Genomic DNA, 230686 nt, shown 5'->3' on the forward strand with positions numbered 1-230686 from the left:
ATCGGGTTTTAATTGATGCTCCTTGTTCTGGGTTGGGAGTTTTAAGACGTAATCCAGACGCCAAATGGAAATTGGAAGAATCCTATCTTGAAAAAATAAAAGAAAACCAACAGGATATTTTACAACAATACTCCAAAATTGTAAAAAACGGCGGACAGTTGGTTTATGCAACCTGTTCCATCTTACCATCTGAAAATCAAGAACAAGTTGATAAATTTTTAACATCGGAACACGGAAAAGATTTTACCTTTGTCAAAGACATTAAAATATTGGCTCATAAATCTGGATACGATGGATTTTATATGGCCTTAATGGAAAGAAAATCATAATGAAACAATTTTACACAGTACTTTTTACACTATTCACTCTCAGCAAGCTTTGCTCAAATTCCTTCTGGCTATTATGACTATGCCACAGGAACTGGTTACGAATTAAAAACACAACTCAAAAAAATAATTGATAATGTAGATGATCCGGAAATCAACAACACGGTTGAAGTGGAACATATGGATCAAGGATATGATGCCATTGATGCATTCTTTGCTACATACGATCTGGATGACTATTATGAAACAGCCAGCAACACCATCCTAGATATTTATTCAGAAAACCCTGATGGAAACGATCCTTACAATTTTAGTCCAGTGACTGATGAATGTGGGGAATACAGTGCTGAAGGTGATTGCTACAACAAGGAGCACATTATTCCGCAGTCTGTTTTTAGTTCCAATTCGCCCATGCGTGGTGATGCTCATCAATTGTTACCTTCAGATGGTCGTGTCAATGGTTTCAGAAGTAATTTTCCATATGGCCGTGTGGACGATAGTCAATTAAGTAGTCAAAGTGGTATTACCAATCCAACTCAAAATGGTTCCAAATTGGGCAATAACTTAAACAGTGGCTATTCAGCTGGTTATACTAATGAGGTTTTTGAACCCATAGATGAATTTAAAGGAGATGTGGCACGTATCTATTTTTACTTTGTGACGCGTTATGAAGATCAAATAAGCGCATGGTCCGCTTATGACATGTTTGATGGAAGTAGCGATAAAGCCATCGCCGATCCATTTTTAACCATTTTGAGAACCTGGCATGAAATGGATCCCGTTTCACAAAAGGAAATTGATAGAAACAATAATATTTTTTACAATCACCAATCAAATAGAAATCCATTTGTTGATCATCCAGAATGGGTGGCATTAGTCTGGGACACCGATCCTGACACCGAAAATCCAACTGCTCCAACTAATTTAGTAGCCTCAAATCCTACTGGTAATTCTATTGATTTGGATTGGAATACATCTACTGATAATATTGGTGTGGTAGGTTATAACTATTACATTGATGATGTTTATTCGGCAACTGTTCTGAACACAACTACCTCTAATACGGTTTTAGGTTTATCACCTAATACCACTTATTGTTTCAAAATAACAGCTATCGATGCTGCTGGAAATGAATCAGGATTTAGTAATGAAGCTTGCGAAACGACTTTAGAAAACACCAACCTTCTTTGTATTGATGAAAGTTTTGAAAACATGCCAGCTAATTCAAGTTCATATTCATTTAGAACATGGACTGGTGATCAGGGTATTACATGGGATGCTACTGACGCCAGAACAGATCAAACACTAAACGGAAGCCGAGCCATAACGATTAGAAATGGAGAATTAATCCTAAATGACTCAAATTTTCCAATAGAAGAATTAACAGTCACAACACAACGTGTTTTCTCTGGAGATTCTGGCACCTTTGATCTAGTGATTAATGGAAGTGTCATTGGGACTATTCCTTACGGTGATTCTCCTGTAACCACAACAATACCATGTAATATTAATAATGTTGTTGATTTATCAATAAACAATAATAGCAACCCGTCAAACCGTGTTATGTTTGATGATTTAAATTGGTCTTGCTTTTTATTGAGTAATGAAGAATTTAATCAAAAAACATTTACCATATACCCCAACCCTGTTTCTGGAAATCATATTACAGTCAATGCAACGGAATCATTGGATTATGAAATTTATAATTTGTTAGGGAAGTTAACTTTGAAAGGGACGTCTCAAAATGGTGAAATTCATGTTGGAAAGCTCACAAAAGGTATTTACTTGATAAAGCTTCAAATAGGCAAAAGAACGATTACCAAAAAACTAATCAAACAATAATTAAAAAAGCGACTGAAATCAGTCGCTTTTTTGTTGGTTAATAAGAACGTGAATAACTAAATTTTTTCATCCAGATTAATAGATACTATTACGACGAAAAAAAGTAAATTTGCACTTTCAAAACACAACTATAACTTTTACATAATGATTCATTTCTTTGGAAACCAAAACAGCAAGGTATTTGCTGTTCAAGCAACAAAAGAATTATCAACCGATACCATTTCGAAACTAGCGTGGGTCTTTGGCAACCAGCCTAAAATAGAACAAGCATCATTGGATGCTTTTTTTGTTGGCCCTCGAGCTGCCATGATTACGCCTTGGAGTACCAATGCTGTAGAAATTACGCAAAACATGGGTATAGATGGTATTATTCGTATTGAGGAGTTTCAAGCAACAACTGAAAATTTCAAGGGTTATGACCCCATGATTTCCCAAAAATATAAAGGTCTGAATCAAGATAGTTTCACCATAAACATTCAGCCTGAAGCAATCAGAAATATTGAAGACATTGCCTCTTACAATGCTCAAGAAGGATTGGCCTTAAATGATGAAGAAGTTGACTATCTAAACAGCCTTTCCAAAAAATTGGGCAGACCACTTACAGACTCCGAAGTCTATGGGTTCGCACAAATAAACTCTGAACATTGTCGTCATAAAATTTTTAATGGCACATTTGTTATAGATGGTGAAGAAAAACCGATGTCACTCTTTAAAATGATTAGAGAGACATCTAACAAAAATCCAAACGATATTGTTTCGGCTTATAAAGATAATGTGGCATTTATTAAAGGTCCCAAAGTGGAGCAATTCGCTCCAAAACGTTCAGATGTTCCTGACTATTACCAAACCAAAGATTTCGATTCGGTTATTTCCTTAAAAGCTGAAACGCACAACTTTCCAACCACTGTAGAACCATTTAATGGCGCAGCAACAGGTTCAGGCGGAGAAATCCGTGACCGTTTGGCTGGTGGAAAAGGTTCTATTCCTTTAGCAGGAACTGCTGTTTATATGACCTCTTATTCGCGATTAGAAGAAAACCGTCCTTGGGAACAAGCGTTTAAAGAGCGTGATTGGTTATACCAAACCCCTATGGATATTTTAATAAAAGCATCTAATGGCGCATCGGATTTTGGAAACAAGTTTGGCCAACCTTTAATTGCCGGATCTGTACTCACTTTTGAACATGAAGAAGAAGCTCGAAAATTAGGCTTCGATAAGGTGATTATGCTTGCAGGAGGTATTGGTTATGGTAAGGCAAACCAAGCTTTAAAAGATACACCTCAAACAGGTGATAAAGTAGTCATTCTAGGTGGGGAAAACTACCGTATTGGAATGGGTGGTGCAGCTGTTTCCAGTGCCGATACTGGAGAATTCTCAACAGGTATTGAATTGAATGCCGTTCAACGTTCCAATCCAGAAATGCAGAAACGGGCCGCCAATGCTGTTCGCGGTATGGTAGAAAGCGATGAAAACTTTATTGTTTCCATTCACGATCATGGAGCTGGTGGTCACTTAAATTGTCTAAGTGAATTAGTAGAAGAAACTGGCGGAAAGATTGACTTAGATAAACTACCTGTTGGAGACCCAACACTTTCTGACAAAGAAATTATTGGTAATGAATCTCAAGAACGGATGGGATTAGTAATTGCTGAAAAGCATTTAGAAACCCTACAAAAAATTGCTGATAGAGAACGTTCACCAATGTATACGGTTGGCAATGTAACAGGCGACCATAGATTTACATTTGAGTCAAAAACGAAAGGTAACAAGCCTATGGATTTGGCATTGGAAGACATGTTTGGTAGTTCTCCAAAAACCATCATGACTGATAATTCCATCATTCGTAATTATGCTGATGTCTCCTATAATAAAGATAAATTTTTCGATTATTTAGATCAGCTACTACAATTGGAAGCTGTTGCTTGCAAAGACTGGCTGACGAATAAAGTAGACCGTTGTGTTGGTGGAAAAGTAGCCAAACAACAATGTGTGGGACCATTGCAAATACCATTAAATAATGTAGGTGTTATGGCATTGGATTTTAAAGGTAAAGAAGGCATTGCAACGGCAATTGGTCATTCACCTATATCTGGATTAATTGATCCGGTTGCAGGTAGTCGTAATTCTATAACAGAAGCGTTGACCAACATCATTTGGGCACCACTAAAAGATGGCTTAAAAAATGTGTCACTTTCCGCCAATTGGATGTGGCCCTGTAAAAATGAAGGTGAAGATGCGCGACTATATGATGCTGTTCAATCGGTTTCAGAGTTTGCTGTTGACCTTGGAATCAATGTACCAACTGGTAAAGATTCGCTTTCCATGAAGCAGAAATATCCTAATGAGGAAGTCATTTCACCTGGAACTGTCATTATTTCGGCTGCAGCCAACTGTATAGACATTAATAAAGTAATTGAACCTGTTTTACAAAAGAATGCAGGCGATATCTATTACATCAACCTCTCACAAGATGGTTTTAAATTAGGCGGTAGCTCCTTTGCTCAAGTAGTAAATAAAATTGGTAACGAAGCACCAACGGTGAAGAGTGCCGATTACGTAAAAACCGTGTTCAATACCATTCAGCAATTAATTTTAGACGAAAAAATTGTAGCTGGTCATGATGTGGCTTCTGGTGGATTAATCACCACACTTTTGGAGTTATGCTTTGCGGATAATAATTTAGGTGCCGAATTGGACATCACCGCTTTAGCTGAAAATGATTCCTTTAAAGTATTATTTGCTGAAAATGCCGGATTGGTTATTCAAGGGAAAGATGCTTCAATTGAAGCTGATTTAAATGAAGCCAATATTGAGTTTTTCAACATTGGAAAAGTCACAGATGCTGATGTATTGAGCATCATTAACGGTAATGATGTCTTTACAATGACCATTTCACGTTTACGTGATATGTGGTATAAAACATCCTTCCTATTAGACCAAAAGCAAACAGCCAATGGTTTAGCCAAAGAACGTTATGACAATTTTAAAAATCAACCGTTACAGCATTCATTTCCTGAACACTTTACAGGAAAACTTCCTGAAATAGACAGTAGTAAACCGCGACCAAAAGCGGCTGTTCTTCGTGAAAAAGGAAGCAACTCCGAACGTGAAATGGCAAACGCTATGTATTTAGCTGGTTTTGATGTGAAAGACGTCCACATGACCGATTTAATTTCGGGTCGTGAAACGCTAGAAGACATTCAGTTTTTGGGAGCAGTAGGTGGTTTCTCAAATTCTGATGTGTTAGGCTCTGCGAAAGGTTGGGCAGGCGCTATCAAATACAACGAAAAGGCTAACGAAGTTATCAAAAACTTCTTTGCCAGAGAAGATACGCTGTCTGTGGGTATTTGTAACGGTTGCCAATTATGGATGGAACTTGACCTGATCAATCCAGAACATGAAGTTCATGGTAAAATGACTTATAACGACTCGCATAAACACGAAAGTGCCTTTACAACTGTAAAAATTCAAGAGAACAATTCGGTGATGTTAGCATCATTGGCAGGTAGTACGTTAGGAGTTTGGATTTCGCATGGCGAAGGCAAATTCAGTTTACCTTACAATGAAGACAACTATCATATTGTCGCTAAATATGGTTACGAAGGATATCCACACAACCCAAATGGTTCCGATTTTAACACCGCCATGATGTGTGATAAAACTGGCCGTCATTTAGTTACTATGCCACATATTGAGCGCTCTACCTTCCAGTGGAACTGGGCAAACTACCCTAAAGGCAGAAAAGACCAAGTCTCGCCTTGGTTGGAAGCCTTTGTAAATGCCAGAAAGTGGATTGAGAAAAAATAAAATAAAAAAGGAGCTTAAAATTAAGCTCCTTTTTTTGTCGGGATGACAGGATTTAGAGAATCCTTTTACATCGCTATTGTTGCAAAATAAAGCAGTGCTTTGTTTTTAATCTAAAGCATAAAGTTATTTTAAGAAAGCAAGCTTTCTACAAGAACTCTCTACTTTATCTTGTCGGGATGACAGGATTTGAACCTGCGACCACACGGCCCCCAGCCGTGTACGCTAACCGGACTGCGCCACATCCCGTTTTTAAGACCACAAAAATACAAATGCTTTTTTTTATAACAATATGCTTCTTAAAAAATCAAGTATATTTATTATTTTGCAACGATACTAATTTTTTATCAATAATTCATGGCCAATATTAAAAGACTATTTGATTTTCCTTACCATCAATTGGAAACTTATAATCTAGAAAAAGCATTCACAACTAAATATAACGGAGAGTGGAAATCTATATCCACTCAAGAGTATATTGACCAAGCTAATATGATTAGTCGTGGATTATTGCGTTTGGGTGTCAAACCCAATGACAAGATTGCTGTAATTTCTTCCAATAATAGAACCGAATGGAATATTGTTGATATGGGTATTTTACAAATTGGAGCCCAAAATGTGCCAATCTATCCCACCATTTCCAAAGAGGATTATGAATATATTTTAAAGCATTCAGAAGCCACCTATTGTTTTGTATCGGATAGCGATATTTTAGAAAAATTAAATGCTGTTAAAAACAATACACAACTAAAAACCATTTATACGTTTAATGAAATAGATGGTGAATCCCATTGGACTGAAGTATTGAAACTAGGCGAAGACAAGTCCAATCAGGATGAAGTTGAAAAGCTTAAAAATGCCGTCGAGCCAGATCATTTGGCAACTTTAATATATACATCGGGCACCACAGGTACACCAAAGGGCGTGATGCTCTCTCATAAAAACATTGTATCCAATGTTTTGGACAGCGAAAAACGCGTTCCTTTTGATTACGGAAAATCAAAAGCTTTGAGTTTTTTACCAGTCTGTCATGTCTTTGAACGTATGATTCTGTATCTATACCAATTTTGTGGTGTTGAAATTCACTTTGCAGAATCCATAGAAGCAATGAGTGATAATTTAAAGGAAGTTAAGCCTAATGTTATGACGGCAGTTCCAAGACTTTATGAAAAAGTTTATGACAAAATAGTTGCTAAAGGCACAGAACTAACAGGACTTAAAAAAGCATTGTTTTTTTGGGCTATAGATCTTGGTTTAAAATATGAGCCTTACGGTGTCAATGGTTGGTGGTATGAACAACAATTAAAATTGGCTAGAAAACTCATTTTTAGTAAATGGCAAGAGGGACTTGGCGGAAATTTGGAGTTAATGGTTTCAGGAAGTGCTGCTTTACAACCCAGATTAACCAGGGTTTTTGCCGCTGCAGGCATGCCAATAATGGAAGGATACGGGCTTACGGAAACCTCACCAGTCATATCGGTAAACGATCAAAGGAATCACGGATTTAAAATTGGTACCGTAGGCCGTTTGATTGACAATGTTGAAGTGAAAATTGCTGATGACGGCGAAATATTGGTTAAAGGCCCTAATGTGATGCAAGGCTATTACAAAGACCCTGATAGAACAGCAGAAGTCATGACAGGTGATTATTTTCATACGGGAGATATCGGTGAAATTGACAAAGACGGATTCCTAAAAATTACGGATAGAAAAAAAGAAATTTTTAAAACTTCTGGTGGCAAATATGTTGCTCCTGCCCTATTGGAAAACGAATTTAAACAGTCACGGTTTATTGAACAGATTATGGTTATTGGTGAAGGTGAAAAAATGCCGGCAGCCCTCATTCAAATAAATTATGAATTTGTTCAAGAATGGGCTAAACGTCACAAAATAAATTACTCCCAAGAATCCATTATAGACAACCAGCAGTTAAAAGACAGAATTCAGGAAGAAATTGATACCGCCAATAAAAAATTTGGACATTGGGAACAAATCAAGAGATTTGAAATCACCCCTGATATTTGGTCCATTGAAGGTGGCCACCTAACCCCTACTATGAAAATGAAACGAAAAGTGATAAAAGAAAAATATCACGATTTGATCGAAAAAATTTATCGTCTTTAATTTAAAGCCTGATTAATTTGTCAGGCTTTTTAATCTTCCATTGTTAAATTTAATAATTTATTATGCGTGCATAATAAATTTTCCTATATTTGAAATTCAAAATGTCACTTTCATGAAAGATAAAACTATAGATTATGTCTTTAGGACTACTTGGCTAGCTATTAACAAAATGTATAATGAAGAAGCTGCGCAGTTTGGAACAACTATGGCTACAGGGTTTGCCCTATTGAGCATTGATCCGGAAAAAGGCACACCATCAACGTCATTAGGACCTAAAATGGGGATGGAAGCTACCAGTACTTTCAAGAACATTGAAAACCATGGAAGAAAAAGGCTTAATAGAACGAAAACCCAATCCGGAAGACGGACGCGGTGTCATTATTCATTTAACAGAATTTGGACGTGAAAAACGAGCCTATTCAAGGGAAAAAGTATTGACATTCAACGATGCCATTCGTAAGAATATATCTCAAGAGAAACTGGATAATTTTTATGAAGTAGTTGAGCTTATAAATAACATGATTTCAAACAAAAAAATATATAACCAAAAAGAACATATACTTAAGTAATATGAGTAAACGTAGAATAAATAAAGTAGCTGTTATTGGTTCAGGAATAATGGGAAGTGGAATTGCTTGTCATTTTGCCAATATTGGTGTGGATGTGCTCCTTCTCGATATTGTTCCAAGAGAACTTAACGAGATTGAGAAAGCTAAAGGCTTGACATTGGAAGACAAAGTAGTGCGTAATCGAATTGTAAATAGCTCCCTTCAGTCTGCCTTAAAATCGAAGCCATCGCCAATCTATCATCAAAATTTTGCCAATAGAATTACAACAGGAAACCTAGATGACGATTTATCCAAAATTAAAGAGGTCGATTGGGTTATTGAGGTAGTAGTTGAACGTTTGGACATCAAAAAACAGGTTTTTGAAAACATTGAAAAGTTTAGGACTCCTGGGACACTAATTACATCAAATACTTCAGGTATTCCAATACATTTTATGAGTGAAGGTCGCAGTGAAGATTTTCAAAAGCATTTCTGTGGAACACACTTTTTCAACCCAGCGCGTTACTTAAAGTTATTTGAAATTATTCCAGGTCCCAAAACCTCTCAAGATGTTTTGGATTTCCTAAACAATTACGGTGAACAATTTCTGGGAAAAACATCGGTAATTGCCAAGGACACCCCAGCTTTTATTGGTAATAGAATTGGAATCTTTGGAATTCAGTCCTTGTTCCATCAAGTAAAGGAATTAGGGTTAACTATTGAGGAAGTTGATAAATTAACTGGTCCCGTAATTGGACGACCAAAATCGGCAACCTTCAGAACAGTTGACGTTGTTGGATTGGATACATTGGTTCATGTTGCCAATGGTATATATGACAATTGCCCAAACGATGAAGCCCACGAACTATTTAAACTTCCGGACTTTATCAATACGATGATGGAAAACAAATGGCTGGGAAGTAAAACGGGTCAAGGTTTCTATAAAAAAGTAAAAGACGACAAAGGTAATAGTGAGATTTTGTCACTGGATTTAGACACATTAGAATATCGATCTAAAAAAAGAGCGCAGTTTGCAACTCTTGAAATGACAAAAACTGTCGATAAAGTTATTGAACGCTTCCCTATTCTGGTGTCTGGAAAAGACAAAGCTGGCGAATTCTACCGTAAGAACTTTGCAGCCATGTTTGCTTACGTTTCAAACAGGATTCCAGAAATCTCTGATGATTTATACAAAATAGACGATGCCATGAAAGCAGGTTTCGGTTGGGAACATGGACCATTTCAAATATGGGATGCTGTTGGTGTTGAAAAAGGACTGGAGCTCATTAAATCTGAAGGTCATCAAGTAGCCGATTGGGTAAATGAGATGATAGCATCAGGTAGTAAATCATTTTATTCAGTAAAAGATGGAGCAACGTACTTCTATGATATTCCATCTAAAACTCAAACTAAAATCCCCGGTCAAGATGCCTTTATTATATTAGATAATATTAGAAAATCGAACGAAGTGTTCAAAAATTCAGGTGTTGTTATTGAAGATTTAGGAGATGGTATTTTGAATTGTGAATTCCAGTCCAAGATGAATACCATTGGTGGCGATGTATTAGCTGGATTAAATAAAGCGGTTGATCTTGCCGAAAAAGATTTTGAAGGTTTGGTTATTGGAAATCAGGCTGCAAACTTCTCTGTTGGTGCCAATATAGGCATGATTTTTATGATGGCTGCCGAACAAGAATATGATGAACTCAACATGGCCATCAAATATTTCCAAGACACCATGATGCGTATGCGCTACTCTTCCATCCCTACAGTATCTGCACCACATGGCATGGCTCTTGGTGGTGGTTGTGAACTCTCAATGCATGCTGATAAAGTTGTTGCAGCAGCTGAAACTTATATAGGATTGGTGGAATTTGGAGTAGGTGTCATTCCTGGTGGCGGTGGTTCCAAAGAAATGGCTTTAAGAGCTCAAGACACATTCCGTAAAGGGGATGTTGAATTAAATGTTTTGCAAGAATATTTCCTGACCATTGGAATGGCTAAAGTGTCGACTTCTGCCTATGAAGCTTTTGATTTAGGAATTCTTCAAAAAGGCAAAGATGTTATTGTTGTCAATAAAGACAGACAAATTGCAACAGCCAAAGCACATGCAAGGTTAATGGCTGATGCTGGTTATACAAAACCTGTAAAGAGAAACGATATTAAAGTTTTAGGTAAACAAGCTTTAGGAATGTTTTTAGTTGGAACGGATTCTATGGAAGCTGCAAACTATATCAGTGAACACGATCATAAAATTGCGAATAAACTAGCTTATGTCATGGCTGGTGGTGATTTATCAGAACCTACCTTGGTATCAGAGCAATATTTACTGGATTTAGAACGTGAAGCATTTCTTTCATTATGTACAGAAAGAAAAACATTAGAGCGCATACAACATATGTTAAAAACAGGTAAACCTTTAAGAAACTAAAAAAATGAAACAAGCATATATAGTAAAAGCATATAGAACAGCTGTTGGTAAAGCTCCAAAAGGTGTGTTCCGTTTTAAAAGAACTGATGAGTTAGCTGCGGAAACCATTCAATATATGATGAAAGAACTTCCCAATTTAGACAAAAAACGTATTGATGATGTTATTGTGGGCAATGCTATGCCTGAAGGATCACAAGGTCTTAATATGGCAAGATTCATCTCCTTAATTGGTTTGGACAGTATTGACGTTCCTGGTGTGACGGTTAATCGTTTTTGCGCCTCTGGAATAGAGACCATTGGTGTTGCAACGGCAAAAATTCAAGCTGGTATGGCAGACTGTATTATTGCAGGCGGTGCCGAAAGCATGAGTGCCGTTCCTATGACAGGCTTTAAACCTGAATTAAATTATGATACTGTAAAAGCTGGCCATCCTGATTATTATTGGGGTATGGGAAATACTGCTGAAGCCGTTGCTAATCAGTTTAAAATATCTCGTGAAGATCAAGATGAATTTGCCTACAACTCTCATATGAAAGCTCTGAAAGCTCAAGCGGAAGACCGTTTTCAAGATCAAATAGTTCCTATTGAAGTAGAACAAACCTATATTGATGAAAATGGTAAAAAAGTTACCAAATCTTATACAGTTATTAAAGATGAAGGCCCACGAAAAGGGACAAATTTGGAAGCTTTAGCCAAGCTTCGCCCAGTTTTTGCCCAAGGTGGAAGTGTCACAGCAGGTAATTCATCACAAATGAGCGATGGTGCAGCATTTGTTATGATAATGAGTGAAGATATGGTAAAAGAACTCAATATTGAACCCATTGCACGTTTAGTAAACTATGCCGCCGCTGGTGTGGAACCACGAATTATGGGAATTGGTCCTGTAAAAGCCATTCCAAAAGCCTTAAAACAAGCAGGTTTAAAACAAGCTGACTTAGAGTTAATAGAACTGAATGAAGCGTTCGCATCACAATCAATAGCTGTTATCAGGGAACTTGGTTTAAATAATGACATTATTAATGTTAATGGTGGCGCCATTGCTCTCGGACACCCACTAGGTTGTACTGGAGCCAAGCTATCAGTTCAACTCTTTGATGAAATGCGTAAGCGCAATATGCGAGGGAAATATGGTGCAGTGACCATGTGTGTTGGAACGGGTCAAGGAGCTTGTGGAATTTTCGAATTTTTAAATTAAAACAATATAACTTATACCAATGGAAGCAACTGAAAAAGACATATTAAGAGGTGGACAGTTTCTAGTAAAGGAAACTAACTGCGAAGATGTGTTTACTCCTGAAGATTTTTCGGAAGAACAAAACATGATGAAGGAAGCGGTTATGGAATTTAATGACCGTGAAATAATTCCTAATAAAAATAGATTTGAAGCTAAAGATTACGCCCTTACCGAAGAATGCATGAGAAAAGCTGGTGAGCTCGGATTTTTGGGTGTAGCGGTTCCTGAAGCCTATGGTGGATTGGGAATGGGATTTGTATCAACGGTATTGACCTGTGACTATATTTCCAGCGGAACTGGTTCTTTTAGTACAGCCTTTGGGGCGCATACGGGAATTGGAACCATGCCAATCACACTGTATGGTACCGAAGAGCAAAAGCAAAAATACGTGCCAAAATTGGCTACTGGAGAATGGTTTGGTTCCTATTGTTTAACAGAGCCAGGTGCTGGTAGTGATGCCAATTCTGGTAAAACAACTGCTGAACTATCTGCCGATGGAAAAACATATAAAATTAACGGGCAAAAAATGTGGATTTCCAATGCTGGATTTTGTCGTTTAATGATTGTTTTTGCACGTATTGAAGATGACAAGAATATTACTGGTTTCATAGTGGAATATGATCCAGTAAAGCCAAACGGAATTACTTTGGGTGAGGAAGAGCATAAACTAGGTATTCATGCCTCATCTACCAGACAAGTATTCTTTAACGACACTGTTGTACCGGTAGAGAATATGTTGGCTGGTCGTGGCGAAGGTTTCAAGATCGCTATGAACGCACTTAACGTTGGGCGAATTAAATTGGCCGCTGCTTGCTTGGATTCGCAAAGACGCATTACAACCACTGCCATTCAATATGCTAACGAACGTAAACAATTTAAAACTAGAATATCTGATTTCGGTGCCATTAAGAAAAAATTAGCTGAAATGTCAGCCAGTGCTTATGCCAGCGAATCAGCAACTTATCGAGCTTCAAAAAACATTGAAGACAGAATAGCATTACGTGAAGCGGCCGGAAATTCTCATCAAGAAGCAGAATTAAAAGGTGTTGAAGAATATGCTATTGAATGCTCTATTCTTAAAGTAGCGGTCTCTGAAGATGTCCAAAACTGTGCTGATGAAGGTATTCAGATTTTTGGAGGTATGGGATTCTCTAAAGAAACGCCTATGGAAGCGGCTTGGAGAGATGCCAGAATTGCACGAATATATGAAGGAACCAATGAGATTAATCGCATGCTTTCTGTTGGTATGCTGGTTAAAAAAGCTATGAAAGGACATGTGGATTTATTGGGTCCTGCTCAAGCTGTACAAGAAGAGCTGATGGGTATTCCTTCCTTTGAAACTCCTGATTATTCTGAATTATTTTCGGAAGAAAAGGAAATGATTAAGAAGTTAAAGAAAACCTTTTTAATGGTTGCAGGTGGTGCTGTTCAAAAATTTGGTCCAGATTTAGAAGGACACCAACAACTTTTGGTCGCTGCTGCAGACATTCTTATCGAAATCTATATGGCAGAATCCGCTATTCTTAGAACTGAAAAGAATGTCAAACGCTTTGGTGAAAAAGAACAATCGGCTCAAATAGCCATGGCAAAATTATATTTATACAATGCCGTAAATATAGTGGAAGATAAAGGAAAAGAAAGTATAATCTCTTTTGCCGAAGGCGATGAACAACGTATGATGCTTATGGGACTTAAACGTTTTACAAAATATCAAAACTACCCTGATATTGTTGATTTACGTAATGAAATTGCCGAAAAAGTAAAAGCTGAAAATAAGTACTGCTTTTAATTGTAGTTAAGTTTAGTTAGAAGAGAAAAGCCGTTTCCATATGGAAGCGGCTTTTTTTATTATGATAAACCCAACTTATTGTTCGATGGATTCTTTTATTTTTTCTTCATTGGTTATTTTCGATAAATTAATTGCCGTTTCAATTAATGCTAAATGCGAATAAGCTTGTGGGAAGTTGCCCAGCAAACGTTTTGTTTTGAAGTCAATATCTTCGCTAAATAGCCCTAAATGATTACTATAAGACAATAATTGATCAAACATTCGTTTTGCCTTTTGAACCTCTCCTATTTTGTATAAGCTATTTATAAACCAAAATGTACAAATAGTAAACGAAGATGATGGCAATCCAAAATCATCTTGGTTTTTATAACGATATAACAGTCCATCATTACTTAATTCGCGCTCAATGGCATTTACGGTACTAACGTACTTCGGGTCTTTAGCATCAATAAATCCATAGGGTTCCATTAATAATACAGAAGCATCCAAATCGGCAGAACCATAAGATTGTGTGAAAGCCTTGACATCATTATTCCAGGCATTTTCCATGATATCCTCACGTATATCACTCTCTATGAGTTTCCATTTGGTGATTTTTGATGTTTTTCCTAATAATTTGGCAACTTTGATAGCCTTATCTACAGCTACCCAGCACAACACCTTCGAGAAAGTAAAGTGCCTATCTTCAGTTCTAAATTCCCAAATGCCTTTATCAGGTTCTTGCCAATGTTTATTGACAACCCAAACAATTCCTTTGGTAATGGTCCAAAGTTCTTCAGTATTTTCAATATCCACATGAAAATTGATAAATTGCTGGTGAATAACATCCATCAAAATGCCATAAATATCATTTTGTTTTTGTTTATAGGCAGCGTTACCCACTCGCACAGGACTTGAGTTTTGATAACCGCTTAAGTGATCTAAAGTGACTTCGGTTAATTTTTTTTCTTTATTTATTCCATACATTATTTGAAGCTTTTCATCTTTATCAGGTATTAAATCCATGATAAAATTCAAATAACGTTTGGCAATATTTTTATGTCCTAGTTGCGATACCACTTTGATTACCATGGAAGCATCACGAATCCAACAAAACCGATAATCCCAATTTCTTACTTCTCCTATGGTTTCTGGTAAAGACGTTGTAGCCGCTGCTAAAACAGCACCTGTTTTGTCATAAGTTAAAAGCTTCAGCGTCATAGCACTTCTAGCTATTTCCTTATTATACAGACTGTAAGAAGGTGTTCTATCCATCCAATTTAACCAATATACCTTGGTTCGTTCATGTTCTAAAAACATGCTTTCTACAGATGTTTCGAAAACTTTTTCATTATATCCGATTAAAAAATAACCATCCGAGGTTAGTTCAATATCTGCACCTTTAACCACTTTTTGCTTATTAAAACTAGTATAAAGAAAAAGCGTATCAAATTTTTCCCCATGGGTTAAACTGGCAATAAAATGCTCCTTAACGTACATTTTAGTTTCTCCTCTGGCATACTCTAATTTAGGATTATAGAGTACTTTAAATGTAGGTTTACCAGAGATATATTTAAAGTATCTTATGATTTCCGGTGGTGCCTGATAACCACCATTTGCCTTGTAGTAACGTGGCATAAAATCATGTACTTCAAAGGTATCAATGCCGTTACTGAACCTTGTAACCAATATGGTCGTGTTATCAATATACTTTTGGCTAATTTCAAAACTTTCATCAGTTAATATTTCAAAGCTCCCGCCAATGTTCTCATCTAATAATTTTGCAAAAATTGAGGAGGAATCAAATTGAGGTAAACAGCACCAATCGATAGATCCTGTTTTTGATATTAAAGCGGCACTTCGGCAGTTTCCTATTATTCCGTAATCTAAATTATTTCCCAAATTGAGCTGTTATTATGGTTACAAGTTAATTTTTCATTAAATTAACGAAAATCCTATCTTTAAACCAAAGTATTTCCATGAGTAAGACCATCATAGTATCTAACAGACTACCATTACAAATTAAGCTTGATAATAAAAGAATAGAAGTTGTTCCAAGTGTCGGTGGTTTAGCGACAGGTATGAAATCGGTACATGAGGATGGAAATGGCTTATGGATAGGCTGGTCTGGATTAACAGAAGAAGAACTAGATGACGACTTGAATACTAAAGTTGAAAAGGCCGTATCAAAACAAAACTGTGCTACTGTACCATTAACCCAAGATGATATTGACAATTACTATTTAGGGTTTAGTAATAAAACGTTATGGCCACTATTTCATTATTTTATGGAATATACCGAGTTTGAGAATTCTCAATGGGAATCCTATAAACTTGTCAATGAAAAATTTGCCCGTATTGTTATACAGAATATAGAGGATGGTGATACGGTTTGGGTACATGATTATCAATTACTTCTGTTACCAAAACTCATTAAGGACCAAAAACCCAATGTTACTATTGGATTCTTTTTGCACATTCCCTATCCTTCCTATGAAATTTTCAGGACGTTTCCATGGCGTGAAGAATTATTACATGGCATGTTAGGATCAGACTTACTAGGCTTTCATACCTATGATTACGAACGTCACTTTTTAAGTTCGGTAAAACGTATATTGAGATTGGAAGTAAAGTTCAATGAAATTGCCTATCACGACCGTGTTATTAAGGTAGATTCATTCCCTATGGGAATTGATTACAATAAATTTCACGATGCAGCCATGAAGCACAAAGGACTCAAGGCTGATGAAAAATCCGAATTACAACGACGATTAGACGACCATATTCAATCTGGGTCCGAAGCCAAACTAATTCTATCCATTGATCGCATGGATTATACCAAAGGCATCCCAAACCGCATAAGAGCATTTGAACATTTTCTGAAAAAATACCCGCAATTCAAAGAAAAGGTCCGATTGGTTATGTTAGCAGTACCCTCGCGCTCTGATGTGCCACAATACAAAAAACTAAAACGTGAAACCGATGAGCTTGTAGGTAGAATTAATGGTCAATTTGCTACCGTAAGCTGGACACCTATTTGGTATTTCTATAGATCCATGCCTTTCGATAATCTCATTGATCTGTATACCTCATCAGATATCGCTTTAATAACACCTATACGTGATGGCATGAATCTCGTAGCCAAAGAATATGTTGCCACAAGAACCGATATGAACGGAGTTCTGATATTAAGTGAAATGGCTGGTGCTTCAAAAGAAATGAATGAAGCTATTCTTATCAACCCAAATAATTTTGAAGAAATTGCAGATGCACTCAAACAAGCTATAGAAATGAGTGCTGAAGAGCAAAAAAAGCGACTTAAAATTCTTCAAAAAAGACTCAAGCGCTATTCGGTAGAAAAATGGGCCAACGAATTTATGAAGTCCTTGAATGCTACAAAAAGTTCAAAGACATCCATAATTGCAAAAAAACTTGATGGTGAAAGAACAAGTAAGATGATGGATTCCTTCCTGTCTTCAAAAAAAAGATTATTGTTACTTGACTACGATGGCACATTGGTTGGATTTCAAAACAATCCTCAAGACGCGAAACCAGACAACCAATTAATCTCTTTATTGGATTCCTTAAACCAACAAAAAAATACGGATGTGGTTATTATTAGTGGAAGGGACAAAGAAACCTTTGAAAATTGGTTTGGCAATAAAGATTACAACCTTATAACCGACCATGGTGTGTGGCTAAAAACAAAATCCACCAACTGGAAAATGTTGGAGCGATTAAAGACCGACTGGATGGAGAACATCAAACCCATTTTGGAAACTTTTGTTGATAGAACCCCTGGTACGTTTATCGAGCAAAAAAAATACTCTTTAGCCTGGCATTACAGACAAGCTGATCCGGAACTTGCTAAAATAAGAACTATAGAGCTTAATACGGTTTTAACAAGTTTGATTTCAAACAATGATCTCACCGTCTTACAAGGCAATAAAGTCATTGAAATCAAGAGTAGTAATGTGAATAAAGGTAGAGCTGCCTCTGCATGGTTAGTAGACAACGACTATGATTTTATTATGGCTATTGGAGATGACTGGACAGATGAATATATGTTTGAAGAACTTCCTGAAAATGCTTTTACAATTAAGGTTGGTTTAAAAAAAACACAGGCAAAATATTACATTAACAACACAGAAGATGTCAGGGAATTATTGACTAAATTTATCTGATTTAAACTTTCAAAAATGAACATCCATAAAATATCATTATTCATTGCATTTTTTACTGCATATTTTTCCCAAGCACAAGGTTTACTGGAGGAGAAAAACAATTTCACTGAACAAGACACCTTGAGGGGATCTATTACGCCAGAACGCGAATGGTGGGATTTAACCTATTATCATTTGGATATTTCGGTTAATCCTGACGAAAAATATATTTCAGGCAAAAACAATATAAATTATAAAGTTTTAAAGCCCTACTCTACCATTCAAATTGATTTGCAGGAACCATTAATTATTACTAAAGCAATACAAAATGGTAAAGAGTTGCATGTGAAACGTAATGGCAATGCCCATTTCATTTCGCTTATTGACAAACAAATTCCAAATACCATCAATTCTTTGGAAATACACTATCAAGGTAACCCCAAAGAAGCTGTGAGAGCACCTTGGGATGGTGGTTTATCATGGAAAAAAGACAGTAATGGCAATCACTTTGTGGCCACTTCCTGTCAAGGATTAGGCGCCAGTGTTTGGTGGCCCAGCAAAGACCACATGTATGATGAAGTAGACAGTATGCTCATAAGCGTAACAAACCCAAAGGGATTGAGTAATATTTCAAATGGCCGTTTGAGGTCTGTTAAAGAAAATAATGATGGAACGGTTACCTCCAATTGGTTTGTGGATAATCCTATTAATAATTATGGGGTTAATGTGAACATTGGTGATTATGTCCATTTTTCAGAAGTCTATCAAGGAGAAAAAGGTCCATTGGATTTAGATTATTACGTATTGAGTTATAACCTTGATAAGGCAAAAGAACACTTTAAGGACACGCCAAAAATGATGAAAGCATTTGAACATTGGTTTGGACCATATCCTTTTTATGAAGATGGGTTCAAGTTAGTTGAAGTACCCTATTTGGGTATGGAGCATCAAAGTTCGGTTACCTATGGTAATCAATATAAAAAAGGCTATTTAGGAAGAGATATTTCAGGCTCTGGTTGGGGCTTGAAATTTGACTACATCATTATCCACGAAGCCGGACACGAATGGTTTGCCAACAATATTACGTATAAAGATATCGCCGATATGTGGATTCATGAGAGCTTCACCACCTATTCTGAAAATTTGTTTGTTGAATATTATTACGGCAAAGAAGCCGGTTCAGAATATGTTATTGGCCAACGTAGAGGAATTGGAAACAAAAGTCCCATTATTGGCTATTATAACGTAAACAAGGAAGGCTCTGGTGATATGTATGCTAAAGGTGCCAACATATTGCATACGTTACGTCAATTAATTGAAGATGACGAAAAATGGCGACGAATTTTAAGAGGTTTGAACAGTACCTTCTACCACCAAACAGTGACGACGGAGCAAGTTGAAAATTATATCAGTCAACAATCAGGTATTGATCTCAAGGAGTTTTTTAACCAATACTTAAGAACTACCATGATTCCAAATTTAGAGTATGAAATTAAAGATGGAAATTTAAAATATCGCTGGACTAATATTGTTGATAATTTTGACATGCCTATTGAAGTGAACATTGATAACAAAAAACAATGGCTCTTTCCTAATGCGGAATGGAAAACCATGTCAATTCAGTCAGATAGCATGACAATTGATGAAAACTTCTATGTTTACAGCAAAAAACTATAAGTTTGGATTACCCTGAATTGTATTTTAAAAATGATTCCGAATGGCGCGATTGGCTTCATGAAAATCATCTTGACCACAATGGAGTTTACCTCATTTTTTACAAAGTTGATCATGAAAAAGATAGCATGCGCTGGGAAGAGGCCGTGAAAGTTGCTCTCTGTTATGGCTGGATTGACTCCACTGTCAAAAGTTTAGGAAATGGTAAACGCAGACAATATTTTACACCCAGAAATGACAAAAGTGTCTGGAGTGCACTTAACAAAAAACACATTACAGAGTTAACTGCTAAAAAGTTAATGCATGAAAGTGGCTTTAAAAAAATTGAAATAGCAAAACAAAATGGTAGCTGGACAGCATTAGACGATGTTGAAAATGAAATCATTCCTCAAGATCTTCAGGAGGCATTTGATAAAAACTCCATAGCATTTAAGAATTATCAAAACTTCGCGCCTTCATATAGAAAAAGTTATTTGTATTGGATTAATCAAGCCAAACGATCTGAAACACGTCAAAAACGCATTTCAGAAATTATTTCCTACTGTGTTAAAAATATGAAAACAAGAAATTAACCATTTCTTTTTCATTATTTTTAAAGTTTAACAAACCAAAACGAATGAAAAAAATAGTATCCCTCGTCATGTTTTTCAGCATGACACTCCTATTTGCACAACAAGAATTCTCATTAGATTTAGTCAAAAACATGAAACCCCGAAACATCGGCCCAGGCGGTATGTCTGGTCGAGTGACCGCGATAGATGTGGTTCACAATGACCCAGATATTATGTACGTGGGGACAGCATCTGGGGGCTTGTGGAAATCGACTTCAGGAGGCATTAAATGGGAACCTATTTTTGATAAGGAAGTAACCGCTTCCATTGGAGCTGTAGCCATTCAGCAAACCAACCCAAGTGTGATCTGGGTTGGGACTGGTGAAGGGAATCCCAGAAACAGCTTAAATGGCGGTTATGGTATTTACAAATCCTTGGATGGTGGTAAAAACTGGCAACTCATGGGTCTTGAGCAAACTAGACATATTCATCGGGTTGTTATCGATCCAACCAATCCAAACACAGTTTATGCAGGCGCCATTGGGTCACCTTGGGGCGAACATCCCGAACGTGGTGTTTTTAAAACCACCGATGGTGGTAAAACCTGGAAGAAAATTCTCTTTACCAATAACAAAACAGGCGCTGCTGATTTGATAATGGATCCAACGAATCCTAACAAACTAATCGCCGCCATGTGGGAACACAAGCGAGATCCTTGGTTCTTTAATTCAGGAGGTGAAGGTTCTGGATTACATATTACTTATGATGGTGGTGACACATGGAAAAAAGTAACCTCTGAAGATGGCTTCCCGGAAGGCAATTTAGGTCGCATTGGTGTCGCAATAGCGGCCAACAAACCTAACATTATCTATGCTTTGGTGGAAGCCAAAAAAAATGCGCTTTACAAAAGTGAGGATGGTGGTTTTAAATGGCGGAAGATTAATGACAAAAATGATATTGGTAACAGACCCTTTTATTATTCTGAAATATATGTAGACCCACAAAACGAAAACCGTGTGTATTCGGTATTTACGTATGTTAATGTCAGTGAAGATGGTGGTAAAAATTTCTACCAACTCATGCCAGCTTATGGTGTAGATAATGGCATTCATCCAGACCACCATGCTTGGTGGATTCATCCAAAGGATGGTAGCTTTATGCTAGACGGTAATGATGGTGGAATGAACATTACTCACGATGGAGGTAAAACCTGGCGCTTTATTGGTAATTTGCCCATCGCACAATTTTATCACATTAATGTTGATAATGAATTTCCTTATAATGTTTACGGTGGCATGCAAGATAATGGGTCCTGGCGAGGACCAGCTTATGTGTGGCGTGCTCAAGGAATTCGTAATTCTTACTGGCAGGAAATCAGTTTTGGAGATGGTTTTGACGTAGTTCCAGACAGAGACGATTCCAGGTTTGGATGGACTATGAGTCAGCAAGGTTATGTCTCCCGTTACGATTGGGAAACAGGCAATAATTTTTTAGTGAGACCTGTAGCTCTGGATGCTGATACCGAATTACGATTCAATTGGAATGCAGCCATCAATATTGATCCTTTTGACAACAATACGATTTATTTTGGAAGTCAATATGTCCATAAATCAACCGATAAAGGAGAAACCTGGACCTTAATTTCAGATGATTTAACTACTAATGATCCTGAAAAATTAAAACAATCTGAAAGTGGCGGCCTGACTATGGATGCTACTGGTGCCGAAAATCATTGTACCATTCTGGTTATTGAACCTTCTCCTGTGGAAAAGAATATGCTTTGGGTTGGCACCGATGATGGTCGTGTACACATAACTCAAAATGGTGGTGAAACTTGGATTGATGTATCTAAAAACATCAAAGGATTACCAATAGGAAGTTGGATTCCTCAAATTAAAGCATCAAATAAAAACAAAGGCGAGGCCTTACTAATTGTTAATGATTACAGACGTTTTAACTACACACCTTACGCCTATAGAACCAAAGATTATGGTAAGACTTGGACACGAATTGTAGATGAAAACGACGTAGAGAGTTATACTCTAGCCATAGTTGAAGATATTGAGGAACCCAACCTCCTATTTTTAGGTACTGATGATGGTCTTTATATATCCTTGGATGCCGGAAACCAATGGGCCAAATGGACAGAAGGTTTCCCAACTGTTTCGGTTAAAGATCTGGTTATTCACCCAAGAGAACACGATTTGGTAATTGGTACCTTTGGTCGTGCCGCATGGGTTTTAGATGATATCAGACCATTGCGGGTAATGGCAAAAGACAATGCTGTATTGAATTCCAAACTAATGTTATTCGAGCCTCCAACAGCCTACCAATCGGCCTATCAGCAACCGACTGGGAGCCGCTTTGGTGGTGATGCGCTGTACAATGGTGAAAATCGAGCCTATGGTGCTCAATTATCCTATTATTTCAAGATAGATGATAAAAAATTAGATTCTAAAGAAGACGAAAAAGAAGACAACGATGATGATGATTTAGAAGAGACTAATGAAGAAAATGAGGAATCTAAAGAATCTGAAAGCAATGAAGTCAAATGGGATTCCTTAACCATGAAAATTTATGATGGTGACCGATTGATACGAACCCTTAAACAAAAAGCACCTAAAGAAACTGGTGTTCACAAATGGACGTGGTATATGGACGAATCTGGAGTATCGAGACCTTCACGAAGTATCAGAGAATCTAAAAACGAGCCGGGAGGTGTTAGTGTTAAACCTGGAAATTACAAAGTCGTTATGAGCTTTGGAGATCAGCGGTCAGAACAAACTATAACCATAAAATCTGACCCAAGACTTAATATATCTTCCAAAAACATTAATGAAGTTTATACAACACTCAAAGAGTTGGAAATTTATCAGGAGACTTTAGCTAATGCTATTGAGCAACTAGTAGAAAGTAAACATGTTGCAAAAAAATATCAGTCTGATTTAAAAAAACTGGATAAGGAAAAATATAAAGAAGAGATAAAATTATCCAGTGAGGTAACCAAAAAAATAGATTCGCTTATTGATGGCTATCTTGGAAAAGTAGATGACAGACAAGGAATCACGCGTGATGTTGAAGTTACTGTTAATCAACGCTTGGGATTGGCAAGAAGTTATGTCAGTTCCAGTCAAACTGGAATAACCAGTACAGAAACCAAATTGATAGAATTGGCCAAAGACGCCATTACGAAAGCGCTTGAAGAAACAAATAACTTTTTCAAAAACGACTGGATGGAGTATCAATCTCAAATGGAACAATTAGAAATAAACCCTTTCAAAGAAACAAAGACCTTTAAAATCGATTAAAATAAACCTGCAAAACTTAATTTTTAACCAATGAAAAAACTTTTAGCACTTTGCACAATTCTTGCTTTTGTTTCCTGCAAGAAGGACACTAAAGAACCTGTTGCTGAAAAAACACCAGACATTAAACAGTATACCATTGAACAATTTATGGACAATGAGGCTGTTGGTAACGGTAGTTTTTCACCAGACAATTCTAAATTATTGGTTCACAGCAATCGCTCTGGAATCTATAATTTATATGAAGTTCCTGTTAAGGGAGGTGAATTAAAACCCTTGACTCAATCAGACAGCTCTTCTATTTTTGCTATTTCATACTTTCCAAAAGATGAACGCATTCTGTTTTCAGCTGACGGAAATGGCGATGAAATTAATCATGTGTATTTGAGAGATACCACCGGAACCATCACAGACCTAACACCAGAAAAAGGTGCTAAAGCATCATTTTATGGTTGGAATACGGACAAAACAGGATTCTACTACGGTTCCAACAAAAGAGATCCGAAGTATTTTGATGTTTACGAAATGACCCTTGAAGACTTCTCATCCGAATTAATTTATCAGAACAATGACGGATTAAACTTTAGTGATATTTCCGATAACAGGCAATATATTGCCCTTTCACAGTCATTGAATACTAATGACTCTGACTTGTATATTTTTAATACAAAAACCAATGAGAAGACCAAGGTAAATGATAATTTAAGTGGAAATTCCGCCCAAGATTTTTCATTGGATAGTAGTACATTCTATTATACAACCGATGATGGTGCCGAGTTCGCATACCTGATGGCCTATAATCTAGAGTCAGGAGAAAAAACAAAAGTTTTAGAAAGAAATTGGGATATATTGGGAGCAAGCTTTACTGATAAAGGAAACTATATGACCGTCTTTGTGAACGATGATGGTAAAAATGCCATAGAAGTTTTTGATGCCAAAACCATGAAACCAATTTCAATGCCTGATTTTGGCTCTAAAAGTATTACAAGTGTATCTTTTTCTGATGATGAAAGTTGGATGCGCATGTATGTGGGCGGTTCAAATTCCCCTTCAGATTTATACACTTATAATTTTGGAACCAAAGAACAACATAAGCTAACTAATGTTCTCAATAAAGAGATTAATCCAGATGATTTAGTCACGGCCAAGGTTATTCGCTATAAATCATTTGATGGTGTAGAAATCCCAGCTATTTATTACTTACCGCATCAAGCCACTGAAACCAACAAAGTTCCTGCAATGGTTTGGGTACACGGTGGCCCAGGTGGGCAATCACGTCAAAACTTTAGTTCATTGATACAGTATATGGTTAATCATGGGTATGCGGTATTGGCTGTTAATAACCGAGGAAGTAGTGGCTATGGCAAAACCTTCTATAAAATGGATGACTTAAATCATGGTGAAAAAGATCTTCAAGACTGTGTTGAGGGTAAAAACTGGTTAGCCACACAACCTGAAATTGATGGTAGTAAAATTGGAATTATTGGTGGATCTTATGGTGGTTATATGACTATGGCCGCCCTAACCTACGCACCCGAAGAATTTGATGTTGGTGTCAATATTTTTGGTGTAACCAACTGGTTGCGAACCTTAAAAAGTATTCCGCCTTATTGGGAGTCGTTTAGAAAATCTTTATACCTGGAATTAGGTGACCCTTATTCACAAGATTCCGTGAGACTCAAACAAATTTCCCCATTGTTTCATACAGATAAAGTCACTAAACCTTTAATTGTTTTACAAGGGTCTCAAGACCCAAGGGTATTACAGGTAGAATCTGATGAAATTGTGGAAGGTGTTAGAGCCAATGGCGTTCCTGTAGAGTATGTTCTTTTTGAAGATGAAGGTCATGGTTTTGTCAAAAAGGAAAACCAGATTGAAGCATACAGTCGTGTTCTTAAATTTTTAGATCACTACTTAAAAGAAGTAGAACAAACCTGTTGATGGTGAAATACCAGAACACTGAAATTGAAGCCGAAAAATAATGATTACAAACGCTCTGTTAATTCAGAGCGTTTTTTTATTCAATACGTTCTAATGCTTTAGCATCTTCGATTCTGATTTGTTTACCAGATGTAGAAATGAAACCCTCTTTCTTTAATTGGGATAAAATTCTAATGGCTGACTCGGTGGCTGTTCCTACTATATTCGCGTAATCTTCACGTGATAAAACAACATTTAAATAACCATCTTCGTTATTTCCAAAATGTTCATGAATGTACAACAAGGTTTCTGCCAATCGCTGCTTCACTGATTTTTGGGCCATATTAACAATGACGTTGTCACTCTCTCGTAAATCATGAGCCATTTGTTGCAACACTTCCATTGAAAAATTGACATTTTTTTGAAGATCATCAATAATTTCACTTTTAGGAATGAAACAAACTTCCATATCATTCAACGCTACAGCACTCAAATTTGTAGATTCATTGCCAATCAACGAACGCTGACCTAATAAATCACCTTTAACAACGAGCTTTACAATTTGGTCTTTTCCATTAGCACTTAATTTTGACAACTTACAAATACCATCTTTAACACAAAAGATACCATTAAGCATATCGCCTTCTTCAAAAATAACTTCACCTTTTTTTATGATTTTAGATGTTTTACACCCAGAAATCCGTACTAATTCTTCTTTAGTCAATGCCTTCATGGAATTGAACTGCCTAATAATGCACTGTTCACATTTACTCATACCTATTAAATGTTCTGTAAAATTACACAAAACATGACAAATATCATATTTTTAAAGGACAAGTTTAGTGACTTTTGTTACAGGTATAAATGAGCAAATATTATGGACAAGGCTTCTTGTTTTCACTGTGGTGACATTTGTGAATCAGAGCATATTATTCACGATGACAAATCGTTTTGCTGTAATGGCTGTAAAACCGTTTATGAAATTTTTTCAGAAAACGATTTGACCTGCTATTATGATTTGCAAGCCTCACCTGGAAGTACACCCAAAGAAATTCAGGGAAAATATGATTTCTTATCTCAAGAAAATATCATAGAAAAGCTCACCGAATTTAATGATGGTCACATTCAGATTGTCACCCTCTACATTCCACATATTCATTGTAGTTCCTGCATTTGGATATTGGAAAACTTAAACAAGCTGGATGAACACATCACGGCTTCTCAAGTCAACTTTGGTAAAAAAACGGTTCGGGTAACTTACAATTGCCAGGAATATTCTTTGAAGGAAGTTGTCTTGTTATTGAGTGCCATTGGTTATGAACCTTATATCTCGTTAGATGACTTCCAAACAGGCAAACAATCTATCAATAGGCAATTGATATATAAACTTGGTGTGGCCGGTTTTGCTTTTGGCAATGTCATGTTTCTATCTTTTCCGGAATATTTTGAAGTTGGTGAATTTTGGTTAGAACAATACAAGCACCTGTTTCGGTGGCTGATGTTTATCTTTTCTCTGCCAGTTGTTTTCTATGCTGGACAAGATTATTTTATATCGGCCTACAAAGGTTTACGCTCAAGAATCTTAAATATTGATGTGCCCATTGCATTAGGTATTGCGGTATTATTCATTAGAAGCACAGCGGAAATTATTTTTGATTTAGGATCGGGTTTCTTTGATAGCCTAACGGGATTGGTCTTTTTCTTATTACTTGGCAAGTTCTTCCAGCAAAAAACCTACGCATTTTTATCCTTTGAGCGTGACTATAAATCCTATTTCCCGATCGCAGTTACGAAATTGGAGCATGATGCGGAAATTCCAACCCAAGTTTATGATATCCAAAAAGGTGACCGACTACTCATTAGAAATGAAGAATTGATTCCCGTTGACGGTATTCTAATCAATGGCAATGCACGAATAGACTATAGTTTTGTTACTGGTGAATCAGAAACAATCAGTAAGCAATCAGGCGATAAGTTATATGCTGGTGGTAAACAAACAGATGGTGTCATTGAAATGGAAGCTGTTAATTCCGTGGAGCAAAGTTATTTAACCCAATTGTGGAGTAATGACGTTTTCAATAAAAATAAAGAAAGTGGCTCTACAACTCTTACAAACGCTATCAGTAAACGATTCACAATCACCGTTTTATCAATCGCCATCTTAGCTACAACCTTTTGGTTACTTGTTGACGCATCCAAAGCCATGAATGTCTTCACGGCAGTTTTAATTATTGCATGCCCATGTGCCATTGCTTTATCAGCACCATTTACCTATGGCAACCTGTTACGTATTTTTGGAAAATTAAAGTTCTATGTCAAGAATGCTTCGGTTATTGAACAATTGGCCCATATCAATACCATTATTTTTGATAAGACGGGAACAATCACCTCCAACAAAAAAAGCACCGCTACTTATGAAGGCAATCCCCTATCCCCTTCCGAAGAAATTCTTTTAAAGAATACCTTGCGCAGTTCCAATCATCCATTAAGTAGGACTCTTTACGATATTTTAGATGAACATAATATAATTTCCTTAAATCATTTTCAGGAATATGTTGGTAAAGGCATTGAAGCATCATATAATAACGATTCTATTAAAATAGGTTCGGCTGCGTTTGTTGGGCAAATAGATACTTCCGTTTTAAACACGACTGTTCATATCAGCTCAAATAATCAATATAAAGGCAAGTACACCTTTTACAATAGCTATAGAAAAGGAATTTCCAAACTTTTTAATAAACTGAAGAAACATTTTGATTTGGTGATTTTATCAGGAGACAATGAAGGCGAATTGGAAAATCTAAAAAAACTATTACCCTCAAAGACCAAACTAATTTTCAACCAAAAACCAGATGATAAATTAGAATACATCAAATACCATCAAACCGAAGGTGCCAAAGTCCTCATGGTTGGAGATGGCTTGAATGATGCTGGGGCTCTGGCCCAAAGTGATGTTGGTATTGCCATTTCTGAAAATGTTAATGTTTTTTCACCAGCTTGTGACGCCATTTTGGATGCTACGAAATTCAATCAGTTGTATCAATTTATTAAAGCGTCCAAACAAGCTATCAAAATTATTAAATGGAGTTTTGTGCTATCATTTCTCTATAACATCATAGGACTATACTTTGCGGTAACTGGTCAACTAGCACCTATTATTGCAGCCATTTTGATGCCGTTAAGCTCCATAAGTATTGTCGTATTTACAACAATAGCAACCAATGTCTTGGGGAAAAAATTAAGAAAATCCAAACATGATAAAAATCATGTTTTAAGTAATCAATCACAAGTAAATTTGAACCATAACTTCAAACAGGTATGAGTGTTATATATATTTTATTAAGTATCAGTGTCATAGTTGCCATCGGCTTTTTTGCTGCCTTTATTTTCGCTGTTAAAAACGGCCAATATGATGATAGCTATACACCTTCAGTAAGAATGCTCTTTGAAGACGAACTTATCAAAGAACAAAAAAAACCATCTATTAAAACCAAAAAGACTAATTAATTATTATGGAAGTACAACAGTTTCATTACGATAACAAAATCGTTAAAAATTTCCTTTATGCAACGATGCTTTGGGGAGTTGTAGGGATGTTGGTAGGGTTACTACTGGCATTCATGTTTTTATTTCCAAACCTCACCGATGGTATTTCCTGGTTGAGTTTTGGACGCTTGAGACCGTTACACACCAATGCGGTTATTTTTGCATTTGTGGGTAATGCCATTTTCGCAGGTGTTTATTATTCATCCCAAAGGCTACTGAAAGCTCGTATGGCCAGTGACCTGTTGAGTAAAATTAATTTTTGGGGATGGCAATTGATTATTGTTGGTGCAGCTATAACTTTACCTTTAGGTTATACCACTTCCAAGGAATATGCTGAACTGGAATGGCCTTTTGATATTGCCATTGCCTTAATTTGGGTCGTATTCGGATGGAACTTAATCGCAACGATTTTAAAACGAAGACAACGCCATTTGTATGTAGCGCTTTGGTTCTACATTGCTACGTTTGTAACAGTTGCTGTACTTCACATATTCAACAGTTTAGAATTACCTGTAAATGCCTTAAAAAGTTATTCAGTATATGCAGGCGTTCAAGATGCTTTAGTGCAATGGTGGTACGGCCATAATGCCGTAGCGTTCTTTTTGACCACACCATTTTTAGGATTGATGTATTATTTTGTGCCAAAAGCAGCCAATAGACCTGTCTACTCCTATCGACTATCTATTGTTCACTTCTGGTCATTGATATTCATTTATATCTGGGCAGGACCTCACCATTTATTATACACTGCTTTACCAGAGTGGGCTCAAAAGCTTAGGAACCACATTTTCAATCATGCTCTTAATGCCATCCTGGGGTGGTATGATTAATGGTTTATTAACACTGCGTGGTGCCTGGGATAAAGTCCGTACAGACCCTGTTTTAAAATTCATGGTAGTAGCCATTACGGGTTATGGTATGGCAACCTTTGAAGGACCAACATTATCACTTAAAAACGTGAATGCCATAGCGCATTTTACTGATTGGATTATTGCACACGTACACGTTGGCGCATTAGCCTGGAACGGTTTCCTGACCTTTGGTATGATATACTATTTAATTCCACGATTATTTAAAACCAAATTGTTTTCAACAGGACTTGCCAATCTCCATTTCTGGATAGGTACTTTAGGTATCATTATGTATGCCTTACCAATGTACGTGGCAGGATTCACTCAAGCCAGTATGTGGAAACAATTCAATCCAGATGGCACTTTAGTTTATGGAAACTTTTTAGAAACTGTTTCCGAAATTATCCCCATGTACTGGATGCGTGCCATTGGTGGTACCCTATTCATCACAGGTATGCTAATTATGGTTTACAATGTTATTGTAACCATTCGCTCTGGTAGCAAAGTAACCGATGAATTAGCAGAAGCACCTGCTTTACAACGTGTATCAAAACGTCGTGTTGCTGGCGAAGGATGGCACACCTGGTTAGAACGTAAACCAATTCAATTGACTATTTGGGCAACTATTGCTATCTTAATTGGAGGTATCGTACAAATAGTACCAACCATTATGGTAAAATCCAACATTCCAACCATAACCAGTGTGAAACCTTACACGGCTTTGGAAATGGAAGGACGAGATATCTATATCCGAGAAGGTTGTGTGGGTTGTCACTCCCAAATGGTTCGTCCATTTAGAAGTGAGGTGGAACGCTATGGTGAATATTCCAAAGCGGGTGAATATGTTTATGATCACCCATTCCTTTGGGGAAGTAAACGTACTGGACCCGACTTACACCGTGTGGGTGGCAAGTATTCCGATAACTGGCACTTAAACCACATGTATGATCCACAAAGTACCTCATCTGGTTCTATTATGCCAGCGTATCAGTGGCTTGTGAGAAATGAATTGGATAAATCACAAACAGAAGCTAAAATGCGAACCATGGTTAAATTAGGGGTTCCATATACTGATGAAGACATTGCCAATGCACAAACCAGTATGTTGGAACAAGGAACTCAAATAGAAAAGAATCTCTATGCAGACCCTGATTTTGCTGAAACCTATGAAGCCGATAAACAAGCTGGAGGACCAGATTTTATCGAAATGCGTAATCGAGAGATCGTGGCACTTATAGCCTATTTACAACGATTAGGTACTGACATTAAAGTAACCGATTTAGAAGAAGTAACCACTCAAAACTAGAACGATGTTAAAATTTGTAAAAAACCACATGGATAGTATAAACGGTGTTGAAATTTACCCGATTATATCATTATTGATCTTTTTCCTCTTTTTTGTAGTTCTTTTTTACTGGGTCTTCACCGCTAAAAAGGACTATATAAAAGCCGTAAGTAACATTCCATTAGATAACCAAAACCAGACAGAATTATGAAATCATTTTTTCCATCATGGATCAGAGTACCTGTAATATTTTTTATAATCTACGGTCTCGTCGAATATTTTATTGAATCGGGTGAAAAACCTGCATTCATGGAACAACCGGTAATCATGCTCTTTTTGGTTTTGGTGTTACTTATTTTAATTGCCATTGAAGCCATTGTGGGTTCTATGGACAATATATTATATCAAAGTTTAGATGCTGAAGCCAAAGCGCGCTATAATGCCGAAAAAGCTAAAATGCCCAAGTTCATCGTATGGATGGCCAACATCTATAAAAAACTACTTGGCAGCAAACCTATTGAAGAAGAACATGAAATCATTTTGGACCATAACTATGATGGTATTCGCGAATTGGACAATAGTTTACCTCCATGGTGGTTGTGGAGCTTTTATATATCCATAATCTTTGCAGCCGTTTATTTGTTAAGATTCCACGTATTTAATGGCGATGGACAATATGACGAGCTGGAAACAGAATATGCTGAAGCTAAAATTGCCATTGAAAAATATAAACTAACTGCCAAGGATTTGGTCGATATTAATACCGTGACGGTATTAACCGATGCGGCCGATTTAAAAGCTGGGCAAGCCATTTTCGAAACCAATTGTGTGGCCTGTCACATGGCTGATGGTGGTGGTGGTATTGGACCAAACCTAACCGATGAGTATTGGATTCTAGGTGGTGGCATTAAAAACGTTTTTAATACCGTTTCTGAAGGTGGTCGAAATGGTAAAGGAATGATTGCCTGGAAACAAAGTTTGAAACCTTCTGAAATTGCGCAGGTAGCCAGTTATGTACTACAATTTCAAGGCACTACGCCTGCCAAACCAAAAGATGCTGAAGGAGAGATTTGGGTAGATGAAAATGCTCCAGCTGAAGATGTTCCAACGGAAGCTATGGAAGTTAAAACCGATTCCATAATTGTAATAGAAGAAGAACCTATTAATTAATATCACGTGGAAATCCCAGAAAACGAATCATTTAGAGATTCCATTGGTACCATTAACGAGGAAGGAAAACGCAATTGGGTTTATCCTAAAAAACCGAGTGGTCCCTTTTATGAAAAACGTAAAATAGTTAGTTACTTTCTATTAGCATTTCTATTTGCAGCGCCATTCATAAAAATTAATGGTAATCAATTTTTAATGTTCAATGTTCTGGAACGCCGATTCAATATTTTTGGGTTTCCATTTTGGCCACAAGACTTTCACCTATTTGTCATTTCCATGATTATAGGGGTGATTTTCATTACCTTATTTACAGTAGGTTTTGGCCGTATATTTTGTGGTTGGATCTGTCCACAGACTATTTTCCTGGAAATGGTCTTCCGTCGTATTGAGTATTGGATTGATGGTGATAGAAACAAACAGCGTAAACTGGATAGACAAAAATGGGATGCCGAAAAAATTAGAAAACGCCTTTTAAAGTGGTTTATCTTTTTGGTTATTTCGTTCTTAATTGCTAATATCTTTTTGGCTTATTTAATTGGAAGTGACAAGCTTTTAAAATACATAACCGATGGACCTGCCGAACATTTAGGCACCTTATTTCCGCTAATTATTTTTACGGCCGTGTTCTACTTTGTATTCGCGTGGTTCAGAGAACAAGTCTGCATTATTGCTTGTCCTTATGGACGCCTGCAAGGCGTGTTATTGGATAACAAGTCAATAGTTGTGGCGTACGACCACAAGCGTGGTGAAGGCGAAAATGGTCGTAAAAAGTTCAGAAAAAATGAAGACCGAGAAGCACTGGGTCATGGCGATTGTATCGATTGTTTACAGTGTGTACATGTGTGCCCTACAGGTATTGACATAAGAAATGGTACGCAACTAGAATGTGTGAACTGTACGGCCTGTATAGACGAATGCGACAATATTATGGAGAGCATTAATCTGCCTAAAGGATTGATTCGTTATGCTAGTGAAGATGAAATTGAAAAGAAAGAAAAGTTTAAGCTTACAGCTAGAATGAAAGGCTATATCGCTGTGCTGGTCATTCTTATTGGCGTCTTGATTGGTATGCTTTTAATTAGAAATGATGTGGAAGCTCGTGTACTCCGATTACCAGGACAGCTTTACGAACACAAGGAAAATGACATGATCAGTAATGTATTTACCTATAAACTGGTCAACAAAACAGTTCATGAAATTGATAGCGTACATTTCAAATTACGTAAATATGAAGGAACTATCAAAGTGGTTTCTAATACCGACAATATTGTGATACCAGAAGAAGGTCTCGCTGAAGGGACATTATTTATTGAAATAAACAAAAACCAACTGACTGGTGATAAAAATAAACTACTGATTGAGGTTTATAGCGGTGATACGCTTATAGAAACAACAACAGTTAACTTTTTAGGACCACGAAGTTATAATTAACAAGCTATGAAAATTAATTGGGGAACAGGCATTGTGATTGCTTTTATAGGATTTATTGGATTCATCTTGTATTTCGTCATCAACATGAACGTCAATAAAAAATATGATCACGATTTAGTAACTGAAGATTACTATAAACAAGAACTAGAATTTCAAAAAGACATCAATAAAGAGGCCAATGCCAAAAAATTGACACAAGATGTCACTTGGGAAAAAACAGCAGAAGGCTTGCTCATTGCATTCCCTGAAAACTTAAATTCCGATAATATCACTGGAACAGTGTTCCTATACAGACCATCTAATAAACAATTTGACTTCGAAACGGACATTTCTTTGTCAAACCACAATTTGCTCATACCTGACAAACGTTTATTGGATGGTCGTTGGAACATTAAAGTAGATTGGCAATATAACGGAAAATCATATCTATTCAAAAAAGAAATTGTGTACTAAATGCTTTGGTCGGCAATCATATTAGGTTTATTGGGCAGCTTCCACTGTGTAGGCATGTGTGGTCCTATTGCCTTTATGTTGCCCGTAGATCGTAGCAATTCCATAAAAAAAGTATCTCAAATTACGACCTATCACATCGGTCGTATTTTAGCTTATAGCCTGATTGGTTTGTTTTTTGGTTTGGTAGGCAAAAGCCTCTATATTTTTGGAATACAGCAACAATTATCCATAGCCATAGGTGTTTTAATGATATTCGTGGTGCTGATTCCTGTAAACACTTTTAACAAATACAATCTTTCAAAACCCATTTACAAAGTCATTTCCAAGGTAAAATCGTCTTTGGGTCAGGCCCTAAAAAAGAAAACAGCCGATACCTTTTTAACGATTGGTTTTTTAAATGGCTTTCTGCCTTGCGGTCTGGTTTATATGGCTGTTTTTGCTGCCATAGCCATACAAAACATATGGCAAAGCAGTTTGTATATGGCGTTTTTTGGATTGGGAACCATTCCGTTGATGACTACGGCCATTTACTTTGGTAAGTTTTTAAATGCCCAGGCTAAACAACGTATTCAAAAGGCTATTCCTGTATTCATAATTATCATTGGTCTATTATTCATTATTAGAGGGCTTGGTTTGGGCATTCCCTACCTCTCGCCTGCTCCAATTACCGATATAGCTAGTAGTGCTATAGAATGTCATTAATTTTAAGGTTTTCATTTATAAAAAACTTTAATTAGGTGTAACTTTGCAACAATGAAATTGACCTCAATAATTCTCTCCTACCTATTAAGCACTCTTATACTATTTAATAGTCTAAATGTATCGCTTACTTATGCTTATTATGAGCTTGATCCTGTGGGATTTATTGAAAAATTATGTGAGAATAAAGATAAACCAGAGTTGCAATGTAATGGTCAATGTCATTTGAAAAAGGTTTCGGAATCGAACAATAAAAGTAGTAACGAACCTTCACGCCTAGTTGACTTTAAGGAAATACTACTATACTTTCAAAAAGTTGACAATTACAACTTCAAATCTAAAACTAACAATACAAAAGTTTCAACTGAATATCATAATCTGTATTCCTTTGTAGGTTATAACAATTGTTTCCATCCGCCTCAAGTGTAATTCACTCCTTACTTTTTTGTAAAAGCAAATAGGTTTTTACATCACTAATTTAATTACACTTAAAATCATTAAAAATGAAAATATTTTATAGTGTGCTTTTCAGCATGCTACTATTTAGCGTGTCTTATTCTCAAGAAAAAAATGAAATAACACAAGACACTACAAAGCAAAAACAAGTACAACTAGATGAAGTTATTATTACTGGAAATGTAAAAACAGATCCCATTTTAACTTCAGTTTCAAACGATTATGAAGAAAATGTTGTACAACCTAAAAACGTAGCTGATTTATTTAACAACATAAACGGGTTCTCGGTTATAAAAAGAGGTAATTATGCTATTGATCCATCATTTAGGGCGGCTCAATATGAGCAGCTCAATGTACAATACGACGGTGGGACAAAAGCCATGCATGCGTGCCCAAACCGCATGGATCCTATAACCACACATATTATCCCTGAAGAAATTGCAAGAATTGAAATCGTTAAAGGGCCCTACACGGTACGTTATGGGACTACCTTTGGTGGTGTTATCAATATGGTTACACAAAAACCAGACTATCTAGATAGAGGCTTTCATGGCAAGGCATCAGCTGGTTATGAAACCAATGGAAATTCTTTGGTCAGTATGGTTCAGATACAATACATACAAGACAAGTATGACATAGTTGGAAATGCTGGATATCGTGATTTTGGAAATTATGAAGATGGTAATGACACTGAAATCCCTTCATCTTTTAGAAGTACAGATTATGGCATAAAAGCTGGCTATAATTTTACCGAAAATCAGCGTTTGCAGGCACATTGGAGACAATCATTTGGTAAAGACGTCCTACATGCTGGATTACCAATGGATACTGATTTTGATAACAGTAGTATCATGGCTTTAGAATACAAAGCGGATAATCTTGGAAATGTAGCAAAAGCTTTAACCGTTAAAGGATATTACAGTTATGTAGACCATTTAATGCACAATAGAAACAGACCTACTTTCAGGATGATGGAAGCCGAATCCAATGTTAATGCTACTACCATTGGTGGAAAATTAGAATTGCATTGGCAACCTAACAAAAAGTTAAACATATACAGTGGATTGGATGCCATGCATATAGGCAGAGATGGCAATAGAACACGACTTGTAAAAATCATGAATGGTAATATACTAGATAAGCCAATGCTTTTTACTGACAAAGTTTGGCAAGATTCCTATGTAAATGACTTTGGCGTTTTTACTGAAGCTAAATGGTCTTTGACCAATTCTACGATATTTACAGCTGGCGTACGCTACGATATGGTGGTTTCCGATATCAATGATCCTGAAGCTGATTTTGCAGAAATGTACGATTTAGAAAAACGTACAGAGAACAACATAAGTGGAACAGTTTCAGTAAAGAAATTAGTGTCTAATAAGTTTACTTTAGAAGCTGCCTATGGCCGCGGAGTTCGTTCAGCAAATATGATAGAACGCTACATCAATCACTTTACTGTTGGGCAAGACCCTTATGAATATATTGGAAATCCTAATCTAGATGCCGAAATAAACAACCAGTTTGAAATTGGTTTTAAAGGTCATGAAAAATTAAGCAATGGTTTTAATAAATTTAGCTATTCCGCTTCTTTCTATTATTCACTTTTTGAAAATTACATAGTCGCTGTTGTGGATTCAACCTTAAACAGAAAGTTTATGCCAATGGCTGAACCTAGACACCCAAAGGTATTTAGGAATTTAGATGAGGCTTATAAAACAGGCTTTGAGGCTATGATAAAAGTAGACTTTTTAAACAGCTTCTATTTTCAAACAGACTTTGCTTATGTCTATACAAAGAACAAAGATTTAAGTGAGTCATTACCACTTACTCCACCTTTTACAACTAAATTGACACTTGGTTTACAAAAGGAAAAATATTGGGCGAACGTTCAGTATCATTTAGTTAGTAAGCAAGACCATATTGCAGAGAGCTTTGGTGAAACCTCAACAGATGGTTGGCAAACTTTTGATATTCGATTAGGTATTAATCCGTTGAAAAATGTTACGCTGGGTCTAGCAGCTTTAAATGTTTTTGACGAAGCCTACAACAACCATTTAAACTTTTCCTTTAACAATCAAGCCGATTTTGGAAGGATCCCAATCACAGAACCTGGGAGAAATTTTTCTGCTTTTCTTCAGTACAAGTTTTAATTAAATAAAAAAGAAAAGGCGTTGAACTTCAGATTCAACGCCTTTTGCATATTAAACTCAAACTAAACTTATGGATGTTTAAATTTTAAATGTCATAACGGGTAAGGTAGCATGATTAGCCAAATCTTCAGAGATACTGCCTTCAAAGAAATGTGCTAATCCTTTTCTACCGTGAGTAGCAATAGCGATTAAATCGGCACCTACTTGATTTGAAAAATTGGTAATACCTTTTTCTACCGTGTAATCATTCACATAGGCCACGTTGCTCAAACCCTCTAAATCGCCATCGGCTTTCTTTAAGAATCCACCAACTTTAGCTTCAATTTCTGCTGTACTCTTGAAACTTTCGCTTGGTAAGTTCACATAGATTAAATGCATTTTGGCTTTTAAACTATCGCACATACGCTTGGCGTTTAAATAAGCCGCAACAGAATCTTCTGAAAAGTCACAGGCAAATACCACTGTGTCAAACTCGGTAAGGATTGGATTATGCTTGATCACCAATACAGGTATTTCGGCATAACGCACCACCTTTTCAGTATTAGAACCTACAAAAAATTCTTTAAGACCACTAGATCCGTGAGAACCCATGACAATTAAATCGGCCTGTTGTTCTTTGGCTACCTCATTCACCTCACTAAACACTTTAAAGTGCTTCACAATAGGTGTTACAGTCAGGCCATCTAAATAATCTTTATCCAAAAACTCATTAAAGCGTTTTTCGGCTAGTTTTAAATAAAAAATAGTTTCTTGCTGCATTTCACTATCGCCTTTGGTCAATATGGCTTCGGACATTTCCAACATGTGAAGGGCCAATATTTCAGCGTTGTTCTTTTTAGCTAACATAGCAGCTGTTTCCAACGCGTAATCTGAATATTCAGAAAAATCTATAGGGACTATAATTTTTTTCATGATTGTTATTTTTGGTTAAACAAATTCTATTTTAATGATACTTTAAGTTACGATTTATTTTAGTCAAAACCCACCTTTTCAAGGAGTTTAATCTTTTATTAACACAGCCTAAACAGTCATTGAAAACAACTGTGTTTCCGGTTGTCTTCGCTGTAAACGCCTATCAAAAGCCATACACACATTGCGTACAAACGGTTGTCCTTTTTGGGTTACCCGAATTGCCTTTGAATGTATGGCAATCAAGCCGTCTGTTTCCATTTCCTGGAGTTTGATCAAGGCATCTGGCAATTCATCAAAGCGCAAGGTATCATCTTGCCACGAGGTTTCAAAATGACACATCAAATTTAAAATGTGTGTTCTTACAACAATATCTTCCTGGGTCAATATATGACCTCTGTACACTGGAATCTGATTATCATCCAACAACTTGTAATATAACGGTAGGTCTTTCACATTTTGGGCAAAACCATACCAACTGTCACTAATGGCCGATACACCCAACCCGATCATCATTTGGGTTTTAGAGGCTGTATAGCCCATAAAATTACGATGTAATGTCTGGTGCTCCATAGCTTGATACAGAGAATCCGTTGGTAATGCAAAATGATCCATACCAATTTCATGATAACCTATATCAGACAACAACTGCTTACCCAATTCATACTGCTGGCGTTTCACTTTGGCGGCTGGCAAATCGGAATCATGAAAACCGCGTTGCCCATTCCCTTTAATCCATGGCACATGGGCATAGCTATAAAAGGCTATACGGTCTGGCTGTAACAACTTGGTTCTTGCAATGGTTTCCTGCACATGCGCTACGGTTTGAAAAGGTAGCCCAAAAATAATATCATGACCAACGGATGTATAGCCAATCTCTCGCGCCATGTTGGTAACCGTCTGGACATTTTCAAAAGGCTGAATCCGATGAATAGCCATTTGTACACAGAGGTTATAATCCTGAACCCCAAAACTCACACGTCTAAATCCTAAATCATACAAGGTCTGTAAATGTTCCCGAGTCGTGTTATTAGGATGCCCTTCAAAACTAAATTCATACTGGGAAGCCAAGGTGCTTTTTTTCAGAATACCGTTAATTAATGTTTTTAAATTTTCAGGTGAAAAAAACGTGGGTGTACCGCCACCCAAATGCAATTCCTTGATATAGGGCTTACCCTCAAACAAATCACAGTATAAATCCCATTCCTTTAAAACATAATTAATGTAGGGTTCTTCAACCTCATGGCGTTTGGTTATGCGTTTGTTGCAACCACAAAAGGTACACAGACTCTCACAAAACGGTAAATGAATGTAGATACTCAAACCTTCTTGAGCATTGCTTTCCGTAAATGATGTCTGTACACTATCCTGCCACGCATGGGCCGAAAACGTATCGGCATCCCAATAAGGCACAGTTGGGTAACTGGTATAGCGTGGTCCCGCTATGTTATATTTATGTATCAATTTGCTAGTCATACCTATTAACTATATTCAAAAGTATGGCTAAGGGATTAAACAGAATATGATAATTGTCATATTTATGCTTCAGGTTTTAGTATGTCTTAAATTATGTGTAATTTTATGGGAACTAAAATTGAAATTAAACACATGAAAAAAATAAGTTTATTGTTAATCATGGCGCTTTTTGTAAGCGTGATGGCTTGTAAAAAAGACAAAAAAGAAACCACAGAAACCGAAACGGAAACTACGGAAACCACTACCGAACAAATACCTGAAGTGGTTGAAACCAAAACCGAAGAAGTTAAAAAAATAAAGGTAGCCTTAAACCCAAAAAGCGGTAGCACCGTAAGTGGTAACGCTGTATTTAGAGAAGAAAACGGCACCGTGCAATTTACGGCTGTTATGTCTGGATTAGAACCAGGTGACCATGCCATCCATTTACATGAAACAGCCGATTGCTCGGCAGATGATGGTACCTCAACTGGTGGCCACTGGAACCCTACAGCACAGCCACATGGTAAATGGGGTGACGAAGCCGGCTACCACAAAGGTGATATCGGTAACTTTCATGCCGATGAGAATGGCAACGGAACCGCTACTTTTACTACCGATGAGTGGTGTATTGGCTGTGGCGACCCTGCCAAGGATATCATAGGCAAGGCCATTATTGTACACCAAGGTGTGGACGACTTTACTACACAACCTACTGGTGCGGCAGGAGGTCGTGTGAGTTGTGCCGGTATCATTGAATAAGAGCGTCATTCAAAATATAAAAGGAAAGCTACCCATGGGTAGCTTTTTTTATTGACTTTAAATGCCTATTTTGTATCCATAAACCACACCCTATGCAATTAGACCTTTTGGTTTCAAAGTTTCAGGAACGCGACGAAAAAGCCTTTGAAACCCTTTACGATATGTACAGTAACAGTATGCATGGGGTTATCTACAATATTGTCAGGGACCGCGATATTGCCGAAGAAGTCATGCAGGATGTGTTTATCAAAGCCTGGCATAATGCTGATAGTTATTCCGCTAAAAAGGGTCGTTTTTTTACCTGGCTTATTAATATTGCTCGTAATGCAGCCATAGATAAAACCCGATCAAAAGCCTTTAAGAATTCCAAAAAAAACCTCCAAGCGGAATTTTTCGTAGATATTCTTGAAAATCAAGACAACCTAAACAGCCAAACCGATGCCATTGGTATCCAAAAATTTGTAAAGAAACTCGCCAAAAAATGCATTGAAGTGATTGAGCTGTTATACTTTAAAGGTTATACCCAAAAAGAAGCTTCTGAAACGTTAGATATGCCTGTGGGCACTATAAAAACACGCAATAGAAATTGCATCAATGAATTGCGAAACATGTTGGATGTAAATAAATGACAAATCAAGAATACATAGAATCTGGAATATTGGAACTATATGTTGCAGGCTCCCTTTCTGACAAAGAAAACGAAGCCGTCTACAACAAACTCTTGGAAAACCCCGATTTGTTGAGCGAGGTACTAAACATTGAGGCTTCTGTCATAAAGCTTACGGCCGCCGTAAGCCCAAGGGATTCCAAATACCTGTTCCCGGCGGTTAAACAAGCCTTGGGATTAACTGGTACAGACCCTAAAGTCATACCGTTGGATCGCAAACCACGAAACCGTTGGTATGCTTACACCGGTTGGGCAGCTTCGGTATTATTGGCTGGTGGTTTGATTTGGCTATTCAACCAAAAAAGTGCTTTAGAGTCTGAAATACAAACCGTTGAGACCGAACTCAACCAACAGTTTATTGAAAACCAGTTGCTGGAAGAACAAATTAGCAAAGCCCAGGTGAGTTTGGAAGAAGCCCAAAAACTATTGTCTGTATTACGTGATAAGGATATGGTTACCGTACCTTTAGCCGGACAAGCCGTATATCCGGAAGCCTATGCCATGGTATATTGGGATAAGGAAACTAACAACATTTACCTAGATGCCCAAGGCTTACCAGAGCCACCACGTGGCAAGGTGTACCAGGTGTGGTCCTTAACCCTAAACCCATTGATGCCAACCAATTTAGGTACCATAGACAGTTTTACTACCGATGAAAACAAAATCTTTACCATTAGCAATGCGAATGCCTCCGAAGCCTTTGGTATTACCCTGGAGCCTGCTGGTGGTAGTGAAAGTCCTACCCTAGAACAGTTGTATGCGTTGGGTGCGGTGCAGTCTACGCCATAGCATATAAATGACACGGCGTTTTAGCATATTCATTTTCTTTTAGTAATTTAGAAAGGTGAAAATCATAACAATATATGATTGAAGGTATATTAAATATTATTTATGGGCTTGTAGCATCTGTTATTTTTGTTGGCGTTGGTTTTTTATATGGTCGATACCGTGAGCGAAAGAAGAATCAAGGAAATCCTCTTGAAAACTATAAGTGCTATCCCTTTGTTGTAGACAACAAAAAGATGCTTCAGTTTGATTTTGATTTATTTAATGAAGCCGTTGCTACACTATTAAAAAAAAGGGACTATCAAGCAGGACGACAATTGGTATTGATTGGAGAGCAAAACAATGTACGTCAGGTTCTAAGCGCAAGTGCCCTGAATGATTATAATAGACTCTACAAGGTTTATAATGGGGACAAAGTGCTGGACGACTCTACAGAGTTCCTGGAAAACTACAAGCGTATTGTCAGGCTTATTGGAGATAGTTTCCCGGATTGCGGAATTGAAATTTTACTTCATAATTTAAGCAATCCCTCAAAGGCTCTTTACCACATTAAAAACAATGTTACTGGCAGAAATGTTGAAGCTCCGGCAACCAATCTGGTTATGGATTTAAAAAGGCGGGATTCCAATAAAGAAGATAAATTAAACTACGAACTCAATATTGGCTCCAGGAAATTTAAATGTACCACCATACCCATCTATAAAGATAAAATGGGACTTGTAGGCGCCATTTGCATCAATGTTGATTATCATTATTTTGATGAACAAGTCCGTCATAACCAAAAACTGGTGCATGATTTAATTGATTCCATTTGCAAGGTAAACATGGTGCTGGATGAAAACATTTTAAGCAAAAACGAATACGAAAAAGCATTAAAAGGCAAACGTCATTTTAGAGATTTTAACATCAATTAAAAAAATATCTTTAGTACAATACATGACTATTTATCGCGATTTTTTTTACTTATAATCAAGCATTTAAAGCTCTCAATTCTTATGCAAATAGTTAGTTTCAAGAACCTCAAAACCACTAATCAAAACTCAAATAAAATGGTACTCCAAAAACTACAATTTATTTTTTTTACCATGATGCTGCTAAATAGTGCATGGGGTTATTCTCAAGAAACATATGAAGCTGTTTTAAACAGGACTTATGTGCCAGCCAATCAAGAACTCTATGACACGATTGTAGCCCTGGATAAAAAACTATTTGACGCCTACAATAATTGTGATATGGCCACGCAAAAAGCCCTCTATTCAGAAGATTTGGAGTTCTATCATGATCAAGGCGGTTTAGTGACTTCAAAAGAGCAAATTTTAACCGCACTGGAAAACAATATTTGCGGTAAAGTAACCAGAACATTAATTGAAGGCAGTATTGAGGTTTATCCTATAAAAGACTATGGAGCTATTGAAATGGGATATCATACGTTCAATAATAAAAACACACCCGAAAATAAATCAAAAGCAAGTAGATTTATTGCGGTTTGGAAAAAAACCAATGACCATTGGACGGTTACAAGAGTTATCAGTCTTCATTAAAACAAGAAATTTAAGCCACTAACATCATTTGTAATAATGACTAGCACTAATAAATTGATAATCATATTTATTTTAATTATTTCTATATGTTCATTCATTTATTTTAACTATATCAGATTATCATATGAACCAACGACCTACGAACAAGAATTGATAGAATATTTTAAAGAGGTTGCTTTAAAATCTGAATTTAATGAAAACGTAAATAAAGTCATAAAATGGAGAAAACCAATGACTATTTATATAATCAAGGATAATAATAACGATTATAAAGAACAGAGTGTTTTTATTAATAATACAATTAAAAAGATTAATGCATTAGCTGGTGAAGAATTTCAAATAAAACTAACAAGTGTTTTTAAAGAGAGTAACACATATTTATTCTTGGGTAATAAAGAACAAATCAAAAAAACATACTCGAAATTTTATGATGAACTAATAAGAACAGAAAATGAAATTGGAGAAGTTTCAGGGTTTTGTTTTTCCGAATTTTATATGCCAAGTTATAATATTTTCAGGTCTTCAATTTACATAAATACTGAAGAAAATATCTCAACTCAAGAATCAACAATTTTGGAAGAAATAACTCAAAGCATAGGGCTACCTTTTGACCCTGAATCTTACGAAGATAGTATTTTCTTTGAGCATAAATCTGAAGAAATAAATCCTGTTGAGTATTCATATTTAGATAAAGACGTAATTAAGTTATTATATCATCCCAAAATGAAGGCTGGCTTTAATCGATCACAAGTTGAAAGAGCCATTAAAAAGATTTTAAAAAACAAAGAAATAAATTTAGAAGGAGGGAAATATTAGAAATTTAATTAAAAACGAAATGCCAACAAAAAACTGTGTTAAAAAACCAATCTTTTTAAGCTAATCTAGAAATCTGTTTCGCTGGTAGGCAGTCCTGATGGCATAGACATGTAACAACATAACATGAAACTTATTTATAACATATTCCTGTATTCACTAGTTACAATAGGCTTCCATAGTCAGGCGTATGGTCAAATAAAAAAAATCATGACCTATAATATCCGTTATGATAACCCAGGAGACGGTATTAACCAATGGGATAACCGAAAACAGGAATTATCACATTTAATTACCTATTACAGGCCCGATGTGCTGGGTATACAGGAAGGTTTACTACATCAATTAGAGTATTTGGATACCCAGCTAACTGACTATTCCAGAATTGGTGTTGGCCGAGATGATGGTATGAACAAAGGTGAGTTTAGTGCCATATATTATAACCATCATAAATTATCATTGATACAGGGTTCTACCTTTTGGCTATCTGAAACACCAGATACCGTTTCCGTTGGCTGGGATGCCTCTATGGAGCGTATTTGCACCTATGGCTTGTTTCTAGACAAACAGTCGAAGCAAAAATTCTGGGTATTCAATACCCATTATGACCATCTTGGGGTACTGGCTAGAGAAAAATCATCGGAACTCATCCTTAAAAAAATAAGCAACTTAAATACTGCCAATTATCCCGTGATACTCATGGGTGATTTTAATTCGGAACCCCAAAGTCAAGCCATTAAAACCTTAACAAGCATCTTTGGAGATGCTTCAAAAATAGGTATTTATGGCCCTGTAGGTACCTTTACGGGTTTTACGGAAAACACCATTCCTGAACGACGGATTGATTACATTTTTGTAAAAAACATAGAAGTTGCTACCTATAGGCACATAGACGACAAGATGCCTAATAGCCATTACATATCGGATCATTTACCCGTATTAGTGGAATTACAAGAAGACTAGCGCCAACAAATCCATGGTTATGTTCTGATAGGTTTTGTTTTTTTGTATTCAAATGATTAAAAACCATATCTTTAGAAAAACCAATCACTCATGATTAAATTCTTTAGGAAGATTCGTCAAAACCTAATTACAGGGGGTAAAACTGGAAAGCCTGCCTTGCCGGCAGGCAGGTACCTAAAATATGCCATTGGTGAAATCATTTTGGTGGTCATTGGTATTTTGATTGCCTTGCAGGTTAATAATTGGAATGAAAACCGAAAACTACAGCAGGAAGAATATCAAGCCTTAAAGAGTCTGCATGGGGAATTTATTGAAAGCCGTGAGCTTTTTAATGAAGGCCAGCGTCATAGTAAATCAGTATATAATAGCATGAAATATTTGCTAAACATGTTAGATACCAACCAAGTTAGTGAGCATTTAACTGATAGTATTTATATTCATTTGGACAGAAGTGCATGGAGTTCAAAAACGTTTGAACCTTCACGGGGCATCATTAACTCGCTTATCAATTCTGGCAATCTCAATATAATCCATAATGACACCCTAAAGTCACTGTTGATACAGTGGAACGATCAAGTCATCAACTTTCAAAATACCCAACGCTTGGCACAAGATTATAAATTCACCTACCTATTCCCTTTTATATCAAAGCTCACTAAATTACCTTCCAAGCTCAAACGATTAGATACTGAATATCATATAAATAGTGAGGACTATCCAGAGATTGACCTCAACCTTCTGAAGTCTGATGTGTTTTATAATTATTTAAACCAATGCTGGGTGTATAGTCAAGTTATTTTGGTTGAAGAGACACGATCAAGCAAAGGAAAAAATATGCAGGAAACCATAGACCATATTATATTTCTTATCGAAAAGGAGCTTGACAAATAACAAAGTTTTGCAAACTATGATAAAATTCTTCAGACACATCCGTCAAAACCTAATTTCAGGGGGTAAAACCGGAAAGTATCTCAAATATGCCGTTGGTGAAATCATCTTGGTGGTCATTGGGATTTTGATTGCCCTACAGATTAATAATTGGAACGAAGAGCGCAAAGCCAATTTACAGGAGAAACAACTCCTTTTAAATCTTAAAGGGGAATTTGAGGACAATTTGAAAGATTTAGATTCTATTTCTCTTGAAGTCGATGACGTTATTGGTTCTCTTGAAAAACTATTTGGTAAGTTTTCTGCTCAAACAACCAACCATTCTCTGGATTCACTGAACATCTGGCTCTCCGACGCACTGGAATCTCCAAACTGGAAACCCAGTGAATATCTTTTAAACAATTTGAATAATTCAGGAGGCATTGCAGAGCTTAACAACCCACAATTAAAACTTTTACTTTACAAATGGTCTAGACAAACAAAAGAAATGCAAGAGGTTCAACAAAGAACGGAACAAACAGGTGAGGAAATTATAGCTTATTTAAAACAATATGGTTCTTTAAGGAATGTTGATGTTTCTGATGACGAATTTAATTATAGACCATCAACCATTTTGAAAAGCAATGCGGCTTTACTCTCTGACTCCTGTTTTGAAAATCACATAGACGACAAATTATATATGTATGTGATGACTAGAAAATGGCTTAAGAGAGCTAGAAAAACATTGGTTGAATTAATTGAAGAAACAAAAACGTAAATGATAACAATCTCTCGTAAAATTCGCCAAAAATTACTTTCAGAAGGCAAAACCGGAAAGTATCTCAAATATGCTGTTGGTGAAATCATTTTGGTGGTTATTGGAATCTTGATTGCCTTACAGATTAATAATTGGAATGAAAGCAGAAAACAGGAACAGGCAGAAATGGCGTTTTTAAAAGGCATTAAAAATGACTTGGAACAAGATAAGTTATTCATCATAGAGGTTTTGAATACCATGAAGCCTAAACTGGAAGCCTACAATCAACTGAACACAGAATCTATTGATATTGAAAAGGATAAAATTGTAATAGATTCCTTATTTAAAATATACATTGATACTGGTCAACGTACTTTTTACCCCATTTCGGGTTCGTATCAAGCCGCCATTTCCGGCAACCAGATAAACACTTACAAAAACAAAAAAACAATACAATCTATCATCAAACTTTACAATTCAACCTATGAAAGACTTATAGACAATGGTAAAATAGTGGATGATAGATGGAGTGATATCAGTAAAAAATATATTCACGAAAGACGTTCCAAAAAGTTTAATATTTCCGATGATTTACAACTATCAAAGACATTGGACGATCTTTACTTTCATTTTATACAAATGACCTGGTATGAAACCGTTCTAGTCAATGCGAGTAAGGAAATAGATAATCTATTACACGAAATCCAAAATAAATATTAAAGATAAAAGATGATTCATTTATTTAGAAAAATTCGTCGAAACTTACTTTCTGAAGGCAAAACTGCCAAGTATTTAAAATATGCCATTGGCGAGATTATATTGGTCGTTATTGGTATTCTCATAGCCTTACAGGTTAACAATTGGAACATTAAACGGCAAACAAAACACAAGGAACAGACCTATTTGCAGGAAATACGAAATAATCTTCATCAAGATTCCATGAGGCTCCAAACCGTATTAGATTTTAACGTAAAAAAAACACGTATGGTTGATGAGATGCTTCAGATTTTTGTGGATACAATCTCCAATGTCGAACGTTTTCATATTTTCAATAAAAACGCCAATGAATTTACCTTCTATGAAGTGTTTGACCCTGTGCGAATTGCATTCAATAATATGCTTTCGGCAGAAAATATTGATCTTATTGCTGATAGTGACCTTCGAAAAGCCTTGTCTGAATATTATGACTATGACTACTTAATGGGTGTTCAAAATCGTATTATGGTTTTGAACAGACGGATTGTCGACGAATATTACCCGAAGTTTTTTACCAAAGAATTTGTGGCCAATTGGATGGGGATTCCTTCAAAAATGCCTTCTGTTAATGACTTGGATATTGCCACAGATAAGCAGTTGTTATCCGATCTTTTTGGAATTAAAATGATTATTCTCAATCAAAATGAATTGATCATGAATACCCAAATACAAAATCAAGCTCTAATGACCTTGTTAAATACTGAATTAGAAAACCCTTAAGATTATATTCTTGCTAAAATGAGGCCCCAACTGATATTCTAAAAATGAAATAGGGCCGCACCGAAAATATGTCATCCTTGAAATCACCCATTCAGGAATACTACAGATATAAAAATCATTACCTTTAAGGCTGCCGAATATTACATGAATTAAAAAAATTGTCTACCGATTTTACAAATATCAGCTATCTTAAAAAAGGGAATAAACGCCAACAAGAAGCCTATTTAAAATTGACCGAACTGTCAGTTTTTGAAAGTTTAAAGGCTTATAACCTCATATTAACAGGAACGATTCCAATAGGTATTGACCTTGCAGATAGTGACCTGGACATTATTTGTGAATGTGCCAATCATAAGGCCTTTACTGAAACCCTGATGGCTTGTTATTCCGATAAGGATTATTTTCAAATAAAAACCAGTTATTGGAATCATTTAAAAACGACCATAGCAACATTTCGGTATGGCGACTTCGACATTGAAATTTTTGGACAGGATTGCCCGACACAACGGCAACATGCTTATAGGCATATGTTGATTGAATATCAAATCCTAAAATCGAAGAATGCCGATTTTAGAGCAGAAATCATACGATTGAAGCAAGCAGGCCTGAAAACAGAACCCGCTTTTGCAAAATTGTTAGGGCTACAGGGAAATCCGTATGAAGCCTTGTTACAGTTTGAACTATGAAAATGTATACAGCAAATCTCATATCATGAATAAATTGTTTCACATATTCAAAGTAGATACCAATGAAGTCAAAAGAATTGCAGAATCACCCAATGAACCGCATAACCACAATTTTGAAGAATTGCTTATTGGTATAGAAGGTGAATTGGAACATTTCATTGATTTTAAAACCTCTAAAATACAAGCGCCTTTTGTTAGCTTCATAACCAAAGGAAAAACACACCGGGTTATTCCAAAACCATTACATGGCAAAAGTGAAATTTGGGGCATTCGATTTAAAAGTGAATTTATACCAGAAACTACTTTTCAATTGTATGCCTTATATCACAACCAAGCCAATATTGAATTGAAACGAGATAATTGCTTTCTACGACTGGTTAAGATTTGTGAAATGATGTACGACGAGACCCAGCAGGAAGATTCAGATTATGCTATTATCAGACAGTTATTAAGTGTACTCTTAACAATGATTGAAGCGGAACGAAAAAAATTATTGCCTGCTGATCATACATCCCAAAAAACACAGCATATCTCTTTTGGCAATTTTTTGAGCATATTGGAAGAAAACTATCACCGGCCTGTTGGTGTAGAATTTTATGCTGAAAAATTGTTTATGTCCTCGCGAAACCTGAATATCATCTGCCAAAATATCTTGGAACAAAGTGTTTCAGAAATCATAGAAACCCGAAAATTGATTGAGGCCAAAAACCTGCTCATTTCTACCGATAAAACAGTTGCCGAAATAGCTTACGAATTAGGATACAATGAAAACTCATACTTCTCCAAAGTCTTTAAAAAGAAGACGGGACAATCACCTAGTGAATTTAGAGAGGATATGAAAAACACCCTAATTTCCTAAAATTACCATAGGTCTTCCTAAAAGTGTAAACAAGCAACTTACTTTTATAATCATCTTTGCATAATCAAATTTAGAAACTATAAAAATGAATAAGATGAAAACAAATTTTAAAATATCAGGTTTTGCAGTAGCCGTGCTAATAGGATTTATAACCCTTTTTACAAGTTGTTCAAACACTAACGAGAAGAACTTACAGGCCAAGGTTGCAAAATTGGAAGCTGAACTAAAAATCTACAAAGATGCTGAAGCCAAAACACAGCAACGCCTGGTGGCTTTTGATTCTTTGGATTACGAATTTTATACCAATCAAAAATGGGATAAATTCAGTCATAGCCATAAAGATGATATCGTGGTTTACAATGCCGATGGCAGTGTTACCCAAGGGCTTTATCCAGCGCATATTGACGATTTAAAACCCATGTTTGTATTTGCACCAGAACACACGTATTGAAAATCATCCGGTAAAGTTTGGAAGTGGAGAGTGGACGGCCGTTATTGGTGAATTACAAGGAACTTTTACCGAACCCATGCCTATTGGCGAAGGCAAAACAATTCCACCAACTGGTAAATCATTTAAATTACGCATGGCAACCATTGCACATTGGCAGGATGGAAAAATGACTGAAGAATATTTATTTTACGATAATCAAGATTTCATGAAACAAATTGGGTTAGCACAATAAATCCATAAACTCTATTCCTTATAAATGAATCGAAAAGATTTTATAAAATCAATGGCACTTTTGCCACTATTAACTTCAAATATGAATTTAAAAGATTTAAACAAAATGACCGCATCTATGAGCAATACAGGTAAAATGCCTGTGTTGTTCTTGGGACACGGAAGCCCGATGAATGCCATTGAAGAAAATGAATTTGTTGCTGGATTTAGAAAAATAGGCACCGAAATATCCAAACCGAATGCCATTCTCTGCATTTCAGCACACTGGGAAACCAGGGGTACTTTTGTAACAGCTATGCAAAACCCACCAACCATTCACGACTTTGGTGGTTTCCCACAAGCCTTGTTTGATGTACAGTATCCCGCACCAGGGAGCCCTGAACTCGCAAAAGAAACCAAGCATCTCATAACCAAAACCGAGGTCGGACTGGATGATAAATGGGGATTGGATCATGGGGCTTGGAGCGTGATTAAGCACTTATACCCAAATGCCGATATCCCAGTAATCCAAATGAGTATTGATTATACAAAACCTGCAAGTTATCATTTTGAACTGGCAAAGCAAATCAGCAGCTTACGCCAAAAAGGGGTATTGATTATTGGAAGTGGTAATATGGTACACAATCTGCGCATGGTGGCCTGGAACAAACTGAATGATATATTCGCCTTTGATTGGGCAACCGAAGCCAACGAAAAAATGAAAAGCTATATTTTAAGTGGTGACTTTCAACCATTAATCGATTTTAAATCACAAGGAAAAGCTTTTGATTTGGCCATTCCTACACCAGAACATTATTTGCCACTACTCTACACCTTGGCGCTGAAAGAAACCAACGACGACATCAGTTTATTCAATGACAAACCTGTGGCAGGATCATTAACAATGACCTCATTAAAAATAGCATCCAGTTAATAATAAGACCTTGTAATATAATCTTGTCTTTAAAATCGATAACTTATAATGCCCTTAATAAAAAAGGGAGTCCCTGGCGTAAAGTGAATTTCTTCAACAGGGTTTATTTCGTTTTGCAATCTAGATTCCGTGGCGAACTGGGTTTCGTTCCATTCGGTATCAAATAGATTTTCAATAACGACACCTAGATTGATGTTTTTAGTCAAGGCATAGTTCATATTCACATCGGTTACAAAATAGCCTTCGGCTATAATGGAGTTATCTTCATTAGCTGGTCTGTCATCAATAAAGCGATAGCGTATTCCCGCTGAAAAACCTTTAATATCATTAATGGCCAATCCGCCTGTTAACGTGAAATCTGGTGCCAATGGAATATAATCTTCACCATCAAGTTCGTCCACACTGCGCGCATGTGTCAAGGTCGCATCGGTATCAAAATATAACCAGTCGGTAAATTGGTAACGCATACCCAAATCCAATCCATAGCGCTCGGATTTGCCGCTTGGTTCCACAATACCGGCATCACCCACATACACAAACTCCTGTTCCAAAAATAAATACCAGGCTGTGGCATTAAAAACCATCTTATTGAATGGTTTCCATATAGCACCTAAATCAGTACCATAAGCCCTAGGCAAAATATCGGTACCTCCTTGTTGGACTACTACTCTAGCATCATTGGAATGAAATCCAATACCTGACTTTATAAACCACTGCAAGTTTTGGTTCTGATTGAAAAACAGGTTCAGTTTCGGACTAACGATTGTTTTGGTTTCCGACTGTGTTTCGTAATCGGTTATCAAAGCATCATTGTACATAAATTTGAAATGGTCTAAACGCAAAGCCGGTGCTACTACAAACTTTCCGAATTCAAAATCTACATTTACAAAACCATAGAGATTGGTTTCATTGACATCACCCAATACCAGATATTCCAGAGTTTCATTACGATTTCGAGTATGTGATAATTCCACATCATTTACCAAATCGTAACGCAAACCGAAACCCGAAGAAATCTGCGTATCAATGGCTCCCAACTGGGTATCCTTTATAAACTGGGTATTGAATCCAAAGATATCACGGTCTTCATGCTGCTTAATCTGATCGCCATTAATAGGGTCTTCTAAAAAGAAGGTGAAATTGGAATACAATTCAAAGTCATATTTGGAATAGAATATATTGGATTTGAATTGTAAATCGTCTTTCAATAAAGCGTTATAACTCACGTTCACATTGCTTCTGGAAGTATTGCCACCTTCGGTATCATCAATGGCACCAAAACGTGAAATCAAGCCGCTATCTACAGCCCGTTGTGGTATTTGACCCGAGGCGTCCCAACGACTGGTAAAGTGCGATACATTAATCGATAGCTTGTCATTTCCTTTTAAGTAGGTGGTATACTTACCAAACAGATTCAAGCGGTTAAAATTTTGTGGTGAGTCAAACGGGCCATCAAACTCAATATATTCTAAAGCCACATAGGCATTGGAACGCTTGTTGTTTTTCATTAAATCGAACAGACCCAAGGTTCTCAAGGAATTAAATTGACCATAACCCAAACTGATTTCACTGGTCTCCAATTTATCCTTGGTCCTGAAATCCACAAAACCTGCCGTGGTAAAATCACCTTTATTGGCATAATAAGGTCCCTTTCCAAAGTTAATGGTATTGATGGTTTCAGGTATTAAAAAATGCAAGTCACTATAACCCTGACCATGTGCATGGGAAACCATATTAACAGGCATGCCATCCACACTTAAACTGACATCAGTTCCATGGTCTATATCAAACCCACGCAAGAAAATCTGTTCGGCCTTTCCGCCTCCAGCATGCTGACCAATAATAAGTCCAGGTACTTTTCGTAAAATCTCCTGTGAAGAGTTTACAGGATTGGTTTCCAAGTCAACCTTGGCAATACTATTTAGAGCGTTAACCTGCTCGGTAAGGATCAATTCATTCAATAAAATAGTTTTAGGCTGTAATCCAACTTCCAAACCACTATCAAAATACTTTTGGTTGACAATAAGCATTTGCTTTTCATAGCCTAACAATCCTAAATTGAGAGTGTCACCTACCTGGTTGTTTTCCAAAATAAACGATCCATTGGCCAAGGAATGCGCATGACTGGTTGACGTGGCATTATAGATATAAACATGTTCCAATGGCTGACCGGATTCGTCATACACAAGACCTTTGATGGTTTGTTGTGACCAAACGGTTTGACACAGGAAGAACAATAGTAAATATTGGAATAGATTTTTATTAGAAATCATGGATAGGTTTTAGGTTGATTATATGTTTTTGATATCTCGCTCCAGCAAAGGACCCAACTCATAGATACTGGATTCTAAATCTGGTTTCAATGCCTTGGCTTTGTCCTCCATACCATTGGCTTTATAAATTACTGCCAAGTGGTACATAGCAAGTGGTTCAAAAGTATAACCAACCACAAAATCCTCCATAATGGTTAACGCCTTTTTAACGTTTCCTTGTTTGTAAAAAGCCCAGGCCAATAGATGGTAAGATTGTGGTGTGGGTCGATTTGAAATCTCCTGTTTGGCTAACTCTAAAGCTGCATTTACAGATGCGTCTTCTTCTGCATACAGTTCAACATTATAGGCATTGTACATAGTGCCATATTGTTCATCGGATACCATTGCCAAGTAATTGTTTATATTGGCTTGCTGTTCCCTGTTTTGGTTCAAGTATTCCAATATATCGGCCTTCAGTAAATATAAATCTGGTGTTTGATAACTTTGCGTAACCGAATTTAAAATCCGCAAAGCCTCTTCTGCGTCTCGTTCATAGGAAAAGACAATCCAAGCTATGCCTTTTTTGGCATAAGCATCATGAGGATTCAGTTCCAAAGCCTTTAGATAATAATCATAGGATTTTTGAATGTTCCCGGCATGACCGTAAAAGTCGGCCAGATTGGTATAAGCCCATTGTTTGGTATCGCTGATATTAGAGGATTCTGCAATGGCTGTGGCTTTTTCCATATACTTAATGGCGGCGTCTAAATTGCCTTCGTGGTCGCTCCATTTTGACAACCTGATTAGATAATCGAAATCACTCAAGTCCTTGATCCTGTCTAAATAAGTTTTGGCGGCTACTATATTACCCAATTCCAATTGCACATCAAACAAAATCTTATAAGTCGCTTGTATGTTTTCCCCGTTGGCAACTGCTTTTTCCAACAAATCTAACGCTTCATTAAACCGATGTTGCGAAATGTAATTTCGTGCCAAGGCTCTTAAGTACCCTGCGTGATTGTAATTGGTGCGTTCGTTTACTTTCTTTAAATAAGATTCAGCCTCGATTAAATGGGCAATCTCACCTGTCTGATTGAATAATTGAGAATGACACGCTGCCAATTTAGCAAGATATGGAAACTGATTCGGTTCTTTTTCTAGCTTTTCTTCCCAAAATAGCAAATCGTTTTTAGCCATTAGCAACGCATCATTCTCAACTAATTCAAGGTATGTATTGTAAGTATTAGCATCCGTAACTTGTTCTTGTTGCTTGTTACAGCTAATGAAACAAAGCAAACAGACAAGCACACCTAGTTTATATAAGTTTGTAGTTTTCATAATTTAGTGGGTTTTGTTAAAAAAATCAGAGCATACAGAACGTATGCCCTGACTGTAACTCCTTACCAAGGGGCTGCCAGGTAAGGAAACGAGGTTAAGAACGGTTTATCGTTGGCATCCACATTATCATTTGATAAGGTTGGATTTTCGCTGAAGTCCTCACCTCCAAAAATCAGTAGGAGTTCTACTGTAATGACATCATCTGCTAATGCTCTACCTGTTAACACATTGGTACCATCGTAAAAAGTAGTGGTTCCATCTAGTGATAAATTCAGTACATCAGTAGCTAAAAGCGTTGTGAAAGCTGCGGAATCCTGTCCCAGAGCATTCATATCACCAGGATTAGCAAATGCAGGACTCAAAGCTTCCAAATTGGTTTGAAACATGGTTTGAAATCCGGCATTTTGCTCTGATGGTATGGTAGTGTTAAACATATTTTTACTACCACTGGAAACGAATACCGTGTTTACGGCAGGTCGCCCCATTTGATCTCGTTGTACATAAACTCCTGAAAAATCAAGCTCATTGCCACCACCATTGTTGGGTGGTGTATAATCATCGTCATTATTGGAGCAACTGAAACCTAATGTCGCCATGACACATATCATTAATAAATATTTTATATTGATTGTTTTCATAATATTTTGTCTTATTGGTTATTATTGTTTTCTCTTTGATTCTACCCAGGTATTCACGGTTCCCGAACCTCCTACCATAGCTTTAGGCACCTCAACAACTATAGACAGTACGTTGGTGCCAGCAAAGGTGTCACTCCCAGGATTATTGAACCCTGTGGCGTTGCCTGCTATAATATCACTGTATTGTGCGAAGTCCATAAAAAACGGATCATCACGTGGGCCTGCAAAAAACTTCATGCCAGCATTTTCACTCATAGAGGGTGTTGTTCTGGTAGAAATATCCACGCTGGACTGTGTAGCCGATGTTAAAACAGTACTGTTCAATCCTGTGTTACTTGGCGCGGCTGGTCCAAAAAAATACATTTTACCATCACGAGGTATCGCTTGAATAACCATATCTTCTATATTATCCTGATCGGTGTCGATGTTAAATTCAATGAGTACGTTCTCATCAAACGCTGCGGCATCTGTAGATCCAGGTGCCAGTAATCCTTGTAAATTGGCAACAAACACCACATTATCAGTATCTTCAGCTTGGAAAGCATAAAAGTCGGTGATATCGCTAGTACCTCCAGATACAGCTGGTGCATCAATATGGTCTGCAGCAACTAATAGGAAACCGATTATGGCTATCATTCCGATTCCCAAATACATTTTTGTGTTTTTCATAATTTTGAGTTTTAGTTATTTATTATTGACTCTTTACCCTACCTACGGAAAAACACGAAAAGTGGTTTTATAAATTTTTTGATAACACTAAAAATCTGTTCATTTTTCAATTAAAAAAGTATCTTTACCCCATAAAATTAATGGCATGAATCCATCTGCTAACGGCTGGATAAAAAAACTACTTAAAAGCGAATCCCTTTCCCAGTTACTAAAAGGCTATGACAACTTAACCTTTTATAAAATCCTGCGTTCTTCAGGATTTATTTATGGTAGCAATGTGTTGGTTATTGATGACTTGGTTGAAAACCATGATTTTACCAACGAAGAAATTTGCAAAGTCAATTTTCTAATAGCTTTTTATTACACACACCTGACTTCAGACAATGAGGGCCACTTTGCTGATAGTGTTATTGATTTTTACACCCGAATTAACGCGCATAAAACCTCTTTTTTTTCCGAATTGCTGGGTGAGAAAAAATCGCATGGTCTTCTGGAAAAAATCATCCACAAGCGCATTCAAATTGATGACAACATCATTGATAAAAGTTTCAATTACTTTATAACCAACGCCCTTTTATACAGTGATATTCTGGCTTATCAGGTATTCCTTAAGACCAATAGTATTTCGGAGACCTATATCCAAAATCTGGAAGCTTCCATTGAAGCTTTTGTTATTAAGGCCCTAAACGCTAAAATCACCAAAAGTGATTATGACCATAGTCTCATTGACCTATTTGAACAATCATTACGCTACCAGAAGACTCACAAATTGACTTACGATGAAGCTCTTGGAAACATTAAGACACCTGAAGAAGCCTATTATATGGTTGATATTTCCTGTATGGCTACTTGGGGCGACTCGGTAATTGACCATAAAGAAAAGAAGTTTTTAAATGAACTGGGTGCTGATTTGAATCTGGACAGTCCAGTTATAGAATCGGCTATGGAAGCCATTAATGTATTTTATAAAACGCATAAGAACAAAATTGCCTTATTGAGTTCCAAAAATATCGTAAAAACATTTTACGATAATTCCAGTAAAATGGTGCATAAACTCATCTCCCGAAACAGCAAACGCCTCCTGAATGAACTTCGAGAAAGCAAGGAGCTGATGAAATTACTGACCCAGTCGACAGTGCGTGATTTAAGTGAGGAGGAACAAAAACGCGTCAATGATCAGTTATTGGATATTTTTAAATCTATTCCAAGTTTAGCCATTTTCATGTTACCTGGTGGTGCTTTGCTATTGCCGTTGGTTATAAAGTTTATTCCGAAATTATTGCCTTCGGCTTTTGATGATAATCGGATTGAAGAATAGACTTACTCCAACCAATTCTTAAAATCCTTAACCCGTTCTCTGGCTACGATAACCTCCTGTTCATTGAAATGGTTCAACTTGATCTGTAAACGGGAATTGGTATAGCTTACCATATCCTTAATTGCGTGGATATTCACAAAAAACTTACGACTGATTCTAAAAAAGGTCTGCGGTTCAAGTTCGTCTTCCAAGTGTTCTAAAGTTGTGTCCAGTAAATAGTTTCTACCATCTGTGGTATAGAGATAAGTTCCTTTGTTCTCACTGTAGAAACATTCAATTTCATCAATGTTTATCAGCTTCAAATGCTGCCCAACTTTAACGGAAAAGCGCTTTTTATACTCACGTTCCAATGGGTTTACCAATAGTTTTTTAATATCATCAAAATCCAAAGTCACGCGTTGCTTTTGAGGTTGGTTTTCCTGATATTTATGAATAGCTTCCCCCAGTTCATCTTCATCAATGGGTTTCAAAAGGTAGTCTATGCTGTTGAGCTTAAACGCTTGTAAGGCATACTCATCATAGGCTGTCGTAAAAATAATGGCCGATTTTACATCGACTGCTTCAAAAATCTCAAACGATAAACCATCACTCAATTGGATATCTAAAAATATCAAATCGGGATGTCCATGATTCTGGAACCATGCAATCGATTCTTCAACCGAGTGCAGCATAGTCTCTGCCTGAACACCTAATTTATCCAGCATACGTTGTAAGCGCCTTGCTGATGGTTTTTCGTCTTCAATGATAATTACGTTCATGTGTGTTGTTAATTTTCAATTTTAATTCAATTAGTTGGCTATTCCCACAATTGCCTGTCCTTGTCCATGATTTCCTGAACCTTACGTTGTTCCCATTTTTTCGAAAATGGCCAGTTTCCACCAAATACTAAAACACCATGAAGTAAGAGACCAAGTCCCCAAAAAATAGCCATCGAAACGTGACCATATCCCATACCCCAAAAACCGTATAGTGAGTATGCATGTAAAAGGTCAAATAAGGCCATTACTATAAACCAGGTTATGTTTACCAGCAAAAACAAAAATAAATGCACGTAAAACCCTTTAATTTGTTTGGCCTTTTTTACGGCTCTATGATATGATATACTTCTATCTTTAGATAATGATTTCATTATTTAATTTTTTATTCAATGCTTCTTATTTTTCAAAATATGGTTTGATTAATTCCAGCCCTTTTTTTCTCGTTCCATAATCTCCTTGATCTTGCGTTCTTCCCAGTTTCTGCCCAAAATCATGTTGGGAAGAAAAACCGAGAGACCATGTACTGCTAAACCCAGACCCCAGAAAAACAGAGTAAAGAAGTTTTTATACTGAAAGTACGATTCGCCTGGCTCTAAATTATTGATATTGATAATTACAATCATAATGTTTATAACCACATACACCAGTAAGTGCGAATAGAATCCCTTTATTTTTTTGACTCGGCTTTTAGCACGTTCCAATCGTTTTTGTTCTTCGAAATTCAGTTCCATTAGTTCCAGTTTTTATTTTGATTCTCCTTCTCCATAATTTCCTTAATCTTACGCTCTTCCCAGTCTTTGCCGTATCCAAAGACACCAAAGGCATGAAACACAATACCCATGCCCCAGCCTAATGCTGGAAACCAAAACCATTGAAATTCCCATGACGTTCTATAGTTTATGAATATTAAAAACGGGATGACAACCATGTAAGAAATAATGTTTCCATAGAAACCTTTGATTTCCTCTACACGTTTCTTGGCCTTATAATAGGCTTCCTCTTGACTGTTTGAATAATTTGATTCCATAATTGTGATTTGTTTTGTAAGCATGGGTATTGCTACTGCAAAACTTTTTGCTTGTTGATTGATGTTTACTTTTCTATTAGTCAATAGTTGGTAGCGTTGCATAATATTACTCAAACCAACACCACTGCTCTTTTTGACAATTTGTTTCGGTTGAAAATTGTTTTCTACAATAAGATCACCAGCTTCCTCATAAATTTTTATATGTAAAGGTTTACTGGTGGTGACCATATTGTGCTTGACCGCGTTTTCCAATAATAACTGTAACGATAAAGGCACCACCTTACTTTCAGGGTTTGAAGCCCGTTCTGGGATATCAAACACAATGCTGTCTTCAAATCGCATTTTTAACAGCATCATATAAGTTCGGGCAAAATCCAGTTCCTCATCTACGGTTACCAAATCCTTGTTTTTTTGCTCCAGCACATAACGGTATACTTTTGACAAGGCCGTTGTAAACCGTTGGGCATTTTCCGGGTTTTCATCAATAAGGCTTGTTAAAACATTCAAACTATTGAACAAAAAATGCGGATCCAATTGATTTTTTAGGGCATCAAACTTAGCACTGGCCGTACCCGCAATAACCTGTTGCTCCTTGATTCGGTTTTGTTGGTATTTGTTATAAAAGTAAATGATGTGAAACACCACGACGATACTCAAGGTAATCCAAAGACCAAAATAGTAAGCTCTCGGTTCTTCATGCGTGATAAACTGCTCATATGTATTTCCAAAGTAATACATTGATGTGAGCATTCGGATTATAAACAACCCTAATAAGGTTATAATGACCGAACCAACAATTCCTATAATTACCCGTTTAATTCCCTCCGACTTTTTCCAGTTTCGAGAACTCAAAAAGTTAAAATAATACATATTGGAATAGCCTAACACAAAGGCATAAATCTGATAAAAAGTGAATTCTATCGCAAAATCTTTGGCGTTCTCAAACTGAAAACCATCTTCAATAAAGCTTCCAATAATAAACACACCTATTCCAATAAAAAAAGTGATAAATATATTTTTGACGTGCTTATTCATAGTTGATTATAATGGTTATGCTTATTGACACTCTGCCGCTACCTGATTTGCGCGCTCTTTTCCCCAGTTTGGCGAAAATGGTGTTTCGGGCTCAAAGGCATCAAATAGTTCCACCGATTTTTTTATGGCTTCACAATAGGGTGCGATGTCCGTTCCGAAATAACGTGCACTACCCATACCCCATTCGGCTCTACTGGACACCACACGTGGATTTTGAGGTGCTAGTTCATAAGCCTTTTCATAAATACCCGAAACTAAAGCACCGTACTTCATGCCGTAGGTTGCGCCATCATAGGCTACCCAGTTGGTGTAAACATGTGCCTGCATGACCATAATCTCTGGATTGTCCGGACTGATGCTTTTGGCCACATCAATGTATTCCTGGGCTTTGTTTAGTTGAGCCGTTAACACATTGATGTCCTTTTCTTCCCAACTTTTTAAACTGTTGATTTGTGCCACGTAATAATTGGGCAGCCACTCGTTTGGTTCTGCTTTAGCGATTCGCTCAAACAGTTGTTCGGCACCAGACATATCACCCGATTCCCAAAGCGAAAATGCTCGGGTCATACCCTTTTCAAAAGGGGTTTGTGCCTGCATACCGACCAGCACAAAGGTGAACGCAATACATAGTAGTTTTTTCATAATGATGGTTTTAGTGTTTTACCGTTCGTAATTGATTAACGGTACAAATATCAATATAAACCAAAGCCAACGAAAATGGAAATAACTGAACTGTTATTTTTTTATGATGAATTGTAAAGCCACATCCAATTACTTGGACATGGCTTTAGTTTATAGAACGATTAATAGCACAGTGTTACTGCTTAATTATAAAATTTATTGGGATACTGTAAGGCACTTTTACTGGCTTGCCTCGTTGCTTGCCAGGCTCCATAACAGGTAATAAGTTTATGATACGCTCGGCTTCTTTTTCCAAAATAGTATCGGGTCCACGAGACTTTATATTGGAAACATGTCCATTGGCATCAATGGAGAACAGCACAAATACTTTTCCGTAAACACCCATTTCCAAAGCGTTTTCAGGATAACGGAAGTTTTTACTAATATGTTCCTGCATCTTTTTATTAAAACAGGCGCTCAATTGGGCATTGTTTCCAGTACAGCCTGGGAATATGGGTACTTTTTCTACAACGGCAAAGGGTACGACAACCTCCTCTTCCACTTCAACCACTTCCACTTCTTCGACCTCAACGGGATCGGCTATTTCATCCTCCTGATTGGTTTCGGAACTTTCGATTACCGTTTCCTCAATCTCCTCGGTGTCTTCAACAATAGTAATAACATCAGGTGTGGCTGCAGCAGGTGGTGGCGGTGGTGGTGGCGGTGCATCAATATTTGTAATGGGAATATCTTCATCGACTTCATCGGCCATAGCTAAAATATCCTGGGAGGTAATCTCCGTATCGAAGGTTCGGTATTCCAAGCCTTGCCAGGTAAAAAACAACATGATATTGAGACCGATAGCAAAGTAAATACCGCTATTGCGGCCTATTTCTAAACTGGGATTTTTTTTGACTTCCATAATACTCCGTTTTATACCTATGAAGTTAGGCAGTATGAAAGCCAAAAACTATGACAAATATCAGTTTTAAAACTGGGAAATAAGGCTTGCGTGTTTATCCCAGACCTGTGAAGTGGGACTACCATACCTTTGACACGACTAATATAGGGCTTATCTCAAAAAAGACATGACCTAAAATTTGTAAAAAAGACTATACTTGGGTAGCATGATTAAAAGTATTTTAAAATGATTAGATTTGGACTAGTGGATGATTATCACACAAATGTTTTACATATTAACAACAAATTAAAAATGAAAAATCTAATTTTATTTCTCACTTTATCTATTTCACTAAATGTTTTGGGACAAAACAAAATCGAAAATTTAAAGTTCAACTGGCCAGAAAAATATGAGTGGAAAATTGGCTCAAACCAAGAAACCGATCAAATGCATTTTATGGAATTAGTACCAGGCAATGAAAGTTTAGACAATTGGACGATAATTGGGACCATGATGTCCATCAAAGGCGCAAAAAACGTTCCTATGGACGTTGCCATAAATTTAATGTTTGACCAAACCAAATCTACTGCACCAAAAGCAAAATTAACAGTTATTGAGAAAAACGAAACGGATCAAAATCACTGGGCTATCTTTAAAATTGAATCACCAAGATTTACAAATGACAAAACCCTGAATCTCAATTATATTATATCATACAAGGGGAATCTTCGCTTTATTCAAATTTTGTAGCCGTAAAAGAAAAGCAATTGAGTGACGATTTTGTAAATGAATGGGTCGAAATATTTAAGTCAAGTGAATTAGTTTATCAATAAAAACTGCTGTAAAAAACAGCCATATCATGAATATAAATCATAAAATTATCAGAACTTGGAAAGGTTGGACAACTTTAGAAAATGCAACGATTTATGAAGATATGCTCATTAATGAGGTATTTCCAACAGTAAAAAGAAAGGGTGTTGAAGGATTGGAAAAAGTTAGTATTTCCACGATGGTAAAAAATGATGAGATGGAATTTTTTCTTGTACTTCAATTTGATTCACTGGATTCTGTTAAAGAGTTTGCAGGAGAAGACTATGAGCAAGCTTATATACCAGACAATGCTAAACGTATCTTATCGAGATATGATAAAAGGGCTGAACATTTTACGTTGAAAGAAGAACTGATATTGAAATAAAAACAATTGCCAAAACGACGATAATCCATTTCACTCATAATTCAATTAAATCCATCCATGAAACCCTATTATATCTATTTTCTATTATTTCTAACGACTTGGGTTGTAAAAGCCCAAGATTTAGCCACTTACGAAAAACCCATAGAAATTAGTTTGTATTCGGAAGCTTTAAAAGACTCTGTAAGTCTGGAGATAACCATCCCAAAGGAACGGATCCTCGAAACCCATACGGCCTATCCCGTCATTTACTTACTGGACAGACAGCTACAGAGCAATTACCGATACAACCTGAACACTATTGACTATTTAAGTTCATTAAACTGGATGCCCAAAGCCGTCGTAGTCGGTATCACGTTTCCTTTTAAAAGCAGAACGTCTTGGACCAATCCCAATGCCACACGTGGCCAAGCAGATGATTTGCTGTTGTTTATAGAAAACGACTTGCATGATGAATTAAAGAAACAATACCCAATTGCAAACTTTAATTTATTGATTGGACATTCGCGCACAGCCATTTTTTCGTCGTATGCCCTATCAAAACGCCCCGAATTTTTCAATGGTGCCGTAGCCAGTAGTGTTTCTAATTTTGACTTTGGTGATGATTTGCAGCAGGAACAATTTGAGATTTTTTTGAATAAGATTGCTTCTAGCTCACAGCAGTACTATTACTATTTTTCTGTAGGCAAAACAGCTTATGGCGACTTACATGAGTCGGCCGTAGATACTTTAAATGCGTATTTAATTTCGAAAAAATTGCCAAAGAATTTCCAATGGCAATACTTCAAAAATCCAGTAGCACATGATCTCACACCAGGTGTAACAGTAGGGCGCGCATTAAGTGACATTTTTAAAGAATATGGTAGACGGATAGACTTATGCTTTGAGATTGCCAGGAAATTCCCGAATAACGTGCCATGGCAAGATTTTATGGAATTGTATGCATCATTATCGTCTGATTTTGGATTTAAAATCGAACCTGAAGAATTATTCTTCAACAGTATTGCTTCGATGTATTACAATGACTATGACGGTTTATACGGAGACAAACATCTCCATTTTTGTCTTGAAATTCTGTTAAAAGCTCTAGAAAAGTATCCCAATAGTTTTGATTACCATGGTTGGGTAGGAGAAATATATATGACTCTCAAAAAGTTTGAAACAGGAGAACAATATCTTAACAAGGCTATTGAACTTATAAATCAGGACCCTTCCGTCTCGGAAACTGACAGACTAAATTACCTGAAAGAGATAGAAGCTCTAAAAAAACCTAAATAATAACAAGTCTATATTATTTTGAAAAAAACTATATTCTCAATAATAGCCGCACTTGGATTTATTACTGATGAATTTTTGACTTTTGAATACATCTGCGATTATCCTGAACATGGACCTCAATTTTATGGTTTTCCTTTTGTGCAACAAACCAATTCATCATGGATTTTCAGTATGTCAGGTGACATTTATTTGATAGGCTTTTTAGGTAATCTCATATTTTGGGCGATTATAATAAGTAGTGTTGTTTTCATTTTAAACAAGTTTAAAAATAATATCACAAGAATTTTTATTAGGCTATTTGGCTGGCTCATTATAATTTGGTCTTTATTTTCCATTTTGTTTTATACCGCTATTGATTGGCGATTGGAATTTACCCATGACGATTTTAAAATAAATTACTACCAAAATGACATTGATTGCAAACGTCACTTTTTACTTAAAAGAAAATTCAGATAATTAAAAATACATCACCCAATAACATCTTCTGTTATTTTTACTGCAGTCTAACCCTATTATTTGTATCTTTAAAATCCACTAAAAACCAGCACACTATGAAATCATTATTACTTTCCGGAATCTTTTTATGTTTAAGTATGCATATAACAGCACAGGAGGACCCTTATTTATGGCTTGAAGAGGTTGATGGCAACAAAGCTCTTGCCTTTGTGGCTGAAGAAAACCAAAAAACAGTTGACAAGCTGACCAGTACACCGTATTACCAAGATATTTATGATCAGGCCCTGGCCATTTACAACTCGACGGACCGCATTGCCTACCCAACCACCTACGGTAATTATGTATACAATTTTTGGAAAGACAAAGACCATGTGCGTGGTATTTGGCGTCGTACGACCCAAGCCAACTATAAAACCGGTAACCCACAATGGGAAACGGTTCTGGATATTGATGCGCTATCGGCTGCTGATGGAAAAAAATGGGTATTTAAAGGCGCTTCGGGTCTATACCCTGACTATAACCGATTTTTAATACAATTGAGTAATGGTGGTGGCGATGCTATTGAAACCAAAGAGTTTGATGCCACAACCAAGCAGTTTATAACTAATGGATTTTACATTCCGGAATCTAAAGGTGGTGCCTCTTATGTGGATGAAAACACCTTGATTGTTGCTTCGGATTTTGGCGAGAATACTATGACCACTTCGGGTTACCCTAATCAGGTAAAATTATGGACCCGTGGCACAGATTTAAAGGACGCCAAATTGATTCATGAAGGTAACACAAGTAATGTAGGCTCATGGCCAGCTGTTATTCGGGATGGTGATAAAAAATATATAGCGGTTTATCAAGCGGTGACCTTTTATACTCGAAGCATGAAAGTGTGGCACAATAACCAATTGGTTACCTTGGATATTCCTGAAGATGCCGCACCCAGTGGTATTTTAAAGAATCAAATGCTTATGAGTCTAAAATCTGACTGGACAGTGAATGATACCACTTATAAGCAAGGCGCTATTATCAGCTTGAATATGACTGATTTATTGAAGGGCAAACATACTATTAACCGGGTGTACCAACCAGATGCATTTTCGAGTGTGTCTGGTATGTCAACCACCAAAAACACATTAATACTCAATGTGCTCAACCATGTTATCAGTAAGTTATACATCTATACTTTTGATGGTAAACACTGGCACAACAAACCAGTAAATGCGCCTGATTTCGGGTCCCTTTCGGTAGTAAACACTAATGAGCTTACAGATGATTATTACTTTCAGTTTGAAAACTTTTTAACTCCAGAAACACTTTACAGTGCGAATGCCCAAGATAATACGTATAAGGCTTTCAAATCGTTACCCGCATTTTTTGACGGTAGTCAATATGAGGTGAACCAACATAAAGCCAAATCTACAGACGGCACGTTAATACCCTACTTTATTGTGTCACCTAAAAACATGGCAACCAATAGCAGCAACCCAACACTACTGTATGCCTATGGTGGGTTTGAATCATCTTCAACCCCATTTTATTCTGGTGGTTTTGGAACAGGCTGGCTGGAAAATGGTGGTGTATTTGTGCTGGCCAATATCCGTGGTGGTGGCGAATACGGCCCTAAATGGCATCAGGCTGGTTTAAAGGAAAAAAGACAAAATGTGTATGATGATTTTCATAGTGTTGCCGAAGATTTGATTGCCCGAAAGGTGACCTCTCCAGAGCATTTGGGTATTATGGGTGGCAGTAATGGTGGCCTATTGGTAGGTGTTGGTTTTACACAACGTCCTGACCTATATAATGCTGTAGTCTGTCAAGTACCATTGCTAGACATGAAACGCTACAATAAACTATTGGCAGGTGCCAGCTGGATGGGTGAATATGGCAATCCGGATATTCCCGAAGAATGGGCATACATTAAAAAATACTCGCCGTATCACAATTTAAAGCCAAATACGGCATACCCGGAAGTGTTTTTCTATACCTCCACGCGTGATGACCGTGTGCATCCAGGGCATGCCCGAAAAATGGCCGCCAAAATGCAGGCTATGGGTTACCCTATTTACTATTATGAAAATACCGAAGGTGGACATGCTGGATCTTCAACCAATGAGCAACGGGCTAAATCGACTGCTTTATCCTTCTCCTATTTGCTGATGAAACTGAAATAATTTTATAGAAAACATTTATTTCTTATTCTTACTATTCATTTGAATTGTTGAATAAATTGGTATCATTCAAATTATTAAGCCATAAAATGCAATTTTAACTGGTCAATCCTTTGAGTATGATTATTTGAGAGAGTTCTGAAATAGACAATACCTGTTAATAATAACATAGTTTCATGCGGATACATATGAAACATCACGTACAGTAATTTGTCTAAGGTTAAGCATGATAAATATCATGGAATAATTTGTAGATGACTAGTAAATTTATGGTTTAAACACCATAATTATGACTGATTTACAAATTGCCAAAACCGTTACCCTTGAGCCTATATCTGAAATAGCCAGTAAATTAGGAATCGATTCTAACCGAATTGAGACCTATGGCCAATATAAAGCCAAAATTCCATTAACCTATATTGACAGAAACAAAGCTAGTAATAGTCATTTAATACTGGTTTCAGCAATTTCACCGACACCCGCAGGAGAAGGCAAAACTACGATCTCTATTGGGTTGTCAGAAGGATTAAATCAGCTTCATAAAAAGACCACGGTTGTTTTAAGAGAACCCTCTTTGGGTCCCGTTTTTGGTATAAAAGGCGGTGCAACAGGTGGTGGTTATGCACAAGTATTGCCCATGGAGGATATTAATTTGCATTTTACAGGTGACTTTTCGGCCATTGAAAAAGCACACAACCTATTAGCTGCCATTATTGATAACAACATTCAAAGTAAAACAGCTTCCTTACAACTAGACCCCAGAACGATTAGCTGGAAACGGGTGGTTGATCTTAACGATCGTGCCCTACGACGCATTATTGTGGGCCTTGGTGGCACCACTTCTGGTGTACCAAGAGAAACCGGTTTTGATATTACGGCAGCTTCAGAAATTATGGCTATACTTTGTTTAGCCGAGAATCTGACTGATCTCAAAAAACGATTAGGGAACATCTTTGTGGGTTACACCTATGACAAACAGCCCATTTATGCACGCGACTTGCATGCTGAAGGTGCCATGACAGTTTTGCTTAAGGATGCCATCAAACCAAATTTAGTACAAACTATAGAAGGAAATCCAGCCCTTATTCATGGTGGTCCATTTGCCAATATTGCCCAGGGAACCAATAGTGTGATAGCTACAATAATGGGTATGTCGCATTCAGACTATACTGTCACTGAAGCTGGTTTTGGATTTGATCTGGGTGCTGAAAAATTCTTTGATATTAAATGTCAAAGTGCCAACTTAAAACCAAAAGTGGTTGTATTGACAGCTACAATAAGAGCTTTAAAATATCATGGTGGTGCCGACTTAAATGATTTAACCACACCTAATTTAGATGCTCTAAAAAATGGGTTGCCCAATTTAGAAAAGCATTTGGAAAACATTTCAAAATTCAAAGTACCTGCCGTTATCGCTATTAATAAATTTGCTACCGATAGCGAAGAGGAAATAGCGCTTATTAAAGCATTTGCAAAACAAAAAAATGTTGCTGTGGCTTTAGCCGACGTTTGGGCTAAAGGTGGCGCTGGTGCATTGGATTTAGCAAAAGAAGTCATAAAAATAATTGACACCTCGACATCACAGTTTGAACCTCTTTATCAATGGAATTCTCCAGTTATAGATAAAATAGAAACCATTGCCACCGAGATTTACGGCGCTGAGCACGTGGATTACAGTTTAAAAGCCAAAGCAAACTTAAGAAAGATATCAAGTTTAGGTTTAGACAACCTACCCATTTGTATAGCTAAAACTCAAAAATCTTTATCAGACAACCCAAAACTTCTAGGAAGACCTAAAGATTTTATCATTACCATACGAGAAATTGAAATAGCTGCAGGTGCCGGGTTTTTAATTCCTATTACAGGTGATATTATGCGCATGCCAGGATTGCCCGCTCATCCAGCTGCTGAACATATTGATATAAATGAAAATGGGGACATAAGTGGCCTGTTTTAAAAGATTTTAGAGCAGAATATTTAACGAAAATAAAAAATTAACAACGGTCTATTGTTGCTAAAATAATTATATTGAAAGCTCTAAAGTTTTACCGTGCGAGACATTAGTTACATCTTTTTACTATTAGCATTAGTTGCCGAAATAGTCGGTACCATTGGTGGGTTTGGCTCCTCGGTATTTTTCGTGCCCGTTGCCAATTTCTACTTCGATTTTTATTCGGTTTTGGGACTGACTGCACTGTTTCACCTGTCCAGTAATTTGAGTAAGATTTTTCTATTCCGTAAAGGTCTGGACAAAAAACTGCTGATTAATATTGGAATCCCATCTGTCGTTTTTGTAATTATTGGTGGTTTTTTATCCAAGTATTTAGACAGCACCTATCTGGAAGTGATTTTGGGAGTCTTTTTGGTTGCTTTCAGTTTGTTCTTTTTAATCAAAAGCAACATCATTGTGTTACCCAACAAGAAAAACGCTGTTGTTGGCGGATCGCTTTCCGGGTTTTCAGCCGGCTTATTGGGAACTGGTGGCGCCATTAGGGGTCTGACCATGGCTGCCTTTAATCTAGAAAAGAGTGTATTTATTGCCACATCGGCCTTTATTGATTTCATGATTGACTTTTCACGAACTTTTGTTTATTACCAAAACGGATACATTCATGGCCATGATATGAAATATGTGCCATTTTTATTTGTTATTGGACTCGTAGGGTCTTACATAGGTAAAAAGATCTTGGCTCACATTCCTCAAACAAAATTCCGAGTGATATCCTTGGTGTTAATACTACTGATTGGCTTGGTAACCATTGGCCAGCTGGTGGTTAAACACGAAGTACTATAGGTTATCCAACTGGTTATCGGTTTTATTTTCGCTAATAGTCCAGAAAAAGCCAATAAAAAAGAAGCTGTCGGCTGCAGGCTTTAAAGCTCTGCTTTCATAAAACCCATTGCTATCGGGTGTATTTGCAAATTGGTAACCATTGATATTCTGTGTGCCAAGCACGTTATTAACGGATACGTAGAGTATTTTTTGCTGTGTGATTAAATAAGCCCAATTCATACTGATACTGTTATAGTTCTTGGTCTTTTGGTTGAGAAAGCCACCTAAATTCGGATCGGTATAGCTACGACCAGATGCAAAGGTATAGCTGATACCCAATTGACTTTTCCAGTCGTTTATCCAATATTTTCCAACAACAGACAGGTTATGGGTATTGGCAAAAGAGGGTCTAGCCGCCTGTGGGTAATTTTGGTAATCACGTTCCGTATCCAACAGGCTATAGCTAATCCAATAGTCAACATTTTTGATGCTTTTATTATCGCGCCAGAACAAGTCTAATCCTGTGGCATAAGCCGAACCTCTGTTATTATATTGACTGTTGAAACTGGCAAAATCGGTGTCGTACTTAACCAAATTATTGTAATCTTTATAGTAAGCCTCTGCCCTGAAGATTTTACCATCTCCGTTTAATTGATAATTCAGAATGTAGTGCGTGGTACTTTCAGCTTCCAAATCCTGCTCAAATTTTAAAACGGCACTGTTGGGGTTTTGGTAGAAATTACCAAACGCCAATGATACTTGACTGTTTTGACCAGTTTTATAAGCAAACGATACACGTGGTGCCAAGGTGAGTTGTTTGAAAATCTCACTGTATTCTGAACGCACACCCGCTTTTAGAGCTAGTTTCTTAGAGAAAATAAAATCGGCTTCGGCAAAAGCTGCGGCAATGTTATTATTGTAACCATAGCTTACCGTGTTTATGCTTTGACCTTTGTATTTCTCATTGAAATCGGTTGCAAAGTATTCGGCTCCGAAATTCAGTTTAAATCGGCTACTAAAGCGACGTTTTAATTTCAGCTTGGCATGAACCGAGTTTTCGGTATCCTTGATATCATCTGAAATAAATTGAAAATCATTTTTAGCATAAGTATAACTCATCCCACCAAAAATAGACCAGGTATCAGTTAACATCCCACGATAAGAGCCATTGAAATAGAGGTTATTATTGTTTAATTTATAGTACACTCCCTCTGGATAGTTAATATCCTCTTGAGTCAATGCAAAACCGCCAGCATCAAATGCTGTATACAACTTCAGCATTCCGGAACTGAATTTACGTCTGAACACTGCCTCACCGGAACCACCATAAAAAGGCTTATCCCAATCGTTTCTATCCGGAAACAAGGCTATGTAAGGTGCTAAATTGATGTAGGATCCGTTGACACTCAAGGAACTTTTCTCCCATTTTTCGGTATACCCCAAAGCGGCACCTACACTCATAATACCGATATCGGTTTTTTCCTGGTCCGGTTCTTCAATGGTGTTTAATAACAAAACACTAGACAACGCCTGACCAAACTCGGCAGAATAACCACCCGTTGAAAAGGTAATACCATCAAATAAAAACGGGGAATAGCGACCTCGAGTCGGCACATTGTTGGTTGATGGTGTATAGGGTGTGAATACCCTAATACCATCAATAAAAATCTGGGTTTCATTGGCGTCACCACCTCGTACAAACAAACGCCCATCTTCGGCTACCGTTGATGTTCCGGGCAATGTTTGCAGTGCGCCCACGAAATCGCCCATAGCACTGGCTGTGGTGACCACATCCAGTGGCTTTAATACCGAGACCTTACTGTTATCACCAGCTTCAAAAGTTCCCGCTGAAATAACAACCGTATCCAACGAATTGACATCATCACGGAGTTTTACGGTGATATTTGTAAATGTCTTCACATCACCTGCCTGTTGATAGGTTTCATAGGCTAAAAAGGAAACCGTTAAGATTTGCTGCCCAGTTTCTTCGGTTTGAAAGCTAAAGGACCCATCCACTTGTGATGTGGCGCCATCATAGGTTCCATCGAGATATACATTGGCGCCTTCCAAGGGATTACCTTTATAATCGGTGACTTTCCCAGAAACAGTCGTTTGGGAATAGCCTATCAAAACAAAGCATAAAAAGAAAAGGTTGGTTAGTGATTTCATGTGGTTAGATTTTACTGTTCGATTTTTTAATTGACACAGCAAAAGTGCGAACAAAACAAATTTAGCGAAACTAATTAGAACCGAACCGTCAAATTTCTATGACGAATTGCATATTTTTGAGAAGAAACCATTTTTTATGCTTACAAAATCCGAAAGACTCTTTGCCATATTGTTTTGCCTAGTGCTCATTTTTGAAATGTACACGGCAATGGAGGTACCTATACTCCATTATTTTGCGAAACCTGCTTTATTAATCTCATTAATTTCGTTTTATGTGTTTCAAAGCCAACATATAGATGCCCATATTCGTAAATTAACCTTGGGTGCTTTGGTGTTTTCTCTGTTAGGTGATATCCTTTTGATGTTTGTTGATCAATCTCCCCATTTTTTTACTGCTGGATTGGTATCGTTTTTAACGGCACATGTATTGTATATTTTAGTGTTTTTAAAAGCTCGAAATCGGGCCAAAAAACCCTGGCTATTTTTAACTATTCTGATAGCCTATGGCAGCTCCCTATTTTATGTGTTAAAGGATCATTTGGGAGTGATGCTTTTACCGGTATTTTTTTACATGCTGGTTATTTTAACTATGGCAACTTCAGCATTTTTACGAAAGGGTAGTGTGCGGGTTTTAAACTATAATTTGGTGCTAACGGGTGCTATTTTATTTTTAATTTCGGACAGTTTATTGGCTGTAAACAAATTTTATGAGCCTTTGGCTTATTCGAATATAAGTATTATGTTTACATACGCTTCCGCACAGCTTTTTATCGTTTTTGGGCTCCTAAAACAGCCATAGATTTTATTTATAGTTAATACTTTTAAAATTAATAATCAATTACTTAAATATAATATATTAAACTATTAGTTTACTTTATTAAAAGGACGGATAATTAAGCGTGCCGCCTTATCAAAATTGATGTAATTATACACCCAATTAAAGAAAACCACTACCCGATTTCGAAATCCAACGAGTGCCATCAGGTGAATGAACATCCAAACGAACCACGCAAAAAATCCGGCGAACTTAACCCGGTTTAAATCGACAACGGCCTTATTTCTTCCGATGGTAGCCATGGAACCTTTATCGTTATATTTGAATTTTTGCATGGGCTTTTTAGCAATCAATTTTAAGATGTTTTTACCCAATAATTGACCCTGTTGAATGGCTGGTTGCGCGACCTGTGGATGACCCTTTGGATAAGCCTCGGTTTCCATGTAAGCAATGTCTCCCAAAGCAAAAATATTTTGGTAACCATCCACTTGGCTATAGGCGTTAACCTTGTACCGATTAGAACGCTCCATTAACACATCGGCTGATAAGCCGATAACGGGACTTCCGGTAACACCAGCTGCCCAAATAAGGGTTTCGGACTCTAATTCCAAATCGGAATTGGTTTCCACGGTTTTGCCATCATAATCCTTGACTAACGTATTACAATGAACGTGAACACCCAATTTATTCAGAAACATTTCAGCTTTTTTGGAGGCATGCGCACTCATAGGCGGCAACAATCGATCAGCACCTTCCAATAAGTGAATTTGCATATCGCTGGCGTTCAAATCCCTGTAATCACGCGGGACGATATGATTTTTGAGCTCCGCAATGGCACCTGCCAGTTCTACTCCTGTTGGTCCACCTCCTACTATGACAAAGTTTAAAAAAGCCTTACGGTCTTCATCACTTTTAGCAATCGTAGCCTTTTCAAGGTTTTGCAAAATCAAACTGCGAATATTCAAAGCCTGTGGCACGGTTTTCATAGACATACTATTAGCCTCCACATCCTTATTACCAAAAAAATTGGTTTTGGTACCTGTAGCCACCACCAAATAGTCATAGGCCAGATTACCGATGGAGGTTTGAATTTCGCTTTTATCTGGTTTGATCTCCTGAACTTCCGCTAACCTAAAAAAAATATTTCTCGATTTTTTTATAATTTTCCGAAGCGGATAGGCAATGGAATCGGGCTCTAAACCCGAACTGGACACCTGATATAACAGGGGTTGAAAGGTGTGATAATTATGTTTGTCAATGAGAACAACCTGAATTGGTTTGTTTTTAAGTGCTTTAGCCAAATTAATGCCGGCGAAACCGCCACCAACTATGACCATTCTTGGTAATTCAGACTCGGGAATATTCATCGTGTTTGTAAGAAAAATGTATCACAAAGATACGACATCCCAATCTGAAAGACTATTTTTGAACAAAAATTCAAAAGCTTGTAACATTTTCATATTAATGCTACAAATAGAGTAACTAAACAACCGATTTGAGCGAAGAATTAGAACATAGTTTTATCGAGCAATTAGAACAGCATCAAAATATTGTACATAAGGTTTGCAGACTTTATACCAATAATCAAGATGCTCACAACGATTTATTTCAGGAAATAACCATACAGCTTTGGAAAGCATATCCCAAGTTTCGTGGTGAAGCTAAATTTAGCACCTGGATGTATCGTGTAGGATTGAATACCGCTATTACGCTTTACAGAAAAAAGAAACGTCGTATTAATACCGAAGCTTTTGATGCCTTTGAATTTAAAATTAAAAGTGAGGAATATGATGACACCGAAGAACAGCAGTTAAAATTGCTGTATCAAGCGGTACATCAGTTAAACGACATTGAAAAAGCCCTTGTATTCCTATATTTAGAAGATAAGAGCTATCGAGAAATAAGTGAAACTATGGGTATCAGTGAGGTGAATGCCAGAGTGAAGATGAACCGGGTGAAAACCAAACTAAAAACCATACTAAATCCGTAAGATTATGGATGAATTAGATTTATTAAAGAAAGACTGGCAAAAATCGGATGACCGCTATCCGAAGCTGTCTTATAATGACCTTTACAAAATGATTTTAAGAAAATCGTCATCTATTGTAAAGTGGATTTTTATTATCAGCATCCTGGAGTTTGTTTTTTGGGTGGGTATATCCTTTATTCTTAAGGACACCAAGAGCATGGAACGTTTTAACGAGTACAATGCTGATGCTATATTGATTCCATTAGCGATTCTGGGCTATATTGTTTTGGCGTATTTTTTCTACCTATTCTTTAAAAATTACCGTACCATTTCAGTAACCGATAACGCCAAACGTTTGATGGAGAATATTCTAAAAACACGACGCACCGTAAAACATTATGTGGCCTTTAATCTAGGCTATTTGATCGTATCGGTTATTGTGGTGTTATTTATTGAATTCAAACAGGACCCACAAATAATTTCTCAAGTACAACAAGCAGCAGCCGATGGCGAAATGTTTAAGTTTTATGCTGTGTTTATCCTAACAACAATGCTATTCCTGGCTATAGCTATTGGCGTATTGCTCCTATTCTACTGGCTGGTTTATGGTATTTTACTGGGAAGACTTAATAAAAATTACAAGGAACTTCAAAAAATGGAAGTGTAATTTATGAGGTCTTTTCTGGTCGCCATTCCCTTTGTTTGTTGAGTGCTTCTTGAGCTTCAATTTCTTCTTGTGGAATAACTTTCAGGAATGATGGATGCTGCTCAATGGCATACTCTATTTTTTCTACAATTTCAGCAACCGACTCGTTTTTGTAATCAATCTGCAACGGTTCTTTTATTTCCATAGATTGCAGAATATTTTTCTTTTTAATACGCAGCCCTTTTTTATCAAAGGACCTTCTGAAACCATCAATAACAATAGGCACTACAATAGGATTGTATTTTTTGATAATATGAGCTGTCCCTTTTCTAATAGGTTTAAAAGGCGTGGTTGTACCTTGCGGAAAAGTCACTACCCAACCATCGTTAAGTGCCTTACCAATATTGGAGATATCACTCATTTTTACCTGACGGTTCACATCTTTCCCTTCTGCCCTCCAAGTACGCTCAATACTAACAGACCCTACATATGCCAAAATCTTGGGCAACAACCCAGCTTTCATGGTTTCCTTGGCGGCTACATAATAAATATTCAACTTTGGATTCCATAAATAACCAATACCTTTGATGGAATCCTCACGATTGCTCAAACTGGCATTGAACACATGGAACATAGCCACGACATCGGCAAAATAAGTTTGGTGATTGGAAATAAACAGGACATTTCTATCTGGCAGACTTCTAATAATTTCAGAGCCGTCAATCTGCAACTCATTAAATCCTCTAAACCGCCTGTGGGTAGCCGCTCCCAGAATTCTGATGAGCCACTTTTTTATGAATAATATATGTCCAAAAGGATTTTTTTTAAACAATCCCATGCATTAATGTCCTTGATAGTTGAGAATACAAATGTAATAAAACTGTTAGTTTACAACAGTTCTTTTAACAAGTCTTTTATTTCACTTAACATCATAGCCGTGGCTCCCCAAACAATATGATCGTTTAATTTAAAGGCCGGAACCTCAACGTTGAGCTTATAAGATGTTGATACGCTTTTCGTTACCACACTTCTATCATCAATAAAATCCATTAAAGAAACCTCTAGAATGTCTTCAACCTCCTCATCCTGTTTTTTAAACAGCGGTGTTTGCCTGGCAAACCCCATAAAAGGCTGTACGTAAAAATTACTGGGTGGAATATATACTCGGGTTAATTCCTTCAAAACTGTGATTTCTTTGGGGTGTACCCCAATTTCTTCATGGGTTTCCCTAATAGCTGCTTCCATGAGGTCTTTGTCGGTAGGCTCCAACTTGCCACCAGGAAATCCCACTTGGGCAGAATGGACACCTTTGTAGGTTTTACGGAGAATTAAGGCCAATTTAGTCAACTGCTCACTATCTGGGTAAAACAAAGCCATCACACCAGCCTGCTTCGCACGTTTCATGTTTTGCTTTTGCAAAGCCTGCAGTTTCTCACGAAATGGCGGCGACATTTTAAACTGTGATGCTTCTGCTGGTAGCGGGATATTTTCTATTTTTGAGACTGAACTTAAAAACTCCTTGAAATCCATCTATGAATCGAATTCTATTAATTTGTTTTTGCTTAATAATTACTGGCTGTGAAGATAAACAATCCAAACAAGAAAAAGTAACCAAACAACCTATTCAAAAAACCAAAAAAGCGCCTGTAAAAAAAGATTCTGTTATTAAGAAAGAACCTGAATTTCCCTTTTTGACGGATGATAATGCCATGGAGTTCTTTTTGGAATATGAGAAGGATAACAAAGAAAACAAGGTGCGTATCACCACCCGTTTTGGTGAAATCGAAGTCCTACTTTACGATACAACCAAGTTCCATCGCGCTAATTTTATCTATCTCATCAAACGCGGTTACTTTGACAAAACCCAATTTTATAGAGTCGTTAATAACTTTATTATTCAAGCTGGCAACACGGATGATCCTAAAGTGAAACGCAAACGCAATAAAATAGGACACTATTTATTACCACCTGACACCAAGCGTGGTTATACCCATCGCCGAGGTGTTTTGAGTATGCCCAGTAGTGAAATTGAAAATGCCTATAAATTAGCTTCTCCATATGAGTTCTTTATTGTTCAGGCTGAAAACGGCGCGCATCATTTGGATGGCGAATACACGATTTTTGGTGAAGTTACCAAAGGCATGGACGTGGTTGATGAGATAGCCGCCCAAAAAACTGACAAGGGCGAATGGCCTTTGAATAATATATATATTAAAAAGGTTGAGATAATCAAGTAGTACGCTAATCCGCTTTATACAAACTTGGCAAGCTGATTTTAAATCGTACAGCAATCAATCGCGTTGCTATAACCACCAACCCTGAAATAATAAAAACCACATTGTTATCTATGGGTAATTTTTTAATTAAAAAATAAGAGAGTCCGCCTAAAATACAGGCCGTAGCATAAATTTCCTTACGGAAAATGACCGGAATTTCATTACACAAAATATCACGGATAACACCTCCAAAACAAGCTGACATGGTACCCAATGCTATGCAAATAATAGGATGCAACCCAGCCGAAATACCTTTTTCAACACCTACTACGGTGTAAAGCCCAATCCCGATGGTATCGAACAAAAATAAAGAGGTGCGGAGATAATCAATTTTACTTTTAAAAAGAATGGCGAAAATAGATGACCCGATGATGACATAGGTAAATGTTAAATTTTTCATCCAGCTAACAGGTGTATCCCCAATGAGGATATCACGAAGCGTTCCGCCACCAACGGCTGTCACAAAAGCAATAATCAAGATTCCAAAAGGATCCATTTTTTTGCTTAATGCTACTAAAACACCAGATATGGCAAAAGCAATAGTTCCTAAAATATCAATGGTGTAAAACATTACATATTCTGCGTATAGTAGTTATAGTCCTTTAGAATAGTATCAATGAATTCCTTATCAAACAATTCGGATTCTATCTGGAGGACGCTACAAATTTTATTTCGTAAGAGGGTGAGTGTTTTAAAATCATTGTTCTTTTTAGAAATCTGAAAGGTCTCCTTAATGATCCTAACATCCTTATCACTCAATTGAGTTACTGTGCTGAAAACCGGTTGATAATCATCAGTAATATCCTCTAAAATGGTACTGGTTATTTTATGTTTTTGCTTGACGCTAATAACCACGGTTCCAGCAGCCGCATCTCCTACCCGTTGTTTTTTATCAGATAACAAAATACTCATAACACCTATGGAAGAAAAGAACATCCAGATATCTACAATGCGTAACATCCACCTTACCAATAAATTATACCATTGTGTTGGGGAACCATCGTATCGGACTACCTTAATTTTCAGAAGCATCTTCCCGATAGTTTGTCCACTAAACAAAATATGACATAACAAGGAATAGAAAAACGCCGGCAATAAAAACAACCCCAACATACCGCGACGTGTCCAACTATCCGTATCAAAAATAGCTGAAACCTCTACGAGGTTTTCCACAACAAACATATAAGCCGTTAATATGAGTCCGTCAATCAAGAATGCCACAAATCGTTCCCCAACACCAATCAGTTTATAATCTAAATTAACATTTTGGGCAGTGTTAATTGCTAATTTGCTCATGGAAATGTATATTCGTTCAAATTAAATTTTTTCTATGCGCGAAGCATCTTTCGTGAAGCAAAATAAGGAAAAATGGATGGTATTTGAAAAAGCATTACACAATAATGTAAAAATTAATCCTGATGACCTCGCTTCCTACTATATTCAACTAACCAATGACCTGTCCTATGCACAGACTTACTATCCCGACAGTAAGACTTTATTGTATTTAAACTCGTTGGCATCTGAAGCGCATCAAAAAATCTATATCACCAAACGGGAATCCAAAAACAAGATTGTATCCTTTTGGAAATATGAGTTTCCACTATTCTTCAAACACTATCACAAAACGCTGCTTTATGCTTTTCTAATATTCATGTCTGCAGTGCTTATTGGTGTTATATCAACCTTACATGACGATAGTTTTGTCAGGCTCATTCTTGGAGATGCCTATGTGAATATGACTATTGAAAATATTGAAAACGGCGAACCTATGGCCGTTTATAAAAGCGGTAGTCAGGTTGGCACGTTTTTAGGGATTACCATCAATAATATTCGGGTGGCTATCATTGCTTTTGCATTTGGCGTGTTGTTTAGTGCTGGAACCATATATGTATTGTTTAGCAATGGTATTATGCTAGGCGCTTTTATTACCTTTTTTTACAACTATGGTATTTTAGAAAAAACATCAACCATCTGGTTACATGGCACCATTGAAATATCGGTCATCGTTATTGCTGGCTGCGCAGGCATGGTAATGGGTAATAGTTTTTTATTCCCAAAAACCTACTCCAGGCGGGTTGCTTTTATGAAAGGTGCTAAAGACGGTCTTAAAATTGTAGTCAGTACCATTCCATTTTTTATCATTGCAGGATTTATTGAAGGATTTTTTACCCGTTTTGGTGAACAGATGCCCTGGATATTACGCTATGGTATTATTTTGGCATCATTGACTTTGATAATCTATTATTACGTTATATATCCGATTAAACTAAACAGAAATCTCAAGTTAACTAATGAATCCTAAACCCTACATAGAACTGCGCACACGAAATACATTCGGTGATATTATTAACACCTACTTTTTGTTTTTAAAGTATAACTTCAAGCATTACACCAACCTCTATTTACGGTACAATGCTATTAGTATGATCCTAACTATTATGGGATCTTACTTACTGGTTACTGGCTTCATGGGACTGGCCAGTCGTGATTTTCGCTTTGGGATGGGTAGTAATGTTGACAATAACCTATACATTGGTTTGGGAGCTGTTGTTTTAGTGTTCATTTTCGCGCTCACAGCGTTAATTAATTATGGTATTTCCAGCGCCTATATCAATGAGTATGTTAAACATGAAGGAACCGTACATTCCAAAAATGTTTGGAATTCACTTAAAAGCAAAGTAGGTTACATGATTTTGTTTATTCTCATTGGTGTTGGAATTTATCTGGGATATCTTATAATTTCATTCATTTTGGCTTTTATACCTTTATTAGGCATGTTGGCCCAATATGCCTTAAGTTTTACCATAGGAGCCTTTTTCGGTCTTGCGTTTATTTCACTTTTTGTTGGCAATAAATCTGTTGGTGAAGCTTTCTCTGAAGGTTGGAATTTCACAATCAACAATTTTATACGTGTCGTATTCTATGGCCTGATTATAGGTATTTTAAACCTGATGATTACCATGTTAATTTTATCTATTCCAGGATTTATTTTGGGAATTTATGTTTATTTCTCTGTTGAAAGTGATGTAGAAATCTTTACGAGCACACTTGCTACCGTGATATTCACTCTGGGTTTTGCCATATTCCTATTATCTTTTATTTTCACACAAGCCTTATCACAACTGGCTTATGGCATTTTGTATTTTAATTTACATGAAGAGACTTACAATATATTTTTGAGGGAACGTATTGAGGAGATTGGCGTTAATGACTAAAACCATCAAACATATCATAATACTCGTTATTGGGTTTGTTATTTACCCCAACCAATATGCGTTCAGTCAAGATCCTGTAAAAACTGATTCATCCGATGTGTCCGTTACATATTTTAAAGAAAATATCAAGGAACGTTATGATGACTCCGATTTTAAATACGATATCAACGATACGGGTGGTGTCAATTTAATTCAAGGTATTTTCAGAAAGTTCTTTAGGTGGCTTGGTGAAGTTTTTGGCATTGATTTAGACTTTATAGACTATCAAACCTTGGAATATATAGTTTATGGACTATTGGCGTTAGGATCCATATACCTGTTATTGAAATTCTTATTGCAATCACCGATTCAGTCCGTTTTTAAAACAGATGAACAAACCATTGAAAAATTTCAATATGTGGAAGAAGACATCACGGAAGTTAATTTTGATGCCTTAATAAAAAAAGCACTGAAGGACACTAATTACCGTTTAGCAACGCGCTACCTGTATTTAGCATCCCTGAAAAAACTGACCCGTAAAAATATTATTGATTGGCATTATGATAAGACCAATAACGATTACCTAAACGAAATTGAGGACGAAACCATAAAAGCTTATTTTAAGCGCGTGTCTTACATATATGACTATGTTTGGTATGGTGAATTTAGTATTGATGAATCCAGCTTCCTTAAAAATCAACAGGATTTTAATAACCTAAACCAAGCTATTCATGGATAAACGCTCGAAATTTGCGCTTTACAGCATTGGTTTTATTATTCTGCTGTTAATGTTTGCTGAAGTTTCCAAACCCAAGGCCATTAATTGGCGTGATTCCTATTCAGCGGCTGATAAAATTCCTTTAGGTTGTTACATACTGTTTCAGGAATTACAGGATCTTACCGATAACAACTTGGAAACCTCATCAAAATCATTGTATGAGACCTTAAAGCAAGTTCCCGATTCAACCAATTCAACCATCCTATTGATAAATAATTACATTTCCCTTGAGTCAGAGGGAACAGATGCCCTTGTAGAATTTGTTGAAAAAGGAAATTCTGTTTTTATCAGTGCCAGCTATTTTTATGGAGAACTCGCTGATACACTGAATATTGAATTTGAACGAAATTATGAAGGCTTTCTAAAAAGCCCTTCTCACAATACCTTTTCGAATCCCAAACTCTCTAAAAACAATACCTTTTTTACTGATGTCATAGAAAACAATTTCATCACCTCTATAGACACACTAAATAGTGTTGTATTGGGATATTACTGGAATGAAGACAAAGAATATTCAGAAATAAACTTCGTTAAAACAACCGTTGGCGACAATGGCGGTGCTTTTTATATTCACAGTAATCCATTTGCATTTACGAACTATCACATGCTTGATGGTAAAAGTGATTATGTTGCGACTGTGCTTTCCTATCTTCCAAAGGACAATCTCATTTGGGATAATTATTATAAAAGTGGTCGGAAAATTGTCACCAGTCCATTACGTTTCATTCTTTCAAATGATGCTTTACGTTGGGCTTTTTACATTAGTTTGTTGTCATTAATCTTGTTTGTGATTTTTAAGGGCAAACGCACCCAGCGAATTATACCAGTTGCGGAACCCCTTAAGAATGCGACTGTAGATTTTACCAGAACCATTGGAGACTTGTACTTTCAACATGGTGACTATAGCAATATTATAAATAAAAAAATCACCTATTTTTTAGAACATATACGCAGCCATTATTATCTGGAAACTCATGAATTTAGCGAACGCTTCATTCAGAATTTATCAGTAAAATCTGGAAATGCGCTACCAGAAACCAAATCTTTAATAGATTATATAACCTATTTAAAATCCAAATCGCGTCATACCGAAAAAGAACTCATTGAATTAAACGAAAAGATTGAAAAATTCTTAATAAAATAATGTCACATGGAAGAACATCAAGAAGCATTTGAAAATACCCAACCGGAAGCTGAAAACTCCCATTTTACCAGTCGAATTAATTTGCAACCGCTCCAAGAGCATGTTGAAAAAATAAAAGCTGAAATAGGAAAGATTATTGTCGGACAAGATGATATGATCGAATTGCTTATAATTTCAATCCTATCTAACGGTCACACACTAATTGAAGGTGTGCCTGGGGTAGCCAAAACGGTTACTGCCAAGCTTTTGGCCAAAACTTTAAATGTGGATTTCAGCAGAATTCAGTTTACACCAGATTTGATGCCCAGTGACATATTAGGGACATCCATTTTTAATGTGAAGACCAATGATTTTGAATATAAAAAAGGACCGATTTTTTCCAATATTGTGCTTATTGATGAGATAAACCGAGCTCCTGCAAAAACCCAGGCAGCGTTGTTTGAAGTCATGGCGGAACGCCAAATAACCATTGACAACAATCAATTTGTTATGGAAGCCCCCTTTTTAGTTTTTGCAACTCAAAACCCTATTGAGCAAGAAGGCACCTATCGTTTGCCTGAAGCACAGTTAGACCGCTTTTTATTTAAAATTAATGTTGATTATCCCAGTCTGGATGAAGAAGTGAAAATTTTGATGGATAACCATAAACGTGAGGACAAATTAGATTATGATACGATCAATGCCGTTTTAACTGCCAGCGACATAACCGAATATCAAAATTTAATTAAGCAGGTATTGGTTGAAGATCATTTGCTGCACTACATCGCTTCGATAATCAATAATACGCGTGCCAATGCCAATTTGTATTTAGGAGCATCACCCAGAGCTTCTATCGCCATTTTAAATGCGGCTAAAGCCAATGCGGCCATTCATGGACGAGATTTTGTAACTCCCGATGATATCAAGCGCTGTACGAAAGCTGTTTTAAAACACCGTTTGGTGTTAACTCCAGAGCGTGAAATGGAAGCCTTTACGGTAGATAAAGTGGTTGACCAAATTCTTGAGACAATAGAAATACCGAGATAATTGAAGCGCCTGTTTAAAAATATTTATTTAGAATTTCGGTTTTTTATCGGACTGATTGTATTGGCTTTTTTATTCATAATGGCCTTTCAATTTCCTGGTTTATTAATAATCTGTAAAACCTTATTTGTTGTATTTGTAGCCATTACATTGGTTGATGGCGTATTACTATTTAAGCAAAAAGGCATTGAAGCCACTAGGGTTTTACCTGAAAAATTGAGTAATGGTGACGAGAATCCCATTGACATCAAAATCCTGAATAAACATCCATTTAATGTCGCGCTGAATCTCATAGACGAATTGCCTTTTCAGTATCAAAAACGGGATTTTCAAATCAATACGCATATTAAGAAAGGTGCCGAAAAAAAAATCACCTATACATTGAGGCCTCTGGAACGCGGTGAGTATCATTTTGGTCATTTAAATATTTACACGACTTCCCCAATTGGTTTGATATCGCGACGTTATCAATTTGGACAGAATGCTATGGTACCCAACTATCCGTCTTTTCTTCAGCTAAAAAAGTATATGCTAATAGCATTTTCAAACAAGATATTTGAATTTGGCCTGAAAAAAATCAGACGTATTGGCCACACCATGGAATTTGAGCAAATTAAGGATTATGTACCGGGTGATGACATACGGAATATCAATTGGAAAGCCACGGCCAAACGCAATCAGTTGATGGTGAACCAATTTCAAGACGAGCGCTCCCAACCTATTTATTCAGTAATTGATAAAGGTCGTTCGATGAAAATGCCATTTGATGGATTAAGTCTATTGGATTATGCTATTAATGCCACCTTGGTAATCAGTAATGTGGCACTTAAAAAGCAAGATAAAGCCGGTATGTTCTCGTTTTCCAGAAAGGTCGAAAACAAAGTTGTGGCCGAAAGACGACCATCACAAATGAATCAAATTCTGGAGACCTTATACAACTTAAATACCGATTTTTCAGAATCTGATTTTTCGAGATTATATATTGATATTAAACGAAATCTCACGCAAAGAAGTCTGCTTTTGCTTTACACCAATTTTGAAACATTAGATGCCCTGCACAGACAACTCCCCTATTTACAGGCTATTGCCAAAAATCATGTGCTTGTGGTTATTTTCTTTGAAAATACCGAATTGGAAAAATTGACTTTAAAAGAATCCGATAGCACATACGAAATTTTTGAAAAAACCATTGCTGAAAAATTTGTTTATGAAAAGAAACTTATTGTCAATGAACTTCAAAAACATGGCATTCAGAGTATCTTGACTCCTCCAGAAGACCTGACTATAAATACCATCAACAAATATCTTGAAATTAAAGCACGAGGGTTGATTTAGTAATTCACAGGCTTTGAATCATCCTGAATGATTGCCTTTCTACAATTCGTATGGATAATTCTACAATTCGGTCAGAGAATTTATTTTTTATCCCTATATCATAAGACTTTTACACCATATTAACTAAAACATTTTATGATATGAAAACCATCGCACTAATTATTGCCCTTGTAGTAACCTCCATATTTGGTTATTCTCAAGAACAAACCAAAACCTATTCTGTAACTGTTAAGGTTGCTAACCCATTAAATGACAACGGTCATGTTCTGATCGGTCTGCATACTGCAGACACCTTTATGAAAGGAAAAGGAATTTTAAACGCTAAATCCAAAGTTACAGATGGCCAAGTATTAATAACGTTTGAAGATGTAGCTCCTGGTAATTATGCTATTATGGTCTTGCATGATGAAAATGACAATGAACGTATGGATTTTGAGGCCAATGGCATGCCCAAAGAATCCTATGGTATGTCCAACAACCCGAAGCTTTATGGACCACCAACCTTTACAGACGCCCAATTTGAATTAACTGAAAGCAAAGAAATCGTTATTCGTTTTTAAAGAATCTTAAGTATAAAAAAGGGCATAATCCAAATTATGCCCACTAATTTCTAACATATATTTTATACTGTTTCGCCCAACCACGCTTTCATCATCCAGACCGTTTTTTCTTGTTCTGTAATAAAATCACTCATCATGGAGTTGGTGCCTTCATCATTGGCTTCATCAGACTTATCCAAAATAGCGCGTTCTATTTTTAATAATTCAGTGATTGAATCTACAATAAGTCTCACTGCTTTTTCATCTTCTGAAATATTTTTACCTACAGGTACTTTAGCTGCCTCAATGTAATCATCAAAGGTATGAAGTGGTGTTGTACCCAAAGTTAATACGCGTTCCGCAATGGCATCTACCTTCATATTAGCATCATTGTAGAGTTCTTCAAACTTAACATGCAAATCAAAAAAACGTTTGCCTTTAATGTTCCAGTGAATACCTCGCAAATTCTGATAATAAATTTGAAAATTAGCCAATAATTGATTGAGGTCTTGAGCAATATGTTTTGTTTTTTGGTCATCCAGACCAATACTATTGAGTTTCATTGTTGTTGTTTTAAATTAATACCACAAATTTAATTTATAATTAACTAGTGTTTCCATAAATTTTATTGATAGTTTTTATATTTTTATAGCCTAAATTGATATCGATGACCATTACACAATTATATTATGTTCTGGCAGTTGCAGAGCACCAAAATTTCACAAAAGCAGCCGAAAAATGCTTTGTTACGCAGCCAACCTTGAGTATGCAAATTCAAAAGCTAGAAGATGAATTGGATGTTCAAATTTTTGATAGAAGTAAGAAACCGATTGAATTAACGGATGTAGGCAGAAAAATAGTAACTCAAGCCAAAAATATCGTGAATGAATCGTACAGAATTCAGGATATAGTTGATCAACAAAAAGGATTTATTGGAGGTGAGTTTAAAATTGGTATAATACCAACGGTGATGCCCACATTACTTCCCATGTTTTTAAAATCCTTTATTAAGAAGTATCCTAAAATTAAACTCAAAATTGAGGAGTTAACTACTGAAGAAATCATTTCTCGAATAAACGATGGTCATTTAGATGCAGCTATTGTATCAACGCCTCTTGGAAATGACAACATCAAAGAACGTGTTTTGTATTATGAGCCGTTTGTTGGTTATATACCCAATCATCACAGATTACATCAATCAGGAAAAATTCAAATATCCGATTTAGAGATTGATGATATGCTCCTTCTTGAGGATGGCCATTGTTTTAGAGATGGTGTAATCAATCTCTGCAAAGCATTTAAGGACCACACCGATGATCAATTCCAGCTGGAAAGCGGCAGTATAGAAACACTCATAAAATTATCGGATGAGGGATTAGGCATGACACTATTGCCCTACTTGCATACCTTAAATTTGAACGATAAAGAAAAACAAAACCTACACTACTTTGTTGAGCCGGCTCCTGCCAGGGAAGTGAGCATAATCTATCACAAAAGTGAATTGAAAATGCAAATCATAGAAGCCCTTCAAAGCGTTATTTCAGGAATCATACGAGGTGCCATAGCCTTTGAAAATGTCCAAATTATTAGTCCAATACCCAAATAAAAAAAAGCGACCAATTGGTCGCTTTTTCTATTCTATGGTTTTAAATAAATTAGACATTGATTTAATTCGGGGTTTTGCCGTACTAAAGACTCGATAAAGATTTTAAGCTCCTCAATTTCATAAGGAAGTAATCTTTGAAGTGCCTTTTGTACTTCTTTGCAAAACAACGTAGCATCAAAACTGACTTTTTTAAGTACCGTTTTGGTGTACTCAAACATTGCTCTTGCCATTAATCTTAAGGTTTTTTGGTTAAATAGGTATAGTTGTTTTATAGGCGAACGGTTTATTAATCCGATTAAATGTACAAAAAAAATGTTTTGAAAATTCATTGTATAGAAAATTTTAACAGATTCCAGATACTAATATTAATTGCTAAAATTAAAAACCATCCATATTCACTAGTGCTTCAAAGGCAAAAGGACTGTTAATAACATTGTTCATTTTTTAAAACCGGTTATCGCCATCCAATAAATCGCCTAAACCACCTAGTATACTACCTTCTCCTTTATCTTTGCCGCCGCCTCTGGGAGCAGACGCCAATACCCGACCTGCTAAACGACTGAATGGTAGTGACTGAATATAAACCGTTCCAGGTCCTTGTAATTTTGCAAAGAATAAACCTTCGCCTCCAAAAATGGTATTTTTAATACCGCCAACAAATTCAATATCATAATCCACATCTTGCGTAAAGCCAACTATACAACCAGTATCCACGCGTAGCGTTTCACCTGCTTGTAATTCGCGTCTTGCCAAAGTACCGCCTGCATGCACAAAAGCCATACCATCACCTTCCAGTTTCTGCATGATAAATCCTTCACCGCCAAATAATCCTCTACCCAAACGCTTACTAAACTCAATACCCACACTCACGCCTTTCGCCGCACATAGAAACGCATCTTTTTGGCAGATATACTTCCCTCGGTAAGCGGTGAGATCAATGGGCACAATTTTCCCAGGATAAGGAGACGCAAAGCTTACTTTGCGCTTACCGGACAAATCATTATAAAAAGCGGTCATAAACAAACTTTCGCCTGTCAGGATGCGCTTTCCGGCTCCCAATATAGAACCTAAAAACCCTTTATTTTTGGTAGAACCATCCCCAAATATGGTTTCCATTTTAATACCATCGTCCATCATCATAAAGCTTCCAGCTTCTGCCACAACACCTTCTTGAGGATCCAGCTCAATTTCTACATATTGCATTTCTTCACCATAAATATGGTAATCTATTTCGTGTGCATTCATGTTATAGTTTTTTTATTGATTGATTTATTGATTAGTTTCCAATTCTATTTATTCGTTACAAAATAGCATTAGCTTTTTAACTTTAAAGTCCATTCAAAATTAAAGGTGGACACCTCAACCCCATCTTTATTGACTCCAACAGATTGCATCCAAATGGTTTGGCCCTCACCGGTTTCGATGGTATGCTTAATGGCTTGATCAATTTTGGCACCGTCTCGACATATAAAGTGAATTCTTCCAGTAGCCTTCTTGGTAAATGTGGCATTATTATTTAATACGAGCATGGAAATGTTTTTACCGCTACCTTTTATTTTCCCCAAAACCAAGGCTCCTGTTGTCAACTCCGCCGCAATGCCCTGAACTGCCCAAAACATGGAATTGAAGGGATTTTGATTGATCCATCGGTGCTTTACCGATACTGTACACGAGTTATCATCAATGTCAGTAACCCGAACACCTGTAAAATAGGCTGCAGGCAGTTTAAACAAGTTGAATAGGTTAATTTTTCTAGGTGTTAGCTTCATTTAGTCTCTATTATTTTCTAAAAATATTGAAAATATTCGACAATTCAATTTGTTAATATTATGTTAAATTTAAGTACTTTGTATTGCATAATACCTTCTTTTAGATATATATTTGCATAAGAAACTATTATATGATTTTAAAAATGATCGATAATCACCAAAAAAATATTGCCACATTCATACACCTTTCTAGCTTTTCCAGATTTGTATTTCCGTTTGGAAACTTTCTGGGTCCACTAATCTTGTGGATTGCGAACAAGGATAAGTCTGAATTTATTGACGCGCATGGAAAGCAAATCATCAATTTTCAAATAAGCATTCTATTGTATGCCTTGATTTTTGGAATGCTAACAGTTCCGTTTTTTGTATTCAATATTTTCAACGGTTTGGATTTTATCGACATTGATGCTTTTGAAAGCATCCATATAAATATAGATAAACCATCACCTCTACTCTATATAGGTGGCGGACTAGGATTTCTGGCGCTTATAGCCTTTTTGTTAGAAATGGTCTTTATAGTCAGAGCCAGTTTGGCAGCCAAAGAAGGTGAATTGTTTAAGTATCCTTTGACCATAAACTTTTTAAAATAAAAATGCTGATTCGTAATCAGCTTCATCAAATCAATCAAAAAATGAACAGTTTAAAACATTAAAACGCTTTAGAACATGAAGATAGAAAACACAAAAGCACAAATGCGTAAAGGCGTTCTAGAATACTGCATCCTTTCTGTACTGAAAGATGATGATGCTTATGTTGCAGAAATTCTGGACACCTTAAAAGACGCCAAGTTGCTGGTAGTTGAGGGCACCATTTACCCATTACTTACTAGGCTAAAAAATGCTGGGCTTCTTAATTATCGCTGGGAAGAATCCACATCTGGACCACCTAGAAAATACTATGGTCTAACCGAAACTGGTAAGTTGTTTTTAAAGGAATTAAACACAACTTGGAATGAATTACAAAATGCAGTGAATATAGTAACAAGTCAAAAACAAAAATCAAAATGAATAAAACAGTCAACATAAATTTAGCAGGTATATTTTTTCACATAGATGAAGATGCATACGCCAAATTACAACGCTATCTTGAGGCTATAAGACGTTCATTTACAGACTCTCAAGGTCAATCTGAAATCATTTCAGACATAGAAGCCCGTATTGCCGAATTATTTGGTGAACGTGTAAAACATGAAAAACAAGTCATTGGTATCAAAGAAGTCGATGAGGTTATTGCCATCATGGGGCAACCTGAAGACTATATTGTTGATGACGAAATTTTTGAGGACGAACCTAAGCAAAGCTATCACAGAACTTCTGGTCCTTCAAAAAAATTATTCAGAGATACAGAAAACTCCTATATCGGTGGTGTTTCAGCAGGGTTGGGTCACTACTTTGGAATTGACGCTCTTTGGATTCGTTTGGCTTGGATCTTATTAATTTTTGGTGCAGGAACAGGTGTTTTACTCTACATATTGTTGTGGATATTACTACCTGAAGCGGTAACCACATCAGACAAACTCATGATGCGTGGTGAACCCGTGAACATTTCCAACATTGAAAAAAAAATTAAAGACGGATTTGACAGCGTATCAGATGTCGCAAAAAACGTCACTGAATCTGTTACGGGAGCAGCTAAAAATGTTTCAGATTCGGTATCGGAAGCTGCCAAAAATGTAAATTTCGATAAACAAGGTAATCGGCTAAAGTCTTCATCAAAGTCATTCTTTGACGCCATTGGCGATATCATTTTATTTTTCTTTAAAGTGTTTGCAAAATTTATTGGCGTGATCTTGGTAATTACTGGTGCGGCCACGTTAATAGGTTTAATCGTCGGGTTATTTACCGTAGGTGCAACAGATTTTATTCATGTACCTGGTTTTGACTTTGTAGATGCGGCTAATGCGGCCAATACACCTGTATGGTTGGTTTCCCTGTTAATTCTGTTTGCTGCTGGTATCCCATTCTTTTTTGTGTTCTATTTGGGACTCAAAGTTTTAGTCAATAACCTAAAATCCATTGGTAACATTGCAAAATTCTCCTTGTTAGGATTATGGCTACTTTCCATTATTGGGTTAGTTATTATTGGTGTAAAACAAGCTAGCGAACATGCTTATGAGGAAAGTGCTGCTATTGAAAAATCGCAACTTAACATTTCAGCAAATGATACATTATATGTAAAAATGGTAGGTAATGACATTTATAAAAACCATCTGTATAGACAAGGACACTCATTTCGATTGACCTATGATGAAAACGAACAAAAAGTCATATACACGTCGGATGTTAGATTAATTGTTAAATCAACCAAGGATAGTTTAGCTTCCATTCATGTTGAGAAAAATGCTGAAGGCAGTTCTATATTGGCAGCAAGAGAACGCGCCAGAAATATTAATTACAATTATGCGCTTGTTGGTAACGAATTGAATTTAGATGCCTTCTTGACTACCGATTTCGAGAACAAGTTTAGAGATCAGGAAGTATATGTCACGCTTTATTTACCTGAAGGCTCTGTGTTATATGCTGATGACAACACCTACAGTTTTCACAGGAATTCCAGTTATTATAATGATATTTTGGATAATGGTATGGAAGAACATTATTTGCGCATTGTAGATGATGGTGTCATTTGTTTAGATTGCCCAGAAGATTATAAAGTGAAAGTAGATGTCAGTAATGACAGAACACACTTAAAATTTGACGAAAACGGGCTAGAAATTAAAACCAATGACTCGAGTCTTGAAATTAATGAAGATGGCGTTAAAGCAGATGGCGAAGACGTTAAGGTCAATATTGACGAAAACGGTATTGAAATAACCTCTGAAAACGACTAAACAATATAATCATCAATCAAAAATCAATCACAATCATGACAACATTAACAAAAATTATTGTATCCATTATTTTATCCTTACTCCTGTTCTCTTGCGAGTTCAATACTGGCTGGGGACCTGGAGTCACTGGTGATCGCCATGTAATCACTAAAGAGCAAATGCTTCATGAGGATTTTAATGAAATTCATGTCAGTCGCGGCCTTGATGTGTATTTAACACAAGGCGATTCAGACCACGTCGTTATTGAAGCTGACGGAAACCTTCACGACATCATTCTGGTGGAAGTAAACAATCAGGTTCTGGAGATTACGGCTGAAGAAAACATTCGATCAGCTAAATCAAAAAAGGTTCTGGTAACCTTTAAAAATGCGAATAAGATTGTTGCCACTAGTGGTAGTGATGTATATTCAACGAACACCATTAAAGCCGACGATTTGGAATTAAAAACCAATAGTGGCAGTGATATGGAATTGAGCATAGACACCCAAAAATTATACTGCCATTCTACCAGCGGTAGTGATTTAGAGTTAACAGGCAGAACATTTACTCTCAACGCCGAAGCAACCAGCGGAAGCGATATTGATGCTGGAGATTTAATGGCTGAAAAATCAACCGTAAAAGCAACGAGTGGCGCGAGTATTTCTGTTAATACTTCAAAGGAATTAATAGCTAAAGCCAATAGTGGCGGTGATGTTACCTATTACGGAAATCCAGAACGATTAGAGAAATCTGAAGGTGTTTCTGGAGGCATTAGCAAGCGATAAACTTAAAACACCAACCAAAAAAACCATCACAAACTCTTTAGAGAGTGCGTGATGGTTTTCATATTATCAATCAAAAATTTTTTAAATTTGTTTGAGGTGTAGATTAAAATTTACATTGACATTAGGATTCACAGTAATTAATCCCATCATTTTTTTAGGAGCTTCCAGTTTATAATCTCTCAAATCTAATGAGATATCGCCAATAATACGCATGTCTTCATCTTTAGACACCTGTACTGGAAAGGTATAACAATTGACAATATCTGCTATATAAATTTCAACTTTCGCATTAAAGGTTTTATTAGTTTCGGAATCCTTTTCAATCGCTAATAGCTTTAATTTTATTTTAGGATATACTTGCGTTTTTAGGAGTTTATTAAAGTCTTTATTTATAGCATTATGACCACAATCAAAACAATTACTTTCCAACTCTAATACTGTTGATTGAAAATGCATGTTTTTTTCTCTAAACTCAAAATAAACAGGAACAGGAGATTCTAATTTAGAAATGTTATAACAGCAATTAAAAGAATTTATATTGCTAGTTCCAGAAATTGATACTTCACTGTCATCTTTTACTACAATTTCCAAAGACTCTTTAAAATCAAAATAAGTTGTAGTAAACGCAGTAAAAGCTATAAACGATAGAAATAATAATATCTTTTTCATTATTAAAAGTCTAATTACCGTTTTAAATTAAAAAAACATGTCTTATGAAACAAATTTTAAATTCGAAACCTGCTCATAAGACATGTTTGAATATGACATTATAATAGTTTAGAAGCTAATTGCCGCTTCAATCATTAAGCCATTGAATTTACCTTCGTATAGGACGTTATCTGATGGATAGCCGTCATATTGTTGAGTAACATACTCGAGTTTTGCTAATACATTTTTTGTCAGGAAATAACCTGCTGATAATTGGAATCTGTTAACATCTACATCTCCAAAGGTTTGTTCTGATTTTACTGTATTGTAACGAGCACCCAGATAGAAGTCTTCAGATGCTCCAAAACGGTATACAACTTCTCCTGCCAATTGTGTAGTGCTACGGTTATCATCTTTATTATTGAGACCATCATTATTATTGTCTTCAGAACCTGATCTACCTTTTGAAATTTCTAAAGTTCCAAAGAATTCCAAACCACCATACTTCAAAAATGGATTGAACATAACAGCAGTAATTCTGTTACTGTATCCAGGGTCAAAACGTCCTGTTCTAAATGTATTAGTAGCTGAAGTATTTTGTAAAGACTGTGTTCTCCAATCATAATATTTTTCTGGAGACAAAACAGAATAATATCTAGATCCTGCTCTATCCGCTGTATAAAGGTAATTACCTGCAACATATCCTGTAGTGTATACAGAACCTGTTAATCTAAATCTGAAATCTTCATTGAATTGCTTATCATATCCCAATTTTGCAAGGAATGCAGCACCACCAGTTTTGCCATTAGCATCTTTGAGAACATCTTGATTTAACTTACCATTAGAGAATCCAATCATTCCAATAAATCCATTTCTTTGGTAATAAACTTCAGCTCCAACTTCAGTGGTAAAGGCATCCATAATCAAGTTACCAACAAATGGGTTATAGATTGCTTGGGCATTGTCCGTTCTTCTAAAGTGGGCATCACCATAGTTATTTTCCATATGTCCAACTTTTACAGTGGTATATTTCATAAGGTTATTCAATAAACCATCACTTATAAAATCTAGATTATCTATTTGAAAATAACCCCCTTTTACATAAGGTTCTGGGTGGTGACGAGAAGATAGATAGGTTCTTAAGTGCATTCTTAAACCTTTAGCTAAAGCGACATCTAAATCTAAATTTGCAGTAGCCAAATTAAAGTTATAACCTATTTGTTGTAATGTGTTGGTTTCTGTTTGATCAGCTGGTGCTACCCCATTTTCATGATCTATGGCTTGAAATTGCAATGTGGACTGACCACCTACTCTTACTCTCACTTTTTCAAAGGTAGAGACCGTATCTTTTGGTGCTTCAAACACATGAACACCCCTTTGGTCTGTAGGTCTCCAATTATCCAGATCCCTATTTTGGGCAAATAAACTCACCCCCATTAGCATCAGCGATAAAATTATTGATTTTTTAAAGATCGTTTTCATAATATTTAGTTTTAAAGATTGATTATTGATTAGTTAATATTGATTTAAATTTTATAGTTACTTTTTCACCCGTAGTAATTGTCCCAAACAATGCTTTTGGTGGCTCTATTCCATAATCTTTCATATTTAAAGATTTCTCACCTTGTAAAGTAACAGTATTAGTTGTTGACTTCATTTTGAAAGTCAGATCGACCATTTTAGTAACACCCGAAATACTCAAGTTACCAGAAACTGTTACTTGATATTCAGAATTACCTAAATCAGTAATATTTTTAGACTCGGTCATTTTAAATGTAATGTTCTTGTAAGTGTCAGTTTTTAAGGCCTTATAAGTGTTTTTGTCCATAGCTGATTTCTCACTTTTAATGCTTTCAGCAACAATACTTACATTTAAATTAATAATAGCCAATTCTCCTTCAGTAGATAATTGAATACTTCCGGATTGTTCCTCAATAACTTCTTCCCAATCATGTAAACTAGATGTCCCAAAAATTGACATGGTTGATTTAGAATTATTAAGATTAAATTGTTGTGCTAATAGATTTTGACTAGTGAAGATTACCATGAGGATGCTGATAATTTTCAACATCCAATTAAGTTTAATTGTTCTCATACCCTTTATAATTAATTTTATGATACAAATTTCGGGGATATGAAAAACCTAAAACATGATTAATGTCATGTAAAGTAAAAAACTCAAATAAATATAAAATAGTAGTTAAATTTATCGGGTATGCATTAGCATTACCCTTAAAATACTAGTCAACTAAAATAATGAGTGCGACATGATAATGCCAGACATTCATGAAGAATTAGATAAGTCTCGAGAAATTACTAATTAAATATAAAGAAAAGGATATATGTTAATAAACCTAATGAAGTATTATCAAGTTCATTACTCTGGTTATTGTTGTTTACTAAAATAAAAAGTCAACCATTCTTTCTTGAACTGGTTTTGAAATCGTTCTATCGGATTCCAACCAAGTATGCACATGTCCTTTATAATGCATACCCAAATAACGAGCACTTTCTCGAAATGGCATTTCAAAACCTTCGAAAATTTCAGCATCAGAACCACAACTTATGACAGCCATAGACTTACCTCTTAACTGCCTTCCTAATATTTTATTATCACCCTTTAACATATCAGATATCCGATCGAAAAACGTTTTCATTTGAGCACTCATTGTGTACCAATAAATGGGTGTTGCCATGATAAACGTATCAAATTCCAATAGTTTTTTAAATAGATTCATAAAATCATCATCAGCGTTTTTGAGATCGTAATCATAATACCCTATTTGGTATTGGCTTAAATCAAACACCGTGGCGTTTACACCTAATTTCAAATAGTAATCGACTATTTTCCTGGTATTACCATCTGATCTGGAGCTACCCATTATGACAGCGATATTTTCTTTCATTAGAGTTTCATAAATTAAAAAACCGAAGTATAAACTCCGGTTTTGATATATTGTATGTTTTTGAATTTAATTATAGGTAGAGGTACTTACTTCAAAAGTAGCATCTTTAGCTGCTAGATAACGCTCGGCATCCAAAGCCGCCATACATCCAGTTCCAGCAGCTGTAACAGCCTGTCTGTAAACATGGTCTGCAGCATCACCAGAAACAAATACACCTTCAACATTGGTTTTAGATGTTCCAGGAACATTAATGATATACCCTGTTTCGTCCAAACTCAAAAAGTCTTTGAATATATTGGTATTCGGTTTATGACCTATGGCTACAAAAAAACCTGTAGCCGGAATTTCTTGTTTTTCGCCAGTTTGGTTGTTAAAAACCCTAACACCTGTGACTACTTGACCATCACCCAAAACCTCATCAGTTTCTGTATTGAATAAAATCTCAATATTTTCTGTATTCTTCACTCTGGCCGCCATGATTTTAGAAGCTCTAAACTCATCACGTCTTACCAACATAGTAACCTTTTTACATAATTTAGATAGATAATGAGCCTCTTCACAAGCAGAGTCTCCAGCACCTACAATCACGACCTCTTGATTTCTATAGAAGAAACCATCACATACAGCACAAGCCGAAACACCGCCACCTAGTTTCAAGTATTTCTGTTCAGAATCAAGTCCTAGATATTTCGCCGAAGCACCTGTTGAGATAATAACCGTATCGCAATGAATTTCTTTGGTATCGTTGACCCAAACCTTGTGAACATTACCTGAAAAATCAACTTTGGTAATCCAGCCATCACGTACATCCGTTTCAAATCGTTCAGCTTGTTTTTGCAATTCAATCATCATTTCCGGTCCAGTAATACCGTTTGGATAGCCTGGGAAATTTTCAACTTCATTAGTGGTCGTTAATTGCCCTCCAGGTTGAGAACCTTGGTATAAAACAGGTTTCATATTAGCTCTGGCTGCGTAAATAGCTGCGGTATATCCAGCTGGGCCAGAACCTATTATAAGGCATTTTACTTTTTCTATTGTATCTGACATAATTTAGATTAAAATTTATAAGACAAAAGTAGAGTTTTTGTCAAAAACCTTTCGCGAAACTTATTAAAAGTTATTATGCAACCATTGGAAAATATAATGGTTGTTTAATTTGATTAGAATAAAACTAAAACGGGTTATCTAAAAATACGCTTAACTACGGCATAAATCCCATATTTACCAAGAATACTAAAAATGGAACTGACCCAATTAATAGGTTTTAAATCATCTTTAAACTCACTTTTAAGAAGTTTCATTTCTTCCAAAGCTATATTCCGTTCAAGACTTAAACGCTTTAAATCTTTTTCAATGTCATCAAACGACTCGTACTGTTTCATACTAAGAACTGAAGAATTTAGAAGATAGACTCTTTATTAACTTTCGGTCAATTATATGTCTTTGGTAATAGGCCACTATGCAAGCTAAAAAAAACACTATTGCTAATATGAGGTAACCCAATGCTAAATTGTCAAGCCACTCTCCTATTGCAAGAGCCAAAGCGAATGCAGCAAAAAACAAGCCTATAAGCATCAAACTCCCAAGAATGAGAGCCTTGGTTACAAAAGTAATTGAAACACTAATCTGCTGAAATACTTTTAATTTAAAGTATTCTTGTGATTTTTTTACATAAGTTTCTCCTGCATCTGTCATTTTGCCAGATGTTTCATTTAAAGACTCAAAAAGATTCATTAGAAATTAATTTTTTTGGTATTGCTTATTTTTAGCTTTCAACTCTGCCAATTTCTTTTCTAGCGATGTGATGACGTCTTCAGCTTTATGGCTTACATCAGAAACAATAGATTCAATTTGCTCATCCAAAGTTCCTTTTTTAGCAGCAACCGTATTAGCCACTTTATCACGCATGTGATGTGCGCTTTCTGAAACTTTGTCACGTGCTGCAGATGCTTCGTCAACTATTTTTTGCCTGGTGTTGGAACCCTTATCTGGAGCAAATAGAATTCCCAATGTGGCACCTATGGCGGTTCCAGCTAATATTCCCAACAATGTACTACTTTCTTTTCCCATGTTATATTGTTTTAATGTTAATAAATAATTTTGAAGTAATATGAATGCTTGATTAGAAGTCGCGCATTTAAAATCTAATTAAAAGATAGTCATTAGATTTGAAAATAATAGATATAAATCATTGTTTTTTCATTAATATAGTATAGTATTAATTTATTAAAAAGCCTAATATTTAAAAATACTTTAACAAAAAAGCTTGAGCGAACCCAAGCTTTATAGTGCTTATTTCAAGGGTAATTATTTGATTTCCAATAATTCCAATTCAAAAGTCAGGTTTTGACCCGCTAAAGGGTGGTTGCCGTCAACAATGATATGGTCATCATTGACCGCCGCAATGCGGAATTTATGTTCCGTTCCATCTGGATTTCTAGATGATAGTCCCATACCAACCTCTGGTTTAATATCTTGTGGTAATTGCTCGTTCTTAACTTCATGGAACAATTCTTTCTGAACTTCGCCATAAGCGTCCTCCTTGGAAATCACCACTGTCTTTTTGTCGTTTACCTTCATATCTAATACCGCTTTCTCAAAACCAGGAATCAGCATACCCTTTCCTAGAGTAAATTCCAGTGGTTCTCTTTCAACCGAACTGTCAAAAACTTGACCACTACTTAATTTTCCCGTGTAATGAACTTTTACAGTATCATTTTCTTTTACATGACTCATATTTATAATATTAAAATTTGAAGCAAAGCTAGTGTTTATAAAATGGCTCAATGAATATAATTGGAAGAATCCCATAAGATTAAGGAAACCTTAACACTTTAGATAATTTTACAAAATAAAAAATCCAATCAATTTCTTGATTGGATTTTGTCGGGGTGGCAGGATTCGAACCTGCGACCTCCGCGTCCCAAACGCGGCGCGATAACCGGGCTACGCTACACCCCGAGAATTTTGGTTATCAATTTAGGACTGCAAATATATAGCTTTTCCTTAAAACAAAAGTAAAAAACCAATAAATTTAAAAGCTTCATAAGAAAGCCTTTCTTTTAAAAGGTAAATAACTAAATTTGTGTTTGTAAATTTTTACCGCATGTTAATAATTGGTATTGCAGGAGGAACTGGTTGTGGAAAGACTACTGTCGTCAATCAAATTCTAAATCAACTCCCAGAGGGTGAAGTTGGTGTTATATCACAAGATTCGTATTACAAGGACACCTCACATTTGAGCTATGAGGAGCGGGTTAAAATCAATTTTGATCATCCAAGATCCATTGACTTTGAATTGCTGGAAATGCATTTAAAAGAATTAAAAAAAGGAAAGACCATTGAGCAACCCATTTATTCATTTGTAAAACACAACCGAACTGGCGACACAGTCCTAACACATCCTAGAAAAGTTATGATTGTTGAAGGTATTCTCATACTAACCAATCCTGAATTGCGTGATATGTTCGATATCAAAATTTTTGTGCATGCTGACAGTGACGAGCGGCTGATAAGGCGTTTAAAGCGGGATATTTCAGAACGCGGGAGAGATTTGGACGAAGTGCTTAACCGCTACCAAAACACCCTAAAACCCATGCATCAACAATTTATTGAACCCATGAAGGAGTATGCCGATATTATTATTCCTAACAATAAATACAATACAGTTGCTGTTGATATTGTAAAAACTATCATAAACGAACGTCTGGTGTAATGGCAAAACTGAATAGTAAATATTTAAAACCCTTTAAAAATGTTTTTCTATTGATATTCATTGTATTTGCTGTTTGGATGCTATTTTTTGATGCTAATTCCTGGTTTATACATCATGAACTGAATACGGAAATTGATGAATTGGAAGCCGAAAAAGAATACTACAGAAAAGAAATTGACAAGGACCAAAAAGCTATCAAAGAATTGAGCAATGAAGAAGGTGTTGAACGATTGGCCAGAGAAAAATACTATATGAAGAAAGAGAATGAGGATATCTTCATTATAGAATATGAAGATAGCATTCCAAAAGAAGACAAAAATGACTAAATTACTATTTGATCAATTCCCGGAAGTTTCCTCAAAACAGTGGAAACAAAAAATACAAGCTGATTTAAAAGGAGCTGATTATAATGAAACACTCATTTGGAAAACAAGCGAGGGTATTGATGTCAAGCCTTTTTACCACCTTGATTTTGCTGAAGAGCCGTTATTTGGGGGTTCCAAAACCAATTCAAATTGGAAAATTTGTCAAACTATTTATGTACAGCACACAGATGTTTCTAACACCAAAGCTTTAGAAGCACTTAACCGTGGCGCTGAAAGTGTACGATTCATAGTTCCATCTAAAGACATTTCATTATCAGATTTATTACAAAATATTGATTTGGAATCTACAACTATCTATATTCAACTCTTGTTTTTGGATAGCGAATACGTCAGGACATTTGAAAAAATACTTGGCAAAGAAACGGTAAAATTAGAAACAGATATTATTGGCAATTTATGTGAAACAGGTAATTGGTTTCAAGATTCAACTACTGACCATGAACAATTGGCATCTATACTAAAAAGTGCTCCTAGCATAAGTATCAATACCACATTATATCAAAATGCGGGTGCTACTATGGTACAACAACTGGCTTATGGAATGGCTCACCTGAACGAGTATTTTAATTTCTTGGACGCTAAAATTGACAAAAAACAAAAGTCTACAATCCAAGTGGTTTTTCAGGTAGCTGTTGGATCAAATTACTTTTTTGAAATTGCCAAATTACGCGCCTTTAGGGTGCTATACAAAACTGTAGCGCAGGAGTTCGATTTTAATACAGACTGTTTGATTTTTGCACAGCCTACTAAACGCAACAAAACTATTTATGATTACAATACAAATATGTTGCGAACCACAACCGAATGTATGAGCGCCATATTGGGTGAGGCCGACATTATCAATAATTTACCCTACGATGCCATCTATCATAAAAACAATGAATTTGGCGACCGTATTGCCCGCAATCAATTATTGGTGCTAAAACACGAAAGTTACTTTGATAAAGTCAACAATCCGGCAGATGGTGCTTATTACATAGAAGAACTGACCAATTCGTTGGCCGAAAAAGCACTAAATCTGTTTAAGGATATTGAATCCAACGGAGGCTTTTTAAAGATGCTAAAAGAAGGAACCATCCAGAGAAAAATAAAAGAGCAAGCCTCAAAAGAACAAGAAAGTTTTAACAATGGTGAAATCACCTTGCTGGGTACCAATAAGCATCCGAATCCAAGTGATAAAATGAATAGAGAATTGGAATTATATCCCTTCGTTAAAACAGATATCAGAAAAACCTTAATAGAGCCTATAATTGGTTTTAGGTTAGCTGAAAAATTAGAACAAGAACGTTTAAAAACAGAATAAATATCAAAAAAACAAACACAATGAAAACCCTATTAAAATTAACTGCTATTGTAATATGTCTATCATTTTACGGTTGTAAAAACGAAAATTCAACCGCCACATTTAGTGATTATCAGTATACTGAAACCGAAAATGTTTTAAAATGTGAGGGTATTGACACCAAATTATATCATGAAGCCCTACTATCGTTTGAAGATGATATAGCCAAATATTACAACAAGCAAAACACGGATATTCGTGTGGCTTACACATCATACTACAGAGCACTCATATCAAAACAAAATATGGATTTTAATGCCATAGCTTCCCCTCATACTATGGAGGTTTTTAATGCTTTAAAAAACCAGACACAACTAATCAATGCTGATAACAGCATGAATTATCATACGGATATCTTCAAGTGTTTGACAGCTAATTTTAATGATAAAGGATTTGGCACAACCATAAATTCGCTTATTTCAACCAATAGCATGCGCTTGGAACTGGTAAGTGCCCCATTACAAAACCAAATTAAGCTAGCGCATAACGATAGATATTTAGCTATGTATATAGCTTTGGACTTGTATTATCGTTATTTAGGAAATGTAGACCCTACCAAAGTGACAGAAAAACCTGAAATGAAAGAGGAACTAAAAGAGCTTCAAGCTGCGCCAAACCAACAGCAATTAAATAATAAACCTGATGCCGATCCACACGCAGGACATAACCACGATTAATAAATAGTATTCATGACCCGTAAAAACCTTCAGCATATCACATTAGAATCCAATAAATCCCAATCGGAATCAGACAGATCACTATTTATGACTGCAGAGGATATTCCGGTACATTCCACCTATTCTAAAGCGGATTTAAAAGACGTTGAGCATCTTAATTTTGTAGCTGGTATTACGCCCAATTTGCGTGGTCCCTACTCTACTATGTATGTTCGTAGACCTTGGACCATCAGACAATATGCGGGTTTTTCAACTGCTGAAGAAAGTAACGCCTTTTACAGACGCAATCTAGCGGCAGGTCAAAAAGGTTTATCAGTGGCTTTCGATTTGGCAACCCACAGAGGTTATGATTCGGATCATGAACGGGTGGTTGGTGATGTTGGTAAAGCAGGTGTAGCCATCGATTCAGTTGAGGATATGAAAATTCTCTTCGATCAGATTCCTTTAGATAAAATGTCCGTTTCCATGACCATGAATGGTGCTGTGTTACCCATTATGGCCTTCTACATTGTAGCTGCCGAAGAACAGGGTGTAAAACCAGAACAATTGGCTGGAACCATCCAAAATGATATTTTGAAGGAATTTATGGTTCGAAACACCTATATCTATCCGCCAACACCTTCGATGAAAATCATTTCGGATATTTTTGAATACACCAGTCAGAATATGCCCAAATTCAACAGTATCAGTATTTCGGGATACCACATGCAGGAAGCTGGTGCCACCTGCGATATTGAATTGGCCTATACCCTAGCCGATGGTTTGGAATACATCAGAAAAGGGCTGGATGCAGGTATGGACATTGATACCTTTGCACCACGCTTGTCATTTTTCTGGGCAATAGGCATGAACCACTTTATGGAAATTGCCAAAATGCGTGCTGCCAGAATGCTTTGGGCCAAGCTGGTGAAGCAATTCAATCCTAAAAATGACAAATCACTGGCATTGCGAACCCATTGCCAAACCTCTGGTTGGAGTTTAACCGAACAAGATCCTTTTAATAATGTCGCCAGAACGACTATTGAAGCTGCAGCTGCTGCCTTTGGAGGCACTCAAAGTTTACATACCAACGCCTTGGATGAGGCTATTGCCCTACCAACCGACTTTTCGGCGCGTATAGCCAGAAATACACAAATTTATTTACAGGAAGAAACCCATATTACCAAAACAGTCGATCCTTGGGCAGGCAGTTATTATGTTGAAAAATTAACGCACGATATAACTCATAAAGCATGGGAACTCATACAGGAGATTGAAGATTTGGGCGGTATGACCAAAGCCATTGAGGCTGGTATTCCTAAAATCAGAATCGAGGAGGCCGCTGCACGTAAACAGGCGCGTATTGATTCTGGTCAGGATATCATTGTGGGCGTTAATAAATACCGATTGGATGAAGAAGATCCCATTGCTACTTTAGAAGTTGATAACCAGACAGTTCGCAACCAACAAATAGAGCGACTAAACAACATAAAAGCAACGCGCAATGCTGATAAAGTGGGCAATGCCTTATCGAAATTAACCGAAGCCGCACAAACAGGACAAGAAAATTTATTAGCTTTAGCTGTTGAAGCAGCCAGAGAGCGTGCCACATTAGGTGAAATAAGTGACGCTCTGGAGGTGGCTTTTGGGCGTTACAAAGCACAAATTAAATCATTTTCAGGCGTGTATAGTAAAGAAATCAAAGACGACGAATCCTTCAAAAAAGCCAAAGAACTGGCCGATAAATTTGCCGAGCAAGATGGCAGACGACCACGTATTATGATTGCCAAAATGGGTCAGGATGGCCATGATCGAGGCGCCAAAGTCGTGGCTACAGGTTATGCCGATGTTGGATTTGATGTAGATATTGGCCCTCTATTTCAGACACCACAGGAAGCCGCCAAACAAGCGGTAGAAAACGATGTCCATATATTAGGGGTTTCTTCATTAGCCGCAGGACACAAAACGCTAGTACCCCAAGTTATTGAAGCACTTAAAGCTTACGGACGTGATGATATTATGGTGATTGTTGGTGGTGTGATACCCAAACAGGATTACCAATATTTATTCGATGCAGGAGCTGTGGCTGTATTTGGGCCAGGGACCAAAATTAGTGATGCGGCGATTAAGATTTTAGAGATTTTGATAGATTAATTAAAAAAAACAATTAGCTAATCTCAAAGAAATATTAAATGAACTCACAAAACCCTATCAAACTCATTATGATTTTTTTGATTACTACTTCTCTAGTAAGTGCTCAAAACAAATCTAAAATAGGAGTTAATGAGATTGAAAGTTATTATTCAGAAAACTACAAAACCCCATCAAGCATTAATTTTGTTTTATCTGGAAACCCGAAATATATACAATATTTTTATTCAGATCTTGAAAAAGAAATTAAAAAGAAGTTTAAGAAGAAAATCGAAATTTCGTTAGAATACAAGGGAGAAAAAAAGCATTATCAATCAAAAGACAAAAACAATAATAATGAGTACTCATTCTATTTAAACATCACCAATTCTGAATTAATTGATGAAAAAAATGGCTATGACAGAATTATGAGATTTAATTTTGACGGACAGCTAAAACACAAAGACTCAATAACTTTCAGTTTTAAAACTATAATTTATGTTATTCATGATATAAATAATAATAACGAGAATGTAGCAAAGTATCTGATTGATAAGTTGATAAAAGATTAAAGTATTTTATTTCCACACTCAAACCAAAAACGCAAACTAGTAACCATGAACCACACTCAAAAAATGCTTCGAGATGACGCCTTAAAAGGTAAAACCATTATTGTAACGGGTGGTGGTTCTGGCTTGGGCAAAGCCATGACCAAATACTTTTTGGAATTAGGCGCTCATGTAGCCATCACGTCCAGAAATTTGGAAAAACTGGAAAACACGGCCAAAGAACTGGAAGCCGAAACCCGCCTTACGGTCGGGCAGGCTGGTGGCACTTGTTTACCCTTGCAATGTGATGTCCGTCATTATGACCAGGTGGAAGCTATGCGTGATGCCGTGATTGCGAAATTTGGTAAAATTGATGTTTTATTGAACAATGCGGCTGGAAATTTCATATCACCAACCGAGCGTTTATCAGCCAATGCCTTTGATACCATTATTGATATCGTTTTAAAAGGCACCAAGAATTGTACGTTGGCTGTTGGAAAACATTGGATAGACACCAAACAAAACAATACCGTAGTTCTGAACATTGTGACAACCTATTCTTGGACAGGTTCTGCCTATGTGGTACCCAGTGCGGCTGCCAAAGCAGGTGTGCTGGCTATGACCCGTAGTTTGGCGGTTGAATGGGCCAAGTATGGCATGCGTTTTAATGCCATTGCTCCAGGACCATTCCCAACCAAAGGTGCTTGGGACAGATTACTACCTGGTAACCTGAAGGATAAATTTGATATGGCTAAAAAAGTGCCTCTAAACCGTGTCGGTGAGCATCAGGAATTAGCCAATTTGGCAGCTTATTTGGTTTCCGATTTTTCAGCCTATGTCAATGGTGAAGTCATTACTATTGATGGTGGCGAGTGGCTAAAAGGTGCTGGAGAGTTCAATCTACTGGAAGATATACCACAAGATATGTGGGATCAATTGGAGGCGATGATTCGCAGTAAAAAAAGCAAATCTTAAATCAAATTTCAGGCTATTTTTTAACCGAAAATGTTTAACGTTTGTTAACAACTTCCGTTTTCTAAACCCACAAATAATTGTATTTTTACGCGTATTAAAACCAAATCAATTTAATGGGTAAAATCATAGCAATTGCTAACCAAAAAGGCGGTGTTGGAAAAACAACCACTTCGGTAAATTTAGCCGCTTCATTGGGTGTTCTTGAAAAAAAAGTCCTGCTAATAGATGCAGACCCACAAGCCAATGCCACATCAGGTTTGGGCATAGATGTCGAAACTGTGGAAATAGGAACCTACCAGCTATTGGAACACACCAATAGCGCGACAGATGCTATTGTACCAAGTGACACACCAAACCTGGATATAATTCCCGCACACATCGACCTGGTTGCTATTGAAATAGAATTAGTCGATAAAGATGAGCGCGAATACATGCTAAAAAAAGCCATTGAATCTGTAAAAGACGACTACGACTTCATACTAATAGACTGTGCACCTTCATTGGGATTACTGACCCTAAATGCGCTAACAGCCGCTGATGCGGTGATAATCCCCATTCAGTGTGAATATTTTGCATTGGAAGGATTGGGTAAATTATTGAATACCATCAAAAGTGTTCAAAAAGTCCACAATTCGCAATTGGATATTGAAGGCTTGCTATTGACCATGTACGATTCGCGTTTACGACTATCCAATCAAGTGGTTGAAGAAGTCCAAAAACATTTTAATGACATGGTGTTTCAAACAATCATTCAAAGAAATGTGCGTTTAAGTGAAGCACCTAGTTATGGTGAAAGTATCATAAATTATGATGCCAGTAGTAAAGGTGCCAGTAATTACTTAAGTTTGGCAAAAGAAATCATTAATAAAAACTCCTAATTATGGCGAAGGCAACCAAGAAACAAGCATTAGGTAGAGGTTTATCAGCATTACTAAAAGATCCTGCGAACGATATTACTTCGGTTCAGGATAAGCATGCTGATCAGGTTATTGGAAATATTGTCGAGTTGGACATTGACGCCATAGAAATAAATCCGTTTCAGCCGCGAACCAATTTTAATGAAGAATCGCTTCGAGAATTAGCATCGTCTATCAAGGAATTGGGAGTTATTCAGCCGATTACAGTCAGAAAATTAAATTTCAATAAATTCCAACTGGTTTCCGGTGAGCGCCGTTTTAGAGCCTCCAAATTAATCGGATTGGAAACTATTCCAGCTTACATTCGTATTGCCAACGATCAGGAATCTTTGGAAATGGCCTTGGTTGAAAACATTCAACGTCAGGATTTAGATCCTATTGAAATAGCCTTATCCTATCAACGCTTAATTGATGAAATTAACCTGACCCAGGAGCAAATGAGTGATCGAGTAGGTAAAAAACGCTCGACCATCGCCAATTATTTGCGATTGCTAAAACTAGACCCTATCATTCAAACAGGTATGCGCGATGGTTTTATTAGCATGGGACATGGTAGAGCTATCATAAATATTGAAGACCAAAGCCAGCAATTGGATATTTACGAAAAAATCATCACGAATAAATTATCTGTTCGTGAAACAGAAGCTCTGGTACGTAATTTTCAAACGGACAAACCAGCTAAAACTAAAGAAGCCGTTGAAATCCCTAAATACATCAAAAAGGGTGTTAAGGATTTTTCGGATTACTTTGGTCATAAAATCGATGTGAAGGTCTCAAAAAATGGCAAGGGCAATATTACCATTCCGTTTCATTCCGAAGAAGATTTCAATCGAATAATTAAACTGATTAAGCGTGCTAAATAGGTTTCTGATAGCGCTTTCCCTCTTCACCTTTTGTTCTTTCACTGCTTTTGCGCAAGAGGACGAGAAACAGGAAGACAAAAAGGAATCAACTGAAACGCTTCAAGTAGAAGCAGCGACAGTTATCAGAGACCCTATTGATCCATTGGCACCTGCTCGTGCTGCCTTTTATTCTGCTGTACTGCCAGGACTTGGTCAGGCTTATAACGGAAAATATTGGAAAATTCCTATTGTATATGCTGGTTTAGGAATTGGTATGTATTTCTATTTAGACAACGATAAAGAATACAATCGGTATAGAGATGCCTATAAACGGCGTTTAGCTGGATTTGAAGACGATGAGTTTTTTGGAACCGTAACGGATGATGGATTGCGCGAGGCTCAAAAAACCTTACGCCGAAATAAAGAAATATCCTTATTGGTAACTATAGGCATTTATGCCCTAAATATTATCGATGCCAATGTAGATGCACATCTGATGCAATATAACGTTGATGAAAATCTGTCGTTGAGACCCCATTATAAAATCAATGAATTTGACAATACTGGTGATTTGGGATTAACTGTTAATTTTAAATTTTAGGTTATGAAAATCGCATTACTGGGATATGGGAAAATGGGAAAAATTATTGAGCGTGTTGCTTTAGAGCGTGGTCATGAAATCGTCATCAAAACATCGGAAGAAGGTGGTTATGACATTCAAGATGCTGATATAGCGATAGACTTTAGTGTGCCAACAGCAGCCTTTTTCAATATTGTTAATTGTTTCAAGCACCAAGTACCTGTCGTTTCAGGCACAACAGGCTGGTTACACAATTACGAAAAAGCCCTTAAAATCTGCGAAGATGAAAAAGGGGCTTTTATCTATGCATCCAATTTTAGTTTGGGAGTCAATATATTTTTTGAATTGAACGCCCATTTAGCCAAACTGATGAATGGTCAAAAACAGTATACAGTTGCAATGGAAGAAATTCATCACACGCAAAAACTGGACGCTCCAAGCGGAACAGCCATTACATTAGCTGAATCCATTATTGAAAAAAATGACGCTTACGGCAATTGGAAATTAAATGAAGCATCTATAGGCAATATCCCCATTCACGCTAAACGTATTCCAAATGTGCCTGGCACGCATGCCATTACCTACAACAGCCCAACAGACAGTATAAAAATAGAACACATAGCACACAATCGTGAAGGATTTGCTCTAGGAGCCGTAATAGCTGCTGAATGGCTATTGGGCAAAACAGGCGTCTACACTATGAAAGATGTGTTAAATATTGGTTAAGATGACTTATTTCGGTAACATTAGGAGCAAACTTGACCACTAATACAGACAATAAAATTTAGGATATGACATTGACACAATTATTTATCGTTTTCCTGATCATTCAGGTTATCCATGGATTAGGAACTTGGAAATTATATGTGAAAGCAGGCAGACAAGCATGGGAAGCCTTTGCTCCTGTTTACAATGCCGTGGTTTTAATGAAAATAATCAACCGACCTTGGTACTGGGTTATTTTATTATTCTTACCCATAGTGAACCTCATTATGTTCCCTGTGGTTTGGGTTGAAACCGCCAGAAGCTATGGAAAACATTCAGCTGTTGACACCTTGTTGGCTATTGTAACCCTTGGTTTTTACAACTACTACCTAAACTATGCTTTAGATTTAGAACACATTAAAGATCGGGATTTACATCCCAGAACCTCATTGGGTGATTGGGTGAGTTCCATTCTCTTTGCTATTGTGGCAGCCACCATTGTACACACGTATTTTATTCAGCCATATACTATTCCAACCTCATCGCTGGAGAAATCCCTGTTGGTTGGTGACTTTTTATTTGTCAGTAAGTTCCATTATGGTGCGCGTGTTCCCATGACCAGTGTGGCGGCACCCATGGTTCATGATACCATTCCTGTTTTAAAGAAAAAATCATACTTATATAACGACCATGATAAAAATGCCTTTGTCAATAAATTATCGCTTCCGTATTTGAGGATTCCTGGCTTTCAGAAAATAAAACATAATGACATTGTGGTTTTTAACTGGCCGGCCGATTCCTCATACAGTATGGCTGTAAACCATCCTGATAGAAAATATGATAAGCCTATTGATAAGAAAACCAACTATGTAAAGCGTTGTGTTGGCTTGCCTGGTGACTCATTACAAATAAAGGATGGCTTCGTTTATATCAATGGCAAACAAAATGTGTTGCCAGATAGAGCCAAATTGCAATTCTTCCATACGGTTGAGACCAAGTCTGATATTAGCCAAAACTTTTTAGACAAATATGGTATTACCGAGTTTACCCGAGTGTTTTCACTGCCAACCAATGTTTGGGATGATGAGCGCGTGCAGGATTTTTTAAGTACAAACAACACACATTTAGATGTTGTTTACAAGGATAGCACGAATGTTCATGTGGTTGGACAAATGAGTCAAACGGCCTTTGATAGACTCAAATTCAGTTTTGTTAATAATAAAATCAGTGCCAATGCCACTTTAGAGTTAGCTGAACAAATGAAAGCAGACCCCAATGTGGTTTCAATAGTCAAAAACAATTCCAAAACACGAGACAGCGGTATATTCCCTCATGACCCTAATTATAATTGGAATAATGACAACTTTGGCCCCATGTACATACCGCAACAAGGTGCCACAGTTGACTTAAATTTAGAGGTATTGCCACTCTATAAGCGAATCATTACGGAGTATGAAAATAACACCATTCAGGTTAAGGGTAATCAAATTTTTATCAATGGTGAATTGGCACCTAACTACACCTTTAAAAAAGATTATTACTGGATGATGGGTGACAACAGACACAATTCTTTGGATGCGCGTTCATGGGGGTTTGTTCCATTTGACCATGTAGTTGGTAAACCGGTATTTATCTGGATGAGCTGGAACACCAATGGTAAAGGCATCAAAGAAAAAATCCGTTGGGAGCGTTTGTTTACCACTGTAAATGGAAGCGGCGAACCTGTCTCCTATTTGATTCCGTTTTTAGTCTTATTAGCCGCATGGTTTGGATTCAGTAAATTTAGAAAGCGTAAAAAAGCGCAAGCTTAAATACCAAGCCTAAATAGAATACCTGTTTTTTATGAGTGATATTTTAATTCACCCAACTTATTTTCCAAACATCGCACATTTTTCGGCTATGGTTCAAGCTGATACTGTTACTTTTGAATGGGATGATAATTTTCAGAAGCAGACCTATAGAAATCGTTGTTATGTTTACGGTGCCAATGGAAAACTGTCCTTGAATATTCCGGTTATCCACACACAAAAAGAGCGTCAAAAATATCGAACGGTTAAAATTCAAAACACCGAAAAATGGCAACGCAATCATTGGAAATCTTTGGAATCGGCTTACAGAACCTCGCCCTATTTTGAGTTCTACGAAGATGAATTAAAGTTCTTATTTGAAATACCTGTTGATAATCTGTATGATTTCAACCTCACCTGTATTGAAACCATTTGCGACTGTCTTCAAATTGAATTAAAAACTGATAAATCGGTTACCTATGAAAAAACACCAACTACCAAAACCGATTATCGTTTTCTGGTAAATGCTAAGCAAGAAACCACTATGCCTTTTGATGATTATATACAAGTTTTTTCAGATAAGCACGGATTCATTGGGAACTTGAGTATTTTAGACTTGCTGTTCAATGAAGGTCCAAACAGTATCAACTATTTGGAATCGCAAAAAATCCCTATCTAATGTGGCAGGTTGTTATTCACTATGGCATTCATTTTATAGTGCCTCTTTTGGTTGCTTTGTTATTTTTTAAATCTATTTGGGTTAATGCCTATTTGATAATGATAGCCTGTATGCTTATTGATTTAGACCATTTACTAGCCAGTCCTGTTTTTGATGCCAACAGATGCAGTATTAACTTCCATCCGCTGCATAGTTACTATGCTATTGGAGTATACTTATTATTAGTGCTTTTTAAAAAAACCCGAATATTGGGACTTGGTTTGACTATTCATATTATAGCAGATTGGGCAGATTGCTTACTCATGTAATTTGAATCGCGCCATAATAGGATAGTGATCCGAAAGTTTATTGTCAAATGTTTTAAAGGAAGTCAACTCCAGTTCCGGATTATAAAAAATATAGTCTATTCGTACAGGGAAGAACTTGAATTCATAGGTACGACCAAAACCATTTCCTTCTTCCTTAAAGGCATCCTCTAATTCACCTTTAATTTCCTTATACACATAGGAAAAAGCGGTATTATTAAAATCCCCACAAATAATCATTTTATAAGGGCATTGTGCTTTATGGGCTAAGAACAATTCTGTTTGTTCCTGCTGCATTTCAAACGTTTTTTCAACACGCTTTAATAACCGTTCGGAGTCCTCCTGGTTCAATTCCACTTTGGTATCAATTTTCAATGATTGCAAGTGGATATTATAGATTCGGATCGTATCTGATGCCTTAACAATATCTACAAAAATGGCATTATTAGATGTTTCAGGAAATTCAACAGAGCCCGAATTAACAATAGGATATTGCGAAAAAATAGCCTGCCCGTATTTAGTTTTTCGTCCCGATAATTTTTCGTACTTATATTTAAAAAAGGATAGATCGATATTTTCATGTGGATGATATTCCTGAATGCTCAATACATCGGGCGATTTATCTTTCAAGAAATCTACAATATTTGTTTCGATACCTTTTTCCGGTATCCAATTGTACAGATTAAACAGGCGCACGTTAAAATTCATGACATCCAATTGACTGTCATGCACGTCATTATTTGATGATGAAAACTTGTAGAGCGACCCAAAACTTAAATAACCAATAACCAAAACCAGTAAAGATATCAGCATTTGTTTTTTTAACTTAATCAACCAATACAATAGAAATAACATGTTGATTACGATAAGAAAAGGTACTCCTAAACTCAAAACTGACAGTAGTGCAAAAGATTTTGGCGGCACAAACGGTAACACATAAGATAGCAGTAAAACAAAAGCTAATAGACCATTTACTAGGTAGATAATCTTGTCTATTAACTTGAGATTTTTCATAACTATTTACCCGCTTTAAATAGAAACTCTTTTTCTTCCTTGGTTAAACTATCATAACCACTTTTACTGATTTTATCTAAAATGAGGTCTATTTTTTTCTGCTTATTAAACTCATTAAATTCAGCTTTAGTATAACCTGCTACTTTACTGGATTTGTTTTTGTGAACCGTTTTCAATGGCGATTTTTGTCTGCGCTTAAAGATACTGGCGAAGCTATCCATCATTTTTTCAAACCCTTTTCCAATGTCGGTCCCTTTCAATAATTGTTTACCATAAAAATATCCTAAAACAGCACCACCTAAATGCGCTAAATTCCCACCAGCATTACCCTGAACAGGATCACTGATTCCAGCCACAACACCTAAAATATCAAAAACGACTACGGCTACCCCAATATACCATAGTTTGATTTTAAATGTAAATAAACGCACTTCCATACTGGGCATATAGGCACATAAAAATATCAACAAGGCTCTAATGGCCGCAGAGGCACCAATTAATTTGGTTCCATATTTGAATACATCAGGAAAAAGGTTGTAACCAAGCAGAAAAATGAGTCCGCCAAAAATGGCTCCCAAAAAATAAACATTCAGACCCAACTTGGTGTTAAATAAATTCGAGAACATCCCGCCAATAAAATACAACCAAATCATGTTGAACAAAAAGTGCCAAAAGCCATAATGTACAAAGGAATAGGTAAGCAAACTCCAGGGCTGTACTATAAAGTCTGAAATATCACTGGGTAATTCAAACCAATTCAGCCCAAACTGAAAAAGGTTTTTGAGTAACAGGCCAACAATGAATAAAATAAAATTAATGACTATGAGTTTCTCAAACACATTCAGTCGTTGTAATTTGTCTTTTATGTCATGATTTAAACTGGTCATTACCTATCCCATCGATTTTTGTTGAACTGTGTTTTTTTCCAGTACCACATCATTAAAAAACCAGTCAATGCACCTCCAATATGTGCCATATAAGCTGTGTTACTTGGACTAAAGAATGATTGACCTGTAATAGCTGAAATTAAATCCAAAATAATAATACCAGGAATAAAATACTTAGCTTTAATTGGGATGGGTAAAAAGATGAGCATCAATTTAGATTCAGGATACAACATACCAAAAGCAACTAAAACACCCATAATAGCTCCCGAAGCACCTACCATTGTACTATTGAATACAGTAATAAAACTCGACAATTTATCAGTAGAAAGATGATTTACCCAACGCGTATCATACATAGCATATCCGGACTTCAGAGTCTCTAAAGTTTGCGCCTGATCAAAGCCAGCTTCATTTAGGATATTCAATCCCGAATAAAATTGATAATAATAATACCCTATCATGATAAGTGCTGCTCCCAATCCCGAGGATATGTAAAAGAACAGGAATTTTTTACTACCAAAACGCTGCTCCACTGCCGTTCCGAACATCCAAAGTGCAAACATATTAAAGAAAATATGCATAAATCCTCCATGCATAAACATGTGCGTTATAATTTGCCATGGTTGAAATGCGGCATTCTTTGGGAAATGCAAGGCAAACCAATCATAAAAAACGGTATTCTCACCAAAAGCAGCACCGCCTATGGCAAGCGTACCTATAAACATAATCACGTTAATGATTATTAAATGCTTAACGGTATCGGTAATATTATTCAGCATAAACTTTTATAAAAACTTTTTATCCAACTCGTCAACCGTTAACGTAATAAACGTGGGTTTATTGGTTGGTGATACATTAGGTTCTTTGCAGCCAAACAAACTATTGACTAAATGTTCCTGCTCAACTGCTGTTAATGACTGACCGGTTTTAATGGCCAAACTTTTAGCCATAGATTTAGCCAACATATCGGATGAACTAAAATGACTATCTGGAATCTCATTTTGAATATCAGCAATCAATTGCTCCAAAACAACCGACACTTCACTGGCTGGCACATTAATGGGCACACCCGTAATTTCAATGCTATCCTTTCCAAAATTCGAGAACACAAATCCTGTGTGTTCTAAATCTTCCTGAACGTTTTGTAAAATGCTAATTTCATCACTTGAGAAAAATAATTCGACTGGAAACAACAATTGCTGACTCACACTTTCTTTTATAGTAATATGTTTTAACAAATCTTCATACAACACACGTTGGTGTGCACGATATTGATCTATTAACAACATACCAGATTTTATATTACTCACAATATATTTATTGTGAACTTGATATGTGGATTGCGATGTTTCCGTTTGCTTGGAATCTTCAAACATACTTTCGGTTTGATGGTCACTTTCAAACTGCATCTCGCTAAAATCCTGCTGTGAATGTGTTCCTTTAGATTCCAGTCCTACATACAGGCTTTCCCATGAAGCAGCAGGTTCCTTTCTAAAGGCTGTTCGCGTTCCTTTACCGGAAACTTTCTCCTCCTGAAACGGATTGAATGTTGTATCGACCTCAACTTTTGGAAATTGAGCATCCTTATCTTTATAGTTATAAGGTGTATCTAAATTAGAATCACGCTCAAAATCTAAAACCGGAGCTATACTAAATTGCCCCAGACTATGCTTTACCGATGCCCTTAAAATAGCATATAAGGTCTGTTCATCATCAAATTTAATTTCAGTTTTTGTAGGGTGGATATTGATATCAATGCTTTGCGGGTCCACGTCCAGATTCAGGAAATAACTGGCATGAGTGCCATCTTTCAACAAACCTTCAAAAGCTGAATTTATGGCGTGATTTAAATAAGCACTTTTGATAAACCGGTTATTCACGAAAAAAAACTGCTCGCCTCTGGTTTTTTTAGCAAACTCGGGCTTTCCAACAAATCCTGAAACTTTTAGAACTTCCGTTTCTTCAGTTACAGGCACCAATTTCTCATTGGTTTTGTTTCCAAATATATTGACTATACGCTGTCTGTAATTACTTTCCGGTAAATTAAAAACCTCACTGCCATTGTGATACATGACAAATGCGATATTAGGATGCGCCAAAGCCACACGGTGAAATTCATCTATAACGTGACGTAGTTCCACTGGATTGGACTTCAAAAAATTACGACGCGCAGGAATATTAAAGAAAAGATTTTTTACGGCTATAGAAGTTCCTTTAGGTGTCACCACCACCTCTTGTGATTTTACTTCACTGCCTTCAATGACAATTTCAGTCCCTACATCATCAGCTTCTTGTTTTGACTTTAACTCGACATGGGCAATCGCGGCTATACTGGCTAAAGCTTCCCCACGAAAGCCTTTAGTATGCAACTGAAATAAATCTTCAGCACTGCGTATTTTGGAGGTTGCATGACGTTCAAAACTCAATCGAGCATCGGTAATACTCATACCTACACCATTATCAATAACCTGAACGAGTGTTTTTCCAGCGTCTTTAATCAATAATTTAATGGTAGTCGCTTGAGCATCAATAGCATTTTCCAACAACTCCTTAACAACGGAAGCTGGTCTTTGAACCACTTCTCCTGCTGCTATTTGGTTGGCCACATGATCAGGAAGTAATTGTATGATATCTGCCATTAGCTTTTTGGAAAGAAAATTGACAAATCAAAACCTATGATAAACAGAAAGATTAAGACCAAAATACTCACAATAATCAACACGCGACGGTTGGCATTTTCATCAGCATTGTTTCGATAGTCATCCCAAGCTGAAACAAATTTATTCTTTAAGCCGCCATTATTTCCAACAGTGGTTCTGAAATCATCAAACTTATGTTTGATTTCATAAGGGTTTCCTTCACCTTTATAATGTCTTGGAGTATAACTGAATTTTTTATTTTTTTTAGCCTTAAAAACACCCATAATCTTAATTATTCATATTGACTTAAAACATATATCACTACTAGTACAGTAATCAAAAACAAGACCAAAAATATTGGGGAACTAAAAAAGTTCTTTTTACGTGTTCTTGATTGTTTTAAGTTTTCCCATTCAGCTTTAATATTGGCATTGCTGGTTTCAGTCTCGTTATCTTGAAATCTTGGTTTATAATTAAAACGTCTCGCTGACTTTGCCAAAGTAATACCAATTATGAAATACCCTCAAAAATACTGAATTTACAAGGAAATACTAAAGTAAAAATCCCAAAAATTGTTAACAGGGAAATTATTAATAGTGATTAGGCTGACAGGTTTAAATGCGCCATTTTAATGGCAGCCACAGCCGCTTCTGTACCTTTATTACCATGCTTACCGCCTGATCGGTCAATGGCTTGCTGTAAGGTGTTATCTGTTAGAACACAGAAAATCACGGGTACATTATGTATGATATTAAGGTCTTTGATTCCTTGAGAAACCGCATCACAAACAAAATCGAAATGCTTGGTTTCACCTTGAATAACACTTCCTATAGCAATCACAGCATCCACATCCTGTTCCTGCATTTTTTTACAGCCAAAAATTAATTCGTAACTACCAGGAACATTCCATCGCGTAATTTGATCTTCAGGTACTTGATTTTCAATAAGCGTTTTGTAGGCACCTTCAAACAACCCTTCGGTTATGGAATCATTCCATTCTGAAACAACAATCCCAAACCGAAAGTTCTTCGCGTTTGGGATTGTGTTCTTATCGTAATCTGATAAATTTTTATTTATTGTTGCCATCTTATTTATTTGCCATGGCACGTGTTTTTCCAATAAAGACATCAATATCGGTTGCCTCTGTTGACTCTGGATATTTTTCTTTAATGGTTTCAAAATGCTTTAATGCTACAGCTGTTTTCCCTAAATCCATAGCCACTATTCCAGCCTTATACAAGTACATAGGTGTGGTGAAATCATTGGAACGCATATTAGCTGCTTCTTCATAATAACCTAAAGCATCTTCCTCCTGGTTTAATTGCACAAAAGCATCACCAATACCACCTTTGGCCATAGGCGCTAATATTTCATCTTCCCCTGAAAATTCACTTAAATAAGTGACTGCGTTTTTATAGTCCTTTAAATTTAAGTAAGCCATTCCTGCATAATAATTTGCCATATCAGCTGCTTTGGAACCACTGTATTCTGAAGCAATATCCAACATACCAAATTTACCTTCACCGCCATTTAAGGCTAGGTTAAACAAGGAATCCTTTGCAGTAGTAGACGTCACTGCCTGATCGTAATATTTTTGAGCCTGGAACATATCGTTCATGGCTTCATTTTGTTTTGGCTTGGCTATAAACTCATTGTATCCCAAATATCCCAATACCACAGCAGCTACTATTCCAATGATAACAAAAATATATTTCTGATTGGCTATAACCCAATCTTCCGTTTTGGAAGCTGTTTCGTCAAGCGTATTAAAAACTTCAGCCGTTGTTGAGTGCTCCTCAACTTCGTGTTGTTTTTCTTCTTTAGTCTTTGGTTTATATCCTCTCTTCTTGTACGTTGCCATATATTCTAAATTTGTGCGCCGCAAAAATATAATTTTTCTTTAGATTTAAAAGGGTATTTTTTTGTTATTTTTCAATAATTTGCACATCTTTTAGCACAACAAACTCAAAAACTTTAACAAGCTGCTTTTTTATGATTTTAAAGTCATTAGCCTTACTTAATTATAAGAACTTTGAAAATCAAGCCTTCGTTTTTAACAACAAAATCAATTGTTTTGTAGGGAAAAATGGTGTCGGAAAAACCAATGTACTGGATGCTATCTATCATCTGTCCTTTGGAAAAAGCTATTTTAACCCTATTGCGCTTCAAAATATTAAACATGACGAATCCTTCTTTGTTGTCAACGGTGAATATGAATTACACGATAAGGTTGAAAAAATTGTAGTCAGCTTAAAAAAGGGACAAAAAAAGATCATAAAGCGCAATGGTAAAGCCTATGATCGCTTTAGCGATCACATTGGATTTTTGCCTTTGGTTATTATTTCGCCAGCAGACCGGGATTTAATCATTGAAGGCAGTGCCACCCGGAGGAAATTTGTTGACAGTGTTATTTCACAAAGTGATAAGACCTATTTAGAAACACTCATAAAATATAACAAGGTCCTAGCGCAGAGAAATTCGCTTTTAAAATACTTTGCCCTTAACAATACCTTTAATAATGATACCTTAAGCATTTATAACGAGCAACTTGATCAATATGGTCATGACATTCATAAAAAACGGATGCAATTTTTGGAAACTTTCATCCCCATTTTCAGATCGCGTTACAAGGCCATCAGTAGTGGCAATGAAGATGTGGATTTGATTTACGAAAGTGATTTGACCAATAATAATCTTATTGATCTACTTCAAAAGGGAATCAACAAGGACAAAGCCTTACAGTATACCAATACTGGAATTCATAAAGACGATTTGGTTTTTAATATTGAAGGACACCCTATCAAAAAATTTGGAAGTCAAGGTCAGCAAAAATCATTTTTAATTGCTTTGAAACTGGCGCAATTTGATTTTATTAAAGCTCAAAGTGGTGTCAATCCTATTTTGCTATTGGATGATATTTTTGATAAATTGGATGAGCAGCGTGTGGGCCAAATCATTAAGTTGGTTGATGACGAAAATTTTGGTCAATTATTCATTAGCGATACCCATACTGACCGAACGGAAGCTGCCATAAAACAAGTACATCAATCTTATGAAATATTCAAACTATAACATTATATTAACTACTTTAATAGTTTTATTATTAATTAGTTGTAAAAATAATACTGAAGATTATGCAAATCATTTAAATGGCTATTGGGAAATTGAATCCGTGATTCTTCCTGATGGCCAGCAAAAAGATTACACCTTTAGCAATACTGTTGATTATATTGCCGTGAATGACAGTCTTACTGGCTTTAGAAAAAAATTAAAGCCAACCTTTAATGGCAATTTTGAAACATCCAATCTTGTTGAAAATTTTACTATTAAATTTGAAAATGACAGTTTAAACCTATATTATCAAACACCATATGATCATTGGAAAGAGACTGTTTTAAATGCTAACGACAATAATTTACAGGTAATCAACGCCAGTAAAATCATATATAATTACAGAAAGTATCAACCTATTAATCTTGATTAATGGCCAAACGACACACCGAATATCGTAACATTGCCGATGCATTAAAAGAATTTGTTGAAACCAATAAATTGGATAAAGGTTTAGATGCTGTAAATGTCCAAGATGCCTGGGCTCAAATGATGGGAAATGGCGTCAATAATTACACAACTGACATCCAATTAAAAGGCGATGTATTGTATGTACAATTAAGTTCCAGCGTCTTACGAGAGGAATTAAGTTATGGCTCCCAAAAAATCATTGTCATGTTGAATGAACGTTTAGGCAAAGAATTGATAAAAAAACTTGTTTTACGATAATAAAAAAGCCAGAACAGGTGTTCTGGCTTTTTTTATATTATATAGGTAGCCTAAAACATCTCACGTCCTGAAAAATGAAACGCGCCTTCAATAGCGGCATTTTCATCACTATCACTACCATGTACAGCATTTTCACCTATTGATGCAGCATACAATTTACGGATAGTTCCTTCGGCAGCTTCAGCTGGGTTAGTAGCACCAATTAAGGTTCTAAAGTCTTCAACAGCATTATCTTTTTCAAGTATAGCTGCAACAATTGGTCCTCGAGTCATGTACTCAACCAATTCACCAAAAAACGGACGCTCTTTGTGAATCGCGTAAAACGCTTCAGCATCTGCTTGGGTCATTTGAGTTAATTTCATTGCTACGATTCTAAATCCTGAAGCATTAATTTTTTCTAAAATTGCGCCAATGTGTCCTTTTTCAACAGCATCTGGCTTAAGCATAGTAAATGTTCTATTTGTTGCCATTTCTTTGTTTTAATTTGGCTGCAAAAGTAATGTTTTTCTACATAAAAACCATGTAAACCCATATTAAAAAATTGTATATTCGTTGCCTATGACACAGGAAGATATTAGAGACATAAAAACGCTGCTAAACGCACCAAAAAAAATAGTCATTGTACCTCACAAAAATCCGGATGGTGACGCATTGGGAGCCACTTTAGCATTGGAGCATTACTTAAAAAAGCAACATCATGATGCCGTAGTTATTTCACCTAATGATTATCCTGATTTTTTAAAATGGCTTCCTAATGAATCAGACATTTTAAAATACGATACTCAATTAGATACTTGTAATACCTTAATTAATGAGGCACAAATTATTTTTACATTAGATTTTAATGCCTTAAACCGAGCCGGTGATATGGCATCAGCTCTTGAGAGCAGTTCGGCAGTAAAAATAATGATTGACCATCACCAACAACCCGATGATTACGCCCAATATGTATATTCTGATGTGGCTATGAGCTCCACCTGCGAAATGGTTTATCATTTTATTACCTATTTGGATGACAAAGATCTGATTGACGAAAATATAGCTACCTGTTTATATACCGGTATTATGACTGATACCGGATCGTTTAGATTTCCGTCAACAACCAGTGACACGCTTCGGGTTGCCGCATTTTTAATGGATTGTGGTGCCAACCATGCCGAGATACATAATCAGATTTTTGACACCAACAGTTATGACCGCATGCAATTATTAGGTCAAGCACTATCGAATTTAAAGGTGATTCCCGAATCGCGAACCGCTTATATTTCGCTCTCTCAAGAAGAGCTGCAACAACACAATTTTAAAAAAGGAGACACTGAAGGTTTTGTAAACTACGCCTTGTCTTTAAACGATGTTGTGTTTGCTGCCATTTTTATTGAAGACAGGCAACAGGAAATCATAAAAATATCGCTTCGCTCCAAAGGCAAATTTTCTGTAAATGAGTTTGCCAGAGCCCATTTTGATGGTGGTGGACATATCAACGCAGCTGGTGGCAAAAGTGAAACCAACCTAAAATCGACAATTGATAAATTTATTAGTATCTTACCATCCTATAATAAAGCCCTAAATGATGACTAGATTCTTTTTAATTTTAACGTTAGCAGTCTTTTGTGCTTCCTGCAAATCACCTGAAGCCAGAAGACCCATATCGGCAAAAACCGGTTCATTTATTGATCAATCGGTTCAGCGCAACATTAAACTTAATGAACGTGAAACAGCTGATATTGAAAAAATAATGTCTGAAAATCCAGAAATTGATTACATCGCATCGGAAAGCGGATTCTGGTATTACTACAATCACAAAGTTGCTGATTCATTGGAAACACCTGGTTTTGGCGACTTGGTAAACTTTGATTACAATGTGAAATCATTAGATGGATCGCTTATTTATTCTAAAGGTAGTTTACAAAACCAAAACTATCTTATGGATAAGCAAGAGCTTTTTACTGGTTTACGAGAAGGCTTAAAGCTCATGCGATCGGGAGAGACAGCAACGTTCTTATTCCCATCTCAAAAAGCATACGGATACTATGGTGATGAAAATAAAATAGGCACCAATGTTCCTTTAATTTGTGAAGTAACCATAAATTCGATTAAAGATCTTTAATATTAAAACAACCGAAAAAATAATAAACAACAATATGAACATTTATAAACAGACTATGAAATTTTTAGTACTTGCATTATTAATGACTGCTACCTCATGTGAACAGGAAAAATATCCTGATTTAGAAGATGGACTCTATGCCGAATTTGTTACCAATAAAGGCACCATGGTAGCCAAATTATATTATGATAAGGTTCCTGTGACCGTTGCTAATTTTGTGGCATTGGCAGAAGGAACACACCCAAACGTTACTGATTCTCTTAAAGGGAAGCCTTTTTATGATGGAATAACCTTCCATAGAGTTATTGATAAATTTATGATACAAGGTGGTGACCCCACAGGAACTGGATCTGGTTCTCCAGGTTACCGTTTTTTAGATGAATTTCACCCTGATTTAAAGCATGATAAACCTGGTATATTATCAATGGCCAATTCTGGTCCCGCTACAAACGGTAGTCAGTTTTTTATTACCGAAGTACCCACACAACATTTGGATAACAAACATTCTGTTTTTGGTGAGTTAGTCATTGGCATGAATGTTCTGGATACTATTTCCAACGTTAAGGTTACTCCAGGCAGCAACAAACCAGTGGAACCTGTAGTTATTGAAAAACTAAATATTATTCGAAAAGGTGAAGCTGCGGCAAGTTTTGATGCTGCTAAAGTCTATACCGAAGAATTACCAAAAATTGAAGAGAAACAAAAAGCTCTAAAAGAAGAAGCACAAAAGAAACTTAAAGAATCTGCCAGCATTGCTGCTGAAAAATTTGTGACTGATAACAGTAATCTTCCAGGTCCCGTTGTAAAATCGGACACTGGCATTGTGATGATATATATCAATGAAAGTAAAGGTGATAAGCCAAGTAGCGCTGATCGTGTATTAATAAACTATGCTGGTTATTTTGAAGATGGACGCCTATTTGACACCAGCTGGGCTGATGTTGCCAAAGAAAACAATGTATATAACGAACAACGTGATAATCAAGGTGGCTATAAACCATTTGAAGATGCCTATAATGCCACAGCTAGAACGGTTCCTGGTTTTAAAGAAGCTATGCTAAATATGAATGTTGGTGATAAGGTTCGTGTATTTATTCCGTCTTATCTAGGTTGGGGCGAACAAGGCTCTGGTCCTATTCCTCCTAATGCGAATGTTATTTTTGATATTGAGCTAGTCGGTATCAAATAGAAATAATACTATCTATAAAAAAGCAGCTCAATGAGCTGCTTTTTTATTTTATAATTTTAAAAACTATGCCTTCGCTGGAATTTGCTTTAAAATCTCCAAAACAAATTTCCAATATTTTTGAACTGATGAAATTTGAGCACGTTCATCTGGAGAATGAGCACCTTTGATATTAGGTCCAAAGCTAATCATATCCATGTCTGGATAGTTTTGCCCTAAAATACCGCATTCCAATCCTGCGTGACACGCAGCAACATGAGGTTTTTCATTGTTCATGTCAATATAAATACGCTCCAGAACTTTTAATATTTTGGAATCCATATTGGGTTGCCAACCCGGATAATCTCCTGAAAATTCCACTTCACAACCAGTTAATTCAAAGGTAGCCCGAAGCATATTTGCTAAATCCCATTTCGAGCTTTCAACAGATGATCGGGTTAAACATTCAATCTTAATCTCACCATCTTTAATGGAAACCTTTGCTATATTATTTGAGGTTTCAACCAGGTCAGGAATATCAGCACTCATTCGGTAAACACCATTACAGGCAGCATATAAAGCTCGCGTCACACCTTCCTGAACCCCTAAATCCATAATCATTTTTGGGGTCTCACATTTGGTCACGATAATTTCCAAATCGGGTTCCATAGTCCTCAATTCCGACTGAATAGTTTGAGCCAATTGGGCCATCTCCATAATAAAAGCGTCTTCGTGAATGGCATCAATAGCCACTATGGCTTGACTTTCCCTGGGTATGGCATTCCGGAGACTTCCACCATTTATTTCGGAAATTCGCAAACCAAAATTTTCAAAACCATCAAAAAGTAAACGGTTCATAATCTTATTGGCATTACCCAATCCTTCATGTATTTGCATACCCGAATGACCGCCTTGTAATCCTTTAACAGTAATAGAGAATCCTATTTTAAATTCAGGAGTCTCTTCTAAATGATAGGCTCTCGTTGCTGTGACATCAACACCACCTGCACAGCCCACACCTATTTCATCATCCTCTTCTGTGTCCAGATTTAAAAGAATACCACCTTCTAACAACCCTCCTTTTAATCCCATAGCTCCTGTCATGCCTGTTTCTTCATCAATTGTAAACAAGGCTTCAATGGCTGGATGTGGTATATCTTTGCTTTCTAAAATGGCCATAATGGTCGCGACACCTAAACCGTTATCAGCTCCTAATGTTGTTCCATTAGCTCGAACCCAATCACCATCTATATACATGTCAATACCTTGCGTGTCAAAATCAAATTGAGTATCGTTATTTTTTTGATGCACCATATCCAAATGGGATTGCAAGACGACAGTCATACGGTCTTCCATTCCTGGCGTAGCTGGCTTTTTAATAATGACATTTCCCACGGCATCCTCAATGGTTTCCAAACCTAATTTCTCACCAAAATCTTTCATAAATGCTATAACGCGCGCTTCTTTTTTAGAAGGTCTGGGCACAGCATTTAAATCGGCAAACTTATTCCATAGTACTTTTGGTTCAAGTTCTCTTATCGCTTCATTCATAAGTATCGTTTTAAAAGTCGGACAAAGGTAATTATATTGCATTGAGTATTAAAACTATTCCCTATTTTTGAGTTATGCACAAAAACCCAAAGCTATATATTGCTCTGGCTTTAATTCCCCAAATACTGGTTGTTAAAGCCTTATCCTACATTCCTGAAATTGTTGAAACTTATTACAGTAATGGTCTGTATCAGTGGGTTTCCAAACTGTTTAGATGGGTTTTTGGATGGCTACCCTTTTCGTTTGGTGATATTTTTTATACGCTTTCCATAATCTATGTCATTCGCTGGTTTTTTAAAAATCGTTGGCGAATAGTTAAGGACACCAAAAACTGGCTAATCGATATTTTTGCCACCATTTCCATTGTTTTTTTTGCTTTTCATTTTCTATGGGCCTTAAACTATCATAGGCAGCCTTTACACCAGAATTTAAATTTAGAAGCAGATTATACAACGGAACAACTGGTTTCTGTAACCAAAATGCTAATTGATAGATCAAATGACGCTCATGAGGCTATTTCAAAAGATGATAGTGCTAAAATAGAGATACCGTACTCAAAAACTGACATACTAAAATTAGCGCCTGAAGGGTATAAAAATTTACAGCAAGAATATCCGCACTTGGCTTATTCGCCGTCCAGCCTAAAAAAATCTCTTTATAGCTTACCTCTCACCTATATGGGGTTTAGTGGCTATCTGAATCCTTTGACCAATGAAGCACAAGTTGATAGACTTATACCATCATTCAAATTCCCAACAACAGCTTCTCACGAAATTGCCCATCAGTTAGGATATGCTGCCGAAAATGAAGCTAATTTTATCGGAGCCTTGGCTTCCATGCATCACGATGACATCTACTTTAATTATAGTGGTTACACCTTTGCACTTCGCCATTGTTTATATGAAGTTTATAAACGAGACCCAGAAATTTATGCTGAATTGCTAAATTCCATTCACTATGGTATACTAAAAAATTATCAAGAAGTCCAACTATTTTGGGATTCCTATAAAAATCCTACCGAACCATTTTTTAGAAAAACCTACAATAATTTTTTAATTGCCAACAATCAAACAAAGGGCATGCAATCATACAGTTATGTTGTAGCACTATATGTGAATTATTTTCTTTCCCCATAATTCCTGAAATGTTAAAATAAAACAATTGGGTTTCTGTCCACATCTGATTGACTATCTTTAATCCTTAAAATTTCTAACCAACAATTCTATGATTAAAAAACTCATTATTCCTGTTTTTTTATTGTGTTGTTATTATTCGTCGGCACAAAAATATTTTCCAAAAAACGATGGTGTCAAAGCTGAAAATTCCAATTACACAGCCTTTACCAATGCCACCATATACGTTTCACCAACTGAAACCATACAAAATGGAACCCTTTTAATAAAAGATGGTAAAGTTGTTGCCAGTGGACAATCGGTTAACATTCCTGATAATTCAGTGGTTTATGATTTAAGCGGTAAACATATCTATCCATCTTTTATTGATGTTTTTACAGATTTTGGCATTAAAAAACCGCAACGAGCCGAACGTTCTAATTCCCCTCAATATGATGCGTCGCGAGAAGGTTATTATTGGAATGATCACATAAAGCCAGAACAACATGCCATTGAACATTATAATTTTGATGCTAAATCGGCTAAAGAATTACGCGAGGCTGGTTTTGGTGTTGTCAATACCCATGTATCTGATGGTATTGTTCAAGGTACTGGCAGTATTATAGCATTAGCTCCTAATACAAATGATGCCGAACGCATTTTAGACGATCATAGTGGCCAGTTCTATTCAACTCGAAAAAGTGTAACGTCCAATCAGGCTTACCCTACCTCATTAATGGGAACTATTGCGTTGTTGAAGCAAGTAAATTACGATGCTGACTGGTATGCCAAAGGTTTGTCTGAAGTGACTGATCGATCATTGGAAGCTTTTAATCAAAATAAATCATTGGTTCAGTTCATGGATGCAGGAAGCAAAATGAATGCTTTGCGATTTGATAAGGTTGGTGATGAATTCAGCACACAATATGTTATTGTAGGTGGTGGTGATGAATATGAGATTGTTCAGGCCATCAAAGCAACCAACGCGACATTTGTGATACCAATTAACTTTCCCGATGCCTATGATATGGAGGATCCATTCTTGTCACAAGCTGTTGGCCTTTCGGAATTACGTGAATGGAATCAGCGCCCTTCAAATCCAAAAGTTTTGAATGAAAACGGCATCAAATTTTCCTTGACAACCCACGATTTAAAATCGCCTAAAGAATTCAAAGACAACCTTTTAAAAGCTATAGAATATGGTTTTGATAAAACAGCAGCTCTGGAAGCTTTAACAACTATTCCTGCTAAAACTTTGGGCAAAGAATCCGTTCTGGGGAAACTAAAACCAGGTTTTTATGCAAACTTCCTAATCACTTCTGGTGATATTTTTGATAAGGAAACCACTTTATATGAAAATTGGTCAATAGGTGACAGACATGAAATTACACCATTGGATGCTATAGATATTCGTGGTGATTATACATTTACTGTGGCAGGACAAAAATATGAGGTCTCCATTTCTGGAGAAATTACTAAACCGAAATCCAAAGTTAAAACAGCCAGTCATGAACTGGGTTCTAAGGTTATGCTCAATGATGATTGGATAACGTTAATTTTTTCTGGGATTGATTCAACCAAACAAGATTATACGCGACTAACGTCAAAAATCATTACAACCAATAACTTTAATGGCGTTGCCATATTACCGAACGGCAATGAGACTTCCTTTTATGCCACCAAGAATGTAAAAGAAGATGCTTCAGAAGATAAAAAGGACGATAAAGCAAAGGAAGAAAGCACACCAAAAGTATTTCCTGTAACCTATCCTAATGAAGCCTATGGTTTCACCGAATTACCAAAACCAGAAACTATTCTATTTAAAAATGCTACCGTTTGGACCAATGAGACTGATGGTATTTTAGAACAAACGGACGTCTTAATAAAAGATGGCAAGATTTCTAAAATTGGTCAAAATTTAAGTGCTGGAAACGCTCAAATAATAGACGCTTCAGGAAAACATCTGACTGCTGGAATTATTGATGAACACTCGCACATTGCTACAGCCGATGTTAATGAAGCTGGGCATAATTCCACTGCCGAAGTCAGCATTGAAGATGTTGTAGATTCTGAAGATGTTGATATTTATAGAAATTTGGCAGGTGGTGTCACTTCTATTCAAATATTACATGGTTCGGCCAACCCAATTGGCGGTCGTTCAGCCATTATAAAATTAAAATGGGGTGAGTCTCCCGACAAACTCATCTATAACAATTCGCCTAAATTCATCAAGTTTGCTTTAGGTGAAAATGTAAAGCAGTCCAACTGGGGTGATAATGTGCGTTCACGCTTTCCTCAAACCAGAATGGGCGTTGAACAAGTTTATATCGATTATTTTACACGTGCTAAAGCCTATGATGCAGTCAAAAAAAGCGGCAAACCCTATCGTAAAGATTTAGAAATGGAAGTTCTTGCTGAAATACTGAACAAAGAACGTTTTATTACCTGTCACTCCTATGTGCAAAGTGAGATCAATATGCTGATGAAAGTCGCCGAGCAGTTCAATTTTAACATCAATACGTTTACGCATATTTTGGAAGGTTATAAAGTTGCTGACAAAATGGAAGCTCATGGTGTTGGCGGTTCAACATTCAGCGATTGGTGGGCCTATAAGTTTGAAGTTAACGATGCTATTCCTCAAAATGCCGCGATTATGCATAACCAAGGGGTTGTTGTTGCTATTAACAGTGATGATGCCGAAATGTCCAGGCGTTTAAATCAAGAGGCAGCCAAATCTGTAAAATATGGGGGTATCAGTGAAGAAGAAGCCTGGAAATTTGTAACCTTAAACCCAGCAAAATTATTACATATTGACAATCGTGTTGGTAGTATTAAAGAAGGTAAAGATGCTGATGTGGTACTGTGGAGTGACAACCCATTATCGATTTATGCCAAAGCCGAAAAAACTATTATTGATGGTACTGTATATTTTGATATTGACCGTGATAAACGCATGCGTGACACTATGAAACGCGAAAAAAATGAACTTACGACCATGATGCTTCAGGCCAAAAACAAAGGCTTAAAAACCAAACCTATTGAAAAGAAAGAAGATGAATTGTTTCACTGTGATACCGTAAACTAAAAAACCAGAAAAATGAACGTAACAAAATTATATACCATTATTGCATGTTTTTTAGTAACAAGCATCATTCAGGCACAACAAGCACCTGCTCTTAAACAAAAAAAGGCTGTTGCCATAGTAGGCGCAACGGCTCATATTGGTAATGGACAGGTTATTGAAAACAGTATCATCATTTTTAACAATGGGAAACTTGAAACAGTTGCCGATATGACTACCATTCGCATTAACACAACCGAAATGGAAACCATAAATGCTCAAGGCAAGCACGTTTATCCTGGATTTATAGCTCCCAATTCCACTTTGGGTCTGGTCGAGATAGATGCTGTAAGAGCAACTCAAGACAATGACGAAATTGGGCAAATGAATCCAAATATCCGCAGTATTATTGCCTACAATGCGGAATCTAAAATTGTAGAATCTGTGAGACCCAACGGTGTCCTGATGGGACAAATCACGCCACAAGGCGGCCGTATTTCAGGAACGTCTTCTATCGTACAATTTGATGCTTGGAATTGGGAAGATGCAACTGTAAAGGTTGATGACGGAGTCCATATCAACTGGCCAAGTCCCTATTCCAGAGGCCGTTGGTGGTTAGGCGAACCTAATGTTTTAAAACCTAATGACAATTATCATGATCAAGTAACCGAATTGAGCGATTTTTTTGCAGCTTCAAAAGCCTATTTAGCAGGTGGCAAGAAAGACAAAAACTTACTCTATGAAGGTTTATCCGGTGTCTACAACGGAAAGCAAAAAGTGTTTGTACATGTTAATGATGAGAAAGGTATTACAGACGCTGTGGAATTTGGTAAAAAAATGAAGCTTGACATGGTCATAGTTGGTGGTTACGATGCCTATAAAGTTGGTGCTCTTTTAAAACAGAACAATATTCCTGTTATTTTGAATGGTGTTCATAGTAGACCCAATAGTGATGATGACGATTATGATTTACCTTATAAAGCAGCCAAATTATTGGTTGACCAAGGTGTACTCGTTGGTTTACAATCCGAAAGCAGGAATGAACGTATTAATACACGAAACATCCCATTTTATGCTGGGACTTGTGTTGCCTATGGATTGGATAAAGAAGAAGCCTTAAAACTTCTAACATCAAACACTGCTAAAATTTTAGGTATTGATGATTTTTGCGGAACACTGGAAGTTGGCAAAGATGCCACCCTATTTATTAGTGAAGGTGATGCCTTGGATATGCGAACCAATATTTTGACTCATGCTTTTATACAAGGTCGAGAAATTAGTTTGGAATCGCATCAAACAGAGCTGGCAAAACGGTATTCTGATAAATATAAAAACCAATAGCATAAAAAAAGCCTCAAGTAATTTGAGGCTTTTTTTTGACACTAATTTATAATGAGCTTTTTTATCTCCTGAATGTCATCGTTGTAAAACTTGATAACATACAATCCAGTGGATAAATTAGAAACATCTACTCGGAAATTGGTTGTTTCCAAATTGTACGAGGTATCTGAAATTAACTTGCCTTGAATATTATAAATTGCTATAGATAATTGATTTCCTAATTGACTACTTGTGCTGATATTTAATATATCATTTACAGGGTTAGGATAAATAGTGAAATATGTTGCATTGTAATTCTCAACACTTAATGTAACACCGTTTTCTAAATAATCTGGGATACCATTGGTATTAGTGTCATCATCTGTTGGATCTCCGTTGTTATTATAATCTTCTTCAATGGTCAACAAACCATCGCCATCATCATCATTGTCTAAATAATTCTCAATTAAATCACCATCTGTATCTACAAAGTTATGCAATATCCTGCCTTCATCAATATTTATTTCAACCGAAGTGGGCACACTATCTCCATCATCATCCGTATCTAGGTAATTAGGAATGGTATCTTCATCTGTATCATCATCATCCAAATTGTCGTTTTCATTCAAATCTTCATCAACATCAGCTACTCCATCACCATCTGTATCTTCTTCAACATTAATGGTTACACAACGAGTAACCACAGCATTGACTTCTTCACATGATGAATTTAAGGCTGTATAAGTTAACTCCAAAGTATAGGTAGTGGTAGTTGTAGGGCAAACATTTAACGTGTTATCCGTTCCTATTTCTGTATTACTTTCATCGAACCATTTGATACTGTAAGTTCCTGAACCAGTTGGGTAAAACTGCCACGCTTCGCCATTGGTTAAAGATGGATCACCAACTACCCAGTCAGATGTATTACGTTCTGGTGCTGCCAAACCTTGAGTACCTGCAACATTTTGAATTCCCAAAGCTGCTCTTCCACCTGCCCAACCAGTGCAAACTGGCTTATGGTAAATGTAAACCTCAACAACATTGGTTGTTTCATAAAAATATATTTGTTGGAAAGTTCTTAAACTAGTACAGTTATAATGGGGAACATTAAAAAAATTATAAGTAAATACCCTAAAAGGTGCTTGGCCTTTTACTCCATAGGTAATGTAATATGTAGTGGGATCTTCACCTTCATTGGCATCCATATCATGAATTGCCCCAAAAATATTACCATCTTTTAAAGCTGCATCCGTATTGCTTGGTATAAAAGCACCTTCTTCTGGTGCAAAATGATGGAATTGATTAGTGGTTAAATTTGGATCAAAACTAACCGCTCCATTTGTTGATAGTCTCGACTCAGAAAAGCACTCTTCATACATTGTAAAATTGAATCCTATAGGAATTGATTGACTCCATCTATCATCACCAAATAAACCCGTATCAGAACCAACATCACCAAAACCCCATGAAGGATTAAAGTTGATGGAACGAACTGCATAATCACTAGTCTCTCCTATTTCAGTATAGCTTGCCACTAAATCAACGCAATCCCCAATTACAATATTAAAATCTTCATCACTGGATGTAATTGTTAAATTATGACTTCCTTGACCACTGGAAAAAACACTTGGTGGACATACTTGAGCTGTAATATAAATTATGGGATACAATAAAGTTAAAATGCAAAGAGTCGTTTTTTTCATTTTTATACCGATTAATTATAAGTAGTAAAAATGCAAAAAAAAATTAGAACGCCCTTTAATTCTTTATTATTTCTTGATTAATTTAAACGTTTTTTTCATTGAATCACAACAACTTATCTTCAAAAGATAAGCTCCGGCATTTAATTGCGAAAGATTTAGACTATTGCCATTTATTCTTTTTTTCATTACCAATTTTCCAACAACATCAAATATCTCTACCGTAAAATCATTGGTTTCACTCTTTGAAACTATATTAATGATGTCGTTTGTTGGATTAGGGTAAATTGAAAAAGTTGTATTATCATACTCTGAAATCGAGAGATTATTAACAAATGTTGTTTCGAATGTATTGGTTGTGACTGCTGGATTGAAATCAAAATAGATATCTGCATAATTTGGAATGACATCGCCTAAAGCATAACCTGACATAGGTTTGATTTTAAAATAGACATAGCCATGACTGTTAGGTTCGTCCATACTTTCGCTTGGCAATTCAATGTCGTCAAATTGCCATGTCAGGTTATTATCTGTACGCGTTAATACATAATCGTGACTGGCATGCAGCATTTTAAATGTCGAGGCATCCAACTGGGAATCCAAGACATCTTCAATACGGATATCTATAGCTTCGGCAGTTCCCAAGTTTTGAAATCGGATGGTGTAGTATAGGTAATCATTACTGGTAAAATCATCCCATACAATTTTAGGCCCATGGGATTCCATTTTGTCATTAGGGTCGTAAGAATTAACCACTATTTGCGTTAATATAGACTCATTATTATCCAGATTAAGATCATCAACATTATATGTTACTGAATTCGTTACAATATCGCCAGAATTTGCAGTTGTAGGAACATCAAGTCTTATTGTTATATATTCCAAATAGCCTGGCAGCAAATCATTAAATTCTAAAATAAAACCACTAGTTGTATTAGTAATTGAATTTCCGGATTCCACACCAAAAACTTCAATTAGAGATAATATATCATCATGGGTAAATTCAACAGTACCGGAAATTGGGATAGTTCCATAATTTTTCACAACTAATACATTATTATTAGGCACTCCAGGTCTAGGAGACACATTAGAAATTAAATATACCCCAATGTCGTTACATTCACCAATAGGAACTAAAGGGAAATCTATTCGAACCGTTTCACTATTCGTAGCTGTGGCATCCTCAACCAAAGTTATGGTCTGATTCAAACAGCTATTGTATTCATCAAATATAGTAAAACCAACATCATAAGTATCCCCTTCTTCCGCCACCGATAAAAGAAATCTACCAGAATTTGAAACCACGGAGTGAACAATACCATCATTATTTAATTCGTAAGTAAATTCACCTCTTCCATAATTCACCTCGGAATCGTCAAAAATCATATTAGAATTTTCATCTAGAAATGCATTGATATCTAATATCCCTACATAATCATCACAACCAGCAACAAAAGCTACTATAAACGAACTCGAACAGGCACCATTTGTAGTGTATTCAACAGAATAAATGGCTCCAATTGTAGCCCCAGTTACAGAACCCGTTGCAGGATCAATTACAGCACCATCACCTGGATCCGGATTAAAAATAAAAGCACCTCCTGGAGTACCTGTTATTGTTGCGGTTCCACCGTCGCACGTTGGTGTCATAAAAAAACTCGAATCATCACTAAGTAATAGCGTAACACATTCTGTACTAGAGACCGTTGTGGTTCCTGAAAATGCGTAGGTAACACAGTATGTTTCCCCAGGTATTCCTTCTGTAATTATTCCTGTTATAGGATCAATCGAAGCACCATCAGTTGGTACTGGATCAAAACTAAAAGTGCCTCCAAAATCACCTAGTATGGTTACTAGAGCACCATTACAACTTGGCATGAGGAAGAAAGAAGGGTCTGGACAATGGACAACCAATTCATAAGTTTCAAAAACCAATACATCATGCGTTGAAGAATTTAATGGCTCCGCGCGCATAAATATGGCCTGACCATTTGTACTCTCATATACTTCTGGATTGGCTATTGGGTTGGCACCCGTATCAGCATCGGCCTGTGTTAAATGATGGGTTGGTTGGTTGTAATCACTGGCACTTGCATCAACCATGCAAAATGGATAGATATCGTCCAAAACAGTCAAATCAAATATGGCCAAACCGTCATCGTTATCATCACAAGCTGTTAACTCGGTTATACCACAAGGTGTTTGTGCATTAATTGTATTTAGAAAAGATACCAGAATAAATATCAGAAAAAGTAATTTTTGTTTCATATTGCCATAACTTTGCATTAAAGATAACAAAAAGATTTGGAGCAACTTAAACGAATATCCAGTACCCAAAACCCATTTATCAAAGAGCTTTACCAGCTTAAGGAGAAATCACGTTCCAGAAAACAATCTGGTCAATTTTTAATTGAAGGTGTTCGCGAAATAACACTTGCCACAAAAGGCGGCTATGATTTATCAGACATTTTATTTCTGCCTGAATTAATATCGGAACAAGCTGTAACCAAACTAACGAGCAAGTCCACAGAACTTATTGAAATTTCTAAAGATGTGTATCAAAAATTGGCACACCGCGATACAACCGAAGGTGTTTTGGCGGTTTCTAAATCCAATGACCATAACATCAATAATCTGATATTTAACAGACAAAATCCATTAATATTAGTAGCAGAAGCTCCTGAAAAACCAGGTAATATAGGTGCACTATTGCGCACGGCAGATGCCGCCAATTTAGATGCTGTAATTATTGCCAATCCTAAAACCGATTTATACAACCCGAATATTATTCGTTCCAGCGTTGGTTGCTTATTTACAAATCAAATTGCGACAGGAACCACCTCTGAAATTATTCAGTTTTTGAAAAAAAACAATATCCTTATTTATTGTGCGGCTTTGCAGGCCTCACAAGATTATCATATACAAGATTACACAAAACCAACGGCTATTGTCGTAGGAACAGAAGCCACTGGATTAAGCAATGAATGGCTTCAGGAATCTACCCAAAATATTATCATTCCCATGCAAGGAGAAATAGACTCCATGAATGTGTCAGTTGCCGCTGGAATTCTTATTTTTGAAGCCAAAAGACAACGCGATTTCAAATAATTATCATGACTGCTACTACGCTTTTTTGGATTATCATAGCCATTATTATTCTCAATTTTATCATTGACAAAATATTGGATGCACTTAATGCCAAGCACTTTAATGACAATCTTCCCGAATCCATTGAGGATGTTTATGATGATGCTGAATATAAAAAATCCCAAGCTTATAAACTGACCAATTATAAATTTGGTATTATGACCTCAACATTTTCATTGCTATTAACACTGGCCTTTTTGTTTTTAGATGGGTTTGAGTATGTTGATAATATCGCCAGGAACTATTCTGAAAATCCTATTTTGATTGCTTTAATATTTTTTGGAATCATCATGATTGGCAGCGATATACTCACAACCCCGTTTTCATACTACAAAACCTTTGTAATTGAAGAACGTTTTGGATTCAATAAAACCACAAAAAAGACTTTTATTCTTGACAAAATTAAAGGTTGGATTATGTTGAGCATTTTAGGTGGTGGAATATTAGCGGCCATTATCTGGTTCTATAATGCTACTGGCAGTTATTTTTGGCTATATGCCTGGGGATTGGTAACTGTATTTACTGTTTTTATGAATATGTTTTACTCCCGTCTAATAGTTCCCTTATTCAATAAACAAGCACCCTTGGAAGCTGGCGATTTGCGAGATAAAATTTCAGCATATGCTGAAACAGTCGGTTTTAAGCTGAACAAGATTTTTGTCATTGATGGCTCCAAACGCAGTACTAAAGCCAATGCCTATTTTTCAGGTTTCGGCAGTGAAAAACGGGTTACGTTATACGACACCTTAATTAATGATTTAGATGAGGAAGAAATAGTTGCAGTGTTAGCTCATGAAGTGGGACACTATAAAAGAAAACACATCATTTTCAACTTAATCACCTCTATTGCATTGACAGGATTGACTTTATATATTCTATCCATTTTTATATCCAATCCGCTATTATCGAACGCATTAGGAGTTGAAATACCTAGTTTCCATATTGGATTGATTGCTTTTGGACTATTGTATTCGCCTATATCAGAAATCACAGGATTAATAATGAATTGGTTTTCCAGAAAATTTGAATATCAGGCCGATAATTATGCCAAGGAAACCTATAAAGCTGAACCGCTAATTACCTCATTAAAAAAGTTATCTAAAAATAGTTTAAGTAACTTAACACCGCATCCAGCTTATGTGTTTATGCATTACTCGCATCCTACGCTACTGGATAGAATACAAAATTTAAAGACTTAACAATAATCTCGTTAGTTTTACAGTTTTATAGGTATAACCAATCCATAAATGAGAAAGGTCATTTTCCTATTTGTTTTATGTACACTAATGTATTTCAGTGCGTTATCACAAACCCCAGAACCCAATGACAGCAAACATGAGAAATGGGAATACGTCCTTGAAGATACCGGTGACATTCTACAATTAGCACTGCCAATTGCTGCTGGATTGACAACCATCATTAAAAAAGACTGGCAAGGCAGCAAACAATTTGCTTTTTCCTATACAACTGGCATTGTAATAACACATTCCTTAAAACGCATTATACATAAACCTCGTCCTGAAGGTCGCGAATTATATGATGCATTTCCGTCAGGTCATACCACATCCGCCTTCAGCGGTGCATCATTTATTCAACGTCGCTATGGATGGAAATATGGGAAATGGGCATACTTAATGGCCGCTGTAGTGGGAGTCAGTCGTATGGAAGGTCCTGATGGGTGGCATGATATATGGGATGTGCTTGGTGGTGCAACAGTCGGAATTGGAAGTACTTATATTTTTACAAAACCATATGAAAAGAAACCAAATTTAGAGGTAGGTTTTTATTCAGGAAAACAGGGACATGTTGTAACTTTGAATATCAATTTTAAATTAAAGAAAGCTATCTATGCATCAAATAAAACTTATTTGGGACTTTAGAGGTCCGAACTCTATTCAAACTGCCAGTCATCATGCCATTCATTTAAAGGAATATGTAGCTATTGAAAAATTAGAGTTAGGTATCACAGGCTATGAGGTTATTTCAGAAATGCACAGTGTTGCTTATTTGGTGGTGAATGAGACCGACATGAAAACGGTTAGGGATGCACTTAAGCCCCACAGAGGGCAGATTTACAACAAGTAATTTATCGCTTTGTTGGTTTTGGAGGCATCGTTCCAAAAACCTTATCCCAAAAGGTATTGGATACACCAAAAGCTTTTTCCGGGTATTGATAATGATGTAAATTATGATGTAGCCATAAATTTTTAAATCGTTTAGGAGGTCGCTTAACATGAATGGCGCGATGCACAAACGAATACATCAAATATCCAATAAAAAAGCCGGGGAAAAACCCAAAAACCAAATTGGAAAAACCTACCAACCAAAATACCAGATAAAACATACCAAACAGCATGGAGGCCAAAATAATTCCTGGGAAAGGTGGCATTAACAGTCGTTCTTCATCTTTAGGAAATTGATGATGAGAGCCATGCATGATAAAATGAAAGCGTTGCACCCATTTGGATTCTGTTATCCAATGAAATAAATATCTATGAAGCACATATTCTGCAAAAGTCCAAAATAATAAACCTGATAAAAAAAGTATGACAAATTGTAAAACGGATAGCTTAATAATACCTATCGCCAGATACGCCATACCAATACTTACCATCCCGTAAACAATGACATTTGATATCGGGTCTGTTTTGGTTAGGCGCTCTAAAACGGGATTCTTGAATATTTGCGCCTGACCAGTTTCAAATTTTGTTGTAACCTTCGGGCTCATATTTTTTTATTTACTTAAAAATAAAAAAATAATTCCAAGTAATTAATGGTTTACCGCGAATAATTTGGAGACTCCTTGGTAATGGTCACATCATGAGGGTGACTCTCATTAATACCAGATGCTGTTATTTTCACGAACTGTCCTTTATCTTGCAGTGACGGAATATCCTTGGCCCCGCAATAACCCATACCAGCTCTCAAACCACCAACAAACTGGTGGATGCTTTCATTTAACTCACCTTTATAAGGCACTCGCCCGACGATACCTTCAGGAACCAGTTTTTTAATATCGTCTTCCACATCCTGAAAATAACGGTCTTTACTCCCTTGCTTCATAGCCTCCACAGAACCCATACCGCGATAAGATTTAAATTTTCTACCCTCATAGATAATGGTTTCACCTGGAGATTCTTTCGTTCCAGCTAAAAGAGAACCCAACATCACACAATCAGCACCTGCCGCTATAGCTTTAGGAATATCACCGGTATAACGAATGCCACCATCTGCAATTACTGGGATTCCAGAACCTTTTATAGCTGCAGCTACTTCTAAAACGGCTGAAAACTGCGGAAATCCAACTCCGGCTACAACCCTTGTAGTACATATAGAACCTGGTCCAATACCTACTTTCACAGCATCAGCTCCAGCTTCAACCAGATATTTTGCAGCTTCACCAGTGGCAATATTTCCAACAACGACATCCAGTTTTGGAAATTTTGATTTAACTTCTTTTAAAACATTTACAACACCTTTCGTATGCCCATGAGCCGTATCAATAATAATAGCATCAACACCAGCACTCACCAAGGCCTCTGCTCTATCAACAGCATCTCCTGTTACACCAATGGCAGCTGCCACACGTAGACGTCCATAAGAATCTTTGTTAGCTATTGGTTTTTGGGTGAGTTTCGTAATATCCCTAAAGGTGATTAAACCAATCAATTTATAATCATCATCAACTACGGGTAATTTCTCAATCTTGTTTTCCTGAAGAATATCTTCTGCATCAACTAAAGAGGTTCCTTGTCCTGCCGTAACCAAATTCTCTGAAGTCATCACTTCAATGATAGGACGATTATTATCTTTCTCAAATCGCAAATCCCTGTTGGTAACAATACCCTTCAGTACACCATGATCATCTACAATTGGAATACCACCAATGCTATGCTCTGCCATATTTTCTTTGGCATCTCTAACAATAGCTGTCAATGGTAAGGTTACCGGATCGATTATCATACCGCTTTCAGCTCGTTTCACCTTACGCACCTTGGAAGCTTGCTCCTCAATGGTCATATTCTTGTGCAATACACCAATACCGCCTTCTTGTGCAATAGCAATGGCCATTTTACTTTCGGTAACGGTATCCATTGCTGCGGATACAATAGGAACATTTAAAGCAATATTCTTTGAGAATTTTGAAGTAATACTAACTTCTCTAGGTAAGACTTCTGAAAAAGCTGGAACTAATAGGACGTCGTCATAGGTTAGACCTTCTCCTAATATTTTATTTTGATGTGCGATCATGATGCAATTACGATTATAATTGCATGCAAATATACAACTTAAAACAGTAACTATCTTTTAAGTAAGGGTTAATTTATTTATAATGTGCTTTGCAATAGTCTCGCAATGTTCCTAAAGCATACTCGTAACGCGTTTTAGCATCTGTAATGTTGCCTTTAAAGCGTATTTCTGAAGGAACCAAAAGCGCATAAAACCCTTTACCTTGGGACATGCGCTTGATGGTCTTAAGAGTTTCTGCATCAATATCTGCATAAATTTCCTGAAGCCAATGATACTGTTCCGAGTACAATATTTCCTTGTCCCATTCAATAGCCGTTGAATCCTGTAACTTTTTAGAAGAATTGTAAATAGCCTTTAACTTCAAAAAAACCGAATTAAAAACCATCTCGCTACCTTGGTAGGCATATTCCTTAACTGATTTTTTAGTAAACAAACTAAAAGGAAAGGCCTTGGTCAATCGTAATTTTTTAGATATATAATGTGCCATTTTAGGCCAAATGACTTCATGACCCTTTGCTTCCAAACTTTTATAGTACCATTCATAAAAGTCACGCCGTTGCATAATGGTCTGATATTCCTGGGGCAGTTGATTTTCTAAATTGTAGTTATTGGCTTGTTGCCAAACTTGGCTATTTTTTTTCCTATCTGATTTCAACCAATCTGAAGGCATCAGTTCTAATAGTCCTGTTTGCCTTTGATATTCTTTTAAAGATTGCCATTCCGAGGCAGAGACCTTAAAAAAAGAAAACCATAAAATAAAAACCCAAGCATATTTCATGTTATAATATTACGAGGGTCTATGCTATTAAACAAATTTTATTATCAAGAGCTATTTAATCCAATAAAAACTTAAAGCCTGCAGAAAAAATATTGGCTGTCAAACCATCACTTCGATCATAATAACCATATCGAAAGTCAATACTCTTTAAGCCAAATTTCCAAATATGCATGGCTGTAAAAATATCCGTATAATTAAATCCAAATCCATATTGATGACTATGAAATTTAGATAGATCATAATCTGAAGTGTAAAATTCTTGTGTTGAAAGATGCATTTCATAAGGTGCAAAATAGTCTGCCGCAGTTTGTGTATAAAAGCGATAAACAGGATACACTGTAAACTTATCCGATATTTTAAAAGGTACTTCAATACTGGCTGTATGCGAATTCACACCCCAATCATCATTGTAAAAACGATAATAGGTTCTAAATGTCAATCGTTCATTTAAAAAATAGTTTAACCGCATACCAATTGGAATTTTAAATCTGGAATCTGGCAAGCGCTCCACATCGTCAGCCAACTGAAAATCATCAATATAAAAATCTGGTTGATCCTTAAAATATACACGCTGATGTGGTGTGGACAAAAGCCCTTGCTGTTGCACAAAATCCACAAAAACTGAAGCCTGCAAATTTTTGGTCAATATTTGTGAAAAGCTTAGTGATACACTATAGGAATTTCGGCTTTCATCGTTAAAGGCTTGATATTTAAATGGATTGTAGGTTCCTGTGCCTACAATATCACTGCTAGAAAAGCCAGGACGTAATTCAATAGGATACTGTGGATTCCAACTATCCAAAAATACATTGGCCTTAATACTGATTTCGGTGTTTTTTTCATTAAACAAGTGCGTATAGCTTCCTCCAAAACCAATGGAAAAATAATCATACTCCGAAGCCACACTTAAATGGCCTTCAACAATATGATTTCTACTATCAGAACTATGCGCATAACTGATGGTTCCACCTGTCCAAACATCGGAAGCTGAAGCACCTGATGAATCCGAATAAGGACTTGCAGGCTGCGGTGAATCAAACGGATTAATATTACTCGAAGATGCCGATGAATAGGCAGAAATACCTGCATCAACGGTTAAAACATCATCACTGTTTAAGGGTATAGCCACAACAATAGTTGGTGTGATATCGGTTAATTTTTCGGTTCCTATCCCTCCTGAAACGGCCGCATGCGTACCATCTTGCGTATAGTAGCTCATCAAGAAATCAACTTCGTTAGTTTCCAAGACCTTCTTTTTGTAGGATGTTGTCTTTTCTGTTTCAATGTCTTGAGCAAAGGTCATCCCTCCTATCAAGGAAAACAATGCTATGATTATTATCTTTCTCATGTTAGTTACAACCACAGCCTCCACCTGTTTTTCCTCCATTAGCTCCTGAAGAGCCTTCGCGGTATAACTGGAAATTGGTTTCAAATCGTTCTATCTTTTTTGCAGAAAGAACCATTTCAGGGTCGTTAATGTTTACCTTATCATATTCCTTAACTGTTACACAGGAAGATAATGTTAACGCCAATACAGAAAGCACTAAAAACTTATTCATTCTTTTGGTTTTATATGATCGGAGTAAAATATAGCTCCGGCTTCGTCAATAATGATACAATCTATTTGATTGAGCTGATTTACAAAATCCAACCCAATATCCTTACCCATAACAAAAATAGATGTCGCCAAAGCATCCGCCAGTTCAGCTTTGGGAGCCAATACACTAACACTTATAACACCTGTACTTGGATAACCCGTTCTGGGGTCTATGATATGGGAATAACGTACATTATTAAACTTCACGAATTTCTCATAATTTCCAGAAGTCACAATAGCGCGATTATCTACTGGTAACATGGCAAAAACATGATCTTTATTCAACGGATTTGTAATAGCAATTCGCCAGGGCTCACCATTGGTTTGGTAACCCCAGGTGTTCATATCGCCTGAAGCATTAATAATCCCTCCAGAAACACCTTTCTTCTTCAATAGTTCTTTAGCCATGTCTGCCGCATAACCCTTGCCGATGGCACCAAAACCAATTTTCATTCCCTTTAATTTCAAGAATACACTATGATTATCGTCATCCAAAATGATATTGTGATAGCCTACTTCAGAAACCGATTCTTCAATTTCAGAGGGTTCAGGCATTTTAGTCATACTACCATCAAACTTCCAAATTCTATCCATGGAGGCATACGAAATATCAAAAGCACCTTGCGTGAGTTTTGAAATACCAATGGCACGTTTAATCAGATTAAACAATTCCGGATCCACAACAACGGGTTTAACACCAGCATTCTTATTGACTAGAGAGGTTTGAGAATTTGGATCCCATGATGAAATTAAACGTTCAATACGTTGAATTTCATTGACGGCATCATCGATATACTCATCTGCTTGTTCTTGAGATTGTGCGACAACAGTTATATCAAACCGGCTGCCCATAAGCTTTAATGTCCGTTTATAGGTTCCTTGTGAGAAAGTCAGTTGAGACACTATAAAAAAACAATATAGAGGCAGAAAATATTTCATTTACTTGACAAATGATTTCAGTTTATCAATATAGGCTTGGGGTTCTAATTTTTCATAACCCATTTCTCCTAAAACCTGTCCGCTTTCATTCAAAACCAGCACCAATGGAAAAAAACCATTTTTATTATACTTTTCAGCCAAACCCCTGTTTTGGGTTTGTAATTCTTCAGACAAGGCGTTTTGTTTTTTTCGTGGAAAATCAGCCTTAACCAATACGACATTGGCATCCGAATAGTTTATAAAGGCATCACTTTGAAAAATTTGTTGGTCCAACTTGATGCATGGTGCACACCAATCTGAACCAGAAAAAACCAAGATCATTGGTTTGTGCATTTTTTGGGCCTCTAATTGAGCCTCTTTAAAATTGTGGTTCCAATTTTGAGAGAAGGTATTAAAACTAACAACGGTCAGTAATAATATTGTAAAATATGTTTTCATTTAAAATCTTTGAAGAAGATACTTTCAAAACGTAAATGAACAACATTTATTTTAATTATTATGCAACTAATGTTACATATGATTTTCTATATCCTTATCTGTAACGTAGCAAACCAATTTCTTGGTGCTGAAGGAATGATACCTGGACCTGGATAACCTGTAGCCCTTCTCGTAAAATATGCACTATCTAATACATTGTTTACACCCGCCTCCAATTTAAAGCGCCTATAAGTGTAAGAAAATGATATATCTAAAATATCATATTCAGGAATTTCCCCAATGACACCGCTGATATTGGCATCTACTGAATTTGTTGCATCAGTATATTGTTGGGATAGATAGGTATATTGAATATTTGTTGCAAAATTTTTATACCCAAATTTAAGTCCTGTTTTAATATTTATCTCTGGAACAAATTCCACACTATTACCTGTAATACCCAATTGCTTCGATTCTGTATATTCTGAATTGATAAAGGAGGTATTTAGAAAGTAATTCCAGCTAAACTCATTATTAAACCCTACAATTTTTTTTAAATTAATATCAAATAATGACTCAACACCATACATGACTGCGTCACCAACATTCGTTCTTAAACTTATTATACGACCATCTGTTTGAACATCCTGTACGAATCCTATTCGACCGTTATAAAAAAGACCGAAAACACCCAAATCATATGACAAAACATCCTTGAACCGTCCCCTGAATCCTAAATCGGCTGTGAAGCCTTTTTCATCCGTAATATTAGGGTCAATAGCAAAAGCAGGGTTGACAATATTAATGTCCGAAAATGTTACCGAACGATAGTTTTGTGATACATTTCCATATATTTCCATGCTCGATGTTGGCTTATAACTCATTCCGATTCCCAATAAGATAAATGATCTATCAAAATTTTGATTTTCCTCAATGGTTTCTTCAAAAATGACATTACCAGCGGCATCGGTATTAATGTTCTTGTAAAACCCGTCGCTTTGCGTTTTTATATATTCAAAACGCATGCCTGGTGTGAATGACAATTTATCGTTTAAATAGAATATATTTTCTCCAAAAACTGCTACATTCAAATTTGGCAAATCAAATTGCGATTGGTTGGCATAGTTAGGAAACCGATCGTTATAAAAATTAAAATCGGGTCCGGTACCTTCGCTGCCAGGTCCTTGCCGTTGAAAATTATCAGCCTTGTAAAACTTTCCTCCTATTAAAAATGTTGCATTTTTTTGTAAAACTTGATACTTACTCAATAACCGGGTTTCAAAACCGAAATTTTTAAAATCCCCCTTTATTAAATCACGTTCTGTGTTCGGATCAATTTGGTCCACTCTATTCGTTCTAAATCCTAGAGCATCACGTGACGCATTAAGCCCAAAGAAATTAAATGTAAAGTTTGTATTTTTCGAAATTTTGTGATTCAACTTTAAATTATATAAAAACCAATCTACCTGAAACCAGTTTCTCCTTCGGTTGCTTTGGTAAGGATCTGTATAAAACATTTGATCCGTGAGCCCTCCTGCTTGCTGTGCCAAATAATGCAGATATGTTATCTCTCCGGTTAATGATGTCCTTTTTGAAAATTCATAACCTACATGTGCAAATACATTTTTTGATTCAAATTCAGAATTTGGTCTAAATCCATCCCCTTTTTTGTAATTAAAATACCCATAATAACTCCATTTGTTTTGGGTACCACTTACACTGGTAAAATTGGTGTATAAACCATAACTTCCTAAAGTATTTCTTGTTATTAGCTCAAAGGGCTTGTTTGGATTTGGACGTTTCATTTTAAAGTTTATCAGTCCTCCAAACTGTGTTCCATATTGTAGTGAAGCTGCTCCTCGGATTACTTGAATTTCTTCCAATCCTTCTGAAGCTGGCGTATAATAACTTTCAGGATAGCCTAAAACATCCGCACTGATATCATAACCATTTTGCCTTGTGTTAAAATTAGCTGTCCTATTGGGGTCTAAACCACGACCACCAATATTTAATTGCAAACCCGCATCATCATTTTGATAAATATTCAATCCAGCCACCTGACTGTAAATTTGACGAGCGTTGTTTGAAGCCAAATTGGCCATAGATTGTTCTACCAAAACCACTTCGGTCTTTTTACCGGCGTAAATGGCGGTTTCTTCCACATCTTTTAATCTGGATAGTTCAAATATTTGAGTTTTTCTAGCTGTTATTTCTACTTCAGAAAGTGTTACGGACAATTCATTTAATTGAACATTTACTTCACTATTTTCTGAAACTGCTAGCGATAATTCGTAAACTTCAAATTCATATGAGAAAAACACCATAGTGATATTGTCTTTGTTTGTTTCAAACTCATAATATCCTGAAGTATTCGTTGTGGCTACCAATCCGGAATCTTTATCATAAACAGAAACCTGACTGATAGCTCTGTTCGTTTTGGCATGTGTAACAATACCCGATATTTTATGCTGCGAATAGGCTGAAATACTCAAAATGAGTATCCAAAATATATTACAATCCCGTAATTTCATCATTAAATGGTAAAATCCACCTTTTATGGCAGAATGATTCTTTTTCTTTATATAAATCGACTGTTTTATCAATAAAAGGCTGACTTAACCGTCCGTTAAGGGCCACATAACTTTCAGCAAAAACCTGAACATTTTTATGCCCTTGAGATGTAAAATGGTCTCCTAAAAAATGGGCATACTCCAAAATAAAATCGGGTTGAAAACTCATTTGTTTTTCCTGAAAAGCCGTTAAAAAATCGGTATTATCAACTGTAAACTGCTTCCCTGTTTTGGCATCTTTAATGGTAAATGTTGTATAGCCCATTTTTTCCATAAGCATAACACGCCATGAAAATCGATAACCCTCCTCGGTCCAGAACAATTCCCCAGGATACAACAAATATCTAAATGGAAACAACAACTGAATAACAAAAAACACACTTAAAACCATGAGCACTGCCCTTTGTTTTTTTGATGAGTATTCTTTTTTAGCTATGTTGAATTTCTCGCTACTTAATTGATTTTGGGGTGACAACAACTTCATGACTTTTCTTAAAGCTGAAATAACTTTTTGATGTAAATCAGCATCAAAAAAAATAAGGGTAGAGACAATCATGATAAAAGGAAACATTCCTATAGGAAACAATACTCTTGTAAAGACATGAAAGAAAATAACCAATGCAAACGCAAACCATCGGGTTTTTCTGTAAAGCAATAAAAATGGGATAAGTAAATCATAAAGCATACCTCCCCAGCTCATCGCGAAATGAAACCATTCCTGCTGCATAAACCCTTGTCCCAACCAAGGCAGATCATACTTTGAGGGCAACCATATTTTTAACGGCATGGCTTTAAACAACCAATCTGAATTGAGCTTTGCCAATCCTGCATAAAAATAGACAATTCCCAAAAGTAATTTAATGCTATCAATAGTCCATTTAGGAATCGTTTTAAAGCTTGTTTTTTTTAAAAGATTATCTAAAGAGAAATAGGCATTAGCCGGCAGAAAAATCATTAAAAAACTCAACAAGCTTATAAAGTAATAATGATTTAAATAGGTTGTTTTATCCATAAGCTCGATGTAAGTGAAGCTTAAGAAAAAACTAATAATGGCTATTCAATACTTAAGTCCCAAAGCAACGAGCAAAGCTGAAAGCCCACAAAATCCAAACAACCAGTAAGTATAATGTCCAAGAGGTTGTATCCATTCGAAACCATAATACGAAAAATGAAATTTAGATTCAATATACAGTGTTTCAATCCAACCATTTGCCCAAAAACGGATGATACTATACAACATCATGACACCAAACAATATGCGAAATACTGCCAGAGGTGCTGCATCCGTTTTAGCAATCAGATATGTTTTTAATTTAAACTGCATCCAAAAAGAAAGATTCACTAAATGTCTAGGAAACCTTAATAGCCTTGTTTTGTTTGGTTGTTAATCGCCATCTGCATCAACATAATCAACGCTTATATTGAAAGCCTGAACCATATCTACCTTGAACAATACCACAACCTTTTGTAACTCATCATAGGCTTCAGTCATTTTTGAATTATCCACAGTAATCTGATTTGTAAAGTTGGCATCCAAATCCTGCAATTTAGTACGAGCCAAATTCAATTGATTATTTATGAGTGTGCTTAAATCCTCTCCGTTTTTTACAATATTGAGGTAATCCAAATAAGCTTTAAAACTGTTTTCTATAGTAACACCATTATAAGATCTACCATTAAAGAAATCCTGAACCGCATCTAAAGCTTCCAGCGCCAGTGTTTTTGAAACCGTACTATGATAAAACCCTTCAACTTTTTCGGGCAATGGATCGGTTGAAAAAATTCCAGCAGGAATACCAATTTTATTGGCTCTTAATCCTTTTTCATAGTAATAAATAAAATCATTTGTCAGCTTGTTCGTAGAACTGGTTGCTGTATTGGAAGTACTGTTTACAAACTGATCTCGGTAAACTGAAGTCCAATTATTCAAGACCGTTTCAGTTAGCAACTTCATTTGATCTACAAGGTCGCTTAAATAAGTTCTATAACCGATGGCATTGTCATTAGTTATATAGGTGTCTAAAATTGCTGTATCGGTTTCTGCTAAACCATACAACATATAATCCATTGCTGGAAATCCTACGGCATCGTTATTGTTTGGATGTGTTAAATCATACGTTCCGTTAGCAATATTGTTTTCAATATCCGTAATGGATGTTGGATAAATATTCATTTGAAAACCATAATTTATGGCTTCTGCCTGCCCAATATCAAACATTTCTAAATATTGCCAAACTTTATAAGCATTTAACCAATCAGTACGAAGTGCTTCCAGGTTGGCTTGATTAGGTGTTGCTACAAATGCATCTTTGGTATTGACTAATTCGGTTAGTTTTGCATTTAAATCCTGAAAGGCTGGAATAATAATATTGTCTGCCCAATTAACAAGCAAGGTTTGTCTATTAAAATTGTCAGAAGAAGTACCTGGATTACTATCATCGGAACTACTACATGCTATAACAGCAAGAGCCACAATAATTATTGAAACAATTCTTTTACACATAATTTATAACTGTTTAGAGATTATCATTTGGCAAATAAACAGGCACTTACATCGTGTGTAAAGCACCTGCCTTATTACCGCACTTAAAAACTAATCCATTTTTTATTAATAGGCAGCTTGTTCAACCGTAAAGCCAAATCGTGCTGCTATTTCTTCAGAAATCGTATCCAATGTCTCGTCTGAAACATCCCAAAAACCGTTGCCTGCCATTAATTCAAATACATAATCATTAATCTCGGCATGCGAAAAATACGGTTGGTTAGAATTTGGTTGTCTCGTAAATTGTAAACTATACAGGAAACCAAATCCTTCTGATAATTGATGAAAAGCTGCAGCCATATCACCTTCTGCAATTTTAGTTTTTCCAACTTGTAAATAATGAACAGCACGCACAGCACTTACTTTTGAAATATGTGATCTGATGATTTCAACCTGTTCATCACGAACATCATAATTCTTGGCAACGATAGCTGCTCTTCCCAATTTGAAAGCCTCAAAAACCTCTTCAGCTATACCAGTAAAATCATCATCATTATTAACTTGGTTTAAGTAGGTATTTAAAAAACTATCAGCCCCTAAAACTGGAAGCGTCGGATCCGCTTCAGCGCCATACAGATAACCATAGGCTTCATCCCATTTATGCTCCATAGTGGTGTAAGACTTTCCTTCTTCTACGACATCATTATCATTGTTCATTACATTATCGCCAGCATCCAATACTGACGTACTTAAGTAGTTGTTGAGTATTTGGTCAGTCATCAAGCCACCTATCAGTCCTTTGGCAACAACTTGATTCAATTCTACCCCTTTACCATTTATATAACGAACAGAACCTCCACCTGCTTGTTGTAATTGCCCTGAACTTCCTGCAGTGGCAACAACGTCCCAATTAGGAAATACATTATTAGCCTGATCAGCAATCCACGCATCAAAATCTGCCTTAATAGCATTAGACACCGTTGTATTAGCTGAAAAATAATCGCTAGAAGCAGCTGTCTTACTACGGATATTTTTATTTGAAGCGTTTAAGTTTGCGTCAGTGAAGTCGTTATCATCTTCTGCATGGGCAAACATAGCATCTAATTGTATTTCTGTTTTTGAATTGTCTTTTAATGCCGTCGTTAGTTCACTTGCCATAGCAATTCTCGTGGTTTGCCCATCAAAACTTACTGTTGAAGAACCATCCCGATTAAACACGTAAGTTGCTGGTGCTTGAACTTGATTTTCATTATTGTTTATTATAGCATCATCATCGCTGGAACAAGCGGATAAAAACATGGTAGCTATTGCTACGCCTAGGATTTTTTTATTCATTTTTATTTAGACTTATTATAAATAGTTATACAATTCAGATGCAAAAATAGAATTGATTTTTACTTTCGCAAAGTTTATTTAGATTAATTTTAAATTAAATTTTAACAGGAAAATTTAACTATCTGATAACAAGAAAAATAGTTGACCAAAAATTAGTGGTATACAGAGAAGATTTTAGTTGCTTCATTATAAGCGCTCTCAAAACTTATGGCATTGAGATCCGATTTCTTTTTGGAAGTGAAGTAAGAAAGTAATTTTTCAGTAGGCATATTTCCAGTGAGCTCATCTTTAGCCATCGGACAGCCGCCAAAGCCCTGGATGGCACCATCAAATCGTTTACAGCCAGCTCTATAGGCCGCATCCACCTTTTCAAACCAAGTGGAAGGTGTTGTATGTAAATGCGCACCAAACTCTATTTGGGGATATTTGGGAATTAAATTAGAAAACAAATAGTCAATGTTTTCAGGATCAGAACTTCCTATGGTATCGCTCAAGGATAATATCTTAACACCCATATTACTCAACCGCTCGGTCCACTCCCCTACAATATCCACATTCCAAGGATCTCCATAAGGATTACCAAATCCCATTGAAATATATACCACAACTTCTTTATTTAATTTATTGGCAATTTCCAAAATCTCCTTTAGAGTAACCACCGATTGTGCAATGGTTTTATGGGTGTTACGCATCTGGAAATTTTCAGAAATGGAAAATGGATAGCCCAAATAATCAATCTCTGAATGTTGAGAGGCATCTTGAGCACCTCGAGTATTGGCAATAATGGCCAATAATTTTGACGTTGTTTTTGATAAATCCAACAGCGAAAGCACTTCAGCAGTATCAACCATTTGCGGTATTGCTTTGGGAGACACAAAACTTCCAAAATCAATAGTATCAAATCCCACGCGTAACAACGACTGGATGTATTGCACCTTTTTTTCGGTTGGAATAAAATCCTTGATACCTTGCATGGCATCACGGGGACATTCAATGATTTTGATTTCAGACATAATCTCAAAAATAGGATTTTTACCCATTAGTAAAAAACAATTTAGCTGTGATTCTATTTTTATTAGATTTACAAAACCGTAATAGCTTGGCAACCTGATAAATTATAAAAATTGATTAAAACTGTCACATCAAAATCAGCAATAAAAATAACTGCCCAATTAGCGCACAGCATTTGGAATCAACATTATGTGCCCATCATTGGTCAAGACCAAGTGGATTATATGATTGAAAAATTCCAAAGTGAAACAGCCATAACTCAACAAATACAGGAAGGTTATCAGTATTTCATGATTGAACACCAATCGCGTCCTTGTGGTTATTTAGCTTTAGTGCCTAATCAAGTTGAAGGTAAAATTATGATCAGCAAGATATATGTCGATCATAATTACCGAGGCTTGGGTCTGGGTCATGCGCTTTTGGATTTCACAGTTAAAAAATCTCAAAACGAAGGTTTCAAAACTATCTGGTTAACGGTAAATAAATACAATACCCATTCCATACAATGGTATGAAAAACAAGGGTTTCAAATCAAGAAAAAAGTAGAATTTGATATTGGCAATGGTTTTATCATGGATGATTACCTTCTTGAAAAACCAGTTTAGATGTTAGGCTCTTTCAAGCAATGCTTTATTGATAGCTTTAACAAGTTTAGGTCCTTCATAAATAAAACCAGTATATAGTTGAATTAAATCGGCACCTGCATCCAGTTTTTCCAAAGCATCGGCAACCGAATGAATACCACCCACACCAATAATCGGAAAAGCCTTATGACTTTTTTCTGAAAGAAAACGAATTACTTCTGTGGAACGCTTCTTCAATGGTTTACCACTCAAACCTCCGACCTCATCTTTATTTTCAGATTTAAGTCCGGTTCTTGAAATGGTGGTATTGGTTGCGATTACGCCATCAATTTTAGTATCCTTAACAATATCAATAATATCCAGTAATTGCGAATCGGTTAAATCGGGTGCTATTTTTAATAGGATCGGTTTGGGATTTTCTTTTTTTGAATTTAAGTCCTTTAAAGTTTGTAGCAATTTAGTCAAAGGCTCTTTATCCTGTAACTCCCTTAAATTAGGCGTGTTTGGTGAACTGACATTGACCACAAAATAATCCACATAATCAAACAAGGCATTAAAACATAGTATATAATCATTTACCGCTTCTTCGTTGGGTGTTATCTTATTCTTTCCAATATTACCGCCAATTAAAACGCCTTTGTTCTTCTTTAAACGCTCTACAGCTTCTGCCACTCCTCCATTATTAAAACCCATACGGTTGATGATTGCTGAATCTGACTGTAGTCGAAATAAGCGTTTTTTGGGGTTTCCAGGCTGTGCTTTAGGTGTCAGCGTCCCAATTTCAATGAAGCCAAAACCTAAATTGGATAGTTCATTATATAATTTCGCATCCTTATCAAAACCAGCTGCTAATCCCACGGGATTCTTGAATTTTAATCCAAACAATTCACGTTCCAATCTACTATCTTCAAGGAAATATAGACTTCTAAACAGGGTTGTTACCAATGGAATCTTATTCAGAAACCGTATCATTGAAAAGGTGAAATGATGAATTTTTTCAGGATCAAATAGAAAAAAAATAGGCCGAACGAAAGCTTTGTACATAATACCAGTTTTGTGCTGCAAAAATAGTATTTTTGAGCTATGTTTTAATGTATAAACACTTCAAAAAACGTTATGATTAACAAACAACATATTATTGACCGTTTTATTGGTTATGTAACTGTCGATACCGAATCTGATCCAAAATCCGAAACCACACCCAGTACAGCCAAGCAATGGGATTTAGCAAATGCTTTAGCCAAAGAACTTAAAGCCATTGGTATGAGCGATGTCACGATTGATGACAATGCCTACATTATGGCCACCCTGCCGAGCAATGTAGACCACGAGGTTCCTACCATTGGTTTTATTTCACATTTTGATACCAGTCCCGATTTTACAGGTGCCAATGTGAAACCGCAAGTTGTTGAGAATTATAACGGCAAAGACATTGTCTTAAATGCTGAACAGGATATTATACTGTCTCCCGATTACTTTGAAGATTTGCTGTTATACAAAGGACAAACCTTGATTACTACTGATGGTACTACCCTATTGGGAGCCGATGATAAGGCTGGAATTTGTGAGATTGTCTCGGCTATGGAATATTTAATCCAGCATCCCGAGATTAAACACGGTCCTATTCGTGTAGGATTTACACCTGACGAAGAAATTGGTCGTGGTGCCCATAAATTTGATGTTGAAAAATTTGGAGCCGATTGGGCCTACACAATGGATGGTAGTCAAATTGGCGAATTGGAATACGAGAATTTCAACGCTGCAGGTGCTATAGTGACTGTTAAGGGAAAAATAGTACATCCAGGTTATGCTAAAGGTAAAATGGTGAACTCCATGTATATTGCCACCGAGTTTATTAACTCATTACCTCGATTGGAAACACCAGAACATACCGAAGGCTATGAAGGCTTTTTTCATTTACACAATATGAATGGTGCTGTGGAAGAAACGGTTTTGGAATACATTATCCGTGACCATGATAAGGGCCATTTTGAAGCACGCAAGGAGATGATGCAAAAATTGACCGACGAACTCAATGAGCAATATGGCAGAGAGGTTATTTCTGTTGAAATCAAAGACCAGTACTTTAATATGAAAGAAAAGGTTGAACCGGTTATGCATATTGTGGATATTGCCGAAGAAGCCATGAAACAATTAAACATTAAACCCCTTATCAAACCCATACGAGGTGGTACCGATGGTTCGCAATTGAGTTATATGGGTTTACCTTGCCCCAATATTTTTGCAGGTGGTCATAATTTTCATGGACGTTACGAATATGTACCTGTAGAGAGTATACTAAAAGCCACGGAAGTCATTTGCAAGATTGCAGAATTGACAGCTAAAAAGTCCGTAGGATAAACCATTTAGTTTTTTCAAAACATCTAGTCTATTATTAAATTAATTTTCTTAATTTAATGGTTCCTTTTTTGATTCGAAAAACATAATAACCTTTTAAATATCATTACCATGAAGAAAATTATTTTATTGCTTTTATTAATTGTTGGTATTGAAACAATCGCACAAAACAAACCAAACATCTTGATAATCTTTCCTGATGATGTGGGTTGGAGCAACGTGAGTGCCTATGGTAATGGCGTTATGGGATATACTAGCCCTAACATAGACCGCATTGCTAAAGAAGGCGTAATGTTTACTGAACACTATGCTCAACCCAGCTGTACTGCAGGACGTGCCGCTTTAATTACCGGTCAATACCCAATAAGAAGTGGTATGACTACTGTAGGTAGACCAGGCGGACCATTAGGTTTAAAGAAAGAGTCTCCAACCCTTGCTGAAGTACTTAAAGAACAAGGATATGCCACAGGACAGTTTGGTAAAAACCATTTAGGTGATCTTAATTCGCATTTACCAACTGTTCACGGTTTTGATGAGTTCTTCGGAAATTTGTATCACCTGAATACACAAGAAGAATACCAGCAAAAAGATTACCCTCAAGATCCTGAATTCTTCAAAAAATATGGAACCCGAGGCGTATTACATACTTGGGCTACAGATTTTGACGACACTACTGAAGATCCTCGATTTGGTAAAGTTGGAAAACAACGTATTGAAGATACTGGGCAACTTTCAAAAGAACGTATGGAAACCGTAGACGAGGAGTTTATGGCTGCCTCCATTGATTTTATTAAAAGGGCACAAGAAGATGACAAACCTTACTTTGTATGGTTTAATCCTAGTAGAATGCATATGTATACTCATTTAAAGCCTGAACACCGGTATTTAGCATTACCTCATACAACAGAGCATGATATGTATGGTAGTGGCTTGATGGAACACGATATGATGATTGGTGAAATGTTAGATCAACTGGAAAAAATGGGCGCTTTAGAAAATACCATCGTTATTTATTCTACAGACAATGGTCCAGAACACAGTGCACGTCTTCATGGAGGAACAACGCCTTTTAGAGGAGAAAAAATGACCACTTACGAAGGAGGTGTTCGGGTGCCTATGATGGTGATGTGGAAAGACCACATTCCCAAAGGACAGGTGCTACAAGGAATACAATCTCATATGGACATTTTTACCACACTAGCTGCAGCCGCTGGTGTTCCAGATGTAGCAGAGAAAATTATGAAAGAGCAAAAACAATATATAGATGGCGTTAATAACCTAGATTATTGGTTAGGTAAAAGCAACAAAAGTGAACGTAATAATTTTATATACTATCACGAATCTACAATAAGAGCTATTCGAGTTAATCAATGGAAATTACACTTTGAAACAAGTGAAAACTATTACGCACCATACGTTAAGCAGAAGTTTCCTATAATGTACAATATACATTTTGATCCTTATGAAAGTTTTGATAACCTGACAGATCGCTCTGATATTGTACAAAAAAAGCAATTCTTAAATGAGCCTGTTCAGGAAATATTAGGAGAACATATTAAATCATTAACGGAATACCCTCCTGTACAAAAAGCCGCTACTCTTGATTTTTCTGAATTAGTAAAACAACTACAGGCAGGCAAACAATAATTTTTTTTCAAATTTTTGAGAATAGTTTTTTATAAAATAAATTCTAAATGAAAAAAGTATCCTCTGTAGAAGAATATATAGAAAACAACGGTCACTTTGGTGAAGCCTTAACGCTATTACGAAATATTATTACCAAAACCGAATTGGAAGAAACCTTAAAATGGAGCGCGCCTGTTTACGCCCTTGATGGTAAAAATGTGGTTGGTTTGGGTGCTTTTAAAAACCATTTTGGTATTTGGTTCTTTAATGGCGTATTTCTAAAGGATGAAAAGAACTTATTACTAAACGCCCAAGAGGGCAAAACCAAAGCCTTGCGCCAAATGCGTTTTGAAAATATCGATGATATAGACCAAGCAGCTGTTCTTGCCTATGTAAAAGAAGCTATAGAAAACCAAAAACTGGGTAAAGAAATCAAACCCGAACGCAAAGGCAAAAGCGTGACGGTTCCCAATGAACTAAAAACTCTTTTTAAAAGCCAGCCTGATGTCCACAGTAGCTTTAAAGCTTTATCACCTGGAAAACAGCGTGAATACTGTGAACATATAGAATCTGCCAAACGGGAAGCTACCAAGCAATCGCGTTTGGAAAAAATTACACCTATGATATTACAAGGTGTTGGTTTGCATGATAAGTATAAAAACTGCTAAATAACAAGAGCCCAATACAGTTGTATGTATTGGGCTCTTTTCTTTTTCATAAAATTTATTAACTATTATCGTTCCATAAAGACAATTCCAAATGGATTGGCTCCAGAAACATCAGAACTTAAATAAGTGATTTTCTTTTGAGAGACTCTAAAAAAATCAACGGTATTACTTCCCGAAAGGGTTAGTGCTAAAATATTTTGTCTGGGATTAAAGGCTACATTATGCGCAACACCTGCCATGGAACCGCTATTAGTTATTCTATCTACCTCCTCTGAATCGCTATTATAAACAGCTATCTGTCGTTCTGGAATATTAGTTACCAATATATCATCCTGATCACCAGGTGTTACTCCATGTGCATTGGGAATAGAACCACCTTTTCCCGTTGGAGATAAGTCGTCAAAATTAAACTCTAGAATATTGGAATCGTTTTGAGACAAAATATATAAATGGTCTTGGGTAACAGTTAAATGTGGGTCACCTCCAACCATAACGTAATTCATCATTTCAAAATTAGTGGCATTGTATTGTACCACATAATTTGTTCCTGTTAATGACAGAATACTCACATAAGCATAATTACCATTAGGTGAGATAATAACATCATGTTGTACAGCATCTTGTGGCATTCCCATAATATTTGGCAATCCGATGGTTTGAAGGGCCATACCCGAGTTTAAATCAACCACCGAAGTTGTTTTATCAACCAAACTGTTAACCCAAAGTTGGTTACTATAATCATTGGTCCACATGTGGAAAGCACCAGCTCCAACTGGAAACTCATCAGCCATTGAAAAGTCGGATACATGATAAGCTACAACGCGTGGGTTATTAAAATCGGCCACATACAATAAATCGCGACTTTGACTATAGGTCACATAGGTAGGTGCCGATCCTTCCATATCCATAACAATATCATCAAGTCTTTCGCGAGATCTCGCGTTGTAAATAGAAACAGTGCCTTCACCGCGATTGGCAACTGCAAAATAATCATCAAGACTGGTGTTACTGGTTTTAAAGGTATCTACTTGATTTTCCTGTTGAAAGTTGGTGTCTTCTTTTGAGCATGCAGCCAATACCAAAAGCCCAAACACGACTAAATAAATTCTAATTGCATTCATAATAGTAATCTTAAAGTTTAGACTACGATATTAGCCATATTAGTTGGGTTAAAATGTTAGCTGGCTAACATTTAGGCAATAAAAAACTCCGAAGGCGACTTCGGAGTTTTTTATATTGATTTGATTTGAATCTTATTTAGCAGGAGCATTTAATTTCTTGCTCATTTCCATAGAAATTGCTGACTTATCAAATTTGATTTTTCCTGCCAAAGTTTCAATCACGCAGCTACCATCTTTATCATTCAGTTCGACTACTTTACCGTGCATACCGCTTTTGGTAATGACTTTGTCGCCCTTTTTTAATTCGGCTGCGAATTTTTTTTCTTGTTTTTGACGTTTCATCTGTGGTGCGATCATGAAAAAATACACAACCACGAACATTAAGATAAACGGTAAAAACGTACTAATACCTTCTCCCATAAATTATTTTACTTGCGGTACAGCAGGTTTAGCTGGTTCAACTGCATTAGGATCTGGTTTTACAAAAGCTGTAATTTTTACAGTTTCTTTACCTGATTCTGTATTAGCAGTAATGGTAACTGTTTTAGAAACTTTATTCTTACCTGAACCGTTGAATTTTACAGTAAACTGACCTTTATCACCAGGAGCTAAAGGCTCTTTACTCCAATCTTGTGGTACAGTACATCCGCAAGAACTCTTAATATCAGTAATAACTAAAGGAGCCTCACCTGTGTTAGTATATGAGAAAACTGTTTCAACAGCTGTTTTAGCTTCAATCTCACCAAAATCGTGCTCTGTCTTATCAAACGTTAACACTGGGAATTTTGATGAAGCAGCATCTCTTTCAGCAGCTTCAGCTACATTGTTATCATCAATTTTTTTAGTGGCATCTTCTTTACAAGATGTGAATGCGATTAAGCACATGGCACTTAAGCCTAATATTACTTTTTTCATAATAAATTATTTTTGTTCGGGCAGTAAAAGTAATAATATTTTCTTATTACATCAACCCTCTGCCTGTTTTATTTAGCTTATCGGCTTCTTCGTACTCTTTTACTAACTTGTCCAGTATACCATTTATAAAGATGCTACTCTTTGGCGTTGAATACTCCTTGGCTATCTCCAGATACTCATTAATGGTGACTTTTACAGGTATTGAGGGAAAGTTTGTAAGTTCACAAATGGCCATTTGAAGTAATACGGTATCCAGATTGGCAATACGGTCGGCATCCCAATTTTTAGTTTTTTCTGAAATAGCTCCGTTTAGCTTATTTTGATTTAAAATGGTTTTTTTGAATAAATCCAGTGCGAAAGCTCTGTCGTCTTCATCCTTATATAATTCAGGCAATAACTGTTTTTCAGGCGATTTCAATTTAAGTTTTCTGATAATCTTGAGAATTGCTGTATTGACAACAGGCAAATCATCGGTCCAAGTTAAGTTTTGATCTTGCAGATAATCATACAATTTGTCGTTGGGTGCAATAATCTCTTTATAAATGTCTATAAGAAAATTTTTGTCCTCCTTATAATCTGATGTTCGCGTCTGCATGTACTCTTTATACAAATCACTTGACAATAATCCCTTAAAAATGACATCCACATATTCATTATCCAATTCCCAATTGGTTATTTTGTAGTCTTCCAAAGCTTGGTTCAGTAGGGTATTATCCTTTATCTGATTAAGGACTTCATTGTTGACAAATTTACTATTGGGATTTTTATCTTCTGACGTAGCCAGATGCTTCTTTTGAGTTTTTTGAAGGTGGTCAGCTGAACGCTTTTGCAGCTCAATGAGTAGCGACAGCATAAGCAAATAGAGATTGTACATATTTTCTAAACTTCGCAACAAAAATGTTTGATCTGCTTTAAAGTTATCACCTTCACCACCTGTATAGGCGTATATAGTTTGCATAACCTTGATACGAATATGTCTTCTATTTAGCATACTTACAAAGAACTTTTAATTTAAAGAGGCGAAAGTTATGCAACTTTCGCCTCGCAAAAATAATACTATTTTAAAAACTTACTTTGAATTTTCCTTTTTTCTGGCATCAATTCTGCTTTGTGCAATATTCAAAGCAGCATGGTTTGTTGTAATATTATGTGTTTGTGCGTTTGATAATATCTCTAACGTCGTGTTGTAGATATTTTCAGTTTTACGCATAATTTCTTTTCTATCATAACCTTCCAACTCCGCATACACATTAATAATACCACCAGCATTGATTAAGAAATCTGGCGCATAGACAATACCACGCTCCTGAAGAATTTTACCATGCTTTTCTTCTTGAGCCAATTGGTTGTTAGCCGCACCCGCAATAATGGACGCTTTCAAATTGTAAATAGTGTCATCATTAATGGTAGCTCCTAATGCACATGGTGCATAAATGTCCATTTCTTCTGCATAAAGATTCTTACCTCCATAAATAGTCACACCATATTTAGCACGCACTTCTTCTAAACGCTCTTGACTGATATCAGCAATTGTTACATTGGCACCTTCGTCAACCAAATGCTCTACTAACGCTTCACCTACATGACCAATACCTTGAACAAAGACCGAACGACCTTCTAATACGTCACTACCAAATTTAAATTTCGCAGCCGCCTTCATACCCATAAAAACGCCATAAGCAGTTATAGGAGAAGGGTTTCCGGCACCACCTTTAGATTCCGAAATACCTGTTACATAAGGTGTTACCTCACGAACAGTGTCCATATCGGCAGTAGTCATACCAACATCTTCTGCAGTGATATATTTTCCATTTAAAGAATGCACAAACTCACCGAATTTTTTCATTAATTCCGGTGTTTTTTGAGTTTTGGCATCTCCAATAATAACAGCTTTACCACCACCCAGGTTTAATCCTGTGATTGCTGACTTAAATGTCATTCCTCGTGATAACCTTAAAACGTCATTCAGTGCTTCCCATTCGTTCTGATAAGCCCACATTCTGGTACCTCCCAAGGCAGGTCCTAAGACTGTGTTATGAATACCGATTATTGCTTTTAAACCTGTATCTTTGTCGTTGCAAAAAACAACTTGTTCGTGATTGTCAAAAGATTGCTGTCCAAAAACCGGATCAGCTTTTTGTAAATCTTTAGTATTAATGACGTCTGTAACCATTTTATAATAATTAATATTTAGGGTCGTCTTTGTCTATTTTATAAAAACGACGTGCAAAATTACGTGAATATTCATGTTTAAACAACATAATTGATCTTAAAATACGAATTTGTTAAAAACTTTATTTTTTAACCCAAACTATTAATGAAGGAATTAAGGCATTTAAATAAGTACTTTTTAAAATATAAATACAAGTTAATAGTCGGGATCATCATAACGATTATAGCCAGAATCTTTCTGCTTTTCACCCCGCGATATGTCCGAAAAATATTTACGGCCATTGAACAAGCATTGGATGGCACCTTAACCAAAGAAGCCTTTAGAAGCGAATTGTTTATTGCCATTCTCTATATTATTGGTGCAGCTGTGGTGGCAGGGATTTTCACCTTCTTAATGAGACAAACCATTATTAATGTCTCAAGATATATTGAATATGATTTAAAAAATGAAATCTACCAGCAATACCAAAGACTTTCATTAAACTTCTATAAAAAAAACAGAACGGGAGATTTAATGAACCGGATTAGTGAAGATGTTGGTCGCGTGCGTATGTATGCTGGTCCAGCCATTATGTATAGCATCAATACGATTACACTATTCGTTATTGCTTTGATATTCATGTTCAACGAAGCACCCATGCTGACACTATACACAGTTATACCGCTTCCAATTTTATCGGTTGCCATATACAAATTGAGTCGCGAAATTCATAAACGCAGTACCATTGTACAAGAGTATTTATCTAAATTATCCACATTTACCCAAGAATCTTTTAGTGGTATAGCCATCATTAAATCCTATGGTTTAGAATTACAAACCGCAACTAACTTTACGGAATTGTCTAATGACAGTCGGTATAAGCAATTAAGTCTGGTAAAAGTGAGTGCCTTGTTTTTTCCTATGATGATATTATTAATAGGTGTTAGTAATTTAATGGTTATTTATATTGGTGGTTTGCAATATATTAATGGTGAAATTGAAAGTCTGGGTACTATTGCCGAATTTATCATTTATGTGAACATGCTCACTTGGCCAGTAGCCACAGTGGGATGGGTAACCTCTATCGTACAGCAGGCTGAAGCTTCTCAAAAACGAATTAATGAATTTTTAAAGATTGAATCTGAAATTCAAAATCCCACCCAAGAACCATTTCATATTGTGGGTGATATTGCATTTAATAATGTGTCGTTCACTTATGACGATACAAACATTCAGGCTTTAAAAGACGTATCATTTAAGGTCAATCATGGTGAAACTCTGGCCATCATTGGTAAAACAGGCTCCGGAAAATCGACCATCTTGGACTTGATTGGTAGATTGTATGATATTGATAGTGGAACCCTTTTAATTGATGAGAACCCCGTAAACTCAATTAATCTAAACGATTTAAGAACCAATTTGGGATATGTTCCGCAGGATGCCTTCTTATTTTCAGACACCATTAAAAATAATATCAAATTTGGCAAGGAAGATGCCACTGACGAAGAAGTTATTCAAGCTGCTAAATATGCCCAAGTGCATAAAAACATAATGGGTTTTAAAAATGGCTATGACACCGTTTTGGGCGAACGCGGCATCACCCTTTCTGGTGGACAAAAGCAACGGATCTCTATAGCTAGAGCTATCATCAAAGACCCTAAAATACTGTTGTTTGATGATTGCCTTTCTGCTGTTGATACTGAAACGGAAGAAAAAATCCTTAAAAATTTAAATAAACTAACGTCAGGTAAAACGACTATAATTGTGAGTCACCGTATATCGGCGGCAAAAAATGCCGATAAAATTATTGTATTGGACAATGGTAAAATCATAGAATCAGGGACACACGAAACCTTGATAAATACAGATGGCTACTATAAGGATCTATATTTAAAACAATTAAGCGAAGCTGACTCCGAGTAATTTCCTCATTCACCCAACCTATCTAACAAACTGTTTTACAGTTAGTTAAATGCAAAACACGCTTCAAAACAAAAGAAAATTCATAAATTGTTGGTTGGTTTCCATTTTTTTTAGATTTTTGGTGAAACAACAATGCAATTTTAATTGAATTATGAATAATAGTGACATGATGGAGAAAGAAGAGATTTTTTCAAAAGTATTACGAGCTGGTAGACGAACGTACTTTTTTGATGTACGTGCCACAAAGGCGGGAGATTATTATCTAACTATTACAGAAAGTAAAAAGTTTACCAATGATGATGGATCTTATCATTACAAAAAGCACAAGATCTATTTATACAAGGAAGATTTTTCTGAATTCAATAACATTCTTCAAGAAATGACTGATTATATTATTGATGAGAAAGGTGATGAAGTCATCAGTGAACGTCATCAAAAGGATTTCAAGAAAGAATACGACGGCGATGAAACTGCTGATGTTAATGAATCAAATACCGATTCACAATCATCAGGAAGTTTTACAGATATCGATTTCGACGATATTTAATACCAAAAAAACAAATCAAAAAAGTCATTGGTCACTGAGGTTCTCGAAGTGCCATGGCTTTTTTTTATAGTTTAACCGCTAAAAGTGCTATCAACATTGTTGCTATAATCCAAACGAGTCCATAACCGATTCCAAAAGTTGACATCAAAGTTAAACCAACAGCCAATAGCCATAATGGCACTAAAGTAATTACCAGGGCATATCGAAAGGTTGCCACAAACTCCACTTCCTCTATTTTAGGTTTAATCCATAACAGCCAAATAGCCCAAACTGGGAATAGCATAACAATCAACAGAAATCTAAAAATCGATTTCAAAACTTTTAAATTAGTTTCATTCATACGAGCGTCACAATCTTGAAAATTTGATTGAATACATGCATTAACTGCCATTGGGTTTAAAAAGTCCGCATGTAATTGATCCAGTTTGAATAAAGTTTCCTCATAGTTGTCAGCAGGAATATGAGTTGTTAATTGTTTAATCGCTTGTGATACTTCATTTTTTAATTTCACGACACTTTCGTTTGTATCGTTGGAATAATAATCTTGTTTTTCAATCGTCTCACCAAAGTAAATCGATACACTATCAGCAAATGCGTCAGCTTGCTGAAAATTCAAGCCTATAGGTACAATTTTTAAAGAGGTTTTCGGGTATTTTTCAAAAGTCTCAAATACAATCCTTGTAAATCCTTTACTCAAATTTCTAACCGACCGTTTTATATTATGGTTTCCTTCAGGAAATAGAGCTACTGTTTGTCCTTTCGAAAGTAATTCAGAACAGCTATTGAAAATCGAATTATTATTGGAAATTGTGCTCCAGCCATCCCGTACCCGATAAACTGGTAACATATTCAAGCTCCTCAAAAAGGCATTTATCAATGGCTTTTTAAAGACACTTGCTCGTGTTAAAAAATATGAGAATCTTCCTGAATTTGTAGCAATTAACAGCGCATCAATAAGGGCATTGTTGTGATTGGACACCAATAGCAAGGCACCTGATTTTGGAACTTGATCTTGATTATAAACATATATTCTTCGATAATAAAAAAACAATCCCAATCTCAAATAAAACCTGACAATATGTAACCAGATAAATTTCAAACCAGTGCTTCTTGTTTTTTTGTTTTAACCGACCAATAATAAGCTAAAATCAATCCAGATATAATGTGCCAAATTCCCCAAAAAGCAGCCATGATGGCCATGCCTCCTAACCCGTTAAAAAATGTAAATATCAACAATAGACCCAAACCTGAATTTTGAATACCCGTTTCAATGGCTAGTGTTTTTTGATTTATGAATGATAGTTTGAATCCTTTGGCTACAAAAAAACCTAATAAAATTGCTATCACATTATGGCTTACACCTAAAACCAACACATGATGAATATAATTATTGAATACATCCAAATTATTCATAAAAGCTATCACAACGATAGCTATAAAAACCATAATGGAAAGTGGTTTCAGTGCTTTTGATATGTTTTTTGCCACTGCCTCAAACCGATACCTAATAATCATACCAATAACTAATGGAATTCCTAAAATGAGTATCACTAGTTTTACCAATTCATAGGGATTCAATGACACAGATGCTAATAATTGAGATGTTGGTTCATAAAGATTCCCATAAAATTGAAAATTAAATGGTGTCATAAATAGGGCTATTAGGGTTGAAAAAGCTGTTAGGCTTACCGACAATGCCGTGTTACCATTAGCCAAATGCGTCATAAAATTTGAAATATTCCCTCCTGGACAAGCCGCAACCATCATCATTCCTAAAGCTATACTGGCTTGAGGTTTGACAAAGTAAATAAACAAAAAGGTTACCAATGGCAATAAAATGAATTGAGAAAGCACCCCAACTAAAACTAATTTGGGCTGTCTCAAAAGATTCTTAAAATCCTCCAAGGTAATACCTAGCGCTACACCAAACATAACCACAGCTAATGCTATATTTAATACCCAAAGATTATTGGAATCAAAATTGATTTGAACTTGATCCAGTTCCTGCATGAAGAATTAGTTAGTTAATTCTGAAAGATAAAAAATAATATGAAAAGAAACTTTTTTGTCATGAAACTATCGAGCCGTTTCTGACTTTAGTTTCAGGATTTAATAATATTACCTTTTGACCCTTTACAGCACCTAAAACCAAACAGTCGCTCATAAATTTGGCAATTTGTTTTTTTGGAAAGTTGACTACAGCTACAATTTGCCTATTTAACAACTCTGTCTTGCTGTATAAGGTGGTTATTTGCGCTGAAGACTTTTTAGTTCCTAAATCTCCAAAGTCAATGGTTAGTTGATAAGCTGGATTACGGGCTTCAGGGAAATCCTGTACATCAATAATAGTCCCTACCCGTAAATCGACTTTAGAAAAGTCATCAAAATTTATTGTGTCATCCATTTTTTAAAAGTACAAATTTTAACGAACTTTGAGGAAAACAACTCATTATGGCATTAACCCCATCAAATATGTTACCACTTGGGACAAAAGCTCCTGATTTCGAACTTTTGAATGTTATTACAAGCACCAATCAGTCATTAGAATCAATAAAAGGTGTTCAAGCCACGGTTATTATGTTTATCTGTAATCACTGTCCTTTTGTTAAACATGTTAATGCTCAAATTTCAAAATTAGCAAAAGATTATATCAGTAAAGGTGTTGGTTTTATTGCGATTTCAAGTAATGATGCAGACAATTATCCTGAAGATCACCCTCAAAAATTAAAGGAACAGGCTATAAACAACGATTTTAAATTCCCTTATCTATATGACCAGACCCAACAGGTCGCTAAAGATTATTTGGCCGCTTGTACTCCTGATTTCTTTGTTTTTGATACAGATTTAAAATTGGTCTACAGAGGTCAATTGGATGATTCCCGCCCTGGAAATGATAAACCCCTGAATGGAGAAGACTTACGACACGCTCTTGATTGTATTTTAGACAGCAAAGAAAATCTTCGTGCTCAAAAACCAAGTATTGGCTGTAATATTAAATGGAAATAATCCTTAAATGGTCCTAAACGAAAATTTCTATAATGAACAATCAGAAATAAATAGAGCTTGCTTTTTAGCGTTACGAGATCTTATTCTGAATGCAGGTGACAACATAACTGAAACCAAAAAATATGGCATGCCTTGTTTTTGTTTCAAAAATAAAATGTTTGCCTACTTATGGCTCGATAAAAAAATTCAAGAGCCCTACATATTGTTTGTTGAAGGCAACTATCTGGATTTTCCAGAATTGAAAACCGGTAGTCGGGCAAGAATGAAAATTTTAAGAATTGACCCTACTAAAAACTTGCCATTAGAAACTATTAATCAGATACTTTACAATGCCCTCGATTTGTATAGGAATGGCGTAATTAAAATAAAATAAGATGTTAGGGCGAATCCATCTTTTTCTGGGAATACTTATTATTATCGTGTTTCTTTTAACAGGACAATACATGCATCATCAATATGATCATTTAAAAGATATGGAGTTAATGAATCGTGCTTTGTTTCGAGCAGGTCACTTATATATATTATTGTTTGGGTTAATAAATTTAGGACTTGGAAGTTACTATAAAATGTCGACCAACAACGTAATGAAAATCTTTCAAATGATTGCTTCAACAGCAATAATTACAGCAAGTTCTTTAGTAATTTATGCTTTTTTCGCTGAATTGCCCTCTGAAGGTATCGAACGCCCTTTAACAAGATTAAGCCTCTATATTATTTTATTTGGAGTTTCGATACATGGTTTAGTATCCCTTCTTTTTAAAAAATTCAAATAGTTATATCACAAATATTACCAGCCTTTTTGCGTCATCAAATTATCAATATGCGCAAAATGGTGATTGCAATGCCAAGCATAAATACCAATATTCTTTTTTAAAACCACTTCTTCATTATGTTCCGGGTGAATGAAAGTCCGGTTTAATTCTGCTTCACTCAAGCCTTTCAATAAAAAGACCAGTTTTGTGTGAACAGCTTTCAAATGGAGTAAGGACATATCAATAGGTCCAGTTTTTGAATCAAATAACTCAGCCCATAACGCCTCATAATAATATTTAATAACAGGATTATCCTCTGTTAGCGCCCATTTAAAACGAATATAACTATGGTGATGACTGTCCGCTACATGGTGAATTACTTGCCGAATGGTCCATCCTTCAGGTCTATACGGCGTATCCAATTGACTCTCTGAAAGCCCACTGACCAATTGTTTTAATCGATCTGGAAAAAGATCCAGAACTTCTATCCATTCTGAAATATGCTTGCAAGTAATATTTTTTGGACATTCAAACAAACCAATAGGGTACCTTAATTTGTTCCATTCCTCATTGGTCATAATTCAAGATATTAATTCTGTTGTTTCTCATAATTTGACACATATTTTCTAGCTCTAGGGTTTCCAGAATCCAATTCTAAAGCTTTTTTGTAATTGTTGTAGGCATTTAAACTATCACCTGTTCTCAAATACGCATCAGCCAAGCTGTCATAAACGTTATCTCTTTCAGGATATAAGGCAACATTCATTTTGAACACTTCTAAAGCATCATCATATTGTTTCTTCCTCAACAATTCATAGCCATAACTATTAAATTCGCGTTCCTCAATAAAAATACTGGTGGAATCCTGTTCTTTTATTTCTAAAAAGCCCTCCAGAGCTTTCTCAAAATTATGTTCCTTTAAATACATACTTGGGGTTTTAAAAGAATCGGCCACCTTTAAATAATCAAAGGTAAATTGGGTTTCATCCTCTTCAGACACCACTCCTAAGTACCGTTTTTTGGTTTCTGGATGTTGTACGAAACGAAGTTTTTTGTACATATCTATCATAAAAAAAGTATTCTCATCCAAAATTACTGGTTCAATTTTTTCAGCACCGCGCCATTTTACAAAAAGTTTATTGTCTTGATAATAAACATCTATAACCTCATCGGCACTATACAAATATCTACCAGAAGTTTTCTTTATATGCTCTGGTGAATAGTCTATGTTTTTTGAACAACTTACCGCTAATATCGTGGAAACTAGAATAAGTACTAACAGTTTTGATTTCATAATAATTTTGATTGATTGGTTTGTAAAATATAGGCAAAAAAAAAGTCCCATTAAAAATGAGACGATTTTTTTATTCAAACGTTACTATTTTACATCCATTAGTTCCACATCAAAAACCAAAGTTGCATTTGGAGGAATGACTCCGCCTGCACCACGGCTACCATAACCTAAATCACTTGGTATCACCAATCGTGCTTTATCACCAACTTTTAGTAAACAGATTCCCTCATCCCAACCTGGAATGACTTGACCGACACCTACTGGAAATTCAAGTGGTTGATTTCTTTTATAGGAAGAATCGAATACGGTTCCATCAGCTAATTGACCTTTGTAATGAACAGAAACCGTTTGCCCTTTTTCTGCTTTTTTACCTGAACCTTTCTGAAGAATTTGATAACGCAAACCACTGTTTGTTTTTTCAAAACCAGCTGCAATTTTATCTAATTCGGCTTCACGAGCTTGATTTTCGGCAGCCATACGTTTTTCACGAGCACCTTCAAATGTTCTGAATGCTTCTACAGCATTGAAATTTTCAGCTTCATCGCCTACTCTAATAATTTCTAAAGACTCTATTTTGTCTCCTTGAGCTATGGCATCCACTACGTCCTGGCCTTCAACTACATTTCCAAAAACAGTATGATTACCATCTAACCAAGGGGTTTCAACATGCGTAATAAAAAATTGACTTCCATTGGTTCCAGGTCCTGCATTGGCCATGGACAAAATACCAGGGCCATCATGCTTCAAATCAGGATGAAATTCATCGTCAAATTGGTAACCAGGATTTCCTGTTCCCGTACCTTGAGGACAACCGCCTTGAATCATGAAATCCGGAATTACTCGGTGAAACTGAAGCCCATCATAATATGGGTTACCTTGTTTTTTGGCTGAATTCTCTAAATTACCTTCTGCCAAAGCCACGAAGTTACCTACCGTACCTGGTGTTTTTTGGAATTCTAAATTAACTAGAATGTCACCTTTTGAAGTATGAAATTTTGCGTATAATCCGTCTTGCATCTTATATATTTTTAATGAGGTGCAAAGATACGCAATGATTTTAGAATTACGATTTTAGATTAAAAATTAAAATATATAACTATCCACTACCAACTAATTCGCCACTTCGCTTATAAATTTAATGCGATACAAACGCAGCTCTTCATCGTCATAATCACCATCAAACTCTTCAATGGCATCGTCTATTTTATCGGTTTTAGATTCCATGAAATAATCATGGATTTCTTCCTGTTGGTCTTCATCCAAAATATCCTGGATCCAATAATCAATATCCAATTTGGTTCCCGAATAGACAATAGCTTCCATTTCCTTAATGAAATCTGCCATTTCCATACCTTTTGCCGAAGCAATGTCGTCCAAAGGTAATTTTCTATCTATATTTTGAATAATGTATAATTTTAAACCCGAGTTGGAACCTGTCGATTTCACAATCATATCATCTGGTCGCTCAATATCATTATCATCTACATAACGCGCTATAAGCTCAATAAAATCCTTTCCATATTTTTTGGCTTTACCATCTCCAACGCCATGCACATTACTTAATTCATCTAACGTAATAGGATATTTTAAAGCCATGTCTTCCAAAGAAGGATCTTGAAAGATAACGAATGGCGGCACTCCCAATTTTTTGGCATTGCGTTTTCGTAAATCCTTGAGCATGTTCATCAGCGTCTCATCTGCCACGCCGCCACCTTTTGATGCTGTAACAATGGACTCATCTGCCTCGCTATCAAAAACGTGGTCTTCAGTCATCATAAAGCTATCTGGGGCCTTTAAAAAGTTCTCGCCTTCTGTCGTGAGTTTAATAACACCGTAGGATTCAATATCCTTTTTAAGATAACCCGCAACTAAAACCTGCCTAATCAACGCCATCCAATATTTATCTGACTGGCTCTTTCCCTTTCCAAAAAAAGATTGCTCATTGGTTTTATGGGATTTTATTAAGGCATTTTCCTTACCAATCAGCACATTTACCAAATCTTTGGATTTATATTTTTCATTCGTATCCTGAACAGTCTGTAATAAAATTAGAACATCATCTTTAGCTTCATGCTGTTTTTTCGGGTTCCGCATATTATCATCCATATCGCCACCTTCACCTGTGTCGTTATCAAACTCTTCCCCAAAATAATGGAGAATGAATTTTCGTCTTGAAACCGATGTTTCGGCATATGCCACAACTTCTTGAAGCAATGCATGACCAATCTCCTGTTCAGCAACTGGTTTACCAGACATAAACTTCTCTAATTTTTCAATATCCTTATAGCTGTAAAACGCCAAACAATGACCTTCTCCACCATCACGACCCGCTCTACCTGTTTCTTGATAATAACTTTCAATACTTTTAGGAATATCATGATGAATAACAAATCGCACATCCGGTTTGTCAATTCCCATACCAAATGCAATGGTAGCCACAACAACATCTACATCTTCCATTAAAAACATATCCTGATGACTGGCTCGCGACTTGGCATCCAATCCAGCATGGTAAGGAACGGCCTTGATACCATTGACCTGAAGGGTTTGCGCTAACTCCTCAACACGCTTTCTGCTCAAACAGTAAACAATTCCGGACTTACCTTCATTTTGTTTGATAAAGCGAATAATATCGGCATCAACATTTTTTGTTTTAGGGCGCACTTCATAAAACAAATTGGGTCTATTAAAAGAGGCCTTAAACGTTACAGCATCAGTCATTCCCAAATTCTTAAGAATATCCTCCTGAACTTTAGGGGTAGCTGTTGCGGTTAATCCTATGATTGGAATGTCGTCACCAATACGGGCAATAATATGCCTTAAATTTCTATATTCAGGTCTAAAATCATGTCCCCATTCACTAATACAATGGGCTTCATCAACTGCCATAAATGAAATCTTGACAGAACGAAGAAATTCAACATTTTCATCCTTGGTCAAGGATTCAGGAGCAACATATAGCAACTTGGTGATACCATCAACGATATCCTTCTTTACCTTTTTTATTTCAGTTTTGTTTAAAGAAGAGTTTAAAACATGAGCCACACCTTCATTATCCGAAACACCTCGAATAGCGTCAACTTGGTTCTTCATGAGTGCAATGAGAGGTGATACAATTATGGCTGTGCCATCCTGCATGAGCGCAGGTAATTGATAACAAAGCGACTTACCACCACCTGTAGGCATTATAACAAAGGTGTTTTTACCTGACAATAGTGTTTTAACGACTTCTTCTTGTAATCCCTTAAACTTACTGAATCCGAAATATTTTTTTAGTGCAACCTGCAGGTCTTTTTCAATAACAGACATCTACTTTTTAATATTAATTTTCAAAATCAAATACACCAAAACCAAAAATGCTATTAATTAATTATGCAGTGTATTAGAGAACTCACATTTATTTTTTTGTTAGCTTTGTAGCTTTAAAAACCAACCCAAATCGGGTGGTTTGAATTACATTAAAGATAACAAATTCTTTAAAAGCATCAACCCAAAAAAATAATAAATTTTGAACAGTCAAAATTCCATTATTGAAATAGCCAAGCAAACAATAGAATTGGAAAGCCAGTCGATTTCTAATCTTTCTAATTTTATCAATCAGGATTTTGAAGATTCTGTTTCTTGCATTTATAATTCAAAAGGACGCGTCATAATTACGGGTATCGGTAAGAGTGCCATTATAGCGACCAAAATAGTTGCCACCCTGAACTCAACTGGAACACCTGCCGTATTTATGCATGCTGCTGATGCCATTCATGGTGATTTAGGATTGATTCTAGATGATGATGTGGTTATATGTATCTCAAAAAGTGGCAATACGCCAGAAATTAAAGTGCTTGTACCGCTTATTAAGCGTGCCAAAAACAAAATGATAGCCATAACCGGTAATCCAGAATCATTTTTGGGGAAAAATGCCGATTATGTTTTAAATACATTTGTAGAAAAAGAAGCCTGCCCCAATAATTTGGCACCTACAACCAGTACGACGGCCCAATTGGTTATGGGTGACGCACTGGCGGTTTGTCTTTTGGAATTAAGAGGATTCTCAAGTAAAGACTTTGCTAAATACCACCCAGGTGGTGCTTTGGGAAAAAAACTGTATTTACGGGTAAGTGATATGTCAGACAACAATCAAAAACCCACAGTATATCCTGAAACGACCATCAAAGATGTGATTGTTGAGATTTCAGAAAAAATGCTGGGTGTTACTGCTGTTGTGGAAAACAATCAAATTGTGGGTATCATAACCGACGGTGATTTAAGAAGGATGTTGAATAAATCGACGGATATCTCAAAATTAACCGCTAAAGATATTATGGGATCAAATCCTAAACGGATTGATTACAACGCCATGGCTGTTGACGCCAAAGAGGTCATGGAATCTCACGGCATTTCACAACTATTGGTTGAAAAAGATGGCCATTACGCTGGTGTTGTTCACTTACACGATTTAATAAAAGAAGGTATTCTATAATGGCTAAAAAGAATATCAATGAGATGTCTTTCCTGGATCACCTTGAGGACCTACGTTGGCATTTAATAAGAGCCTCTCTTGGTATTTTAATTGCTGCCATAGTGGCTTTTTTATTCAAAAGTTTCATTTTTGATACCATCATACTAGGGCCCAAACACATGACATTTCCTACCTACAAGTGGCTATGCAGTGTTTCGCAGTTCTTCGGAATAGAAGACACGACCTTCTGTATGGATGCTTTCCCTTTTATTATTCAAAACCGAACTATGGGCGGACAGTTTTCAGCTCATATCTGGACATCCATTTATGCAGGATTGGTTATTGCTTTTCCATATGTTATTTATCAATTTTGGCGCTTTATTAGTCCTGGCTTGCATGAGAATGAACGAAAGCATTCAAGAGGTTTTATTATCGTAACCTCCTTTTTATTCTTTTTAGGTGTATTGTTTGGTTATTACGTAGTGACACCGTTATCCATTAATTTCTTGGGAACCTATACCGTGAGTGCAGAAATATCCAATGAAATAGATATCAGTTCGTTCATATCGCTTGTACGATCATCATCATTGGCTTCAGGTTTCATTTTTGAATTACCAATTGTCATATACTTTTTGACAAAAATTGGATTGGTAACCCCTCAAATTTTGAAAAAATATCGAAAGTTTGCCTTGGTCATTGTATTGATATTGTCTGCCATTATCACACCACCAGACATTACCAGTCAAATTATCGTGGCTATTCCAATTTTAATACTATATCAAGTGAGTATTTACATCTCTAAACTGGTTGTCAAAAAACAAAAAACAAAGGAAAAACATGTCTGATATCGTCAAAGAATTTAATGATTATCGTTCTAAAATGAATGATAAAATCCTGGGAGATAACAACAAAATTATCAAGCGAATTTTCAATTTAGATACGAATGCCTATCAAGCTGGCGCATTGGATGTCAAAACCAAAGAGCTTTTAGGATTGGTAGCTTCAGCTGTGTTACGTTGTGACGATTGTATCAGGTATCACCTTGAGAATTGCTATAAGGAAGGTTTGAGCAAAGAGGAAGTGGTAGAGTCTTTAAGTATCGCTACACTTGTTGGCGGTACCATCGTTATTCCGCATTTGCGTAGAGCCTACGAATTTTGGGATGCACTGGAACAACAGCGTTAAACTTTATTTAAATTAAAACGGATTTTCGAATAGTCTATCCTATTTTACTATTTTAGCCAAGAGTACTATAAAATGAAATTAAAAGCAGAACATTTGATGAAATCTTATAACGGCCGAAAGGTTGTTAAAGATGTTTCTTTGGAAGTAAACCAAGGGGAAATTGTTGGGCTTTTAGGACCAAATGGTGCCGGTAAAACCACGTCGTTTTATATGATTGTTGGGTTGATTAAACCCAATGGAGGCACTATTTATTTAGAGAATACGGATATCACGAAATTCCCCATGTACAAACGCGCACAAAGTGGCATAGGATATTTAGCTCAGGAAGCATCTGTTTTTAGAAAGTTAAGTATTGAGGATAACATCTTAAGCGTACTGCAGCTGACTAAATTAAGCAAGAAAGAGCAGCACCTTAAAATGGAATCACTTATTGAAGAGTTTAGTTTAGGACATATTCGCAAGAATCGTGGTGATTTGTTGTCTGGTGGTGAGCGAAGACGAACAGAAATTGCACGAGCTTTAGCTACAGATCCCAATTTTATTTTACTCGATGAACCATTCGCAGGTGTGGACCCTGTAGCTGTTGAAGATATTCAACGTATTGTGGCCCAACTAACCAAAAAAAATATTGGTATTCTTATAACCGATCATAATGTACAAGAAACTCTGGCAATTACCGATAGAACCTACTTAATGTTTGAAGGTAGTATTCTTAAAGCTGGAGAACCTGAAGAGTTAGCCAATGATGAAATGGTACGTAAGGTTTATCTTGGTCAAAATTTTGAGCTTCGCAAAAAGAAGATACGGGATTAATTAATCTTTTAAGGCCTCTATTTCTTAATTGCTTTTATCAGAAGTTTAATTCCTTTAAACAGTATAAGAGCAATTAAACCAACTCCTAGGCCTATTACAAAATCCCTTAAAATACCGGGCCAGGATTCCAACACATGATGTAAAAATTCTATGTTATGAACAAAAATACCGCCAGCTACCAATAATAGCGCAATGGTTCCAATAACAGATAGGCTTTTAATAACCCAAGGCAGAGCTCTTACCAATAAATTACCTGTCCTATAAAGAAACCCCTTACTTTCTTCATTTTTGCTTACTAACCACAACCCAAAATCATCCATACGCACCAATAATGCCACAATACCATATACCCCAACTGTAGCAATAATGGCAACAATGGAAACAACCAGTATTTGAAAAAGCAACTCCTGCTCCACAACTGTTCCCAAAGCAATAATTACAATTTCAACTGACAAGATAAAATCAGTGAGAATAGCCGATTTCACTTTTTTCTTTTCAATTTCAAGAACAGCTTCTTTGGACATTTGAGCAGAAACCTGATTATCTTCAACAGGCTTATGCGGCACTAGAAACTCATAGATTTTTTCAGCTCCTTCAAACGCTAAATAAATGCCTCCGATAACTAAAATGACTGTAACTGCGGGCGGTAGAAAAGCGCTCAATAAAAAAGCAATAGGTAAAATAATGAGCTTATTTAAAAAAGATCCTTTGGTTATAGCCCATAAAACAGGTAATTCTCTGGACGACATAAATCCAGAAGCTTTTTCAGCATTAACCGCAAGGTCGTCACCTAAAATACCAGCCGTTTTTTTGGTTGTTACCTTACTCATAACCACAACATCGTCCATTAAGGCACCAATATCATCCAACAATGCAAAAAAACCAGAAGCCATAAATTAAATTTAGATTAAACAATTGTCTTTTGTGAAAGTAAGGACAATAAAATATAGGTCATTATGATTAAAGGGATTGCTGCAAATTGCAATACAATTAGCAGTATCACACACAAAATAATAAATAGATATCGCATAGTATTGGAATTGAAATCCCAAGTCTTAAACTTTAGAGAAAATAATTTGATTGGCGCATTTAACAAAAAGCAACTCAAAATGGTCAAACTAACCAAAAACCAGCCATTGGTGATAGTGGCATTGATTAAATCGTTATTCTGAAACTCCATAATCAAAGGAAAAGACAATATCAATATGGCATTTGCTGGAGTTGGTAAGCCTTTAAAATAGGTTTGCTGGTCTTCATCAATATTAAATTTGGCCAACCTATAAGCTGAAGCTAAAGGAATTGACAAGCCTATTAATGGTAAAAGCAGGTGAAATTCAGGGTTTGAAAATTCAAATCCAACTGTTTGATTGTAACCAAAGTCATGCCATTGTGGTCCGGCTAATTCCAATAATTTATACATCACTAGACCTGGTACCAAGCCACTGGTGACCATATCAGCCAATGAATCCAATTGAATACCCAGTGCACTTTGCGCATTCAATTTTCTAGCAATTAAGCCATCAAAAAAATCAAAGAATATCCCTAAAAAAACAAAACAAGCTGCTAACACAAAATCATTTGACAAAACCAATATAACCGCAATACAACCTGAAAATAAATTCAATAAGGTTATGACATTAGGAATATGTTTCTTCATACTTTTCTTTTAGGTTTTGTAAAAATAGTAAACTATTTGCGTCTAAAACAATCAACACGCAATAAGTCATTAATTTTCAAGTTTATTATATTGAAAAATAATAGCATCTTTGCAAAAAAGAATTGTATTTGAAAGCATTACTAACTTCAACACTATTGCTGATATCGGTAACGATATTCAGTCGAACAGTCAGGAAGTACTCCAATGAATTCATGAATATTGGTGTTGATGCGGCAGCGTTAGGAATGAGTAATGCCGTTGTAGCCCATTCAGCTGATGTGAATTCAGGGTATTGGAACCCTGCCGGTTTAGTGCACATTGAAGATAAGCAAATTGCACTTATGCATTCCAGTTATTTTGCCAATATTGCCAACTACGACTACATAGGGTTTGCCATGCCCATTGACAAGCGAAGTTCAGTTGGGATTTCCATCATTCGCTTTGCCGTTGATGACATTTTGAATACAACCCAATTAATAGATGATCAGGGAAATATTAATTACGATCGCATTAGCCTGTTCTCAACTGCTGATTATGGCGTCACGTTTTCTTATGCCAGAACCTTACCGCTGGATGGTCTGAACTATGGTATCAATGCCAAGGTCATTAGACGTGTTATTGGTGACTTTGCTTCCTCGTGGGGATTTGGGTTGGATGCAGCCATTCAGTTTGAAACGCGTAACGAGTGGAAATTTGGTATCATGGCCAGAGATATCACCACAACTTTCAATGCTTGGGCTATTGATGAAGATGAATTTGTAACGATTCAAAATGCTGTTGAAGGTCAAAATCAAGAATTGCCAGAAACTACCGAAATTACTATCCCAAAACTTCAAATTGGCGTTGCGAAAAAGTTTATTATCCGCTATGATTATTCCCTTTTAGCCGAACTGGATCTGAATGTCCGTTTTGAGGAGAACAATGATATTATTTCCACATCCTTTGCCAGCATAACACCTGCTTTGGGCTTGGAATTTGGTTATCTGGATATGGTGTTCTTAAGAACAGGTGTTGGTAATTTTCAAAATGAGTTACAAATTGACAATAATGAATCCCTGTCTTTTCAACCTACCATGGGTGTGGGCTTCAAATATAAGGGCATTCAAGTTGATTATGCCTTTACAGATATTGGAGACCAAAGTGTTGCTATCTATTCCAATGTATTTTCACTCAAACTCGATTTCAGTATTTTTAGATAAATTAATCTCATGCAAATACAGTTACGATTCTTAATAGCTTTTATATTCACACAGTTAACTTTTGCACAAAATTTATCGGAACAGGCACAAATTAGTGTCTTAACCATTGGACCAGGCACATCATTGAACGATGCTTTTGGTCATAGTTTATTCAGGATTCAAGATCCTACCACCCGCCTGGACATTACTTACGATTATGGTCGATTTCCATTTGACGAACCTGGTTTCTATTTAAATTTTGCTAGAGGCAAGCTTAATTATTCTATTGGAAAAAGTAATTATCGTGACATAAAGGACTTTTATATGTGGCAAAATAGGTCCATTTACGAACAAGTGCTTAATCTCACACTGAATGAAAAACAAACCTTGTATCATTATTTAATAAATAATTACAAACCCGAAAACCGAAATTATTTGTATGATTTCTTCTATGATAATTGTGCTACTAAAATAAAAGATGTCTTACAAGTATCTGTTGTTGATAATATTACCTTTCATGAGCCCGATAATTTTGAACCCAAATCATTTAGAACACTTATTCAAGAAAATCTCAATTATAATTCCTGGGGCAGTGTAGGCATTGATATTGCATTAGGATCTGTAATAGATCAAACTGCCAAAGCTGAAGATTATATGTTTTTACCGAAATACATACACACATTTTTTGGGCTAGCCACAATTAACTCTTCAGAGAAATTGGTACAAAAAGAATCCCCTATCTACAAACATCGAACGACACCAGAAAAAAATATTTTTTTTGGCAGTCCCTTATTTGTATTTAGTATTCTAGCAATTATAATAATATTCATGACATATCGTGATTACGTTAAGCAAAAACGCAGTCATTATTTGGATGTTATGATATTTCTACTTTCTGGGTTCATTGGGATCTTTCTGCTATTGCTATGGTTTGCAACTGACCATACTGCCACAGCTCAAAATTACAACCTCCTGTGGGCATTCCCATTGAATCTTGTCCTTATTTGGAAATTAAAGCAACCTAAACCTTGGATAATTAAATTTTTGAAGTTTTTAGTTATTATGATGTGTTTATTAGTATTTCATTGGTTAGTTGGAATTCAGGTTTTTGCTTATGCGCTCATCCCGCTTTTAATAGCAATTACTGTTCGTTATGTTTTTCTAATTGTATATATCAAGAAAAGTACCCACTAATTACTACCCTCTACAACTAAAGCCTACTCGATCCTTAACGTCCTCAAATCGATACCTTCGAGAGCATCAGGCTCCAGCCACAACTGTTAACTGTCACTGCTTACTGAATACTGCCTACTACTTCTTACCAACTACCAACTACAACTTATCACTGCCCCCTAAAAAACACCATCGTGCTCAAGGTCTTTATAATGACGTTCGCATCCAAAAAGAAACTTCTGTGTTTGATATAGTATAAATCATACTGTAGTTTTAGCAAACTATCCTCCACTGTTGATCCATATCTTACTTTAACCTGCGCCCAACCCGTTAGTCCGGGTTTGATGATATGTCGGGTTTCATAAAATGGTATGACTTGCGAGAGTTCTTTTACAAAATAGGGCCGCTCTGGTCGTGGACCAATTAAACTCATATCACCTTTGAGAATATTCAAGAATTGTGGTATTTCATCAAATCTAGACCGTCTTAAAAACTTACCAAAAGGCGTTACCCGATGATCATTTTTTGTTGCCCAAACAGCCCCTTCTTTTTCAGCGTTTACAACCATGGTTCTGAATTTAATAATATTAAAAACTTCACCGTTCTTACCAACTCGTTCTTGAAAATAGAATAATGGCCCTTTGTTGGCCATGAAGTTTCCTATAAATATGAATGGAATAAGTAACATTCCTATCATGACACCAACTAAAGAAAACAATAGATCAAATAACCTATGAAAGAATAAATAAAGTTTGTTTTGGTTGCTCCTACTAAAAGGAAAATACTTGTAAAAATCCTTACCCACAAACTGTACAGGGACTCTATAAGTTATGTCTTCATAAACTTGGGTGTATTCTTTAATAGGAAATCCACGCTCTAAAAGCACAATTAAATCATGATAAATTTCTGAAGTAATCGTTTCTGCGTTGTAACTGGCCACGATAATTTCAGAGATACTTTCTTCTTTTATAACACTATGGATTTCTTCAGGACTGTACTCTTTAATCCCTTTATATTTAACACCGTTTGGTAGTGTTTCCTCACAATTGATAAACCCAACAATTTTATAGTTTGGGTCAGAGTTCTTAAATGCCTCAACAATCGTTTCAATATTAGAAATTTCTCCAACAATCAAGACTTTTTTATAAAATCTTGGTGAGGTTATAAGTGTCATATAAACAAACCGCCAAATACTTATTGAAATCAATATGGCTAAATAGAAATAGAGAATTTGCAAACGATTGTCTGGCAATAACGGTGTAAACCATGGCGTCAATAAATAAAACAGAACCGTGATGGATACTGTAAGAATAATATTGGGCAGTACCGATTCCAACCTACCTGCTTTCTGTAAATCATAGAGTTCAAAAACAGTTCCAAATACTGAAATATAGAGTATGAGCACCAATACCCATGTCCAGTTCTCCTTTGTTACAGCAAAATAATCAAAGTCAAATCCATAACCAACCCAATAAAGCCCAGAGAGTGTACATAATACATCCATGATACGCAATAGTATCTTACGTTCAGAAATATTAAAGTGTATGTCTTGGCCAGCCATTTTATTAATAAAATGTTAAATGTAAAGATAATTACTTAGATAGACATCACGTGTATCGATATATGTAAACAAAAGTAACATCCGTCTCATGATAATTACAGTATTTCAAACCATTTTTGTTTTATAAAACTCCAATCATACTGTTCAATTTTATTTCGTGCATTGTGGCTAATATTTTTAGTCAAGTCAGGTTGAGATTGAAGTCTCAAAATAGCATCTACAAAAACATTTTCATTATTCGGATGAACCAATAAACCATCAAGCCCATCATTGATTAAATATGGGATTCCTCCAACATTTGTTGAAACAACTGGTAAACCCAAAGCCATTGCTTCAATAACACTGACAGGCATATTATCAAAGTTTGTTGTATTGATGAATACATTATAGTTTCTTGCCAAATGGATCCATTCAGCTTTAGTTAACTTACCCGTAAAGGTTATATCTACAGTCAGTTTTTTTGCCAATTCTTGAGTTTTTTTATAGCTACCATCTCCTGTATCAGGACCAATCATGCATAAGTCAGTTTCATAACCTTTGTCAATTAAAAGCTTGAGAATTTTGACAGCTAGTAAAGGATTGTAAATACTAGAAAAAGATCGTACCCAAAGTATTTTTATCTTTTCTATTGGCCTATGATTGAATGGATAGTTTTTTAAATTTAATGTATTGGGTATTAAAGTTAGGTTTAAATAACCATATCTCTCAAAAACCGATTTTATAAACGGTGACGGAGCCACATTGATTTTAGAATATTTAAAAATTAAGGAAGATAATCTTGGCGACTGTTGTAATCTTTGCTCAAGGTTACCACCGTGAAGAATAGGAATATAATCTAGGCTCAATAATCTACACAATTGACTAATTACAAAGGCAAAGTAAAAATTTTGAGTACTGTAAGTATCAATTAAAACACAATCGCTTTTCCTAAAAGATAATAAAGAAGCCCAAATCATATCTAAAAGTCTTAAAGCCTTATTAGACTTTGAAGAAGCATACCTTAATTCATAACCAGCTTCTTCCAATAAAGGCCCCAAAACAGCAATAGCTGAAACATTAGATTGCTTGTGGTTTAAGTTGTTTCCTATGTACAGGATATTTTTCATTTGTGACATTCAATAAAGCAAGCGCATACATAAAAGCAGGCATAGCTATTCGCATGCCTGAATGGTTAATAGTAGCAAACCAAAGGCATATAAACGCATAAAAATAGACATTCTTCTTGTTTTGGGAGCGGTAATATAACGGCTTAAAAATCAAAATGATTAAGATTACAACACCAAAAAAACCATGCTCGGCCAATGTTCTACTTATTTCATTGTGGGATATTACCCCCTGACCTATTTCCTCTATCCGTTGATCTTTGGCACGGCTAGATCCAATTCCAAAAAATGGATTGGACATAAAGCCTTCAATTTCATCTATAAATAGTTCGGCTCGACCAGTAGATATATCTGCTTTTTTTCTACCTAACGAATCTTCATTGGCATATCGTTTTTCCAACATACCATTGGTTTGCAAGGAAGAATATATCCAAATAGCAAAAATACTGAAACAGAACAATCCGAAAAGCTGAATGAGACTGTTCCTTTTTCTTTCATTAACATAACCATAAAACACAACCAAAAATGCAATGACTCCTATAATAGCCGCAAAAATACCTCCTCTACTTAATGTTACTAAAGCCCTAAAGCTCAAAAATGAAAAAAGACTAATATTTAAAATTTTCAACCCAATGGTGGGCGACAATATAAAAAATCGAACAGCCAACACAAACATACCCAAACCAAAAACTGTAGCTACCTGATTGGCCCCAAAACCTCCAGAAGCAGCTTTGTTTGATGCCGTACTAGTTATAATCTCTTTAAGGTCAGGTGTATAAAATGAATTATAACTCATATGAGCTATAACCGGCAGCAGTACAAATAACAAAATCATATTGATTTGTTTAAAACTCACTTTTTTATCGTAACAATAGAGTGCAGCAATCCCCAAACAAACAGGACCACTCAATACAAAAGCAATATTGGTTCTGAAGTTGGCATCAAAACTTAACGTGGTCGAGGCTACGAAAATCGACGGAATTAAAAACATTAAGTAAATAAAATAAGGATAAGCTTTACCTGAAATACCTTTATAGAACATGCCCAACATCATAAAAAGCATGACCAAATATTTGGATGCTTCATAGGAAACAGATCCACTGGTAGTGCGCATCAAAACCTCCAAACCAACAAAATAGGCCGAAGCTTTTAAAACCTCAAATGTTTTTTGAGAATTTGTAACCATAATTACCCTATATAGCCAATAAAAAAGGGCCGCAAAAAAGTAGACTTTAGCAAGAATTTCATTGAAATAAATCAACATTCCTATAACCGCATGAAATACAATGGCACTGATGTAGGTAATATTGGTTTTCAAAGTTTTATATTTTATTAGCTCAAAGCCGTTTACAAATTACTTCAACATTTGACTATTCAGCTTAAATGGCACATAAAAGACCTTTAAGCAAATATGCGCTTATAATCATCCAATGGGAATTTATAGAAGTAGCTTCTACCAGAGAGGTACAGAAAAAAATGAATGATAAAAACAGGAATATAAGGTCTAGCTAGTTTCAAATAACGATCATAGACTTTGTTTCTGTAGGCACATATTAAAAAAGGGGTAACATCAGGGTTTAAATAATTCTTATTTACTTGGTTAACATCTATCTCTTTTCCAGATATAAAAGATTTATACTGAACAACATCTCCAGATCTCACCAATTTATATACCTCAACGACTGACAATGGCTGATTGGACACATCATAAAACAACATACACCAAGATGGATCAATAAATACCCATTTATTTAAGCTATCAATGTATACTTCATTAAACGAATGTCCACCATTTTCTCTATTGAAAGGCGCACTCGTAGTTCCCCATTCGCGAACCTTAATGTCATTAATGACACAAAAATTATTAAAAATTTGTACCATATCACTGCAAACACCGCCTTTGCCATATATCATGGTCTCCAAAGTTTTATCAGAAGGCTTACTTAAACCTGATCCCGTATTGGTGTTATTGTACAACCAAGATGATAATTTCAACACAAGTTCAAAATCCGATTCGGGTTTACCATCTTCAAAAACTTTATCGTTGATCTTATAAAAAAAATCAGGAATGTCCTCTTTCTTATTCCAATCGTTATAAGAAATCGTGGCAATGTCATCCTCATTAGAATTTTCAGATAATAATCTAAATCGGGACAAATATAAAAAAGGGTGACGCTTTAATGTCCAACGAAGTTTTTTAAGTAACATTAATAAGTTAACAATTTTTTAATTTGGTTAAAAATATCATTTTATTTTTTAATAGCTGAATTATTTTAAAATAATCACTTTTAACAAAAAGATTATCCCCTTATGCTTTACTAAATAGTAAATTATTTAAAATAAAGAAGATATCAATTTTTATAACTGGATTACTTTATTTTTAGTTAATAATTTCAGTTTTAATTCGGTTGTTGTAATGATGAAAACTAAACTTCTTAACAATCGAACGTTGGTTCTGTAAAATAGAACGAAACTGCTGACTATCAATATGCAATAGTTGTTCTCTTACAACGGTTTTTAAGCCTAAAGCTGTTACATCAGTTAAACAGTAACCTGTTTCCCTGTCTTTGATGTACTGTCCAATTGAGGAAATATTTGACACCACAGGCAAGCATCCAAAATTCATAGCTTCAGCTATCGCTTTGGGAAAGCCTTCAGAAGCCGTTGTGGGCATTAAAAAAAAGTGACTGCTCTTATAAATTTCAAAAACTTGTCGCCGCGGCAAAAATCCATGGAAAACAAAATTGATACCAGATTTTTGAGCTATGTCCTTAAAATAATTTAGATCAGAACCATCCCCAACCAAATGTACCTTGTCAATCAATTGTTTTTCAGCACCTGTTAAATCTGTCAATGCCTGAATAATACGCCCTACACCTTTTGGTTTTTCCAACCTCCCAACATAACAAAATGTCAACGAGCCACCTAAAGTTTTATTTCCTGCCAAAGCATTACCTTCAACTAATTCACCCTCCGTTAAACATGGGTTTTCAAAAGTAATACAGTGTCTCGGTTGCTTATTCCAATGTCCATTCATGGTAACTTTTCTGGATTGGTGTTTTAAAAACCATCTTTGAAGAGCATAACCCAAAGGTGGATTTTTCTGATTCCAGTTACCGGCATATTTAAACCATCCTGGCGTCTTGACACACATGCTCAAAAATGGAATGACGTAAACACCAATTCCTGTAGGTCCCCGAAATTGAAAAAAATCAACTTGTTGTATGGTCTTGTCTATAATTTTTAAAACTATAGGCGCCTTCCAAATCAACCGTAACTTATCCGTTAGGCTCTTACCCCCTAAAGCTGGTAAGGGGACAAAAACAACCTTATCAGAAACATACGGCAGGGCACTTGGGGGTGGTTCCATATCGTGAAACATGGCCACATGATATATGGTATCAAAAACGTCCAGCAAATGATTTATTTCACTGATGGTCGGACCCCAGCCAACAATAGTTCCTTTAGAGTCCTTATAATGTTCCGTATGTGATATTATAGCTAATTTCATAGCGCTTCAATGACTTCTTTATACCTGTCGATAACATGTCTCCATTCGTGCTTTTTTGCCCACTGCTTGGATGCCTTACTAAATTCAGCATAACGCTTCAATATCTCCTGAATGGCATACAAAAAATCATCTGGGTCATCTGGATCAACAATAACACCGGTTACATGATTGTTAATGGCATCTTGCAAACCACTTTTTTGAGAACCAATTGCTGGAAGACCTAATGCGTTTGCTTCAATAACGGCAATTCCAAAACCCTCAACATCACCAGTTTGGGTTTCCTTACTCAACATCACAAAAATATCCGAAGACAACAAAATACTTTGTAGTTTATTATCGTCAATTCTGCCATGGAAACTCACATGAGCATCTACACCTAAACGCAAAGCTTCTGAAACAAATTGACTTGCTTGTGTTTTTAAACCTACGCAATGATAATGAATATTGGGGAATACTTTTTTCAGTACTGGAAGATGTTTGATAACATGTAATTGACCTTTCCTAGATGTCACATTGCCTACAGTAACGAGTTTTGGATCCCCCATTACTTCTTGGGCCTCTTTGACATCCAATCGCCATTTTTTGGAATCAAAACCATTTGGAATAACAGATATTTCTACATTCAAATAATTCACTAGGGATTTAGTGTAATTTGAAACTGCAATAATGTGATGAAACCTTTTTAACGCATAATCGATACTTTTTTTAAGGTATTCATTTTTAAAGTTTACTTCACTACCATGAATTACAGCCAGATACTTTTTGGAATAGAAAAAGCTACAAGTCGCCACCATCCACAATGAAAATTTACCTGAAGCAATAACAACTTCGGCATTTTTAATATACTTTATTAACTTCACAAATCGATTAATATACATCATTGGTCGAAATTGCTTTATGGCAATCCTATGGACCAAGTAGTTTAAATACCTATCAAATTCATATTCCTCTTGGCCATTTTTAGATCGTTGATCCGCTATAACGGACACTTGATAACCATTTAAGGTAAACTGTTCAGCCAGATTATAGGCATGATTACCTATCCCGCCCGGTTGTGGAGGAAACTCAGAAGTCACAAGAATGATATGTTTACCGTTTGCTTTCAATCTAACTGGGGTATGAGCGGTCCTATTTGCATTTTGGAACTAGAGTGTTGCCATGATTTACATACTTGAAAAAAAACAAATGGCACAAAAACAATGGAAACTAATGTACCTATTAAAAGCATGAACTTATTATTTTTAAACTTATAGGGCATAATCGATAAGGGCACCATTTTTAGCAGGGCCAATTGACTTCTTTTTTTACCAAAATAAGTTCTATAAAAATAAAGAACGCTAGGTATAGGTCTCGGAGCAAAAAGGTTCGTCGGCCTGAAAGCATCCCAGCTTCCCATAAAACGTAAACCACCTGTTCCCGCTTTAACATCTACACAGGCAGCATAAGGATTGGAAACACTCTTTATTCCATGTAGACAAGCACGTAATCCAAACTCACCATCACCCATACGCTGTCCCTCAAATTGACGGTCAAACAAGCCAATTTCCTTAAAAACATGCTTGAAAAGCATGGCATTGCCTGTAGCAAATTGTGAGGCTATCGTAAAAAAAGAACGTGATTTAGGTAAAGATTGATTTAATGGGTAAAATACCCCGGCGGAAATAGAACTCTTAAAAAAATCAAGACATTTTAAATGGTTTTCAATCCAATCAGGCTTTATTTTGACATCATCTTCCGAGAGTGCAATAAACTGACCTTTAGATGACTGGATTGCTGTATTTCTGGCTAGCCACAAAGCCTTCTCCTCTTGTCTTATAAGATTGATATCTAATTCAAAATCATTATAAAAATCAGGATTATAGGGTTCCGATTGATCAACAATTACAACTTCAAAATTAGTATAGCTCTGCTTTTCTAAATCTTTTAAAACGTCATTTAAATACTCATATCTGTTAAGCGTTGGGATGACAACACTAACTTTTGGAGCATTTAATATTAATTCTGATTTGAATTCACGCCACCGATCGTAATTAATATGTTGAGTTTCCAAAGAAACGCGCTTCGTTTTTCGCGTTCGAAACCAACTCATGAATTCCTTAAACGGATTATGGAATCCTAATACACGAATCAGAAAAACATAAAAAACCCAGAATGGACTAAAATATTTTCTAATAAAATAGTACTCATCATCAAGTGGTAACTTTTCAAATGATTTATACGTTTCCACATCACCAATGTAACCAGAAAAAATGGCCTGCCAAGAGAGGTCATAATCTTGGGCTAATTTTGAATGATAGTTAGTATCAATATGAAGTTGGTTTTTCAAATCGTTTCGTAAAAATGAAGCCATTGGAAAAATAGATTTACCATCATTTTGAAACAATTGAAAATACTGTGTGGGTTGTAAATATTTTAAAAAATTAAAAAGCATTAATTTCCGCTTATGGAATTTGGTAAAGGTGCACTTTGAGGAATGGTTTTAAGGTATTCAGGATACTCCATATTTTCTGGTTGCAAAAGCAAGTGACATTTTCCACGATCTTGAATCATTTCGGCATTTAAAAATTCAACGGCATCTTTCAAATACCAAGCTCTGTAATTGTTTTTTTGACACCAATCCAACATCAGCTGTCCAGCTTTTTCCATACCCAGATTCTCAACCGTATGCATTTCAACAAAGAAAACACATTGCGTTTCCTTTGCCAAAGTTTCAGCGCCAATCATAACCAAAGTTTCAGCGCCTTCCACGTCAATTTTTACTAAATCAGGCTTCAACCCATAGTACTTGTATAGAAAATCTAAAGTGACCGTCTTGACCTGCGTAAACGCATTCACTAATGCTGCTGACTCTGCATGGGAAGCATACATACTTCCCGCGGCACCTGATCCAAGTGTATAAAATTTTACGGTGTCATCTTGCTTATCACTAACAAACCCGGAGAAATACTGGGCTTTAAATCCTAGGTTATTGCTTACCAAATTCAAATGGGCCTGGTTGAGCGCTTTGGGATTCGGGTCCACCAATACAAACTCACGATTCGGATTTTGAATCATTGCTAGTAGTGTCGTATAACCTATATTACAACCAATATCAAAAATGACATGGTGATGTTTTGCCAAGTAAAAAAACCAGGCATCATCTTGATCGGTCCTTTTCCGGATGGTTCCGGGAATGGTTTTCAATGGAATACCACATAGATTCGACGTTTCTAAAACGATGTCACGTTCTGTCCATTTTTGCTTAATAGCGGTCAATACTTTCTTAAATTTCATGTAATAAGGTTTTAAAGTAAGGCAATAATTGTAAGTGGTTTTCCCATAATCTTCTATTACTTTCAAATAAATTATTTAAAGACACTTCATCAAGCTTCTGGTGAAATGAAACTATTTTGTTTTCTATGTCATGACGGTCTTCATACTCAACCCAAACAACATGTTTCTTCCAATCAATTTTACCTTCAAGAGGCAACAGGCAATCCGTGTTCACAAATACAGGTATGCGTCCCATGGCCAATGTTTCATAGAACCTATTGGAAAAATTTCCAGCTCCACGCATACAGACAACATAATCAGAATTTTTCATGTTGTCATAAAACTCCAAAGTTGTTTTGTGAGATGCTTTATCCGTTGTCACCCCTGCCCTATAGCGGTCTCTGATAATAAAATTGCTTTTTAACCGCTTTGAATTTTTCAAACAGTCTAAAATCTTGTAGCGAAAATAAGTAGTTGAAATCAATTTTTGGGGATTTGTATGATTTAATCCTAATTTTGATAGCATATTTTTAAAGCCTACTTTCAAAATATCAACCAAAGTCTGAACCTGTAATGGATTAGCCAAACCACAAAATCCAATAACTGGGAATTCAGAATAAGATCGTTTAAAAATAGAATCTCTGCTGTAATGTTTCTTCAGAGGGTCTTCTACAAAAATGGGGATACCTAAATGTTCATTAGATAACGTAGATTTATCGCCACTGGCTCGCAACACAAAACCTTCGTAATCTTTGGGAGTTTTATTCCCAAGGTCGCCAACTATAATAGATAACAGTGTTTTATTATTGGTATTAACTTTTTTAAGATAATTTTTGATTTCCTTCAAGCCTTGATTATGATAATAATAATTCCACGACATAGGTAAAATGACTACATCCGCTTCATCTAGCTCCTGACACAAAACGAAATCATTTTGCATACCAGTATCTTTTAGCAAGGGTTTTAACAATGGAAAGATATGCCATCTAAATGCCTCATTATAAAATTCCTTAGGGTAATATATTTTATTCAAAATCTGTAAAACTCGTTAAATGCTTGTTTATGTTTTTCAAGATCAAAATGCTTATGGACGCGCGCAATTGCTACTTCAGATATAGCTTTTTTATTTTCAATGGACATCGTATTCAGATTTTCAATGGCTGTTGCCATATCTTCAGTATTATAGGGCTCAATCAACCATCCGGTTTTACTGTCTTCCACATTTTCCGGGATACCGCCAACGTTAAAAGCCACACACGGAATTCCCAATGCCTGCGCTTCCAGCAGTGCATTACAAAAACCCTCGGTTAAACTGGTTTGAACATAAACATCACAGGTCTTCAATATTGATAAAGTTTCTTCGTGCGAGCAAGCACCTTTGTGAAAAACATACTCCTCGAGTTGCTTGTTTGCGATAGCAAATAAATAGCGTTCCATTTCTGTAGGACTTCCAGTTCCAATTAATAACCATTCATAATCAATTCCTCGTTTCTTTAGTTTAGAAGCAACTTCCATTAAATAATCCAACCCCTTGATCCAATTAAAACGAGCTATCGTTACAATTTTTAATTTGGAATTGGATTTTGATATTGTTTTCAAATGAGATAAATCATTCAAATTAACCGCGGGATATATGATTTGGGCAGACGTTTTCGAATTCAATCCTAAATTATAAGCCTTATGCAACAAATCTTTTGAAATACTATGAATTCTATCTACCTGTTGCCACAATAAATCGTAACAGCCTGGGTACTTTAAGGGATAAACATTGATGTCATAACCTCTAAAGCTAACGGCCATTTTGGCGCCAACAGCTTTTGGTACCAATTCACGATCCAATGCCATCGTAGCAAATCCAAAATGTATCCAATCACCTTTAAACTTCAAGAGCTCAGCATTCAAATATATTTTTTCAAAAATGCGCTTTACAGATGTTCCTTGTTTTTTTTCAAGTAAAAAGTAACGGCGAACCACTTGAATATGGAACAATAATGTTAACCCTCTTAATAACATCAACAAAATCTGTGCTATTAAATTTCTATGAATCTTTGGGTGTTTAAGATGCCTGCAAAACTCATACGTAAAATCAGAGTTACCAGTATACAACAAAACTTCATGCCCGTTTTCTTGCAATCCCTTGATTAAGGAATTAAAAAAGGTTTCTGAATAACCCGGTGCAGATGATAAAACCAAAGCAACTTTCATATACTAATGTTCTCGTTGGTATAAATTAATCTTAAAGATATCTAAATAAGTGTTAAGTGTTTTATATTGTTCCGTACTCAACACTCTTTGGGTTGTTTTACCAGTAACAATATCACTTTTTTTATGGGTTTTACTGGATGGTCTTGAAAAAACTGAATCGATATTAGAAAGCGGCTCTAGTCCGTATGCTTTGCACAGGTCTAAAAAAACACCTATATCCTCTTTTATTGTCTCATATTTAACGACTTTAAAATTTTGATCAGCATCAATAAAAGGGACTGAATTTTCAATACACCATCGAATACATAGTTTTTCAAATTCTGTTTGGTGCCTTACCTCTCGTAAGTTATATCCATAGATGTTTTGAATTAAATCACATAAATCATCTTGATTTTTAAACCAAGATAAATCATAAAGCCAAGGGAATTTTACACGGCTTTGGGATGCCATAACATCATATGGGTTTCTAACAACAAAAAGAATGGGAATTTTAAACACAGTCGCTAAATATCCAGCTGCCAAATTGCAACGAACAAACTTAATAATAAACTTTTTAGGTATCAATGGCCAAAGGTGTCGTTTCCATTTTCTATTGCTTAACTGCCCAATCCAATCAGAATCAACTTTGTTAGCAAAAACAGCTTTTAAATAGTGTCGTATGTTATTGGTTGTATTTTCAGATGTTATCAAACGATCACAAATCAATTTACCTTTTGGCGTATTAAACTCATGCTCGGGCTCAAAAAGTAAACGATATCTATGTTGCAACCCGATTATTTCAGATAACCAACTCGTGCCACTTCGGGCAGAACCTAATATTACTAGATGCTTATGATATTTTCTCACAACATATTTTTATATAAATTTTCATAAGCCTTTACTTCCTGTAAAACACCAAATTTATTTGCCAAGCCAACCGCTTCCTGTTTTTTCTGTTCATAATACGAAGGATTCCTAAAAAATCTCATAAGTCCGTCACTAAATGTTTCCGGAGCGTCCAGACTAAATACATGGCCACCTTTGCCCGATTCAAAAATATAACGGGTTCCGCCTCCCGAATCTGAACATAGAACAGGAACACCACAAGCTAATGCTTCAAGAACTGACACCGGCAAACCTTCGTTTCGAGATGCTAGGACAAATAAATCAAATGTATTTAACACTTCTGGTAAGTGTTTATTCTCAACAAAATTTTTAATAAAAACACGTTTTTCTAAACCATTTTCATTGATATACGCTTCCATCCGTTTCAAATAGTTCGGTTCCGCTTTCCCAAATAGATGTAAGTGAATAGAATTAGGTAGATTCTTTATTTGCTCCAAAAGAAATAGCTGATTTTTATTCCAGCCTATATTCCCAATACAACACAGGTTAAATGAACTTTCATCTACTTTGGGTATCTCAATAGGTTTAAATTTTTCTAAATTGACACCATGTGGAATGAAACTTATTTTATGTCTTAACAAAACATGATTAAAAAACTTAATCTTCATTTCAGGATGATCATAGGCTATATGTTTTGACAACATGCTTTTTAAAAACCAGCGTTTAGACCAGGCATCATTTTTTTTTGTGTAAGCATAAGGCTTAAACAACATACGACAGGAGAGCGCTTCAACGAAACGCGGTTTATAATCCCAAGAATGCACCAGATTAATTTTGTGGGATTTTATGATTTTAGAGAAACGAATGACATCCTTAAAGACATGACCGCTCACAGGTATGTACAACTTATGGGTTTCAGGGACAATATTCGGAATGAGCTCTGGTTTCCTGAAAACTCCGATATAAATATCAAACAAACTTTTATCCAACTTTTCGATAATGGCTGTCAATACATATTGACTCCCAGCTGTATCAAAATTAGGAATTGTAAATAGCACCTTTGCTTTTTCGGTCATAAGACATCTAAAAATTCAAAAATACACTTTTTAATAAAAATGTAAGGCTAAAATACCGGACTTTAAACACAGAATATCAAGCTAACCAAATCACAAATCAAAACCAATCCATACACCACTTGAACTGATTTTATATCAGAATAGCAACAGCAAATCATTTCGAGGGGTAATTCCTTCTGTCAAGAATATAAGATTGCCCAATACGGTCTCTTCTAACTTCTAACTTCTAACTCCCAGCTCCTAACTCCTGACTCTCGTCTTCAGTCTTCTGCCTACCATGCCAAACAGAAAGCGTTAACAACATACTAACAGCATGCGAATAATAAACAGCATCCTCATTTTTAAACTTCTGGTAAATACTCGTAACAACATCATTTCCAGCAAAATGTAAAAATTCAGTATCGAAAAGATACTTTTTAAGCTCATTATTATTTTTTTCACCTAAAAACTGAAGTTCCCAATTGCGTTGAATATATTTTTTCCCTACAAGGCCATTAAACTCACGTAGCAACTTGTTTTTGAGACGATAAGGGATATTATTGGGATATTGATCTTTATGGAAATTATATAAATTATAGGGTCTATGCTCTTGCCAAGCAATTTTTGCCAATTGTGGATTTCGTTTTTTGATATATGCTATTTGAATTTGTCTATCTGCCAAATATTTTTCTGGAATTTCACATATAAATTGGCACATAGCATCATGGTAATAAGGCACGTGAATGGCATGAATGGCCTCAAAAAAACCAAGGCTAACAGAAGTCCATCGTGGCGCCCAATACAACGATTTAAAAGCACGGATTTTGGCACTTTTGTCGCTAATATCGATGTTATCCAGCAAATCACGAATCCGTTGTTTTAAATAAGTTTCAAAATCGCCTGACAAGTTCCAACTTTCCCATAGTCTTTGGGCCAAGGTTAAGCCACCTTTCTTCACCAGTTTTTTATAAACAATATCCAAATCAGAATAGCTTTCGTCAACTGCGGCATATCCCCTATCAAACAATACATCTCCCCAATGACCAAGAGAAAACTCACCGCGCATACACTTAAATTTATCCCAGACGGCTACTTGTCTGGGATTGGTAAACTCGGAATAGCATCCATTGACATTTGCCACCTCATCAATTACATCCCACAAATAATGAGGCGGTATCAAAAATGATTCGAAATCAAAACCACAACGTTCAGCAATCTGCTTTCCAATAGCATGTTCCTTATATCCATTTGTATAGCTGTAGGAATAGGCATGTACATCGGCATTTAGATATTTTAAAGCGACTGCTTGCGTACGACTATCCAAGCCTCCAGACAATGGCAGCAATACCCTATTATGTCCTGTTTGGGTCTTGACAATATTTTCAAACAATTCTGAAAACTCATCAACTGCCGTCTCAAAGGACATGTTACGAGGCTCATGATACCATTTAAAGCGTGTGTCACTTTTTAGCATAGTCCCATTGGCATCGAGTTGTGTCACCGTACCTGGCCGCAATACAACCGTATCATTCCAATAGGTATCCTGATCCAAAAAAAAGCCGATTGCAGCAAAGACACAAATAGCTTCGCGATTAAGCGTATGCGATTCATTGACTTTCGCAAAGGTCTGTTCAGAACGGAATTATGGATGTGTTAATGGTAGTCATATCAGAATAGCACGAAGATAGTTGAAATAAACTGGTCTATTCAAAAGATTTTTTGGCAATTCCAAAATAATCAAAAATGACCTTGATTTGTCTATCGTTATCGGCTTCAAAGACATTTGTGGAAAACAGACTTTCTCTTTGTGAATCCGGAATTTCAATAAATTGCTTAAAATAATAATTTGTGAAGACTACAGGAATATTATTGTCTATTTGACCTGCTTTTAACCAAATATCATCATTGCGACAGTCCGTTTTTTTGATGCCATCTATATCAAAAAACGACTGCTTAAAAAAACGGGGTTGGTACAATACACCACCAACTCCTGTGGAAAATATTTTTTTGGAAGGCTTTGTAAAATCTGAACTATTGATTTTCCAAGTTCTATAGGGTGTAAATCCGTTTTCATGGAGTTCCATGGCGCGAACACGATTCGCAACTATACTGTTTGGATATCTACGGTGTGTATGCAACAAAACTTCCAATAGGTTTTTGGGATAAATAACATCATCATCCATAGTTACAACCAGATTTTCAGGATATTTCTGAAAGGCAAAAAAGTACTTTTTATGGGCTTTGATGTCTTCACAAAAAGCAATTTCCAAACCTAGGGGTTTTAATTCCAGTAATTGTTTTGGAAGGCCTATTTCTCCTTCCGGAAATTGTTCAATACCCAACCATAAAACAATCTTTTGGGGCTTTACCGTTTGGTTGAACATACTCTTGATAGCCAAATGAATGACATCTATTCTGGCCGGAAAGGATGTAAGACTCACAATAACATTACTCGTTGGATCTACGCCCAAAGAATTCAGGGATATTTGCTTATAATACCGCATCAAACTAAATTTCAGAAATTTATAGAGTTGCCATTGCAGCCACAAATACAATTGACTTTTCTTTTTTTCTGATTTTCTAGTTAAAAAGTAGTTATACAAAAAATGTATCATGTTTGGCGGGCTTTTATAGGCTATGCGATATTATGTTATATAAAACTTTGTGGTAAATATAGGTCATTTTTTTATTGTTTGAATAGGACTTATAAAACCAAATATCTACATACACGCTTTTAAAATGTTTCTAGAAAACAGGAATTTGAATCATTATCCCGATTGAATTTGCTCAAAGACTTTGGTTGCAGCGGTTACTTTTTTTAGGGCTTGTTGTTTTCGCTTAATAAAAATGAGCTTTTTGTTTTTTATCAACGACTTAATGGTTTTAGCCGTGAACAATAAATTGTTCTCAAAATAGTCTTCGAGCTGTTTATCCGTGTAACCTTGATTATTGACAACGTCTTTCAATAATAACTTTAAAGACTCTACACGATTACCTGATAAAAAGTTTTGTGGATGCTCACTAAAATTCCTGAATTTTTTTATAAAATCTTGGGCATCGTAAGCATGATAGTGCAGTACAAAACCATATTTGATAGATTGTGGCATTTCGCCTGATACCCTTACATACCTATGGACATTTTTAGGTATTAAATCACTAGCTACCTTTATGGCCGCCTTACCCATGGTTTGTCCATACCAATAATAATGCTTCTCAAAAGTTTTATGACTTGGATTGTATATTTTTCGAAAAACATTTTCGCCACGATATTTAAAATTCTTTCGTGTTTTGAACCAAATAGCTTCTGCAAATACATTTTCAAAATGCTGTTTGCTTTGGAGAACCTCCAAGGTTTTAAAATTGACTACATCAATGGTATCATCCAGATTTGAAAAGTAGTTTTCAAGATCTACTGGTTTATCAAGACTGATGGTAATCAATTCATCGGCATCAATGGAAATCAGCCAGTCATATCCCAAAGATTTACAGTGTTGCAGGGCATCAAATGTGTTTAAACACTGTCTGGCAGTATGGTGTTCATGGGCATTGGAAGTAAAAGTTTCCAAATATTCAAAATTCTTGAATTTATTGGAACTGACAGAATCCTGATACTGAACAAAACTTAAATCTTGGATAGTTTCCTTACCATTGTCCGTAGTACCATCAAAATACACATATGCTTTAGAAACACCAATAGCCTGATGATAAAGCAAATTCCTGCGCAGTAAGCGACTTTCATTTTTAACAGTTAATACGAGGGCTATTTTCATCCTTTAAAAAACTCAAAAATAGGATTTAACACACGAACAAAGAAATCAATAGGTGTTATAAATTTCAAAACTATCAATCAACTAAATATTTATGCAGTTTTGGTGGCACTGCGGCATATATTTTTTTAATATCATCCGAGTCAAAAGCTATCTTCCAGGAATCAATTTTTCCTTTATTGGGCAATAATCCGATTGGTTTTTTTATTTCTATTAATTGTTGTGGTGATTTTTTGGGTTTGTGTCTAAAAAATTGATTTCTAATTTCTTCATAAACCAAATAAGGTTGTTCTACCAAATCTTCATAGCGCACAATCAATAAGTTTGGATCATTTTGATTAAGCTCTAACCAACTCGCAACATGTTTGCTCCAATGCTCAACAATGGTAAATTCCTGATCATGCTTTCTGGCCGGTGTGCCATACCAATCTAATTTATAATCCAAAAATTCCTTAAACGTCAATCTCTTAACCTCAGCATTTAAAAAATTATCTGTTTTCCAAATCGAATAGGCCACTGCCCTAACATCTCTTATAATATAAATTCTTGGTCGGTAACTGGTATTTCTGTCTGCAAAAAAATGGTTCCCGAATAACTTACCGAAGGGATTTCCTTCGACTTTTGTTTTTCTATTGGACCAATGCCCCCAAATTACATTGGTGGTCTTTAAATCCAAACCCGTATAAAAGTTTTCAGCAATAAATGCTTCTAAAAAATGGGTCCCACTTCGTGGATGGGAATATACCTTAAGCAATTCCCTATTCAATAGTAACTTGATTTTGTATTTTATCCGTTTAAGCAGCATCATATAGACCAAAAATTATCATCATTTTTATCATTATTTCTTAAATATGTTATTGAATGTCTGGGTTTTAAACTTTTTAAAAACCGATCGTTTATAACGTATATTTTTTCTTATTTCAATATACCTGTCATAACCAACCGTTTTCTTGATCAGGTATTTCACTAATTCGTTTAAACCAAAATAACCCTTAACAAAGAGCTTAAAATTCTTAAGTTGTTTCTCTTTAAAAGTTGTCGGGAATTTATTGGCCAATGGAAATTGATCATACTTTTTTCTTAATCCCAAAAATTCCTGTAAAGCTATGGCATCATTTGGATTTCTAACATCTACTTTAATAAAATTAGACTTATCCTTAAAATATTCCATAACCCGTTTTTCATGAGATCGGTAGGTATCTAGATAAAGCTCCGGAAATTCCAAACTATTGGGATGACCGTAAAAATGGCGCCTTACTTTATTGTTATACCTATCCGGACCATAAAATCTCTGTACACTATCAAGCCAGGAATTTTCTGCTCTCACCGAATAAACAAACTTAACATCTGGCACTTTTTGATCCAGATATTCGAAAATGGCATACCATGGATCGTCTTGAAAAACATCATATTTCTGAATGTAATCATCTATGTTTTCAAAATGATTATTCATATAATCATAGTACAAATCTGTATCAGGACCTGTCACAAGGTATCCAAAACTTTCCAGCATGACCGATAAGCTTGTCGTACCCGTTTTATGAAGTCCAATTATACAAATTTTTGATTGTTTCATAGCTTTTTCACAATTATCATAACGTCTGAATTAGTCAGCTTTCAATACCATATCTTTCTGAATTTATAGCTCACGTATAAACGCAAATAGTCCAAGGAAAATTTTTTTGGTTTTGGCACCCTATCTCTTATACGACCAAAAAATTTATCTAAATAGGGTCCCACTTTGTTTTTTGAACCATTATAATCCATTTGCTTCACATATCGAATAAACTGGCAATGTTCATTGAAATAATTTCTATAGTAGGACATGACTCTATCATCCAGTTTTGAAATATTGGAACCACTGCGTCTAAAATAATTAAGAGTATCCGTATTAAAAGCCATTTTGGAGTTCCTGAAATATTCAAAATAAAATACCCGATCACCAATAATTTTAAAACGGTTATACCGTGCTTCTCGGTTGTTTTGCAACAATTCAGCCTTAAAAAGCACACTACTCACATTTAGAATGGGGCAAAACAATAAAGCATCAGCCTGTTTGGCCTGATCAAAAACTGGATGCTGGACCTCCTGCTTTATAACACCATCCATAAAGGCTTTTGTTTTGGCTACGGCAACATCGGCTGTTTTGAGGTATTCCAACTGTGATTCCAAAAAATTAGTCTCACAAAAATCATCACTTTCAGCAATCCAAATATAGCACCCACTTGCCAGCCCTAAACCCTTTTGCCATTGTTTAAATGCTGCTTTACTATTAGACTCATTAACAATAAAATGGGATACTTTTGGGTGATTTCTATACGGCTCTAAAACTTCCAGACTGTTATCTGTAGAACAATCATCAAGAATGATCACTTCAAAATTTTGATAGGTCTGATTAAAAATACTATCTAGTCGCTGTGGTAAATAACTGGCGTGATTGTAATTTGGTAATATTATGGAAACTAAAGTATTTAAATGGTCCATAATGGTAATTTTGTTTTCAAATAAGTCATGACTAAATTACATCTTTTCTATCCAAAGGTTACCACCTGTATTTAAATAGGTTAAGGGCATACGTTCAAACGCCTCTTTATGGGTTCTATGCATATAGTCAGAAAACAAGGTTATTTTATAGCATGGATTATGCATTAAAAATGCCCTAATAAAATAGGTCTCATTCCAATTAAATCCTCCAAAAACCCATTTTTTAGGATATTCAAACGGGTAAAAAATATCATGAAAATGTACCTGAACCCCTGAATTCAAAAGTGGTAGAATTTCAAATAGAATGAAATTCACATCACTTCCTGTTTTAACAATATGGGAGCTATCGATAAATAGGATATCATTTTTTTCAAGCTTTTTGAACAAGGACAAATCTATATTTTGAATACCATCCTCTATAACCTTGCAGGATTGCTTGTCATCATCATTCATTAATGAATATAACCGTTCAGGATAGGGTTCAATGAAAACAAGTTCCATACTGTTATTAAAAAACCGTTGATTACAATCCATCATAACAGACGATGAAAACCCAGAACCAATTTCAAAAATACGTTTAGGTTTATAATGCCTAATCATGGAATATAAAACAATGGCATCGGTGTAGGAATAAAAATTATTCTCATAGAAGTAGCGCAGACCATCTCTTTTGGTTTTCTCAAATGGTAGCTCATCATAATAAGCACTAAATTCCTGTAACAGCTCTTTTTGGCTTTCCGTATTCAATGCAATACCATGTGGCTCTTGTATGTTACCTGTCTGCCAAATTTTTTCTTCATTCTGCTTGACAGCTTCCAAAGAAACAATAGGTGAATAAAAATGCCCAGCAGGAAACTTGGCATGTTTTTTCAGATTTTTGTTTTGGGAGTACAACGTTCTGATGTAAGGAAGTTTGTTTAAGATTGATTTTATTGTCTTTGGCATTATCTTTTGTAAGGCTTGTTCAAATATATAGTAATGCGTTTGATAAAAAAATAGTTATTACAACAATTCCAATATCGTTATCTAAATAGATTCCTGAATCCAAGCAACATCTTGAGAATGGTTTTCAAAAACCGTATACCGAGAATTTGTAATGTACTATACTCTTCGCTATTATTCTTAATAATTTTTTCATAAACACCACACATAACCGATACAGGCAATCGACCCAAACCTTTTATCAAAAATTTGCTTGGTTTATCCTTCCTAAAGGCTTCATCACGCATTTGATAGCTCAAACCACCATAGGCATAATGAGCTACTACCAAATCAATATATATATGGGATATTTTTTTTGAATAAAACCAACGAATATTATGATCCCAATCAGCTAACAATTTATACTTTAAATCATACAGACCAATTGTATCAAAAACTTCCTTTTTAAGAAAAATGGCTTGGTGGCAAATATTTTTATTATAAAGCTTTAAATAAGTAAATGGGCCATCATAAAAATCCTGATCCTTTTCTGAAAATACCTGACCATAAATCACATCCTGAATACCATAATACGGACTGGATATCAAATTTTCAAATACGGTGTCCTTATACAACGAATCATCGCTTCCCATAAAATAAAGATACCCTTTAGCAACTCGTTTAACAGCCTTGTTCATGGCGTCATAAATGCCCTTGTCTGGTTCAGAAACCCAAGAATATTGTGAAAATTTACTTTCATAGGCCTTTACGATATCCAAGGTACTATCGGTAGATACTCCATCAATAATTTGCACCTTAAAATCTTGAAATGTTTGCCTTAACAAGCTATCTAGGCAATTTGCCAGTGTTTTTTCTGAATTATATGTAGGAATGATAACGGTTAGCATCCTGTAGCAAATTATGGTTTGGCGAGCTCTACCAGTTCAAGAAACGTCTCGCCAAATGTTTTGACATAGCTCTTATAATCAATAGGTGTCACCTGTGGTGCATTATTCAAAAACGCCAATAAAACGGTACTTAAAGATTCCGGATTTCTAGGATCGAAGAAACTACAATTCTCTTGTATTTGTTCTCTATGAACTTTTAATTCAGAAACAATCAGGTATTTATTCAAAGCTTTGGCATCCTCAACCACCGTACTCCATCCTTCAAACAACGAGGGTTGTATGACGGCCTTACTGTGTTGCATGAGACACAACTGTTCCTCACGTGGTAAAAATCCTAAAAAGTGTACTTGATGGTCCAATCCGTGCGTTTTCACAAAAGCCGTTAGTTTCTTAAAATTATCGGCATTTCGATAATCATTTTCCTTACCGGACATGGCTATATGTGGCGTAACACCTGTATCCTTGAGTAATTTAAGTGCCTCCAGAACAACCATGTGATTTTTATGTGCCCAAAACTGATTGGGTACAAAAAAATAATGTGGAGGTAAATGATACCTCTGTAAAAGCTTATTAATATCCTGCGATGAAAAATCAGGATGTGTTACGGCAAATGGCAAAACAAAAGGTTTTGCTTGGGCATCAGGGTATAGCCTTATAAAATCGTCTTTGGCATCATGACTACTAAACACGGCAATATCGCCTGTGGCTACTACGGTTCGTTGATTGAGTTTACGACGCTTGACTTCCTGCTTTGTAAAAAATTGAGGCAAGTAATCCTCTTGAAAATCAGGAATCCAATTCACTCGTTTCAAATATTTTGGAAAACCTTTAATTTCTTTGGGATAAATCATGACCATTTTAGGATACTTGGAAAACTTAACTATCACATGCTTTTTTAAAATGTTTCGACTTATTTTATTAATCAAGCGTTCCAGCAAATTGTATTTGGCATCCAAATACGGATACTGCACATATTCCAGATACGGATACTGCGTTTCAGAAGCCAGCGTATTAAAGGTATCTTTGGAATCAGACAAGATTACCAAAATGGGTTTACGAGCATCATGTAAGACCTGTAAGGCGTGAACAATATTCAGGATGTAATAAGTCCCTGCAATCCATTTTTCGTTGTACGAAAAAACCAATCCTACACGTAATCGTTCAGCCATGAAATGTAATGGGTTAATCCGGAATTCAAATCGGTTTGAGCTTGAAAGCCTAATCCTTTGAGGACTTCAATATTGGCTACCCAATTAGATGGGTCACCTGGTCGTTCCTCATTTTGAAAGCTCACGGCTATCTGTGGGTTGTAAATATCAAAAAAGGTTTTGGCTACGGTTTTAATGGACAATTGCTCGCCATTGGCAACATTAATAATATCATGCTCAAAACGCGCTTGTTTTATCACGCAATCCATGGCATTCACCACATCACTCACATAAATAAAATCGCGTGTTTCTGCTCCTGTTCCAAACAACGAGACTGCTTGACCCTGTTTTGATTTTTGGTGTAAATCCCAAAATAGTTGCTTTTTTAAACCGACTCCATAAGCCGAAAAAATACGCAATGAACAGGTTTGTATTTGAAAATGATCGTAAAACGATTGGCAAATGTCCTCTGCCATTTTTTTATGTACACCATACGGTGAAATCGGGTTTAATGAACTCGATTCATCAATGGGTAAATATTCCGGATTTCCATAAACAGCGGCACTGCTTAAGTTAATATACTTGCAATTGGGATTATGCTTTCTTATGGCATCCAATTGTTTGAAAACATTAACTGTGTTCAACATAAAATCGCGTTGCGGATTTTTAATAGAAATCTGGAACACTGGCAGCACCAGAACAGTTAATACAAACATCAAAAGGCCCATTTTCAAAAAGAGCTACATAATCGGCATTGGTAGCATCTACCTGCATATAATGCGCTGTGGTATAATCGGTAACTACATCACATTCCCAAACATCATGAGATTTTGAAAAATGGTCAACAGCGTGAGAGCCGATAAATCCTTTGGAACCTATAATGAGTATTTTCATTTTTTAACCGAAATATAGGAGTACATCCGTCCAGGCACCTGCTTTTCATCTAAAGGCTTATAGCCACTGGATAGTTTATACAACCACCAAACTAATGGAATATTACCAATAACACCAAGTTTATCTTGTAATTTTTTTTGTTGCTTTTGGGTACGTTGTGCTGTAAGGTCTTTAATTTTTGCGGTGGTTATTGGAAAATGATTGATAACACTGTCATAGTGTTTCAGCTCTTTGAGTACCGTGGCACCAGCCTGGGTAATGGCCTGTTTATAAGCCTTGGCTGTAAATGCGTTTTCACCACCATAAAATTTTTGTAAGGGATGGTTCTCCAAAAACCACTGTTTATCAGACGCGTCAAAAATCACATGGTCTCGAATGGTAAGTAACAGTCCATTGGGTTTTAACACACGAACACACTCAGTTATAAACTTATTGAGGTCTTGAGCATGATGCATGGCTTGACGTACATAAACCACGTCAAAGCTGTTAGAATCAAACTGAATGTTTTCGGCAAAATCTTCAAAAACCTGCACATTATCCAACTTATACACATCCTTAAGTTTTCTAATAGCACCTGCTCCTACCGTATGACTGGCATCGGGTTCAACCGCAGTAACGCTGTAACCTTGTAACGCAAAATTTATGGTGCTAATACCATTACCGCAACCAATGTCTAAAATGGTTTTGGCATCTGGCTGATAGGTTTTAAGTATTTGGAGTGTTTCTTGAAATTCATCGCTTTGGCCAAAATTGGTAACATTCAATTCCAAATCCTCATGAAAATAAGCCGCTAATACCAAGTCCTGGTAATCTGGCTGCGTTCGAATGTACTCTATGGTTTCCTCCCAGGTCATTTTTTGGCTTTGGTAAATTTAATACACACGACACTTCTACAATGCGCTGCGTGATCATCTAATTTTCCCTTTCCGGTATGCGGATTAAAAGAAATAACTTCTTTTAGTTCCTCTTGTTCGGCAAATTGCCAACCTTTATCGTGATATCTAAAAAAAGTTGTTGTAAATGTTCCTGCTATTTGAAGTTCAGCCAGAATGCGATTAAGCATTTCCTCATCAAACTGCTGAAAAAATCCATGATTCTCGAACTTTCCATAAGGAAAGGTTAGTAACAGCGTACCATTAGGTTTTAGGGTTCGGAGCATCTCTGAAATGGCACTCATGTAAGAATAAGATTTTTTAGTATCGTCTTCATTATGAGAAATATCATAACCATATATTGAATTATCCATATCAATATGCTCGATGGTAGACTGGGAAACAATGGTATCGAAATGCGCATCCTCAAATGGCATGTCCCTCAAGTCACCATACTCATAAGTAATGCCCTTGTGGGCAAAATTATTTTCTTCTGGAGCAAATGTAAATATGGTTAAGTCTTTTGCTTCAATAATTGGGTGATTGACAACAAACTGAAAATTAAATGTAGAGCCGGCATCTAAAATGTTCTCATTGCCCTTTGAAAGATTAGAAAATATCCAAGGATACTCAACAACCCGCTCGTCAATTCGATGTCCAAAATCACTGTCTAAAACTTGATTTCTGAAACTTTGAAGAACATGATCATTGTTAATGGCTTCCCTGATGAGTTTTCTTTTGTAACGATGATACCCCTTTGACCATGGAATTTTACCATTATTTATAAAAATAGTTTCAGCAGAAAGTTTACCTGAATCCTTACCCTTAAAAACCGAAAGTAACTTTTTTAATATTTTTTGCACGATGGTTATTTTGAAATATTTCGAACTACTTCTGCCGGATTTCCAGCAACCATAGACCAACTTGGAACATCCTTTGTAACTACTGACCCAGCAGCTACTATAGCACCTTCCCCAATTGTAACACCTTTCAAAATTGTAGCATTAAAACTAATCCAGGCATTGTCATTTATATAAATTGGTTTTGTAATTATACTTCCTTTAGTTTCCCAATGTCCTTCGCTTATGAGTTCTTGATATCTTTTAGCTCTTTCAACACTGTCTATTTCATGGCTGTTTGTATCAACAATATTAACGTTGTGAGAAATTAATACATTATTGCCAATAAAAATCTTTTCCCCAGACCAAAGCCTCGTTCCCTCACCAATAAAACAATTATCTCCAACACTTATTTCACCACCATATTTGAAAAGTAAAAGCCTTCCTCTTATATGCGTATTTGAACCTATCTTAATTTTATCAGGGTTATCTTGAAAATTATGAACTATTGCTTCTTCATAAAATCTTGTTTTCTTTCCTTTAACAACTTGAGAATTACATTTCTGAATTAAAGCTTTATTGAGTTTTTTTTGAAGATAACTTATATCAATTGCATCAATGACATTTTTCTTACCTAAAGATTTAATAATAATTTTAGAAATAAATCTTTTCATTTCAAATAGTGTTCATTCAATGCTTTCGCGTTCAAAACCTCAAATTTCTGAATTATTTCAGTAGGAACCTGTTCTAGATAAGAATTAATTTTACCCTCTCTCACAAAAGACCCTTTGTTAAAACTAACATTATCTTTCATTCTTGACCAGTCCGCTCTGGATTCAAGTTTTTTCATAGCATCTAAAGATGTTAATTCAACCACCTGATTCAATTCCTGTTTAGTTCTTTCTAAATCTAAAAACTCACAAATACGAGTCAACTCCTTGTATTTATCCGTTTTTAAGTCTTCATATTTTATCCACAAAATATCCGCTTTAAAAGGATTAGCTTCCCATTGGGTAATATGTTCGCCCCACGTGGTATTTAATACCAATTCTTTACCCGTATAAAGATCTTCCATACTCACTGGACTTTCCATATTTTTCATCATGTGAAAATACGACAACAGTGCCTCTCGTCCATCACGCATAATGTAAATAACCTTCTTATAATGAGGATTTGGCAATCTATGGGATTTAAAAAAGCAGACCTCATTAAATCTGAAATAATGGCTATTAGCATGGATATCTGGCACAATTAAATTAACCAAACTCCGGCTACCCATATCATTAAAACCATAAACCAAATGTGCAATAATATGCTGCATGAGCGTATTACCTGATTTTGGAAAACCCACTACAAACACATCTTGATCTTGAGTTTCGGCAATGGGCACAATACCTCCTGGAAATGTCACTTCAGGATTTTTAACTTTCTGAAGCTGCTTTTCCGAAAGGAGCTTGTTTAATAGTTTATTTTTAATTTTTTGCTTCATGCCTCGTTTTTTTCAACTTGCCATTGTAATTCTGGTGCTGTGATACCTGGAAAAATGGCATTCGTACGCGATCCCGTACTGGTCATTTTGGCCACTTCAAACTCCAATACCGTCATGGGTTCCAATAACACTTTCATATTAGGAATACCTGCATTAATCACTATTTTATAGACACCTTGATTAAAAAAATCTTTTGGTAATGTCACCGAGGCTTTATAATGTCCATGATCTTTATCAGTGGTATCCGCATCGTGGGAGCTGCTAGTAAACACAATAATATCCTTATCGGTCAAAACACTCAAATTGATTCTCAAATCACTCAATTTAGCTGCTATTTCATAGGCTATGGTAACCGTTATCTGACTTTCAGAAAGAAAAAGGCCCTTTTCTTCTTGGGTTTCATCTTTAAGACTCACCGAGTTTAGCGCAAAAGGTTTGTTGGTTGCTTTAGGATGTTCATATCGTCCATTTGAGGAAATGGTTTCCCGCTCCATTTGTAGATAAAAATCTACGGCAGCATCCGTATCACCTTCAAAAACCGTTTGACCGTGTTCCAATACCACCGTTCGTGAGCAGAGACTTCGCACCGCTGCCATATTATGGCTTACAAATAAAACGGTACGCCCATCACCCTTACTAATATCTTGCATCTTGCCAACCGCCTTCTTTTGAAATTCGGCATCACCAACAGCCAAGACCTCATCAACCACCAAAATATCGGGTTCCAAAAACGCCGCAACGGCAAATGCCAACCGGACGCGCATACCACTACTGTAACGCTTTACGGGTGTATTTATGTACATTTGACAGCCACTAAAATCAATAATTTCAGCTTCCTTACTTTTTATTTCGGCTTTAGTCATGCCTAAAATAGCACCGTTGAGATAGATATTTTCTCGTCCCGTTAATTCCGGATGAAAACCAGTACCTACTTCCAACAAACTGGCAATACGACCTCTGGTTTTAATTTCACCAGTAGTGGGACTGGTAACCCGACTTAATATTTTTAATAAGGTACTTTTACCAGCACCATTCTTACCAATAATACCTAATACCTCACCCTGTTTTACTTCAAAATTAATATCACGCAGTGCCCAGACATAATCACTGGCGGCTTGCCGACTACGATCGTTAACAGCACCAACCTTTAAATAAGGGTCTTCCTTCCCACGGATGCGGTGCCACCAACGGTTTAAGTCGTGGCTTAAGGTCCCTGTACCTACCAATCCCAATCGGTATTGTTTACTAATATTTTCAGCCTTTAATATGACCATGCATCTTCTTTATTCTTAATTCTTTGTAATTAATACTAAAAACTACCATCTACCAACTACCATCTACCAACCAATCAAACCGTATCAATAAAGGACTTTTCTGTTTTGTTAAAAATAATAATTCCCACCAGAAACATGAACACACATACTGCCATAGTGTAGATAAATCCACCCCAAGAAAATGTTCCCGTATTGAGCATCATATAACGAAACCCTTCAATAATCTGTGTCATAGGGTTGTATTCCACAAAAAGTGCGACGGCTTCAGGAAATTTAGATCGTGCCTCGGAAAGCGGATATGGAACCGCAGACATATACATCAGTAATTGAACGCCGAAACTAATAACAACAGACATATCGCGATATTTTGTAGTCATAGACGACAAAATCATTCCCATACCAAGCCCCATTAAAGCCATCATTAAAATATAAACCGGAAACAATAATAAATTCCAATTAGGTTGTATGGATGAACCAATACTCACATAATACACATAAAAACCGAGAAATATACCCAGTTGAATAAACAGCTTCAACAAATTGGAAATAATAATAGACATGGGCATAATAACCCTTGGAAAATAGACCTTACCAAAAATATTTTGATTTTTTTTAAAGGTATCACTAGTTCCTGTTAGACAGTTATTAAAATAGTTCCAGGCCGTTATACCCGCCAAATTGAACAAAAAATTAGGAACCGTACCTGTACTGATACTACCTAGATTATTAAAGATAAGCGTAAATATCACCGAGGTAAATAATGGTTGAATGACATACCACAATGGACCTAGAATGGTTTGTTTGTAAACCGTAACAATATCCCTTTTTACAAAAAGTATGAGTAGGTCGCGATAGCGCCATATCTCTTGAAAATTAAAGTCAATGAGCTTTCGTTTTGCAGAGATCGTATAAAGCCATGGTTCGTTTTTAGTATGACCCAATGTTAGGAATATTTTTGATTTGGGCTAATATAAAAAATGCCACTTGAACAGCAAAGTATTATACAGCTATATAAACGATTATTATAATAAAAAAGTTAACAGTTTTGTTAAGTAGGAACCGCATGTTACTTGAAATAATCCCAAGTCAATTTCAACCCTTCCCTAACCGAAACCTGTGGATGATAATCTAGAAGATTTTGAGCTTTTGAAATATCAGCTAAACTATCACGAACATCACCTAAACGTGGTGGCCCATGTTCGGCCTTTAAACTAGAACCTGCGGCAAGTTGAAGACTTTCCCACAAGTAATTGACACTAATGCGTTCGCCGCATGCCACATTAAAAACTTGATTACTAGCCTCGCTATCAGCAAAGAAACCTTTTATATTGGCTTGAACCGCATTATCTACATAGGTGAAATCGCGTGTTTGTTCACCATCACCATTTATTTTTGGTGAGATGTTATCCTTTAAAGCTTGCATAAATAATGGGATGACAGCGGCATAAGCTCCATTTGGACTTTGCTTGGGACCAAAAACATTGAAATAGCGTAGTCCAATAACATCGGTGCCGTATGTTTTTCCAAACACATCAGCATACAACTCATTCACATATTTGGTAACAGCATAAGGTGATAAGGGCTTTCCAATAGTATCTTCAACTTTTGGTAAGGTTTGACTATCACCATAGGTTGAACTGGAGGCAGCATAAACCATACGTTTCACAGAATTAGAATCCTTTAATGCAATCATCATGTTTAAAAAGCCAGAAATATTTACAGCGTTGGTAGTGGCAGGATCGTTGATAGATCTGGGCACAGAACCTAATGCCGCTTGGTGACTCACATAATCTATACCTTTCATGGCTTCATGACAGGTTTTCAAATCGCGAATATCGCCTTCTAATAAGTCAAAAGCAGGATGACTCTGAAATTCCGTGATATTTTCACGATACCCATTGGAAAAATCATCCAGAACGCGTACTTTTTTAGCACCATGTTCCAATAGATATTTTACCAGATTGGAACCGATAAAGCCTGCGCCTCCGGTTATTAAGTAACTAAAATCTTTTATTTTATTACTAACACTGTTCATTATAGCCTAGCGTCTACTAAATCTTTTGGTAATAATGATTTAACATCGAAAATTACACCATTGTCAGATTTTAGTTTTTTAATATCCAATTCTAAAAATTCATTATGGCTAACTGCCAACACGATAGCCTCATAATTAGGGGCTAATTCGGAAGCATCAGTCAATAAATCAAATCCATATTCCTCGTGAACCTCCTCTTTGGAAGCCCAAGGATCATACACATCTACTGCGACATGATAGGTTTCAAATTCCCTAATAATATCTATCGCTCTGGAGTTTCGAATATCTGGACAATTTTCCTTAAAAGTAATACCCAACACCAATACGTTGGAACCTTTAATAGTGGCCCCTTTTTTTATCATCATTTTCACCGTTTCTGTCGCCACATAAGCACCCATACTATCATTCATCTTACGACCGGCCAATATAATTTCAGGATTGTAGCCACTTTCAATGGCTTTCTGTGCCAAGTAATACGGGTCAACACCAATACAATGTCCACCTACTAAACCAGGGGTAAATTTTATAAAATTCCATTTAGTCCCAGCTGCTTCTAAAACAGCCTGGGTATCAATATCTAGTAATCTAAAAATTTTAGATAGTTCATTAACAAAAGCAATGTTAATGTCACGCTGCGAGTTCTCTATTACTTTGGCAGCTTCAGCTACTTTTATAGAGGGTGCTTTGTGGGTGCCTGCCGTAATGATGGATTTATATAAATCGTCAACGATGTTGGCAATTTCAGGTGTTGAACCTGATGTGACCTTTAAAATTTTTGTCACTGTATGTTTCTTATCTCCTGGGTTAATACGCTCTGGAGAATAACCGGCGTAAAAATCAGTGTTGAACTGCAAACCAGAAACCGATTCTAAAATAGGTACACAAATATCTTCCGTTACACCAGGGTATACAGTTGATTCATAAATGACGATATCCCCTTTTTTAAGCACCTTACCTATGGTTTCACTAGCTTTTACCAGTGGTGTAAAAATGGGTTTATTAAGCTCGTCAGTAGGTGTAGGAACCGTAATAATATAAATATTTGCTGCCTCTAAATGACCTACTGAATCCGTAATAAACAGCCCATTAGCTGACACATCTTCAGATAATACCGATTGTAATTCGGCCTGTTCTACTTCCAAGGTCTTATCCAATCCATTTCGCAGTTCGGCAACACGCTTCGTATTAATATCAAATCCAACAACAGGATATTTTTTGGCAAATTCAGCAGCCAAAGGCAATCCCACGTATCCCAATCCAATGATAGCTATTTTATGTTTTTGCATATTTTTTTGTAGTATTCTAACTCAACGTTAAATCCGTTTTACAAAATCCTTAATTCTCTTCCAAGCGCTACGCTTACCTGTTTCATGATACGCATTTCCATAAACGCCATAACCATATCCGTAGCCATAACCATATCCGTAACCGTAGCCGTAATTATGGTTTGTTTTATGTTTGTAGAAATTGAGTACAAAATGAATATTTTTAATCTCACCACCACGATATTTAGCATTGATTAACTGTAGCATACCTTTTTTAGTATAATCCAATCGTACCATAAAAACAGAAGTGTCAGCATACTTTACGATTTCTAAAGCGTCTGTTACCAACCCTAGAGGTGGTGTGTCCAACACAATGATATCAAAGTTTTGCCTAAGATGATTAATAAGTGCCTCCATTCTATTGCTCATTAACAATTCGGATGGGTTTGGAGGAATGGGTCCAGCAGGAACAACATACAGGTTTTCAATATGGGTTTCATTGACAACCTCATCAAAATCCGATTCACCAATAAAATAATTAACCATACCACGATCATTGGTCAACTCAAAGTCATCGAATATTTTGGGCTTTCGCAAATCCAGTCCCAGTAATATGGTTTTTTTACCTGACAAGGCATAAACCGTTGCAATATTAATGGATGTAAATGTTTTTCCTTCACCACTTACAGAAGAGGTAATCATAATGGTCCTACCACCTGTTTTGGGTTGTTTGTTGAGGATGAACTGCAAACTGGAACGAATCGATCTGAATGATTCAGCCACTGCAGATTTAGGCTTTTCAAATACTACTAAATTATTATGATAGCGGTATTTACCAATAAGACCCAAAATAGGAATATTGGACAATTGCTGAATCTCATCCGAACCGTGAATGGTTGTATCTAGCAAGAAAATGACAAAAATGAGGAACATGGGAATGAAAAAGCCCATCATCAAGCCCATCATATAGTTCAATGACTTGTTGGGCCCAATACGTCCGCTTCCAATATCTTTGGCTTCATCAACAATAGCAATATCAGAAATATTCGCTGCTTTCACAATGGCCGCTTCACCACGTTTAGCCAAGTATAGATCATAAGCTTCCTGACTGATATCCATTTTACGTTGAATACGTAAATACTCTTGTTGATCCTCTGGTAAAACACTCAATTTACTTTCCAGATTGGCAATACTTCTATTAATAGAATTGATTAAGGTATTAATGGTAGCTTTTGTAGAACTAATGGTCTCCAACAAAACTTGCTTTTCAGATTCTATTCTACGATCCAAGTCTTTGAATAAATCAGAACCTTCCCGGGTGGTATATTCCATGTTTTGACGTTCAATTGCCAAAGAAGTAATAGTTCGAACACTGTTAAGAATGTTTGGTTCATCAATACCAACGGAAGTTGGTGCCGCAATATTGGTGTAATCAGTTTTTGTATTTAAGTAGGACTCCAACAAATTGAGGTAATCCAATTTGGTGCGTTCTTCTTCCTTTTGAGCCTCAAATTCCTTCAGGTCAGAAGAAATTTCAGTCATCTCGGCGTCAATATTGAATACTTTATTTGTTTTCCTAAAGGTATTCATCTCGTCATTCACATCCGTTAAATCAGCATTAACGGCTCGCAATGTACTATCGATAAACTTGATGGTATTAGAGGCATATAAGTTTTTACGTTCCAATTCACTGCGGCTTAAAATAGACGAAGTCGCATTTAAATAATCAACCAGTTTCGACTTATTGTGGCCTGCCAAAGACAACTGTAGAATAGATGAGGCATTGGCATTGAACGTGTTGACAATGATGCTTGTTTGATAATGATTGACAATAGCATCAAACCTATTGAATAAAATAAAAAATTCGGATTGAGGCCTGATCTTAACACCAGGATTTCGAACCTCAACAACAGCGTTTAAGAAAGATAATGTTATGGGTTCTCCAATCTGAAATTGTTGAGTAAACTCTCCCGTTGGAACAGAAACCGAAGTCGTATTCTTATTATCGTATCGTTGTACCAACTTGTTTGCTGACTCAAACTCGGTAAAAATCTCAAAATTTGTTTCGTCCAAAAACCGGATACCAATAGGATAATCCAAAACTTGGTTTCCTGACAAGTCTAAATCCACAACAAATGGGGCTTGCTTATAAATATCCACTTTTCGATATTTCCCTTCGGCTAAATACTCCAAATAATATTGCAGGGAATCAACAACTTTTTCATTGTGTGTTCGGGTCTTAAGTGTTGTTATGGTCTTTCCAACTTTATTGGATACGCCTCCCCAGTTAAATGAAATACTCGTGTTGGCTGTAAAAAATGGGTTCTGGTCATTCTCCACTGAAATCAGGGAACTTAATTTATAGACATTCTGTTTTCTAACATTGATTAAATAGGCTATCAGTAATGCCATTCCTATACACACCAGTACAAACTTCCATAGGTTAAGTACTTTGAATAAATAGCCTTTAAAGTCAAAAGTAACCCTGTTTTTTTCTACGAACTCTAAATCTAAATGATCTTCACTCATGATTATTGAAGCCTGTCAATTAATAAAATGGTTGTCGTTAAAAAAGACAAAATACTAATAACTGCCACCATGGTTTCACGCCCAGTACTTCCAAATCCCCATGATTTTTGCTTCAAGGGTTTGACATAAATGATGTCGTTGGGCTGTATGTAATAATAAGGTGATTCCATAACAGATTCATCCAACAAATTCAAATGATGGATTTTTTGACCTTGTGGGTACTGTCTGATGACCAACACATCTTCACGATTACCTTCAAATCCTATATCGCCAGCATTGGCCAAAGCTTCAAAAATATTGACGCGAGGTTGGTATAATGTTTTGGTTCCTGTACTTCCCACTTCTCCATTGACAGTGTATCGCAAGCCCGTTAACTTGACCGTAACAAAAATATTGGCAGTTTCCTTAAACTCTTCTTCCAAAAGCTTCTTTTCAAGCATTTGTTCTATTTCTTCAGTTGTATATCCCAGTACATTAATCTCGCCTAAAACAGGTATACGGATATTTCCATGTAAATCCACTGTAAAACCATCAAAAAAAGCTCGTTCATCACCATCCGCATTTAAATTTTCATCACCTACTGGATTGAAAATTTGAACATTATCCTGATCCAATGCCTTAACCCTAATGTTCAATATATCATTAACCTGAATGCGGTAAGGCTTTTGTTTTTCGGTAATGGCCAAGGTACTATCCATGGCTTGTCCTTGGTTTTGTAAATACACCAATTTTTTATTGGGAATACAAGACGATAGAACGATTGAAAAAATAAGAATTATGAGAATATGCAATTGCTTCATATCGAGGGCTCAAGTTTGTTCACAAATATAGCCTTTCAGTAGGAATATCAAAACTAATCGTTTAAATTTTGGTTTTTTTACGTTATTTGCAAAAAAGACCCGTTGAACTACGTTACTGTTGAAAATATTTCGAAATCCTATGGCGAATTAACGCTGTTTGAAAACCTATCTTTTTCCATTCATAAGGATCAAAAAATAGCCTTTGTAGCCAAGAATGGAACGGGTAAGACATCCATTTTAAATATTCTATCAGGAAAAGACACTCCAGATTCCGGGCAGATAATTTTTAGAAATGATATATCAACGGCCTTTTTAGCCCAAGAACCCGAATTGGATAGCAAGTTAACCGTAGAGCGGGCTGTTTTTGATACTAAAAATCCCATACTGGGCATTATTAAAGCCTATGAAAACGCATTGGAAAATCCTGACGACACAGATGCCTATCAAAAAGCTTTTGATAATATGGATAGACACAATGCCTGGGATTTTGAAACTCAATACAAGCAAATATTGTTTCAACTGAAATTGGACAATCTCCAACAAAAAATAAGCACTTTGTCTGGTGGTCAGAAAAAACGTCTGGCCTTGGCCAATGCTCTATTAAAAAAACCTGATTTGTTAATTTTGGATGAGCCCACTAACCATTTGGATCTGGAAATGATTGAATGGCTGGAATCATTCTTTGCCAAAGAACAAATCACCCTGTTTATGGTAACCCATGATCGCTATTTTTTGGAAAGAGTCTGTAACGAAATAATAGAGCTTGACCATGGCGAATTGTATGCCTATAAAGGCAATTACTCTTATTATTTGGATAAACGTCAAGCTAGAATTGAACGCGAAGCTGTTGAAACTGGCAAGGCGAAACAATTGTTTAAAAAAGAATTGGATTGGATGCGTCGCCAACCGAAAGCCCGAACCACCAAATCCAAATCTCGAATTGACGATTTCCACGACATTAAACATCGGGCTCACCAACGCCGAAAAGACCATGAAGTTCAATTGGAACTCAATATGGAACGTTTGGGGAGCAAAATATTGGAACTGCACCATGTTTCAAAACGCTTTAAGGATAAAACCATTCTTGACAAATTTGACTATACCTTTAAAAAAGGAGAGCGGGTTGGCATTATTGGAAAAAATGGCACTGGAAAATCAACTTTTTTAAATATTATTACGCAAAGCATTGAACCAGATTCAGGCAAAGTAATTACAGGTGAAACGGTAAAATTTGGATATTATACGCAAGCGGGAATTACTGTTAAACCTGATCAAAAGGTCATTGAAGTCATTCGAGAATTTGGGGATTACATTCCGCTTAAAAAAGGCAGACAAATTAGTGCCCAACAATTATTGGAACGATTTTTATTTGACAGAAAAAAGCAATATGATTTTGTTGAAAAATTGAGTGGCGGTGAACGTAAACGCCTGTATTTATGCACAGTATTGATACAAAACCCCAATTTTTTAATTTTGGATGAGCCCACTAACGATCTGGATATAGTGACGCTCAACGTTTTGGAAAATTTCTTGTTGGATTTCCCTGGTTGCCTTATTGTAGTATCGCATGACCGCTATTTTATGGATAAAATAGTGGATCACCTATTAGTGTTTCGCGGCAATGGTGTCATTGATGATTTTCCTGGTAATTATTCAGATTTCAGAATTTATGAGGATAGTCAAGAACCTGAAACAGTGGAAACCTCTAAAAAGGATAAAAAACAGTGGAAAAAGGATAGCAACAATGCACTATCCTATAATGAACAGAAAGAATATAAAAACATTGAAAGCAAATTAAATAGTTTAGAATACGACAAAAAAGAACTGGAAAGAGCATTTAACAATTCGGATTTAAATGCTGATCAAGTAACCGAGCTATCACATAAACTTCAGGAAATCATTGACGAGATTGAAGAAAAGGAATTGCGCTGGTTTGAACTCACTTCTAAAATGGAAGATTAAAGATGTGGTATTCTATCTGGTCATACTTCAAATTTTTAATAGCTTCCACTAACCAACATGGCGTACACTCCCCATTTGTTTATGATTTGGTTACCAAATGCTTTTATGACAAAACCAAATATGCTGATTACTCAAAATTAATTGCCTACAGAAATCATCTATTGAGAAATGAAAGCCTCATTTCCTTAACCGATTTAGGGCCTGGGTCAAAAAAAACAAAATCTAATAATCGGCAAATTTCAGAAATTGCCAAAACATCTGGCACATCTTTAAAGCGTAGTAAACTACTTTTTAGATTAGCACAATATCTTAAACCCAATAACATTTTAGAATTAGGGACTTCATTAGGTATTGCCACCAATGCTTTGAACTTAGGGCAACCAAATTCCCAAATTACCACCATTGAAGGCTGTGCCAATATTTCAAACTTTACCAAAAAACATTTTCAAGATTTTGAAAATATTAATTTCCTGACGGGTGATTTTAATGCTTATCTGAATACATTAAAAACGAACGCGTATGACCTGATATTTTTTGACGGCAACCATACCAAAGAAGCCACGTTGCACTATTTTAATGAATTATTACCAACAGCAAATAACAATAGTGTGTTTATTTTTGATGACATTTATTGGTCTAAAGGCATGACAGAAGCATGGGAAACCATCAAACAGCATCCCGAAGTAACAGTTACTATTGATACCTATTTTTGGGGTTTTGTTTTTTTTAGAAAGGAACAAGCTAAGGAGCATTTTAAAATTCGCGTGTAAACGTATTGTTCAATAACAGATAACCGTTAACTTTGTTACTATGAAGATTTATACAAAAACTGGCGATGCTGGAACCACGGCTTTATTTGGTGGCACACGCGTTCCCAAACATCATATTCGTATTGACAGTTATGGCACTGTTGATGAACTAAATTCGCACTTGGGACTGATTCGTGACCAAGACATCCATCAACATTATAAAGACATTATCATTCACATTCAAGATCGTTTATTTACGGTTGGAGCTATCCTGGCAACCGACCCTGAAAAGGCCATTTTAAAAAGCGGTAAGGAGCGCTTAAACATTCCTAAAATTTCCGAGGAAAACATTTCCCATTTAGAAACGGAGATGGATACGATGAATGATGCATTACCCCCTATGACACATTTTGTACTTCCCGGTGGGCATCAAACCGTGTCATTCTGTCACATTGCCCGTTGTGTATGCCGAAGAGCCGAACGTTTGGCTGCCGCGCTCAACGATTTAGAGCCCATAGACCCCTTGGCATTAAAGTATTTAAACCGACTATCAGACTATCTTTTTGTATTGGCACGGAAATTGTCCCATGACTTGCAAGCCGATGAAATTAAATGGATTCCTGAAAAAAAGTAAGTCATCGCCTTTTTGAATTTTGATGCCGTAAAATGGTGCTATTTTACAACGGATTACGGCAAAAAACACGTTCTTATGATTATTGCGTAATAAATTGTTTTTTTTCTTGCCTATTTAAACTAAAAATTTATTTTTGCAAAAAATTAAAACGAATTACAAATGTATTGGACATTAGAATTAGCATCCTATTTAAGTGATGCGCCTTGGCCAGCAACAAAAGATGAATTAATTGACTATTCAATTAGAACGGGAGCACCTTTGGAAGTTGTTGAAAACCTACAATCTATTGAAGACGAGGGTGACTCTTATGAGTCTATTCAGGAAATCTGGCCAGATTATCCAACCGACGAAGATTACCTCTGGAATGAGGATGAATATTAATATTTATTAAGCCTAGAAGAAAGTCTCGTCAGAGGCTTTTTTTGTGTCTAATAATTATTTAATTGATTGATACAACCGTATCTTTGAGAACTCAAATTCTTGAAGACAAAATTATATTTTATAGCTAGCCTTGGAGCTGGTTCAACTTAAACAAACAAACATGAGTTTTTTAAATTCCGTACTAAAGGTATTTGTTGGCGACAAATCCAAACAAGATGTCAGCGCCATCATGCCCATAGTCAAACAAATAAAAACATTTGAAACGGCACTCGAGCAATTATCACATGATGAACTTCGTGCCAAAACAGCCTATTTTAAAGAGAAAATTGCTGAAGCTCGCAAACCCCTTAATGAGAAAATTGACACCTTATTAGAGCAAGCCGAAAACACCGAAGACATTGATGAACGTGAAGACATTTATCTTGAAATAGATAAAATAAAAGATGATGTTTACGCAGTCACTGAAGATGTCTTAAATGATATTCTACCAGAAGCCTTTGCTGTTGTTAAAGAAACAGCCAAGCGTTTTGTGGATAACACACAAATTGCAGTAACTGCCAACACCTTTGACCGTGAAATATCTGGGACTAAAGATTATGTAACCCTTGATAATGACCAAGCTATTTGGGCTAACTCTTGGGATGCCGCTGGGAAACCGATTACCTGGGACATGGTTCACTATGACGTACAGCTTATTGGTGGTATTGCCATGCACCAAGGTAAAATTGCAGAAATGCAAACAGGTGAAGGTAAAACATTGGTTGCTACGTTACCCGTTTATTTGAATGCTTTGGCAGGTCGTGGCGTGCATTTGGTTACGGTTAACGATTACCTTGCTAAACGTGATAGCGCTTGGATGGCACCCATTTTTGAATTCCATGGTTTAAGTGTGGATTGCATTGATTATCACCAACCAAATTCGGCAGCACGTAAAAAAGCTTATTTAGCAGATATCACTTACGGTACCAATAACGAGTTTGGTTTTGACTACTTGCGTGATAATATGGCGCATTCGCCAGATGATTTAGTCCAACGCCCACATCATTATGCCATTGTCGATGAGGTGGATTCAGTTTTGATTGATGATGCACGTACACCATTAATCATCTCAGGTCCAATTCCTCAAGGTGATCGTCATGAATTTACCGAATTAAAGCCAAAAGTTGACGATATTGTTTCTGTTCAAAGAAAATATTTAACGGGTGTTTTGGCGGAAGCTAAAAAATTAATCGCTGATGGAGATACCAAAGAAGGTGGTTTCCAATTATTACGTGTGTATCGTGGGATGCCAAAAAACAAAGCCTTAATTAAGTTTTTAAGTGAGGAAGGTATCAAGCAATTATTACAAAAAACCGAAAACTTCTATATGCAGGATAATAACCGCGAAATGCCCAAGATTGATGCGGAATTATACTATGTCATTGAAGAAAAAAATAATCAAATTGAATTAACCGATAAAGGAATTGAATTCCTATCGGGTAAGGATGATCCGAACTTTTTTGTCATGCCAGAGATTGGTTTGGAAATTGCCAAAATAGAATCGCAAGGCTTATCAAAAGAAGAAGAAGCGAATCTTAAAGAAGAATTATTCAGAGATTTTGGCGTAAAATCAGAGCGCATCCATACCTTAAACCAATTGCTTAAGGCCTATGCTCTTTTTGAAAAGGACATCCAGTATGTGGTTATGGATAATAAGGTCATGATTGTAGATGAGCAAACCGGTCGTATTATGGATGGTCGCCGATACAGTGATGGCCTACATCAAGCAATTGAAGCTAAGGAAAATGTTAAGATTGAAGATGCTACGCAAACTTTTGCTACGGTAACCTTACAGAATTATTTTAGAATGTATCGCAAGCTTTCGGGTATGACTGGTACTGCCGTTACTGAAGCGGGTGAATTCTGGGAAATTTATAAATTGGATGTTGTTGAAATACCAACCAACAAGCCAATTGCCCGTGATGACCGTGAGGATTTAGTTTATAAAACCAAGCGTGAAAAATATAATGCGGTTATTGAAGAAGTTACACAATTATCACAAGCTGGTCGTCCTGTATTGATTGGTACAACATCGGTAGAAATATCTGAATTATTGGGCAAAATGTTGAGTATTCGTAAAATACCTCATAACGTATTGAATGCCAAGCAACATAAAAAGGAAGCGGAAATTGTTGCCGAAGCGGGTAATTCAGGACAAGTAACTATAGCCACTAATATGGCGGGGCGTGGTACGGATATCAAATTATCGGATGCCGTCAAAGAAGCAGGTGGTTTAGCTATTGTTGGTACAGAACGTCATGACTCGCGTCGTGTAGATAGACAGTTACGTGGTCGTGCTGGTCGTCAAGGTGACCCAGGTAGTTCGCAATTCTACGTATCATTGGAAGACAATTTAATGCGCTTGTTTGGTAGTGAGCGTATTGCCAAAATGATGGATAGAATGGGCTTACAAGAGGGTGAAGTGATTCAACATTCCATGATTTCAAAATCGATTGAGCGTGCCCAAAAGAAAGTAGAAGAAAACAACTTTGGTGTACGTAAACGATTATTAGAATATGACGATGTTATGAACGCGCAGCGTGAAGTCGTCTACAAACGTCGTCGTCATGCACTTCATGGGGAACGCTTACGTGTCGATTTGGCAAATATGATTTATGACACGTCTGAAGGCATTGCTGAAAGTAACAAGGCTGCAAATGACTTTAAGAATTTTGAGTTTGAATTGATCCGTTATTTCTCTATGAGCTCACCAATAACTGAAGCTGAATTTGGAAAATTGAGTGCTCAAGAATTAGCAGGAAAAATATATAAAGCTGCCTTTGAACACTATCGTGAAAAAATGACACGCAATGCTGAAATAGCATTCCCAGTCATTAAAAACGTTTATGAAACGCAACGTGATAAATTTAAGCGTATTGTGGTACCTTTTACCGATGGTGTCAAAAACTTGCAAGTTGTTACCGATTTAGAGAAGGCCTACGAAACCAATGGAAAGCAGTTAATCAATGATTTTGAAAAGAATATTACACTGGCAATCGTTGATGACTCTTGGAAAACACATTTGCGTAAAATGGATGAATTGAAACAATCTGTTCAATTGGCCGTTCACGAGCAAAAAGATCCATTATTGATCTATAAATTTGAAGCTTTTGAGTTATTCAAAAGTATGATTGACCAAGTTAACAAAGATGTGATTTCATTCTTGTTTAAAGGGGAATTACCAACAGAAACCCAAAACACTATTCAAGAAGCACGTCAAACCCGTCAGAAGGAAAAATTAGAAACTTCTAAAGAAGAAATACCCAATATGGATGAGCGTGCTGCTCAAAATCGTGCTGCTGGAAATACTCAAAAACAACCAGAGGTTGTTGAAACCATCGTACGTGACAAACCTAAAATTGGTCGTAATGACCGGGTAACTATAAAACACGTGATGAGTGGTGAAAACAAAACCTTGAAATACAAACAAGCAGAACCTTTAATTTCCAAAGGAGACTGGGTATTGGTTGAATAAATTCGTAAACATATTTATCGTAAGAGAAGCCTTGTTCATTCAAGGCTTTTTTTTGCATTTTTTTTCAGCACAGCTAATATTTTTTCCTTACATCGAATAAGTGTTAAATAACTCATTTACTTACTACTGTATCACTAACTTTACGTTAGAATGACCTTTCCAAGAAAATTTTTCGGTTAATAGCATAATTGAAAATTTATAAAAATGACATTCTTTAGAAGCCAACCAAATATGACTCGTAACTTACCCGTTGTTATTTTAATCCTATTGACATTTCTGTCAACAAATAGCAATGCCCAAACCATTAGTTTTGGTTCAACGGGATTGCAAAATGAAAATGTTTTAAATCCTACGTCTTTGGAATTTGGACCAGACGATAGATTATATGTGGCCCAACAAAACGGTATCATTTGGGCTTATACCATAGAACGTGATAATGCCGTTGCCGGTGATGGCACCTACACAGTTATTGACAGTGAAGAAATCACCAATATCCGCTTTGGCATTCCCAATCATGATGACGAGGGAAATTTTAATCCGAGTCAACAACGTTTAATCACAGGTATCATGACAGCTGGGACAGTTGAAAACCCTATTGTATATGTAACCTCATCCGATTACCTTTTGGGTGGTGGTGGCGGTGGAAATGATACCAATTTGGACACTAACTCCAGTATGTTGTCAAAACTTGAAAAAATAGGTGGAGTTTGGGAAAAAACCGATTTAATACGTGGATTACCTCGTTGTGAAGAAAATCATGCCATAAATGGTTTGGATATGTTTGAAAGGGACGGCATCACATATTTATTGATAGTTCAAGGTGGACAAACCAATAAAGGGGCTCCAAGCAACAATTTTGCTGGGACTCCTGAATTTTTTCTTTCAGGTTCCATGTTAATTGTCAACCTAACTCAATTGGAAAGTATGCCTGTGTATACAGATCCAAGAAGCGGTACCAATTACGTGTATGATTTACCAACGTTGAATGATCCAACCCGTTTGGATATAGATAATACACATCCAGAATTTCCTTATCCTGTTGGTCATCCTATGTACAATGCTACCATTGATATTGGTGACCCTTTTGGAGGAAACAATAGCTTAAACCAAGCATTTCCTGAAGATAACAGTCCCATTCAAATTTTTTCGGCTGGATACCGAAATGCCTACGATGTAGTTATTACTGAAAACGGAAAAATATATACTTCCGACAATGGCGCAAATTCTCTTTGGGGCGGTTTACCTAGAATTTATGATAATGCTACGGATACATTTCTTGGTGATGAAAGTACCATAACCTACGACCCTGTTAACCACTACATAAAAAACGAGTTAAATGAAAATGGCAGTACCATTATTCATGACCCCTTACATTATGTAGGAACTATTAACGATGCCAATGAAACCTACTATGGTGGTCATCCAATTCCTATTTTGGCTTTCCCGTCCAGAGCTGGTATTTTTACTTATGAAAAAGTTAATGACTCTTGGGTTGCGACGAATACTTATGATTTAGAATCTTTAATTTTAGGAACGTCTGGTTATTTTAATTCAAGTTTTAGCATTTCCGATTTTCCTGATCGCCCTGAAGTAGGTGAATTTTTAGCTGACGAACCTATAGCAAGCCCCAGAAATAATATTCTAGCTCGTGTCAGTTCTTCTACTAATGGTATAACAGAATATACCGCTTCCAATTTTGGAGGTATCATGCAAGGGAATATTTTAACAGCTTCATTCAATGGTAACATCAATCGTTATGTCTTGAATGAAACTGGCGATGCTGTCACGCTTGAAGAAGCTACTTTTAATGGCTTTGGTAGCTTACCGCTTGATGTTACCGCACAAGGCGATGACGACATTTTTCCGGGAACTGTTTGGGCAGCTACCTATGGCTCTAATAGTGTGACCGTATTTGAACCAACAGATATTAATTGTCTTTTACCTGGTGATGTAGGTTATGATCCCAATGCCGATAGCGACAATGATGGTTACACCAATCAAGATGAAGTTGATAATGATACCAACTCTTGCTCGCAAAGTAGCAAACCTAAAGATAATGATGGTGATTTTATTTCAGATTTAAATGATCCTGATGATGATAATGATGGTATTTTAGATGTCAATGATGCCTTTGCTCTGGATCCTGATAATGGTACCACAACCAATCTGCCTATTGACTATCCATTTTGGAATAATGATCCCGGAACAGGTTTCTTTGGTCTTGGCTTCACAGGATTAATGCTTGCCCCTAATGGGACAACAGATTATCTAACACAATTTCAAGAAGCGGGTGTTTCGTTTGGAGGTGCAGCTGGAAAAGCTACTGTAGATGATGTTACAGGAGGTGATGCTTTTGGCTCCCTAAACAATCAGGATTATGGTTTTCAATTTGGTGTTAATGTTGACTCAAATTCCAATCCTTTTACCGTTCATACGGAAATCGAATCGCCTTACTTTGGTTCAAATGGTTCTCAAAATACGCCCGTTGATTACCAATCATATGGAGTTCAAGTTGGTACTGGCGACCAAGACAACTATCTAAAGTTGGTATTTATGAATGGAATTTTGAATGCCGACACCTTATATGGATTGCAAGTAGTTTTAGAAGATAGCGGTGTTGTGACCGTTAATGAAAGCTATGACATTCCCAATATCATAAACTCCAGTGCCATTAATCTCTATATTTCTATAGACCCCGCAAGTAATACTGCACAACCGTTTTACTCTATTAATGGTGGAGAAACTCTAAACCTTTTAGGCTTACCAATCCCTTTACCTAATAGTTTTTTGGATGACTCTGATAACCAAGGACTGGCAGTTGGTATGATTTCAACATCTCGTAGTGACACCACACCAAATCCATTCACCGCAACCTGGGATTATATTGAAGTTTATGAAAATTTAGATGGTGTACTTTCTATTGACCCTGATCCATTAGATTTTGGATTAACACCAGTTAACAACTCACAACGTACAAAGTATGTAACGCTTAATAATGAGGGTGGACCAACTGATACTACAATTAGTATTACCGCTTTAAATTTTCTGGGAACAGATTCCAATTTATTCTCAAGTGACTTTGAATTGCCTTTCAACTTAAGCCCTGGATCATCTGTTAAAGTACCTATTGATTTTAGCTCAGATCAAATATTAGGAGAAAAAACGGCTTCATTAGAAGTCATGCACAGTGGTGCCAATTCACCTGTTACAAGTCAGTTAACTGGTGAATTAACGGATATTTTTACTCCAATTGTTCGTATTAATTCTGGCGGTGTTATGGTTCCTGCATCTGATGGAGGTCCTGAATGGGAAGATAATACCAGTGATACAGGTAATTCTTATGTAGTTACATCAGGCTCTCCGTTTACCATTAGCTATATTGATTATGAGAATCGGGATGTTTCCATTCCTGATTACATTAGCCAAGCAGAATATGAAGAATTAATGCGTTGTGAATTAAGTACCAATGATCACGATTTCCCAGTAACCTATTCTATTAGCCTTCCTAATGGATTTTATATTGTCAACTTATATTTTGCGAATTTGTATAATGGTACGTCTGAAGCTAACGAGCGCATTTTTGATGTCAATATAGAAAACCAAAGGGTTATCGAGAAATTTGATCCATCTAAAGAATTTGGACACAGGGTTGCTGGTATGGTTCAAACTAATGTAGAAATCACTGATGGTGACATGGATATCCAATTTTTATTTGAATTACAAAACCCCATAATAAATGCTATTGAAATTTTAGGTATAACCTATCCACCACTTAATCTGATGCCGATTGCAGATAGATCAGACTGCGAATTTGAAGTATCCGATTTTCAAGCAATTGGTTCAGGAGGTAATCCTGCCGATAATTTGGTGTATTCCATAAGTGGCCAACCTTTAGGTATTGATATAGAACCAACCAACGGACTGATTTTTGGTGTTATTGATGAAACTGCTGTTACAGGCGGGCCTAATAATGATGGTATTCATGAAGTTACCGTTACTGTAAGCAAACCGGGAAGTTTGGATGTCTCTACTGACTTTATTTGGACCGTAGTTGATGATATTGTAGCTCCTGAAATAACCTGCCCTGATACTCTTATTGAGGCAGTATCTTTGGGTACTACCGAAGCTTTTGTAAGCATCGTTGATCCTTTAGTAACTGATAACTGTGAAAGCGAAATTGATTTAGTTGGAACACGGTCAGATGGATTGGAATTGACTGATGCTTTTCCTTTAGGCGATACAACAATCACCTGGATTGCAACAGATGCTTCTGGTAATATTTCCGATTCTTGTGAACAAATAGTTACAGTAGAAATTCCCGAATTTACATTACAACTAAATGTCAGTCTTCAAGGGCGATCTGATTACAGTGGTAATTATGATATTAATCTGTATAGTTTGGGTGATTTAGCAACACCGTCATACACTTTTAATGCTACAGCCAATGCTTTGGGCGAAATTGGATTACCAAGCTCTATAAGCCAAGGAGAATATAAGGCATTGGTCAAACACCCCATGTATTTACAACGTGTTAAAACCATTAATGTAACTGAAAACACGGTTGAGACATACAGCGATGCCTTATTAGCAGGTGATGTAAATAACGACAATGTTGTCAATATCTTTGATTTAGGAATATTTTCTGGCACTTATAATTTAAGTTCAGGAGATACGGGATTTGATGCACGTGCCGATTTTGACAATAATTTAATCATTAACATATTTGATTTAGGCTTATTTTCAGGTAATTATCAATTATTTGGAGAAACCCAAAACGACTAAAAAACCAATCATGGATTCATTAAAAAAACTTATTACAGTAATCGTAGTTCTGCTTTTTTCAACAGCATTTTTATCGGCTCAATCGGTTGATTTAGTCGCGAGTGTGGATCAAATGCCTCCATTCACCAATGGACAAACGTTTAACTATTCGATTACTTCAACAGGCAGTCCCTATAATGCATTACGAATTAAATTGGAATACAATCCCAGCGTGTTACAACTGAATAGCCTCACACCTGTTTATGCATTTGATTTTACGCCCGTGAATGATATTAGTACGCCTGGACTCGTAAAGTATGAAGCAGCCAGTCTTTCTGGAAACATTACAACCGATGAAGTCATTTTCACAATTGAATTTGAAGTCCTTGATAGCAACCAAGCTATTTCTATTGCTCATAATTATGATGCCGTTGATGGGACTGTTGTAGTCAATAGTGGTGGTAACGATATTTTAGGAACTGCTAATGACATTTTGTTGGAAACTTTAGGTGTGACCCAAAACAACCTCATGACGTTTTCGATTTATCCGAATCCGGCAAATAACTTTATTACAATCAAAAATAATGGCGAGGCTGTTATTGAATCCGTTGCAATTTATACCATAGAAGGAAAAATGGTTTTAAACACCGACATGACGGATTTACAAAAAACTGATCAAAGTATTTCAGTTGATGTTTCCTCCTTAAAAAACGCCTTGTACTTTATGGATATTTTTAATGATAATGGACATAAAAAAACCTACAAAGTTTTAGTTTCCCATTAAGCCAATCTTAATAATAAATTTGGGTCTGGGCAATTGGTCTGATAGTATGTAACGTTTGATTGGCTGCAAACCCCAGGGTAATCACCATGATAATTTTCGATATCAATTATTATCTGAAAATGAAGATGTGGTGCATAATCACCATTAACAGCCGATGATCCCAAAGTTCCTAGATGTTCTCCTGCTTTACACATCTGCCCAATCTTTATATTTTTGATTGATTCCATGCTCAAGTGCCCATAAAGTGTATGAAATACAAACCCATGGATTTCATGCTTTAAAATTATGGTCGGACCATAATCACCAAAATTAGTATTGTTGGCATAGCTATGGATCACGCCATCCAATGGTACAAAAATAGGACTCCCAACTGTCGTCCATAAATCAATCCCTAAATGGATATTGCGTTCTGAATCCGAGTGGGCCGCATTAAAATGATAACTGCGTTTATAAATATTGCGTTTTTCTAAATAGCCACCAAAAGCTACCTGAGCGTTTCTTTCTTGACAATAATTAGTAATATAGGCTTCCCAGGTAACAGCAGTTTCTAAATTGAATGAGTCCAGATCATGGTTATTGACCGATAAATCAATGGAAACATATTTTTGAATTGGAATGGCTTTGTCTAATACAAAGCATGGATTTGGGCTTAAAGAAGATATAGTGGATAGGAAATCATGTGACATGCCATTGGGTTATAAGAACCCAAATATAACAATCTATTCCATGACAACTTTACTGTAACGTGCATTTATAGCAATAGTCTTGTTGCTATTCATACTTCCCAAATTAAATGAAGATACCTGATTGCTTTCCTTATTTTTTGGATGGAATAATCTTGAATTTTTGCCATGATATTGTAAGTTAAAATCAACATTTGGCAACTTGATAGCGGCATTACTATTGTCTAAAGTAATATTAAGATTATTAAAATCATCAGATACACTATGAACCGTCAAATCGCCAAAACTTCCAGTTAGAATAGCATTTCCCGATAGTTTATCAACTCCAATACTGGATGAATTAGAATTTAGGACCAAGCCATTGACATCTTGTAAAATAGCATTCTCAACAAAACTCAATTTCAGGGTACCCAACTGCCATTTTTTAATAAATACAGATCCATAGGAAGCATTGACGGAGGTTTTTTCTCCGTCAATACTATTTGCCAAAAATGTAGCATGGTTTAAATCAGCCTTCAGATTATTGATTACAGATGATACTTTTAGCTCACCATGTCTGACATTTAAATTTAATTTAGCCTTTTTGGGTATTTTAATTTTAAGGGTCTTTTTAACATTCAAGTTTTTTGAAGTTTGAGATTCAAATAGGATGCGTTGGACCTCCTCATTCTCCATGGCACGCTCCTCAAGTACTTTAGCTTGTTCTTCCCAAACTTTGGCTTGTTCTTCCATTTGCTTACCAAACTCATCTCCCCATTTTTCCATGCTTTTTCCAAATTCTTCTCCGAACTCTTCTCCCCATTTTTCCATACTCTTTCCGAATTTTTCACCAAACTCCTCACCCCACTTTTCCATGTCCTTACCGAAACTTTCACCAAACTCTTCGCCAAATTTTTCACCCCAAGCTTCCATTTCTTTTTCATATTTTGCCAAGGCTTCAGAATCTACAGATTTTGCCCAATCTTCCATTTTTTTTGCATAGGCCTCCCCATATTTTTCAGCATATTCGTCACTCCATTTGTCCATGTATGCTTCACCCTCCTTTTCATACCTGTCAAAATCGAAGCTCACAGCATCCATACCTTCTGGTAAGTCTGGTAATTTAGGCATCTTTGGCATTTTGGGCATTTTAGGCATATTGGCCAAGTCCATGGATTCCAGTAATTTGTCCACCATTGGCATGACTGGGATATCGGCAAGTTCCAGTTCAAGATCTTGCAGTGCATCCAATGATTGCAATTCAAATAAAGTTGACGGTTCAGACCATGATAGGCCATCAGAATTTGATGAAATGATGATGCGATCTTTTGAACCATCAACACTTACTCGCCAGTTGTCCAAATGCTTTTTAAGTTCATCCTTGCTTAAAACATTACTTTCAACATAGGCTTCAATTTCAATAATGTCTTTATTCCAGGTGTCAATTTCAATATTGGTATAACTCGTATTCAAGTCAATGTTCACGTTATCATTGACGTTCACTGACTGTGAAATTTTATCTAACTTTTGTTGAGCTGTCAGACTCAAACAAAAGCATAGAAGGATCATATTTAAGATTTTATTTTTCATGTTATTTTATTTTACGCTGTTGTTCGTTTTTGATCTGATTGTGAATTGTTTAATGTGTTTAATTGTTCTTTAAGACGATACATAAGATTTAAACGAAGCTTTAAATTGGTAATCAAAGCGTTAACCGTTAACTCATTAGGCCCAGAATTGGTTAATTCCATAGAGAGATTTTTATACTCCTTGTTCAATTCAGCTAACTGGCTTAAATAACCGTCAATGAGCTCTTTGTTTTCAGGAGTTAGTTTGACTTTGGACAACTCATAATTGATACTGGCCAAATAATAGTCTTCAACCTTTTTTAAATCGGGTGAAATATCACCTAAGGACTTGGTATCTGGTTGTGTTGTATTAGTATCTGCTACTTGTGTAGGTGTGTCTAGATTATCAACTTTAAAATAATTATAGGCTCCAAAGCTCAACCCTAAAACAATAACCACACTCGCCGCTATTTGTAACCAAGACCACGATTTTTCTTCATGAAGGGGTAACTCCGCATCTAATTTCTTCAGAAATCGCGCTTCATGTCCTTCTGGCATTTTCCCTTGGGTTTTGCTACTATCGTTCTTAATCAAATCTCTAATATCTTGTGCCATTTTTTTTGTTTTTTAACAGTTCTTGCAATTTTACTTTTCCTCTGTATAGCTGTGTTCTTGAAGCCACTTCAGAAATGTCCAATATTTCAGAAATTTCCTGATGATCATAGCCTTCAATTAAATAAAGCATGACAACATATCGATACTTTTCTGAAAGTGTATTGATCGCCTGTTTTACTTCATCGACTGTTACAGCATCGTCTACCAACCATTTGTCTTCATAACTGGTATCAACAACTTTTAGGTGCACCTCTTCCAATTCAACTAAACGTTGTTTGTTGGCTTTTAAGGTGTCAATACTGGTGTTTATGACAATTCGTTTTAACCAAGCGCCAAAAGTCACTTCAGCATTGTATTGATGTAATTTCGTAAAGGCTTTTATAAAAGCATCCTGAACAACATCTTCGGCTTCAGCATCGTTTTTCATAAACCGTTTAGCCACAATATACATCCCATTGCAGTACTGGTTGTATAACTGCATTTGCGCTTTACGGTCATTGGTTTTGCATTTTTCAATAATGTCTGTTTGAAACATGCTTTACTTTTGGTTTTTGATTAGTTCAACTTAAAGACGATAAAAAAAATCTAATGTTGCAAAAAGATATTTATTTTTTTAAATTAATACTATTGGTCAAAAAAAAATGTTTTGTATTTTATTAGATACAGCAATTGCGGTATCTTTAATCCATAAAAATTTCAGAATTAGATGAATAAATTATTTAAGTGGTTTTTCGGTTTCCTTTTACTGGTTGCAATTGGTCTCTTCTGCTATTCCTATTTTGATGATGATAGCCTGTTAAAGCCCAGAAAAAGTCCAATTGATACAGTGTCATTAGCTCAAAATGACTTACAAATGGATATCGTATACAACAGACCCTATAAACGAGGTAGGGAAATTTTTGGCGGATTGGTACCCTATAAAGTGGTTTGGCGTACAGGTGCCAATGAAGCAACCACATTCAAAACGAACAAACCCCTAAAAATCAATAATGACTCACTTCCTGCAGGAAAATATACGCTTTGGACAATACCCAATGATTCTACCTGGCAAGTAATGTTTAATACCAAGCAATATTCCTGGGGTGTTGATACTGAAATGAAAGCCATGCGTGAGCCTGAATTTGATATCATTAATATGACCGTACCTGTTCAGCATATAGACAAGTCTATTGAGCAGTTCACAATTGGTTTTGATAGCACTTTAGATCATTTAGCACTAACCATGGTTTGGGATCAAACCAAAATAGCAGTACCATTAAATACGTTTGACTAAAAAAAAGCCACATACATCAGCTTTACATGAACGTGCAGGTATTTCAGATTCTGAAATCACGAATTTGCAGGCTATTGACAAAATCAAACAAAAGCGTCAATCACAACCATCATCTGAAACCTTAATTTCAAATATCTTAAAGGGTGATATTACGGCATTAAGTCGCGCCATTACACTTATTGAAAGTAAAAATCCGCAACATTCAAACACAGCTCATAACATTATAACGGGCTGTTTACCCTTTACAAATAAATCTACACGAATTGGGATAACTGGAGTACCTGGTGTTGGAAAGAGTACCTTTATAGAATCGTTTGGTAAGTATCTTTCAAAACTCGGAAAAAAAATTGCTGTGTTAGCCATTGATCCAAGCAGTTCTGTGACTAAAGGCAGTATTTTAGGCGACAAGACCCGTATGGAAGATTTAGTAAAAGACACAAATGTCTTTATAAGACCTTCACCCTCGGGAGAAACCTTGGGTGGTGTCGCTCGGAAAACACGTGAAACTATTATACTATGTGAGGCGGCAGGTTTTGATACCATTATCATAGAAACTGT

General features: G+C 36.2%; 219 protein-coding genes, 2 tRNA genes and 3 pseudogenes (2 of these 224 only partly in view). 114 read left to right on the top strand and 110 right to left on the bottom strand.

Annotation, left to right across the window (positions count from 1 at the left end):
• From ACKXGU_RS02940 to purL, 3 genes are all read left to right on the top strand, one after another.
• Positions 1-329, top strand: the 3' end of a protein-coding gene (locus ACKXGU_RS02940) for an RsmB/NOP family class I SAM-dependent RNA methyltransferase (protein ID WP_463466583.1). The gene continues 886 nt to the left of window position 1, outside the view; 329 of the gene's 1215 nt are visible here — the last part of the coding sequence; its start codon lies beyond the left edge, outside the window; the stop codon is at positions 327-329.
• 57 nt (positions 330-386) lie between these two features.
• Positions 387-2168 carry an endonuclease gene (locus ACKXGU_RS02945; protein WP_463467400.1) on the top strand — a complete coding sequence of 594 codons (1782 nt, stop codon included), beginning with the start codon at positions 387-389 and terminating at the stop codon, positions 2166-2168.
• 144 nt (positions 2169-2312) lie between these two features.
• Entirely contained in the window at positions 2313-5975 is a 3663-nt protein-coding gene (gene purL, locus ACKXGU_RS02950; protein ID WP_463466584.1) for a phosphoribosylformylglycinamidine synthase, read from the top strand.
• A 171-nt stretch (positions 5976-6146) separates the two neighbouring features.
• Here the strand turns inward: purL and ACKXGU_RS02955 are convergent.
• Positions 6147-6221 (bottom strand) — tRNA-Pro (locus ACKXGU_RS02955).
• 108 nt (positions 6222-6329) lie between these two features.
• Between ACKXGU_RS02955 and ACKXGU_RS02960 the strand changes: the two genes are divergently transcribed.
• From ACKXGU_RS02960 to ACKXGU_RS02980, 5 genes and pseudogenes are all read left to right on the top strand, one after another.
• Entirely contained in the window at positions 6330-8096 is a 1767-nt protein-coding gene (locus tag ACKXGU_RS02960; protein WP_463466585.1) for an AMP-dependent synthetase/ligase, read from the top strand.
• Positions 8097-8208: 112 nt separating this feature from the next.
• Positions 8209-8665, top strand: a pseudogene (locus ACKXGU_RS02965) (MarR family winged helix-turn-helix transcriptional regulator).
• A gap of 1 nt (position 8666) precedes the next feature.
• Positions 8667-11075 carry a 3-hydroxyacyl-CoA dehydrogenase/enoyl-CoA hydratase family protein gene (locus ACKXGU_RS02970; protein WP_463466586.1) on the top strand — a complete coding sequence of 803 codons (2409 nt, stop codon included), beginning with the start codon at positions 8667-8669 and terminating at the stop codon, positions 11073-11075.
• Positions 11076-11079: 4 nt separating this feature from the next.
• On the top strand, positions 11080-12270 hold the full coding sequence (locus ACKXGU_RS02975) for an acetyl-CoA C-acyltransferase (RefSeq protein ID WP_463466587.1): 1191 nt from the start codon (positions 11080-11082) through the stop codon (positions 12268-12270).
• 19 nt (positions 12271-12289) lie between these two features.
• Complete coding sequence (locus tag ACKXGU_RS02980) at positions 12290-14098, top strand: acyl-CoA dehydrogenase family protein (protein ID WP_463466588.1); 1809 nt, start codon at positions 12290-12292, stop codon at positions 14096-14098.
• 75 nt (positions 14099-14173) lie between these two features.
• On the opposite strand, the gene ACKXGU_RS02985 is transcribed toward ACKXGU_RS02980, so the two are convergent.
• Positions 14174-15979, bottom strand: coding sequence for a glycoside hydrolase family 15 protein (locus ACKXGU_RS02985; RefSeq protein ID WP_463466589.1), 1806 nt, complete (start codon positions 15977-15979; stop codon positions 14174-14176).
• A 77-nt stretch (positions 15980-16056) separates the two neighbouring features.
• Between ACKXGU_RS02985 and ACKXGU_RS02990 the strand changes: the two genes are divergently transcribed.
• Genes ACKXGU_RS02990 through ACKXGU_RS03010 form a run of 5 tightly spaced genes read left to right on the top strand, consistent with a single transcriptional unit; the run spans position 16057 to position 25711 of the window.
• On the top strand, positions 16057-18261 hold the full coding sequence (locus tag ACKXGU_RS02990) for a bifunctional alpha,alpha-trehalose-phosphate synthase (UDP-forming)/trehalose-phosphatase (protein ID WP_463466590.1): 2205 nt from the start codon (positions 16057-16059) through the stop codon (positions 18259-18261).
• 15 nt (positions 18262-18276) lie between these two features.
• Positions 18277-19917: a M1 family metallopeptidase gene (locus ACKXGU_RS02995; protein ID WP_463466591.1), complete on the top strand. Its 1641-nt coding sequence runs from the start codon at positions 18277-18279 to the stop codon at positions 19915-19917.
• A 2-nt stretch (positions 19918-19919) separates the two neighbouring features.
• Complete coding sequence (locus tag ACKXGU_RS03000) at positions 19920-20486, top strand: YdeI/OmpD-associated family protein (protein WP_463466592.1); 567 nt, start codon at positions 19920-19922, stop codon at positions 20484-20486.
• A 44-nt stretch (positions 20487-20530) separates the two neighbouring features.
• On the top strand, positions 20531-23773 hold the full coding sequence (locus ACKXGU_RS03005) for a WD40/YVTN/BNR-like repeat-containing protein (protein WP_463466593.1): 3243 nt from the start codon (positions 20531-20533) through the stop codon (positions 23771-23773).
• Between the two features lie 30 nt (positions 23774-23803).
• A complete protein-coding gene (locus ACKXGU_RS03010) occupies positions 23804-25711 on the top strand; it encodes a S9 family peptidase (RefSeq protein ID WP_463466594.1) in 1908 nt (635 codons plus the stop codon).
• 76 nt (positions 25712-25787) lie between these two features.
• On the opposite strand, the gene ACKXGU_RS03015 is transcribed toward ACKXGU_RS03010, so the two are convergent.
• Positions 25788-26465 carry a Crp/Fnr family transcriptional regulator gene (locus ACKXGU_RS03015; protein WP_463466595.1) on the bottom strand — a complete coding sequence of 226 codons (678 nt, stop codon included), beginning with the start codon at positions 26463-26465 and terminating at the stop codon, positions 25788-25790.
• A 102-nt stretch (positions 26466-26567) separates the two neighbouring features.
• Between ACKXGU_RS03015 and ACKXGU_RS03020 the strand changes: the two genes are divergently transcribed.
• The 10 genes and pseudogenes from ACKXGU_RS03020 to ACKXGU_RS03065 all read left to right on the top strand — a co-directional run bounded on the left by ACKXGU_RS03020 (position 26568) and on the right by ACKXGU_RS03065 (position 37731).
• Positions 26568-29012 carry a heavy metal translocating P-type ATPase gene (locus tag ACKXGU_RS03020; RefSeq protein WP_463466596.1) on the top strand — a complete coding sequence of 815 codons (2445 nt, stop codon included), beginning with the start codon at positions 26568-26570 and terminating at the stop codon, positions 29010-29012.
• Positions 29009-29197 carry a cbb3-type cytochrome oxidase assembly protein CcoS gene (ccoS, locus tag ACKXGU_RS03025; protein WP_463466597.1) on the top strand — a complete coding sequence of 63 codons (189 nt, stop codon included), beginning with the start codon at positions 29009-29011 and terminating at the stop codon, positions 29195-29197. The genes ACKXGU_RS03020 and ccoS overlap by 4 nt, the downstream gene beginning before the upstream one ends.
• A 5-nt stretch (positions 29198-29202) precedes the next feature.
• Positions 29203-31393: pseudogene (ccoN, locus tag ACKXGU_RS03030) on the top strand (cytochrome-c oxidase, cbb3-type subunit I).
• A gap of 4 nt (positions 31394-31397) precedes the next feature.
• The gene (locus ACKXGU_RS03035; protein WP_463466598.1) at positions 31398-31583 is read left to right on the top strand and encodes a CcoQ/FixQ family Cbb3-type cytochrome c oxidase assembly chaperone; all 186 of its coding nucleotides are present in this window, start codon (positions 31398-31400) and stop codon (positions 31581-31583) included.
• The gene (locus ACKXGU_RS03040) at positions 31580-32542 is read left to right on the top strand and encodes a cbb3-type cytochrome c oxidase N-terminal domain-containing protein (protein ID WP_463466599.1); all 963 of its coding nucleotides are present in this window, start codon (positions 31580-31582) and stop codon (positions 32540-32542) included. Before ACKXGU_RS03035 ends, ACKXGU_RS03040 begins: the two co-directional genes overlap by 4 nt.
• Positions 32543-32548: 6 nt before the next feature.
• Positions 32549-33973, top strand: coding sequence for a cytochrome c oxidase accessory protein CcoG (gene ccoG / locus ACKXGU_RS03045; protein ID WP_463466600.1), 1425 nt, complete (start codon positions 32549-32551; stop codon positions 33971-33973).
• A 6-nt stretch (positions 33974-33979) separates the two neighbouring features.
• Complete coding sequence (locus tag ACKXGU_RS03050; RefSeq protein ID WP_463466601.1) at positions 33980-34426, top strand: FixH family protein; 447 nt, start codon at positions 33980-33982, stop codon at positions 34424-34426.
• A complete protein-coding gene (locus ACKXGU_RS03055; RefSeq protein ID WP_463466602.1) occupies positions 34427-35128 on the top strand; it encodes a sulfite exporter TauE/SafE family protein in 702 nt (233 codons plus the stop codon).
• A gap of 51 nt (positions 35129-35179) precedes the next feature.
• On the top strand, positions 35180-35554 hold the full coding sequence (locus tag ACKXGU_RS03060) for a hypothetical protein (RefSeq protein ID WP_463466603.1): 375 nt from the start codon (positions 35180-35182) through the stop codon (positions 35552-35554).
• A 74-nt stretch (positions 35555-35628) separates the two neighbouring features.
• A complete protein-coding gene (locus tag ACKXGU_RS03065) occupies positions 35629-37731 on the top strand; it encodes a TonB-dependent receptor domain-containing protein (protein WP_463466604.1) in 2103 nt (700 codons plus the stop codon).
• 78 nt (positions 37732-37809) lie between these two features.
• Here the strand turns inward: ACKXGU_RS03065 and ACKXGU_RS03070 are convergent, their stop codons facing one another.
• Both ACKXGU_RS03070 and hemN read right to left on the bottom strand, forming a co-directional pair.
• Positions 37810-38643: a universal stress protein gene (locus ACKXGU_RS03070; RefSeq protein WP_463466605.1), complete on the bottom strand. Its 834-nt coding sequence runs from the start codon at positions 38641-38643 to the stop codon at positions 37810-37812.
• Positions 38644-38751: 108 nt separating this feature from the next.
• Positions 38752-40116 carry an oxygen-independent coproporphyrinogen III oxidase gene (hemN, locus tag ACKXGU_RS03075; protein ID WP_463466606.1) on the bottom strand — a complete coding sequence of 455 codons (1365 nt, stop codon included), beginning with the start codon at positions 40114-40116 and terminating at the stop codon, positions 38752-38754.
• Between the two features lie 132 nt (positions 40117-40248).
• On the opposite strand from hemN, the gene ACKXGU_RS03080 reads away from it, so the two are divergent.
• From ACKXGU_RS03080 to ygiD, 16 genes are all read left to right on the top strand, one after another.
• Positions 40249-40854, top strand: coding sequence for a superoxide dismutase family protein (locus tag ACKXGU_RS03080; protein ID WP_463466607.1), 606 nt, complete (start codon positions 40249-40251; stop codon positions 40852-40854).
• Positions 40855-40946: 92 nt separating this feature from the next.
• On the top strand, positions 40947-41483 hold the full coding sequence (locus ACKXGU_RS03085) for an RNA polymerase sigma factor (protein WP_463466608.1): 537 nt from the start codon (positions 40947-40949) through the stop codon (positions 41481-41483).
• Complete coding sequence (locus ACKXGU_RS03090) at positions 41480-42310, top strand: anti-sigma factor (RefSeq protein ID WP_463466609.1); 831 nt, start codon at positions 41480-41482, stop codon at positions 42308-42310. Before ACKXGU_RS03085 ends, ACKXGU_RS03090 begins: the two co-directional genes overlap by 4 nt.
• A gap of 74 nt (positions 42311-42384) precedes the next feature.
• On the top strand, positions 42385-43221 hold the full coding sequence (locus ACKXGU_RS03095; RefSeq protein ID WP_463466610.1) for a PAS domain-containing protein: 837 nt from the start codon (positions 42385-42387) through the stop codon (positions 43219-43221).
• A 135-nt stretch (positions 43222-43356) separates the two neighbouring features.
• A complete protein-coding gene (locus tag ACKXGU_RS03100) occupies positions 43357-43848 on the top strand; it encodes a nuclear transport factor 2 family protein (RefSeq protein WP_463466611.1) in 492 nt (163 codons plus the stop codon).
• 150 nt (positions 43849-43998) lie between these two features.
• Positions 43999-44664, top strand: a complete 666-nt coding sequence (locus ACKXGU_RS03105) for a DUF2927 domain-containing protein (RefSeq protein ID WP_463466612.1) — start codon at positions 43999-44001, stop codon at positions 44662-44664.
• Between the two features lie 123 nt (positions 44665-44787).
• A complete protein-coding gene (locus ACKXGU_RS03110; protein WP_463466613.1) occupies positions 44788-45624 on the top strand; it encodes an endonuclease/exonuclease/phosphatase family protein in 837 nt (278 codons plus the stop codon).
• Between the two features lie 90 nt (positions 45625-45714).
• The gene (locus ACKXGU_RS03115; RefSeq protein ID WP_463466614.1) at positions 45715-46515 is read left to right on the top strand and encodes a DUF6090 family protein; all 801 of its coding nucleotides are present in this window, start codon (positions 45715-45717) and stop codon (positions 46513-46515) included.
• A 16-nt stretch (positions 46516-46531) separates the two neighbouring features.
• Entirely contained in the window at positions 46532-47269 is a 738-nt protein-coding gene (locus ACKXGU_RS03120) for a DUF6090 family protein (RefSeq protein ID WP_463466615.1), read from the top strand.
• Positions 47270-47968 (top strand): DUF6090 family protein, encoded by a 699-nt coding sequence (locus ACKXGU_RS03125; protein WP_463466616.1) that lies wholly within the window; start codon positions 47270-47272, stop codon positions 47966-47968.
• 9 nt (positions 47969-47977) lie between these two features.
• Positions 47978-48724: a DUF6090 family protein gene (locus ACKXGU_RS03130; RefSeq protein WP_463466617.1), complete on the top strand. Its 747-nt coding sequence runs from the start codon at positions 47978-47980 to the stop codon at positions 48722-48724.
• A 158-nt stretch (positions 48725-48882) separates the two neighbouring features.
• A complete protein-coding gene (locus tag ACKXGU_RS03135) occupies positions 48883-49410 on the top strand; it encodes a DUF4269 domain-containing protein (protein WP_463466618.1) in 528 nt (175 codons plus the stop codon).
• Positions 49411-49435: 25 nt separating this feature from the next.
• Positions 49436-50269: an AraC family transcriptional regulator gene (locus ACKXGU_RS03140; RefSeq protein ID WP_463466619.1), complete on the top strand. Its 834-nt coding sequence runs from the start codon at positions 49436-49438 to the stop codon at positions 50267-50269.
• A 94-nt stretch (positions 50270-50363) separates the two neighbouring features.
• The gene (locus ACKXGU_RS03145) at positions 50364-50720 is read left to right on the top strand and encodes a hypothetical protein (RefSeq protein ID WP_463466620.1); all 357 of its coding nucleotides are present in this window, start codon (positions 50364-50366) and stop codon (positions 50718-50720) included.
• Complete coding sequence (locus ACKXGU_RS03150; protein WP_463466621.1) at positions 50698-50952, top strand: ester cyclase; 255 nt, start codon at positions 50698-50700, stop codon at positions 50950-50952. The genes ACKXGU_RS03145 and ACKXGU_RS03150 overlap by 23 nt, the downstream gene beginning before the upstream one ends.
• Positions 50953-51033: 81 nt before the next feature.
• Complete coding sequence (gene ygiD, locus ACKXGU_RS03155; protein ID WP_463467401.1) at positions 51034-51864, top strand: 4,5-DOPA-extradiol-dioxygenase; 831 nt, start codon at positions 51034-51036, stop codon at positions 51862-51864.
• A gap of 29 nt (positions 51865-51893) precedes the next feature.
• Here the strand turns inward: ygiD and ACKXGU_RS03160 are convergent, their stop codons facing one another.
• The 4 genes from ACKXGU_RS03160 to ACKXGU_RS03175 form a co-directional block, all read right to left on the bottom strand.
• Positions 51894-54137 carry a TonB-dependent receptor gene (locus ACKXGU_RS03160; RefSeq protein WP_463466622.1) on the bottom strand — a complete coding sequence of 748 codons (2244 nt, stop codon included), beginning with the start codon at positions 54135-54137 and terminating at the stop codon, positions 51894-51896.
• Between the two features lie 18 nt (positions 54138-54155).
• On the bottom strand, positions 54156-55454 hold the full coding sequence (locus tag ACKXGU_RS03165; RefSeq protein WP_463466623.1) for a tetratricopeptide repeat protein: 1299 nt from the start codon (positions 55452-55454) through the stop codon (positions 54156-54158).
• A gap of 62 nt (positions 55455-55516) precedes the next feature.
• The gene (locus ACKXGU_RS03170; RefSeq protein WP_463466624.1) at positions 55517-56092 is read right to left on the bottom strand and encodes a DUF4331 family protein; all 576 of its coding nucleotides are present in this window, start codon (positions 56090-56092) and stop codon (positions 55517-55519) included.
• A gap of 21 nt (positions 56093-56113) precedes the next feature.
• The gene (locus tag ACKXGU_RS03175) at positions 56114-56761 is read right to left on the bottom strand and encodes a DUF4331 family protein (protein ID WP_463466625.1); all 648 of its coding nucleotides are present in this window, start codon (positions 56759-56761) and stop codon (positions 56114-56116) included.
• Positions 56762-56906: 145 nt separating this feature from the next.
• Between ACKXGU_RS03175 and ACKXGU_RS03180 the strand changes: the two genes are divergently transcribed.
• The gene (locus ACKXGU_RS03180) at positions 56907-58079 is read left to right on the top strand and encodes an LETM1-related biofilm-associated protein (protein ID WP_463466626.1); all 1173 of its coding nucleotides are present in this window, start codon (positions 56907-56909) and stop codon (positions 58077-58079) included.
• A gap of 2 nt (positions 58080-58081) precedes the next feature.
• Here the strand turns inward: ACKXGU_RS03180 and ACKXGU_RS03185 are convergent, their stop codons facing one another.
• From ACKXGU_RS03185 to ACKXGU_RS03210, 6 genes are all read right to left on the bottom strand, one after another.
• Positions 58082-58837, bottom strand: a complete 756-nt coding sequence (locus tag ACKXGU_RS03185; protein ID WP_463466627.1) for a LytR/AlgR family response regulator transcription factor — start codon at positions 58835-58837, stop codon at positions 58082-58084.
• Positions 58838-58875: 38 nt separating this feature from the next.
• On the bottom strand, positions 58876-59208 hold the full coding sequence (locus ACKXGU_RS03190) for a 2TM domain-containing protein (protein ID WP_463466628.1): 333 nt from the start codon (positions 59206-59208) through the stop codon (positions 58876-58878).
• A gap of 48 nt (positions 59209-59256) precedes the next feature.
• Complete coding sequence (locus ACKXGU_RS03195) at positions 59257-59568, bottom strand: 2TM domain-containing protein (protein ID WP_463466629.1); 312 nt, start codon at positions 59566-59568, stop codon at positions 59257-59259.
• Positions 59568-60899, bottom strand: a complete 1332-nt coding sequence (locus ACKXGU_RS03200) for a 2TM domain-containing protein (RefSeq protein WP_463466630.1) — start codon at positions 60897-60899, stop codon at positions 59568-59570. The genes ACKXGU_RS03195 and ACKXGU_RS03200 overlap by 1 nt, the downstream gene beginning before the upstream one ends.
• Before the next feature lie 21 nt (positions 60900-60920).
• The gene (locus tag ACKXGU_RS03205; RefSeq protein WP_463466631.1) at positions 60921-61541 is read right to left on the bottom strand and encodes a tetratricopeptide repeat protein; all 621 of its coding nucleotides are present in this window, start codon (positions 61539-61541) and stop codon (positions 60921-60923) included.
• A 175-nt stretch (positions 61542-61716) separates the two neighbouring features.
• Positions 61717-62442, bottom strand: coding sequence for an energy transducer TonB (locus tag ACKXGU_RS03210; RefSeq protein ID WP_463466632.1), 726 nt, complete (start codon positions 62440-62442; stop codon positions 61717-61719).
• A 291-nt stretch (positions 62443-62733) separates the two neighbouring features.
• Between ACKXGU_RS03210 and ACKXGU_RS03215 the strand changes: the two genes are divergently transcribed.
• The 7 genes from ACKXGU_RS03215 (at position 62734) to ACKXGU_RS03245 (ending at position 70303) form a co-directional block, all read left to right on the top strand.
• Positions 62734-63171, top strand: coding sequence for a hypothetical protein (locus ACKXGU_RS03215; protein WP_463466633.1), 438 nt, complete (start codon positions 62734-62736; stop codon positions 63169-63171).
• A gap of 109 nt (positions 63172-63280) precedes the next feature.
• Positions 63281-63616 carry an antibiotic biosynthesis monooxygenase gene (locus ACKXGU_RS03220; RefSeq protein ID WP_463466634.1) on the top strand — a complete coding sequence of 112 codons (336 nt, stop codon included), beginning with the start codon at positions 63281-63283 and terminating at the stop codon, positions 63614-63616.
• A 57-nt stretch (positions 63617-63673) separates the two neighbouring features.
• Positions 63674-64891, top strand: a complete 1218-nt coding sequence (locus tag ACKXGU_RS03225) for an alpha/beta hydrolase-fold protein (RefSeq protein ID WP_463466635.1) — start codon at positions 63674-63676, stop codon at positions 64889-64891.
• Positions 64892-64909: 18 nt separating this feature from the next.
• Complete coding sequence (locus ACKXGU_RS03230) at positions 64910-65347, top strand: hypothetical protein (RefSeq protein WP_463466636.1); 438 nt, start codon at positions 64910-64912, stop codon at positions 65345-65347.
• Positions 65348-65442: 95 nt separating this feature from the next.
• Complete coding sequence (locus ACKXGU_RS03235) at positions 65443-67512, top strand: prolyl oligopeptidase family serine peptidase (RefSeq protein WP_463466637.1); 2070 nt, start codon at positions 65443-65445, stop codon at positions 67510-67512.
• Between the two features lie 286 nt (positions 67513-67798).
• A complete protein-coding gene (locus ACKXGU_RS03240) occupies positions 67799-69466 on the top strand; it encodes a formate--tetrahydrofolate ligase (protein ID WP_463466638.1) in 1668 nt (555 codons plus the stop codon).
• 93 nt (positions 69467-69559) lie between these two features.
• On the top strand, positions 69560-70303 hold the full coding sequence (locus tag ACKXGU_RS03245; protein WP_463466639.1) for a sulfite exporter TauE/SafE family protein: 744 nt from the start codon (positions 69560-69562) through the stop codon (positions 70301-70303).
• Here the strand turns inward: ACKXGU_RS03245 and ACKXGU_RS03250 are convergent.
• Positions 70298-72451 (bottom strand): TonB-dependent receptor, encoded by a 2154-nt coding sequence (locus ACKXGU_RS03250; protein ID WP_463466640.1) that lies wholly within the window; start codon positions 72449-72451, stop codon positions 70298-70300. The genes ACKXGU_RS03245 and ACKXGU_RS03250 overlap by 6 nt on opposite strands.
• Positions 72452-72587: 136 nt before the next feature.
• Here ACKXGU_RS03250 and ACKXGU_RS03255 point away from each other — a divergent pair, with 136 nt between their 5' ends.
• Positions 72588-73250, top strand: coding sequence for a lysoplasmalogenase (locus ACKXGU_RS03255; protein WP_463466641.1), 663 nt, complete (start codon positions 72588-72590; stop codon positions 73248-73250).
• A gap of 65 nt (positions 73251-73315) precedes the next feature.
• On the opposite strand, the gene ACKXGU_RS03260 is transcribed toward ACKXGU_RS03255, so the two are convergent.
• Positions 73316-74593: an NAD(P)/FAD-dependent oxidoreductase gene (locus tag ACKXGU_RS03260; RefSeq protein ID WP_463466642.1), complete on the bottom strand. Its 1278-nt coding sequence runs from the start codon at positions 74591-74593 to the stop codon at positions 73316-73318.
• A 128-nt stretch (positions 74594-74721) separates the two neighbouring features.
• Between ACKXGU_RS03260 and ACKXGU_RS03265 the strand changes: the two genes are divergently transcribed.
• Together ACKXGU_RS03265 and ACKXGU_RS03270 are read left to right on the top strand one after the other, a co-directional pair.
• On the top strand, positions 74722-75216 hold the full coding sequence (locus ACKXGU_RS03265; protein ID WP_103052904.1) for an RNA polymerase sigma factor: 495 nt from the start codon (positions 74722-74724) through the stop codon (positions 75214-75216).
• Between the two features lie 4 nt (positions 75217-75220).
• Positions 75221-75862: a hypothetical protein gene (locus ACKXGU_RS03270; protein ID WP_463466643.1), complete on the top strand. Its 642-nt coding sequence runs from the start codon at positions 75221-75223 to the stop codon at positions 75860-75862.
• A 1-nt stretch (position 75863) separates the two neighbouring features.
• Here ACKXGU_RS03270 and ACKXGU_RS03275 read toward each other — a convergent pair whose 3' ends face one another.
• Together ACKXGU_RS03275 and ACKXGU_RS03280 are read right to left on the bottom strand one after the other, a co-directional pair.
• Complete coding sequence (locus ACKXGU_RS03275; RefSeq protein WP_463466644.1) at positions 75864-76679, bottom strand: lysophospholipid acyltransferase family protein; 816 nt, start codon at positions 76677-76679, stop codon at positions 75864-75866.
• Between the two features lie 50 nt (positions 76680-76729).
• Entirely contained in the window at positions 76730-77371 is a 642-nt protein-coding gene (locus tag ACKXGU_RS03280) for an NUDIX hydrolase (RefSeq protein WP_463466645.1), read from the bottom strand.
• Positions 77372-77373: 2 nt separating this feature from the next.
• Between ACKXGU_RS03280 and ACKXGU_RS03285 the strand changes: the two genes are divergently transcribed.
• Positions 77374-78078, top strand: a complete 705-nt coding sequence (locus ACKXGU_RS03285; RefSeq protein WP_463466646.1) for a peptidylprolyl isomerase — start codon at positions 77374-77376, stop codon at positions 78076-78078.
• 4 nt (positions 78079-78082) lie between these two features.
• Here the strand turns inward: ACKXGU_RS03285 and ACKXGU_RS03290 are convergent, their stop codons facing one another.
• Entirely contained in the window at positions 78083-78688 is a 606-nt protein-coding gene (locus tag ACKXGU_RS03290) for a trimeric intracellular cation channel family protein (protein ID WP_463466647.1), read from the bottom strand.
• Positions 78688-79413, bottom strand: a complete 726-nt coding sequence (locus ACKXGU_RS03295; protein WP_103052910.1) for an RDD family protein — start codon at positions 79411-79413, stop codon at positions 78688-78690. The genes ACKXGU_RS03290 and ACKXGU_RS03295 overlap by 1 nt, the downstream gene beginning before the upstream one ends.
• Before the next feature lie 34 nt (positions 79414-79447).
• Between ACKXGU_RS03295 and ACKXGU_RS03300 the strand changes: the two genes are divergently transcribed.
• The 7 genes from ACKXGU_RS03300 (at position 79448) to ACKXGU_RS03330 (ending at position 86151) form a co-directional block, all read left to right on the top strand.
• Positions 79448-80419 (top strand): stage II sporulation protein M, encoded by a 972-nt coding sequence (locus ACKXGU_RS03300; protein WP_463466648.1) that lies wholly within the window; start codon positions 79448-79450, stop codon positions 80417-80419.
• Positions 80409-81332, top strand: a complete 924-nt coding sequence (locus tag ACKXGU_RS03305; protein WP_463466649.1) for a hypothetical protein — start codon at positions 80409-80411, stop codon at positions 81330-81332. The genes ACKXGU_RS03300 and ACKXGU_RS03305 overlap by 11 nt, the downstream gene beginning before the upstream one ends.
• The gene (locus ACKXGU_RS03310) at positions 81325-82050 is read left to right on the top strand and encodes a hypothetical protein (protein ID WP_463466650.1); all 726 of its coding nucleotides are present in this window, start codon (positions 81325-81327) and stop codon (positions 82048-82050) included. The genes ACKXGU_RS03305 and ACKXGU_RS03310 overlap by 8 nt, the downstream gene beginning before the upstream one ends.
• Positions 82043-83233: a DUF4350 domain-containing protein gene (locus tag ACKXGU_RS03315; RefSeq protein ID WP_463466651.1), complete on the top strand. Its 1191-nt coding sequence runs from the start codon at positions 82043-82045 to the stop codon at positions 83231-83233. The genes ACKXGU_RS03310 and ACKXGU_RS03315 overlap by 8 nt, the downstream gene beginning before the upstream one ends.
• Positions 83234-83239: 6 nt before the next feature.
• Positions 83240-84259, top strand: coding sequence for an AAA family ATPase (locus tag ACKXGU_RS03320; protein ID WP_463466652.1), 1020 nt, complete (start codon positions 83240-83242; stop codon positions 84257-84259).
• Entirely contained in the window at positions 84260-85591 is a 1332-nt protein-coding gene (locus tag ACKXGU_RS03325) for a DUF58 domain-containing protein (RefSeq protein ID WP_463466653.1), read from the top strand.
• A gap of 140 nt (positions 85592-85731) precedes the next feature.
• The gene (locus ACKXGU_RS03330; protein ID WP_463466654.1) at positions 85732-86151 is read left to right on the top strand and encodes a DUF2141 domain-containing protein; all 420 of its coding nucleotides are present in this window, start codon (positions 85732-85734) and stop codon (positions 86149-86151) included.
• 62 nt (positions 86152-86213) lie between these two features.
• Here the strand turns inward: ACKXGU_RS03330 and ACKXGU_RS03335 are convergent, their stop codons facing one another.
• Positions 86214-86693 (bottom strand): Dps family protein, encoded by a 480-nt coding sequence (locus ACKXGU_RS03335; protein ID WP_463466655.1) that lies wholly within the window; start codon positions 86691-86693, stop codon positions 86214-86216.
• 104 nt (positions 86694-86797) lie between these two features.
• Here ACKXGU_RS03335 and ACKXGU_RS03340 point away from each other — a divergent pair, with 104 nt between their 5' ends.
• Entirely contained in the window at positions 86798-87736 is a 939-nt protein-coding gene (locus ACKXGU_RS03340; RefSeq protein WP_463466656.1) for a LysR substrate-binding domain-containing protein, read from the top strand.
• Between the two features lie 32 nt (positions 87737-87768).
• Here the strand turns inward: ACKXGU_RS03340 and ACKXGU_RS03345 are convergent, their stop codons facing one another.
• The 3 genes from ACKXGU_RS03345 to ACKXGU_RS03355 form a co-directional block, all read right to left on the bottom strand.
• Positions 87769-87966 carry a hypothetical protein gene (locus ACKXGU_RS03345; protein WP_103052920.1) on the bottom strand — a complete coding sequence of 66 codons (198 nt, stop codon included), beginning with the start codon at positions 87964-87966 and terminating at the stop codon, positions 87769-87771.
• Between the two features lie 214 nt (positions 87967-88180).
• A complete protein-coding gene (locus ACKXGU_RS03350; RefSeq protein ID WP_463466657.1) occupies positions 88181-88981 on the bottom strand; it encodes a TIGR00266 family protein in 801 nt (266 codons plus the stop codon).
• Between the two features lie 68 nt (positions 88982-89049).
• Entirely contained in the window at positions 89050-89505 is a 456-nt protein-coding gene (locus ACKXGU_RS03355) for a DUF4442 domain-containing protein (protein ID WP_463466658.1), read from the bottom strand.
• Positions 89506-89648: 143 nt separating this feature from the next.
• Between ACKXGU_RS03355 and ACKXGU_RS03360 the strand changes: the two genes are divergently transcribed.
• From ACKXGU_RS03360 to ACKXGU_RS03375, 4 genes are all read left to right on the top strand, one after another.
• Positions 89649-90095: a DUF4870 domain-containing protein gene (locus ACKXGU_RS03360; protein WP_463466659.1), complete on the top strand. Its 447-nt coding sequence runs from the start codon at positions 89649-89651 to the stop codon at positions 90093-90095.
• A gap of 75 nt (positions 90096-90170) precedes the next feature.
• Positions 90171-90512, top strand: a complete 342-nt coding sequence (locus ACKXGU_RS03365) for a PadR family transcriptional regulator (protein WP_463466660.1) — start codon at positions 90171-90173, stop codon at positions 90510-90512.
• Positions 90509-92335 (top strand): PspC domain-containing protein, encoded by a 1827-nt coding sequence (locus ACKXGU_RS03370; protein WP_463466661.1) that lies wholly within the window; start codon positions 90509-90511, stop codon positions 92333-92335. The genes ACKXGU_RS03365 and ACKXGU_RS03370 overlap by 4 nt, the downstream gene beginning before the upstream one ends.
• Positions 92336-92370: 35 nt before the next feature.
• Positions 92371-93099, top strand: coding sequence for a head GIN domain-containing protein (locus ACKXGU_RS03375; protein ID WP_463466662.1), 729 nt, complete (start codon positions 92371-92373; stop codon positions 93097-93099).
• A gap of 81 nt (positions 93100-93180) precedes the next feature.
• Here the strand turns inward: ACKXGU_RS03375 and ACKXGU_RS03380 are convergent, their stop codons facing one another.
• The 10 genes from ACKXGU_RS03380 to ACKXGU_RS03425 form a co-directional block, all read right to left on the bottom strand.
• A complete protein-coding gene (locus tag ACKXGU_RS03380) occupies positions 93181-93768 on the bottom strand; it encodes a hypothetical protein (RefSeq protein WP_463466663.1) in 588 nt (195 codons plus the stop codon).
• Positions 93769-93876: 108 nt separating this feature from the next.
• The gene (locus ACKXGU_RS03385) at positions 93877-95229 is read right to left on the bottom strand and encodes a hypothetical protein (protein WP_463466664.1); all 1353 of its coding nucleotides are present in this window, start codon (positions 95227-95229) and stop codon (positions 93877-93879) included.
• A 22-nt stretch (positions 95230-95251) separates the two neighbouring features.
• The gene (locus ACKXGU_RS03390) at positions 95252-95842 is read right to left on the bottom strand and encodes a YceI family protein (protein WP_463466665.1); all 591 of its coding nucleotides are present in this window, start codon (positions 95840-95842) and stop codon (positions 95252-95254) included.
• A gap of 304 nt (positions 95843-96146) precedes the next feature.
• A complete protein-coding gene (locus ACKXGU_RS03395) occupies positions 96147-96653 on the bottom strand; it encodes a flavodoxin family protein (protein ID WP_463466666.1) in 507 nt (168 codons plus the stop codon).
• Positions 96654-96719: 66 nt separating this feature from the next.
• The gene (trxB, locus tag ACKXGU_RS03400) at positions 96720-97700 is read right to left on the bottom strand and encodes a thioredoxin-disulfide reductase (RefSeq protein WP_463466667.1); all 981 of its coding nucleotides are present in this window, start codon (positions 97698-97700) and stop codon (positions 96720-96722) included.
• Positions 97701-97834: 134 nt separating this feature from the next.
• Positions 97835-98035 carry a DUF6327 family protein gene (locus tag ACKXGU_RS03405; RefSeq protein WP_463466668.1) on the bottom strand — a complete coding sequence of 67 codons (201 nt, stop codon included), beginning with the start codon at positions 98033-98035 and terminating at the stop codon, positions 97835-97837.
• 1 nt (position 98036) lies between these two features.
• Positions 98037-98387, bottom strand: coding sequence for a hypothetical protein (locus ACKXGU_RS03410; protein ID WP_463466669.1), 351 nt, complete (start codon positions 98385-98387; stop codon positions 98037-98039).
• A gap of 6 nt (positions 98388-98393) precedes the next feature.
• Positions 98394-98723, bottom strand: coding sequence for a YtxH domain-containing protein (locus tag ACKXGU_RS03415; RefSeq protein ID WP_463466670.1), 330 nt, complete (start codon positions 98721-98723; stop codon positions 98394-98396).
• A gap of 237 nt (positions 98724-98960) precedes the next feature.
• Positions 98961-99389, bottom strand: coding sequence for an FKBP-type peptidyl-prolyl cis-trans isomerase (locus ACKXGU_RS03420; protein WP_463466671.1), 429 nt, complete (start codon positions 99387-99389; stop codon positions 98961-98963).
• A 150-nt stretch (positions 99390-99539) separates the two neighbouring features.
• Positions 99540-99614, bottom strand: a tRNA-Pro gene (locus ACKXGU_RS03425).
• Positions 99615-99759: 145 nt separating this feature from the next.
• Between ACKXGU_RS03425 and udk the strand changes: the two genes are divergently transcribed.
• The 14 genes from udk (at position 99760) to ACKXGU_RS03495 (ending at position 112223) form a co-directional block, all read left to right on the top strand.
• Positions 99760-100368 carry a uridine kinase gene (gene udk, locus ACKXGU_RS03430; RefSeq protein ID WP_463466672.1) on the top strand — a complete coding sequence of 203 codons (609 nt, stop codon included), beginning with the start codon at positions 99760-99762 and terminating at the stop codon, positions 100366-100368.
• On the top strand, positions 100368-100694 hold the full coding sequence (locus tag ACKXGU_RS03435; RefSeq protein WP_463466673.1) for an FtsB family cell division protein: 327 nt from the start codon (positions 100368-100370) through the stop codon (positions 100692-100694). The genes udk and ACKXGU_RS03435 overlap by 1 nt, the downstream gene beginning before the upstream one ends.
• Positions 100687-102057, top strand: coding sequence for a methylmalonyl-CoA mutase subunit beta (locus ACKXGU_RS03440; protein WP_463466674.1), 1371 nt, complete (start codon positions 100687-100689; stop codon positions 102055-102057). The genes ACKXGU_RS03435 and ACKXGU_RS03440 overlap by 8 nt, the downstream gene beginning before the upstream one ends.
• Before the next feature lie 20 nt (positions 102058-102077).
• On the top strand, positions 102078-102773 hold the full coding sequence (locus ACKXGU_RS03445) for a hypothetical protein (protein ID WP_463466675.1): 696 nt from the start codon (positions 102078-102080) through the stop codon (positions 102771-102773).
• A gap of 12 nt (positions 102774-102785) precedes the next feature.
• Positions 102786-104906, top strand: coding sequence for a methylmalonyl-CoA mutase (gene scpA / locus ACKXGU_RS03450; RefSeq protein WP_463466676.1), 2121 nt, complete (start codon positions 102786-102788; stop codon positions 104904-104906).
• Positions 104907-104944: 38 nt separating this feature from the next.
• Positions 104945-105454, top strand: coding sequence for a hypothetical protein (locus ACKXGU_RS03455; protein ID WP_463466677.1), 510 nt, complete (start codon positions 104945-104947; stop codon positions 105452-105454).
• Positions 105455-105499: 45 nt separating this feature from the next.
• Positions 105500-106405 (top strand): SDR family oxidoreductase, encoded by a 906-nt coding sequence (locus tag ACKXGU_RS03460; protein ID WP_463466678.1) that lies wholly within the window; start codon positions 105500-105502, stop codon positions 106403-106405.
• Between the two features lie 113 nt (positions 106406-106518).
• Positions 106519-107283, top strand: coding sequence for a ParA family protein (locus ACKXGU_RS03465; protein ID WP_463466679.1), 765 nt, complete (start codon positions 106519-106521; stop codon positions 107281-107283).
• Positions 107284-107285: 2 nt separating this feature from the next.
• Positions 107286-108185, top strand: coding sequence for a ParB/RepB/Spo0J family partition protein (locus ACKXGU_RS03470; protein WP_463466680.1), 900 nt, complete (start codon positions 107286-107288; stop codon positions 108183-108185).
• The gene (locus tag ACKXGU_RS03475; RefSeq protein WP_463466681.1) at positions 108175-108765 is read left to right on the top strand and encodes a DUF5683 domain-containing protein; all 591 of its coding nucleotides are present in this window, start codon (positions 108175-108177) and stop codon (positions 108763-108765) included. Before ACKXGU_RS03470 ends, ACKXGU_RS03475 begins: the two co-directional genes overlap by 11 nt.
• Before the next feature lie 3 nt (positions 108766-108768).
• On the top strand, positions 108769-109470 hold the full coding sequence (gene dapB, locus ACKXGU_RS03480; protein WP_463466682.1) for a 4-hydroxy-tetrahydrodipicolinate reductase: 702 nt from the start codon (positions 108769-108771) through the stop codon (positions 109468-109470).
• Between the two features lie 65 nt (positions 109471-109535).
• A complete protein-coding gene (gene lepB, locus ACKXGU_RS03485) occupies positions 109536-111260 on the top strand; it encodes a signal peptidase I (protein ID WP_463466683.1) in 1725 nt (574 codons plus the stop codon).
• Positions 111261-111291: 31 nt separating this feature from the next.
• The gene (locus tag ACKXGU_RS03490) at positions 111292-111915 is read left to right on the top strand and encodes a WbqC family protein (RefSeq protein ID WP_463466684.1); all 624 of its coding nucleotides are present in this window, start codon (positions 111292-111294) and stop codon (positions 111913-111915) included.
• Positions 111915-112223 carry a DUF6122 family protein gene (locus ACKXGU_RS03495; protein WP_463466685.1) on the top strand — a complete coding sequence of 103 codons (309 nt, stop codon included), beginning with the start codon at positions 111915-111917 and terminating at the stop codon, positions 112221-112223. The genes ACKXGU_RS03490 and ACKXGU_RS03495 overlap by 1 nt, the downstream gene beginning before the upstream one ends.
• Here the strand turns inward: ACKXGU_RS03495 and ACKXGU_RS03500 are convergent.
• The 7 genes from ACKXGU_RS03500 to ACKXGU_RS03530 form a co-directional block, all read right to left on the bottom strand.
• Positions 112212-113234, bottom strand: a complete 1023-nt coding sequence (locus tag ACKXGU_RS03500; protein ID WP_463466686.1) for an endonuclease/exonuclease/phosphatase family protein — start codon at positions 113232-113234, stop codon at positions 112212-112214. The genes ACKXGU_RS03495 and ACKXGU_RS03500 overlap by 12 nt on opposite strands.
• Before the next feature lie 2 nt (positions 113235-113236).
• Positions 113237-114121: a rhomboid family intramembrane serine protease gene (locus ACKXGU_RS03505; protein ID WP_463466687.1), complete on the bottom strand. Its 885-nt coding sequence runs from the start codon at positions 114119-114121 to the stop codon at positions 113237-113239.
• Positions 114121-114897 carry a rhomboid family intramembrane serine protease gene (locus tag ACKXGU_RS03510; RefSeq protein WP_463467402.1) on the bottom strand — a complete coding sequence of 259 codons (777 nt, stop codon included), beginning with the start codon at positions 114895-114897 and terminating at the stop codon, positions 114121-114123. Before ACKXGU_RS03510 ends, ACKXGU_RS03505 begins: the two co-directional genes overlap by 1 nt.
• 9 nt (positions 114898-114906) lie before the next feature.
• Positions 114907-116760, bottom strand: coding sequence for a DNA mismatch repair endonuclease MutL (gene mutL / locus ACKXGU_RS03515; RefSeq protein ID WP_463466688.1), 1854 nt, complete (start codon positions 116758-116760; stop codon positions 114907-114909).
• Complete coding sequence (locus ACKXGU_RS03520; protein ID WP_103052953.1) at positions 116760-117044, bottom strand: riboflavin synthase subunit beta; 285 nt, start codon at positions 117042-117044, stop codon at positions 116760-116762. The genes mutL and ACKXGU_RS03520 overlap by 1 nt, the downstream gene beginning before the upstream one ends.
• 316 nt (positions 117045-117360) lie before the next feature.
• Positions 117361-117846 carry a 6,7-dimethyl-8-ribityllumazine synthase gene (gene ribH / locus ACKXGU_RS03525; RefSeq protein WP_463466689.1) on the bottom strand — a complete coding sequence of 162 codons (486 nt, stop codon included), beginning with the start codon at positions 117844-117846 and terminating at the stop codon, positions 117361-117363.
• Position 117847: 1 nt separating this feature from the next.
• Positions 117848-118621, bottom strand: a complete 774-nt coding sequence (locus tag ACKXGU_RS03530; protein ID WP_103052956.1) for a tetratricopeptide repeat protein — start codon at positions 118619-118621, stop codon at positions 117848-117850.
• A 131-nt stretch (positions 118622-118752) separates the two neighbouring features.
• On the opposite strand from ACKXGU_RS03530, the gene recF reads away from it, so the two are divergent.
• Genes recF through ACKXGU_RS03545 form a run of 3 tightly spaced genes read left to right on the top strand, consistent with a single transcriptional unit; the run spans position 118753 to position 120540 of the window.
• Positions 118753-119832, top strand: a complete 1080-nt coding sequence (gene recF, locus ACKXGU_RS03535) for a DNA replication/repair protein RecF (protein ID WP_463466690.1) — start codon at positions 118753-118755, stop codon at positions 119830-119832.
• Positions 119813-120244 (top strand): hypothetical protein, encoded by a 432-nt coding sequence (locus tag ACKXGU_RS03540; protein ID WP_463466691.1) that lies wholly within the window; start codon positions 119813-119815, stop codon positions 120242-120244. The genes recF and ACKXGU_RS03540 overlap by 20 nt, the downstream gene beginning before the upstream one ends.
• Positions 120244-120540 carry a DciA family protein gene (locus ACKXGU_RS03545; RefSeq protein ID WP_463466692.1) on the top strand — a complete coding sequence of 99 codons (297 nt, stop codon included), beginning with the start codon at positions 120244-120246 and terminating at the stop codon, positions 120538-120540. The genes ACKXGU_RS03540 and ACKXGU_RS03545 overlap by 1 nt, the downstream gene beginning before the upstream one ends.
• Positions 120541-120590: 50 nt before the next feature.
• Here ACKXGU_RS03545 and ACKXGU_RS03550 read toward each other — a convergent pair whose 3' ends face one another.
• Complete coding sequence (locus tag ACKXGU_RS03550; protein WP_103052960.1) at positions 120591-121010, bottom strand: nucleoside-diphosphate kinase; 420 nt, start codon at positions 121008-121010, stop codon at positions 120591-120593.
• A gap of 88 nt (positions 121011-121098) precedes the next feature.
• On the opposite strand from ACKXGU_RS03550, the gene ACKXGU_RS03555 reads away from it, so the two are divergent.
• Genes ACKXGU_RS03555 through ACKXGU_RS03565 form a run of 3 tightly spaced genes read left to right on the top strand, consistent with a single transcriptional unit; the run spans position 121099 to position 123836 of the window.
• Positions 121099-122118 carry a DHH family phosphoesterase gene (locus ACKXGU_RS03555; RefSeq protein ID WP_463466693.1) on the top strand — a complete coding sequence of 340 codons (1020 nt, stop codon included), beginning with the start codon at positions 121099-121101 and terminating at the stop codon, positions 122116-122118.
• Complete coding sequence (gene gldI, locus ACKXGU_RS03560) at positions 122111-122647, top strand: gliding motility-associated peptidyl-prolyl isomerase GldI (RefSeq protein ID WP_463467403.1); 537 nt, start codon at positions 122111-122113, stop codon at positions 122645-122647. The genes ACKXGU_RS03555 and gldI overlap by 8 nt, the downstream gene beginning before the upstream one ends.
• 55 nt (positions 122648-122702) lie before the next feature.
• Positions 122703-123836, top strand: a complete 1134-nt coding sequence (locus ACKXGU_RS03565) for a peptidylprolyl isomerase (protein ID WP_463466694.1) — start codon at positions 122703-122705, stop codon at positions 123834-123836.
• Positions 123837-123899: 63 nt separating this feature from the next.
• On the opposite strand, the gene ACKXGU_RS03570 is transcribed toward ACKXGU_RS03565, so the two are convergent.
• The gene (locus ACKXGU_RS03570; protein ID WP_463466695.1) at positions 123900-125363 is read right to left on the bottom strand and encodes an aminoacyl-histidine dipeptidase; all 1464 of its coding nucleotides are present in this window, start codon (positions 125361-125363) and stop codon (positions 123900-123902) included.
• Between the two features lie 74 nt (positions 125364-125437).
• On the opposite strand from ACKXGU_RS03570, the gene ACKXGU_RS03575 reads away from it, so the two are divergent.
• The 3 genes from ACKXGU_RS03575 to ACKXGU_RS03585 all read left to right on the top strand — a co-directional run bounded on the left by ACKXGU_RS03575 (position 125438) and on the right by ACKXGU_RS03585 (position 130877).
• Positions 125438-126499 (top strand): DUF3810 domain-containing protein, encoded by a 1062-nt coding sequence (locus ACKXGU_RS03575; RefSeq protein ID WP_463466696.1) that lies wholly within the window; start codon positions 125438-125440, stop codon positions 126497-126499.
• Positions 126500-126587: 88 nt separating this feature from the next.
• The gene (locus ACKXGU_RS03580) at positions 126588-129560 is read left to right on the top strand and encodes an amidohydrolase family protein (protein ID WP_463466697.1); all 2973 of its coding nucleotides are present in this window, start codon (positions 126588-126590) and stop codon (positions 129558-129560) included.
• A gap of 12 nt (positions 129561-129572) precedes the next feature.
• Positions 129573-130877, top strand: a complete 1305-nt coding sequence (locus ACKXGU_RS03585) for an amidohydrolase family protein (RefSeq protein WP_463466698.1) — start codon at positions 129573-129575, stop codon at positions 130875-130877.
• Positions 130878-130918: 41 nt separating this feature from the next.
• Here the strand turns inward: ACKXGU_RS03585 and ACKXGU_RS03590 are convergent, their stop codons facing one another.
• Both ACKXGU_RS03590 and ACKXGU_RS03595 read right to left on the bottom strand, forming a co-directional pair.
• Positions 130919-132559: a T9SS type A sorting domain-containing protein gene (locus ACKXGU_RS03590; RefSeq protein ID WP_463466699.1), complete on the bottom strand. Its 1641-nt coding sequence runs from the start codon at positions 132557-132559 to the stop codon at positions 130919-130921.
• A gap of 66 nt (positions 132560-132625) precedes the next feature.
• Entirely contained in the window at positions 132626-134824 is a 2199-nt protein-coding gene (locus tag ACKXGU_RS03595; RefSeq protein WP_463466700.1) for a T9SS type A sorting domain-containing protein, read from the bottom strand.
• Between the two features lie 36 nt (positions 134825-134860).
• Between ACKXGU_RS03595 and ACKXGU_RS03600 the strand changes: the two genes are divergently transcribed.
• From ACKXGU_RS03600 to ACKXGU_RS03615, 4 genes are read left to right on the top strand one after another with little or no spacing between them, the layout of a single operon-like run.
• Positions 134861-135664 (top strand): TrmH family RNA methyltransferase, encoded by an 804-nt coding sequence (locus ACKXGU_RS03600; protein WP_463466701.1) that lies wholly within the window; start codon positions 134861-134863, stop codon positions 135662-135664.
• A gap of 5 nt (positions 135665-135669) precedes the next feature.
• Positions 135670-136902 carry a M48 family metallopeptidase gene (locus ACKXGU_RS03605; RefSeq protein ID WP_463466702.1) on the top strand — a complete coding sequence of 411 codons (1233 nt, stop codon included), beginning with the start codon at positions 135670-135672 and terminating at the stop codon, positions 136900-136902.
• A gap of 48 nt (positions 136903-136950) precedes the next feature.
• Positions 136951-137583 carry a phosphatase PAP2 family protein gene (locus ACKXGU_RS03610; RefSeq protein ID WP_463466703.1) on the top strand — a complete coding sequence of 211 codons (633 nt, stop codon included), beginning with the start codon at positions 136951-136953 and terminating at the stop codon, positions 137581-137583.
• Complete coding sequence (locus ACKXGU_RS03615; protein WP_463466704.1) at positions 137552-137788, top strand: hypothetical protein; 237 nt, start codon at positions 137552-137554, stop codon at positions 137786-137788. Before ACKXGU_RS03610 ends, ACKXGU_RS03615 begins: the two co-directional genes overlap by 32 nt.
• Position 137789: 1 nt before the next feature.
• Here the strand turns inward: ACKXGU_RS03615 and ACKXGU_RS03620 are convergent, their stop codons facing one another.
• From ACKXGU_RS03620 to ACKXGU_RS03675, 12 genes and pseudogenes are all read right to left on the bottom strand, one after another.
• Positions 137790-138431, bottom strand: a complete 642-nt coding sequence (locus tag ACKXGU_RS03620) for a sterol desaturase family protein (protein ID WP_463466705.1) — start codon at positions 138429-138431, stop codon at positions 137790-137792.
• A 50-nt stretch (positions 138432-138481) separates the two neighbouring features.
• Positions 138482-139954 (bottom strand): IMP dehydrogenase, encoded by a 1473-nt coding sequence (gene guaB / locus ACKXGU_RS03625; protein WP_463466706.1) that lies wholly within the window; start codon positions 139952-139954, stop codon positions 138482-138484.
• A gap of 73 nt (positions 139955-140027) precedes the next feature.
• Positions 140028-140732, bottom strand: coding sequence for an Insecticidal toxin complex protein (locus ACKXGU_RS03630; protein WP_463466707.1), 705 nt, complete (start codon positions 140730-140732; stop codon positions 140028-140030).
• Positions 140733-140787: 55 nt separating this feature from the next.
• Positions 140788-142080, bottom strand: coding sequence for a DUF3570 domain-containing protein (locus ACKXGU_RS03635; RefSeq protein ID WP_463466708.1), 1293 nt, complete (start codon positions 142078-142080; stop codon positions 140788-140790).
• A gap of 1 nt (position 142081) precedes the next feature.
• Entirely contained in the window at positions 142082-142291 is a 210-nt protein-coding gene (locus ACKXGU_RS03640; RefSeq protein ID WP_463466709.1) for a DUF4266 domain-containing protein, read from the bottom strand.
• Positions 142288-143268 carry an FAD:protein FMN transferase gene (locus ACKXGU_RS03645; protein WP_463466710.1) on the bottom strand — a complete coding sequence of 327 codons (981 nt, stop codon included), beginning with the start codon at positions 143266-143268 and terminating at the stop codon, positions 142288-142290. The genes ACKXGU_RS03640 and ACKXGU_RS03645 overlap by 4 nt, the downstream gene beginning before the upstream one ends.
• The gene (locus ACKXGU_RS03650; RefSeq protein WP_463466711.1) at positions 143269-143706 is read right to left on the bottom strand and encodes a thioredoxin family protein; all 438 of its coding nucleotides are present in this window, start codon (positions 143704-143706) and stop codon (positions 143269-143271) included.
• 86 nt (positions 143707-143792) lie between these two features.
• Positions 143793-146216: a TonB-dependent receptor domain-containing protein gene (locus tag ACKXGU_RS03655; RefSeq protein WP_463467404.1), complete on the bottom strand. Its 2424-nt coding sequence runs from the start codon at positions 146214-146216 to the stop codon at positions 143793-143795.
• Positions 146197-147579: pseudogene (locus ACKXGU_RS03660) on the bottom strand (HTTM domain-containing protein). Before ACKXGU_RS03660 ends, ACKXGU_RS03655 begins: the two are co-directional and overlap by 20 nt.
• Before the next feature lie 60 nt (positions 147580-147639).
• Positions 147640-148758: an imelysin family protein gene (locus ACKXGU_RS03665; RefSeq protein ID WP_463466712.1), complete on the bottom strand. Its 1119-nt coding sequence runs from the start codon at positions 148756-148758 to the stop codon at positions 147640-147642.
• 105 nt (positions 148759-148863) lie between these two features.
• Positions 148864-150072: a DUF4856 domain-containing protein gene (locus ACKXGU_RS03670; protein WP_463466713.1), complete on the bottom strand. Its 1209-nt coding sequence runs from the start codon at positions 150070-150072 to the stop codon at positions 148864-148866.
• 152 nt (positions 150073-150224) lie between these two features.
• Positions 150225-151085, bottom strand: a complete 861-nt coding sequence (locus ACKXGU_RS03675; protein WP_463467405.1) for a hydroxymethylglutaryl-CoA lyase — start codon at positions 151083-151085, stop codon at positions 150225-150227.
• Between the two features lie 111 nt (positions 151086-151196).
• Here ACKXGU_RS03675 and ACKXGU_RS03680 point away from each other — a divergent pair, with 111 nt between their 5' ends.
• Positions 151197-151688, top strand: coding sequence for a GNAT family N-acetyltransferase (locus ACKXGU_RS03680; RefSeq protein WP_463466714.1), 492 nt, complete (start codon positions 151197-151199; stop codon positions 151686-151688).
• A gap of 3 nt (positions 151689-151691) precedes the next feature.
• Here ACKXGU_RS03680 and ACKXGU_RS03685 read toward each other — a convergent pair whose 3' ends face one another.
• Positions 151692-152711, bottom strand: a complete 1020-nt coding sequence (locus tag ACKXGU_RS03685) for a quinone-dependent dihydroorotate dehydrogenase (protein WP_463466715.1) — start codon at positions 152709-152711, stop codon at positions 151692-151694.
• A 72-nt stretch (positions 152712-152783) separates the two neighbouring features.
• Here ACKXGU_RS03685 and pepT point away from each other — a divergent pair, with 72 nt between their 5' ends.
• The 3 genes from pepT to ACKXGU_RS03700 all read left to right on the top strand — a co-directional run bounded on the left by pepT (position 152784) and on the right by ACKXGU_RS03700 (position 156319).
• Entirely contained in the window at positions 152784-154028 is a 1245-nt protein-coding gene (gene pepT, locus ACKXGU_RS03690; RefSeq protein ID WP_463466716.1) for a peptidase T, read from the top strand.
• A 108-nt stretch (positions 154029-154136) separates the two neighbouring features.
• On the top strand, positions 154137-155672 hold the full coding sequence (locus tag ACKXGU_RS03695; RefSeq protein WP_463466717.1) for an arylsulfatase: 1536 nt from the start codon (positions 154137-154139) through the stop codon (positions 155670-155672).
• Positions 155673-155719: 47 nt separating this feature from the next.
• Entirely contained in the window at positions 155720-156319 is a 600-nt protein-coding gene (locus ACKXGU_RS03700; protein ID WP_463466718.1) for a YdeI/OmpD-associated family protein, read from the top strand.
• A 65-nt stretch (positions 156320-156384) separates the two neighbouring features.
• Here the strand turns inward: ACKXGU_RS03700 and ACKXGU_RS03705 are convergent, their stop codons facing one another.
• The 5 genes from ACKXGU_RS03705 to ACKXGU_RS03725 all read right to left on the bottom strand — a co-directional run bounded on the left by ACKXGU_RS03705 (position 156385) and on the right by ACKXGU_RS03725 (position 160528).
• A complete protein-coding gene (locus ACKXGU_RS03705; protein WP_463466719.1) occupies positions 156385-157440 on the bottom strand; it encodes a hypothetical protein in 1056 nt (351 codons plus the stop codon).
• A 132-nt stretch (positions 157441-157572) separates the two neighbouring features.
• Positions 157573-157860, bottom strand: a complete 288-nt coding sequence (yajC, locus tag ACKXGU_RS03710) for a preprotein translocase subunit YajC (RefSeq protein ID WP_103052994.1) — start codon at positions 157858-157860, stop codon at positions 157573-157575.
• A gap of 3 nt (positions 157861-157863) precedes the next feature.
• Positions 157864-158355 (bottom strand): DUF1573 domain-containing protein, encoded by a 492-nt coding sequence (locus ACKXGU_RS03715; protein WP_463466720.1) that lies wholly within the window; start codon positions 158353-158355, stop codon positions 157864-157866.
• Positions 158356-158401: 46 nt separating this feature from the next.
• Positions 158402-159346, bottom strand: a complete 945-nt coding sequence (nusB, locus tag ACKXGU_RS03720; RefSeq protein ID WP_463466721.1) for a transcription antitermination factor NusB — start codon at positions 159344-159346, stop codon at positions 158402-158404.
• A 78-nt stretch (positions 159347-159424) separates the two neighbouring features.
• Entirely contained in the window at positions 159425-160528 is a 1104-nt protein-coding gene (locus ACKXGU_RS03725) for a Glu/Leu/Phe/Val family dehydrogenase (protein WP_103052996.1), read from the bottom strand.
• Positions 160529-160672: 144 nt separating this feature from the next.
• Here ACKXGU_RS03725 and ACKXGU_RS03730 point away from each other — a divergent pair, with 144 nt between their 5' ends.
• Together ACKXGU_RS03730 and ACKXGU_RS03735 are read left to right on the top strand one after the other, a co-directional pair.
• A complete protein-coding gene (locus ACKXGU_RS03730) occupies positions 160673-162430 on the top strand; it encodes an ABC transporter ATP-binding protein (protein WP_463466722.1) in 1758 nt (585 codons plus the stop codon).
• A gap of 151 nt (positions 162431-162581) precedes the next feature.
• Complete coding sequence (locus ACKXGU_RS03735) at positions 162582-162977, top strand: PUR family DNA/RNA-binding protein (protein WP_463466723.1); 396 nt, start codon at positions 162582-162584, stop codon at positions 162975-162977.
• Positions 162978-163041: 64 nt separating this feature from the next.
• On the opposite strand, the gene ACKXGU_RS03740 is transcribed toward ACKXGU_RS03735, so the two are convergent.
• The 3 genes from ACKXGU_RS03740 to ACKXGU_RS03750 are packed head-to-tail and all read right to left on the bottom strand — an operon-like array spanning position 163042 to position 165381.
• Positions 163042-164076 (bottom strand): lysophospholipid acyltransferase family protein, encoded by a 1035-nt coding sequence (locus ACKXGU_RS03740; RefSeq protein WP_463466724.1) that lies wholly within the window; start codon positions 164074-164076, stop codon positions 163042-163044.
• On the bottom strand, positions 164073-164987 hold the full coding sequence (locus ACKXGU_RS03745; protein WP_463466725.1) for a bile acid:sodium symporter family protein: 915 nt from the start codon (positions 164985-164987) through the stop codon (positions 164073-164075). Before ACKXGU_RS03745 ends, ACKXGU_RS03740 begins: the two co-directional genes overlap by 4 nt.
• Positions 164988-165045: 58 nt before the next feature.
• Positions 165046-165381: a tRNA-binding protein gene (locus tag ACKXGU_RS03750; protein WP_463466726.1), complete on the bottom strand. Its 336-nt coding sequence runs from the start codon at positions 165379-165381 to the stop codon at positions 165046-165048.
• A 47-nt stretch (positions 165382-165428) separates the two neighbouring features.
• Between ACKXGU_RS03750 and ACKXGU_RS03755 the strand changes: the two genes are divergently transcribed.
• From ACKXGU_RS03755 to ACKXGU_RS03765, 3 genes are all read left to right on the top strand, one after another.
• Positions 165429-165983: a thioredoxin family protein gene (locus ACKXGU_RS03755; protein ID WP_463466727.1), complete on the top strand. Its 555-nt coding sequence runs from the start codon at positions 165429-165431 to the stop codon at positions 165981-165983.
• 7 nt (positions 165984-165990) lie between these two features.
• Positions 165991-166356 (top strand): DUF1801 domain-containing protein, encoded by a 366-nt coding sequence (locus ACKXGU_RS03760; RefSeq protein WP_463466728.1) that lies wholly within the window; start codon positions 165991-165993, stop codon positions 166354-166356.
• A gap of 70 nt (positions 166357-166426) precedes the next feature.
• Entirely contained in the window at positions 166427-166756 is a 330-nt protein-coding gene (locus ACKXGU_RS03765) for a hypothetical protein (RefSeq protein WP_463466729.1), read from the top strand.
• Positions 166757-166770: 14 nt separating this feature from the next.
• Here the strand turns inward: ACKXGU_RS03765 and ACKXGU_RS03770 are convergent, their stop codons facing one another.
• From ACKXGU_RS03770 to ACKXGU_RS03785, 4 genes are all read right to left on the bottom strand, one after another.
• Entirely contained in the window at positions 166771-167313 is a 543-nt protein-coding gene (locus ACKXGU_RS03770) for a YfiT family bacillithiol transferase (RefSeq protein ID WP_463466730.1), read from the bottom strand.
• A gap of 11 nt (positions 167314-167324) precedes the next feature.
• Positions 167325-168029 (bottom strand): tetratricopeptide repeat protein, encoded by a 705-nt coding sequence (locus tag ACKXGU_RS03775; protein ID WP_463466731.1) that lies wholly within the window; start codon positions 168027-168029, stop codon positions 167325-167327.
• Between the two features lie 84 nt (positions 168030-168113).
• A complete protein-coding gene (locus ACKXGU_RS03780) occupies positions 168114-169046 on the bottom strand; it encodes a peptidylprolyl isomerase (protein ID WP_463466732.1) in 933 nt (310 codons plus the stop codon).
• A gap of 93 nt (positions 169047-169139) precedes the next feature.
• Positions 169140-171338, bottom strand: a complete 2199-nt coding sequence (locus ACKXGU_RS03785) for a RecQ family ATP-dependent DNA helicase (protein WP_463466733.1) — start codon at positions 171336-171338, stop codon at positions 169140-169142.
• Positions 171339-171537: 199 nt separating this feature from the next.
• On the opposite strand from ACKXGU_RS03785, the gene ACKXGU_RS03790 reads away from it, so the two are divergent.
• From ACKXGU_RS03790 to lptB, 4 genes are all read left to right on the top strand, one after another.
• Positions 171538-172503 carry a KpsF/GutQ family sugar-phosphate isomerase gene (locus ACKXGU_RS03790; RefSeq protein WP_463466734.1) on the top strand — a complete coding sequence of 322 codons (966 nt, stop codon included), beginning with the start codon at positions 171538-171540 and terminating at the stop codon, positions 172501-172503.
• Entirely contained in the window at positions 172503-173327 is an 825-nt protein-coding gene (gene tatC, locus ACKXGU_RS03795) for a twin-arginine translocase subunit TatC (RefSeq protein WP_463466735.1), read from the top strand. The genes ACKXGU_RS03790 and tatC overlap by 1 nt, the downstream gene beginning before the upstream one ends.
• The gene (locus tag ACKXGU_RS03800; protein WP_463466736.1) at positions 173320-173667 is read left to right on the top strand and encodes a carboxymuconolactone decarboxylase family protein; all 348 of its coding nucleotides are present in this window, start codon (positions 173320-173322) and stop codon (positions 173665-173667) included. Before tatC ends, ACKXGU_RS03800 begins: the two co-directional genes overlap by 8 nt.
• A gap of 72 nt (positions 173668-173739) precedes the next feature.
• The gene (gene lptB, locus ACKXGU_RS03805) at positions 173740-174480 is read left to right on the top strand and encodes an LPS export ABC transporter ATP-binding protein (protein ID WP_103053010.1); all 741 of its coding nucleotides are present in this window, start codon (positions 173740-173742) and stop codon (positions 174478-174480) included.
• Positions 174481-174497: 17 nt separating this feature from the next.
• On the opposite strand, the gene ACKXGU_RS03810 is transcribed toward lptB, so the two are convergent.
• Positions 174498-175373, bottom strand: a complete 876-nt coding sequence (locus ACKXGU_RS03810) for a DUF808 domain-containing protein (RefSeq protein WP_463466737.1) — start codon at positions 175371-175373, stop codon at positions 174498-174500.
• A gap of 14 nt (positions 175374-175387) precedes the next feature.
• Complete coding sequence (locus tag ACKXGU_RS03815; protein WP_463466738.1) at positions 175388-176137, bottom strand: CDP-alcohol phosphatidyltransferase family protein; 750 nt, start codon at positions 176135-176137, stop codon at positions 175388-175390.
• Positions 176138-176265: 128 nt separating this feature from the next.
• On the opposite strand from ACKXGU_RS03815, the gene ACKXGU_RS03820 reads away from it, so the two are divergent.
• Together ACKXGU_RS03820 and ACKXGU_RS03825 are read left to right on the top strand one after the other, a co-directional pair.
• Positions 176266-177336: a putative type IX sorting system protein PorV2 gene (locus ACKXGU_RS03820; protein ID WP_463466739.1), complete on the top strand. Its 1071-nt coding sequence runs from the start codon at positions 176266-176268 to the stop codon at positions 177334-177336.
• 9 nt (positions 177337-177345) lie between these two features.
• On the top strand, positions 177346-178509 hold the full coding sequence (locus ACKXGU_RS03825) for a lipoprotein N-acyltransferase Lnb domain-containing protein (RefSeq protein WP_463466740.1): 1164 nt from the start codon (positions 177346-177348) through the stop codon (positions 178507-178509).
• A gap of 148 nt (positions 178510-178657) precedes the next feature.
• On the opposite strand, the gene ACKXGU_RS03830 is transcribed toward ACKXGU_RS03825, so the two are convergent.
• The 33 genes from ACKXGU_RS03830 to ACKXGU_RS03990 all read right to left on the bottom strand — a co-directional run bounded on the left by ACKXGU_RS03830 (position 178658) and on the right by ACKXGU_RS03990 (position 213225).
• The gene (locus ACKXGU_RS03830; protein ID WP_463466741.1) at positions 178658-180049 is read right to left on the bottom strand and encodes a sugar transferase; all 1392 of its coding nucleotides are present in this window, start codon (positions 180047-180049) and stop codon (positions 178658-178660) included.
• Between the two features lie 95 nt (positions 180050-180144).
• Positions 180145-181155, bottom strand: a complete 1011-nt coding sequence (locus ACKXGU_RS03835; RefSeq protein WP_463466742.1) for a glycosyltransferase family 4 protein — start codon at positions 181153-181155, stop codon at positions 180145-180147.
• On the bottom strand, positions 181106-182470 hold the full coding sequence (locus ACKXGU_RS03840) for an O-antigen ligase family protein (RefSeq protein ID WP_463466743.1): 1365 nt from the start codon (positions 182468-182470) through the stop codon (positions 181106-181108). The genes ACKXGU_RS03835 and ACKXGU_RS03840 overlap by 50 nt, the downstream gene beginning before the upstream one ends.
• Positions 182471-182553: 83 nt before the next feature.
• The gene (locus ACKXGU_RS03845; RefSeq protein WP_463466744.1) at positions 182554-183360 is read right to left on the bottom strand and encodes a transglutaminase-like domain-containing protein; all 807 of its coding nucleotides are present in this window, start codon (positions 183358-183360) and stop codon (positions 182554-182556) included.
• Between the two features lie 172 nt (positions 183361-183532).
• On the bottom strand, positions 183533-184663 hold the full coding sequence (locus ACKXGU_RS03850; protein ID WP_463466745.1) for a glycosyltransferase: 1131 nt from the start codon (positions 184661-184663) through the stop codon (positions 183533-183535).
• Positions 184660-185739 carry a glycosyltransferase family 4 protein gene (locus tag ACKXGU_RS03855; RefSeq protein WP_463466746.1) on the bottom strand — a complete coding sequence of 360 codons (1080 nt, stop codon included), beginning with the start codon at positions 185737-185739 and terminating at the stop codon, positions 184660-184662. The genes ACKXGU_RS03850 and ACKXGU_RS03855 overlap by 4 nt, the downstream gene beginning before the upstream one ends.
• A 26-nt stretch (positions 185740-185765) precedes the next feature.
• Positions 185766-187094 (bottom strand): glycosyltransferase family 2 protein, encoded by a 1329-nt coding sequence (locus ACKXGU_RS03860; protein ID WP_463466747.1) that lies wholly within the window; start codon positions 187092-187094, stop codon positions 185766-185768.
• Positions 187094-187936, bottom strand: coding sequence for an FkbM family methyltransferase (locus ACKXGU_RS03865; RefSeq protein WP_463466748.1), 843 nt, complete (start codon positions 187934-187936; stop codon positions 187094-187096). Before ACKXGU_RS03865 ends, ACKXGU_RS03860 begins: the two co-directional genes overlap by 1 nt.
• Positions 187926-188855 carry an exostosin domain-containing protein gene (locus ACKXGU_RS03870; RefSeq protein WP_463466749.1) on the bottom strand — a complete coding sequence of 310 codons (930 nt, stop codon included), beginning with the start codon at positions 188853-188855 and terminating at the stop codon, positions 187926-187928. The genes ACKXGU_RS03865 and ACKXGU_RS03870 overlap by 11 nt, the downstream gene beginning before the upstream one ends.
• An 89-nt stretch (positions 188856-188944) precedes the next feature.
• Positions 188945-190120 carry a glycosyltransferase family 4 protein gene (locus ACKXGU_RS03875; protein ID WP_463466750.1) on the bottom strand — a complete coding sequence of 392 codons (1176 nt, stop codon included), beginning with the start codon at positions 190118-190120 and terminating at the stop codon, positions 188945-188947.
• Between the two features lie 3 nt (positions 190121-190123).
• Complete coding sequence (locus ACKXGU_RS03880) at positions 190124-190966, bottom strand: sulfotransferase family protein (protein WP_463466751.1); 843 nt, start codon at positions 190964-190966, stop codon at positions 190124-190126.
• Positions 190963-192021: a glycosyltransferase family 4 protein gene (locus tag ACKXGU_RS03885; RefSeq protein WP_463466752.1), complete on the bottom strand. Its 1059-nt coding sequence runs from the start codon at positions 192019-192021 to the stop codon at positions 190963-190965. Before ACKXGU_RS03885 ends, ACKXGU_RS03880 begins: the two co-directional genes overlap by 4 nt.
• A 226-nt stretch (positions 192022-192247) precedes the next feature.
• The gene (locus tag ACKXGU_RS03890; protein ID WP_463466753.1) at positions 192248-193552 is read right to left on the bottom strand and encodes an asparagine synthase-related protein; all 1305 of its coding nucleotides are present in this window, start codon (positions 193550-193552) and stop codon (positions 192248-192250) included.
• A gap of 151 nt (positions 193553-193703) precedes the next feature.
• The gene (locus ACKXGU_RS03895; RefSeq protein ID WP_463466754.1) at positions 193704-194504 is read right to left on the bottom strand and encodes a hypothetical protein; all 801 of its coding nucleotides are present in this window, start codon (positions 194502-194504) and stop codon (positions 193704-193706) included.
• Between the two features lie 264 nt (positions 194505-194768).
• Complete coding sequence (locus ACKXGU_RS03900; RefSeq protein ID WP_463466755.1) at positions 194769-195770, bottom strand: glycosyltransferase family 2 protein; 1002 nt, start codon at positions 195768-195770, stop codon at positions 194769-194771.
• Between the two features lie 73 nt (positions 195771-195843).
• Entirely contained in the window at positions 195844-196533 is a 690-nt protein-coding gene (locus tag ACKXGU_RS03905) for a sulfotransferase domain-containing protein (RefSeq protein WP_463466756.1), read from the bottom strand.
• A gap of 72 nt (positions 196534-196605) precedes the next feature.
• The gene (locus tag ACKXGU_RS03910; protein WP_463466757.1) at positions 196606-197343 is read right to left on the bottom strand and encodes a sulfotransferase; all 738 of its coding nucleotides are present in this window, start codon (positions 197341-197343) and stop codon (positions 196606-196608) included.
• 41 nt (positions 197344-197384) lie between these two features.
• Positions 197385-198251, bottom strand: coding sequence for a glycosyltransferase family 2 protein (locus ACKXGU_RS03915; RefSeq protein WP_463466758.1), 867 nt, complete (start codon positions 198249-198251; stop codon positions 197385-197387).
• 36 nt (positions 198252-198287) lie between these two features.
• The gene (locus ACKXGU_RS03920; protein WP_463466759.1) at positions 198288-199196 is read right to left on the bottom strand and encodes a class I SAM-dependent methyltransferase; all 909 of its coding nucleotides are present in this window, start codon (positions 199194-199196) and stop codon (positions 198288-198290) included.
• A gap of 77 nt (positions 199197-199273) precedes the next feature.
• Complete coding sequence (locus ACKXGU_RS03925; protein WP_463466760.1) at positions 199274-200080, bottom strand: glycosyltransferase family 2 protein; 807 nt, start codon at positions 200078-200080, stop codon at positions 199274-199276.
• An 11-nt stretch (positions 200081-200091) separates the two neighbouring features.
• A complete protein-coding gene (locus ACKXGU_RS03930; RefSeq protein WP_463466761.1) occupies positions 200092-201249 on the bottom strand; it encodes a glycosyltransferase family 4 protein in 1158 nt (385 codons plus the stop codon).
• Complete coding sequence (locus tag ACKXGU_RS03935) at positions 201228-201875, bottom strand: NAD-dependent epimerase/dehydratase family protein (protein WP_463466762.1); 648 nt, start codon at positions 201873-201875, stop codon at positions 201228-201230. Before ACKXGU_RS03935 ends, ACKXGU_RS03930 begins: the two co-directional genes overlap by 22 nt.
• A gap of 19 nt (positions 201876-201894) precedes the next feature.
• Positions 201895-202122 (bottom strand): NAD-dependent epimerase/dehydratase family protein, encoded by a 228-nt coding sequence (locus ACKXGU_RS03940; protein WP_463466763.1) that lies wholly within the window; start codon positions 202120-202122, stop codon positions 201895-201897.
• On the bottom strand, positions 202119-202976 hold the full coding sequence (locus ACKXGU_RS03945; RefSeq protein WP_463466764.1) for a class I SAM-dependent methyltransferase: 858 nt from the start codon (positions 202974-202976) through the stop codon (positions 202119-202121). The genes ACKXGU_RS03940 and ACKXGU_RS03945 overlap by 4 nt, the downstream gene beginning before the upstream one ends.
• A complete protein-coding gene (locus ACKXGU_RS03950; protein ID WP_463466765.1) occupies positions 202973-203857 on the bottom strand; it encodes a class I SAM-dependent methyltransferase in 885 nt (294 codons plus the stop codon). The genes ACKXGU_RS03945 and ACKXGU_RS03950 overlap by 4 nt, the downstream gene beginning before the upstream one ends.
• 5 nt (positions 203858-203862) lie before the next feature.
• On the bottom strand, positions 203863-204507 hold the full coding sequence (locus ACKXGU_RS03955) for an acyltransferase (RefSeq protein WP_463466766.1): 645 nt from the start codon (positions 204505-204507) through the stop codon (positions 203863-203865).
• The gene (locus tag ACKXGU_RS03960) at positions 204504-205322 is read right to left on the bottom strand and encodes a sulfotransferase domain-containing protein (RefSeq protein ID WP_463466767.1); all 819 of its coding nucleotides are present in this window, start codon (positions 205320-205322) and stop codon (positions 204504-204506) included. The genes ACKXGU_RS03955 and ACKXGU_RS03960 overlap by 4 nt, the downstream gene beginning before the upstream one ends.
• Positions 205319-206596, bottom strand: coding sequence for an ABC transporter ATP-binding protein (locus ACKXGU_RS03965; RefSeq protein ID WP_463466768.1), 1278 nt, complete (start codon positions 206594-206596; stop codon positions 205319-205321). The genes ACKXGU_RS03960 and ACKXGU_RS03965 overlap by 4 nt, the downstream gene beginning before the upstream one ends.
• A 74-nt stretch (positions 206597-206670) precedes the next feature.
• Positions 206671-207537, bottom strand: coding sequence for an ABC transporter permease (locus ACKXGU_RS03970; protein WP_463466769.1), 867 nt, complete (start codon positions 207535-207537; stop codon positions 206671-206673).
• 125 nt (positions 207538-207662) lie between these two features.
• Positions 207663-208631: an SDR family oxidoreductase gene (locus ACKXGU_RS03975; RefSeq protein ID WP_463466770.1), complete on the bottom strand. Its 969-nt coding sequence runs from the start codon at positions 208629-208631 to the stop codon at positions 207663-207665.
• Positions 208631-209917, bottom strand: coding sequence for a nucleotide sugar dehydrogenase (locus tag ACKXGU_RS03980; protein WP_463466771.1), 1287 nt, complete (start codon positions 209915-209917; stop codon positions 208631-208633). The genes ACKXGU_RS03975 and ACKXGU_RS03980 overlap by 1 nt, the downstream gene beginning before the upstream one ends.
• A gap of 27 nt (positions 209918-209944) precedes the next feature.
• Positions 209945-212425 (bottom strand): polysaccharide biosynthesis tyrosine autokinase, encoded by a 2481-nt coding sequence (locus ACKXGU_RS03985; protein ID WP_463466772.1) that lies wholly within the window; start codon positions 212423-212425, stop codon positions 209945-209947.
• Between the two features lie 2 nt (positions 212426-212427).
• Positions 212428-213225, bottom strand: a complete 798-nt coding sequence (locus ACKXGU_RS03990) for a polysaccharide biosynthesis/export family protein (protein ID WP_463466773.1) — start codon at positions 213223-213225, stop codon at positions 212428-212430.
• A 102-nt stretch (positions 213226-213327) separates the two neighbouring features.
• On the opposite strand from ACKXGU_RS03990, the gene ACKXGU_RS03995 reads away from it, so the two are divergent.
• The 7 genes from ACKXGU_RS03995 (at position 213328) to ACKXGU_RS04025 (ending at position 226010) form a co-directional block, all read left to right on the top strand.
• Entirely contained in the window at positions 213328-215187 is a 1860-nt protein-coding gene (locus ACKXGU_RS03995) for an ABC-F family ATP-binding cassette domain-containing protein (RefSeq protein ID WP_463466774.1), read from the top strand.
• Between the two features lie 2 nt (positions 215188-215189).
• A complete protein-coding gene (locus tag ACKXGU_RS04000; RefSeq protein ID WP_463466775.1) occupies positions 215190-215957 on the top strand; it encodes an O-methyltransferase in 768 nt (255 codons plus the stop codon).
• Between the two features lie 40 nt (positions 215958-215997).
• Positions 215998-216570, top strand: coding sequence for a cob(I)yrinic acid a,c-diamide adenosyltransferase (locus ACKXGU_RS04005; RefSeq protein ID WP_463466776.1), 573 nt, complete (start codon positions 215998-216000; stop codon positions 216568-216570).
• A 159-nt stretch (positions 216571-216729) separates the two neighbouring features.
• Positions 216730-216951 carry a DUF2795 domain-containing protein gene (locus ACKXGU_RS04010; RefSeq protein ID WP_008637498.1) on the top strand — a complete coding sequence of 74 codons (222 nt, stop codon included), beginning with the start codon at positions 216730-216732 and terminating at the stop codon, positions 216949-216951.
• A gap of 160 nt (positions 216952-217111) precedes the next feature.
• The gene (gene secA, locus ACKXGU_RS04015; RefSeq protein WP_463466777.1) at positions 217112-220465 is read left to right on the top strand and encodes a preprotein translocase subunit SecA; all 3354 of its coding nucleotides are present in this window, start codon (positions 217112-217114) and stop codon (positions 220463-220465) included.
• 231 nt (positions 220466-220696) lie between these two features.
• Positions 220697-225247, top strand: a complete 4551-nt coding sequence (locus ACKXGU_RS04020) for a malectin domain-containing carbohydrate-binding protein (protein ID WP_463466778.1) — start codon at positions 220697-220699, stop codon at positions 225245-225247.
• Between the two features lie 10 nt (positions 225248-225257).
• Complete coding sequence (locus ACKXGU_RS04025; RefSeq protein WP_463466779.1) at positions 225258-226010, top strand: T9SS type A sorting domain-containing protein; 753 nt, start codon at positions 225258-225260, stop codon at positions 226008-226010.
• Here ACKXGU_RS04025 and ACKXGU_RS04030 read toward each other — a convergent pair.
• The 4 genes from ACKXGU_RS04030 to ACKXGU_RS04045 are packed head-to-tail and all read right to left on the bottom strand — an operon-like array spanning position 226007 to position 229390.
• Positions 226007-226696, bottom strand: a complete 690-nt coding sequence (locus tag ACKXGU_RS04030; protein WP_463466780.1) for a peptidoglycan DD-metalloendopeptidase family protein — start codon at positions 226694-226696, stop codon at positions 226007-226009. The genes ACKXGU_RS04025 and ACKXGU_RS04030 overlap by 4 nt on opposite strands.
• A gap of 33 nt (positions 226697-226729) precedes the next feature.
• Positions 226730-228262, bottom strand: coding sequence for a YggN family protein (locus tag ACKXGU_RS04035; protein WP_463466781.1), 1533 nt, complete (start codon positions 228260-228262; stop codon positions 226730-226732).
• 11 nt (positions 228263-228273) lie between these two features.
• Positions 228274-228855: a hypothetical protein gene (locus ACKXGU_RS04040; protein ID WP_463466782.1), complete on the bottom strand. Its 582-nt coding sequence runs from the start codon at positions 228853-228855 to the stop codon at positions 228274-228276.
• Positions 228839-229390, bottom strand: coding sequence for an RNA polymerase sigma factor (locus ACKXGU_RS04045; RefSeq protein ID WP_103053064.1), 552 nt, complete (start codon positions 229388-229390; stop codon positions 228839-228841). The genes ACKXGU_RS04040 and ACKXGU_RS04045 overlap by 17 nt, the downstream gene beginning before the upstream one ends.
• 171 nt (positions 229391-229561) lie before the next feature.
• Between ACKXGU_RS04045 and ACKXGU_RS04050 the strand changes: the two genes are divergently transcribed.
• A complete protein-coding gene (locus ACKXGU_RS04050; protein ID WP_463466783.1) occupies positions 229562-230128 on the top strand; it encodes a DUF2911 domain-containing protein in 567 nt (188 codons plus the stop codon).
• On the top strand, positions 230121-230686 hold the 5' portion of the coding sequence (gene meaB / locus ACKXGU_RS04055) for a methylmalonyl Co-A mutase-associated GTPase MeaB (RefSeq protein ID WP_463466784.1). The gene runs 523 nt beyond the window's last position; the window shows 566 of its 1089 coding nt (coding positions 1-566); its start codon is at positions 230121-230123; its stop codon lies beyond the right edge, outside the window. Before ACKXGU_RS04050 ends, meaB begins: the two co-directional genes overlap by 8 nt.

Source organism: Hanstruepera sp. CR43, assembly GCF_055227665.1.

Bases quoted from the DNA above. Each gene is read 5' to 3' on its own strand.
- ACKXGU_RS03555 (WP_463466693.1), top strand. From the start codon at position 121,099: ATGACACAGGAAGATATTAGAGACATAAAAACGCTGCTAAACGCACCA.
- ACKXGU_RS03140 (WP_463466619.1), top strand. From the start codon at position 49,436: ATGAATAAATTGTTTCACATATTCAAAGTAGATACCAATGAAGTCAAA.
- ACKXGU_RS03435 (WP_463466673.1), top strand. From the start codon at position 100,368: ATGGCAAAACTGAATAGTAAATATTTAAAACCCTTTAAAAATGTTTTT.
- ACKXGU_RS04000 (WP_463466775.1), top strand. From the start codon at position 215,190: ATGTGGTATTCTATCTGGTCATACTTCAAATTTTTAATAGCTTCCACT.
- ACKXGU_RS03125 (WP_463466616.1), top strand. From the start codon at position 47,270: ATGATAACAATCTCTCGTAAAATTCGCCAAAAATTACTTTCAGAAGGC.
- ACKXGU_RS02975 (WP_463466587.1), top strand. From the start codon at position 11,080: ATGAAACAAGCATATATAGTAAAAGCATATAGAACAGCTGTTGGTAAA.
- ACKXGU_RS03465 (WP_463466679.1), top strand. From the start codon at position 106,519: ATGGGTAAAATCATAGCAATTGCTAACCAAAAAGGCGGTGTTGGAAAA.
- ACKXGU_RS03695 (WP_463466717.1), top strand. From the start codon at position 154,137: ATGAAGAAAATTATTTTATTGCTTTTATTAATTGTTGGTATTGAAACA.
- ACKXGU_RS03725 (WP_103052996.1), bottom strand. From the start codon at position 160,528: ATGGTTACAGACGTCATTAATACTAAAGATTTACAAAAAGCTGATCCG.
- udk (WP_463466672.1), top strand. From the start codon at position 99,760: ATGTTAATAATTGGTATTGCAGGAGGAACTGGTTGTGGAAAGACTACT.
- ACKXGU_RS03665 (WP_463466712.1), bottom strand. From the start codon at position 148,758: ATGTGTAAAAGAATTGTTTCAATAATTATTGTGGCTCTTGCTGTTATA.
- ACKXGU_RS04045 (WP_103053064.1), bottom strand. From the start codon at position 229,390: ATGTTTCAAACAGACATTATTGAAAAATGCAAAACCAATGACCGTAAA.
- ACKXGU_RS03085 (WP_463466608.1), top strand. From the start codon at position 40,947: ATGCAATTAGACCTTTTGGTTTCAAAGTTTCAGGAACGCGACGAAAAA.
- ACKXGU_RS03590 (WP_463466699.1), bottom strand. From the start codon at position 132,559: ATGAAAAAAACGACTCTTTGCATTTTAACTTTATTGTATCCCATAATT.
- ACKXGU_RS03495 (WP_463466685.1), top strand. From the start codon at position 111,915: ATGTGGCAGGTTGTTATTCACTATGGCATTCATTTTATAGTGCCTCTT.
- ACKXGU_RS03115 (WP_463466614.1), top strand. From the start codon at position 45,715: ATGATTAAATTCTTTAGGAAGATTCGTCAAAACCTAATTACAGGGGGT.
- ACKXGU_RS03315 (WP_463466651.1), top strand. From the start codon at position 82,043: ATGGATAAACGCTCGAAATTTGCGCTTTACAGCATTGGTTTTATTATT.
- scpA (WP_463466676.1), top strand. From the start codon at position 102,786: ATGACCCGTAAAAACCTTCAGCATATCACATTAGAATCCAATAAATCC.
- ACKXGU_RS03605 (WP_463466702.1), top strand. From the start codon at position 135,670: ATGACTGCTACTACGCTTTTTTGGATTATCATAGCCATTATTATTCTC.
- ACKXGU_RS03445 (WP_463466675.1), top strand. From the start codon at position 102,078: ATGAAAACCCTATTAAAATTAACTGCTATTGTAATATGTCTATCATTT.
- secA (WP_463466777.1), top strand. From the start codon at position 217,112: ATGAGTTTTTTAAATTCCGTACTAAAGGTATTTGTTGGCGACAAATCC.
- ACKXGU_RS03200 (WP_463466630.1), bottom strand. From the start codon at position 60,899: ATGAATAAGCACGTCAAAAATATATTTATCACTTTTTTTATTGGAATA.
- ACKXGU_RS03175 (WP_463466625.1), bottom strand. From the start codon at position 56,761: ATGAAAAACACAAAAATGTATTTGGGAATCGGAATGATAGCCATAATC.
- ACKXGU_RS03505 (WP_463466687.1), bottom strand. From the start codon at position 114,121: ATGACCAGTTTAAATCATGACATAAAAGACAAATTACAACGACTGAAT.
- gldI (WP_463467403.1), top strand. From the start codon at position 122,111: ATGACTAGATTCTTTTTAATTTTAACGTTAGCAGTCTTTTGTGCTTCC.
- ACKXGU_RS03785 (WP_463466733.1), bottom strand. From the start codon at position 171,338: ATGTCTGTTATTGAAAAAGACCTGCAGGTTGCACTAAAAAAATATTTC.
- ACKXGU_RS03015 (WP_463466595.1), bottom strand. From the start codon at position 26,465: ATGAGTAAATGTGAACAGTGCATTATTAGGCAGTTCAATTCCATGAAG.
- ACKXGU_RS03645 (WP_463466710.1), bottom strand. From the start codon at position 143,268: ATGAAATATTTTCTGCCTCTATATTGTTTTTTTATAGTGTCTCAACTG.
- ACKXGU_RS03770 (WP_463466730.1), bottom strand. From the start codon at position 167,313: ATGACCAATGAGGAATGGAACAAATTAAGGTACCCTATTGGTTTGTTT.
- ACKXGU_RS03295 (WP_103052910.1), bottom strand. From the start codon at position 79,413: ATGAGCAAATTAGCAATTAACACTGCCCAAAATGTTAATTTAGATTAT.
- ACKXGU_RS03900 (WP_463466755.1), bottom strand. From the start codon at position 195,770: ATGAAAATAGCCCTCGTATTAACTGTTAAAAATGAAAGTCGCTTACTG.
- ACKXGU_RS03065 (WP_463466604.1), top strand. From the start codon at position 35,629: ATGAAAATATTTTATAGTGTGCTTTTCAGCATGCTACTATTTAGCGTG.
- purL (WP_463466584.1), top strand. From the start codon at position 2,313: ATGATTCATTTCTTTGGAAACCAAAACAGCAAGGTATTTGCTGTTCAA.
- ACKXGU_RS03415 (WP_463466670.1), bottom strand. From the start codon at position 98,723: ATGGGAAAAGAAAGTAGTACATTGTTGGGAATATTAGCTGGAACCGCC.
- ACKXGU_RS03220 (WP_463466634.1), top strand. From the start codon at position 63,281: ATGAATATAAATCATAAAATTATCAGAACTTGGAAAGGTTGGACAACT.
- ACKXGU_RS03610 (WP_463466703.1), top strand. From the start codon at position 136,951: ATGAGAAAGGTCATTTTCCTATTTGTTTTATGTACACTAATGTATTTC.
- ACKXGU_RS03685 (WP_463466715.1), bottom strand. From the start codon at position 152,711: ATGTACAAAGCTTTCGTTCGGCCTATTTTTTTTCTATTTGATCCTGAA.
- ACKXGU_RS03620 (WP_463466705.1), bottom strand. From the start codon at position 138,431: ATGAGCCCGAAGGTTACAACAAAATTTGAAACTGGTCAGGCGCAAATA.
- ACKXGU_RS03565 (WP_463466694.1), top strand. From the start codon at position 122,703: ATGAAATTTTTAGTACTTGCATTATTAATGACTGCTACCTCATGTGAA.
- ACKXGU_RS03300 (WP_463466648.1), top strand. From the start codon at position 79,448: ATGCGCGAAGCATCTTTCGTGAAGCAAAATAAGGAAAAATGGATGGTA.
- ACKXGU_RS03865 (WP_463466748.1), bottom strand. From the start codon at position 187,936: ATGAAATTTAAGAAAGTATTGACCGCTATTAAGCAAAAATGGACAGAA.
- ACKXGU_RS03730 (WP_463466722.1), top strand. From the start codon at position 160,673: ATGAAGGAATTAAGGCATTTAAATAAGTACTTTTTAAAATATAAATAC.
- ACKXGU_RS03520 (WP_103052953.1), bottom strand. From the start codon at position 117,044: ATGGGTGTTTTTAAGGCTAAAAAAAATAAAAAATTCAGTTATACTCCA.
- ACKXGU_RS03180 (WP_463466626.1), top strand. From the start codon at position 56,907: ATGAATCCATCTGCTAACGGCTGGATAAAAAAACTACTTAAAAGCGAA.
- ACKXGU_RS03615 (WP_463466704.1), top strand. From the start codon at position 137,552: ATGCATCAAATAAAACTTATTTGGGACTTTAGAGGTCCGAACTCTATT.
- ACKXGU_RS03225 (WP_463466635.1), top strand. From the start codon at position 63,674: ATGAAACCCTATTATATCTATTTTCTATTATTTCTAACGACTTGGGTT.
- ACKXGU_RS03700 (WP_463466718.1), top strand. From the start codon at position 155,720: ATGAAAAAAGTATCCTCTGTAGAAGAATATATAGAAAACAACGGTCAC.
- recF (WP_463466690.1), top strand. From the start codon at position 118,753: ATGATTTTAAAGTCATTAGCCTTACTTAATTATAAGAACTTTGAAAAT.
- ACKXGU_RS03060 (WP_463466603.1), top strand. From the start codon at position 35,180: ATGAAATTGACCTCAATAATTCTCTCCTACCTATTAAGCACTCTTATA.
- ccoS (WP_463466597.1), top strand. From the start codon at position 29,009: ATGAGTGTTATATATATTTTATTAAGTATCAGTGTCATAGTTGCCATC.
- ACKXGU_RS02990 (WP_463466590.1), top strand. From the start codon at position 16,057: ATGAGTAAGACCATCATAGTATCTAACAGACTACCATTACAAATTAAG.
- ACKXGU_RS03120 (WP_463466615.1), top strand. From the start codon at position 46,532: ATGATAAAATTCTTCAGACACATCCGTCAAAACCTAATTTCAGGGGGT.
- ACKXGU_RS03095 (WP_463466610.1), top strand. From the start codon at position 42,385: ATGATTGAAGGTATATTAAATATTATTTATGGGCTTGTAGCATCTGTT.
- ACKXGU_RS03715 (WP_463466720.1), bottom strand. From the start codon at position 158,355: ATGAAAAAAGTAATATTAGGCTTAAGTGCCATGTGCTTAATCGCATTC.
- tatC (WP_463466735.1), top strand. From the start codon at position 172,503: ATGGCTAAAAAGAATATCAATGAGATGTCTTTCCTGGATCACCTTGAG.
- ACKXGU_RS02995 (WP_463466591.1), top strand. From the start codon at position 18,277: ATGAACATCCATAAAATATCATTATTCATTGCATTTTTTACTGCATAT.
- mutL (WP_463466688.1), bottom strand. From the start codon at position 116,760: ATGGCAGATATCATACAATTACTTCCTGATCATGTGGCCAACCAAATA.
- ACKXGU_RS03875 (WP_463466750.1), bottom strand. From the start codon at position 190,120: ATGAAAGTTGCTTTGGTTTTATCATCTGCACCGGGTTATTCAGAAACC.
- ACKXGU_RS03570 (WP_463466695.1), bottom strand. From the start codon at position 125,363: ATGAATGAAGCGATAAGAGAACTTGAACCAAAAGTACTATGGAATAAG.
- ACKXGU_RS03080 (WP_463466607.1), top strand. From the start codon at position 40,249: ATGAAAAAAATAAGTTTATTGTTAATCATGGCGCTTTTTGTAAGCGTG.
- ACKXGU_RS03375 (WP_463466662.1), top strand. From the start codon at position 92,371: ATGACAACATTAACAAAAATTATTGTATCCATTATTTTATCCTTACTC.
- ACKXGU_RS03455 (WP_463466677.1), top strand. From the start codon at position 104,945: ATGAACTCACAAAACCCTATCAAACTCATTATGATTTTTTTGATTACT.
- ACKXGU_RS03255 (WP_463466641.1), top strand. From the start codon at position 72,588: ATGCTTACAAAATCCGAAAGACTCTTTGCCATATTGTTTTGCCTAGTG.
- ACKXGU_RS03925 (WP_463466760.1), bottom strand. From the start codon at position 200,080: ATGCTAACCGTTATCATTCCTACATATAATTCAGAAAAAACACTGGCA.
- ACKXGU_RS03860 (WP_463466747.1), bottom strand. From the start codon at position 187,094: ATGCTTTTTAATTTTTTAAAATATTTACAACCCACACAGTATTTTCAA.
- ACKXGU_RS03775 (WP_463466731.1), bottom strand. From the start codon at position 168,029: ATGAAATCAAAACTGTTAGTACTTATTCTAGTTTCCACGATATTAGCG.
- ACKXGU_RS03365 (WP_463466660.1), top strand. From the start codon at position 90,171: ATGAAGATAGAAAACACAAAAGCACAAATGCGTAAAGGCGTTCTAGAA.
- ACKXGU_RS03090 (WP_463466609.1), top strand. From the start codon at position 41,480: ATGACAAATCAAGAATACATAGAATCTGGAATATTGGAACTATATGTT.
- ACKXGU_RS03440 (WP_463466674.1), top strand. From the start codon at position 100,687: ATGACTAAATTACTATTTGATCAATTCCCGGAAGTTTCCTCAAAACAG.
- ACKXGU_RS03130 (WP_463466617.1), top strand. From the start codon at position 47,978: ATGATTCATTTATTTAGAAAAATTCGTCGAAACTTACTTTCTGAAGGC.
- ACKXGU_RS03185 (WP_463466627.1), bottom strand. From the start codon at position 58,837: ATGAACGTAATTATCATTGAAGACGAAAAACCATCAGCAAGGCGCTTA.
- ACKXGU_RS03160 (WP_463466622.1), bottom strand. From the start codon at position 54,137: ATGATTTCTAATAAAAATCTATTCCAATATTTACTATTGTTCTTCCTG.
- ACKXGU_RS03460 (WP_463466678.1), top strand. From the start codon at position 105,500: ATGAACCACACTCAAAAAATGCTTCGAGATGACGCCTTAAAAGGTAAA.
- ACKXGU_RS03945 (WP_463466764.1), bottom strand. From the start codon at position 202,976: ATGACCTGGGAGGAAACCATAGAGTACATTCGAACGCAGCCAGATTAC.
- ACKXGU_RS03635 (WP_463466708.1), bottom strand. From the start codon at position 142,080: ATGAGAAAGATAATAATCATAGCATTGTTTTCCTTGATAGGAGGGATG.
- guaB (WP_463466706.1), bottom strand. From the start codon at position 139,954: ATGATCGCACATCAAAATAAAATATTAGGAGAAGGTCTAACCTATGAC.
- ribH (WP_463466689.1), bottom strand. From the start codon at position 117,846: ATGGCAACAATAAATAAAAATTTATCAGATTACGATAAGAACACAATC.
- ACKXGU_RS03005 (WP_463466593.1), top strand. From the start codon at position 20,531: ATGAAAAAAATAGTATCCCTCGTCATGTTTTTCAGCATGACACTCCTA.
- ACKXGU_RS03850 (WP_463466745.1), bottom strand. From the start codon at position 184,663: ATGAAATTAGCTATAATATCACATACGGAACATTATAAGGACTCTAAA.
- ACKXGU_RS03340 (WP_463466656.1), top strand. From the start codon at position 86,798: ATGACCATTACACAATTATATTATGTTCTGGCAGTTGCAGAGCACCAA.
- ACKXGU_RS03290 (WP_463466647.1), bottom strand. From the start codon at position 78,688: ATGTTTTACACCATTGATATTTTAGGAACTATTGCTTTTGCCATATCT.
- ACKXGU_RS03760 (WP_463466728.1), top strand. From the start codon at position 165,991: ATGGTCCTAAACGAAAATTTCTATAATGAACAATCAGAAATAAATAGA.
- ACKXGU_RS04025 (WP_463466779.1), top strand. From the start codon at position 225,258: ATGGATTCATTAAAAAAACTTATTACAGTAATCGTAGTTCTGCTTTTT.
- ACKXGU_RS03210 (WP_463466632.1), bottom strand. From the start codon at position 62,442: ATGGAAGTCAAAAAAAATCCCAGTTTAGAAATAGGCCGCAATAGCGGT.
- ACKXGU_RS03035 (WP_463466598.1), top strand. From the start codon at position 31,398: ATGTTAAAATTTGTAAAAAACCACATGGATAGTATAAACGGTGTTGAA.
- ACKXGU_RS03355 (WP_463466658.1), bottom strand. From the start codon at position 89,505: ATGAAGCTAACACCTAGAAAAATTAACCTATTCAACTTGTTTAAACTG.
- ACKXGU_RS04030 (WP_463466780.1), bottom strand. From the start codon at position 226,696: ATGTCACATGATTTCCTATCCACTATATCTTCTTTAAGCCCAAATCCA.
- ACKXGU_RS03330 (WP_463466654.1), top strand. From the start codon at position 85,732: ATGAAAACCATCGCACTAATTATTGCCCTTGTAGTAACCTCCATATTT.
- ACKXGU_RS03745 (WP_463466725.1), bottom strand. From the start codon at position 164,987: ATGCAGGAACTGGATCAAGTTCAAATCAATTTTGATTCCAATAATCTT.
- ACKXGU_RS03675 (WP_463467405.1), bottom strand. From the start codon at position 151,085: ATGTCTGAAATCAAAATCATTGAATGTCCCCGTGATGCCATGCAAGGT.
- ACKXGU_RS03830 (WP_463466741.1), bottom strand. From the start codon at position 180,049: ATGGCTGGCCAAGACATACACTTTAATATTTCTGAACGTAAGATACTA.
- ACKXGU_RS03110 (WP_463466613.1), top strand. From the start codon at position 44,788: ATGAAACTTATTTATAACATATTCCTGTATTCACTAGTTACAATAGGC.
- ACKXGU_RS02970 (WP_463466586.1), top strand. From the start codon at position 8,667: ATGAGTAAACGTAGAATAAATAAAGTAGCTGTTATTGGTTCAGGAATA.
- ACKXGU_RS03320 (WP_463466652.1), top strand. From the start codon at position 83,240: ATGGAAGAACATCAAGAAGCATTTGAAAATACCCAACCGGAAGCTGAA.
- ACKXGU_RS04050 (WP_463466783.1), top strand. From the start codon at position 229,562: ATGAATAAATTATTTAAGTGGTTTTTCGGTTTCCTTTTACTGGTTGCA.
- ACKXGU_RS03040 (WP_463466599.1), top strand. From the start codon at position 31,580: ATGAAATCATTTTTTCCATCATGGATCAGAGTACCTGTAATATTTTTT.
- ACKXGU_RS03260 (WP_463466642.1), bottom strand. From the start codon at position 74,593: ATGAATATTCCCGAGTCTGAATTACCAAGAATGGTCATAGTTGGTGGC.
- ACKXGU_RS03235 (WP_463466637.1), top strand. From the start codon at position 65,443: ATGAAATCATTATTACTTTCCGGAATCTTTTTATGTTTAAGTATGCAT.
- ACKXGU_RS03735 (WP_463466723.1), top strand. From the start codon at position 162,582: ATGAATAATAGTGACATGATGGAGAAAGAAGAGATTTTTTCAAAAGTA.
- ACKXGU_RS04035 (WP_463466781.1), bottom strand. From the start codon at position 228,262: ATGAAAAATAAAATCTTAAATATGATCCTTCTATGCTTTTGTTTGAGT.
- ACKXGU_RS03545 (WP_463466692.1), top strand. From the start codon at position 120,244: ATGGCCAAACGACACACCGAATATCGTAACATTGCCGATGCATTAAAA.
- ACKXGU_RS03580 (WP_463466697.1), top strand. From the start codon at position 126,588: ATGATTAAAAAACTCATTATTCCTGTTTTTTTATTGTGTTGTTATTAT.
- ACKXGU_RS03895 (WP_463466754.1), bottom strand. From the start codon at position 194,504: ATGCGGTATTATAAGCAAATATCCCTGAATTCTTTGGGCGTAGATCCA.
- ACKXGU_RS03825 (WP_463466740.1), top strand. From the start codon at position 177,346: ATGCAAATACAGTTACGATTCTTAATAGCTTTTATATTCACACAGTTA.
- ACKXGU_RS03575 (WP_463466696.1), top strand. From the start codon at position 125,438: ATGCACAAAAACCCAAAGCTATATATTGCTCTGGCTTTAATTCCCCAA.
- ACKXGU_RS03930 (WP_463466761.1), bottom strand. From the start codon at position 201,249: ATGGCTGAACGATTACGTGTAGGATTGGTTTTTTCGTACAACGAAAAA.
- ACKXGU_RS03670 (WP_463466713.1), bottom strand. From the start codon at position 150,072: ATGAATAAAAAAATCCTAGGCGTAGCAATAGCTACCATGTTTTTATCC.
- ACKXGU_RS03540 (WP_463466691.1), top strand. From the start codon at position 119,813: ATGAAATATTCAAACTATAACATTATATTAACTACTTTAATAGTTTTA.
- ACKXGU_RS03390 (WP_463466665.1), bottom strand. From the start codon at position 95,842: ATGAGAACAATTAAACTTAATTGGATGTTGAAAATTATCAGCATCCTC.
- ACKXGU_RS03360 (WP_463466659.1), top strand. From the start codon at position 89,649: ATGATCGATAATCACCAAAAAAATATTGCCACATTCATACACCTTTCT.
- ACKXGU_RS03420 (WP_463466671.1), bottom strand. From the start codon at position 99,389: ATGAGTCATGTAAAAGAAAATGATACTGTAAAAGTTCATTACACGGGA.
- ACKXGU_RS03205 (WP_463466631.1), bottom strand. From the start codon at position 61,541: ATGAAAAAACTACTATGTATTGCGTTCACCTTTGTGCTGGTCGGTATG.
- ACKXGU_RS03960 (WP_463466767.1), bottom strand. From the start codon at position 205,322: ATGAAGCAAAAAATTAAAAATAAACTATTAAACAAGCTCCTTTCGGAA.
- ACKXGU_RS03280 (WP_463466645.1), bottom strand. From the start codon at position 77,371: ATGGATTTCAAGGAGTTTTTAAGTTCAGTCTCAAAAATAGAAAATATC.
- trxB (WP_463466667.1), bottom strand. From the start codon at position 97,700: ATGTCAGATACAATAGAAAAAGTAAAATGCCTTATAATAGGTTCTGGC.
- ACKXGU_RS03070 (WP_463466605.1), bottom strand. From the start codon at position 38,643: ATGAAAAAAATTATAGTCCCTATAGATTTTTCTGAATATTCAGATTAC.
- ACKXGU_RS03370 (WP_463466661.1), top strand. From the start codon at position 90,509: ATGAATAAAACAGTCAACATAAATTTAGCAGGTATATTTTTTCACATA.
- ACKXGU_RS02980 (WP_463466588.1), top strand. From the start codon at position 12,290: ATGGAAGCAACTGAAAAAGACATATTAAGAGGTGGACAGTTTCTAGTA.
- ACKXGU_RS03385 (WP_463466664.1), bottom strand. From the start codon at position 95,229: ATGAAAACGATCTTTAAAAAATCAATAATTTTATCGCTGATGCTAATG.
- ACKXGU_RS03310 (WP_463466650.1), top strand. From the start codon at position 81,325: ATGACTAAAACCATCAAACATATCATAATACTCGTTATTGGGTTTGTT.
- ACKXGU_RS04010 (WP_008637498.1), top strand. From the start codon at position 216,730: ATGTATTGGACATTAGAATTAGCATCCTATTTAAGTGATGCGCCTTGG.
- ACKXGU_RS03655 (WP_463467404.1), bottom strand. From the start codon at position 146,216: ATGAAATTACGGGATTGTAATATATTTTGGATACTCATTTTGAGTATT.
- ACKXGU_RS03335 (WP_463466655.1), bottom strand. From the start codon at position 86,693: ATGAAACTCAATAGTATTGGTCTGGATGACCAAAAAACAAAACATATT.
- ACKXGU_RS03870 (WP_463466749.1), bottom strand. From the start codon at position 188,855: ATGCAAAATGATTTCGTTTTGTGTCAGGAGCTAGATGAAGCGGATGTA.
- ACKXGU_RS03500 (WP_463466686.1), bottom strand. From the start codon at position 113,234: ATGAAAAATCTCAAGTTAATAGACAAGATTATCTACCTAGTAAATGGT.
- dapB (WP_463466682.1), top strand. From the start codon at position 108,769: ATGAAAATCGCATTACTGGGATATGGGAAAATGGGAAAAATTATTGAG.
- ACKXGU_RS03010 (WP_463466594.1), top strand. From the start codon at position 23,804: ATGAAAAAACTTTTAGCACTTTGCACAATTCTTGCTTTTGTTTCCTGC.
- ACKXGU_RS03380 (WP_463466663.1), bottom strand. From the start codon at position 93,768: ATGAAAAAGATATTATTATTTCTATCGTTTATAGCTTTTACTGCGTTT.
- ACKXGU_RS03350 (WP_463466657.1), bottom strand. From the start codon at position 88,981: ATGAATGCACACGAAATAGATTACCATATTTATGGTGAAGAAATGCAA.
- ACKXGU_RS02960 (WP_463466585.1), top strand. From the start codon at position 6,330: ATGGCCAATATTAAAAGACTATTTGATTTTCCTTACCATCAATTGGAA.
- ACKXGU_RS03800 (WP_463466736.1), top strand. From the start codon at position 173,320: ATGTCTGATATCGTCAAAGAATTTAATGATTATCGTTCTAAAATGAAT.
- ACKXGU_RS03195 (WP_463466629.1), bottom strand. From the start codon at position 59,568: ATGGAACTGAATTTCGAAGAACAAAAACGATTGGAACGTGCTAAAAGC.
- ACKXGU_RS03345 (WP_103052920.1), bottom strand. From the start codon at position 87,966: ATGGCAAGAGCAATGTTTGAGTACACCAAAACGGTACTTAAAAAAGTC.
- ACKXGU_RS03395 (WP_463466666.1), bottom strand. From the start codon at position 96,653: ATGAAAGAAAATATCGCTGTCATAATGGGTAGCTCCAGATCAGATGGT.
- ACKXGU_RS03780 (WP_463466732.1), bottom strand. From the start codon at position 169,046: ATGCAAGACGGATTATACGCAAAATTTCATACTTCAAAAGGTGACATT.
- ACKXGU_RS03750 (WP_463466726.1), bottom strand. From the start codon at position 165,381: ATGGATGACACAATAAATTTTGATGACTTTTCTAAAGTCGATTTACGG.
- ACKXGU_RS03215 (WP_463466633.1), top strand. From the start codon at position 62,734: ATGAAAAATCTAATTTTATTTCTCACTTTATCTATTTCACTAAATGTT.
- ACKXGU_RS03410 (WP_463466669.1), bottom strand. From the start codon at position 98,387: ATGAATCTTTTTGAGTCTTTAAATGAAACATCTGGCAAAATGACAGAT.
- ACKXGU_RS03940 (WP_463466763.1), bottom strand. From the start codon at position 202,122: ATGAAAATACTCATTATAGGTTCCAAAGGATTTATCGGCTCTCACGCT.
- ACKXGU_RS03100 (WP_463466611.1), top strand. From the start codon at position 43,357: ATGGTACTCCAAAAACTACAATTTATTTTTTTTACCATGATGCTGCTA.
- ACKXGU_RS03165 (WP_463466623.1), bottom strand. From the start codon at position 55,454: ATGAAAACTACAAACTTATATAAACTAGGTGTGCTTGTCTGTTTGCTT.
- ACKXGU_RS03965 (WP_463466768.1), bottom strand. From the start codon at position 206,596: ATGGTCATATTAAAGGCTGAAAATATTAGTAAACAATACCGATTGGGA.
- yajC (WP_103052994.1), bottom strand. From the start codon at position 157,860: ATGGGAGAAGGTATTAGTACGTTTTTACCGTTTATCTTAATGTTCGTG.
- ACKXGU_RS03920 (WP_463466759.1), bottom strand. From the start codon at position 199,196: ATGCCAAAGACAATAAAATCAATCTTAAACAAACTTCCTTACATCAGA.
- ACKXGU_RS03810 (WP_463466737.1), bottom strand. From the start codon at position 175,373: ATGGCTTCTGGTTTTTTTGCATTGTTGGATGATATTGGTGCCTTAATG.
- ACKXGU_RS03490 (WP_463466684.1), top strand. From the start codon at position 111,292: ATGAGTGATATTTTAATTCACCCAACTTATTTTCCAAACATCGCACAT.
- ACKXGU_RS03055 (WP_463466602.1), top strand. From the start codon at position 34,427: ATGCTTTGGTCGGCAATCATATTAGGTTTATTGGGCAGCTTCCACTGT.
- ACKXGU_RS03470 (WP_463466680.1), top strand. From the start codon at position 107,286: ATGGCGAAGGCAACCAAGAAACAAGCATTAGGTAGAGGTTTATCAGCA.
- ACKXGU_RS03190 (WP_463466628.1), bottom strand. From the start codon at position 59,208: ATGAAATCATTATCTAAAGATAGAAGTATATCATATCATAGAGCCGTA.
- ACKXGU_RS03705 (WP_463466719.1), bottom strand. From the start codon at position 157,440: ATGAATGCAATTAGAATTTATTTAGTCGTGTTTGGGCTTTTGGTATTG.
- ACKXGU_RS04020 (WP_463466778.1), top strand. From the start codon at position 220,697: ATGACTCGTAACTTACCCGTTGTTATTTTAATCCTATTGACATTTCTG.
- ACKXGU_RS03275 (WP_463466644.1), bottom strand. From the start codon at position 76,679: ATGGGATTGTTTAAAAAAAATCCTTTTGGACATATATTATTCATAAAA.
- ACKXGU_RS03990 (WP_463466773.1), bottom strand. From the start codon at position 213,225: ATGAAGCAATTGCATATTCTCATAATTCTTATTTTTTCAATCGTTCTA.
- ACKXGU_RS03640 (WP_463466709.1), bottom strand. From the start codon at position 142,291: ATGAATAAGTTTTTAGTGCTTTCTGTATTGGCGTTAACATTATCTTCC.
- ACKXGU_RS03955 (WP_463466766.1), bottom strand. From the start codon at position 204,507: ATGAAAAGATTTATTTCTAAAATTATTATTAAATCTTTAGGTAAGAAA.
- ACKXGU_RS03550 (WP_103052960.1), bottom strand. From the start codon at position 121,010: ATGGCAACAAATAGAACATTTACTATGCTTAAGCCAGATGCTGTTGAA.
- ACKXGU_RS03170 (WP_463466624.1), bottom strand. From the start codon at position 56,092: ATGAAAACAATCAATATAAAATATTTATTAATGATATGTGTCATGGCG.
- ACKXGU_RS03145 (WP_463466620.1), top strand. From the start codon at position 50,364: ATGAAAACAAATTTTAAAATATCAGGTTTTGCAGTAGCCGTGCTAATA.
- ACKXGU_RS03755 (WP_463466727.1), top strand. From the start codon at position 165,429: ATGGCATTAACCCCATCAAATATGTTACCACTTGGGACAAAAGCTCCT.
- ACKXGU_RS03050 (WP_463466601.1), top strand. From the start codon at position 33,980: ATGAAAATTAATTGGGGAACAGGCATTGTGATTGCTTTTATAGGATTT.
- ACKXGU_RS03885 (WP_463466752.1), bottom strand. From the start codon at position 192,021: ATGACCGAAAAAGCAAAGGTGCTATTTACAATTCCTAATTTTGATACA.
- pepT (WP_463466716.1), top strand. From the start codon at position 152,784: ATGATTAACAAACAACATATTATTGACCGTTTTATTGGTTATGTAACT.
- ACKXGU_RS03250 (WP_463466640.1), bottom strand. From the start codon at position 72,451: ATGAAATCACTAACCAACCTTTTCTTTTTATGCTTTGTTTTGATAGGC.
- ACKXGU_RS03305 (WP_463466649.1), top strand. From the start codon at position 80,409: ATGAATCCTAAACCCTACATAGAACTGCGCACACGAAATACATTCGGT.
- hemN (WP_463466606.1), bottom strand. From the start codon at position 40,116: ATGACTAGCAAATTGATACATAAATATAACATAGCGGGACCACGCTAT.
- ACKXGU_RS03270 (WP_463466643.1), top strand. From the start codon at position 75,221: ATGGATGAATTAGATTTATTAAAGAAAGACTGGCAAAAATCGGATGAC.
- ACKXGU_RS03240 (WP_463466638.1), top strand. From the start codon at position 67,799: ATGACTGATTTACAAATTGCCAAAACCGTTACCCTTGAGCCTATATCT.
- ACKXGU_RS04005 (WP_463466776.1), top strand. From the start codon at position 215,998: ATGAAGATTTATACAAAAACTGGCGATGCTGGAACCACGGCTTTATTT.
- ACKXGU_RS03975 (WP_463466770.1), bottom strand. From the start codon at position 208,631: ATGAACAGTGTTAGTAATAAAATAAAAGATTTTAGTTACTTAATAACC.
- ACKXGU_RS03910 (WP_463466757.1), bottom strand. From the start codon at position 197,343: ATGAAACAATCAAAAATTTGTATAATTGGACTTCATAAAACGGGTACG.
- lptB (WP_103053010.1), top strand. From the start codon at position 173,740: ATGAAATTAAAAGCAGAACATTTGATGAAATCTTATAACGGCCGAAAG.
- ygiD (WP_463467401.1), top strand. From the start codon at position 51,034: ATGAATTTAAAAGATTTAAACAAAATGACCGCATCTATGAGCAATACA.
- lepB (WP_463466683.1), top strand. From the start codon at position 109,536: ATGACATTGACACAATTATTTATCGTTTTCCTGATCATTCAGGTTATC.
- ACKXGU_RS03985 (WP_463466772.1), bottom strand. From the start codon at position 212,425: ATGAGTGAAGATCATTTAGATTTAGAGTTCGTAGAAAAAAACAGGGTT.
- ACKXGU_RS03935 (WP_463466762.1), bottom strand. From the start codon at position 201,875: ATGTTGAACACAGTTAATGTTTTCAAACAATTGGATGCCATAAGAAAG.
- ACKXGU_RS03405 (WP_463466668.1), bottom strand. From the start codon at position 98,035: ATGAAACAGTACGAGTCGTTTGATGACATTGAAAAAGATTTAAAGCGT.
- ACKXGU_RS03845 (WP_463466744.1), bottom strand. From the start codon at position 183,360: ATGTTACTTAAAAAACTTCGTTGGACATTAAAGCGTCACCCTTTTTTA.
- ACKXGU_RS03020 (WP_463466596.1), top strand. From the start codon at position 26,568: ATGGACAAGGCTTCTTGTTTTCACTGTGGTGACATTTGTGAATCAGAG.
- ACKXGU_RS03285 (WP_463466646.1), top strand. From the start codon at position 77,374: ATGAATCGAATTCTATTAATTTGTTTTTGCTTAATAATTACTGGCTGT.
- ACKXGU_RS03650 (WP_463466711.1), bottom strand. From the start codon at position 143,706: ATGAAAACATATTTTACAATATTATTACTGACCGTTGTTAGTTTTAAT.
- nusB (WP_463466721.1), bottom strand. From the start codon at position 159,346: ATGCTAAATAGAAGACATATTCGTATCAAGGTTATGCAAACTATATAC.
- ACKXGU_RS03980 (WP_463466771.1), bottom strand. From the start codon at position 209,917: ATGCAAAAACATAAAATAGCTATCATTGGATTGGGATACGTGGGATTG.
- ACKXGU_RS03585 (WP_463466698.1), top strand. From the start codon at position 129,573: ATGAACGTAACAAAATTATATACCATTATTGCATGTTTTTTAGTAACA.
- ACKXGU_RS04040 (WP_463466782.1), bottom strand. From the start codon at position 228,855: ATGGCACAAGATATTAGAGATTTGATTAAGAACGATAGTAGCAAAACC.
- ACKXGU_RS03815 (WP_463466738.1), bottom strand. From the start codon at position 176,137: ATGAAGAAACATATTCCTAATGTCATAACCTTATTGAATTTATTTTCA.
- ACKXGU_RS03530 (WP_103052956.1), bottom strand. From the start codon at position 118,621: ATGGCAACGTACAAGAAGAGAGGATATAAACCAAAGACTAAAGAAGAA.
- ACKXGU_RS03915 (WP_463466758.1), bottom strand. From the start codon at position 198,251: ATGGACCATTTAAATACTTTAGTTTCCATAATATTACCAAATTACAAT.
- ACKXGU_RS03595 (WP_463466700.1), bottom strand. From the start codon at position 134,824: ATGAAACAAAAATTACTTTTTCTGATATTTATTCTGGTATCTTTTCTA.
- ACKXGU_RS03835 (WP_463466742.1), bottom strand. From the start codon at position 181,155: ATGAAAAATATCCTGTACATAGGAAACAACTTAAACCACAAGCAATCT.
- ACKXGU_RS03630 (WP_463466707.1), bottom strand. From the start codon at position 140,732: ATGAAATATGCTTGGGTTTTTATTTTATGGTTTTCTTTTTTTAAGGTC.
- ACKXGU_RS03765 (WP_463466729.1), top strand. From the start codon at position 166,427: ATGCATCATCAATATGATCATTTAAAAGATATGGAGTTAATGAATCGT.